Genomic DNA, 224,900 nt, shown 5'->3' with positions numbered 1-224,900 from the left:
TGGCGCAGCGGTTCTTGCGGCGGGTCGGGCTCGAGTTGCGCGGCAGGGCTGCCAGACCTTCCAGGTCTCCGGCGGCCTTCAGCATAGCGCGCTTCTCAGCGTACCGCTCAATCAGCTTTTCACGCTTCTTGTCGCGGGCAATCATTGATTTCTTCGCCATAACTTAAGCCTCCTTTCCTTTATTGGCAGCGTTATCGGCTTTCTTTTCGAACGGCATGCCCAAAGCGGTCAACAGGGCGCGCGAGTGCTCGGCGCTCTGGTTCTTGATCGTAAAGGTAATCTGCAGGCCGTGCAGCACCTGGGTGTCCTCGAAGCTCAGCTCCGGGAAGATGGACTGCTCGACGATGCCGAGGCTGTAATTGCCGTTGGCATCGAATGCACCTGCCTTGACGCCGTGGAAGTCACGGACGCGAGGCAGCGAGATGTTGACCAGGCGGTCGACAAACTCATACATGCGGTTGCCACGCAGTGTCACGCTGACACCGACGCGGTTCATGCCGGCGCGGATCTTGAAGGTAGCGATAGACTTCTTGGCCATGCGGTCGATCGGCTGCTGGCCGGTGATCTTCTTGAGGGTGGTGACGACGCGCTCGTGGTACGCCTTGTCGTCCTTGTGCTTGCCGATACCGACGCTGACAGTCACCTTCTCGAGCTTGGGAGCCTGGTGGATGTTGCCCAGTTCCAGCTCTTTGATGAGACGTGGCAGAATCTCAGCATTGTACTGAGCCTTCAGGCGGGCGATATCTGCTGGTGCGGTCTTGGAAGAAACAGCCATTATTTAATCTCCTTGTTGCCAGCCTGGCGGGCGACGCGGACCTTCTTGTTGTCCTTTACTACGTAGCCGACACGGCTTGTGGCGCTCTTGCCGTCGGTGACCAGGACGACGTTGCTGATGTGGATCGGCAGCTGGATATCCTTGGTTGAGCCCTTCGGGTTGAGTTGGGTCGGGCGGTAGTGGCGGGTGACCTGCTTGAGGCCTTCCAGCACGACGGTGCCCTTCTTATTATCGATGGCGGTAATCTTGGCGACCTTGCCCTTGTGGGCGCCGTTGGTCACCTTGACGGTGTCGCCGGTGCGGAGGCGGAACATATTAGAGTACCTCCGGAGCGAGGCTGATGATCTTGCTGTAGCCGAGCTCACGCAGTTCACGCGGCACCGGCCCGAAGATACGGGTAGCCTTAGGGTTCTTGTCATCACCGATGACGACAGCGGCATTCTCGTCGAAACGGATGGTGCTGCCATCGCGGCGCTTGATCGGGGCGACCGTGCGCACAACGACTGCCTTGACGACACTCTTGCGCTTGGTGTTACCGGTCGGGTTGGCGGTCTTGACGCTGGCGACGATGATGTCGCCGACGCGGGCGTACCGCTTCTTAGTGCCGCCCAGGACGCGGATGCACAGCAGGGACTTGGCGCCGCTGTTATCTGCTACCTTGAGCATACTTTCTTGCTGGATCATGAGGCAGTCTCCTCTGACGTCTGCGCAACAGGTGCCTCGACGTCATCCTTCAGTACTACCTCGCCATGTGAGCGCTCGATGATGCGGCCCAGTACGAATTTCTTGTTGCGGCTGATCGGGCGGGTCTCGACAATCTCGACACGGTCGCCTTTGGCGGCTTCATTCTTTTCGTCATGGACGGCAAAACGCTTGGTAATGGTGTACTGCTTCCCGTAAATCGGGTGCGTCACGCGGCGTGAGACGCTGACGATGATGGTCTTGTCCTGCACGCTCGAAGCAACGTTACCAATAAATTTCTTAGCCATAATTATTCCTCTTCTCCTTCGGTCTTCGCAGGCTGTTCGACGCTGACAAAAGCGTTGCGAGCCGTGAGAAGACGGGCGATATCGCGGCGGATAGTCCGGATAGCGCGTGGGTTAGCCAGTTCACCGGCCTTGTTGGCGCGGAGCTTGTCGTTGAGTTCGCTGCGCTTTTCAGCCAGCTGGCTTACGATCTCTGCTTCGCTCAACTCGGCGTAGTTCACCTTTGCTTCTTTAGTGTCAGCCATATTAGTTGACCTCCCGTTTGACGAACTTCGTCTTCACTGGCAGCTTGTTGGCAGCCAGGCGCATAGCCTCACGGGCTACCGGCTCGGCGACACCCTGCATCTCAAACATGACGGTGCCGGCCTTGACCTTGGCGACGAAGAACTCAGGGTTACCTTTACCGCTCCCCATCTTGACGTCCTGCGGCTTGCGGGTCACAGGAGTGTGCGGGAAGATGCGGATCCAGATCTTACCACCACGCTTGATGTAGCGGGTCATAGCCTGACGGGCAGACTCGATCTGGCGTGAAGTAATCCGTTCGTTAGTGGTGCTTTGGAGGGCGTAGTCGCCGAAAGCGATGTAGTTGCAAGCGGTAGCGATACCGTCGTTCTTGCCCTTGCGGACCTTCCGGAACTTAGTTTTCCTTGGTAGTAACATAATCGTATTTCCTTATATGCCTTCTAGGAGCGCTCGCCCTTGTAGATCCAGACCTTGACGCCGACGATACCGGCACCCGGCAGCTGGGCGCGGGTGGCGTGGTAGTCGATGTCGGCGCGCAGCGTGTGCAGCGGGACTGAACCGAGGATTACTTTTTCGCGGCGAGCCATTTCAGCAGAGTTCAGACGACCGGCAACCTCGATACGGATACCCTTGGCCCCTGCGTTCATGGTGTTCTGTGCCGACAGTTTGACGGCGCGGCGGAAGTTGATGCGGCGCTCGAGCTGGCGGGCGATGTTCTCGGCCACCAGGCGTGACGCCAGCTCAGGACGCTTGACTTCTTCGATGTTGACGCGGACCGGGCGGCCCATGATCTTCTCGATGCCAGCTTTGAGTTCCTGGGCACCTGCACCACCACGGCCGATGACGACACCGGCTTTAGCAGTGTGGATGGTAACGGTCACCAGGTTCGGTGAACGCTCGATGTCGACTTTCTGGATGGTAGCCCGGGTAGCGAACTTGCCATCGATGTACTTGCGTACCTGCAGGTCCTGTGCAAGGAAGGTCGCGTAGTCGCGGCCGGTAGCGAACCACTTGCTACGCCAGTCTTTGCTGACCTGAAGCCGCATGCTGATAGGATTAACCTTCTGGCCCATACTACTTCTCCTCTTCCTTAACAGCCGGCTTTGCAGCTGCGGGCTTGGCGGCCCTTTTCTTGACTGTGCCAGCGACTTCTACGTAGATGTGGCTGGTGCGCTTCTGGTACGGCTTGGCCATGCCGCGGGCACCGGCGCGGTACCGCTTGAGGCGGGGGCCGGCGACGACGCTCAGCTGCGTGATAATCAGACTCTTGTCGTCAGCACGGAAGTTGTGGGCGGCGTTGGCCTTGGCACTCTGGATAGCCTTACGCACGACCAGGGCGGCACGCTTGGGCGTGTAGTCCAGGATGGTCAGGGCGTCGGCGACGGTGCGGCCGCGGACCAGGGCGGCGACCAGGCTGACCTTGCGGGGAGCCTGAGCGATATCGCGGGTAGCGGCAGAGGCGGTAACGATGTCAGATGCTGCCATATTATTTCGCCTTCTTCGCGTGGCCGCGGAACTTACGGGTCGGAGCAAACTCACCGAGCTTGTGGCCGACCATGTTTTCTGAAACTAGTACTGGGACGTGCAACTTGCCGTTATATACGGCAATGGTGCGACTGACCATGTCCGGGGTAATCGTGCTGGCACGAGCCCAGGTCTTGATGATGGTGCGGTCGCCCTGACCCAAGCTCGCCACTTTCTTTGCGAGCTTGACGTCGACGTATGGTCCCTTTTTGAGAGAACGACTCATAGACTACCTCTTCCTCTTCGCCTCATGGCGGCTTCTTACGATCATCTTGTTGGTGTCCTTGCGGCGGCGGGTGCGGTAGCCAAGCGTCAGCTGACCCCATGGGGTGCGCGGTGCCTTACCGGCACCGTGACGGCCACCGTCACCACCACCGTGCGGGTGGTCAGCAGCATTCATGACGACACCACGGACGGTCGGACGGATACCCATGCGGCGCTTGCGGCCGGCGGAACCGATCTTGACGTTGCCGTGCTGCTCGTTGCCGACGACACCGATGCTGGCGACACATTCGACGCGGAAGCGGCGGACCTCGCCACTCGGCATCTTGACCTGGGCATACTCATCGTCGCGGGCCATCAGCTGGGCTTTGGCACCGGCGGCGCGGACGACCTGGGCGCCACGGCCGGCAGTCAGTTCGATGTTATTGATGAAGGAACCAGTCGGAATCTTGCTCAGCGGCAGGCGGTTGTTCTGCTCGATAGGAGCTTCCGGGCCGACTTCGATGGTGCTGCCCTGTTTCATGCTGTTGCTAGCGATGACGTAGTGGTAGACATCGTTCTGGTCCTTGATACGGGCGATGCGTGCCGAGCGGTTCGGGTCGTACTCGATGTGCTCGACCACGGCCTTGGTACCAGCTGGCAGACGGTAGTTGATCAAGCGGTAGAACTGTTTGACGCCACCACCGCGATGACGGGTGGTGATGCGGCCGGTGTTGTTGCGGCCGGCAGTCGTCTTCTTGATCTTCAGCAGTGACTTGAGCGGCTTACGGGTGGTAATCGCGTCAAAGTCCTGGCTGGTCATACCGCGGCGGCCGGGAGTGGTTGGGTTGTAAGCTTTGAGAGCCATTATGCCGCCTCCTCGAATACCGTGATACTGTCACCGTCCTTCAGGCGGACGTAGGCTTTTTTCATGTCGCTGCGGACAGCTTTGACAAACTTGCCGCGGCCACGGTGCGTACGGACGGCCTTGCCATTCTGGCGGACGACATTGACGGTAGTGACGGTTACGTTATATTGCTGTTCTACGGCGCTGGCGATCTGAGCTTTGTTCAGAGTGTCCGGTACGACGAAGACGTAGGTACCATTCTGGCTCTGGGCATAGCCCTTCTCGGTCACGCGCGGGGTGATGAGGAACTGGCTCATGATTTGCCTCCCAGCCACTCTTGCACGATCGGCAGTGCCGCCTGCGCGATGATGATGCGGTCAGCATTCAGGACGTCGTAGACGTTCAGGTACTTGGCGCTCACCAGCTTGGCGTCTACCAGGTTGTTGGTAGCGCGGATGGCATTCTGATCCTTGGCGTCAACGACGATCAAGGCGCGGCGGCCTTCAGCGACACCGTTGTCTGCCAGCAGGGCTGCAGCTTCCTTCGTCTTGCCGCTGAAGCTGATGGTGTCGAGGACGACGATCTTGTCGGCCTGGGCAGCCAACGTCAGGGCCTGGCGGATTGCGACGCGCTTGGCGCTCTTGTTGATATTGAGTTTGAAGTTTTCGTTGCCGCGGGGTCCAAAGACGATACCACCGCCGCGCCAGATCGGGTTACGGCTGGAGCCGAAACGGGCACGGCCGGTACCCTTCTGACGCCATGGCTTCTTGCCACCGCCCCGGATCTCACCGCGTGTCATGGTGTGAGCCGCGTTGGTGCGAGCCTCGGCCAGGTAGGTGTTGTAGGCGAGCTTCAACAGTTCGTGATTCTTGACTTCGACAGCAAAGACTTCCTCGGGAAGTGCCGTCTGCTTCTTAGTAGTAGCCATTAGTTAGCTCCTCCGATCATGAGGATGCCCTTTTTCGGACCAGGCACAGCGCCCTTCAGGCCGATAAGGTTGTTGGCGGTGTCGATGTATGCGACCTGCAGGTTCTTGACAGTGACCTGCTCTGCGCCCATGCGGCCAGCCATACGCTTGCCCTTGAAGACTTTCTGCGGGTACATCGAACCGATGGAGCCCGGCTTGCGCGAGTAGCCGTTGCCACCGTGCGTCTTCTTGCTGGTGTTAAAGTTGTGGCGTTTTACGTTACCCGCAAAACCCTTACCCTTGCTGGTGCCGGTGACATGTACCAGGTCGCCCTGGGCAAATGCCTCGACGGTCAGTGCCGCACCGACGCTCAGTTCCTCACCGTTCTCGGTGCGGACTTCGCGCAATACTTTTGGTGTGACGCCGGCCGCTTTCACGTGACCAGCTACGGCATTGCTCAGGTTCTTACCCGATCCGTACGCCAACTGCACCGCGCTGTAACCATCGGTTTCGACGGTCTTCACCTGAGTAACGGTGCAGGGGCCGGCCTGTACCAGCGTCACGGGGATGCTGACGCCGTCCTTGCCGAGGATCTGGGTCATACCAATTTTGGTACCGATTAGTGCCTTCATCCTACTGCCTCTCTTATTACATGCAAAAATCTTGGCTCCAGGCAGTATCTCTATGGACTATGGCCGGTTGCCCGGCACTGGCGGCAAAATCAACCGCAGAGACTTACTTGAACACCAAGACGCTTGACACGCGCTTATATACGCTGCTGATTATACAGGAGTAATCGCCTCAGGTCAACACCTGTGAAGAACGCGTCGTATCAGTCATTTACCCAGGCTTGCCAGTTGCCCGTACCGTTGTCATATCCGGCGTAGTTTGAGTTGCCAGCCTGCGAAATAAGCGCGCAAGTATTGGCACTGGTCGGACTTGGCGTGCTGGAGACTCCCTCTCCGGCTATGTACCTCCAGGAATTGCCCGTCGTAGCCTGGGCGGCCAAGGCGAACTTATCAGTAGTGGGATTTACGCAATAGTAGAGATTATTACGGTTTGTCAGATAGGACGCCTTAGTGAAACGGATACCCATATTCGCTGTCAGCACGGTCGGATACGAACCCGTTACTGCCCGCTGCGACTCGACACTTTTGGCGAAATTCACCATATCCGACTTGACGCTGTTGTCTATCGCCTGGTTGCGGACGCTGGCCTGGGCATTGAGTACGATGGCAGCCAGGATGCCGATGACCACGATGACGATGAGCAGCTCGACGATGGTAAAACCGCTACCATGTTCGCTTTTCCGCTGACTGGCAAGGATACCATGCTTAGACATATTGGCTCCAGTTTACCATAAGCTTTTTGCGTGCGATAGGCTGCCATCCGGCCTGCTGCCTGCTATAATCATAAGCAATGAAGAGTTTTTCGCAGATCCGCATCAGCGTGTTATACATGCTTATTTTCTTAGCAACCGCCACGGGATTCGCAGCTGCGACCTACGAGCTGGCCGACAGCGTCGAAGGTCACTATGCCGAGCTATCCATGCAGGTCGATAACATACGTGTCACCAAGCCCGAGCGCGTCGTCACCCTGCCCAAAGTCGCCACCCCTGTCATCGTCAAGAACGTCGCTGACATTACCCGCAACGACGGCAAATGGGTACTGGTCAACAAGACTAAGCGCCTGCCACTCGAATACATTCCTGCCGAACTGGTGCCCGTCACCGTCCCGCACCGTAACGAAAGCGATAAAAGCAGCCTCCGCCTGCACACGCTCGTCAAGTCACCACTCGAAACCTTGTTTGCCGACGCCAAAAAGGCTGGCCATACGCTGATGGTCAGTAGCGCCTACCGCTCCGCCAGCCTGCAACAGACCTATTTTAATGAGTACGTCTCGACACGCGGCCTGGCAATCGCCGAACGCTACAGCGCCCACCCCGGCGCCAGTGAGCACCAGACCGGCCTGGCCGTGGATGTCAGTACCGAGAACGAGCGCTGCTACGCCGGCGAGTGCTATATCGGTGCCGCCGCCAGCAAGTGGATCGCCGATAACGCCCACCGCTACGGCTTCGTCGTTCGCTATCAAAAGGGCAAAGAAGACATTACCGGCTACAACTATGAGCCGTGGCACCTGCGCTACTTCGGCGAGGAACTGGCTACCGCCCTGCATAGCAGCGGGATGGTCTATGAAGAGGTCGTGCCATACCTGCTTGGCGAAAAAGAGCACGAACACGTCCACGAAGATTAGCCCTGCGCGTGCAGTCTACAGTACGATGCCGGCCGGCAAGTAAAACGTCACGATACCGATGACGATAAGTACGACGTACTCAATTTTCCGGTCAATCTGAAAATGGTCATGTGCGGCGAACAGAAGGCCGGCGGCCAATCCAATAGGCAAAGAGTGAATTTCCACGAAACCGATTTCTACCGGAGCCGCCAGACGCAGCCATAGGCTGCCAAGAATGACATACAGGACCAGCTTCAATAGAAAAGCGCCGTCGCTCTGGTTTACCGCGGCCGTGACACTACTGGTATTCCGCGATCGGTTGCGCCGCGGAGAGGATGTTTTTGTTTTCATAATGCTTACGCCAAGTATGACACATCCTCTCCCCAGTCCGCAACCCACAGCCAGTTTTGGATGCGCCTAAGCGGCCAATGCGGCGCCGCCTGCCGGCTCGTCCCACGACCAGACCGGCACCATCTTCACCGATTTGACGCGCCAGCCATCCACAAGACGCTGCAACCGTATATGGTAGGCGCCGCCAAGCAGCCATTTGCCGCCGTCCGTGCGATGATGCACGGCCTGAAAGTACGTCGCAGCGTCCGCCTCGTCGCCGGAAATCTCAATCCGATGGTCTTTGAGCTGGTGCTCCATCGAGACAAACTCAGACAGCGAAATCCCGTGTACCGATTCCCATGCCTTCCGGTCTTTGAGCACCGGCATGTTGGATATTACTTCTTTGATCGCTGCGTGTTCGTGCCCTGTCCCTATCATGTACCCCCCTGCTTCATATACTTTATGATTAACCTTTACCAATATACCGCGACGCCAGCATTGGCAGAGTGAAAGATTTTACAGCGCCTTTCACAAAAAGCATATATTTTACAAAAAAGGCTATATATGATTTAGTCTTGTTCGTGGCAATCACACAAGGAGATCTGGAGAAACTATCCACCACGGAGTTCGTCACCTTCGACATCGGGCACCGGTACACCGAGCCGGCGCCGGAGGTGCACGCGAATTCCCGTCGAGGGTACGTCAGTGAACGGCGCCTGATTCATGCGGCCTGCGAGAGCAGCCGGGATGCCGAGCAGCTGACGCCGCTGTCGATCCGCGCCCTGCTGCAAGACCGCAGCCTGCTGGACGCCATCATTCAGACCATGACCAGCAAGGGGATGTACGCGCGCAACGACATCACGGACCTCATCCGTCAGGAGGTGAGCGCAGCCCGTCAGGATCCTGCCTACCGGCCTCGGCGGAGGTAAGGCGTACCTCCACGTTCCCATCCACACTTCCGTGCTCCGGGCACTGGTCTCATCGACCCAGTGTCCGGAGCACGGCCGACAACCTGCAACAAAAAAGAGGCCGAAGCCTCTTTTTCTTATGCCAAAAGTTTTTACATCCGGATTTCAGCGTCACAACCGGCTGGCAGGCTCAGGCTCTGCAGCGAGTCGATCGTCTTGGGCGTCGCGCCGATGATGTCAATGAGGCGCTTGTGTACGCGCATCTCGTACGCCTCGCCGCCCTTCTTGTAGACGTGCGGGCTCTTTACGACGGTAAAGGTGCTCTTGCGGGTTGGCAGCGGCACTGGGCCGGCAATGGTAGCGCCGGTGCGCAGCGCGGTGTCAATAATCTGCTTCGCAGACTGGTCAATTACCTTGTGGTCGTAGGCCTTGAGTCGGATGCGGATCCGTGGGGCCTGTACTTTGGCGTCAGCCATGGTTGGTACTCCTGTGCTATGCCGTAACCTCTCCCAGGGTCTCACTGGACGAGTTCTCGGCATCATTAGTAATAATAAGGCGCAGTATAGCCTGAAATGCAGTATAATTCAAGCTGCCTTCGTGCATCGCCACAAGAGAGGAATCAACAGTGTTACGTTTTACGGAATCGGACATCGCCGAGCGCACCGCGGCCATCCTGCTGCGTACCAGCGAGTGGGCGGCCGCCTCCGCCGAACGGGATCGCCGTGATCAGCGGCTGCGCAGCGGCACCGTCACTACCCTGCTCGATGAATTCGAAGCGCAGGTGCGGGACGCGTTCCGTGCGGGCCACAGCGAGGCTGTCATCACGCTGCCCTATCTGCTGGAAGACCCGCCGCTGTACGATGACCGCTATGCGGTCGTTTGCCGTGACCGCGGCGTGGCGCTGCATAGCCAGCTGCTCCCTCAGTTCGCGAAGCGCTTTGGTTCAGACGCCCAGCTGTCCATTAGCATGGGATTGCAGCACGATGCCGGCGTCAGACCCATCGAAGTCACCCTCACCATCATCTTCGCTCCGTCTGGCGCCTGAGCAGCACCCCGCCGATGCCACGCGGCACGGCGGGGTGTCTCACATACCTTGCACGCGGCCAAGCCGCTTACAGTTGACTTTTATACTTAAAACTTGTACATTATGCATGCACTCGCGGCTTTTACGCCGTGGGTAACCATACCCGTTCGATCGACAAGGAGACACTCACTTGTCCGCACCGCAACTCCCCGTCAACCGGGGCGTGCAGGTCCGAATCTTTGCCTTCGTAGTTGTACTACTGGGCGCTTTGATCGGACCGTTGGTGACGGTAGGCACCGCCCACGCCGTCACCAACAGCCTGCCGTTGCCCATCGTGGAGGTGACGAATGCAACCAACGTCCCCGATGAACCGGGCGTCTTCTGGCGCTCCGGTCCCAAGTGGGACACGGTTCAGGCCGTTGCTGGCTCGGCCCTCCAAAACGGCAACAAGCTCCAACTGAAGTGCTTCGAGCACGGCGGGCCTGTCCCGCCGCACTTCAGCAATGAGCTGTGGTACAAGGCCGTGGTTGTCGAAGGCAGCGTCCACAAGGCCACCGGCATGGTGAACGACTACTTCCTCGTCACCCCCACGGCCAAGCCGCAGGACCCGATGCCGGGTGTGCCGCCCTGCAGCGTCACGCCGCTCGACGACGTGCCGATCAGCGCCTTCCGAGGCCTCGATCCCGGCACCGGCTTCGGCTTCTTCACCTGGGGCAGCTGCACCGTGCAGGACTTCCGGTACGGCAAGAACGGCGACCTCGTCGTCAGCCGTGGCGCAGCGCCCGGCGAGTTCTTCGTGCTGGGCGGTCCGGCCCTGGCCGGCTGGCACGCAAACGGCGGCGCCACCGGCCCGCTGGGCTGCCCCATCTCGCCGATGCTGAAGAGCCCTGACGGCACGGAGCAGTTCGTCGACTTCAACGGCGGCAAGCTGTGGTGGCGCAAGGCAGACAAGGTCGCCCTCCGCCTCTGAGCGAACCGCGCTCGCCACGAACGGAAGAACGCGCCGGACCGTAGTTCGTCCGGCAGGCCCCGTCTACGCATGCGACCAGTGTGCGTGGCGGGGCCGTCTTCATGTCTATGCTTGCTTTTAGTATGATTCGCTGGTACCGTAGTGTTGCGCCTCCGCAGTGACGGAGGTGGTCCTGTCCGTTCGGCACGATGAGGTGAACCCTTGTCCGACTCGCACAACCCTGACGCCCCGACGGCGCGACGGCGCGGCGCGCTGCAGCTGGTGCTGCTGTTCCTGGCGAGCACCATTCTCAGCTTGGCAGCGGCCGGCACCGCCACCGCCCAGCCCGTCAGTGAACCCGAGGGCGGGCCCGAACTGCCGGTGGTGACGGTCACCAACGCATCGGACGGCGTCTTCTGGCGGCTCGACTCCTACTGGGGCTCGTCCGTCAACCACCCCGGGGCCGGCGTCTACGACGGCGACCGGGTGCGCCTGGAGTGCTACAAGTGGGGCAACGTCGTCCCGCCGCTCAACAACAACGGGCTGTGGTACCAGGCCACGGTCATCTCCGGCCGCGGCACGGGATCGGGCATGGTCAACGACCACTTCCTGATCACGGGCTTCGACCTGCCGGAGATCCTGCTGCCCAACGTCCCGCCGTGCGAGGAGTACCGACTCCCGCAGGGACGGGTGGCGTAGCCGTACCAACCGGCACTGGCCCCGGCGGCGTTTGCTGCCGGGGCCTTCTCTTAATTATGATTTTGTGGTGTAATACTTTATTAGTACTAGCACTCGCCGTCATTACGGCCCCGACTCAGAAATGAGACAGTATGTATCTTCCGCTCGGTTTCACCCCCAACCTCACCTTCTCTACTGCCCTTGCGCGCCTGCGTGAGCTGAGAGGCGTGCCGGACGAGCTGCTGCCCGAAGTCTGGCAGACCGTCGGCAATGAAGTGCGCTTCTGGCAACTGGTCAATATGGCCTACAGCCGGACGCAGGCCACTCCCCCGGTTTCGACAGGCGCCGAACTGCTGCGCATCGCGGCCCGCTTTTACGCGGCGGGCATCCGCGACACTACTGGCACGCTGCGCAAGCATGTCGCGGAGGTACTCCAGGAAATTTCCCTGGTACGACGCGCCCACCAGTTCGCCGCCAGTCTCCCAGCTGGTTCGGACAGCTACCGTGAACGGGCCACCGGACTCATGGAGTTCGTCTTGGCGCAGACGCCGCTGCCGCCATCGACATCACCGGACAGATGGGCGGCATCTATAGTCAGCCTCGATCACGAGATTGCGCGTTGGCGGAACGGCGAAGCGGCAAATCCTGAGTATGTGGCCGAGTGCCTACAGTCGCTTCTGCTCCTCCCCGAGGACATCGGCCTGACGCAGGAAGAGTTCGAGCGATGGCTGAACGAGGACTGCGACGAACAGGAGGGCGAACCCGCAACCAGCACACCCTAGTACCGCCCCGCGCGGTCACGCACACTCCGCTCTCGACGGGTGTCCTGCGTGACTACGTGGGGCATTTGTCGTTTTGCGACATTCGCATCCAGGTATCAGAATACGCACAAAGCAAGAAAAACGCCCCCGGTTGAGGGCGTTTTTCAAATGGCAGACTGTTACTACTTGGTGATAGAAGTAACAACACCGGCACCAACGGTGCGGCCGCCTTCGCGGATAGCAAAGCGCAGACCCTGGTCCATAGCAATCGGAGCCAGCAGCTTGACCTTGAAGGTGATGGTGTCACCAGGCATGACCATTTCCTTGTCAGCCGGGAGCTCAACCTCACCGGTAACGTCGGTGGTGCGGAAGTAGAACTGCGGCTTGTAACCCTTAAAGAACGGGGTGTGGCGGCCGCCTTCTTCCTTGGTCAGGACGTAGACCTCGGCGTCGAACTCGGTGTGAGGAGTAACGGAACCCGGCTTGGCGATAACCTGGCCGCGCTCGATGTCGTCGCGCTCAACACCACGGAGCAGCAGACCGGCGTTGTCACCAGCCTGGCCCTGGTCCAGCTGCTTCTTGAAAGCTTCGATACCGGTAACGACAGTCTTGCGGGTGTCGCGGATACCGATGACTTCAACTTCGTCGTTCAGCTTGACGATACCAGTCTCGATACGGCCGGTAGCAACAGTACCACGACCCTTGATCGAGAAGACGTCTTCGATAGGCATCAGGAATGGCTTGTCGAGGTCACGCTCTGGCTGTGGGATGTAGTCGTCCATAGCCTTGACCAGTTCCATAATGCGGTCGCCCCACTCGCTGTTCGGGTCTTCGAGGGCCTTGAGGGCAGAACCCTTGATGATCGGACAGTCACGGTCGAAGCTCTGCTTGGCAAGCAGGTCGCGGACATCTTCCTCAACCAGCTCGACGAGCTCTTCGTCGGCCATGTCCATCTTGTTCAGGAAGACCAGGATCTTCGGTACGCCAACCTGGCGGGCCAGCAGGACGTGCTCGCGGGTCTGAGGCATCGGGCCGTCAGCAGCGGAGACGACCAGGACGGCGCCATCGATCTGGGCAGCACCGGTAATCATGTTCTTGACGTAGTCAGCGTGACCAGGCATGTCGACGTGAGCGTAGTGGCGTGCTTCGCTTTCGTATTCCTGGTGAGAAGTAGCGATGGTAATACCACGCTGGCGCTCTTCTGGAGCATTGTCAATCTGGTCGTAAGCGATAGACTTGTTGACGTCACTTGGCAGCTTAGCAGCAAGAACGGCAGTAATCGCAGCGGTTAGGGTTGTTTTACCGTGGTCGACGTGGCCCATAGTACCGACGTTGACGTGAGGCTTGGAGCGGTCAAATTGTGATGCTGCCATATAAGGTGTCTCTCCCTTGTATTAAGTTATATACATTAAAAATCGTTTGAAGTGTTGCGACCTCAAGACGTATGAGGCAATTATATACATCTGTTGTGTATCTGTAAAGATGAAAACTCCGCCCCGAGGAGCGAAGCTTCCATCCCACGGGAAGTCACTCCTCCTGGGCGGAGGGGTCGGCCTGCAGTGCGCCGTACACCTCGTTCAGCAGCTCACCCGCCTGTTCGGGCGAGAGAGACGTGGCCGACACGGCAGCACCGCCTGGCGCCGACTCGATGCTCAGCTCCAGCTGGTGGTGCGAGCTGACGAGTCCCTTTGTGCCGAGGACGGCGCGTAGCAACAGACGGTGACCGATGGCGACCGGGTCCTGGGCGCAGACCACCAGTGCCAGCAGCTGCTCGCCGTTCGTGTTGTCGAGCAGAATCGGCTCGGTCAGGTGCTGGCCCTTGCCGGCGAGGATGCCTCGAAGCTTGTCGGTGAAGGCTTCCAGTTCGACCTCCTTGCCAAGGTCGAACCGACGGATCGGCCAAAGTTCGCGCATGATCACTCCTTCGTGACGGGAACTGCGTACGGCCAGCATTACATCACAGATATATACTAGAAGCAAGAAGAAACCTCATGGTGCAGTGAAAAGGGACCGCTGGCTGCGGCCCCTTGTCGCCTACTCGATCCACCCCTTGGTGCGGGCTGCGTCCTCCGGCGAACCGAAGGCACCCTCCCCTTGCCCCAGCTCGATGCTGTGCTCGGCGGGGTTGCAGGTGACGTCGCCTGGATCGCAGATCCACAGGCGGTAGCGCAGGCCGGCCTCCCTCAGCATGCCGAGGAAGAACGGCAGGCCGCTGCTCAGCTCACGCGTACGCCGGTCCAGCTCCGCATCCACCGGGATGATCTTGGCAGTCAGCCAGAACCGACGCCCGCCGATGGTGATGGTGGCGGTCGCCCGGGCCAGCCCGGCCTCAAAGTCGCTCCAGCTGTGCCCCGCGTTCAGGACCCGCCAGCGGGCCCAGGTTGGCCGCATGGCCAGCAGCGACAGGTCGACCGCCAGGGCGATCGGCATAGTCACCCGCTTGTACACGGCCGTCTTGCGCAGCCGGGCCAGCGGGCCGAGCGAAGCGCTGGCAGCCTCTTGAGGCTGACCGTCTTCGGTCCCCAGCCAGCCCCGCGCCTGCACCTCCTGCAGCAGATTGGTGACCACGCCCGGTTCGACCGAGATGGTGATGGCGTACTTGAACTGCATCCGCTGCACGGCCGGGCTGATGCGCCACACCCAGAATTCCGCGCGTGACCATTCAGCGACGCGCGGCACGCCCGGCAGCGTTTCGAGCAGCCGAGTGAACAGCCTGTTCCGGAACGGCAACGCCGCCAGCGGGTTGTCGTGCGGCCAGCTCTTGGCCATCACCCAGAAGGTCTGGCCGCCGATGCGGATGGCACGGTATGCCTCAGCCTCGCCGCGGTCGAACTGTTCCCAGGTCTTGTCCTCGCGCACCAGCCGCCACAGGCCGGCAGATCGCAGCTTGGTCTTGCCGTACAACTGCAGGTCGAGCCATGGACGCACAGCAGGTGATGCCATGGGTCGCTCCCCTCTGTTGATTGTAGTCGGACATATTTAAAGTAACATCATTGGCAGGCTTGTCAAGAATTGAAACGGGAGCCGCGCACAGATGGCACGGCTCCCGGTGACGATGGCTGCGGCTAGGCACCCAGCCCTTCGTCATGCGGCTCCATGAAGAACACCCTTCTCCACGCCTCCCGAGGGGTCAGTTCGGCGGTTTCGCCTTCAGCTTGTTCACTGGCGGCGCGGGCTTGCTGCACCTCCTCCTTCCAGGCGTACAGCTTGGCCCGCCGGACGCCCAGGAGGCGCGCCAGATGAGCGATGTTCACCGTGCCCGAGTCCATCAGGGCGACGACAATCTGCTTCCTGATGAGCTCCAGGTCCTCCATGCGTTCTCCCAGGATCACGGCGCAGTCAGCTGCGGCCTCGATGCCCAGGCGGGTCTTGTCCTGATCGCCGAAGACGAGCCGCGCCAGCTCGGGTGAAATGATCATGATACTCCTTGAGGTCTGACCGGTTGCGATTTGAGATTGTATAACAATAAGTGCATCAAAAAGACCACCCGTACTGAGTGGTCTTTTTGGAGCTAAGTGGCGGACTACGCCGAGCGCTTCGCAATCACCTCAGCCGCAACGTTCGGCGGTACTTCCTCGTACTGAGCAAGCTCCATCGAGCTGGCGGCGCGGCCCTGGGTCATGGAACGCAGGTCGGTAGTGTAGCCGAACATGCTTGCCAGTGGCACCATGGCAGTCACCATCTTGGCGCCCATGCGGTCATCCATGCTTTCGATGCGGCCGCGGCGGCTGTTAAGGTCGCCGATGACGTCGCCCATGAACTCCTCGGGAGTCAGGACTTCTACCTTCATGATCGGCTCAAGCAGGGCCGGGTTGGCCTTCTTGACACCTTCTTTGGTCGCCATCGAGCCAGCCATCTTGAAGGCCATTTCGTTGGAGTCGACGTCGTGGTAGGAACCATCATAGAGGGTGGCCTTGACATCGACGACCGGGAAGCCGGCGATGACACCGCCGTTCAGGGTCTGAATAATGCCTTCCTGTACCGGCTTGCGGTATTCCTGTGGTACGACACCACCCTTGATCTCGTCAAAGAACTCAAAGCCCTTGCCGGTCTCGTTCGGAGCCAGGCGCAGCCAGACATGGCCGTACTGGCCGCGGCCACCGGACTGCTTGACGTACTTGCCTTCGATTTCGACTTCTTTCTTGATGGTCTCACGATAGGCAACCTGTGGCTGACCGACAGTCGCTTCCACCTTGAACTCACGCTTCATGCGGTCGACGATGATCTCCAGGTGGAGCTCGCCCATACCGCTGATGATGGTCTGGGCGGTTTCAGGGTCGGTGTGGACGCGGAAGGTCGGGTCTTCTTCGGCCAGGCGCTGCAGAGCGATACTCATCTTTTCCTGGTCGGCCTTGGTCTTCGGCTCGATAGCGATGGAGACCGGCGGTTCGGGGAATTCGATGCTCTCGAGGATGATCGGGTTGGCCGGGTCGGTCAGGGTCGTACCGGTCGTGGTGTTCTTGAGGCCGACGACGGCGGCGATGTCACCGGCGACGACTTCGTTGACGTCTTCGCGCTTGTCGGCGTGCATACGGACGATGCGGCCGATGCGCTCCTTTTCGCCGGTGCTGGCGTTGAGGATGTACGAACCGGCAGTCAGCTTACCGCTGTAGACACGGACGAAGATCAGACGGCCGACGAAGGGGTCGGTGGCGATCTTGAAGGCCAGAGAGGCCAGCGGCTCGCCGGCATCCGCCTTGCGGCTGATTTCATCACCGGTCTTGGCGTGCGTACCCCAGACCTGACCGATGTCGGTCGGGCTTGGCAGGTATTCAGTCACGAGGTCGAGGACCTTCTCGACGATGACGCCACGGCCATCACCGCCGGTGACGATGTAGAACTCACCGGTCAGGACGCTCTTGCGGATAGCGGCCTTCAGCTCGTCTTCGGTGATGCTGGCTTCGCCGCCGTCGAGGTACTTCTCGAACAGGGCGTCGTCAGCTTCGACCGCGGCTTCGACCAGCAAGGTGCGGGCGTTCTTGGCGCGTTCCAGCATGTCGGCCGGAATCTCGCCTTCTACCAAGGACTTGTCGGAGAACTCCTTATAGGTGTATGCCTTCATGTTGACCAGGTCCACGACACCGTTGATGTCCTTTTCGAACCCGATCGGCAGGTGGATCGGCAGGGCGCGGCGGCTCAGGCGCTGGTGCAGGCTTTCGAGAGACTTGTAGAAGTCGCCGCCGGTCTGGTTGATCTTGTTGATGAAACAGATACGCGGGACACCGTACTTGTTGGCCTGGCGCCAGACAGTCTCGGTCTGGGCCTCGACGCCCATCTTGCCGTCAAAGACGACGACGGCGCCGTCCAGGACGCGCAGAGAGCGCTCGACCTCGACGGTAAAGTCGATGTGGCCCGGGGTGTCGATGATGTTGATCTTGTGGTCTTTCCAGAAACAGGTGACGGCGGCGCTGGTAATGGTGATACCGCGCTCGCGCTCCTGCTCCATCCAGTCGGTGGTCGTCTCACCTTCGTGGACGGCACCGATCTTGTGGCTCAGGCCGGTGCGGTACAGGATACCTTCGGTCGTCGTCGTCTTACCGGCGTCGATGTGGGCGATGATACCGATATTGCGGTACCGGCTGAGTGGAATGTTTTGTGCTGCCATTCAGTAGTAGCTTTCCTTTTGATTACAGTGCTAAAAGTATTACCCGCGGGCAAAGTGGGCAAAGGCGCGGTTGGCCTCGGCCATCTTGTGGGTGTCTTCCTTCTTCTTGAAGGCGGCACCGGCCTGGTTGTAGGCGTCTGCCAGCTCGGCAGCCAGGCGCTGGTTGTACGGCATGCCCTTCTTGGCACGGGCGGCCTGCACCAGCCACATGAAGGCGTAGTGCTGGGCGCGGTGGCCGCTGATTGGGAAGGGGATCTGGTAGTTGGCGCCACCGACGCGGCGGCTCTTGACCTCGACGTTGGGGGTGATGTTCTTCATGGCGGCCTCAAACAGCTCAAGCGGGTTCTCCAGCTTCAGCTTCTTGGCAGCGATTTCCAGGGCTTCGTAGACCTGGCGCTCGGCCAGCTGCTTCTTGCCGTCGAGCATGCTCTTGTTAATGAGGCGCTGAACCTGGGCCGAGTTGTAGATACGGTCGCCGTTCAGCTTGCGCTGCAATGACTTGGTTTTCTTGCGAGGCATTACTTCTTGCCCTCCTTCTTAGCGCCGTACTTGCTGCGGGCGTTCTTGCGGTCTTTGACACCCTGGAGGTCCAGTGCGCCGCGGACGACGTGGTAACGGACACCAGGAAGGTCTGGTACACGGCCGCCACGGATGATGACGACGGCGTGCTCCTGTAGGTTGTGGCCTTCGCCCCCGATGTAGGCCCAGACTTCGTGGCCGTTCATCAGGCGGACGCGGGCGACCTTACGCAGAGCCGAGTTCGGCTTCTTTGGGGTCTTGGTGGTCACGCGGACACAGACACCACGCTTCAGCGGGGCGTTGCGGTCGTAGTATTTGACCTTAAGGGCGTTGTAGATGCGGCCCAGTGCCGGAGACTTGCTCTTCTTGCCGGCAGTCTTGCGGGGCTTGCGCACTAACTGGTTGATAGTAGGCATTCCTAAAATGACTCCATTGGTTAGTGCCAGACAGCCTGATTACACACTAATCAGACGGGTGGCACGCTTATGATTGGACGCCTATGCGCGTATCCGGTCGGGTCAGCACTCCGTTCCAGATAGCCGTAGGCAGAAACTCTAGAGATATTATAGCAATAAAAGTGGAAAGCGTCTAGAGGCGCACGTCCGTACCAGTAACTATTGACTTCTTGCACGTCTAATGATGATATATGCACACAGCCAGCGCACTCGGCACTGGCCCGACATGGGAGCTCCTATGTGGTTTTGGATACGCCTGGCCTTGGTGTTGAGCGCAGGCGCGCTTGTTCTGGCCGGCTGCGGCGGCAGCACCCCCGGTGCGCCCGCACCCAGCGGCGAAGCGACTGCCAGCGCCGAAGCCGCCCCGCCACCCGCGGGCGCACCCGAGAGCACCAGCCCGGACGCGCGGCCCGACGAGACCGAGGTCTACCCCAAGACCGGCTTCGTCGACGGCGTCGTCTGGCAGCCCGGCGGCCAGCCCGTCTGCGACGAGAAGCACGGCAAGCCCGTCGAGATCAACCTGATGGGCAACCTCGATGCCGACGGCGTCATCATCGCCGGCCGGCAGCTGCCGGACGGGCTGCACGTCACCTTCACCGGCCAGCCTGCACCCTTCACGGGGGCCATCGTCAACGACAGCGTCGTCGTCGACCTGCCTGAAGGCCTGGGCAGCGACATCAGGACCATCAAGTTCCTCGGCCGCGACTTCGGCGCCAACGACAAGGTGGTGCTCTGCGGCGGCAGGCCCGTGTAGTACCCGTCCCCGGCCGCGCCGGAGACACCGGCGGTCGTCCACCCGGACGGCCGCCTTTTCAATCGCCTGCACCGCCACAAAGAGAAAGGCACGCCCCACGGACGGGAACGTGCCTGGCATGCTCTCTGCGACCAGCGCTCATGTGCCTACCTCCGGCATCGGGTGGTGCGGGCGTACTACTGCAGAGTACTTACTCTTTTATTATATCACACTTTTCAATATTTGTCCACTGACACAGGACCCTGTGCTTTCAGGAAGTTCCCGACCGCAGTAGAGAGCATCGCTGTTTCGGAGGCAGCGGTCAGACTGGCGATATGTGGCGTCACCACCACCCGCTCGTGTGCCAGCAGCGCCGGATTGACGTGCGGCTCACCTTCCACGGTATCGGCGACGTAGTACAGGTTCTTCGACTGAATGGCAGCCAACAGTGCCGTCTCGTCGACGATGCCGCCGCGGGCTGCGTTGATAAGCAGGGCGCCTTCTTTCATCAGGGCCAGCTTATCGTCATTGATGAGGTGTCTGGTCTCGTCGGTCAGCGGCAGGTGCAGCGAGACAATGTCGGCTTGAGCCAGCAGCTCATCCAGTGCAAGCATGGTCGCGCCGTACTGGGTGACGGTTTCGGCGGTCAGGAACGGGTCGTACACATAAAATTCACTCGCGCCCAGTCCGGCCAGTTTCTGCTTGAGCAGCTTGCCGATATTGCCGAACCCGACGATACCGACGGATTGCTCACTGATGCTGGTTCCACTGAAGTCAAAGCGCCGCCAGCTACTGACCCGTTGCTCATCCAGCAGGTAAAGCCGGCGGCGGACATGCAGGATCATGGCGGTCACATACTCAGCGGCGGCATCAGCGTTGGCTCCAGGCGCGTTATAGACCTTGATGCCGGCAGTTTCGCAATACTTAGTGTCGACGTTATCCAAACCGGTACCCATACGGATCACCGCCTTTAGCTGCGGAAATTTCTGACACACCTCCGGCGTGACGGTCGTGGCGGTACGGATGATGAGCACCTGCGCCCGGGAGGTGAAATCGCCGGCGAAGGTGGGGTGTCCGGCGGTGATGGCATAGCTGTCTGCCGGCAGCAGCTGCCGCAGCTGATCAAGGTTAATGGCACCGGGTTCGGTAACGTAGACTTCTTGCATGATACTCCCCTATTTAGCAACCGTGGCGAACAGCGCTTCCCAGTTGCGGGCGAAGCGTTCGATACCGAAGCGCTCCTGAGCATACTGGCGGGCACTCCTGCTTAGGTGTTTGGCATGCTCTGGATTATCAAGCAGCAGCTGCATTTTTTCAATCAGTTCCTGCGGATCGGTGGCGATATAGCCGTTCTTACCATTCGTGATGACCGTCGCCATCTCAGTGGTCGCCAGTCCGACGATAGGCAGGCCGACCATCATGGCTTCACAGACGGCCAGGCCCAGGCTGGTATAGCGGATGGGATTGAAGAAAAAGCGATAGTGGCTCGCGTAGCGGGCAATCTTGTGCGGCTGCACCTCCCCGCTGCCGCCGATGTCGGTAGCACCCATGCCTACTAGCTCGAGCGGTACTTGCCCGCGCACCGTCTCAAAAACGTCCAGCCCAAGACGACGGCCGCGCTTCCCAAGGTTATTGACGACGACCAGGCCTTTGGCGACTTCGCCCGTATACGTCACGTCTTCCGGCACCATGACGCCGTGTTCGATGACGGTGCTGGGCGTGCGGTTATTGTCCCACATCAGCTGGTTGAAATGGGTGACATGGACCAGCTGCACCTGCGGGTCGTCCACGAAATGTTTCGTATCAGTGGGGTGCTCCTGCGGCGGGTCATGCTCCAGATAGATTTTTGGCAGGTTGCGCTGTGCTTCGCTGAGTATTTCGTACTGATCGTTTAGGTAGTTCTTTCGGTGCTGAAACAGGATGATGTCGAACGTGTGGTTCTTGACCTCGTCAATTGGAATCTCATGGACATTCTCGCCCCACGGGAAGGTGCCGGCCCGGCCGCCATATCCTTCGCCCTCACCTTTCGGCAGGTAGAACTCAACATCGGCCTGTGTCAGGTAATACAGGTAACTGCCGTGGATATGCCAGGTAAAGACTCGTAACTTATTACTCATGATGGGCTCCTTTCAGTAATTCGGTCGCTTTGTTCAATACGGTCGTGGGCGTGGCCCAATCGAGCGTCAGATATGGATGGCGCTGCTGGTCGAGTGCGGCCCAGACAGCCGGGTCGGCCGTCGTGAAGATGGTGACACTGGGCGTATCGGTGGCAACGGCCATATGTGCCACGCCGGTGTCATTGCTGACCAGCAGGCGGCTGTGGCGCAGCAGTGCCGCCAGCGTACCCAGGTCTGTCTTGCCGGCCAGGTCTATGGCATCGGATTTCATGCCGGCGGCCACCTGGCCCGTCAGCCCGCGCTCTTGTTCGGATCCGGTCAGGACGATGGTGAGTCCCGTCTCTGCCAGCCGGTCGGCCACCACGGAGAACTGCTCTGCCGGCCAGCGGGCGTTGCTGAACGCTCCTGGATGGATGCAGGCATATGGCTGGGACTGCGGATTGAATAAGGCCTTGAGCCGCCGCTGATCCTCGTCGCTCATGGGAAATTCCAGCTTCTCGCCTTGGTTCTTGATACCGAGGAACTCCATCAGCGCGAGATGCTGTAGAATTTCGGGCTGGCCTTCGGGATGGGCCATGAACCACTGCCGGTTGGGCCAGTAGCCTTCCGGTATGGCATAGCCGGCTGTGCGTCGGGCACCAAACAGCGCCACCAGGGCATTCGTACTGGAGCCGTTGCCGTGCATCTGTATCGCCAGGTCGTATGTACCGGCCTGCATCCGCTGCAAAAACTCCACCACCCTGGCCGGGTCGGCCTCTTGCTGGGGCAACGGCGGATAGCCTGGAAAGTCTATGTAGCCGTCTATGTAGCTGGTGTAGCGCTGCACAAGTTCACGAGTCATCGGCAAGCCGATGTAGTCGATGTGCGCCCTCGGAAAGGCGGCACGGAGCGCTCTCAACGCTGGTATGGCCACCAACACATCTCCCAGGCGCAGGGCGCGGAAGACGGCGATCTTGTTGATGGGTTCGTGGGTAATATCGGCCATAGATGTTCTGGCGGCAGTATATGACTGGCGGCGTGGTACGGCTATGAGATTTTATACAGTCGCTGGCGGCGCGTTATTGTTCACTATCCTTAGACTAAGGAGACCTTCATGAATATCATCAGCCCTGCCTTTACAGGACTTTCAACGATACCGGAGCAATACACCGGCGCCGGTGCCAACATCAGCCCTCCACTGGCCTTCAGTGACATTCCGGCAGAGGCCAAAAGCCTGGTGCTCGTGGTGGAAGATGCCGATGCCACCCCGGATCCATGGGTGCACTGGCTGGTGTTCAATATTCCGCCCCAGACACGCGAAGTGGCGGCGGGCACGATACCGGCCGGCGGCACTGAGGGTCATGCCAATGGGGGGCACGCCGGGCTATGAGGGTCCGGCACCTATATACTTTGGCGGCCTCCACCACTACCGGTTCCAGCTGTTCGCCCTGGACAGCCTGTTAGACCTGCCCGCCACCGCTGATAAAACAACCGTCAGGCCGGCTATGCAGGGCCATATCCTGGCTGAAGCCGTCCTGACTGGCACTTGCGCAGGTGCGAAGAAAGCCGAGCCCTAAACCAGTAGCTGGTCAATCATCCGGCAGGCGTAGTCTGGCGACACCTGCGCGACAATGGAGTCGTTATGCGGACAACTGCGCTCCGCCTTCGATTCTGGCTGGGCCGTCGGCACGCCACAGACCGGACAATCTATCTGGAAGCTGACCAGCGGCCGGTGCCGGGCGACCCGCGGCGGCCCGGCTGTAATCACGTTGCCTACCCAGTAGATGCCGGCCGTGCGCGCACCGACGGCGTTGGCAAGGTGAAGCGGCCCCGTATCATTACTGAGTACTACGGCCGAAGCCGATAGCAGCGCAGCCAGGCCGCCCATACTCAGCGTATCCGTCAGATTGATGGCACCCGGTGCGGCCGCACAGATACGTTCGGCAAGGTCAGCTTCGGCTGCCACTGCCGTTACCGCCACTCCATAACCCTGCTCCATATAGTGGCGGGCCACTTCGGCAAAGTGTTCTGGCGGCCACTGACGGCGCGGATCAGTAGCACCCGGGTGCAAGACGAGATATCGTGCCTGCAGCCCATGCTTCCTGCTTACCGACCGGGCTTCTGCATAGTCCTCCGGCAGGACGATGACCTCCGGCATTATGTCGGAAGTGGAAGCTCCGACCATAGCCGCCACCTCCAGCTGCCGCATGATTTCGTTCTGGTGAAAGACGTAAGCGATGGTGGCATCGAGCGCCGGTGCGCCCGTGTCGCGCATACCAGCCGTAAAGCCGGCGCCAAGACGGCTGACGAAAGGATTTGAGTTGCCACCGCCGCCGTGCATCTGCAGGGCGATATCAAAATGCTCGGCCTGCATAGCCAGGAAGAATTGCGTCAGCTCCGCCTCATCCGGCTGGTAGTCTTCGGGTTCGCCCAGGCCCTTGTAGCGTGGGGTGACCACTACCCGATCGACCGCCTGCACGCGCCCTGGGACGAATTTCGTGTGCCAAGGTTTGCCTAGTAAAACGATCTCGGCTCCCGGAAAAGTCCGGCGTAAGGCCGCCAGCGCCGGGATGCTGAAAATGAAATCGCCCAAGGCATTGGCACGTAACACGGCAATCTTCTTGACTGTTTCTGGCGTGAAAGATGATGGTGTCGTCATGAGCTTGCCTCCCTTGGCGCATCAATCAGACCGTGTACGGCCTTGACGATGGCCGCCGGCGAAGCGGCCGGCTCGCCGGCGCCAGGAAACGTCTGTAAAAAGCGGTTCTTACTGCGCAGCTCCGGTTCGACCGGAAAGTACAGCACACTATGCGGCACCTGCCACGGCGTATGCTGCGGATTGGTCATAGCGTACAAGACTACCACCGGCGTACCGACGGCAGCGGCAATATGCACCGGTCCGGTATTGTTTGCCACCAGCAGCGGCGCCTCGGCCAACAGTGCTGCCAGCTCGGAGACACTCAGCTGTCCCGCCAGATTGACGACGCCTGTGCCGATGGCTTGTGCCAGCTCGTCCACCTGAGCCTTTTCCGTGGCTGCCCCCGTCATGACGACAGTGAAACCGTCTGCGACCAAGGTGCGCATCGCCTCGGCATAGTGCCCGGGAGGATATCGTCGCTTCGCTTCACTGACTCCGGGATGGAGCACCAGCCATCGGCCGCCTGACGGCACTTCTGCCTGCAGGCGGCGCCGTATCTCCTGGCCTGGCTGCTCAGGCACCGGTAGGTGCATGGCGGTGTCCTCCGTCCTGGCACCGGTTGTCGCCACCAGGGCCAGTTGCCGGTCCACTTCATGCCGGATAGTATCAAGTGGCTCGGGATCGGGCACCCAGCAATCCATCAGTCCGTAAGGATTTTCGCGGCAATACCCCAGCGCATGCGGCATGCCGGCCATGAAGCACAGCATGGCTGCCGGCAGCGGGTTCTGGCTATACGCAGTAAAGATGACCGCGACATCATACCGCCTCTCCCGCAATTGTCCGGCCATGGCTGCTACGGCTGTACCGTCCCACGCGGCCTCGTGCTTTGCCCAGGGCACATCAAACGTAATGATATCGTCGACGACGGGAAGCAGCCGGGCCACTGCTGCACCCGCCGAAGATGTCAACAGTGTCAGCTTGCGCCCAGGCACGGCCTCTTTCAAAGCCCTGAGGGCCGGTTCGGTCATCAGTACGTCGCCCATGTTGTCGGGCCTGATGCAGAGTATGTTGCGATAGTGCTGCCATCCTTCGAACATGTCGCGCGTCCGTCTCAACCGTGGCTAAGAATGTTGCCTGATCTTAGCAATGACATTAGAGGTCGAGCGGCCGTCAAGGAAGTTCAGTATCTCAACCGTACCACCATGGCGCTCAACCACCGGCACCTCTACCAGGTCTTCCCGCTTATAGTCGCCGCCCTTTACATAGATGTCAGGCCGGACTACCTCCAACAGGTCGACAGGGGTGTCCTGGGTAAAGGCCGTGACGATATCGACGGCACCCAGCCCAGCCATCACCCGTGCCCGTTCCACAAGCGTGTTGACCGGGCGCTGAGGCCCCTTCAGGCGGGCGACACTTTCGTCGCTGTTCAGTGCGACCACCAGGATGTCGCCCCGTGCCTTGGCCTGCTGCAGATACTGTACGTGGCCGCCATGAAGTATATCGAAGCAACCATTGGTGAACACTATTTTGCGTCCCTCGGCTTTGAGCCGTTGCACCTTGCGCTTCAGCTCAGTCCATTCGGGCAGATACTTATTATCGTGGGTCATGGCCGAAACAAGCTCATCCTGGCCACAGGTGGCGGTGCCGGACTTGCCAAGGATTACCATGGCTGCCGCCTGGGCCAGATCACTGGCCTGCTCAATGTTCGCCTTGGCGGCAAGTGCCAGGGTCAGCGCGCTGACATACGTGTCGCCAGCGCCGGCAGCCTTATTGTTCTCAACCGGTTTGGAATACGTACGGTATGGCTTGCGGCCGCGACGGAACAGCAGGGCGCCTTCCTTGTCCAGTGTCGCAGCGACATACCGGGCACCGACTGTATTGAGGATGGCATGCCGGTATTCCTCCAGCTGCGCAGCCCTCCGGCCATGGGGAGCCGGGTCAGTGATGGAAAGCAGCGTCGTCAGCTCCTGGTAGTTGGGCTTGGCGGCCGTGGCGCCGACGGTACGGTACTTATCGAGCGATTTGGCATCGACGACCAGGATGTTCTCATCGGCAGCCTGCAACGTCTTGATGCGCCGGATGATGCGGTCAGTCAAAATGCCGTAGCCGTAGTCAGAAATGATGACGGCATCGACCTCGTGGTACTGTTTGGTCAGCTCGCGTATGAACTCCTGCTCGCTTTTGGGGCTGATATCGGTGGTCGTGCCAAAATCAAACCGCACCAGCATGTGGTCGCCTGCCATGACACGCTGCTTGGTGATGGTGCGCCGTCCACTGTCGCCCAAGACCAGACTTGTATCGATGCCATGCTTTATCAGACTGTCGCGCACCAACTCGCCCTCATGGTCGTTGCCGATGACGGTCAGATACGATACCTTGGCGCCCAAATTAGCCAGGTTAACGGCCGTGTTGGCAGCTCCGCCCGGCACGAACTGCATCTGGTCGATGTCGACAATCGGCACCGGCGCCTCGCGGCAGACACGGTGAGCCGCACCCGTCAGGTAGACGTCCAGCATGGCCTCGCCGATGACGAGGACCTTTTTATCGGTGAAGTGCGAGATGATGTCCTGCAAACTGCGTTTCATGGTTCGTCTCCTTGTGCTTGGTAGTAATGATAGTGCGGGCAGCGGCAGTCAGACTGCCAACGGTAGCGAATGGTGCACGGTGAGGGCCAGGCAGCCACTCCGTCTCATTACCGTTATCTATCAGGATAGTGCGGCAGCCAGCCCGGTTGCCTGCCTCCACGTCGTTGAGGATATCGCCGACCATCCATGATGCGGTCAGATCGATACCATGCTCGGCAGCCGCCTGGCGCAGCATGCCGGAGCGTGGCTTGCGGCAATAGCAGCCGTCAACCGCCGAATGCGGACAGTAGTAGATAGCGGTCAGATTAACGCCGTGCGGCTGCAGCCTGTCTCGGATGGCGTCGCTGACCGGTTGCAAATCTTCTGCCGTAAATATACCCCGGGCCACACCGGATTGATTGGAAACGACGATTATTTTATAACCAGCGCGCTGCAGGGCCGCCAGGCTGATGGCAGCATCCGGATACAGCGCAATCAGTTCCGGCCTGACGTTGTACGGTACGTCTTTAATCAAAGTGCCGTCCTTATCAATGAAGACGGCCGGCCGGCGGGTTACGGCCATGAGGTCTCCCGCATCGGCAGCACCATGACCTCCGGGATGACACTTTCGTCTGGCAGACTCAGGGCAAAGCAGACGGTCTCGGCCACATTCTTCGGGTCCTGCAGGACATTCGGATCGGTGTCTGGGAACCGCTCTAGGATAAAGGCAGTGCGCATACCGCCAGCCACCACGGCCGTCACTTTGATGCCGTCACGACGGCCTTCTGCATGCAGGGCGTGGCTGAAGCCGAGCAAACCCCACTTGCTGGCGTGATACGCCGTAGCTTCAGTCCACGTACGCTTGGCAGCCGTAGAAGTGATATTGATGACGTGGCCGCTGCCCTGTGCTTTCATAACAGGATAGACCGCCTTGGAAAGCAGGAACGGACCGCTCAGGTTGACGCCGATCACCCGGTTCCAGTCGTCGACGGTCAGATCAGTCAGCGGCTTGGTGGCATCAGTACCGGCGTTATTGACGAGGATATCAATGCTGCCCTGATCGGCCTTAAGCTGCTCCACGACCCTCGTGGCCCCTTCCGGGCTGGTGACGTTCAGCTCGATGGCAACCGCCTTGCCGCCCGCCTCAGTAATGGAAGCAGCCACCTGCTCAGCCTGTTCCTTCTTGATATCCGCGATGCAGACCGTGGCGCCAGCGTGCGCCAAACGGCGCGAGATAGCTTCGCCAAGCCCCTGGCTGCCGCCAGTGATCAATGCTACCTTGTCTTTCAAAAACTGCTTTTTCATCAGGAATCCTTTCGTTGTCCGGCCGCTATACGGGCATGCACTGTAGTACTAAGTTTGTTGAATTTCCACTGGGGCAGGCGTTCACGCTCCTTTTGGTCGGCCGCTTCTATACTGCGTTCCACCAGATAGCTGAGCGTATGCACCAGGTGCTGATGTATCTCCTGGATGCGCGGCGTGTCATGCGACGGCACAGTCAGTGCGATGTCCACCAGCGGTGCCACCGCGCCGCCCGATCCGCCCAGCATACCGATACAGAACATCTCCTGCTTGCGGGCGGCATGGCAGGCTTCTACGATATTGGGTGAATTGCCGCTGGTGGTCAGGGCAATCAGGACATCGCCTGGCTGACCGAAGGCCTCTACCTGGCGTGAGAAAATCTGGTCAAAAGCCGCATCGTTACCCCAGGCCGTCAGCAGGGTGCCGTCGGTGGTCAGGGCCTGCGCCGGCAAAGCGCGTCGGCCATCGATCTTATAGTGGCCGACCAACTCGGTAGCAAAGTGCTGGGCCTCGGCCGCACTGCCGCCGTTGCCGCACAGCAGCACCCGGTTGCCCTGCAGCAAGGCCCGGCTGATAGCCTGGGCGGCATCCATGATAGGCACGCGCAATGCGTGTTTCGTATCCTTCACGGCCTGGAGCAATCCGGCAAAATTTTGGTCGATGATGGCAAAGCTGTCATCCGTGACATCGATATCGACGCGGCGCGGGCTTTCCAGCACTACACGCTCGTACATAGTGGCGGTCGAGTTTGCTACGCGGGCCCAGGTGTAGTGAGCTTTGACGTGACGCAGAGCATTTTCGCTGAAAAAATCACGCAACTTACGGCTACTCAGGATATCCTTAAGGCGCCCGGCCAGGCTGGCAGCATCTTTTGGCGGCACCAGGAATCCTGTTTCCCCTTCCCGTACCGTATGCTTAATGCCGCCCACGGCCGAGCCGACCACTGGTGTGCCGCAGGCCATCGCTTCCACCGGCGTGATGCCGAACGGTTCGTACCACGGCACCGTCACAAAGACATCAGCCGCACTGTAGTAATAATGCAAGGCATCGCGCCCGCGTCGGCCGGTAAAGGTCACCATGTCTGATACTTCCAGCTTTTCGGCCAGAGCCTGCAGGCGGCCGATTTCCGGCGTAATGCCAGCATCTGGCGCATCCGATTCGCCACCGACGATGACCAGGCGCGCTTTGGTTCGGTGTGTATGCTTAAGCTCGGCCAAGGCTTTGACTACCGTGTCGACACCTTTGCGTTTCACCATGCGGCCAAGCTGCAAAATGACCTTTTCCTTCGGATCGAGGCCGAGTACTGTCCGGGCCAGCAGCTTGTCCATCGGGTAAAGTTCAGACGGGTTGTATCCGTTGGGAATAATCGCTATCTTTGCTGGGTCGGCATTGTAAAGCCTTACCAGGTCTTCGTGGTCCTGCGGACAGAGGGCGACAATCTGGTTGGCCTCAAGCACGGCGCGCTCCTCAATGGCAAAGCCCTCGTCAGAGAACCAGTCCTGCTTGCCCTGGTGCTTGCGGCGCACCTTGCCCAGCGCGTGAAAAGTTACCACAAATGGTATACCGAGGCGCTTTTTCAAATCTGCCGCAACCAGTGCCGACATAAAGAAGTGGGCATGAATTAACTTATAGGGATTGCCTTCGCGCTCGATGAATGCCGCTATGAAGTCCGTGAACTCAGACATGAACGGCAGAATCTGCTCCTTGGGTACATAGGTGACCGGACCGGCTTTGACATGGATGACGCGGACACCGTCACGCCAGTTGACGATTGCCGGCAAGCGCCGATCATCCCACCGCGTAAAGACATCCACTTCATACCCGATTGCCGCCAGATGCTGCGCCAGTTCGGCCACCGCCACGTTCTGCCCGCCGGCGTCCACGCCACCGATGGCCGCAAGCGGCGAGGCATGTTCACTGATGAGGGCAATCTTATGTTTCATGAACACAGCATAATTGAGCGCGGCAATATGTGCTGTCGGAAATCTTATATGAAATATTTTATAGCAAAAAAGACACGCTGTAGTGTGTCTTTTTTATTCGTATCGGTTTTTATCGCGCGGTCAGGACGACAGCATACGCGCTGAGGCCCCCAATCACCCATACGATGAGGACGTACAGTATTATGCCAATCGTCACAACATCAACCACAAGGCGATTCAGCACGGTTGAAAGCCTTTTAATTCGCGACAATCGATGCAAGAGGTAAATTGATAGTACGCCCAACAATATAGCCGTTACAGTAGCTAGATACGGATATGGAGTCGTACTGCCAATGCCAATGCCAGTACTAAATGAATTTATAACATCTTTCATGGCTCTTTATTATACGCCGACACTACAGTAATCAAAGCAGTAGCTTGTTATACATGCTAAATAAAAGTACGGCCCCATGATGGAGCCGTACTTTATATGGCAGTGCTTACTGAGTATTACTCAGCAAACTCCACACTATCCTCAATGATGTCATCCGAAACCGTCAGACCATTGCCCTCGACACCGGTACCAACCGGAATCTTGCGGCCGATGATGACGTTCTCCTTCAGACCGTAGAGGTTGTCGACGCGGCCGGAGGTGGCAGCGTTGATCAGCACACGGGTGGTGTCCTGGAAGGAAGCGGCAGACAGGAAGCTGTCGCTCCAGATGGACACCTTGGTGATACCAAGCAGCAGCTGGGTAAACTGGACAGGCGTTTTGCCTTCTTCCGTGAGGCGCAGGTTCTCTTCGACGACGGCAGCCTTGCTGACGATGTCACCGGTCACGAACGGCGAGTCACCCGGGTCCTCAATCTGGACGCGGCTGAACATCTGGCGGACGATGACCTCAAGGTGCTTGTCGGCGATGTTCTGACCCTGGGCGGCGTAGATGCGCAGGACCTCGTTGATGATGTAGCGCTGGGTAGCTTCTACACCCTTGAGGCGCATCAGGTCGTGCAGGTTCAGTGAACCGGTGGTCAGGCGGTCACCGGCGGCAATCTTGTCGCCGTCACTGACGGTCAGCTGCTTGAAGCCTGGGATTTCGTAGCGTACCGGGGCGTGCTGGGCGGCCGAGACGACGATCATGTCCTTCTCAACCGAGACAGTACCTTCGTGCGGAGCGGTCAGCGGACGGCTCTCGTTCTCGTCACTGGCCAGGACGTCGCCGGCGACCACTTCGGTACCGGTCTTGACGCGGACAGTGCGCTTCTCGAGTGGCAGTTGCGTGCTCTTGCCTTCGGTCGGGGTGACCTGGACGATGTAGTTGTCGCCGTCTTCCCAGACATTAGCCACACCACTGAGTTCGGTCACGAAGGCCTCACCCTTAGGCGCGCGGGCTTCAAAGAGCTCGTCGACACGCGGCAGACCCTGGGTAATGTCGTCACCGGCCACACCGGAAGCGTGGAAGGTACGCAGGGTCAGCTGGGTGCCAGGCTCACCGACCGACTGGGCGGCGATGACGCCGACCGGCTCGGCGTTGCGGACCGGCTTGCCTGTGGCCATGTCGATACCGTAACTCTTGATCGGGATACCACGCAGGTTGCTGCAGGTCAGGACGCTCATAATGCTGACGCTTTGGATCTTCTCGTCGGCCTCGATGGCGTCAGCGATTTCGCGGTCGATCAGCTCACCGGCCTTGATGTGGCCGGGGACATCCTTAGCGGCGTAGCGGCCGAACAGGCGGTTGCCGAACTCGACCATGGTCTCTTCGGTTTCGCTGCGGGCGATCTCGAAGCCACTGTCTTCGGCTGGCTCGTCGATGGTGAAGATGTCCTGAGACACGTCTACCAGACGGCGGGTCAGGTAGCCGGAGTCGGCGGTCTTCAGAGCGGTGTCAATCAGACCCTTACGTGAACCACGGGTGGCCACGAAGGCTTCCAGCGGGGACAGACCCTTCTTGAAGCTCGACTTGATTGGCAGCTCGATTTCCTTACCGGTGGCATCCACCATGATGCCGATCATGGTCGTTGCCAGCTTGACGTTACCGATGTCACCACGGGCACCGGAGTCAACCATGATGGCGACGGAGGTGTCCTCATTCTGGATGTGACCTTCCAGCGCTTCGAGGATCTTCTTGTCGACGGCACGCCAGTTGTTGACGGTCAGGTGGTACCGTTCGTCGTCGGAGATCAGACCTTCGTCGAACTGCTGGGAAATGCTGACCGCGCGGTCCTCACCTTCCTTCATCAGTTCGTCGAGGTTGCCAAGTTCGAAGTAGTCGGTCATACCGGTCGAGATGGCAGCCTGGGTGGCGTGCTTGAAGCCAAGCGCCTTGACGGCGTCGGCGATCTCAGCCGTAACTTCCTGGCCGTAGCGGTTGAAGACGGTACCGAAGACTTTGTTCAGACGCTTCTTGCTCATGACGTCTTCGACGTACGGCATGTCGTCCGGCAGCAGCTCATTGAAGAGAACGCGGCCGATAGTAGTGGTGCGCAGCTTGCCGCGGACCTCGACGATGATCGGGGTCTGCAGTTTGATGACACCGCGGTCCAGGGCGGCAAGTGCCTCGTTGACGCTGGAGTAACGGACAGCTTCGCGGTCGGAAACACCCGGCTTGTTATAGGTCAGATAGTAACAACCAAGCACGATGTCCTGGGCGATGTTCAGCATCGGCGAACCGTCAGCCGGCTTCAGCAGGTTCTTGCTGGCAGCCATCAGCTGGGCGGCTTCGGCCTGGGCTTCATCGCTCAGCGGCAGGTGGACGGCCATCTGGTCACCATCGAAGTCGGCGTTGAAGCCCTTACAGACCAGCGGGTGCAGCTGGATGGCGCGACCCTCGATCAGGCGGGGCTGGAAGGCCTGGATAGACAGACGGTGCAGTGACGGTGCACGGTTCAGCAGGACATACTTGCCCTGGATGGCTTCGTCGAGGGCATCCCAGACGACGCTGTCGCCGGACTCAATCAGGCGGGTGGCCGAGCGGATGTTGTGGGCGTATTCGTTAGCCAGCAGGATGGAAATGACGAATGGCTTGAACAGCTCCAGAGCCATCATCTTCGGCAGGCCACACTCGTGAATCTTCAGCTCCGGACCGGCCACAATGACGGAACGGCCCGAGTAGTCGACACGCTTACCGAGCAGGTTCTGGCGGAACCGACCCTGCTTACCTTTGAGCAGGTCGCTCAGGCTCTTCAGGCGGCGGCGGCCACCGGTAGCACTGACAGCACGGCCGCTGCGGGCGGCGCTGTTGTCAATCAGGGCGTCGACGGCTTCCTGCAGCATGCGCATCTCGTTGCGGCGGATAACTTCCGGCGCGTTGAGGTCAATCAGCTTCTTCAGACGGTTGTTGCGGTTGATGACACGGCGGTACAGGTCGTTCAGGTCGGAGGTAGCAAAACGGCCACCGGTCAGCTGGACCATCGGACGCAGGTCCGGTGGGATGACTGGCAGGACGTTGATACACAGGCTCTCCGGCTTGATGCCGGCACGCTGCATGCCTTCGAGCACCTTCAGCCGCTTCATCAGCTTCTTCTTGCGCTGACCCTTGGCACCCTCGGCTTCTTCGGCCAGCTCGGTAATCAGGCTGTCGAGGTTGATCTCGCGCAGCAGCTCACGCAGGGCTTGGCCGCCCATGCCGACGGTGATGATGTCGCGGTAGTCTTCCGGCAGGGCGCGGTATTCAATCTCGCTGATCAGGCGGGCGCGCTCCAGGCTTTCCAGCTGGTTGCGGCGCGTGGCGTAGGTTTCAGCAACTTCTTCCAGCTCGCGGGTCTGGTCCTTGGCAAGCTGCTTCACATCGGCGCCTTCTTCGTCGGCCGCCTTCTCAAAGCGGATCTTGATAGCGACCTTGGCGGCTTCCAGTTCGGCCTCAGCGTCGCTGAGCAGCTGATCGCGCTTGTCGGTCTCCACGGTCTTGATGATGTAGCTGGCAAAGTAAGCGACGCGCTCAAGATTGCGGACCGTCACGCCAAGCAGCAAGCTCATGGCGCTTGGGGTGCCGCGCATGAACCAGATGTGTGCCACAGGGGCGGCCAGCTGGATGTGGCCCATACGTTCGCGGCGGACGATGCTGCGGGTAACCAGTTCACCGCTCTTGTCGACGGCGGCTTCACGTGAACGGACGCCCTTCAGCTTGACATCGTTGGCGTTGATGTCCTTGGTCGGCCCGAAGATACGCTCACAGAACAGACCGTCGCGCTCTGGCTTCTGGGTACGGTAGTTGATGGTCTCAGGCTTGGTAACCTCGCCATAACTCCAGTTGAGAATGTCTTCGTCGCTTGCGATTGCAAGGCGTACCGCGTCAAAGTCGGCGATACTCGTCGTCGTACCAGTACGTACCATTAGGCAATCTCCTTCTTAATTTCTTCTTCAATTTCTTCAGTATCACGGATAGTCATGCCCTCACCCAGGTCGAGGTCACCGAATTCATCGGCCTCGTCGGCAACGGACACGTCAAGTGGCTTGGCGGCGTCATCAGGGATGACCAGCACGGTGTCGTCACCGGTGCCAAGCGTCGAGTTGGCAAGTACTTCTTCGGCATCGATGTCCTGGCTGCCTTCAATCAGGTCGACGCGCAGGCCCAGACCCTGAAGTTCCTTCACCAGGACGTTGAAGCTCTCCGGAACCTTCGGTCCCATGATGCGTTCGTTCTTGATGATGGCTTCGTATGCCTTGGCGCGGCCGTAGACATCGTCAGACTTGATGGTCAGCATTTCCTGCAGCGTGGTGGCGGCACCATAGGCCTCAAGTGCCCATACCTCCATCTCACCGAAGCGCTGGCCACCATTCTGTGCCTTACCACCGAGCGGCTGCTGGGTGACCATGGTGTACGGCCCGATAGAGCGGGCGTGGATCTTGTCGGCGACCATGTGGTGCAGCTTGATGATGTACATGTTGCCCACGGCAGTACGTTCCTGGAACGGCTCACCGGTGCGGCCGTCAATCAGCTGCATCTTGCCGTCTTCCGGGAAGCCGGCTTTGACGAGCTCTTCGACGATGGTCTCTTTGGTCACACCGTTGAATGGCGGCGTAGCAACCTTGTAGCCCAAGGCGCGGGCAGCCATACCCAGGTGGGTCTCAAACAGCTGGCCCAGGTTCATACGGGAAGGGACACCCAGCGGGTTGAGGATGACGTCGATCGGCGTACCGTCTTCCATGAATGGCATGTCAGCCACTGGCAGGATACGGGCGACCACACCCTTGTTACCGTGGCGGCCGGCCAGCTTGTCACCGACGGAGATCTTGCGCATCTGGGCGACGAAGATCTGGATCTGCATCAGGACACCAGCCTTCAGCTCATGGCCGTTCTCACGCGAGAAGACTTTTACGCCGACGACCTTGCCGTGCTTACCGTTGCTCATGCGCTGAGAGGTGTCGCGGACATCCTTGGCCTTTTCGCCGAAGATGGCGCGCAGCAGACGCTCCTCTGAGCTCAGTTCCTGCTCACCCTTCGGGGTAATCTTACCGACGAGGATGTCACCGGCCTTGACCTCGGCACCGATGCGGACGATACCGTCTTCATCGAGGTGGCGCAGGCTGTCTTCGCTGACGTTCGGGATGTCACGGGTGACGATTTCCGGACCCAGCTTGGTCTCACGGACCTCAACCATGAAGTCGGTGATATGGATGCTGGTCAGCTCATCCTGCTGCACAAGGCGTTCACTCAGGATGATGGAGTCGTCCATGTTATAGCCGCCCCAAGGCATGAAGGCGACCATCAGGTCACGGCCCAGGGCCAGCTCGCCTTCGGCCATGCTCATACCTTCTACCAGTACGTCACCGGCGCGGACCTTCTGGCCACGAGTGACGACGACTTTCTGCGTGATGCTTTCGCCTTCATTACTGCGGCGGAAGTGGACCGGGTGGTAGCTCTTGGTGACCTTGGCGTACTTGACCTGTACTTCTGCGCCTTCAGCCTTGACGACTTCGCCGTCTTCTTCGGCGACAATCAGCTGGCCGGAGTTACGGGCGACGGTGCCTTCCATGCCGGTACCGACGATCGGAGCGGTCGTCTTGACCAGCGGCACGGCCTGCTTCTGCATGTTCGAGCCGGTCAGGGAGCGGTCGATGCGGTTCTTTTCGATGAATGGGATCAGGGCTGCGGTCGAGCCGAGGATCTGGCTGCGGCCGGCATCCATGTAGGTGATGTCGGCGGCATTGTCCTGGCCTGGCAGCAAGCGGTTACGGGCAGAGACGCGGGCGTTGGCGAAGCTGCCGTCAGCCTTGAGCGGGTTACCGGCTTCGGCGATGATCTCGCGGGCTTCCTGCGAGGCGTCCAAGTAGACGACCTCGTCGGTCACCTTACCGTCTACTACCTTACGGTATGGAGTCTCAATAAAGCCGTACTCGTTAACGCGGGCGTGACTGGCCAGGTTCAGCACCAGACCGATGTTGGCGCCTTCCGGCGTCTCAACAGTACAGAGGCGGCCGTAGTGTGTCGGGTGCACGTCACGGACCTCAAAGCCGGCGCGCTCACGGGACAGACCACCAGGACCCATGGAGCTCAGACGGCGCTTGTGGGCCAGCTCAGACAGCGGGTTGGTGTGGTCCATGAACTGGGACAGCTGCGAGCTGGCAAAGAATTCCCGGACAGCGGCGACGACCGGACGGGCATTGATGAGCTGGGCCGGGGTGACGGTCTCGATGTCGCTCATGCTCATGCGGTCCTTGGCGTTGCGCTCCATGCGCAGCATACCGATGCGGAACTGCCGGCCGACCAGCTCGCCGACCATCTTGACGCGGCGGTTGTGCAGGGCGTCAATGTCGTCAGCGTCTTCCTGGGTGTTGTTGAGGCGGATCACCTCGCTGATGATGGCAACGATGTCCTCCAGGCGGACGACACGGTTCTCAACCGTGTTGGCGACGTCCACGCCGAGGCGCTGGTTGACCTTGTAGCGGCCGACGCGGGACAGGTCGAAACGCTTGAAGTCAAAGAACATCCGCTCGATCATACTGCGGGCGTTATCGACGGTGGCCAGGTCACCCGGACGCAGGCGGCGGTAGACTTCGATCATAGCCTCATTGCTCCCCTTGGTCGGGTCCTTGTCGAGGGTGGCGTCGATGTAGGAGGTCTCACCGGTGTCAATGTCTTTAAACAGTTCTTTGATAGCAGAGTTAGAGGCGTAGCCAAGGGCACGCAGGAAGGTGGTAACCGGAATCTTGCGGCGGCGGTCAATCTTGACGTAGAGCGCACCGGCGGAAGCCGTCTCAAACTCCAGCCAGGCACCACGGCCTGGAATCAGCTTGGCGCCGTACAGGTTGCGGCTGCCGTTGTTGTCGGCAGTAAAGAAGACACCGGCCGAGCGGATCAGCTGGTTGACGACAACACGCTCAGCGCCGTTGATGACGAAGGTACCGCGGTCGGTCATCCATGGGTAGTCGCCCAGGTAGATTTCCTGTTCCTTGACCTCGCCGGTCACCTTGTTGGTCAGCTCGACGGTAGCCTTGAGTGGCGCTTCGTAGCTGACGTTATTGTCGCGGGCTTCAGCCTCGCCCATCTTCGGATCTTCGAAGTGGTACTGCTTGAAGCGCAGCTCCAGCTTGGTCTCCGTATAGTCCTTGATCGGGTTGATCTCGGCAAAGATCTCACCCAGACCCTCGCGGACGAACTCTTCCCAGGAACGGACCTGGTGCTCAATTAGGTTTGGCATTGGCAGAAGACTGTCTGCCTCAGTGAAAAAGCGCCGTTCGCCCATGCCGGTCCCTGCGGCAGGTGCGACGGGAGTCTTATCAGACTTAGCCATTAGGCGTTCACCCCTTGTCATTGATTATGATTGGTTGTTGGAATTGGCAACCGAAGATCACTAGATGGCTCTCCCGCCAGGATACATGACAATGGCGCCACCCATCAATCAACCGTTGTATCCCAAGACGCACTCGCCGCCACCTTATACTACTTCTTGCATACTATTGTCTAGAAGAAAATGCAAACTGTCAACAGTATTATTGAGATTTTGCCAGCCCTTACGTCCGACTTCTGCGGAAACATGAAAGTAACTCCTCAACAATGGCATTATCAACATGTACGCATGGCTATTTGTTAAGCATGCAACTATTTGTAAACTGCTATTGTCAGTGTGACTACGAGTGAAAGGAAGCTACAAGTTGAATGGCTCCGAGGAACCAACTCAACGCCCCCGCACCGCTGCGCGACACCTAACTAGAGTGAGCCTGACTGCAGTACTGACGATGCTCTTGGGGATGCTCGGCGCGCCAGCTGCCAATGCGGCAACATGCTATGGCGACTACTGCTCGGGGAAAGATCCCGTTGCATCTGGTTGCTACCGTGACGCGATCACGCTGGAGACCGTGCCCGTCATCACCAGATCAGTGACCGCTGAAATCGAAGGCGTCGGCTTCTCGTACGGAGGCGACCGGGTAGGCCAGCTCTCGCTGCGTTGGTCTGAGAGTTGCGGCACCAACTGGGCAAAGCTCGTACACCACGGCAACTTTTGGAGCCCTTGCCTAAGAGCTTAGCAGGACACGGGTTACTCGCAAATGAACTGCTGGATCGGCGGTGGACCCGGGACGTTCACAACACCAATGATCTACTCGCGCAACCATGCTGTTCGAGCATACATGGAAGCAGGTGACATCACTCTCTACGCCACGACGTACTCACACTGACTCGTCCGGCCTCGCGTGAAGCGAGGCCGGACAAAGGTATATGATTAATACAGCAGCTGCGTTACATTTAATATCATACGCAGCTTAAAAGGAATTATTTATGTCTCAGTTCACATTCGACTTAGCAACACGCCTATTACTAATCGCTAGTGGCACAATTGTCGTCTGGCTACTTCCTAAAGTACTTAAGAAAATCAAGCTGGATACCGAAACGTATGAGCTAACGGTACGCCTGTCCAAGGTGTTACTCATTCTTTATATCGCCGTAGTAATCGCAGTGGCACCCGTCGCAGCAGTTGGGTCATTACTTCTCAACGCACGCTAAGTACTGAATAGCTCAAAAAGCTAAGCCGCTGCAGATTCGCGTATTTTCTCAACGGTCTCGTTACCCACATACAGCCGCCGCGGCACCACCACTCCGTCGCCTACCAGCCATGGCCGCTCCTCGCCAACCATATGGAAGGCCGGGTCGGTCGAAGCCTCAACGACGGCGATGGCCTCGGTATTATCAGGCCGCTCGACGGTCCACAGATAACCATCGGTACGCGGACTACTGGCAGCCTCCAGGGCAAGCAGGCTCAGTGTCTGAGCCCCGAACGCACGCAGTTCATCTGTCGAGAACCGTTCCTGGTTGCGCTCATCATCCAGCCAGTAGGCGACGTTCGGCCCTTCGACCACGTTCGGCGTCAGAGAACCTGGCAAGAAACGCGCCACCCGTGCTACCCGCGGATGCGGTACACTGCCCTGCTGGAACGATGCGACACCCGCCTCCTGGCCGTCCAGCCGTACGGCGTAATAGCCGCAAGCTTCAGTGGCAGCCCGGGCAATCGCCCGCTCCACCGAAGCCGCCGCCTGTGGTTCTCCCCAGTACCGCTCGACCACACCCGGATAGTGCGGCGTCAGTGCGTCGGTATTGCGGTGCACCATGGCCGAGAGCACCTCGCCCAGTTGGTCTGGCCGGTAAAAATCAAACGGAACGAGCTCTACCCCGCCTTCACTTCTCTCAGGACCCGCCATTACGATTTCTTGACTACCTTGTCGGCCAACCCGTACGCCACGGCCTCCTCGGCGTTCATCCAATAATCGCGCTCCATGTCGGCACGGATCTTGTCAATTTTCTGACCGGTGTTGTCGGCCATGATTTCCGAGAGGCGTTCCTTGAGCCGGACCGTTTCCTTCAGCGTGATCTCCATATCGGTGACCACTCCGCGGGAACCGCTGCGGGGCTGGTGAATCATGGTGGTGGCGTGCGGCAGTAAATAACGCTTGCCTTTAGTGCCGGAGCTCAGCAAAAATGCGCCCATGCTAGCCTGCAGGCCGATGCCATACGTCGCCACATTCGGCTTGATAAACTGCATGGTGTCATAAATGGCCAGTCCGTCGTAAATACCGCCGCCAGGACTATTGATGTACAAGGAAATATCTTTGTTAGGGTCTTCGTAGGCCAGGTGCAGCAGTTGGGCTACCACCAGGTTGGAGGTGTGTTCATTGACCTCTTCGCCCAGGAAGACGATGCGCTCCTTGAGCAGCCGGCTATAAATGTCGTATGCCCGCTCGCCGCCGCGCGTACTCTCGATCACTGTGGGGACTAAGTAATTGGATGGCTTGTTCATACATTCCAGCATAACGAAAATTAGCACTCTATGCAAGCGAGTGCTAATTTTCTACTACATTCGAGCGCTACTGGCTGGATTTGAGGACTTTGCCGGATTTCGCCGGCGCGTCGTTCAGCTCAACCAGGCGGTCAAGCGTCTTGTCGGTCAGGGCGCGGTTGGCGATGTCACGGCGGGCTTCAGGCGTGTCCAGCTGCTGGCGCATGTGCGGATACTGCTGGACCAGCTGCTTCAGCTGGGCGTTGAGTTCGCCCTGGCTGACCTCGATGTTCTCGGCGCGGCTCAGCTCAGACAGCAGCAGGCCTATCTGCACACGTTTCTCGGCAGCCGGACGCAGCTCTTTGGCCTCATATTCCTCAGCCGTCGTGCCCTGCTCTTCCAGGAAGGCGTCGTAGGTCAGGCCACGGTACTGCAGGTTCTGGAACATGTCGCGCTTGAGGCTGGTGAGCTGGTCGGCTACCAACACTTCAGGAGCCGGGGCTTCGCTCTTCTTGAGCAGGGCTTCCAGCAGGTCGTTCTTGTAATTCTCTAGGGCAGCCTGGTTGGCGCGGGCTTCCAGCTCGTGGCGGATGTCCTGCTTCAGCTCGTCCAGGTTGCTGAACTCGCCGTGCTGGGCGGCGAACTCATCGTTCAGCTCTGGCAGCTTGATCTCGTTAACTGTTTCCACCTTACCAGTGAACGTTACCTTGGCACCGGCCAGGCTGGCCTGATGGTAGTCCTTAGGGAACGTCAAGGGCAGTTCATACTCCTCACCGGCCTTCTTGCCGGTCAGCCCGGCCTCAAAGCCGGGGATGAACGAATCAGAGCCCAAGGTCAGCGGATACTGCTTGCCAGCGGCACCAGGTACCAGCTCACCCTTTTCATTACGGCCCTCAAAGTCGATAACCACCTCGTCACCGTTCCGAGCCTCGCGCTCGACGGCTTCCTTCTTGGCGCTGCCGCGGCGCAGGTTCTCAACGACTTCGTCAATTTCCTTGTCGGTGATCTTCTTGACCTCTTTCTTTACCTTGAGCCCCTTGTATTCGCCAAGCTTGATGGCAGGCAAAACATCAGCCTCGGCGGTCAGCTCCAGCTTCTCGGCCGGCTCAAAAGCGGTAACATCGACGGCCGGGCGCTCCAGCGGCTGCAGTGCTTCCTTATTAAACGCTTCAATGACGAAGACATTGGCGGCATCTTCAGCCATCTGGGCGTCAACGGCAGCCGGGTCGAGTTGGCGGGCAGCCACGGCGGCTGGTACCTTGCCCTTGCGGAAGCCGGGTACCTTTATAGATTTTGCCAATTTGGCAAGTGTAAGCTGGCGGACGTTGGCCAGGTCGTCGGCATCAAGCGAAATCGCAATCTTGACGCGGGTGGGTGTGAGGTGGTCTACAGTATATTTCATATCTGTGCAATTATAGACTGATTGGGGGATTAGGCCAACCATAAGGAGGTTGCTTTTAAAAACGGCTCGCCGGATACGCGTTACGACGTATCCGGCGAGCCCGCTTACTTCTCAGCTACATATAGCACGCCGCCAGCTAGAGTACGTGCTTACGACTGGTGTCGTCTGTCTTGCGCGAGAGCGTCTCGCCCGCATCCTTCATGCCAGACTTCATCTTACCCTTGGTTTCCTGGGTCTTGCCTTCTGCCTGCATTTTCTTATTATCGGTCATCTTACCGATGGTCTTTTTGGCCTTGCCGGCCATCTTGTCTGTAGTGCCACTCATGATCAGGTACTCCTGCTTAGGTTGACGTGACCAGCATAGCGGTTATAAACGTGGCAGTGTATCGATTATTTAACAGTGCCTTGGCGATTTGATTCATACATAATAATACCCGCACACATCGCCAAATTCAGACTATCCGCCGCCCCCAGCATCGGCAGGGACGCGCCGATATCGTAGTGGGCCCGGGCATATTCACTCAGCCCATATTGCTCAGAGCCAAAGACCAACGCCACCTTCCCTGTCAGATCCACATCGTAGACAGACTCTTTGCCCTCCGGCGTGATGGCCACGATGGTCCAGCCATGCTGCTTCAGCCACTCATACACCGACTCAATCGACTGCTGCATGACGTTGAGGTTGAACATGACGCCCGTACTGGCCCGCACCACATTGGGGTTGAACAGATCGACGCGCGGATCGGCAATGACTATGTCAGTAAAACCGGCACCCTCGGCGGTACGAAAGATAGTGCCGGCATTGCCCGGCTTCTCGACGCCTTCAATTACCAGCAGCGGCCGCTCCCGCAAGGTGGCATCAGTAAGGGTTGGAAACACGAACTGCTTCGCCACCGCCATCAGCCCGTCCGGCCGGTCGCGATACGACAGATCCTCGAACATATGCTTTGGCACTTCAAAGATCTCTACCGGAATCTTCTCCAGCAGCTGCCATTCATTCTTGCCCAGGAAGCACTCGCGCGAGATAAGCACCATGCCAAACTCCACCCGGCCGCTGGCCACGGCCCGCTCAAGCTCACGGAAGCCCTCAATCAGGAATTCGCCCGTCTTTTTGCGGTAATGGCTCCGCCGCAGCGCGTTGATGTGCTTGAGCTTGGGGTTCTGGCGGCTGGAAATAGGATACGGGTTGACCGGCATAGCAACAGTTTCCCTTACGCCTCGAGTACGTCCTGAATCGGGCCGTCCTTGACGCGATGGTCGTGGATGGTGGCGACCAGACGCTCAAAGCTCATCTTGTGCTCCTGGCTTTCGCGGGTGAACTTGACGGTAAAACGGTTTTCGCGCAGCTCGTCGGCACCGATGAAGATCAGAAACGGCACATCCATCTTGACGGCGGCCTTGATCTGCTTATCGAGCTTGCGGCCGGTAATATCGACGGCCACGTTGACGCCTTCGGCACGCAGCCTGTCGGCTAGCACCTGGGCGCCGGCCAGGTGGTCCTCGCCCAGGATAATCATGTAGGCCTCAGTCGCCGGGCGCAGCTCCGGCACCAGCTTGTGGGTGCGCAGGAATTCTTCCATCATAGTGGCGCCCGGAGCCATGCCGACAGTCGGCACCGTCTCGACGCCGAACAGGCTGACCAAGCCGTCGTAGCGGCCGCCGCCGAACATGGCGCGGCGGTTATCGGGGTGGAGGTCAAAGACCTCAAAGACGATGTCGGTGTAATAGTCGAAGCCGCGCATCAGCGTAATGTCAAAGACGGCGGTGTGGACGCCGCGGGCGCGCAGTTGGTCGAACAGGCTCTGCACTTCGCGGACGGCGGCGCTGTCGCGCACCGGTTTTGGCAGCTCCTGCATGGTCTTGGCGCCGACCAGCTCGGCGATCTTCAACAGCCCGGCCTCGGCCTGGTCATCATCAAAGATGTCGGCCGCAGCCTCACGGAACTCGTGCGGTGAGATCTTATCCTTGCGGTCGAACAGCTTGATCATCAGTTCGGTCTGCATGACGTCAAGTTGCAGATACTCGCTCATCATGACGTTGATCAGCTTGCGGCTGTTGAGTTTGATAACGTACATCTTCTCGGTGGCGCCAAAGGCCTTCATGATACCGTCGGCCATACTGACAATCTCTAGGTCAGCCTGCATGCCGGCCACCCCGAACAGGTCGACATTCATCTGCCAGAACTCCCGCTCGCGCCCCTTCTGCGGACGTTCGTAGCGCATAAAGTTGGCAATGGAATACAGCCGGGCCGGATAAGCCATCTCCTGCCGGCGGGCAGCCACCAAGCGGCTGACGCCCGGTGTCATCTCGGGGCGGATGACCACGCGGCGGTCACCGCGGTCGGTAAAGCTGTAGGTCTGCTCGTTGACAATCTCCTGGCCGGTCTTGGCGGCAAAGATGTCATAGCTTTCCAGCAGCGGCGTCATATATTCCTCGTAGCCGTAGCTCTCGGCCACGCGGCACCAGGTGGCAAAGATGTAGTTCTGGAGGCGCTTGTCCTGCGGGTAGTAGTCGCGGGCGCCTTTGTATGGTTGGGTCGATAGATAAGACATAGTGGTTTTTTAGTTACACCTTAGTATAGCATGCCACCAGAGGGGGCGCGCATCGGCAACCCTACTGGTCGACGGTCGGCAGCACTTCAGGCATGACGTCGTAGCCGACGCGGTAGACATGCAGGGTGAGGTCGTTGGAGAACTTCTGCGTCTTCACTTTTTCGTAACGCATGTTGAAGTGCTGGTAGATCTCTTCTTCGTAGCCCTGGTCATAGCTCAGGAGCAGGTAGATGTAGTCGTGACCTTCTTTGAGGGTCTCGACTTCTTCGGGCAAACGTTCCTCGCTGAAGGTTGGGACGGCGCCAATGTTCTGGCGGTCCCAGAGCGGCAAGGTGCGGATCTGCAGCGGGCCGTCGTAGTAGTATTCAAATGGATACACGGTGAACGGGCTGGAAAGCACGATGATGTCATGCACGGACGATGTCTTCTCAATGCTCTGGGCTGCGGCCTTAAAGTCTTCCTTCACCGGCGTATCAGCGCTGGCTAGCTGCTGCGTGAAGGTAGCGCCAACGATCAGGAACCAGAGCGTGATCAGCAGCGTCGAGAACTTGGGCCCATAGCGGCTGATCAGCCAGACCAGCGCGATGGTCAGCGGCGCGATGGCCGACACCATGTAGCGGCTCAAAAAGAATGGCGTCACTACGAAGCTGAGCGCGAACGCCACAATAATCGGTACGAAGGCCATGGTCAGCAGATAGGCTACCACGCGGTCCATGCGCAGGTGGCGCTTGACCGTGAAGAAGGCGATGATCAGAATCAGCGGCCAAAGCGAGACGATGGCCGTGTTGACGGCGTCCGTCTGGAAACCGAACAGGAACTGCGAGTAGACGTTGAAGAAGTTGACCGCCGTCGGACGCTCAATCAGCGGCCGGGTGTTGCTGGCCAGACCGGACATGATGAAGTAGGCCACCCAGGGTGACAGGGCTACGGCCAGCGCCACCATGACGCCGATGAAGCGTTTGAACATGCCGGGCCTGAAGTACTTCTTACGGTTGACCAGGTAGAACATGGCCTGGGCCAGCAGGTTGAACATGAAGAAGTAATGCGAATAAGCGCCGAAGATGGTGGTCAGCAGGTAGCCGAACCACCCCTTGCCGTCCTTGAGTATACGGGCGTAGAAGTACTGGTTGGCCGCCGCAAAGAACACCAGCAAGGTGTACATACGCGCCTCGTTGGCATACCAGTTCATGAACGGCGACAGGCTGAAGAGGATGGTCACTATCAGCGACCACTTGCGTGAAAGCACCAACCTGGCCAACAGATAGACAAACGGAATCGTCGCCAGGAAGAATACCATCGACATAGAGCGTACACTGACGACACTATCGCCGAAGAGGTGCATCCACTGCTGCAGCAGGATGTGGTACAGCGGCATATGGACGTCCTGTGCCACCACGCCAAGCATACCGCTGAGGCTATGCGAGGCCTGCCAGACGCTCTGGCTCTCGTCCAGGCGCAGGCTGTTGTCGATAAGAAAGAGTTGAGAGATCAACACCACACCGGCCATGCAGGCGGCGATGACGGCACCGACCAGGAGCCTGCCCCAATCAAAACCGCGCTTCTTGGGTGCTTCGGCCTGCTCGGCGGCTTTTTCCGCCGGCTTGCTTACCGGCTGGTCCGTCTTCTTGGCGACGACCGGCTTCTTGATATCATCAGCAAGACGGTTCATGACACATGCTCCACAGGTACGGGCTGATGGGCCGCCCGGCGCTTGCTCGGACGTTGCAGCCACTTGGCACCCGGCAGGCTCAGTTTTGGCGCTGCGGCCATGATGAACGGGATGAAACACGCCACGGTCACCAACGCCCAGGCCAGGTTGGCCAGCAGCGACGCCGACATGCCTTCGCGGTTGAAAGCGACGATTGACCCGGCGATAGTCAGCACGATATAGGCGATCTGCGGCACCACCAGGTACAGGAAGTTGCCTTGGATAGCCTGCTTGGAGGTGACGACGAACGAAGTCTTCTGGTTGAGCAGCACCGCGATGAGGGCGCGGATCTGCAGGAAGAACGAGCTGATAGAGAACGAGATAGCCTGGAAGGTATAGGCGTAGTTACTGGTCGATTGCAGCAGATACAGGCTGACAAAGATGTACGGCATGAAGACCAGCGCCAGGGTCATGGTAGAAGTAGTGATGGCGGTCAGGCCGGTGAACAGGAAAATGATGGGCAGCAGCGCGTCAATCAGCACGACCACGCCGGAAAGGTAGTAGCTGGCGGAAATCAGGTACTGCATCTTCTGCTTGAAGTTCAGACCGCGGCGGAACAGCGGGTTGAACTTGAAGATGACCTCAAGGCTGCCGCGCGTCCAGCGGTACTGCTGCTTGTAGTACGACAGGAAGTCTTCGGGTGCCAGGCCTTCGGCCAGTACTTTTGGCACGTAGACACTCTTCCAGCCTTTTTCGTGCATGAACAGCGAGGTCAGGAAATCTTCGGCGATGTTGAACTCACACATGCCGCCGGCATCCGTCAGGGCCTCCCGGGCAAGCACCATGTTGGTGCCGCACATAAAGACCGAGCCCAGGCGGTTTTTACCAGCCATGATCGGGCCGAAGAACAACGACTGCTGGTCCCAGGCCACTTGTGTCACGCCGTTAATGCCCTGGTTGTGGTAGAACTGCGGCGTCTGCACAAAGCCCATCTTGGGGTCGATGAAATAGCCCATGGTCTCACGCAGGAATGATGGGTATGGCACGTGGTCGGCGTCGAAGATGACGACGTAGGGGTTACTGGTCTCACGCAGGGCGTTATTGATGTTCCCTGCCTTGGCACCGCCCGGCGTGGTGCGCGTGATGACGTTGATACCGAGCTCCTCGCCCAGACGGACGACATCCTGCCAGTTATCCTTCTTGGCCACATAGCCGTCGTTAAGGATGTTGACAGTGAAGCTTGGGTAATCCATGGCGAGCGCCGCGCGGGCGGTCTCTTCGATAATTTCAACCGGCTCACCGGCCACGGTGATGAAGACATCGACCGGCCGGGCGAAGTGCGGCGCAAAAACGCTGTCATTCTTCATTTCCCAGACGGTGTAACAGTAGCCGATGATCTGCCAGAGGTGGAAGACTTCACCGGCGATCAGCAGCGAGAACAGAATGGGGTTGCCGTGCTCAAAGAAGAACGTGATGACGATGAAGTACATGATCGACAACAGTATATTGACGAGCAGTAGCGGCTTGCTGGCAGTACCCCGCAGGAATGCGAAGCGCGAATCGGATTTATTCATAGAGTCCCCCAATGTTAGTCAGATCGTCGTTATACAGCGCAATGCCGAGCCAGGCCCAGGTGTCGTCACGATAACCAAGTTCGCGCGCCCAGGACTGGGTGTCAGGATTGTAGAGAGTAAGGAGTTTGCGCTGGTAGATGGCGTCGGCAGCAGCGCGGTCATAGGTCATGAAGTAGCCGATCAGCATGCCGTAATTGGCAGGGACATCAGCCACGGAATCAGCAGCACCGTCGGCGCGGTAGCCCGTCACCAACTCCTGGTGCTTGTGCCAGTAGCCGCCAAGCGGCTTGAAGCTGGCCAGCAGCTCACGGGCGCGGGCGTCCTTGTACCAGGTGCTGTCGAGGGTCAAGTGGTAGGCCAGGGCCAGGTCGCGTTGGGCAATGGCAGCTGCGTCATCCTCAGGAGAAGTCAGAACAGGCGTCGCGCCGGTGGTATCGAGTGTGTATTCGGCCGCCAGCAGCTTGTCCGGCTGGTCTTCGCGAGCCGCAACCAGCAGATCATAGGTGTTCTCCATCACGGCCGCCCAGTCGTGGCTGGGGTCGACCTTGGCAAAGGTGCGGTACATGTACGGCGCAAAGTCAGCAGGACGCAGGGTGCCAGCCTCTTTGTCGGACACCAGGACCGGTTTGCCATCGATCTCAACTACGTGGTCGCGCCAGAGGGCCACCATGACCGGACGGGCATCCCAGAGGTACTTCCCTTCGCGCCACCGCGCCGAACCCATGATCAGGCCATAGGCGACACTGGCGTCGGCACCGGCACTCGTCTCGGTACTCTTGATACCGTAATTGCCGTTGACCAGCTCACCGAAACTGCCGGAGAAGTGGTATTCTTCCGTCTGCAGATTGTCCTTGGTCCATTGCCAGCTGGCATCAAACGTCTTGGGGTCGTCCATCCAGACGGCGCGCTGCATGGTCATGGCCTGGCCGCTGGCAGTCGAGTCGCCGCCCAGATCCTTTTGGATGGTGCGCCCCGTGCCTTCTTCGACCATATTCTTCTTGAATGCGCTCCACAGCTCGAGCGTCAGGCGGTTCGGAGAGTAAATCTGCGGCACACGCTGACCACCGGTCTCAGCCAGGCGGTTGGCATAAGCAGTGCTCGCAAAGAAGGCCGCCGCGACGACCAGGAGTGCACAGAAAATAAATGTTGCGAGCCGTTTCATGCTGTGGTCTCCGAGGAAATGTTGTGATGGATGGCCCGCTGGCGATTACGCGCGAAGCCGGCACGGACCTGTCCGCGCGGCACACGAATCCATAGTTGCAGGGTCGCCTTAATTAACTCAAGGGTAGCTGTGAAAACGCTTAACTTGGCCTTGCCGCTATGGCGCGAGGCAAATTCGACCTCGTGACTGACGACCCGGTAGCCGCGCAGCAGACATTCAACTATGAATTCCAGATCGAAGCTCCATGGAGACGGGTGCAGCTGCATGTCCTGCATGATTTCGCGGCGGAAGACTTTCAGGCCGGATTGCGTATCGTAATCGATGCCGAATAACAGCTTGGTAAAGAAGAAATTGTAAACCTTACTACTGAGCTGGCGCAGCGGGCTGGTGTTGTGAGTCACACGTTGACTTAATACCACATCGGCTTTGTTGTCTGTAATATATTTGACCATTGCGCTTATGGCCTCGGGCGGGTACTGCAGATCGGCGTCGATCATACAGATAAGTTCGCCGCGGGCCTCATCGATGCCCTGCAGGATGGAATACGCCTTGCCGCGGCGGCCGTGCTTAAGGCTGACGCTGACCGGATACGTACCGGCAAGGCTCTTGATGGTCTCTACCGTACCATCGGTTGAATGGTCATCGATGAACAGGACATCATAAGCGATGCCGGCCGGCTGCAGATTGGCGGCGATGCGCTGGAGCAGGAGTGCGACGTTGCCCGCCTCATTCAGAGTCGGCACAACGATAGACAGCGTGACGGCATGTTCACTCAAGATGGCATCCTTTAATAAGAGTTATTGTTTACTGATACGTCTCTAAACGTCTTGATACTAGCACAAATTCGCTTTTTTGTCAAGAGGATTTTTTAACAGCGATTGTAGCTTGAAGTCCCTATTTACAGTTTTACGTTTTTATTATTTCCACTATGATACCTTATCTCATAATGCTTAGACAACCGGAAAAAGGAAGGAATCCGGAGCCTGGCCTGTGTAAAAGAACGGGCCGCTGTAGCGCGTGAAAAACCCGCCGACCAGGTGGCCGGCGGGCTCTCCGCATCATGTGTTGGCACGGCGCCGCCGCTGGGAGGCACCGAGCAGGTGGCGCTGGCGGGCAGGTGCCAGGTGGCCGTTGCCGGTCTCGGTGTTGTACACGCCAGAGAGCTCCCAGTCGTTGTACACCACGACGAAGCCGTAGGTGCCTTCATCGGTCTCGCCGATCGAGCACACGGCAAGCCGCGCCGTAAAGGCGGTCGTGCTGGCGCCGGTCTTGAGCGTAAACACCAGCTCCACGGACTCCGTACCGCCGGCGTTGAGCTGGTCCATGACCTCCGTGAACTGGAGGTTGCTGGGGCCGCCGACGATGTGCAGGATGTCGACCGGGATGTGGATTTTGAACAGCCTGTAGGCAGCCTCGGTCGTCATGGCATCTCCCTGGTATCTTCGTGGAGCTTGATTGGCGCACTATGCACCATCCGCTTTCGCGGTGGACCTCACATGCATGAGGAGTAATCAAAACTATACCATAAGAACACAATATGAAAACCCCGGACGCATGGCCTGCGCCCGGGGTGTACTGCTTACGGCCGTGCCGCACCCTGCCGAATCTCGTCCGGCAGCCACTGGCTGACTGCGGCGGCGGCGCGCTTCAGACGGAGGAGAGTGTGCTCACAGCCGGCCAGCTGTTGTGCCATAAGGTCCTCCAGCACGCGCACATCGCGCCGGGCGGCTTGGATCACCGGCCCCCATCCGCACTGTTCGTCAGCGTAAGCGCGCAGCTTTTCTCCGTCGATAGTCCTGATGACCCTCGACTCGCCGTTCCGCTCCGCCAACTGCATCGCCTCCAGCATGGCCGTCCGCTGCGCGTTAAAATCGCTCAGCAGGCGCATCCGTCCTTGCCAGAAGGCCCATTCGGTCAGTGCGGTCCAAAACTCGTTAAGCTGGGCGAGCTCGTACGGATCGTCAATGCCATCCCTGAGCAGCCCTGACACCAAGGCGGCGGCGTACTCCTCGGCCGATTTAGCGCGGTCAAGCACGGCACCGGTGGCACGGCGCTGGCATTCCTGGGCCTTGAGGAGCCGTTCGCAGTCTTGCTGGTGCTGCGCCTTGTCGCGGTCCAGCTCTGCCCACATCCGCCGTCTGGCCTGCCGCACCACGACCAGCATGGCGATGGCGACGAAGGGCAGAAGGCTGACGACCGTCACCAGTACCGTGGTCACTACCTGGCCCGGCATGTCGTTCCTTTCAGCAGGATGGTTGAAATGGACTGCCTTAATAAAAGCAGAGAGCCCCGCCGACCACAATAGTAGTTTGATGCGCAATCACACATCCGCATGCCACATGAGGGGTATAATTAACAACACAAACCATAACAGTGCCCATGCTCCATGGCGGCACAAGATAGGGAGGGCCTATGCATAGTAACAACATCAGATTAAGCATCCTGGGGGCGGTACTGTCGTTCATGGCGGTAGTTTTTGCCCCTGCCCCGGCTGAAGCAGGGGCAGCACCTTTTATTGTCCGCCCACAGCGTGATGTGATTTCAGGCTGGAGTGTCACGCCGGCTGGCACTGCGGCCTGGGCTGCTCTCGATGATGCCACGGTCAATGGCCAGCCCGTCGGGGCGACCGACTGGATATATGCCAGTGGCGCCGGACGCGTGACCGAAGTCGGGTTTACGAGCGCTCCGATTGACGCGCCCTACTATTGGGGACAGGTGTACTTCTATGCAAATACCGGGGCTTCGACCAGACTGCGCGTGGAGGCGCTGACACAAGGCAGTATCGTCGCTACCTACACCGTAGCTGCGGGACAAGGGTTTGGCTGGCGATCGTTCAGTGTCCCCGCATCGTCGCTCGACTACTTTGGTGCCAACAACCTGACGGTTCGCTTTACCAGCCTCGATGGCGGCGACACCAATGTCCGGGCGGCCTACGCCGAACTGACACAAGGCTATTACAAGATTAAGAATGTTGCTACCAACAATTACATGGATGCTTCCAGTGGCGGCCTGGTACTGATGCGGGCAGCAAGTACCAGCCTGAGTCAGCAGTACAAAGAGCTGCCTGCGCGCATCGGTTCGTCCGGCTTGTCGGCGCGCAGTAACGGCTTATGCGTCGAAATTCCGAATGCCAGTACTGCCAGTGGGACGCTACTTTCCCAAGGAACCTGTCTTTCTGACGTACAACTGTACAATTTCGACCCGATAGGTGCCGGTAAACGTCGTATCTACGTCCGTCACAGCGGCCTCTGTCTGAGTACGCTCGCCTTCGATTCGTTCGTGCGGCAGTATCCTTGCAACAGTTCTTCTATCAATCAACAATGGCTAATGGAGCGTTACCCTCTGTAGGCATCGTCCTGCACCATAGAAAAAAGCCAGCTGTAAAGCCTGGCTTTTTTCTATGGTGCGCGAGAAAGGACTTGAACCTTCACGCCTTTCGGCACATGCTCCTAAGGCATGCGTGTCTACCAATTCCACCACTCGCGCATGAGCATGGACGTGATGTTCCGTGGAGAAAACGTCTTGGTCATATAGTAGCCTACCGAAGGAGAAATGACAATCCAGGCGTTACGACGGGCGGTAAAACACCAGCCGCGCATTGGCGTATTTCGAAGTGTCGGTTATGCGCAGCCCCTCTATGGGCACCGGCTCCTCACTGGCGGGTTGTGAGAGGACCATCAGACCGTCCGGCCTCAGGTGCCGGGTCAGCTGGATGAGTGTGGTGCGTTTCATGTCGTCGTAGGGCGGGTCGCAGAGGATGAGGTCGAACATTTGGTCGGGATAGATGTTGCTCCAGGAGCGGTTGTTGCCTTTTATCAGCTGGACGCGATCTTCCAGGCGGAGTTTGGTGATGTTGCGCTCCAGGTACTTCTGCGCCGTTTTGTCGCGCTCGATGGCAATGGCGCTGGCAGCACCGCGGCTGATAGCTTCAAAACTGAGCGCACCGCTGCCGGCAAAGGGGTCCAGTACTTCCCAGCCGGCAATCGGGCCAAGTTTGTTGAACAGGGCCATGCGCACCCGGTCACCCATCGGGTGGGTAGCAAAGCCGGGCGGCGCATCAAAGCGCAATCCCCTTAGTTCGCCGGATATGACGCGCAATCTCACGGCTTGGAAGTTCCCCGCTCCAGCTGATGCGCCTGATAGGCGGCTTCATACCATGCCAAGGCCACTACTTTGACGATCAGCGGCGCCAGTACTTCCCTGGTCTGACGGGCCAGTTTAGAGGTCCACCCCTTCTTTTGGAATGTGGTGTACATCTTCATGCTGTAAATCTTTGAGGCCGCTTCCTGAAAAATCTCGTCAATACCGAGACGGACGACGCGCTGGCACTCCATCTTGTCGGGGTAACCCTGCTGCAGTTTGAGCGAGGCGATCGAGGTAGCCACACCCCATTCATAGGTAGAGTGCGTCGTCATGACACCACCGGCGCCCCATACATACCAGTTGTTCCGGAAACGCTCGCGCGGATTGTTGCCGGGGTACACCAGTTTCTTGTAGATGGTAGTGCGGGTCTCGATGCCTTCGCCGCGCAGCTGCTCAATTGCTTCCTCAAGCGGTGCGTGATGGGCCGGCGTCAGGCCGTCAACGATGGCGTGGGCCATCCAGGCCGCCTCAAAGGCAGCCCGCTCACGGTTGTGCTCGCTGATGGCTTTGATAAGGTTGGCCCGATGATCGAGGATCATGGTCAGGATGGCCGTATCATCGGGGTTGGCCGGGTTGTAGTAGTGCCACGGTTCGTCACGGGCGGGCGATTTGCGCTTTAGTCCGTCCGGGCCGTTCATCCCCTCAAAATGGACAATGGCCTTAATGCCCGGAAACGGCAATTCAGGCGCCACCTGCGCCAAAGCCCTGCGGGCTACGCGATCAATCTTCTGATGTGCGCCCAGCACCTTGCCGGAGCTGGAGCGCAGGGTCGTTCCGGAATACATACCGCTTGCTTATTTCGTTTTATATCGTAGGACTCGCCTTTACTGCTGCTAAGTATACCATGAGCGAAGTAAAGTCCCGTCAGTTCAGGGTTATCATGCGGCGGGCGCGCTCGACGCGGTCGTGCAGCTCGGGATAGCGGCTGATATCAATTCCCTCCTGTAGCAGCCATAAAGCCGCCTTTTGCACCATCTCGACGAACCGCAGGTCGCCGATGCGGGCCAGGCGCATATCCAGCTGGCCATGCTGGGCCGCACCGTAGACTTCGCCGGGACCGCGCAGCTCCAGGTCGACCTCGGAGAGGTAGAAACCATCGGTCGACTGTTCAAGTTCACGCAGCCGGCGGCTCGGTGCCTTGCTGGTGGCCGGTATCAGGTAGCAGTAGCTCTGGTGCTGGCCGCGCCCTACCCTTCCGCGCAGCTGATGCAGCTGGGCCAGACCGAAGTGGTCGGCGTTCTCGATGATCATGACCGTGGCGTTGGGTACGTCCACGCCCACCTCGATGACCGTCGTCGAGACCAGTACGTCTATGTCGCCGGCCGCAAAGCCCGCCATGACCTCCGCCTTCTCCTCGGCCTTCATCTTGCCGTGCAGCATGGCGACGCGCCGGTGTTTCAGCAGGTTGCCGCTGATCTTTTGAAAGGCCTTGGTGACACTGCTGGTATCGTCGTCGGACTTGGCCTTGGCTGTCTTTGCTTTGCCCTCGGTCGGCTCGATCTGCGGGCAGATGACGTAGACCTGGCGGCCTTCCGCGATGGCGGTATCAGCAAGGCCGTATATTTTCTCGCGGCTGTTGGGCGAGCCTATCTTGGTAACGATGGGCGTCCGGCCGGGCGGCAATTCATTGAGGATGCTGACGTCAAGCTCCCCATAGACGGTCAGGGCCAGGCTGCGCGGAATCGGCGTGGCGCTCATCGAGAGCAGGTGCGGCATGCGCCGGCTCTTATCCACCAGCGTCCGGCGCTGTTCAACGCCGAAGCGGTGCTGCTCGTCGATCACCACGAATCCAAGCGAGTGGAACTTGACATTCGGCTGGATCAGGGCATGTGTGCCGACGGTCACGGCGATGGCGCCGCTCTCAATTCCCTCCAGTAGTGCCGGCCTGGCTTTGGTCTTGACGCTACCCGTCAGCAACGCCACGGTAATGTGGTGCGGTGCCAGTAATCTATCCAGTGTCGTGGCATGCTGGGCCGCCAGCAGCTCGGTCGGCGCCATGAAAGCGGTCTGGTATCCGGCCTGGGCTGCCATATAGGCGGCCATGGCGGCGACGACGGTCTTGCCAGAGCCGACATCGCCCTGCAGCAAACGGTTCATCGGGGTGCCGGCCTCCAGGTTCTGGATGATATCCCAGACGGCCGTGCGCTGGGCATTGGTCAGCTGGAACGGCAATGCGGCCGTGAACTTCTTGGCAGCTGCGACATCAAAAGGAATATGCCAGGCCTCCAGGGCCGCATTCTCCTGCTTGTTCATCGCCGCCGCCAATACGACAGCCAGCAACTCCTCAAAGCCGAAGCGGTGCCGTGCAGCCTCGTAGTCCTGCGTGGTCTGCGGGGCATGGATGGCCTGCAGGGCGGCCGGCCGCGGCATCAGCTTATACTGCTGCAATAGTTCCGGTGGCAATGTCTCCGGCAGCTCATCCACCAGAGGGAGAATCGAATCAAGCGCCTTGCGGATAATGACCGAGGTCAGACCCTTGGTCTCGCGGTAGACCGGCGTGATGTTGGACCCATTGCCCTCAAGGTGTTCAGCCAGCTCCGCTTGCGGGTTGTTCAACACATACCGGCCGCGGCCAAACTCATACTCGCCGGAGAAGTAATATTCTTTCTGTGTGTTAATCTGTGCAGCCCTATACGGCTGGTTGAACCAGACTACACGAAGTTCGCCGCTGGCATCGGCCACTACCGCTTCAGTAATGTGCAGGCCCCGGCGGACATACCGGCCGGTCACAGTGACGGGCCGCGCCACGATGGCTACCTTGCCCGGCTGCACCTGGTTAATAGGTTTTACTTCGCCAAAGTTCTCGTACGTCCGCGGGTAAAAATGCAGCAGATCTCCTACTGTCTCAAGGCCAAGCCGCGCGAACTGCTCCGCGCGCTTTGGGCCGATGCCGGCCAGGAGGGAGAGGGGCATGTCCAGCTTCATTTGGCTAGCGGATCAATGCAAAGCCGTTCTTGCCGCGCTTCAGCAGGGCTGGCCGGGACGGAACCGGACCGTCTTCGGTCAGCTTTTCACCGCTTACACTGATGCCGCCGCCGCTTATGAGCCGCCGGGCCTCGGAGCTGGATGTGGCCAGCTGGGCCGCAAGCAGTGCCTCGCCGACCGTCTCGGCTTCAGTGACAACCGGGATTTCCTTTGCCAGCTCATCATGGTCGGCTGCGTCCAGGTCGGCGAATGCACGCTTGCCAAACAGTACTTCGCTGACGCGCCGGACGCTCTCGGCGCGGGCTTCGCCGTGTACCAGTTTCGTCACTTCGTACGCCAGGGCTTTCTGGGCCTCGCGGGCACCAGGGTTCTGCTGCAGGGAGTGTTCGAGCCGGGTGATGTCGTCGGGACTGAGCAGTGTGTAAATCTTGAGGTAATGGATCACGCCCCGGTCATCGACGTTCAGCCAGAACTGGTAGAACTTGTAGACGCTTGTCTTTTTCTCGTCCAGCCAGATGGCACCGTCTTCAGTCTTGCCGAACTTTTTGCCGGTGGCCGCGTTAATAATCAACGGCCCGGTCCAGACATGCGCCTGCGCACCCTCGAGCTTACGGATGAGATTTGTTCCCGATATGCTGTTGCCCCATTGATCGGAAGCCGCTATCTGCAGCGTCACTCCATGTTTACGGAACAGGTGCAAGAAGTCGTAGCCCTGAATCAGGGAGTAGCTAAACTCGGCGTAACTGATGCCTGCCCCGCCCTCGCCGATGCGGTTCTGCACGAAATCGCGCTGCAGCAACTGTGTCATCGAAAAATGCTTGCCGACATCCCGCAAGAAGTTCAGGTACCCCATATCACGGAACCAATCGTAATTATCAACCAGCGTGAATGGCATGCCATCGAATACGCGGTCGTACTGCGCGGCAATAGCTTTCTTATTGTGCTCAATTTCTTCCAGTGGCCGCAGCGAGCGTTCTTCCGCCTTACCGTCCGGGTCACCAATCATCCCCGTGGCGCCGCCCACCAGCAGCACCGCCTTGTAGCCATGGTTCATAAAATGGCGGGCCATCATGGCCATAGCGAAGTTGCCGACCGTCATTGAATCCGCACTTGGATCGACACCCCAATAGAACGTCCGCGTCTCTTTGTCCAGTTCTGCGGTGTCGGCGAAGGTCGACTGGTTGACAAAACCACGCCAGGCCAGTTCTTCGGATAGGGTCATATCGGTCTGTTTGCTCATGGGCGTTAGTATACCAGAGATACGACCCCGCTTGTAGCCTTATGGTTAGCTTAAAGCACCTTCTATAACAGCGGCCAGCAGAGGCCTCTTTTCGAACCCGCGATGTGCTATAATGCCAAGTGATTCCCAGTTAGTTTTTTAACTGCAAAGTATCAAGGAGTGAGACAAAACAATGAGTTCCCAGAAAAACTCCCCGAAGGGGAAGACGCTGCAGGTATATTCCAACCTGTCAGCCAGACGGCGCCAGCGTTCCGATGCCAAGGCACGCCGTAAAGCAGAATATCTGGCCACCCTGCCGAAGCATCCGATAAAACGGCTGCTCTACCGCTTGCACCCCAAGCGGGCCTGGAAGTTCTGGACCAGCCGCGACGGCGCCATCATGGCGTTGAAGATCGTCGGTATCGGTGCATTGTTGGTCGGCATCATGTTTGCCGGCCTGTTCGCCTACTTCCGCAAAGACCTTGATGCCATCCGACCCGGCGAGCTTTCCAAGCGTGTCCAGACGACCGTCACCCGCTACATCGACCGCAACGGCGAACTGCTCTGGGAAGATAAAGGTGGTGGCGATTATAAGATCGTCGTCGATTTCAATGAAATCAGCAAACCGATGAAGCAGGCCACGGTCGCCCTCGAGGACAAGGACTTCTACAAGCATGGCGGCGTCAGCTTCAGCGGCACCGCCCGCGCCGTGCTTAACAACGCCGTCGGTGGCGGTGGCACCCAGGGTGGCTCCACCCTGACCCAGCAGCTGGTCAAAAAGGTATTCTTCTCAGAGGAAGAGGCCAACCAGCGTTCCGGTCTGAGCGGCCTGAGCCGTAAGGCCAAAGAAGCTATTCTGGCCATCGAGATCGAGCGCATGTATAACAAGGACCAGATTTTGAACCTTTACCTCAACGAGGTGCCGTATGGCGGGCCGCGCAACGGCGTCGAGTCTGCCGCCCAGACCTATTTTGGCAAGCACGCCAAAGAGCTGACATTGGCCGAGGCGGCCATCATGGCCTCCATCCCACAGCAGCCGTCGCTCTACAACCCATACAACGTCGAGGGCAATGAATACTTGCTCAAACGCCAGCAGTTCACGCTCGATAAAATGCTTGAACAGGGCTATGCCAAAAAAGAAGAGATCGAAGCCGCCAAGAAGGAGTTCCCGGATTCCGCCACCCTGCAAAGCAAGCTGCAGCCCGAGAACAAGGAATTCGCCACCGCTTTCGCACCTCATTTCGTACTGGAAGTCAAACGCCAGCTGAAGGCCGAGTTCGGTGATGCGCTCGTCGGCAAGGGCGGCCTGACCGTCAAGACTACTCTCGACAAAAAGGCTCAGGAATTCGCCGAGACTGCCGTGAACACCGGTGCCAAGCTGTTGCCGACCGCCGGCGCCGACAACATCGCCCTCAGTTCCGTCGATGTTGAGACCGGCCAGGTCATCGCCATGGTGGGCAGTGCTGACTTCAACAATGAAGGCATCAACGGCCAGTTCAACTCCGCCACCAGCCCGCTCGAACCGGGTTCCAGCATGAAGCTCTACGATTACGCCGCCCTTTTCAAGGAGCGTGATGGCACCAACTATGGCCCCGGCTCCGTCCTCAGGGACGAGAACATCGACGACTTGTACTGTGCCGGTAATACCAGCGGCAAGTGTCAGTTGCGCAACTTCACTGGCCGCTTCTATGGCAACGTCACCGTCCGCCAGGCCTTTGGCAGCTCGCTCAACATTCCAGCCGTCAAGGCGGTCATCGTCGCCAGCCCCGAGTCAGTCGTTCAGACTGCAAAGGACATGGGCAACATCCATGTCTGTGAGCGCAATGCTACGCCAGGCCTGTCGCTGGCCATCGGTGGTGGCTGTACCTCGCTGCAGGTTGAGCACACCAATGCCTACGCCACCGTCGCCCGAAACGGCAGCTACAAGCCGCTGGCCTACGTTCTGGAAGTCAAAAACGCCCAAGGCCAGACCTTGAAGCAATGGAAGAACGCCGATGGCAAGCAGGCGCTTGATCCTCAGGTCGCCTACATGCTGGCCGACACCCTGGCCGATGCCGACGCCCGCAGCCTCGTCTTTGGAGCCTCGGGACGCTCATACGGCTTCAATATACCCGGCGTCAAGACTGCCACCAAGACCGGCACTACCGACAACGGCCTGGGCAAACCGAAGGACAGCTGGATGATGAGCTTCTCACCCAAGGTTGCTACCGGCGTCTGGTCTGGCAACCACGATGGATCCGCCATCGGCAACAGCGCCAGCGATGTCGTCCGCCGCGTCGTCAACGACTACATGCAGAAGGTACACACCGATGTTTACGAACCACAAGGCCGCTGGAAACCCGGCGACTGGTTCGCCCGGCCAAACGGTATCCAGGACCTGGTCATCAACGGCCGTAAGGACATTTATCCTTCCTGGTTCAAGAAGGCCAACGCCAACAGTGGCTTCAAGATGACGTTCGACAAGATCAGCCGCAAGAAGGCTACCGACTGTACGCCGGCCCGCGCCAAGGTTGAGGAATTCGTCGAGAAGATCAAAGACCCGGTCCGCAACGTCGAGCGCCTGAGCGCCCCGGACGGTTACGACCCCAATGCCGAAGATGACAGGCACAAGTGTAGCGACACCAAGCCCTTCGTCAACGACATCCAGGCCAGCCGCGTCTCGGCCGGCAGATACCAGATAAAGGCCGTTGTGGCCGCCGGCACCAATCCGTTGCAGAACGTCGAGTTCAGCGTCAACGGCCAGGTCATCGGCTCGGCCAGCGCCAGCGCCAGCGGCGACTACGTCCTTGAGTACACTGCTACCAATAATGGCAGCATCGACGTGACAGTCACCGCCATCGACGCCGCCCTCTACGACGGCTCACTCAGCAAGAACATCAACGTTACCGTTTCCTCTGCAGGAGGCGGTAGCGGTCATGGCAACAGCAATAGCAACCGCTCCATGAGCTGGCGTGAGCGGTTCGCCGATGTCTGGGACGAGTAGACAGGACACAAACGAACAGGCACAGAAAAAACGCGCAGTACCTTACGCGCGTTTTTTCTGTGCCGCCTTCTTGAGCGAGGCGAAGGCCATCCGGCCAGCCTCGGTCTGCAGCATCCTGTCAATCCGGACTTCAACCGTCCGGCCAAGCAATGCGGCGCCGCCATCAACGACGACCATCGCCCCTTCCTCCAGATACCCGATGCCTTGTCCGCGGCCTTCGCCTTTCTGCACCAGCTTGACCGTGACAGTCTCGCCCGGCAAATGTTCGGGACGCAGTGCCCCGGCAAGCTCATTGACGTTCAGGACGCAGACTTGCTTCAGGCTGGCAACCTTGTTCAAGTTGTAGTCAGTGGTATACAGACAAGCGTTGCGCCGCCGGGCCAACTGGGTGATGGCATCATCAACCGGCACATTACGCGCTAGTCCGTCATCGGCTATATCGACCCTGCCAGGTAATGCATCTTGCAGCGCCTTGGCGGTGTCCAGGCCATACCGTGCCCGGCTGCGTTTGTAGGAATCGGCCGTATCCGCCAATAGTTGTAATTCTTGCAACACTCGTTCAGGTATGACGATGGTGCCGGGCAGAAAACCGGCTTTTGCTATCTGCATGATGCGCCCGTCTATCAGCGCGCAGGAATCAATGACGACGTCTTTACCGGCGCCGCCACGAGAGGCAGTCCTGTCACCGCTAGCTGTACTGGCAGCCGCGAACCGTCGCGAGAGCCATACCACAAAGGCTGCCTGCACAATCAGGTTCGCAGCCAGCAGCAGTATGATGATATCGTCGCGTTCCATAGGTTATTTCTGCAGATGCGCAATCAGCGTATCGCGTAAGTTCCGCGCCGCAACCACGTTGATGCCCTTGACCGCCGTTGCCGAAGGCGGCGTAATGGCCGTGGTAAACCCAAGTTTCATAGCCTCATTCAACCGACGGTCCATGCCGGTCGTCGAGCGGACTTCGCCCGCTAGGCCGACCTCTCCAAAGACAACGGCGTCGTCCTGCAGCTGACGCTGGGCTGCTGCGCTGGCAATGGCCATACAGATAGCCAGGTCGGCACCTGGGTCTTGCAGCTTGATGCCGCCCACTACATTTATGTACACGTCTTTCTCGGATAGCTTCAGGTTGGTGCGCCGCTCAATCACGGCGATCAAGACGTTCAGGCGGTTCAGGTCGAATCCCGATGCCGTGCGCTTAGGATACCCAAAGCTGGTCGTAGTAACCAGCGCCTGGATCTCCACCAGCAGCGGCCGGTTGCCTTCCATCGTCGCCAGCACCACCGAACCGTCCGTCGTCTGGCGCTCTGCCAGCAGCGCCGCCGAGGGGTTGGCCACCGGCTTCAGTCCGGATTGGTCCATTTCAAAGACGGCCGCCTCAGTGGTCGAGCCATAGCGGTTCTTAAGGGCACGCAGCACCTTGAAACCGGCGTAACGGTCGCCATCAATCGAAAGCACCACATCAACCAGATGCTCCAATACCTTCGGTCCGGCGATGCTGCCTTCCTTGGTGACGTGACCAATCATGATCAGGGTTGTGTTCGATTGCTTGGCCGCCATCGTCAACACATTGGTAGTATTAGTAATCTGGCTGACCGATCCCGGGGCAGAGCTCAGTTCAGCCAGCGCCATGGTCTGGATTGAGTCCAGCACCACCACGTCATACTTGGCCTGACGGATGGTCGCCGCCACGTCGTCCGCTGAATTGGTGCTGATAAAACTGACGTTCTCATGGTTGGCCTTCAGGCGCTGTACACGCCCCGCCACCTGCTCCAGCGACTCTTCGCCGCTGATATAGAGGACAGTTTTATCAGCAGCCACTTGCGCTGCCACCTGAGCCAAAATCGTACTCTTGCCGATGCCAGGCTGTCCCGCCAGCAGGACGACGCTTCCCGGCACGAAACCGCCACCCAGGACGGCATCGATGTCACCGATCCTGGCGGCGATGCGCGGCACTGCCTTGCCACTTGATGCACTGAGCGGCTGCGGCTCCAAAGCCTTGCCGGATGACCGGAAGACGGCAGCATTGCCCTTTTCCTGCGGCATTTGCTCCACCAAGCTGTTCCAGGCTCCACAGTTTTCGCAGCGGCCCGACCATTTAGGATAGGTCGCCGCGCACTGCTGACAGACAAACGATGTTTTGGTTTTTGCCACGGCGCTCCTCCTTAGTCTCTACAGTATTCTCCAGCTACTCGACTTCCGTCAAGTCTCCGGTGGCGTCAAGGCTGCTATCAACCTTCTCCTGCAGTCCCTTGTACTCGATGGCAAGCGATTCGAACTCGGCCTGCTTGGCCTCATACTCGGCACGCAGCCCATCATTGGCCGTCCTCAGCCGGGCCAGCTCATCCTTGCGCGCCGTCAGTGCGGACCGTTCAGCAGCGAATTCCTGTTGGGTCATGGTGCCACTGGCTGCCGCGGCATTAAAATCCTGCACATCCTTGTTGAAACGGGTCACAGCCAGATTCAGCTCGGCAGTATCATCATTGATCCGATTGGCCAAAGACTCAATGTCGCGGACCAGCTGTTCCTGCCGGCTTTTCAGCTCATCAAAGACAGCCCGGTAATCGTCTGACAGCCCCACTACCGTGGCGCGGTCCTCGAAGTATCGCTTATAGTAGTCTTCCAGCTCCGGGCTGATAGTCCGCTGCTCCGTCGCCAGGATGGAGTGCATCTCGTTGAGCAGTTGCCCCGGCTCAATGCGGTTGTACAAGATTATCAGCTCTTTTATGTGCTCGTCGACCGCCGTATCAAGCTGTTTCTGGATCAAGCCGTCAACCCGCTCCCGTTCGGACCCCTGCAGCCGCTCGTACGCCGCATGGAGCATTTCGTGGGCGGCGGTCACCTCCCGCACACCTTGGAGCCGCTCGTCCTTAACATCAAAAATATACGTCCGGTGCGCCACATAGCACCCCAGCACGTTGCTTGAGGCATCATTTGCCACATCCCGGCATTTCTCAGAAAAACTTTGCTTGCCATGCAGCTCAGGCTGCGTCACATAGAAGACGTGCCGCCCGTGGGCGCTCAACGCTGCCCGCTCAGCCAGCTGCCGGATGTCGGCATTTGGCTGGTAGTTGCGCAGCACCATCCAATCCTGAATGTCCTGGCGGAAAAATAGGATGCCAGCCGCCAACGCCAGCAACGTCACCGAAAAGATGACGTTGGCGATCTTGCCCGATTGGCGGACAATCGGCTGGCGTGACCTACTCCTGCTTCGCATTGAAGGCAAGCACACCCTTGCGGGCACTGACGCGAACGACATCACCCCGGTTAATGGCACCGCTCAGGAATTCATCTGCCAGGCGGTCTTCAATATGCTCCTGAATAGCCCGGCGCAGCGGACGGACACCCTGCATGGCCTCGTAGCCCTTGTCAAGCAGAAAGGTATAGGCCGAATTCTGCACCTGCAACTTCAGGTGTTGGTGCTGCAGCCGTTCGTTCAGCTCGCTAATCTGCAGATGTGCGATAGCGAGCGCGTCCTTACGGGTCAACGCCCGGAACACGACAACCTTGTCAAAGCGGTTCAGCAACTCTGGACGCAGCGTCTTGCGCAGTTCTTCCAGCGCATCGCGCTCGTGTTTCTGGTGCAGCTCGTCAAGCTTATCCTCTTCTTTGCGGCCATGGACGTTAAAACCGAAATCAGCTTCGCGCTGCAACTTCTCGGCACCGACGTTGCTGGTCAGGATGATGATGCTGTGGGCGAAATTGACCCGGCGGCCCTTGGCATCGCTGACATAGCCGTCTTCTAAAATCTGCAGCAGCATATTCAGCACGTCCGGATGAGCTTTCTCAATCTCATCGAACAGAATGACGCTATACGGGTTGCGGCGGACCTTTTCTGTCAGCTCGCCGCCGTCATCATAGCCGACATAGCCGGCAGGTGCTCCAAGCAGACGCGAGCTGGTGTGCCGTTCGCTGAATTCACTCATGTCAATCTTGATGAGCGCATCCTTGCGGCCAAAAACCTCACGCGCCAGCACGCGGGCCATCTCCGTCTTGCCGACGCCGCTCGGACCCATGAAGATGAATGAGCCGATCGGCCGGTTGCTGCTGGCAATACCCAGGCGGTTACGGCGGATGGCGCGGGCCACGGCGCTGGTCGCCGCCTCCTGCCCGATCACCGCTTTGCGTAGGTGGTCATCAAGGTTTTTCAGGAACTGGGCTTCCTGACGCAGCAACTGCGTCACCGGAATGCCGGTTGAACGGGCGATGGTGGTAGCGATATCATTAGTGTTCATCACCAGTTTCTGCTTTGACTGATGGGTCTCCTTCAGCTCACGTGCCCGTTGCTCAAGGCGGCTGAGACGCGTCTTGTATAACGCAGCCCGTTCGTAGTCTTCAACCTCCACGGCCTCCTCCATCTTGCCCGAGACCAGTTTGACCTCACGCTGGATGCGCCGCAGGCTGGCATTGGCCTTGCCGCGCTCGGCTTTGACGTGGGCGGCCGTCTCATCAAGCACATCGATAGCCTTGTCCGGCATAAAACGCTCAGAGATGAAGCGGTCAGCCAGCTTGACGGCGTCGGCGGCCACATCATCGCTGATGGCGACGCCATGGTACTTTTCGTAGTGATGCTTTAGCCCGCGGACGATGGCGGTCGCCTCCTTGATATCAGGCTCCGGCACGATGACCGGCTGAAAACGGCGCTCCAAGGCGGCGTCCTTCTCGATATGCTTACGGTACTCGTCAAGCGTGGTCGCACCGATGACGCGCATATTGCCGCGCGCCAGGGCGGGCTTGAGGATATTGGCGGCATCAAGCGCCCCTTCGGCCGCACCGGCACCGACAAGGAGGTGCAGCTCATCGATGAACAGCACCAGGTTACGGTCCCGCGAGGCTTCCTCAACCAACCGCTTCAGACGCTCTTCAAATTCGCCCCGGTACTTGGTACCGGCGATCATACCCGCCAGATCGAGCGAGACGATACGCATCTCCAAGGCATGCTCGGGCGCATCTTCGCTGGCAATCGCCTGGGCCAGGCCCTCGACGACCGCCGTCTTACCGACGCCAGGCTCACCGATCAGCACCGGATTGTTCTTGGTGCGCCGGCCGAGCACGGTGGTGACGCGCTTGATGATGTCCTCGCGGCCAATGACCGGATCAAGCTCACTGTCCTCCGCCTGCGATGTCAGGTCGACGCCGAAACTATCGACGACGCCGCCGCGCTTCACCCCGGTCCGCCGGGCGTTGGCATCAGCCTTCAGCTCTGATTCAAACTCAGACTGCTGGCGCTGCAGGTACCCCTCGAGCTCACTGGTCAATGCATCAATGTCGACGTTCATGTCGCGCAGCAGCACGGTTGCCCGGGCGTTCTTCTGCGTCATGATACTGAATAATATATGTTCGGTGCCGCAATAGTCCTGATTGAACTCCTGGGCCACGTCCCAGCTCATACGGAGCGTCAGTTTAGCGGTCTCGGAGAGGCCGCGTGCCCCCGTGTTGATGACTAAGGCCTTTGGTGTGAGATTCAATGCCAATTGTGCACGCTCCAAGGTCACGCCAACCTTATCAAGCAGCTTTGCGCCCACGGAATTGCCCTGGCTGAGTACGCCAAGCAGTATATGCTCAGTGCCGATGTAGACACTTCCAAGTGAACGGGCAATGGCTTCGGCCTGCTGCAGGCTTGAACGAGCGTTATCGGTCAGGAATTCGCTGAAATCAATAAATTCACCGCGTTGCATCTATGAATTACTATACTCTCTTTCTGCCCCTTCTTATACCCCTTCTTTACGCTAGGTGGCGTGAATAAAGAAGTTCAATAGCATTATAGGGAATTAGCACTCTATGGTCAAGAGTGCTAATTCATAATTACTACATACGGGTCGTGCGGTTAGAACAGAGAAGATAGCCTACTTAGACTGCTCTTCGAGCGCGCTCAACAATGAATCCTCAATGTTCTTGCGCGGCTTCTTCTCCTCGGCGGCAGCGGCAGGACGGGCAGCAGCATCGTCGCTCGCCTCAATATCCAGCTCGTAGCCAGTCAGCTTGCCGGCCAAGCGGACGTTCTGGCCGCCACGGCCGATGGCGATGGAAAGCTGGTCACGGCTGACGACGACGCGGGCGTGCTTCTTTTCCTCGTCAATGGTAATGCTGGCAATCTCGGCCGGGCTTAGCGCGTTACGGATAAAGACTTCCGGTTCTTCGCTGAAGGTGATGATATCGATCTTTTCCTGATCGCCGATCTCGTTCATGACAGCCTGGACACGGATACCGTGACCGCCGACGAACGTACCAACAGGGTCGACACCGGGGACGCTGGAGTAAACGGCCAGCTTGGTGCGCTTGCCCGCTTCACGGGCGATCGCCTTGATATCGACGGCACCATTGCTCATTTCCGGCACTTCCTGGCGGAAGAGGTGCTCGATGAAGGCTTCACTGGCGCGGCTCAGGATCAGCTGCGGCCCGCGAGTACCACGCTCGACGTCCTTGAGCAGGACCTTGATGCGGCTGCCGATGCCATAATATTCTCCAGGAATCTGCTCACTGGACGGCATGATACCGCTTCCCTTACCCAGCTCGATGCGGACGACCCGCTGCTCGACGCGCTGAACGGTGCCAGTCACGACTGAACCGATGCGGTCCTCAAACTCATTCAGTACCACCTCGCGCTCAGCTTCGCGCAGCTTCTGCAGCACCACCTGCTTGGCAGTCTGGGCGGCAACGCGGCCGAATACGGTCGGGTGCTCCACTTCCTCGAAGGTATCGCCTTCCTGGATGTCCGGGTTGACCTTGCGGGCGTCGTTAAGGCTGATTTCGAGCGCCGGGTTCTCAACGGTGTCAACCACCTCGCGGGTAACATAGACGGTGACGGCGCCGGTGTTCTGGTTCATAGTGGCGCGGACTTCCTGCTCACGATCGCCGTTATCGCGGCGCCAGGCGGCAGCAATGGCCTGTTCCAGGATCTCGTGGACCATTTCTTCTGGCAGGTTCTTCTCGTCGGCGATGGTGCGGACGGCCAGTGCCAACTGTTTGACGTCAATTCCTGACATTATGTTTCTCCTTACTTATGTATATTCTGGTGGTGAGATGAAAAAATCCGACCTTCCGGCCGGCTTCTGAGACTACTATACTACGGCCGCCCCGGCGTTGGCAAGGGCGGCCGTGAGCAGTCATCAGATGACGCGCAGCGTCTCCGGCGCGATCATATCATTATCAAGTTGTTGCAGGATCTGCTCTTCAAGGTTTTTCTGACCCATGTAGCGCATAAAGATTTCATTCCAGAGACTCTCGCGGAAGTGGTAGCTGTACCGGTTCTCGTATGGCACCTCGTTGCTGGCACTCAGGCTGACGTCAATCAGGTTGAGCGTGATTGGCGCGCCGTCATACATCATCCCCACATAATCTTTGCCTTTCCAGAACTTCAGTTCCGGATCAAGCTGATAGAGTAGCTCCTCGGCCCGGCGCCAGTGGAGGTCTTCTGGCTGGACGTGCGGCTGGAAGGCCTCGGGGTGGTTTTCGTCCTTCAGTTTACCAAAGTAGCGCTGGATGACCCGCCAGTGGACGTGCTGGCCGGCCATCGAGGCCGCCTTGCCCGGATCGGCAATCAAGGTATTGACGATAACCTCTCCAAAGTTCTTCTCTACCTGCTTGAGCTTGAAGAAGGCGGAATAGAGCCGCACTTCATTAAGGTAATGGAAGATCAGCGGCAGGCTTTTGAGCGTGATACCCTTCATCTCCTGGTGGACCATCGGCACGACGACGATCGTACCCATCTCCTTGGTGTGCGTAATATTGTGCAGCTTCTTCTCAACGAAATGCTCGGCCAGCTCAACGTACTTGTGATGGTGCATGACCACCAGTGATATCGGCCGGGTCTCAAAATCGCTTGGACGGACCGTCTTGAAGAGCTCATTGTATTCGTTAAGCCACTCGGGGCCCTCGGAGAAACGCAAGGCGGTATACAGCTCGTCAATGGGCTCCTGCTTCAGCATCGAGGCCACCGAGCGGTAGCCAAGGTGCGCCATCAGCTTCTTTGGCGGCATCTTACGCAACAGCTCTTTGGCAACGGAGCGTTTCAGTGCCCAGCAATTCCAGTCGGCCTGGACCGTCGCCGACGCCCGGACGATGAGCGGTACCATCTCCTGGACGTTATAGATGTTCTTGCCACCGATCTTGCGGGCCACGCGCTCGTCATCGGCCGTGATGCGGGCAATCAGGGCGCGGTAGAATTCCTTGCCGGTGGTGTCGGCCGGATCAAGACCCAGCTCGCGTTGCGACGACTTGGTCTTCTTGATGATTTCCCCGATGAGTTTGGCGTCGATGCCCTGCTTGCCGCTTGCCCGCTCCAGCTGCTGCAGCGAAAGCGAGAACAGCGGCTCCTCTGCCTGTAATAAGTCGCGTAAAAATGTAGCCATATTGCTCTTATCATACCATAAGCAAGATAAGCGGCCGGCATTTACAGCCCATTGGTTTCGTCGTACAGTATCCATGAAGACCGTTACCAAGACGGTCCTCGACATCACAAGGAGTCATCCCCTTGACTACCGTATCGACGATTCTCGGCCCCTTGTCGCCCGGCGTCCCTGTGACGTACTGCGACAAGAACAACGGGGTGGGCGGCTGCCCCATCGCCGAGCTGCTGGCCGACGGGCGGGTGCGCCTGCGCACTACCGAGTCAGATGAGCTGGCCATCATCATCGGCCAACGGCGTCTGGAAGCCATCCTGACGCGCCGCCGCCTGTTCGGCATCTGGGCCGACCCGGACGGCACGCCGCAGGAGCAGCTGCTGCACGTGCGCAAGTGCACCGACGCACAGTGCGGTGAGGACACGTTCTTCATCGACAGCGACGACTGCGCCCTGCCGCTCCACATCAGCCTCAGCGATCTGGAGGAGCTGCAGAACGTCTACGAAAAGGCCAACCCGGCCATCCCGGTCTAGTCCGGCGTACCTCGGGGGACGGACGCCGGACACATGCGGCACCGCCCGCCTCACCCAACGACCACAGGTGAGGCGGGCGGTGCCCGCCCCTTTTTTTATTTACATTTCACATGAAAAGTTGCATAATACACACGTTCCACACCCGAGACACGAAGGAGCATCATGGCTGTCGCCCACACCCGTTGGGGCCGCCTGACCATCGGCAACCCCTACCAGCTGGCCGACGCGGCCGGCAACCGGTTGCTCATCGCCGCGTTGCACCGAGGGCGGCTGCGACTTAAGACCGATGACCCGGCCGACGGCGAGGTAACCCTGCGGCTTCTGCCGCTGGAGAATCTGGCCACGACCCTGGCTACCCGCGGCGTCAGCCCCGAGCTGCGGCATCCGAACCTCAGGGTTGAGCAGTCGGCTGAGGCCCCGCCGCGCTACTTCCTGACCGGCATGTCCCCCGAGGACGGCGAGCTGCTGGTGACCGCTGAACAGTTGCTGCTCTTCGGTACCCAGAAGGCCGTCGAAGCACCAGATCGAACCGGGTGACCCACACAAAGGCCCGTCTCCGCACTGCGCGGAGACGGGCCTTATTCACTATATGACTACAGACCTAAAATGCCTTGACCGTCAGCGGCATATCATGCAGATGCGTCCCGCGATGCAGAATGCCATCCTTGGCGCCGATCTTCTGCACCACGCTGGTGGAGTTGGCACTGGCAAACACCACCGCCTCCTCCAGGCTGGCACCTTGGATTACCTTGGTGACGAAGCCGCTGGCGAAGGCGTCTCCGGCGCCTGTACGGTCGATCACCGGCACATCCTGATACATACCAGCCAGGACAATTTGCTTGCCATCGGTAGCCACCGAACCACGCGGTCCGTCCGAGACGATGACCGTCGGGCAAATGGCGGTGAGCCGCCGCGCCAGCTCTTCGGCAGTCTTTCCTTCTACCAGCAGTTGTGCCTCTTCTTTGTTAACGCTGAGGATTGAGACATCATGCAGGATCGGTATAAGCGATTTGGGATGCGCCAGTTCACTGCCGGCCGGGTTCATGGCCACCTTGACGCCGGCTTTATGCGCCCGCGTCACGACGTTCTCCAGCAAGCCCATCGTGCCGAGCGATGAAACATACAGCCAGTCGTTGCGGCCAATACGCTCTAAGTCAAGCGGGAAGCCGCTGACCGGCACCATGGTGCCATGGTAATTCAAAATAGTCCGCTCGCCATCCGGCGCCAGCAGCACTGATGAATAACTGGCCCGATAGCCGTCGTCCTGCACCACGGCAGACAGATCGACGTTCTCGGCGTCCAGTGTCTGCATGATGGCCTGGCTGGCTATCTCCGTGCCCAGTACCCACATGTACGACGCATCCAGCCCCTGCCGCGCAAAGGTAGTAGCGGCGTTGGTGGCGTTACCACCGGTCGAAAATATGACATTGCCGAGCTCCAGTTTGCTACCCAGCTGAAGGTGCTGGTAAAAAATGCCCTTCTCGCGGTGGGCGGCAAACACCTGGCCGCTCAGGAAGACATCCTGCGTCGCTTTGCCAATCGTGAGAATACGGCTCATCTAGACTACCGCGCGTCCTGCCGATCCAAAGGCGTTGATCTTTTCTTCTACCACATCCTGGACAGCGCCATAGACGGTGGGCATCAGCTTGACGATGGCGTACTCGTCGGGGTTGTCCGCCAACACCTTCTCTAGCGTCTTGCGGAAGGCAAAGCGCATGTCGGAGTTGATATTCACCTTGCTGACGCCGATCTTGGCCGCCTCTTCATAAAAATGGATGGGCGTACCACTGCCGCCATGCAGGCTGATGTTGCAATCAATGGCCTCGCGGATGCGCTTCAGCAGCTCCAGGTCAAGCTGCTTGGGCACGGGATACTTGCCATGCAGGTTGCCGATGGCGGCGGCAAAAGTGTCGATGCCGGTGGCGTCGATGAAGGCTTTGGCCCCTTCCGGTGTCGAGAAGGTCTTACGAATTTCGCCGTAGTTGATGTCCTCAGTGTGCAGATTAGAAGATCCACCGAAGTAGTGCGGCTCGCTCTCTACCAACGCGCCCGTAAACTTGGCATACTCCACTACTTGGCGGGTGCAATCGATGATCTTCTCGTCGCTCGCCTCGTGGTCTGCCTGTGAAACATCGATGTGGATGAACTCAAAGCCGGCATCGATGCCACGCTTGGCTGCCTCGACACTGGGACTGTGGTCCAGGTTGATGAACATCTCAATGCCGTATTCCTGCTTGTAGTTATCGACCATGTCCCTGATGTTCTCAAGGCCGATCGCCTTGACCTCGCCCTCGCTCACCTCTACCAGCACCGGTGCCTGCAGTTTCTGGGCGGCCCGGGAGACGGCAATCAACGTCTCCTGGTTATCGATATTGAAAGCACCGACGGCAAAGTGCTGCTGGCGGGCGCGCTGCATGAGGTGGCGGGCTTTGATACAGTTTTCACGGATATCCCTGATGCTGAGTGACATGGGGCTGGCGTTCCTTGTTTTCTTTTATTACTTCGTCTTGCGGTTATCGAGCATGTCATGCGCCACCAGGGCGATGTGCGTACCGGTGAGGCCGAACTGCTTCAGCAGCTCCTCCGGCTTACCGGACTCACCAAAACGGTCTTCCATACCGATGCGGCGCACAGGCACCGGGTGATGCAGGCTCAAGGCCTCGCAGACGGCAGAGCCGAAGCCGCCGGCAATCTGGGCTTCTTCGGCGGTGATGACCAGGCCGGTCTTGCTGGCGCTGGCCACGATAGTATCGACGTCGAGCGGTTTGATGGTCGGCACGTGCAGCACCTCGGCCTGGATGCCGTCGGCCTCCAGCGTCTTGGCAGCGAGCAGCGCCTGGTACGTCATGGTACCGGTGGCGCAGATAGTGATATCTTTGCCTTCCCTCAGTATGTACGCTTTGCCAATTTCAAATGGCGTGTGCTCGGTAGTGAATACCGGTGAGTCTTCGCGGGCAAGACGGATATAACTCGGGGAATCATTAAAGGCGACCGCCAAGGTTGCCTTCTGGGCCTCAACACTGTCACCCGGCGCGACGACGACCATCTGCGGCAGCACGCGCATCAGTGCGATATCCTCGAGCATCTGGTGAGTTGCGCCATCGGGGCCGACGCTCAGCCCGGCATGCGATCCGACGATCTTTACCGGCCGTTCGTTCAGGCAGACAGTGGTGCGAATCTGCTCCCAGTTGCGACCAGGGCTGAAGGCCGCGTAACTGCTAGTGAACGGAATTTTGCCCATTGCCGACAGGCCGGCGGCGACGGTCACCAGATTTTGCTCGGCTACACCCACCTCGATGTACCGCTTGGGATGAGCCTCTCTGAACTGGGATATCTGTGTTGATTCAGTCAGATCGGCACAAAGCGCAACGATACGCTCATCCTGATCGCCGGCCTGCTTGAGACCGCGGCCAAAGCCTTTGCGCGTCGACTCCCTGGCGATGCCGTCCTCACCGATATCGGCTGAAAGGTGTAAGTGGGACGCCAGATTATTCATGTTCACTCCGTATCTTTCCGTTCAGGGTGCGTAGCTTCTTGAGAGCCTCTTTGGCCTGCTGGCTGTTCGGCGGTGCGCCATGCCAGTGGTAATCGTACTCCATGAAATCAACGCCGCGGCCAGGGATGGTATGCGCGATGATCATCACCGGCTTCTCGACGATGGCCCGGGCCATGCTGCAGGCATCGACGATGCTCTCCAGGTTGTTGCCATCAATCTCTACCACGTGCCAACCGAACGATTCCCACTTGCCGCGCAGATCTTCCAGCGGCATGACGTCTTCGGTGTTGCCGTCAATCTGAATATTATTGCGGTCGATGATGCCGATCAGGTTGTGCAGCTTGTTCTTGCCGGCGAACATGGCGGCTTCCCAGATGTTGCCTTCATTCAGTTCGCCATCACCTAGGACGACATAGACCCAGCGCGTGTAGACGTTGTCAATCTTAAGCAGGCTGTAGGCCATGCCGGCCGCCTGGCTCAGGCCGCTGCCCAAGGGACCGCTGGTGGTTTCCATGCCTGGCAGGCGCGTACGCTCCGGGTGGCCCTGCAGGCGCGTGCCCAGCTGGCGCAGGGTCATCAGTTCCTCGCGCGGGAAGTAGCCGGCGTGGGCCATGGTGGCGTACCGCACCGGCGCACAGTGGCCGTTGCTAAGCACCAGCAGGTCGCGGCCATCCCAATCAGGATTGTGCGGATCATGCTTTAATATCGAGAAATAAAGAGCGGTAAAAATATCCGCCAGGCCCAGCGGTCCCGCCGAATGACCGCTCCCGGCGTGTTCCAGCATACGGATAATATCCTGCCGGATTTCGTTGGCTTTGTGTTCGAGTTGTGTAATTGTCATAAGCACCTTACTTATGACTGATTATAGCGTAAAAGGAATAAAAAATCACAGGCAATGCCTGTGATTTCTCATGCGCCACCCCGTCTTGCTAGTAAATGAAGGGCAGGCGGCCAAGGACGCCGTTGCCCAACGTAACGAAAATAGGGGCGATGATCATTTGCACTACCGTGTACGCGATGATGATGCCGGTCGCTATCTTGATAGATTCATCGCTGATATAACCCTTGAAAAACTTAATGTCTTTCAACCGGGGCAAAAGCCTGATGGCCATAGCTACAAGAGCCATACAAAACAGGTAAGCAATGGTTAATAACATGATGCTCTTTTATTTCGACTGGAGTCATTTTAGTTGAAAAGTAAACCAGTAGCGTATAGAAGCTGTAGAATGCCAGTACCCACCACACTGGTAATGACTACAATGACCATAGATAAAACTGCGCCAAACATCAGTGCTCGCAGCACCGCAATACCGTGCTCGTTTATATAGCGCGTCATGTGAAATATCCGCACAATCTGCGGAAGTTTTATAAACACATATAAGTACAGACTGAGACCCAGTATGAACTGGATAGCAGGAACGATTACTGATACGATTGTATATTCCATAGTATCTCCATTCTTATATAGTTCTAGTTCTTCAGCGAGGCGGTGTGCTGCCGCCCCGCTGAAGAAGCATGCCTGTCACACGTAATTCGTGGTTGCGCCGGGTGAAGACAAGCCTCCGATGATAAATGCTCTGACCGCCAGCTTTGGCGAGTAAATCATCGGTGAGTAGGCGCTTCCTGCTTGAGTGCGCAGCTGCTCGTTGCCACCTATCCACCTAGCTTTCATCTTGTTCGTAGACTCTTGCACCACAGCAACAGCGGCCATGCTACTGCTCATCCACGTGCGAACTCTTGCCCAGTTCGTCTTGCATCGGGCAGACCAGCGCAATTCAAGCTGGCCATACTGGTCGCCGCCAATGCTGAGTCCACCGACGCCGATGGTGTTGAGATGCAGGCCCACGACTGCCACTGTGACGGCATCTGCTGCACATCCTGTAGCTGCGGGGTCCTTGCCAGTACACCAGTCACCGTAGCAACCGGCCGCTTGTGCCGTTGCCGGTGTAAGCACCAGCATCGCAGCAGTAGCCAAGGCTGCCAATAGTAGCCGGCGCACCTTACCTATAACTCCTCCAGTCGAATCTCGCGGATGGATCACTTCAGAAACAAACAGCTCCTGAATGCTGGCAGTATAGTGTATCTGTTGTAAAAAATCAAGCAATTGGAACCGTTGTCTGCGTAATGCTTCCGAGCTGAGTTGATAGTTTGTGACATGCAGCAGTCTCCTTTGGAGCTGGGGCGCCATTCGAACACGCACAGCGCAGGAACCCGACAGCAAAAAACAATTGCAGCACCAGCGCCGCAATTACAGCTCTAATAAGTTCCAGTCACTACATCAAATATCCGCAGCAAAACACCACTTACGAACAGCGACGCCACTTTCAAGACATAGAATACAAGCAGATACGCCAGCATGACCGCTCGCGCCGTCGCAATGATATGTTTATGTGCGTCCACGTTCACCCTCACCGCCCGAAGCAACCTTGGTAGGAAAATGATAAGCGCAACCAGCAGGCTAATCTCCACCAAAAAAGTTGAAAACGTAACAAATAAACCGCGCAGACCTTCAAGCGTCATGATGGACCTTTCATTTATTATGGTAGTGTTGTTCCTCCGCAGCACATGGCAGCGCACTGCGGAGGAACGGGCCGTCAGACCCAAGTGGTGGATATGGGCGGAGAAGCCGGGCCGCCACTGACATGCGCCCGAACCGATCGTGCCGGCGAGTATATCATCCAGGTGTAGGAATCGCCAGGCGGCGTCCACTCGGCACCCCTGCCCGACACCCTTCTGACTTGCCGGTAGCCGGTATCCTGGGTGGTATACAACATGAACACCTGGTTGGTACGCCAGGTACGCATCCGCGCCCAGTTCGTCTTGCACGTCGGCGACCACCGCAGCTCCAGCTCCCCATATACGTCACCCCCGATGTCGACAGAACCGGAAACGACGCCGGGGCCAGCCGATAGCGACCCGCTGGCATACGTCAGCGGAACCGACGCGACAGTGACGGCATCCCGTGCGCAGCCGGTCGCTGCCGGGTCTTTGCCGGAACACCAGTCGCCGTAGCAACCGGCCGCTTGTGCAGTTGCCGACATCAGCGGCATGACCGCTATCGCAGCCAGCACGGCCAACAATAATCGGCGCATGGCGCCCATCAGTCCTCCCTATTGCACGCCGTACGGGCGTAGCTCGCTTCAGAAGCACGGCGCTTCTGAATGGAGGCATTATCCAAAGCAGCCCAAAACGAATCCACGTTCTGGCCAGTGGTAGTTAATAAAACAGATACGGAGTTATGAAAAACGTGCTAAGAGATTGCCGAGGCCAGGGCATCATAAGCCGCTGCCGGGTCTTCGGCCCGCTGGATCGCTCCGCCGGTATTCAGTACGTCGACGCCGGCTTTTGCAAGTGACGCCGCGTTATCAAGCGAGATGCCGCCGTCCCAGGCTATCTCCACTTCGGGGTTCAACCGTTTGATAGCCGGAATCTTATCCAGCAGCCGCAGGTCGGCCTGCCCGCCGAAATGCCCTAAATCTCCGCTGAAAATTAAAACGTGGTCAACCAGGGGAATCAAGGCATGGGCATCTTCCGGCGTCGTTTCCTGCAACAGCGAGATGCCCACCTTCAGACCGAACTTCTGCCAGTGCTCGATCAGCGCCGGTAAGTTACCGACTGCCTCAGCATGAATGACGACCAGATCCGGCTTCAGGCTGACTACCGTTTCTGCCTGCGTCGCCGGGTCCTCATACATCAGATGTAGGTCGGCCGTCATGTCTTCGGGCCACCAGGATTGGATGGGATTGATCAGACGGTTTGGTGCGAATACACCATCCGCCAGGTCGATATGGACCCGCTTGGCGAACGGCGCGATGCGCTCGATCTGCTGCCGGTAAATATGCGGCTCATTGGTGGTGACGGTGGGGACAATGACACTCATACGTCTATTATACGAGAAACCCGGCGGAGTGGCCGGGTTTTCGTGTCTACAGGATCATGAGTACGGTGGTTAAATCTGGTCCAGCTTCTGAATGCGCCGGACATACCGCGGCGCCCCGGCGAACGGCGTACTCAACCAGGTTTCCAAAATACCTTGCCAGGCCTCCTCGTGACCTTCCAGCAGACGGGCCGGCAGGCTCAGGACATTGCTGTCGTTATCGTTTCGCGTCATACGGGCCTCGTAGGCATCCCAGACCACGGCAGCCCGGATGCCCTGCACGCGGTTGGCCGCCATAGCCATACCTTGCCCGCCACCGCAGATCAGGATAGCCCGCGGGTCCTTGTCTTCCGAGCCAAGCACCTTGGTGGTGGCCAGGAAAGCAAAGTCGGTGAAGTCGTCATCAGGATCGAGCTGCTTATCGCCCACATCCTCAACATCATAATTATGACGCGATAAATACGCGAATATATCTTGCTTGAGATGGAAGCCCTGGTGGTCGGAGCCGAGGTATATTTTCATGCGCGCAGTCCTTTACATCTTGCTGTTATCTGCTTATTTCTTGAGGGTGCGGCCAAGGTCTGCAGTCAGCTCAACCAGACGGTTGCTATAGCCCCACTCGTTGTCGTACCAGGCGACGACCTTCAGCATGTTGCCGCCGATGACCGAGGTCAACGGCAGATCGACAATACAGCTGTGGCTGTTGCCTTTGAAATCGCTGCTGACCAGTTCTTCTTCGGTCACGTCAACAATACCCTGGTAAAACGGTTCTTGTGCAGCTTTTCTGAACGTTTCATTAACTTCTTCGACGGTGACGTCACGCTTCAGCAGTACGACGAAGTCGCTCATACTGACGACCGGCGTCGGCACGCGCACACTCATACCACCGAAGCGGTTCGTCAGAGCTGGCAATGCCTTGGCGGCAGCGATGCTGGCACCGGTGGTAGTTGGGACGATGTTCTCTGCAGCCGCCCGCGCCTCGCGTAAGTCCTTGGCCGGTGCGTCCTGCAGGCGCTGGCTGGCGGTGTAGCTGTGCACGGTGGTCATCATGGCCTTCTCAATGCCGAAGTGTGACTCCAGGATAGCCATGACCGGAGTGATGCAGTTGGTGGTACAGCTGGCGTTACTCACCACATCCGTAGCGGTCTGCAACTGACCTTCGTTGACACCAAGCACGACGGTATCGGCACCTTCGCCCTTGGCGGGGGCGCTGATGACGACTTTTTTAGCGCCGGCCGGGTCGATATGCGCCCGGGCCTTAGCCGGGTCAACGAAGAAACCGGTGCTCTCAATGACGACATCCACGCCGAACGCTGCCCAAGGCAATGCGGCCGGGTCTTTCTCTGCCAGCACCTTGATGTGCTTGCCCTTCACGATGATGCCGCTTTCGTCATACCCTACTTCGTGCTCGTAGGCGCCGTAGGAACTGTCGTGCTTCAAAAGGTGCGCCAGCGTCTTGGTGTCGGTCAGGTCGTTGATGGCGACCACTTCGACATCGCTGCGTTCAAATGCGATCTTAAAAGCATTGCGGCCGATACGGCCGAACCCGTTGATGGCAATCTTCGTCTTCATACTCCACTCCTTGTATAAGTCTTTTAAGCGCAAGCGCTATTTAGTGTCCATTGTACACTTTACCACCATAGCCTGTATAGGTACTTGACTTTTTTGTTAAAATGTGCTTACATGCAAACGTCAGCATTCCCGACACGATGAAAAGAGCATAATGGACGAGTACAGGCCCAGCACCATAGAACTGGGCTCTCAGGCCATCGCCGCTATCTGGTACGAGATCCTGCCAGCTGATGCGCCGCCAATCCTCGCGCCGCTGCGTTGCAAGGGGCCAGACGAAGGCTTCCTGCTGACGGCGGACGACGTGGTGTTCACCAGCGGAACGGTCGTCCTGAACATCCAGCTGCCACCGGATCTGGATGACATGCTGTGCAGCCGCCAGCTGTACCCCCGTATCAATCTGGTCCGGCCGGTTGCGGTCTGTGCGGTCGACGACCCGTCACACTACACGCACTACTTCGTGGTGGATCTTCACATCATCACCAACGATGATTCCAATCTGCCCGAGGTCTCGGCTGGACTGCAGCCTCGTCCACTGCTCATCTCCAAGCTCAACCCAGGCCGGCTGAGCGACCTCAGCCTGTTCTCGACATGAGCATCGTGCCAGCCCCGCCAGACAACACGCGCTGGCGGGGCGCTGACGAACCGTCAATGGCTTATCGCCCTTCTGATGAGTCCCGCCGTTACGGCAAGGACGAAACGGTTTGAATTTATTTACTTTTTATTTTACTGTAATACTGTCGAAGTAGACTCACCCCTGTGACCCGAGAGGACACGCATGCAACGGCACACTGCCCAGACCATCAGCTTCGGCGGCAACTGCGAGCAGACGCTGTGGTACATGATCGACCTGCACGTCGCGCTGGGCTACGGCCCGGAGTACGACAGCACGGTCGACGAGCGGAGTTCTGGCATCTTCGTTGATGGCCAGCTCTACACCGACTTCGTCCTCGTCCGCGAAGTGCCCCTGCCGCGCGCCGAGAAGGAACGTCTGCGCCGGCCCATCGAGGACGCCCGGCTGGACATCAGCCTGCCGGTCGCCATCTGCAGCTTCGTTGGCGACGACACGCCGTTCAGCTACGTCGTGGTCGATCTGTATGCCAGAAAGGTATCGGGCAATGCCACCGGTGGAAACATCGTATCGCTTCGCCCAGAGTTCGACGACATTTCCGGCGTGCCACAACTGCAGTTCGGACTCGTCATCAGGCCAGTCATCGCTCAGGACGTCAGTGAAGACGACCTGGCACAGCTCGAACGCTTCACCGCCCCCGCCGAACAGGACTGACGACAACACGAAAGCGAGACCGACATGGAATGCCGCTACCCCGACAGCCTCTATCTGCCCTTCGACACCGTCAACCACCTGTGGCGGCTCTGGAGGCTCGACAGGCGCTACACCATTCCCGCCGGCGGCGCCTCGGATGACGCCGCCGCGCAAGATGTCACGCTCACCATCATGGTGGACGAGCGCGAGTACCCCATCGACATCCAGCAGCCCTACGCGCTGCCGGCCAGGGATATACCGCCTGGCAACTACCCCGTGGCCGCCGGTTCCTACCGCGACGATGACGGCACCGAAGTGTACTTCGTCGTCGAGCTGGAGGCCCAGAACCTCATGGGCGCCGAGCCCGACCGGGCCCTCACCGTCCGCCAGGTGCTCTACACCGGCGTCGACCCCAGCCTGCTGGACGACCCGCGGATCTTCGACATGACAGACCACTGAGTCCGTCCCCACCGAGGCCAGCTCCGCCCGCAGACACGCGGCGGAGCTGGCCTCTTCACTTAAATACAACGGCCTTTCGCCTTCTTTTTCTTGACTTGCCCCATGCGCTCTGGTGTCATATGTTAGTCAGTCCTACAGCGAGCGTTCCGGGAGGAACAATGACCGTACAGCAAACTGTCCGTCTGGCCTTCGGCCTGGAGGTCCAGCAGACGCTGCGCGCGGCACTGCAGCTGCGCACCTGGGTGTTCACGCCCAGGCGGCCCGCTGGTGCCGTGATGCCGACGTCCAGCTTCCCCGTCGAGGTGGACGGCAGCATCCGGACGGCCCGCCTGGTGCGCATCCTCGATTTCACCCAGGCCTTCCAGCTGATGCTGCTGACGCACCAGACCGAGGCCCGTGTGATCTGCGAGCCGATCGCAGTCTGCACCTACACCAGCGACACCGGCGAGGAGTGCTACTTCGCAGTCATGCTGCACGCCCGGCCCGCCACCCAGCTGGCCGCCGCCGGCGGCGCACTGCTGCCCAGTGAAGTCATCGTCACCGGTGACGACGCCTCGGCGTTCGAGCACGACACGTACCGGCCGCGGACCGCCTGAGCCAGGCCGGCCCTGACACAAACTGCCCCGTCGGATTCTTCCGGCGGGGCAGTATTTCATTAGTGTGTACAGTTCTATTACGGCGAGGTATCAAGCAGCCCATGCTCCGCCACATACGCAAGCGCTTCAACATGGGTTTTGTTCGTCAGCTTTTCCCGTACAGCATCAAAGCGGAGCCATTCTGCCTTATCATGCTCCGAGCTTAGCTGTACCGGCGGCTTCACATCTTCGACCGTGACGGTAAACAGCAGACGTACGATAATGACGCCCTCATGACTGTCATCGACGAATGCATACAACAGGCGCAGCTGCGATGGATCAACCAGCAGCCCGGTCTCTTCCAAAATTTCACGTGCTAACCCCTGGTTGATCTGCTCCCCGACATCGATGATACCGCCTGGCACATCAGGCTTATGGGCCGACCGTGGGTGAGTGCTGCTGCGTCTCAGGACGACTATATTATCATCCTGGTCACGCACCAGTGCTTTGCACGAAACGACATGGCGGCGTCCGCCAGTAAGGATAAGACTCTCTGCCTCGCCGTCCTTCTTGGCCCGCTCCACTCCCTAGACTTCCAGTCCAGTTTTAGCCCGCTCAATAGACTCGCGGATAATCGCCTTGGCAGCCTCGGCATCGCCCCAGCCTTCAACGACGGTCGAGCCTGGCTTCTTGAGGTCCTTGTAGTGGGCAAAGTGGTGCTCGACCTTCTGCTTCCAGCGCTCACCAAGGTCGTCCAAGGTCTCGATCTTGTTGCCATCATCGCGGTTGTCGGCTGGCACGACGACTACCTTGTGGTCAGCTTCGCCGTCGTCGATGAAGTTCAGTACGCCGACGATGCGAGCCTCCAGCCAGACGCCGGTCGGCAGCGGTTCCGGGCAGACAATCAGCGTGTCCAACTCGTCTCCGTCTTCGTCCAGGGTGCCAGGGATGAAGCCGTAGTTACACGGCTTGGCGAATATTGCCGGCTCAACGCGGTCCAGCATGAAGGCGGCACGTTTACGGTCCCATTCAACCTTCAGGATGGAACCTTCAGGAATCTCAACGACGGTGTTGACGGTGCCGTCCTGGTAATCGCCAGGGGTCAGTACTTTATTAAAATCGGCCATAGTAAAACTCCTCTTTTGCTTAACAGATATTTCGTACTCCATAAATTGTAGCGTCTCTCTCTGTTACCGTCCAGTCGGTGGCAGCCACTGATGCCGCTGTAAGAAAATCTACTAGACGCATCGCGCCGTAGCCTATACGCTAGGGCTATGTTAGTTATCGGACACCGGGGCGCCCGGGGCCTCAAGCCCGAGAATACCATTGCCAGCCTGCGCACCGGGCTTGATTTGGGTGTCGACATCATTGAGTTCGACGTGCGCCTTACCAAGGACAAGATTCCCATCCTCAGCCATGACCCGCTCATGCTCCGCATCCATCACGATCCCCGCTTCATCAGCATGCTAACGCTCAGCGAGCTGCAGAAGCGCACCGGTGGAGGCCCCTCACCCATCGTCACGCTGGAGGCCGCCCTCAAGGAGTGTGTCGGCAAGGTCATGATCAATATCGAGATTAAGACGGCGGCGGCTGTGCCACACGCCCTGCCCCTGATAGAAAAGTACGTTAAGAAGAAGGGCGACTGGGAGCAGTTCATCTTTTCGTCGTTCTCCACCCGCGTACTGACGCGCGTCCGTAAGGCTGCGCCGTACGCGCAGTTGGCCCTGCTACACCGTCTCAACCCGCTCCTGTTCCTGCAGCACTACAACAAGCTCAACCTGGTGGCTGTCGGCTTTCATCGGCTACACATCAACAGCTTCGTGCTGGCGCTGACGAAGAAACTGAAGCTCTTCACCTATGTCTACACCGTCAACCGTCCCGAAGCGGCCATCAGACTCGCAGAACGCGGCGTCGATGCCGTCGTCACTGACCGCCCTGATCTCATTTTGGACGTACTGGCTGAGTAGCCACTTCTCAAGGTGTATCCTGGGGTATGTGAAATCTGTTTCTAGACAGATTTCAGCCTAACGCTTTAAAAGACTTCCAGTGGAAGTCTTTTAAAAAAGTGACCGCAGGATACACCTTGAGAAGTGGCGCTACGCCCGGGGCGCCTCCAAAAATTCACGTATTTTCAGAGCGGCAGTCGCACCCTCGCCGACAGCGCTGGCAATCTGCATAGTGGCACCACTGCGCACATCGCCGCTCGCAAAGATGCCGGGGACAGAAGTGTGCAGATTGTCGTCAGTCTTGATGAGGCCGATTTCGTCCAGCTCCACGCCAGAGCCTTTCAAAAAGCCGGTATTAGGATCCAGGCCAATGAAGATGAAGACGCCATCGGTCTCATACGTCACGGCAGTGTCGCCAGACTTGGCGCGGACGGCCGTCACCTTGTTGTCTTCGGCAACGATCTCATCGATGGTCACACCCAGGTGCACGGTGATCTTGCCTTCGTCCACCATGTGCTGCAGCTCTTTTTGCAGCACCTCGCTGGCGCGGATCTTGGAGCGCACCAGCAGGTCGAGGTGCGAGGTGAAGCGGGTCAAAAAGATAGCTTCCTGTACCGCCGAGTTGCCCCCGCCGATGACCACCAGCCGCCGGTCCCGGTAAAACGCCCCGTCGCAGGTGGCGCAGTAGTGGACGCCGCGGCCATAGTACTCCAGCTCGCCCGGCACGCCGATCTTGCGGTAGTCGCTACCGGTAGCAATCAGCACTGCCCGGGCCTTCAGTTCGCCGTCAGTCGTATCCAGCACCTTGTAGTCGCCGCGGTCCTGGATGCTGCTGACCTCGCCCAGCTCGATCTTGGCACCAAAGCGCAGCGCCTGCTTCTCGAGCTGCTCAGCCAGCTCCAGCCCGCCGATACCATCAGCAAAGCCAGGATAGTTATCGACGCGGTCGGTGATAGCCGCCAAGCCGCCGATAGCACCCTTTTCATACAGGACGGTTTCGATGTCTTCACGGGTAGTGTAGATGGCCGCCGCCAAAGCACTCGGGCCGGCACCGATCATGATGACATCGTGGATAGTGTCGTCGTTCATACAAGCAATAGTCCGATCAATCAGGTTAGAGTTTAGGCTACGATACCCGCCAGGCGCGATGGGTTGTAGCCGACAGAGACTGCTTTTTCGCCGCTCTCATCCTCAACGATGATGACCGGCATGGTGGCGGCGCCGCTGATACGCATGACTTCGGGCAGTACATCCGGCTTTTCGTCAGTATTGATCTCGGTGTAGGCCACCTGCTTGAGCGTCAGCCATTTTTTGACCATGTTGCATGAAGCGCATGCGTTTTTGCTGTATACCGTCACCGTTTTCATGTTGCTACCACCTCTAGTGTTATTTTAGTACCTACCACTATACATAGCGTAGTCTCGCCACGCAATACGCTATATGTAGTAAATTATTCGATACCGACAATTTCTACTACAAAGACCAGCGGTGAGTTCGGCGGGATGCCGTTGGTGCCGCTGGCGCCATACGCCTTGTCGGCCGGAATGGTCAGTTTGCGGACGCCGCCGACCTTCATGCCCGGGATGCCTTCGGTCCAGCCGGCGATCACGCCGTTCAGGCTGAAGCTGATGGGCGTCACCGTGCCATTCTTGTTGGAGCTGTCAAAGATAGTGCCGTCAGCCAGCCAGCCGGTGTAGTTAGCCTTGACGGTCGCCCCGGCAGGCACTTCGGGGCCTTCGCCCACTTTCAGGTCCTCGGTCTTCAGCTCAGTCACGGCAGCCGCATCAAACGTGTCGACGGTGTAGCCGGGCAGCACCTGGTTCTGTGACTGCTGTTCCTTTATCGCCTTGTCCAGCGCGGCCTGCTGATCTTCCTGGTTGCGCGCCACCCGGTCGTTATCCATGATGATGACAAAGTAGAACCCGACCGACCCGACGGCCATGACGATCGCGATCACCCAGATGAAAATACGTTGGCTTTTAGACGTTGCCATAAGAAAAAACCCTGCCTTTCGTTAATCTATCAACAGTGTACCATAGAAGACTGAGAGCCAGCCTAAGCCGCGATCTCGTACGCCTTGAGCTGTTTCTTCGCCTTTTCGGACGTGCCCATCTGCAGCTCCAGCAGCTGGCCGTATATACCGCCGGTGCCCGCCAGTTCGGCCGGCGTACCAATCTCATCGACCGTACCTTTTTTGATGGTGACAATCTTATCGACATGCGCGATCGTCGACAGCCGGTGTGCGATAATCAACGTCGTGCGCCGCTTCATCAGCCGCTCCAGCGCCTCCTGCACCTGGGCCTCGGCGCGGCTGTCCAGGCTGCTGGTGGCTTCATCCAGAATCAGGATGGGTGCATCTTTGAGAATCGCCCGGGCGATTGCCAACCGCTGCTTCTGCCCGCCGCTCAGCTTGAGGCCGCGCTCGCCGATCTCGGCTTCGTAGCCGCCCTTCAGCTTGTTGATAAAATCGTGGGCGTTCGCCGCCTTGGCCGCCGCGACCACCTGCTCGTCCGTGGCATGCGGCAAGGCATAGGCGATGTTTTCGCGGATGGTGCCGCTGAATAAGGCCGGATCCTGGAACACGACGGCGATCTTGTCTCGCAGACTCCGCTGCCGTACCGATGCGATATCGGTGCCGTCGATAGCGATAGTGCCATCCGTCGGCGAGTAAAGACGCAGCAGCAGGTTGGTGAGCGTGGTCTTGCCCTCGCCGCTCTCGCCCACCAGCGCCACCTTGGTGCCCGGCTCGACGGTAAAGCTGACATCGCGCAGCACCGGCTCGTCCGTCTTATACGCGAACGAGACGCCGCGATACTCTATCTGCCCGCGCGCGATGTCGAGCGCCGGCGCGTTCGAGGCATCGTCGATCGCAGGCTTCAGTGACATTACCTTGAAGTAATCCTTGCAGCCGGCCATCGCCCGCTGCGTCTGGTCAACGATGAAGCTCATGGAAAAGATCGGAATACGCACCATGCTGACCAGCTGGATGATGAAGATCATTTCACCGACTGTGAACTCGCGCCCCAGCGTCTTGATAAAGACATACCCGAATATCACAAAGAAAATGGCATTCAGCACCAGCCGCCGCAGTATGTCGTAGTTATGCCACTGCCGCGACTGCCTGTACGTCACCTCGACGGTCTGCTGATAATGCCGCTCAAAATGTTGGAGTTCCAGCCGCTCCTGCACAAAGCTTTTCACCACCTTGATCTGCGCGATAACTTCGGCGAAACGCCCGCTGGCCACATCTGTCTCATGGTTCTTCTTGTCCTGATAGCGCTGCCAGGAGCGGCTGGTCAGCGTAGTCAGCCACAGGAACACCGGATAGACGATGAACACCAGCAGGGCGATTTCCCAACTGTACGCCAATAGCACCACCAGCACGATGACAATAGTCATGATCATGCTGAAGAAGTTATTGGCGAACATGTTCATAAACTGCGTCACCTCAAAGATGGTGCGGTTGAGCCGGTTGATGATAGTGCCGGTCAGCTCCTGGTCATAGTAGCTCTGCGGCAGGCGCAGCAGGTGATGATAATATCGTTCGCTCAGTTGCTTCTTCATCTTGGCCGCCATCACGTCACCAAGGTAGCCGCCCCAGTTGGTAAAGAGCGTATTGGCCACGTCCGCCAAGAGCAGCGCTACCGCCAGCCAGATGATGTACGTATAGTCGGCCGGTTTACCCTCGATGACCGCCACTACGGCATCTGTCGCCAGCTTGATGATATAGGGCGCTGCCAGCGCCGACAGCGACATCAGCAGGGCGAAAATGGTGATGCCGGTGTAGTACGGCCACAAGTTGCGGGCGTACAGTAGGGTTCGTATCAATGCATGCATAGCTATGTATTGTATAGCGCGGTGCGCGCCCTGTCTATTGCAACATTTTGATTTTTATGATTTGATAAAGTTACACTCCAACGCCTTGGAGTGACCGGACCGGAACACAGAGTGGAGTTTTTAATGATCGACGTAGCCTACCTCGCATCAACGCTCCCGCCCGACTACGACGGGATCTACAGCAACGGACAGCTCCTGGTCTTCATCCTCGCCTGGATCGGCGTGGCGCTGTGGGGCATCCTCTCGGGCGGCGACACCTTCGCCTTCGTCGGCTGGGGCATGATCGCCTGCCTGCTCATCGCCATCCTGATCTACCTCTTCACGGTGGCTCCCTTCATCATGCTGGTCCTGGTGCTGATAGGCCTGGTGGCGGCGGCTGTGAGCTTCCTGCCCAACAGCAAGCCACCCGAGCGGCCCAAGCCGTAGGGCGCACATCCTGCGGCATACAGCCCACCCGCTTGTCAGCACTCTGGTTCCGGGCCAACAACAGAACAGGGCGTGTGCGCGCCCTGTTCTCGGAACTTCCCAGTACCCTATACCCTTGCTATACCAGCTCCGCCCGGAGCTTTTCTTTTGCCGTTTCGGCGATGCGCGCCACGACATCGTTGGCGGCCTCAGCCTTGATAGTGGCCTGCGGGTCAGCCAGAGCGATGCGCAAAGTGATAGTCTTGAGTTTGTCTTCCGGCTTCTGGTAGATGGACTGCGGCTCGACACTGCTGCCAAATGCGGTTGCTGCCAGTACGGCCTGCACGGTCGTCAGTACATCCGCGTACGGCGTTCCGGCCGGCACACGCAAGCTTACGTCACGCGTGGTGCCCTGGTAGCGCCCCAGTGGCGTATATGACGAATCGGTCGAACGGGCGGCATCCAGCAGTGCCAGATCAATCTCGAAGCCGGCGATGACCTGCGGCAGCTTCATGGCGCTCCGCACCCGGCCGTTTACTTCACCGATAAGCCCCAGCGGCACGTCGCCGGCATACACCATGGCCGCACGCTTCGGTTCGTAGACCGAATCACGCAGCTTCAACCAAGACGGTACGGCCGCGCTGACCAGTGGCTCGTAGCGCAGACTGACACTGAGGCTGGCGGCAAGCATATCCAGGTATTGTTTCGCCTGGTAGTACGGCGCGCCATCATAGCGTCCGGCAAGCTTGTCCTCGACACTGAGCACCAACGCCAGCATCGGCCGTTCAACCGGCAGGGCCGGTAACGTCCGGCCATCGCTCTCGGTTTCCAGCCGGCTGTGCGTCTTGTTCATCTCAAACAGCGCAAAAGCACCGTAGCCCAGTTTGTGATTGGCGTGGACGCGGCTCAGCAGACTCGGCAGCAGACTGGTGCGCAGGCAAGCCAGTTCCGGCGACAGTGAGTTGACCAGGCGGTATGCCTGCTCGGTAGTCTCGCCGGCTTTTTCGAGCAGCTGGCCAGGAATGAAGTTGTACGTCAGGACCTCGTTGGCACCGCCACGCACCAGGCTGCGGCGGACGCGTGACCGGGTCTGCTCAAAGACACTGGGCATCACCGCCGCAAAAGGTCGCAGCGGCAACTCAGGCGTGATGTCATCAAAGCCGTTGATGCGGCCGATTTCTTCGGCTATATCCTCGATTATATGAATATCCGCCCGCCAGTACGGCACTGTGACCAACAGCTGGTCGGCAGTCTGCAACTGGCGCTGCTCAACAGCGAATTCGACGCGGCGCAATGTTTCGGCGATAGCCTCCAGCGAGTATGGCGCACCCAGGATGGCGCTGATCTGCTGCGCTTCCACAGCGACGGTCGACGGCTCGAACGGCACGGCCAAAGTATCAACGATGTCGCTGACGGGCGCCGCACCGGTCAGGTCGGAAAGCAGCGCGACCGCAGACGCCAGTACCGGCGCGGTCTGCACGGCCGATTGTCCTTTGGTAAAGCGTGTGATGGCTTCACTGAAAATGCCGTGGCGCATCTGCGTAGTACGCAGGCGGAACAGGTCGAAGGTGGCAGACTCCAGCAAGACGCGCTTGGTGCTGCTGTCGATTTCGGTGCTGGCGCCGCCCATGGCACCCGCCAGTGCAATCGGTACGGAACCGGCGCAGATGACGATGTCGTCGTCAGCCAGCGTGATGGTGCGTCCGTCCAAAAGCTCAAGTGTCTCGCCTTGGCGGCTCTCCCGCACGATGATTTCCGCTTTGTGCTCCGGATGGACGGCCAGCACCTTATCCAGGTCGAAGGCGTGCAGTGGCTGCCCCGTCAGGTACATCAGGTAGTTGGTCACATCAACCACGGCACTGATCGGGCGGATGCCGACGCGGGCCAGCCAGGTCTGCATGGCGAAGGGAGAGGCTTTGGCAGCATCGACGCCGTCCAGCGCGATCACCTGGTAGCGGGCAGAGACGTTCGGATCGGCCACCGTCGCCGTCACTGCCACCGGCGTGATGCCGTCGGGCAGCGGAATCTGCGGCGTCGTGGCCAGCAGCCATTCCGGCGTCGTGAAAGCCTTGCCCTGGATGGCGGCGATCTCACGGGCAAAGCCGATCAGGCCAAAGCAATCCGGCCGGTGCGTCAGGGATTTGTTTTCAATATCAATCAGGTAGTCATCGAGTGCGTACGCATGGGCAAAGCCCGTACCGGGCGTCGCCTCTATCTCAACTTCGACGATGCCGTCATGCTCCTCACCAACGCCAAGTTCACGGGCGCTGGCCAGCATGCCGTTGCTCACCACGCCGCGGAGCGGCCGGGCTTCCAGGATGATCGGGCCGGCATCGCTGAATGTGCTGGGCACGGTAGCACCAGGGGGCAGCCAGACGGCAGTGATGCCTGCACGCACGTTCGGTGCGCCGCAGACCACTTCGACCAGACCATCCGCCAAACGGGTGACACCTGGCGTTACGCCGCCGTCATCAATGTGCACCACATGCAGCTTATCGGCGCTGGGATGTGGCTGTTCGCGCACTACCTTGACGATGACCGCACCCTTATATTTGTCGGCCAACGACACGACTTCCTCAACCTCGACCAAGCGTGCGCCAATCAGCGTCACCAGCTCATCGACCGGCACGTCGACAGCCACGAATTGCTTCAACCAGTTTAATGAAATAATCATGCGAATTTCCTCAAAAAATTAAGCTTGGCGGATTCGAAATGACGGACATCCTCGATGCCATGCGCCAACATCACCAGACGGTCCAAACCGCCGCCCCACGCGAAGCCGCGGTACTTGGCCGGGTCGATGCCGGCTTCTTTCAGGACATTGGGATGGATCATGCCGCAACCAAGCATCTCAAGCCATTCACCAGGCTTGCCCCCAAGAGCCGCTGGTTTCTCAATGGCAAATTCCAAACCGGGCTCGACGAATGGGAAATACGCCGGTTGCGTCTTGATCTTCAGTGTCTGCCCGTAATACGTCTCAAAGAAACTGCGCAGCACGGCCAGCATCTGCGCCAGGCTGGCGTCGCGGGCAACGTACACGCCTTCCACCTGGTAGAACGTGTGCTCATGCGTGGCATCGACGTCTTCGTTGCGGAAGACGCGGCCGTAGCTGATGGAGGCGATGGCCGTGCCCTGCTCCAGTCCGGCACGTCCCGCACGCAGGATGCGGTTCTGCATGGTGCTGGTGTGGGCTGGCGGAATCAGTCCTTCTTCGGTCCGGAAAGTGTCGTAGCCGTCGCGGGCGGGGTGGCCCTCCGGGAAGTTCAGCGCGGTGAACATATTGTAGTCATTATCAAGCTGGCGCGACTCGACGGCCGCAAAGCCCATGCGCGTGAAAATATCGATGACCCGCTCCAGCTCGCTCATCAGCGGGTGGGCACTGCCCTGCGTGGTCGGCAGCAGCTGCGGGCGTGGCGGACGCCCGACTGAAACATCGAATGGCGCGGTCACGTCAATCGGTGTAATGGCTGCCGCTTCGGCCTCGGCCTGTCGCTTGGCCACGATGGCCGCCAGCTCCTGCTTCAGCGTGTTGAGGGCCTTGCCGTACGCCGGCTTATGCTTATCGTCGACCTGCTTGATGCCGGCCGCCAGTTTTCCAAGTTCCGGCGCGCGCAGCACGGCCGCCGGATCGTCACTCGTTTTGGCAGCAGCCTTGAGGGCGCTGCCGACTTTCTTGATCTCTTCCATGAATTACTCTTCCTAAAAATTACCCGCGGTTGACGAACATGAACACACCCAGCACCACCAGGGCCAGGATGACGATCACGATCCAGACGGCCGTCAGCGGGCTGGCATCTTTGGTGTCTTTCAGATAACTGCTATCGTCGAGCGTGTCAGGTTGCCCGCCGCCCATCTGCTGGGTACGCTTTGCGCGCTCCTGCAATTCGGCCGCCAGTTTTTCCTGCAGCTTGGTGCGTTCTTCGGTCTGTTTTACAAATAATGCCATGCGCCTGATTATACAGTATTTTCAGCTTGCATTTTTTGCATTATGATATATTCACAACTAATTCATTAAGAGGGGAATAAGTTCGCTTATGGCCAAAACCACCAAGAGTCCTAAAAAGACCGCAAAGGCTGCGAAGACCACCGCCGCCAAGACGTCTGACAAAGCCAGCAATTCTGTGTCGGCAGTCGAAGCAACCGCACCTGAAAAAGTGACGAGAAGCGAAGTAAAATCTGAGACCGTCGAGTCCGCGACCAAGACCACGGCAACCACCGCCCGCCGCCGTCGCAGCAACAGCCTGAGCTTTATGGAGCGCGTCCGCATCGGCCTGCGTGATGCCAGCCCCAGCCGTATCCTGGCTGAGTTCGTCGGTACCTACATCCTGACCAGCATCGTCGTCGCCATCCTGGGCGGCAAGTTCTCGCCCATCAGCTACTTCGTGCCGCAGAACGTGCTCGAGCAGCAGCTCAACGTCGGCCAGGGCCAGAGCCTGACCGCAGCCGTCGACCAGCTGCTACAGCAGAGCGGGGTGATTCCATTCGTCGCCACGGCCGTCTTTGCCGCCCTGGCCTACGTCATCATCACGCTGATCATCGGCCGCATCTCCGGCGCCCACATCAACCCGGCCATCACCATCGCCCGCATGACGCAGCGTGTCACCCGCCTCGGCGAAGGTACGCTCTACATCGTCGCCCAGGTGTTGGGTGCCATGCTGGCCCTGGCTATCGTTTCCACCGTCGGCGGTATCGACCCGGACAACCTGGTCCTGCACCGCGCCGACTGGAACCTGTTCTACGGTGAACTGCTTGGCTCACTGGTCTTCGGCTTCGGTGTCGCCAGCGCAGCGCTGTACACCCGCGCCATGGGCAAGCAGGCCCTGGTCATCGGTGGTTCCTACCTGCTTGGGGCCATCATCGCCACCATGGGCGGCGCCCGCGGCTTCCTGAACCCGGCCCTGGCCGTCGGCACCAACGCCACCGCCACCGGCGACAACAGCCAGTGGTGGATGCTCGTCGCCTCCTACGTCGTCGCTCCTGTCCTGGGTGCGACCATCGGCTACGCGCTGTACCGGCTGATCAGCCGGGAGCATCGGCGCAGTGCTGAAGCCTAGGCTTTAACGGTTTGCATAAAACACCCCGCAGTAACGCGGGGTGTTTTAGTTTGGTATCATCGTAGTATGAACATACAAGTTGGCAATGCCGCAAGCGACACTTCCCACAACGACTGGTTCGTCGGCCATTTCATGGAGAAAGAACTGGGACTGCAACACAGCACGGATGTTGAAATAAAATGGGGCAAACACCCTATCGGCGACGGACGTGCAGAGTGGGGTGCAAGCGATTTTAGCACTACCATCAGTATCCTGATTTCTGGCAAGTTTGAGATTGAGTTCCGCGACAGGACCGTCGTGCTTGCGCAGCCGGGAGATTATGTCATGTGGCCCAAAGGTTGTGAGCATAAGGCACGCGCCCTAGAAGAGTCAGTCGTACTGACCGTACGCTGGCCATCCCAGGTTCCAAAAGCCTAGAGCCTTTATGGCTCGTCATTGACAGGCCGATCAATCACCACCGGCTCCACCCCCGGCTTCGTCCCGGCTATCTTGATAATATCCTTATCCACCTTCTTCAGTTCCTTGTGCGCATTGTTGAAGTGGTTCACCGTCGTGCCCAGGCTGTTGCCCAGCTTCTGCATCAGCCCGTCATACGTCTCCAAATGCCGCCCCAGCTGCCCCACGCGCACCTGGATGTCTTTGGCCTGTTCCTCGATCTGCAGGCTGCGCAGGCCCTGCAGGACCGTCTGCAGGTACGCCATAAAGCTGGTAGGGCTGACGATGATGACGTGCCGGTCGCGGAAGGCATACTCAATCAGGTCGCGCGAACCGGCGCCGATGACGCCTACCTTGTTGATGAGCAGGTCGTAATACACTGCCTCGCTCGGGATGAACATGAAGGCAAAATCCATAGTGCCTTCCGCGGGGCGGATGTACTTGGACGTCTCATCGATGCGCAGTTTCAGGTCGGCGCGGATCTGCCGTGCCAACAACTCGCGCTTCGTCTTGTCTTTCTCGTCTACCAGGCGGTTGTAATTCTCCAAAGAAAACTTGGAGTCCACCGGCAGCATCTTTTTCTTTTCCAGGTGAATACAGGCGTCGACGATCTCCCCGTCTTTGAACTTGTGCTGCAGGGTGAAGCGCTCTGGCGGCAGCACGTTCTCCAGTACAGATTGCAGGAAATACTCACCTAGCACACCGCGCTGCTTGGGATTCTGCAGCACGTTCTGCAGCGTCTTCAGTTCATCGGCCACATCCACGACGCGCCGATTGGTCTCATCGAGCTTGCTCAGCCGCGTCGAAATGTCAGCGATGATACGCGCGCTCTGCTGAAACTGCCGCTGCATGGTCTGCGAGACGAACTGCTGGTTCTGATCCATCTTCAGGCTCAGTTTGTCAGTCAGTGAGTCTTTCAGCAGCAAGACGTCCTTGCTGAGCGTGTCGATATCCTGCTTGATGAGCGTTGCGGATTGCTGGTTCTCTAAATTTTTCAGCCGCCCCATCAGCACCGCGATAGTGATGATAAAGCCAAGGATTACCACGGCGATAGCCGCAAATAGCAATAGTTCCATAGCCCACCATTATACAGCTTTAGCTTAGATTTGCTTAACTGGCAATAAACCAGCGCAGGCCGAACATGACGAGCAACAACAGAATAAACGCAATGACAAAATTGCGCACCCGCAGCACCCAGTAAAAGACCACGTAGCTGATAGCTACCAGCAGGCTGACCAGCGCAAAGAACAGGTACGGCGATTGCTCGGACATGGTTCCAAACAGCTGCGGCAACGACCAGAACAACAGTACCGGCGGCAGTGCCACCAAAGCCGGCCGGAAGACGCGTTCACGGGCGAACCAGCCGATAGCGATCAGCGCGCCCAGGATAAGCGAAATGTTATAGCCCAGGTTCAAAGGGTGGGCACAGGCGGTGGCGTTGCTGTCGCGGCACAGCACCGGTTCGATCAAAAAAGTCGCCGTCGCCCAGGCAATCAGCATCATCAGCGCAGTACCGAACAGGCCGGTCAGCAGGACGGTCAGGATTTCTTGGCGGCGAGGGGTAAAGTAGGCGTGTTCCATTTTTACTACTATAAACTATAGTAATGAAATTACAAGATTATTATGTGTTGACTTGATTTTGTACAGCCTCATGTCATAATTCAATGAAGATCACCGGGTGGAGTATGGAGATGTATGTCACAGCGTTCCGAAATTGCCGAAAGGGAGAAAGTCGCCCTTTTCAACTTAGAAGAACTCCGCAGAAAATACGACGAGCTGACTGCCAGCTTCGATCAGCTGCGCAATAAGGTATTAGCGTTTATCGCTGGTGAAATCGCACTGATAGCTTTTTTATTCAGCAACGGCATCACGATTCCGGGCACGGTCTTTGGCGTCTTCTTCTTCCTGTTTGGCAGCGGTAGTATCACGGCATCGTTCATATTGCTCGGCATCAGCCTGCGCGGCGCGACGTGGCACTCCCCGGGGTCTACCACCCCCAGCCAGACCACCAGCAGCCTCGGCGCCCTGAACAAGGCTTACAAAAACTACTCCGCCGCCATCAACAACAATATGACCATCTACTCCAAGAGGAGCAGGATGTTTGACAACGCATTAACTTTGCTGCTGATAGGTGTTATAATATTGCTAGTAATTAAGTACGGACAAGGAGAGATTCAATGGCCAAACATCGTCAAAACATAGTCCTGCCGTCTACTCCCTCGGGCGACGGCCCTGAATACACGGTTATTCACAAGGGCGCTTAGGACGAGCGCTTTGATCTGGTTGACTTCGTCACTGTAGTCTTCGATTTTGCTTGTACGCCCGGCGTCCCATACGCCTGCCGGAACCGGTGCCCGTACCACAGCACGCCCGCCAGCGCCGCGCAGAGCGCCCCGCCGATGACATCCAGCGGCGTGTGCACGTGTGCCAGCACGCGGCCCAAGGCGACCAGCACCGCCATGGTGAGCAGTGCGATGCCCAGCCTCCTGCGCTGCGTGGCGGCATACGTCACGATAACCGTCGTAAAGACCAGCAAGGAGTGGTCACTCGGGAAACCCGGATTCGGCAGATAGCTGGCGCCCGGCTTGATGCCCATGGTCTCAAACGGGCGCTCGCCCTGGTAAAACTGGGCGATAATCTTAGCAAATAACAGTGCGGTCAACGCCACTACGACGCCGCGGGCAATGGCCTGCCAGCGTTTTTTTGCAGGCAGCCGCAAGACAGCCCAGGCAGCCAGCAGCAATATCGGCGCAACCAGATAGTCGGCGAGGAGGATGATCAGAAATTCCATCGTTGCTATTATACCGCACCCGGCAGGTTATGCTCTGACCGTCTTTGCTTTGTGTTTTGCATTGGTTTTGCTGAAGCGGACCGAGGCGATGATTGACGCAACGATGATGGCCACACCCGCCAGCCCCGTAAAGACCTCCGGCACATGGATAGAGGTGTGCACCAGCAATACCAGCGCCAGCAGGCCGATGGCATAATGCGCCCCCTGCTCTAAAAACACATATTTGGAGAGTGTCTTGTGGCGTACGAGATAGACGGTCATAGAGCGCACCCAGACAGCGCCGGCACCCAGGCCCGCAGCAATCAGGATGACATTGTTGGTGATGGCAAAGGCACCGATGACACCATCGAGGCTGAACGAGGCATCCAGCACCTCAAGGTACATAAAGCCCGCAAAACCGGCCCAGCCCACCATTTTTCCAGCGCTATGCGCCATCTTGCGCGACTCCAGGAACACGATAAGCCCGTGGATGACCAAATGCGTGGCAATACCGATCGCGCCCGCCAGCGCCAGCTCACCAAACCGTTCCCGGGCCAACAGGAAATTAGCCCCCACTACCAGCACCGCCACGATAAGCGTATGCGTCAGCCAGTGGCGCGGCAGCCGCCGGATAGTAGCTTCAAACGGCCTCAGCCAGGGCTTGCCGTCGTTCTCGTGCGTGAAGTAGTAAAAGAATACCATCAGCAGGAAAGCGCTGCCGAACGCCGCGATGGCCGGCATCGACTCCTCGAGCTGGTGCGCATACGCCTCGGAGTCATTAAGCGCCATATCAAGCACATCCCCCACCGCCAGCTGCCCGGTAATAGCCACCAGCACCAACGGAAAGACAATACGCATGCCAAAGACGGCAATGGCGATGCCGATGGTCATGAATATCTGCTGCCAGACATGCGACAGCCGATCCAGCATCTTGGCGTTGATGACGGCATTTTCAAAGCTGAAAGTGATTTCCAGGACGATCAGCAACGCTGCCGTCAGGGCGGCTGCCGGACCCATGTAGTACCAGACGGCGCCCGCTACTGCCAGGGTTGAGAACGCGGAGAACCAGAAGATTTTGATTTGTTCTTTTGTCATATCCATACTACTGTATCATGAAAGTTTGCCGAGCTGGTTGACGCTCGAAATTACCATGTCACTTTTGGATGCGTATTGTAAAACCACTCCGTGATGTCGTGGTGCTCCTGCTTATTGCCGTCAGGATGCAAGGTATCAAGCGCCCTATACAGGGCGTCCAGAATGAGCAACGCTCGCTTCGTGCCGGTCTCTATACTGGACCAGCATTCGCCAAGTGCCGCATGCAACACATCGTCAGGTACATCATCAAAACTATTCAAGGTAAATTGGTTATTGCTAAGCTTTTGCTTGAAACTTGCAGCCAATTCTTCAGCCGCCTGGTCATACGGCTGCTTATAGAAATGTTTCACCAGAGCGATTTCGCGGCAAAACACCTCATACTCCTCAACCCAATGCGCTTTCTCGTTTTCTCTGAACTTATTTTGGAGATGGTATTCATAATGCAGCAGCTCATGATACAGCACCACTCCCCGCCACTTAGCCGTGATATCGTCGACGATAGGCAAAAATATCGTGCGCGGACCTTCTGAATACCGGATTTTATTTTGCAGTTCCTTGAAGTACGGATGCAGCCGTGCATCAGTCCTGGCTATCGGCACTATGGCGACATCTTTTTCTGACGTCTTATACCATGTCAGTCCCCATGTCTGTTTTTTACGATCAAAAAATGGCTCTCCATGACCGCCGCCGTCCGTACAATACGCAAGCTTTGACATCAGTTCCGCATGCATCGCACCTTCACAGTTCACGGCCAGCTTATACAGGCAGTCGACCCACGCCTGAGCCTCCTGCTGCCGACGCCAAGCACGCCACTTTTTGTTGTAGCGTATGTCGTAGCGAGGATTGTGGCGGGCGGCTGCAGATTGTTTCATAGGAGATAAGTATACCAAATAGAAAGAGGCAGACCGACACAGATCTACCTCTCTTGTACTAGGTGATGGTCACCTTGATGTGGCGGCCGCCGTGGATGCCGAAGTCGGAGTCATCCTCGACGTAGTAGGACTTGCCGCTTGGGCCCTTGCACTGGGCCTTGACGAAGGCGGCGTAGTCGCCAGAGCCGCCCGGGAAGTGCACCAGGATAGTGCGGGACTTCCCACCCCACCGGCTAGGGGCAGCGTCGGGCCAGATATTGAGCTTGGCGCTGGTGATGATCGCGCCCTTTTCACCACCGCCGTAGTACCCGCCGGTCTCGCAGACCGAGTCGGAGACGGTGACGGTCACGGAGACCACCTTGTAGCCGGCGGACGCCGGCGCGACTTCGGCGGAGGCCGGGGTGATGCCGATTGCCGTCAGTCCCGCCATCAGGGCGGTGAGCAGGACGGCACGTAGCAGGTTGAGCATGACAAAACTTCAGGTGATGGTAGGTGCGAAGCGTGATCAGTCGATCTGTGTCGGTCTCGAACAGTATGTTGGCACACTTTTGTATTTTTGTCAATAGTGTTTGCTAACACTACATCATCCCGAAGAATCGCAGTGAAGAGAGATACACCAACCCCAACACCCAACCACCCACCACGTCCAAGACGTAGTGCGCCCCCAGATACACGCGCGAGAAACCTACCATTAGCGTCACTACGATGGCGACCAGCCATAGCACCAGGTGCCAATGCACATCAACGAACGGAATCAAAGCCATGGCACTGACGCCATACGCCGCAATAGCACCAAAGGAGTGTCCACTTGGGAAACTGTAGGTCTTGGTCCACATGGCCTTGGCATACGGTGTGTCCGGCCGGCGGCGGCGAAAATATGCCTTCAGGATGAAGCTGAAGCCGATGGCGATGATGGTCAGCACGTATACCCACGCCAGCCGCCACTCCTGTGCCAGGTACGAAAAGTAGATGCCCGCCATCATAATCAGGCCGACGATGACCGCTCCTCCAAGCTGCGTGATTGCCACCATGAGCGGATACATGTAGCGTGGCAGGCTGGCGATATTGCTTGTCAGCCGCCAGTCCAACGATCGAATTCTCTGAAACATTTCCTCCATTATACCGTATAACTGAAAATCCGCGCCGATGAGACGCGGATTTTCAGCCAATTCTTTGAAATTTCACTGAGATTTAATAACAGTGTCCTAACATAAAGCAGGTATCAGGAGGTGTTGCCACCCATTTCCTGATACCTGCCCCTGGATTGTCGCTTTGTAGCTTGTAGAAACTACAGGTTGCTAATCGTGTTAGCGAACTCGTTCTTAATGGCCTCAAGCTCGTTGCCGTAAGCGTCGCGAGCAGAGTTGAAGCTGTTCATGAACTGGTCCTTGACGACGTTAGCGTTGTGGCCCATCGGGCTCAGGCTGGCGGCGAACTCGTTCTTGGCAGCGTCAAGCTCGTTGAAGTAAGCAGCCTTGAGGTTGTTGTAGCGGTCGATGAACTGGTCCTTGCTCTCAGCGATGTTGGCAGCCTGCTGCACCTGTGCCAGGAAGTCGGCGCGGGCTTCGGCCATACGCTCAAAGTAGGCGTTAGAGCTGGCGGTGAAGGCAGCTGCGAACTCTGAGGTCTCTTCGTCGGCGCCAAGGCCGGCTTCGGCGGTGTCGACGTACCCGCGAACATCGTTGACGAACTCAGTCGAGGCGGCGTTGAAGCGGGTGTTAAGGCGGTTGACGGCGTCAATAGCTTCCTGCTGGTTACCGTAACCAAAGTTCTGGCTTGTGTCTGGGGCGGCGAAGACGACACCGGTCGCACCGGCGACACCGACGACGGCCAGGGCAAAGATACCCTTCTTGATCATGCTAGAGTCGAATTTGCTGGACTTAGTCATAAGCGTTACTCCTTCTTTGTAGCGCTGCTGGCATGCAGGCAGATTAATGGCATTAGCATTGTTTGCGATATTGTTTGCAAATCAGTAAAACAACGTATGTAATTATATCCTAACGCGCTTGCTACGACCAGTCCTAAACAGCTCAAACATGGCCTGGAGCGTTCCGAACACTAGTAGGAGGTATGCATACACCGCAGTATTTTCGGCAACAGTGGCCATATCGAGCACCTGGAAGACCACGATTGCCACGATCAGGAAGATAGCCACTGCGAATGTAGTGCGTGAAGCAGCCCCGCGCAGGATGGCCACGATGGCGTACACCAGCACGAACCATTGCCCCAGTTCCACACTGTAGGCCGCACCAAAAGCGATAGCGGCCAGCGCTGGATACTGCGCCCAATCGAGCAGTCGTTTATAGAGGCTGCGAGTGCCGTCAGCCTTCTGGGAAGATTTCTCTTCTGCCTGTTCGGCTGCCTGTGCGCGGCTGACGGCCGAGACCTTCCCCTTTTTGGCGGCGGGCCTTGGCGGCGGATTGTAAATCTTGGCGACGGTCTCAGGCTCGGCCTGCGGCAGCGGCGGCGTCAGTTGGCGGGCAGCCGGGATGTGGACGGGCGTCTCCGGCACGGCCGGTTCGGTCATGATGAAATCGAGTTCGTTGAGCAGCTGCTCCGTGGGATCGAGACTGGCCTTAGGGGCGCGCGCTACTCGCGGCGCAGGTGGAGCGGCCGGCTTTGCAGTACCGGCGCGCAACGGACGGCGCGGTGTCAACTTCATGGCCGCCGGTCGGCTGCGCGGCATGACAGGTTCGGTACTTACCGGCCGTTGTGTGGCCGGGCGGCCGAGCCGTACCGGTTCAGTGGAGCGTGGCGTCACCGTGCGGACCGGGTTGGCTCCTGGGGATCCAGGATGACGCTTGGTGGCAGCAGTGGACGGACGTGCCGGACGTGCTGCAGCGGCTGGCCGCACGGGTGACTGGATGGCTGGCTTCGGCTTGGCCGCGGTAGAAGCTTTGGCGGCAGGTGCCACGATGATATCAGGCTTAGCAACCGGCTTGGCCAGCGGCTTCATCTTCGCCTTTTGCGACGCAAACCGCGACGCCACCCGGCGTGGCGCGATACCGTCAATAGAGCGTAGTGGTTTGCTTTGCATCGGTGTGACTTTGGCAGTCCGCGGCAGGCGCGGTAGTTGGTGTGTTTATATTTCTGCTGAGTTAATGCTATTGCTAGTGGCATTATATCACAGCGGTGGACCAGTGGAACTGGCGTTGTTGGCGGTACCGTTCCATATCCAGTTGGCACTGTTGCCGTCAGCAAAGTTGTAGGTACCACTGCCGGCGACACACATGGCAGCATCGGCCCAGATCGTCCGTCCGGAGATGGCAGTTGGCAGCTTGTACTGGATGTGGATGCGACCGGTATTGGCAGGCGCCACAAAACTGAAATTGACCCTTTGCCAACTATCGGTCAAGCCGACCGTTACCATGCCATGAGCTTCCGAAAGATAGTTACCGGCACCGTTATCAACCCGGCCGGACACCTCCAGGTTAGTGCCTGGCGTGCCGGACACGGAAATTGAGCAGGAGTATTGGGTGCCAGCCGTCGCCACTAACCCAGTGGCCCAAAATGCCCCTTGGGCATTGGTCGCACTGTTCGTGTCGGTGCGTACGGAGTAGGTTCCTGAGACCGCCCTGGTATTATCCAATGTCCGCGTGCCGCTGAAGTACCCCGATATATTGCTGGTGTTAACTTCAGCGCTAGGATTGATGATCATATTAGTGATCGCTGCCACGCCACCCACGCCATGTCCTGGGCAACCACCCGTCACGGGAGTCTTGTTGGTGCTAGTCACCTTGAAGCTGGACGCGCCATTAGTGCCGGTGAGGCAATACGTATTGGTAGCCGCATCGTAAGCATACTGGTAGCCGGTATTCGGACTGGCTGGCAAGCCATTACCATTCGTCGGATAGGTGCCCGTCTCCACATTCACCTGTTCTAACTGTTTGGCCGAGGCCTTGAGGTCGGACTGGACCGTTGCCGCCCGCGCCTGCTCCTGCGCCCGCGTGAATGCGCCAATCGCAATCACTGCCAGGATGCCGATGACGACGATGACGATCAACAGTTCAACGATGGTGAAGCCCGAGGAGCGTGCGGTCAATGAACGTGCCATTACAGTGGCGGCCCCGTAGAAGTCGCGCCATGCGCCGCTCCATTCCAGATCCAGTTGGCACTGGAGCCATCGGCGTAGTTATAGAGCGTATTACCTTCGGTGAACATGATGTTGTCGATATACATGGTCGCGCCCGAGGGAGCCGTGCCAGCCTCCCAGCCAACATCGATGTAGTATGAGCTGGCACCAGCCGGCACGGTATACACCTGCGACACCCGCGTCCAGGTGTTGACGGGTACGGTCTTGCTGATTGAGCTGTACGACACACCCGTCCCACGCGGCACGAACAGTATCGTGGCATTCGAGGAATACACCCAGGCCGAGAACATGAAGACCTGGCCGGGGGTCGCCGGAGTTGAGTTGGCGCGGTGGAAACAATAGTTGGTCGTCTTGGTCAGCAGCGTCGAGTAGGTACCGCCCTGTGCCTGCGCCGTCGAGCGGGCCGAGGTGCAGCCGCCACCGCTGTTCAGAGCATAACCAGTCGTCTCGCTGGTAGGATTGGTGATCAGGTTGGTGATGGGTGCCACACCACCCACGCCATGCCCCGGGCAACCGCCTGATACCGGCGTCAAGGCGCCCGTCGTTACTTTGAAGGACTGGCTGCCATTGGTGCCTGTCAGACAGAAGGTATCAGCGGTGGCGTCATACGCATACTGGTAGGCGGTATTGGGGCTGGCTGGCAGTCCACTGCCTGTGGTCGGGTAGGTGCCGGTCTCGGCCTTCGCCTGCTCCAGCTGCTTGGCCGAAGATTTGAGGTCGGATTGGACGCTGGCTGCCCGGGCCTGGTCCTGTGACCGGCTGAAGGCGCCAATGGCCAGCACTGCTAAGATGCCGATGATGACAATGACAATTAAAAGCTCAACTATCGTAAACCCGTTTTGTGCCGTCCGACGCTTCATATCCATACGCCCCATCGCTTAATTCATAGCCGGATTAGGCAATTTCGTGACACACCACCGCCCGCCATCCGCTTCTTCGTAGGTGTACCCTTGGGTGGAAGACGAGGTGGAGAAAGCCGGCCAGCCGACATCATATACTACCTGGCCGACGGTGCACTTGGCCGGTGCCTTGACGAAGTAGTTCATGAACCATTCATGCGGCTGCCCATTGAGCGTTCCGCCAAGCATCTCAAAATATTGGATGCCGGACAACGTTCGCCCCTGCCAGTCGGTCGTCGTCAGGTCTGAAGGGCCGGCCGTGATATCTATGTAGCGGCGGAGTGCATTATGGAAGTTCGGCGAATAGCTATGTTCCGCCGTCGTGCCCTGCCAGATGCAGTCGCCCAGGCCATCGTTGTTCACGTCATTCTTGTATGCTCCCATGCATGGCCACCAGTCGAGATCCGGTGGATAGGCATTGTAGTCTGTAGCGTACGTAATCAACGCCTTGTAATACGCCCCAGCGGTCGATAAGTTCTGCTGGTTCTTGGCCCGCAGCTGGGCACCTGTGTAAGAGCTGACGGCGATGACCGCCAGTATGCCAATCACTACGATGACAACCAATAGCTCAACAATCGTGAACCCTTTCGGTGCAAGCTTTCCAAACTTAGAAGAACGATGACGTATTAGCATAATCTTTATCTCAGTATAAACAGCGGGCATTGCTGATGCAATCCCGACAATACCCAAGGGGACTACAACGTGGCCGGATTCGGCAGCTTTACCAGGCACGTCCGCCCGCCATCAGCCTCCTGCCAAGTGTACCCTGCCGCCGGGCGGGTACTGCTGAAAGCCGGCCAGCCTGTCGTGGTTAACAGATGACCGTACTTGCATGTTTCCGGTGCTTTGATGATATACCCTAAGTACCAATAGTGCGGCTGGCCATCGATGACGCCGTCGGTAATATTCCAGAACGTCACGCCCGAGAGCCGCTTCCCGTTGATATCGACTGTGATGATGTCGGATGGCCCAGCAGTAATATCGACATAACGACGGATGGCGGCATCGAAGGAGGCTGACTTTTGGTGTTCTGGCGTCGTACCCGTCCAGGAGCAATCATAATTGCCGTCATTATTGATATCGGTAGTGCCGGTGCCAAGACAAGGCCAGGTGGTATATCCTGGCGGATAATTACCATTTTCCGTAGCGTAGGCCACGAGCGCCTTGCCATACGCCTGGGCAAGTGAGGTATTCTGCTGGACCTTGGCACGTAACTGTGCGCTGGTGATGGAAGTAATGGCTATGACCGCGAGAATGCCGATGACGACGATGACGATCAACAGTTCAACGATGGTAAAGCCCCGACCCGTGTTCATTACGCTTAAGTATACGGTGCCGCCAGCCGTGATGCATCCAAGGAAAATCCCCCGGCAGTCTCCTGCCGGGGGCACGCGGATTACCGCGCAGTCACACCCGCCGGGCGCCGACGCGCATGCGCCAGGGGTGCGGCGGCTGGTGGTCCAGGCGGACCGGCGGCTTGCCGTAGAAGTGCCATCGGGGAGGCACCACCACGACGATGCCGCTGTGCTGGATGCGGCGCCGGGATGGCGTCCGCAGCTTGTAGGTCAACACGCTGCCCTTCTGCTTGTGATGCGCCCGGATGGCGCACGGCGGGGTTATTATAACACCGCCAAGCTACCTTAGCAGTGATTTGAAAACCCGGCAGGCGGACCTGCCGGGGTGGTGCGTCCGGGTTGTGAATGCCTACTCCGGCTCCGGTGTGCGAAGCTCGCCGCCATGTGTCTTGATCATCTCTTCGACCAGGTAGTCGATGACCATGTCGAGCACCTGCGCCTGGCCGCCCAGGAACAGGTGTGGCCGTCTGGCGGGCCTTGAAGGCCGCAGCAGCACGTCGTCGACGGACAGTCGAAACCTCCGGCGCTTCGGGGTATGGATTCTCACAATGAGCTCCTTCGTCGTAGCAGGTTCAGTTGACGCTATATATTATTATATCATCATTATTAGTAACCTGCAAAAGTCCGGGCACCGTCTGCAGCCACTCATAGCGCCGCCAATCCCCTTCCTTGAGCAGCATGATGTACTCGACGCCCAGCTCATTCAGGCGCTGCGCCGGCGGCTTGGCGCCATACACCACCCCGCCTTGCGCCGGCAAGAATTCAGCATTGATATACGACTCCACCGGCCCGCCCGCATCAAACGGTACGCCGCGCAGCTCGGGGTTGTTGCTGGTGATCATATCGTGCGGGAAGAAGGCCGATGCCGGGTTGCCGGTGGTACGCTGCGTAAAGCTCATAGGCATGTACATGTGCCATGGCAGCACCACCACGGTGCTATCCCTAGCCGCACCATGAGCCGCCAGCGCGTCCTTGGCCTGTTGCCACCCGGCGGGATATTGCACACTGCCCAGCTGCCGGGCGGCACCAGCCAGCTGCATCGGCGTCCAGACAAACGGCAACAGTAGCATCGCACCAATGGCATAACTTTTCACGCGTGAAAACTTTGCGGCAGGGCGGCACCGGCCTTTCAAATACCGCAGTACCGCATCGCCACCAAGCGCGGCGCAATACGCATACGTCACCGCCAGCACCATCAGCCATTTCTGCGGCTCACGGTAGCCAGCATAAAATGGCACGTTATCTGCCAGCCAATAGGCCAGCGGCCGCGAACCTTCCCAGGCCACGCCCATGGCCAGCCACCAGGCAATCACGCCCAGGGCCAGCAGCGCCACGCCCAGGCGGTCGCGCCGCTGCCAGATACGCCGCGCACCAAGCAAGACCAGCCCCACTACCAATAGCGCCGTCACACCCCACAACACACCCGTCGCCTGCGGCATGACATACCGGTTATGCGCATCCGCCCAAAAACCCGAGAGCAGCGCAGCAGAGAGCGGCACGCTATCCAGCACCGTCCCCACGCTGGCAAAGGCCTTCATCTGCGAACTGTCAAAACTGGCGACGCTCTGCGCCAGCCGCCCCTGGCCATTCAGCGAGGGCACTAACCAAAAGGCATTGATCAACAAGAGACCGACCGCCACCCCAGACAGCCACGCCAGCTTACGCCCCAGCTGCGCGCGGCCGCTGGCCACCAGCAGCACAAGCATAATAAGCGGCAGGAATCCAGCCGTATGAATAGAGGTCAGGCAGATTGCCAGCAGCCAGCCCGCTGCCGCCAGCGCCCGCCGCCACTCCAACCGCTGCAACAACCGCCAGACTGCCCGGATGGCCCATGGCAGCAGCGCATAGCCCAGCATCACCAGCCACTGCCCGGCCGCGTAGCGCGAGTAGATGAACGGATTGATCATAAACAAAAAGCCTGCCAGATAGCACAGCTGCTCCGTCCAAGCCACCGGCGCCCCGCCCTTCTGCGGCTCCAGCGCCAACCGCGCCAACTTGTGCGCACCAATGCCCGCCAGCATGAAGATGCCCAGCAATATCAGCTTCTGCACCAGCCAACCAGGCACCACCGCCTGCAACTGCGCAATCAGCCAGTAAAACGGCAACACATTGCTTGGCCCCTCAGGCAGCGGGCGCAGCGGCCCCCAGGTCATATCGAGGGTCATGGTGTAGCCGGGGAGGAGGATGAGGCCAAGAATGAGAAGTGAGACGATGAAATAAACTCCAGCTAAGCGGAAGGCTGCGGATTTTAATCGGACGAAGCGTGTAGACATAGCTTTCTTAAGCACTCAGCATCGTGATTTATCGACGCATATCAAGCGGTCTTCCCCGATGCACAGCATGCTTTGGCAATCGGGCTGTATTACGATCATCGGCCCTTTTTAGCTTGTCGGCATGCTGCTCCTGCTCGACGATAGCTCCTTGATCGTAGCTCAGAGCATACAATAACTTTTGCAAAAACGTGTCGGGTGCAGCATATTGTCTGGACGCCAAAGCTGAAGTCCAAGAAAACGCTGTGGCAATTTCATTAATGAATGCACTTTTAGTCATCGAACCGTTCTCCTTCCGCTTGCTACTATTTTCTTAAACACTTCATCGGCGACTGGAGCGATGATAATAACCCCACCGATGCCGTTAACTTGCTCCGTCTTAACTAATGCCCATACTATAAAGCCTGCAACCATTGCCTTTAGCACGCAGCCACAGAAAAAATATGCTTTTCGAATTTGCTTTCCTGGATGATTCCAGGGCCAGCGACCGGCGCGCCCATACTCATCACTAAGGATAATGCCTTGATAGAGTATATTGGCAACCATTCCAACAATAACACCTTCAGTGATAGTCATGGTAGATGCATTGTGAGGCACCCCTGTACTGCCGTCAATTTAAGTTAATGGGTATTTAATATTTCATCAACCTGATGCTACATACCTTTCAGTACTATTGCATTTTTACTATTTTGTTGTATTATAGCTTATGCTCTTCAGCCAGCACACATGAAACAGGAGCCCCGCCGCCAGGCGAGGCTTGTTCTTTTCATCACCCGGACAGGAGGCTGAGACACCGTGTCTCAACCCAGACGGTCAGTCGCGGCGTTCGTCGCCGTACTGATCGCCAGCGTCGCAATGGTGCTCGTCGCACCGGTCGCGTCCGCCCAGCCACCCGGCTGGCCCTCGCAGCTCACCATCGACTTTGCCCAGGGCGTCACCATGCCCAGCGGCAAGGTGCTTGTTGGCGGCACGCGGAATGGTCAGCCCGTCATGCAGGTCATCAACGCGGATGGCTCACTCGGCACCACCTACGACGACCCCGTCTACTACTCGATGTTCGAGGGCGGCGTTACCGTCGGGGCCGACGACACCATCTACACTGTGGCCGATGACGTCGGCGAGGGCGCTCGCGTCGTCGCCTTGCGCGGCGGCACGACCCTCTGGTCACACACCGTCACGTTCGGCTGCTCCGGCAGTACGAACATCTCCCCCAAGAACATTGCCGCCGACGCCACTGGACGTGTCTATGTGGTCGGCGACATCAGTACACGGGGTCAGTGCGACAGCCGCATACAGCTGCTTGTGGCCGACCAGTCGGGCATCCTCGGCAATGCCTCGCTTGCAGGGAACCCATCCCTGACTGCACTGTCCGTGACCGAGGCAGGCGTGACGGTGGCCGGCAACGACGCCGTCCAGCGTTTCGACACGCTCGCCCGCGAATCGGCTCCCGCAACGTCCGTCAGTGCCCTGGCGGGTGAGGAGCTCGACGCCGTCACCGTCGGCGCAACCGGCAACGCGTTCTACGCCTACCGCAAGCAGGTGGACGGGGTTGACCCCGGCTGCTTCCTGACGGAGGTGCGCAGCCGCGTCCTGGGCGTGACCGCTGCCGGGCAGACCTGGAACCACGATTTCCCGTCCTGTACGGGAGCATCGCTCATCCAGGCGACGCCCAACGGCGGCGTAGCGACGGTCTACCGCCCCGACCCACAGGCAACGGGCGACGGACCGGCCTTCGCCATGGCGCTGCAAGCCAGCGGCGCCAACAAGTGGAGCGCTCCGTACCAGTTCTACATGGGCGGCGACCCCGCCGTGACGGGCATCGAGCGCTTCATCAACCTGCGCGTCGACAACAACGGCAGCATCGTCATCGACCGCGAGTACCACTGGAACTTCGACAACAAGACCGGCCGAGGCCGGATGTTGGAGTTTGTCAGTGGCGCCAGCGGCACGCGAGACGCCATCTGGTTCAGCCACTCCGCCCTCGCGGGCGAAGACGGCAACGACGCCAGTGTCGTGGTCGGGCTCGCGCCCGGCAAGGTGGTCCTGCACGAGGGCTCCGGCAACACGCTCTACAAGGCGGACCGGGCCGGACTTGGGCTGGACTACCCGCGAGACGCGGGGGTCGGCATCCAGCCGGCTGCTCCGGAGGCGTTGGAGTATGTGGCGTTGGGGGATTCGTTCTCTTCTGGAGAGGGGAATCCGCCGTTTGAACCCGGCACTGAGCTGGGAGAAGACGCTCACCCTGACGGCGACGGCTGCCACCGTAGTTCTGTCGCGTACCCGCACCTCCTCGACCAAGACCCGACATTGCCGTTGGTTCTTGGGCAAGGAAAGTTCAAGGCGTGTGGCGGCGCTGTCACGGATGACATTGCAGATACCCGGCCCGAGCGTAGTCCGCACTACGGACTGGAGCTGCAGCACAAAACGCTTTCTGCAAGCACTGATGTTATGACTGTGAGTGCAGGCGGCAACGATGCCGGACTCACTGAGTTCATCAAAAAGTGCGTGCTACCTGGTGTTGATGCCGGATGCGATGTAAACTCCCAAGAGTTCAGGGCGTCCGATGCATTCATCAACGGAGAGCTTAAGTCTCGGCTCAGGACGGTGTACACCACGCTGCTCACCCAAGCGAGTAACGCGAAGCTGTATGTCGTTGGCTATCCGCATGTAGTCGCGGTCACCACCGAACCGAATGCACCTCTGTACTGCTCGTACCTTTCCGCCAATGAAAGGTCTGCAGCGAGAAGTTTCATTCAAGATCTCAACACGGCCGCTCAAACTACTGTGACGGCGCTCGAAAGTGACAATCCAGCTATTGTCGGTAGGATAGAATTTATCAACCCTACTGGCACGGGTTCCCCATTTATCGGGCACGAGATTTGTGACGGTGACGCGTTCTTCCATGGGCTAGTGCTGTCCCCGGACGGGTCGATACTCAATCCAGACGACGAGTACTCGTTTCATCCGAACATCAACGGACAGAAAGCATACTACGAATTGATCAGGAGTAGAATGAACTAGGAAACCACACTCTGGCTGAGAGCATGGGGGTGGCGCGACAACGAAGTCGTGCCGCCCCTATTTCTAATTAGGTAAACATTCGTTATGGCCGCGGAATAGATGTGTATGCCCTTACGGCACCATCATCAGTGGCCTGCCGCTCCGTGCAATAAAACGCACTGGTCAGCATGCTCGGGCCATAGCCAGAATCTCCCGGCAAATAATAAGTGAGTTTCTTAAACGAAGTCGCAGTGACAGGCAGGCCGCCACATCGAAGCATGTGCAACGGGTAATGGCTGAAGGGCCAGATTGCAGGAGTGAATAAAGATACGATGTATAAGAAAACAGAAACAATTGCCACGTTTTTCCAGTTAACCCGTGCGCCCACCTTGGCAGCGAAGCTGGCTATCAGCTGCAAGAAAGTTCCAATACGTACATCGTACCACTTCAAGTCTTGCGACTTTGTGTGGTTTGTTTCGGGTAGTCGTCTTTTATTGACTCCGTTTTTTGTTACATTCTTACGTGTAGTTGATAGCTTGGCCATGCCGATAGCATAACACGACTTTATAGATTAAGGGATTAACCCATATAGCAATTCAGGGTACTAATATTCAGACGGCCTTAATCCGTGGCTCCGTGCCCCTTGCTCTGTACAACAGTTTTGCTGGATAGATTATTGTGAGGCATATGCGTAGCTTACAAGCCTCACATCTCTCGCATCTTAGTATCAAAGGGAGGATCCGGACACTCCGGATTAGGGTGAAGCATATCTCCTTCAGAACACTGCCAGTAGTCCGTTTCTGTAGAAAAACCATACACATACTCATCGGCCTCCAGGGTGAGTAAGGTTTCAGCGCCCAACACTTCATTGAGTATAGTGCTTTTTGCGCCGGTGGCAGAATAAAATGATAGCTCCAACTTATAGCTTCTATCCAGGTTATGAAGCCGTATTTTATCATTAACTTTACCTCTGAAAAAATCCAAATCCATAGTAGGGTTTCCCCTTCCATCGTAGTGAATCCAGTAATCAGCTCTCAGCTCTTTCATTAGCGTGTCCATTGGCAAGACAGGGTTGCCCTTGCCGATGTAGAAATTGCGTGCAGCAATTGTGCAACGAATGGGACTGCTCATTTTATGCTTAATCTTTTGACAACCCTTATCAACAATACCTTGAGTATATACACGCCCTCTCATGCTATACCGTGTTACCGCTTCCATGGTATCGGCTACGGTCTTGCCTTTATGGTTTTCCTTTATTTGTGGCCCATACTTGTTATCGAGCCACACAATAGCTAGATACCCGCTTACCACAAGCACAACCACGACCACAAGAGCTGTCAGTCGCCTGCGGTGCTTGACAAAAAAGCCAGGGAGTTGCTTACGAGCTTGTTTTTTCATATGTTTAATATACCATCCGCATTGCTACATATGTGGCACGTACTTCTCACACTAAAAACTAGCAGGGTTATAGTTTGCCGCACGTGCATCTTCCTCTGTGCAGTAATACTCGCTGGTGAGAAAATCTGGACTATATTGACTGTTGCCAGGAAGGTAGTACTCATTCGTATACCGGCTCGCGATAATTGGCTGCTTGCCGCACCGCATAAGCTGCAGAGGATACTGAGCCTTCATGCGTGTATATGGTATGAGCAACGCCAGAATATAAACGCCAACCGTAAAACTAATTATCGTAAGTGTTAGGTTTCAGCCAAAATGCCCTCTTTTTGTATAGCCCGGCTTTAAATGTGAATCTTTCATGCATCGCGCTCCTTAAAATGCACTTTTCCGGAACCCTTGGCTTATCCCCTCCTCTTCCGTGCAATAATACCTGTTATCGAAGAATCTAATGCCATGCCCCAGCGTACTCGGTATGCTGTAAGTTTGCGTAATCGTGCTAGCAACGACGGGACGTCCGCCACATCTCACAAAATGTAATGGGTATTGTGCCTGAATGTTAGTCCACGGATTTATTAAAGCCAATATATACAATACAATCGCTATCGCAAGTATCGTTAGCGTAAGATTCCTTCCAAAATTTTCCCGCTTCACGTACTTTGGCTTTTCTAATATTTTTGTCATGGCTGTAACGTATCACTATCATACGATTAATATTGATGAGACGGATACCCTGCGCTTTTAGCACTTTGTTCATCACAGAAGTACGGCCCATTGAACGGAGTAACTTTATACACCGGACTTCCAGGCGGATAATACACCCGTCCAGCTATAGTGCTCGTTGCCACAGGCATGCCGCCACATATTACTATATACACAGGAAATTGGGTGTATGGCCCGATAAATGGAACAAACAGCGACACCACATACACAATCGCACAAAACGTCCCCACATCCTTCCAATTAACGCTTTTGAAGTCCCTGCTCACCTTGCGCGTAATCAGCCGCGCCAGCAGCCCAGCCCGCACATGATACCACTTCAGTTCTTTACCCTTACGCCGAGGTTTCCGTTTGCTCATGCGCGTAGCATACCACAGGCCTACACACTCAAGCACCATCAATAATCCGCCCCACCTCAAAACATTGAATTTTAATGAAATAATTGTATTATATACAAGTTACACCCACGCCATACCCATGGCCCAACAAACGGGAGTACCAATGTCAGACCCCGACACCCCCGCCACCGACGCCCCAGCCGGCACGGTACCGGCCGAGGACGCCAGAGAACTCTGGCCCGATGCCCTCTCCGCCGCCGGCGCCGCCCTGCTGGTGGCCGGTGACAGTGCCGCCCGCGCAGCTGCGGGCTACCTGTTGCTGCGCCAGCTGTACGACCGCCGCACCCGGAGCATTGAGCGCCGGCTACACTGGCTGGACAAGCTGATCCGCCTGCTCAACCGGGCTGAGCAGCGCCGGTCGACCGCGGTCTCCGGCGCCGAGGAGAGTGCCCGTGCCGCGACCGTATCCATCGCCGACATGATCGGTACGGCCGAAGAGCAAGGCGCCAACGTCACGGCAGTGCGGGGACAGATGGACGTCATCACCCGCCTGCAGGGCTACGGTGACCAGCCCGAACAGTGGACGCTGGTGCGCTCCGGCCTGCTTGCCGTCCTGCGGCAACTGCAGGCCCAGTGGCAACCGCTACTGGCCGATTCCAAGGATGAAGCCGACCGGCTGCTGCGCCTGAGCGGCCACCTGTACACCCTGCGTGACGCGCTGCGCCGCCAGGCGCGGGGCGACCGGGAAGGAGCATGATGAGCACCGACGATCCGGAGGCCGCCGACATCACAGAGGACACCACCCCACCCACCCCGGACGACGCCCTCCTCGCCCTGGCTGCCGCCGCCGCTCAGGCCGCGGCGGCCTACGAGCGGGCCCTGGGCCGCGTCCGCCGACGCAACCGCGTGCTGCACTGGCACCTGGCCGCGGCCAATCGGGTGCGCAAGCTGCTCTCGGCCGACCTGCAGCGCTGGCAAGAGAACACGCTGCGCCACATCGACGCCGGCGGCGCCGCAGAGAAAGAGGTCACACGCCTCCTGACTGCTGCCACGGCGGCCGGCGCCAACGTCGGGCTGATCGACGTCCAGGTAGACAGCCTGGACAAGCACCACCAGAACATCCGCCTGTTCAGCCTCTGGGCGCTCGTACGGGGCAACCTGTACGAACTACTCGCGCGGCAGACGCACTTCTGGACGCCCGTCCAACAGCAGGGCAGCCACACCGAGACGGCACTGCGCCTGCTGATGGTCAGCCACCAGGAGATCGCCGATCTCTGCCGCCAGCGCGTCCAGGACGGACGCGCCGCGTGACACCCGCCCGCCCCTCCCGCACACGCGGCGAGGGGCGGGCGTTCAACTTTGCAGGCGTTTCACTTTTTTACACTTTTATGTCATAGTACCGTAGTCATATCTGACACACTCTCATGAACAAGGGAGTCATCATGACCGCACCCAACGGCACCGCCATGGAGCCCGTCACCGGGTCCGTCCTGGAGCAGGCCGCCGCCACCGCCCGCCGTGCCGCCACCGCCACCATCATCCAGCTGGCCCGCATCCACCGCCGCAACCGGCGGATGGAGCTGCACTGGCTGCTGCTGCGCCGGCTCACCGCCACGCTGCAGAGCGCCGAAGACCGCCAGATCCAGTGGGTGGAGATGGAGAGCGGCAGCGTCTCCCGCCAGTTGGGTGAGCTGCACGAGCTGCTGGCCCAGGCCGCCGAAGCCGGCACCGACGTGACCGACCTGCAGCAGCGCCTGCAAGAAGTGGTCAAGCTGCGCGAGGATGCGCCGGTGATCGACCTGTGGAGCCTCGCGCGCCACGGCCTCATCCAGGCACTCACCCGGCTGCAGGAGCACTGGCACCCCCGGGTGTCCGACGGCCGCAGCATCGCCGCCATCCTGCGGCACACCTGCGCAGAGCTGCAGGCCATCTCCCAGGAGTGCCGTCAGCGGGCCGTCCCGGCAGGCAGTGACGCTGGCACATCAGCGGAGTGACACACGCCCACCCCACCGGCTCTGGTGGGGTGGGCGTTTTCATGGTATGGTAGGCACGTCCTCTCTCGCCATGTTCACCCACGGCATACCGCCCCGTCCACTCTACCGACGAACAGGAGCACCACCATGGTATCCATTAAGGATCTCATCGATGACAACACAAACGCCCTGGCAAAGACCGAGTCTGCCAGCGAGGCACTGGGCGCCGCCCACGGTGCCTGCGACACCTTGAACTCCTCGCTGCACGGCGTACTAGGCATATTACAGTCTGCCCTGGCCGCCCTGGATGAAGCCGACAACGACGTCGGCCCCATCGCCGGCAGCGTCGGCACCGCCCGCGACGACATGAAAGCCGCCGCCGGCATCCTGCAAGGCATGAGCAGCAGCAAGAACCACGACCGCGCCCTGCTGCCGGTCACCGCCGGCTCCATAGCCGGCGCACTGGAGAGTGCCCTGCCAGCCGAACGGATCACCCAGCGCATGAGCATGAGCCGCAGGCGGATCAAGCAGGCTATTCAGAGTCTGCTGGTCACCATCGAGACTGTGGAAGATGAAGCCCGGGACATTGAGAAGCTCCGTGCTCGCACGGGGGTGCTGAGTGAGGGGATTCGGGTGTCGAGGGCGGGGTTTTGAGGGAGTACCCCGCCGGCAAACGTCGGCGGGGTTTAATTACGCTATTTCCTTTTGATTTTCAGTCCAGTTCTAGGAGACTTCCTAGCATATGACGATACGGTGGCTTTTCTTGATCCTATAAAGGCACCCCCTAGGTACACCAGCATACTCACAAGCACCGTACCGCTAACTATTGCACCAAAATAGAAGTAACGCTGAGGAGCATATTCTGCTGTCAACTTCAGGTTATACGTGCCATCAGAGTTTTTGCTGCATGCAGTACTACTTGTTGAACATACGGCATTAGGGTTAATATACCAACCATTTATGTAGTCTTGGGCAACGTAATGATTCTGCTCAGGTACTGAATTAGTCTTCGCCCACGGCACCCAGCTGTTGAGATACCCGTTAGCCTTACTATCATCAAGTTGAAGCTTCCATAAGGGGTTATATTTATCACTAATAGTCAAATAAAATGGAGTGGAAGCTTGACTAATTACAATTGTCTTCTTTGAGGGGTTTACAATTTTATAGTCAATCGACTTAGGCTTTTCCAGCTTTTGTTCAGAAGCGTTAACCACAAAATACTGATTGGGCGCTGTGGGTATTTCTTTTAAAGAGAACTCAGCATATCTATTAATAATATTTACCGCACCAGAGTCTCCACCTTGAGCATAAACCGTAATACTCATATTTGTGGCCCCTACCGGTGCCTGAATCTGCTCGCCAAACTGCTGCCAGCTATCGTTTTTTACTGGCAAATAGCCCTGCAACGAACTGGAGTTCGGATCATCAAATTGCACCGTATAACTCGCCTGTTTGGCATTTGGACTTTGATACTTAAAGTTTAAAAGATAGTATTTGTTTTCATTAACGGCAATATTTGTATTGCTTGTACAAGCAGCATGCCTTCGTGCGGATAATTCAAGCGCACTACCAGCACCGTACTTAACTAATTTCATTCCAATTTGAGGCTTATCGTCAAAGCTATTGCAATCTGAAACCTTTTGTTGCCACAAGCCTGAATTAAACGATCCGTTCTTAATTAAGTTTGACGCATTATAACCGCTGCCCTCATAAGTAATTACATTCATTTGGTTTGCGGGTAAATCAATTTTTTCATATTTCAATTCGGTACTTTGTGGAATGGGCCGAGACATTGCCACTGGACGCATTTGAATATTATCAAAATTGGATATGACATTATACTGCAGTCTGTAATCGGCACTCCGAACCAACCGTATAGTAAATGAGGTGGCGCCTTTAGGAGAAGCGATGACGCTTGAATGAGTTCTCCATCTGCCGCCAGAAATAAATTCTTTCCTGACAACAGTACGTTTTTCATCATTGAAACTAACCTCGTAACTCGCTCTTTGTCCCTTTTGAGTTAAATGATCTAGCTGCAGCAAATAGTAATCGCTTACATTTTTTACGGATTCAGATGTCGTACAGGCGGAATGCCTGGAGGCGCTTAGCTCTAGTGAAAATTTTCCATCCTTTTTGATTAAAGAAGATTTAGCCATGTTAATAATTGGTTTATTGTCATAACCATTACAGTCTTCGACATGCTTTTGCCATAACTTTTCCTCAAAAGTTGCGTTCGCTATTAAGTTGTCGCCCACAACTTCAAACACCTTCACGGGCTCATTTAATACGCCCAAATAACTAATGTCTGACTTTGTGTTTAATTTATGGATTGAATCACTTTTTTGAATGTAGTACTCTTTTTCTCCACTCACTTTTTGTGTATAAATGGCCTTCTCATCTTCATTCGATGTACTCATGAGACGCTTCCCATTCAACAAAATTTTATTGCGCAACTTACTATAAAAAGTCAGCTCATTATTTTTTATTTCATATCTTATATCATAGCTATTGGTATTCGCGTACAACACCGGCCGATCCATCGATGCCACTGTCTTACTAACACCTTCATTCTTTATGTTTTCAGGTGCTAAGTTTTCGAATACATTCACTACATTTTGCTTAGGCGGACTAGAAGATGTTTCAGGGGCATTGGAAACAAAGTTAAACTCTTGCTTCAAAGTGCTAGTTACAAAAGAATGGACGGGCTCGGTCGATGCTGAGGGCGATGTATCAATTGCGTGCAAGACTGTTGACGCATGAACTCTGGGGTTGTAATCGGTATTTTCATATACTACTAGCGAGTCAGTATTTAAATTTAACTTCTTAAGATAATTAAGTGTATCCAAGCGATTAATATAGTACTGCCTGTCGTCTCCGTAACTCTTAAAAAAGTCATCTTCGTTAGCTACGTCACGCGTAGGCACAACAACGTATTTAATATTTGCACTATTAAGCATGTCCCCCGAGGATTGATGTGCAAAAATATTTAATGATCTGTCCCTTAATGTAGCCGATGACGTAAGATTCTTTGTAGTAAGCCCATTCAGCCAAAATCCCTCAGTAATATTTGTTGCGCCAATACTGGGGTGTCTATCTGATTGCTCACCCCATCGTGAATTCGATGGCACCCACAAAATACGAAAAGATTCTTTTTGCTCTGCTATATATTTATTGAAAACTACATAGTCCCGTGGCATCTCTCTTGGTATATAAAGTGTCCTAAACTCACCCGTAACCAGCGGCTTAGCATTTATGAGGAATAAGCCTAAAATTAAGCATGACGTAACTGCATAGAAGTATTTATAAAAGTTTATATGCACAGCCACTGCCTTGCTGTTCGTAACTACAAGATTTCTTAATTGAGTAACTGTAAAAGCAATTAGTACAGAGTAGCCCATCGCCACAAAAAGATAAAATTTAGACGCCTCCCTAAATGCAGCGAATCCCGGTATATGATCAAATAGCCACGGATATACATTGTCAAATGGCTCATTTACCTGCTTGACCAAAAAAAGTCCAATTAAGCTAATTGTCGACCAGTACATAATTTCTTTGTGTATTTTCCCCCTTGCAATCAAAAAGCCCGAAAAAGCAACCAGTGGCACACCCCACGCAACGATTTCTACAGCTTGAACTACAAATGTAGCAGGGCGTTCACCAGTCCAAAAAGGATGTGATAAAGCAAGAGCATTTTCAATATTACTAAAGCTAACAAACAATCCCTGGCTCAAAGAGTTAGAAAATGTAACGCCACTTCTTGCGCCAACCACATAAGGCAGAAGCCAAAATAGATGCAACAATAGCACAATCACCACAAAGTATGAAAGTGGAAGCAGCCGTTTCTTTACGTAGTCAATTTTGTCATGCGCTGAAAGTGCCTGAAAGATAAATAAGCCAAATGCCAACCCACCAGCCAATAAAGTGATTCGAAGTTCATAGCATGCCATAATTGAGAACATTAGAGCAGCTAGCAATAAATACGTTTTGTTTTTGTAGTTAATAATGTATTGCCTAAAGAGCAGCATGGCCAGCGGAGTAAGCGCACCCACAGTAGCTATGGTTAAAGGACCAGCGTAGTTAAAAAGAAGGGCCGTATTAAACGAAAAAGCTATCGCGCCTACAAAGGAAGGCCACTCTTTAAAGTACTGTTTCAAAAATAGGTACGATCCTAAAATACCAGCAAAAGTTACGGGAATAAAGAAAAATAGCTTTTCATTTAATATAAAGTTGCTACCAACGAGAGATAAGAGCCCCTCCATAAATCTAATAAAATAAAAACTTGGAGTCGCGCTTGTGGTACCAAAGCCGCTAGAAACCCAAATGGGAGAGAAGTTTGAAAAGTTTTTGTACTGTTCTTGGCCAATATACCACCAATCCCCAGATGTGAATATCTCATATACAAATAGCCATGGAAAATGGGTGCAAATGGCTATTGCAGTCAGCCCGAAAAGGGCATATTTATCTTTTCGTGTAAGTTTACTTACCCACTGCCCTATCATGCATCTTTCCAATAAGCTCCATTGCTTTTTGACTATCGGCAATTTGAGCCGGCAGATTCCTTTTTATTAACTCTTTGAATTCGTCTTTGCGCAGTATGACCTGATCTATTTTAGACTTTAGTGTCTGTTCGTCAACATCCTTGATATCTATTACGAGTTCCTCTAGGCCCAGTCCTCTCATAATGCCTCGTGTCTTATGCTCATACTCAATTCCTACTACAGGTACGTGCGAAATCAAAGCAAATATATTTGAATGCATTCTAGTGCCTACGAAAATATCCATTTTTGAACATAGCCCAATCACTTCATAAGGATGGAGATCTGCTTTTACGACAGTAAATTCTTTTTTATATTTAACCTTTTTCCATACTTTCATCGCAGTAAGCCTATCGTCATCGCCGAAATTATCGGCTATTACTTGAGGTACATAGGTAATATGCGCGTTGTATTTTGAAATTAAGTAATCAATCGCTGTCGACATTGAATTGAGATACTTTTCAAAATCGGCAGGATCTTTGAACCATTGTCTCACAGTTAAGCCAACATTTAAACGATTATGATTAAGCTTTACTATGTCATGCGGCACCTTTGCAGTATCACCTAGCAGTAAAGCAGGATCCGCAGTAAGTTCCACTTTAGTTTTCAGTTCGTAAGCCCGAATCAACTTTAGACTTACATCCTCTCTAGGTTCGACTAGGTCAACTTTATCCAACGCCCTCTTTAGCAGAGTATTTTGCAGTTTACTATGAACGGGGCCAATCGACTGTGAATAGAGGTACACCTCTTTGCCCAAATATTTAGCGGTTAGAAAATTCAAAGATGTAATGTACAGCAATAAGGTCTCTCGCATCCCAGAGCCAGAAGTTCTCAAATACCCGCCTCCACACGCAATAACTAAGCTTGCCGCCTCAATCTCGCGTACGTATTGCTTTAATTCTGTCGACAGCAAGAAATACGGCTTACTTTTCAAGTACTTATTGCACAGCAAATATATATTTAAACCAATAACCCCTTTGCAGAGTACGGCAAACCGTGCCAAGATGTTCCTGTCCCTTACTGACGAGAGTAGTATCCACAGTAATGTACTTGATACAGGGACTCCGTATTTGCCAATATCATTTTGAACATCAGTGGTTTGTACTGCAACATCTACCTTGACACCAAACACGCGATAAATTTCACGTATCAATGATATGACTATCGCTGCATCGCCCTTGTTCTTGTAACTATATACATTAGTAACTAATATATTCATTTCTTAACTACCTCCATTAGCATGTTTAAAATTTTTTCGTATACAATCTTTGGATTTGACTGCGATGACGGTTTGTATCTTACCATTTCATCCTTGGAGAGTTGGCAGTATTCTCTGATATTGGCTGCCATGGCATTGCTGTCGTTACACAAAGTCCCACCCTCATAGCTTGATAAAATATCGATAGCGCCCGGAATGGGATAGGCAAATGTTTTAAGCCCAAAAGCCTGAGGCTCAAGCAATACGTAAGGGTAGCCCTCCCATCTGCTAGTACAAACGTGGATCTGACAAGCTTCATACACTCCAGCTATATATTTAGGCTCTACGCTTCCCAAGTATTTAACGTTGGCATGTCTTGTTGACGCATCGTTTATCAGTGTCCTAAGCTCGCCATCACCACAGATTACCCACCTTATTTTCTTCCTGAGAGTGGCATCCGAGTTGACAAGATCTATTACGTCAACTAGTCTGTCTATCCCCTTCTGCTCCGTGAACCTTCCAACATATAAAATATTAATCTTATCATCTAGTAATTCGGCCCTATTTTTGTGAATGTACTTAACAGCATCATGTTTAAAGCTATTTGTGTCAAACGGATTGAAAATTTTATAAACTTTTTTCTTAGGGAAAAGCTGCTTGTAAAGATTTTCCTCGTATTCGTTAAGCGCATGAATGCTATCAACATTACTGGCAAAAAATTTATATAAGCTGTTTGTATAAAGGTAGTTGTGTAACTTTGCATACTTTGAAGTTGCGCCTGGGTAGACCAATGGAGTATGTCCGCCCATTACCACAGGGGGAACATTTTTATATTTTACAAAAAACTTGAGTATGAAAGTTTCTAAAAGTTCATTTTTACTATAAACAATATCGTAATCTTGAAGATACTGGCGCAGCTCTGTAATATTTTTTGCTTTGTAGTACTTACCTTTGCCCAGTCGTCTACGAACATCCTCGAGATTATCCTTGTAACTGTGCTTCCTATCCATGCGTTTTAAAGAAAAAATACTCCAGGCGTCCGTGATTCTGTCAGTAAAGTTATCATCTAAACTAATAACGTCTGCATGAACGTTTTTAGACTCACAAAGCTTTGAAACAACTTCTATGTAGTACTTTTCAAGACCTCCTCCGTGCTCCAAAGATGTGCATTTAAAATAGGCAATTCGCATATTTGTCCTAACGAGCAAGTAGGGGCTCCAGATTACGGCTCAACAATGCCTCCCATGAATAATCCTGAAGAAGTTTGAGGCGGGCTTCGTTCGTGAGGTTCATTATCTCTAGCTCATCTATAATTTTTAGCATCTCGCTACGACTAGAGTAAGTTTTGCCAGCACTACTGAATATTTTATCTACAGTAACAACATTGGATGCTATATACGGCATACCCATATTTATATATTCTTTGATTTTAAGACTATCCCCCAACGCAACATGTCCGCCTTCAATACTAGCGTAAGGAGCAATCCCTATAAGATACTCTTGGCTGGTTCGTACAAATTCAATGATATCTCGGGGAGGCCGTGAGCCCATTTGATGCACTTTTCCGTACAAATTGTATCTATCGACCATTTTAGCAATTTTGTCCGCCTCCTCACCATTACCAAAAATGTAAAGGGGTGCGATTATGCTCTGTGCAACATATATCTCTTTAATAAAATTCGCCATTCCATGCTGAGGAGACAAAGAGCCTACGTAAACTAGTGCGTGTTTTCTATTTCTATGCTTTTTATTCAGCAAAGTCGCTTCCAAAACTATTCCATTAGGTATAATAACCGCTTTGCGCTCTAGCAAATTATGCTTAGACACTCTTTTGTCTTTTTGCAGTTTTGTAGGCTGAATTACGTAGTCATTACCCTTGCAAGCCGAGTCTTCTAGCTTCTTGTAAATTTTGTTAAGTACTTGGTTTGAAAATCTTTTCTCAGAGTAATCGACACCCCAAAATATAGGCTTAATCTTCAAAAGTTTCGCCAGTATGCTGAACTGGGCATTTATTGCGCCAAAACCAATCCGGCAGTTAATATTTTTGCGCTTAAGTTGTATTAGTATGTAAAGATTTAGTAAAACTTCTTTAGCAGACTTAACGCCGAAGTTACTAGGACTACTGTATGTCTTTACATCTGCCTTCTTGCCATTCTTATATATCAAAAGTTCACTTTGGACTTTACCAGATTCAGGCAGAGGGTGGCGTAAGTAGTAGACGTTCATACCAGCATTACATAAATGATCTAGCACATAATCAGTCGTGCCCTTGTTATCGGCATAATGCGATATTAAAAGAATTGATTGATTTGTCATTATTTAGTCCACGCCTTAATATAGCCAATCGCCCCTGCTCCAAACTCCGCCGTCTTCATAAGCAGCATAGCCACCCCTATATGCGGCCGCCCAAACAAAACCTTAGGCTTAGAAAAAAACAGCTTATACCGATTAATCGGCCCCGCTTCTGCAGTCATCATAGAATCAACCGGATTGGCTTTGAGATATGCCGCCGCGAACTGCGCATAATAATACTTCTTCTTCAAAGTCTTCCAAAGACTAATACGTCCTTCGTTATGTCGGATAAAAGCATCAATCGCTATGATTTTGCCGTGTTTCTCTGCCCGTTTAGACAAATCCCAATCCTCGCCACTCACCAACGCCTCGTCGTAGCCTTTTAACTTATGGAAAAGTTCTGTCGTAAAGCAGCGTGCACCTTCAATCCACGGCACCCCCACATAAAACGACCGCTCCAACCGCTTACACTGCGCCCAAAACCCCTCGCCAAACGATTCCTCATGAATAACCACACCGCCTATTGAAGCATCCTTCTTATACTCAGCCACACACTGCTCCACCACCTCCGGCGCCAGCTCCATATCAGAATCAATGAACATGATCAGTTCGCCAGTCGCCTTGGTGGCTGCATAGTTACGCTGCGCAGTCCGCTCCGGCCCTTTATTAAACACGTGCTTGGTGTACTGCTTGGCCATCTCTTTCGTATCGTCGGTGGAACTATTATCAACCACGATCAGCTCAATATGCTTATACGTCTGGTTCTTAATAGTATCCAAACAAGCGCCAAGTGTTGCGCTGCTGTTTTTAGTAGGTACGACGACAGTCATTAACTTCATAATTCAACCACTTCCTTAAAATCCTCATAACTCTTCCTGAAGGTTATCTCCCTACTCCACCGCCACCCATTCACCCGCACCGTATGATATTTCTCCGCATCCCCCAGCACATACACGATTCTTTCTGCCAGGTGCGTCGGATCATTCACCTCCGTCAAGTACCCGGTCTCACCGTGACGGATACTGTCGCGCAGGCCATCGGCATTGTACGCCACCGCCGGCGTCCCCTGACTATTCGCCTCCGTCACCACCAGGCACCACCCCTCCTTGATGGACGTCACCAGCACCAGGTGCGACTTCTGCATCACCTCCACCTTCTCCTCGTACGGCACACGGCCCAGGTATTCGATGTCGTCGGCGTACTGGCTGTGCTTGATGTACTCCAGCACCGTTTCGCCGTACGGACCCTCGGCGTTGCCGACCAGTTTCATCTTGAGGTCGGGGATCTTCTCTTTGGCGATCTCGAAGGCTTTGACTTGGTCCCAGGTCTGCTTCATGGCGCGCATGGCCCCAAGGCTCAGCACTGTGGGGTGCGAGTATTTGGTGGCTTGCTCGATGCGCTCCAGCGGCTCCATCTCGATGCCTTCGCTGATGATGCTGATGTTCTCCGCCTTGAAACCATGCTTCAGCAAATCTTGTTTAGTGCTTTCAGAAATAGTAATAACTTTTGCCTTAGCCTTGCTCAGCATGCGGGTTGCCACAGGTTCCAATAAACGGTAGCCGATGATGTTGAGCGGAAACTTCGTTTCATGGTGCCAGATCTCATTAGCCAGCTGGTGGTAGAACAGGTAGAAGTTTGACTTACCACGAAAGAGCGATGCAAAGTACGGTGCCGTATTCACAACCTCTACCACCACATCGTACTTGCCACGCAGGTTCTTGAAGTAGTAGGCCAGGGCCTGGAAGGAATGCAGATAACGGTTACTGCCCACGCGGATGTAGCGGACACCGTCAACAGTCTCGTCTTTGGCAGCACCCTCGTAGCTGGCGGTCAGGATGGTGACCTCGTGGCCGTCCGCCACTAGACGCTTGGAAAGTTCGCACAATACAACCTCCGCCCCGCCGGACCCGGGGTGGCCGGAATCTTTCCAGTTGAGCCAGAGGATACTGCTCATGACAGCGGCTCCTGCCCCATTTCTTCCACGGTCGGTTTGGCACCAGGACGGCCGCGCCGCAGCACATACAACGGCCGGTTCGATACTTCGGCATGAATAGCAGCGATGTACATCGCAATCAGCCCCAGACACATCAGGATAATACCGATGAGGAAAACGGTGAAAATAGCCAGCATCATGACGTTGCTGATCTGCAGCCCCATAGCATCATTGAAGACGTAGTTTTCGAAAATGACGAACAGCCCTAGTGCGCCAGCCGCGAGCGTCAGCACCACGCCCAGATACCCCGCCAGCTTGAGCGGGAACAAGCTATGCGACGTAATACTATGGAATGCCAACCGGAACAGCTTCTGCAGGTTATAACTCGCCACCCCATGCTGCCGCTCATCCGCCTTGAAGTAGATATAATCGCGGTTGAAGCCGAGCCAGTCGATCAGTCCGCGGGTGATGCGTGAGCGCTCGGTAAACTTCTTAAACTCGTCGATGACCTGGCGGTCCAGCAGCCGAAAATCCGTGGAGTGCGGCACGATGTCCACCTCGGAGATGCGGTTCATGATGCGATAGAACAGCTTGGAGCCCCAGCTCTTGATGACGCCCTCGTGGTTGTGCTGCTTGCGCACGCCAATCACCACGTCCGCCCCGCTACTCCACTTGGCGATGAACTGCGGGATGATCTCTGGCGGGTGCTGCAGATCCACATCCAAGATGATGACGGCGTCGCCGCTCGCCTCGTGCAGACCAGCGGTCACCGCCACTTCTTTGCCGAAGTTGCGTGAGAGCTGCAAGAACTTGACCCGCGTGTGCGGCTGGTTCTTGAGCCTGGCAATTTCTCCCGCAGTGCCATCGCGGCTGCCATCGTCCACAAAGACGATTTCACATAAAAACGGCAGCTCTGCAAAGACTGCCGCGGTACGCTCATAAAAAAGGGAGATGTTCTTCTCCTCGTTGTATGCCGGAGTCACTACTGAGATGACGGGAAAGACGTCTGGGGTGACGGGCCGGGCTTTTGGATGCTCCTTAGGGGTGTCTGAGAAGCTTGGCGGTAGGGTGCCATTGTTTGCCACAATCACATATTTTAACAGAAATTGGATTTTTGGTCTACAGTAGGGCGAATGTTGTAAATATGGTAATGCTGTATAGCGGAAAAGATGAGCTTAATTACTGAAAACACGGCCAGAGCTTTGCGTACGATACAGTGCCGTCAAAAATAGCAAATCGAATATCGCACAAACATTATCACAAACATCTTTAGCAATAGTCTGTCGTAGAACCGTCTCAAGCAAAGAGATAACAGGCTCGTTGCCGAATGCTACTAATGTTGTTTTGCAGCTCCAGCCTTTAGATTGGCCAACCATTTTTCCAGCAGAGACCTCTCGCCCCTACGATAAGCAACAAGGGTAACTATATAAATTAGAACAAGTGCGATTGTATACTCTGGTACGCTTGCATAGTAAGCAATAGCAAGGACAGCCAAAATAGCAAAAGTGACATTATCCCACCATCGGAATGGAAAAGCTGTTCGTAGAATGTTCCTCATAATAAAACCTCTTAGCACTTACTATGATACAGGCGGCGGCAACAATAGCAAAACATCACAACTGTTACCACCGCATCGGTGGGACCTCGGGACACCATCTTCGGCCCGAGGTCCCACCCTCTCACCCTGTTCTGCCCGTCAACATTCGTAAATGGTGGGCCACACGGGAGCGACGGCGTAGATGTACGGGGGAATCGGAATTCCCCAGCGGGTGATCATCAGGCAGTTTCCCTGATCGGCCGCCTCTTCAGCCCACGTATGAGCCATGCCGAAGCCAATGGCAGCACCGGTCACCCCAGCCACCTTGTTGCCGACACCAATGGCAACCCCGTTGGCCACCATCTTAGTCTGCGTCTTGGTGAACCGCGCTTCGATCTTGTCTGGGTACACCTTGAAAGACGGGATGATTGACGGCGCTTCTGCAATCGCCGCAGATGCAGTCAGCGTCACCGCGCCGCCCAGCATCACACCAACCAACGCCAGACAGGTTAGCAGACGCCGCAATGATGTTAGCACGTCACTCCCCTTCAGGAAGATCCCCAATTGGTCGCTTGGGGAAGGCGTAGGGCTGCCTTAACGACAGCTTTATTAACTATTTTGAAAAAATGTATACAACTTGTCAACTTTCTACCAAAAGAGTTCATATACCATTAGTGAACATATTAAATTAGGCCTTGGAGCAACGACAGCCACCGCAGCTCCAAGGCCATGTGTCCTCACCCTCACCCCGCCGGCACCCAGTCACTCCTCCCCAGCAGCGCCGTCACACTCCGCTTCATCGCCTCCACCGTCTCCAGGTCGAGCCGGTGGATTTCTTGCGGCGTGTGAGCGTAGTAGATCTTGCCGACAACGTTGGTCAGTGGCGTCTGAGCACCCTGGCCCACGTCGGTGGCGCGGATGCCGTCCGCGGCGTTGTCGCTCTCACTCAGGGCGGCGATCCAGACGCCGTCGCCGATGGCCGAACGGACGAAGAACTCCCGGTAGTCCTCACCCGCATCTGCGCCGAAGGCCAGGATGCCGCGGTTGAGGTCGATGCCGCCGCCCGCCAGCAGGTAGACGTACGCCGAGACGCTGACGTCCTGGTCGGGAGGCGTGGAGATGGCACCCCAGCCTTCGTAGCCGTCCGGCAGCGGCGTGTGGTCCGGGCCCAGCGAGAAGCGCCCCATAGGGCCCCACTTGCCGGACATCACGTCGGCCAGTATGGCCCGGGACCCGGCGTCGAACACCGGGGCGTACAGGTCGTTGCGGGCCTGGGAGGTGGCGTAGTCTGGCCCCACCTCCGCTTCACTGGTGCCGGCACCGCAGCCGGCCAGCAGTAGTGCCAGCACGGCGATGAGGCCGAGTGCCGTCAATCTGCCGCTGCGGTGCGCCTGCAACCTTCGTACCATCTTGCTGCCTGCCTTTCCAAAAGAATCGCGGACAGTGGAACGGCGCAGCCCCTCCTCCCCAGGTACGGAGAGGAAGGACTGCGCCGGTGGCGCGGCGGAAGTGTCAGTTCCGCCAACCGGGTCCGAGGATCCGGTTCATGTTGACCTCGAGCACCGTGATGGCGTCGAGGTCGAGCTCCCGCAGCTCCGACAGCGTGTCCGTGGGATCGGACCCACTGTCGGGGCCGAGCGGCGGCGTCAAGCCGGTTGCCCGCTTCACGTCGGTGACGCGGTTGACGGCGGTGCCGTCCGACCGGTTGTCGACGTGGAGCTGGACGTACCAGGGGTCGCCGTCCTTCTCGGGGGTGATGCGGACGCCTGGCTGGGTGTCGTCGGGGTCGAGCCAGAGCTCGTTGAATCCCTTCGACAGGTCGGGCGTACCGTCCGAACGCCAGAACAGCGCAACACTGGCCTGGGTCTTGTTGTCCGGACGGGTGGAGAGCTGTCCCCAGCCCGTGTAGCCGTCCGGCCTGGGCTGCCCGGCGACCGCGCCAGAAGCGACGGTCTCGCCGAGCCTGCCCGCCACCAGCGCTTCGGTGATGCGCTGGCTGGCCGGCTCGTACAGCTGCCGGAAGCTGGCGTCACGCTCGGTGGACCAGGGGTAGTCGCTGCTGATGGTGTTGGCCACCGGCACGACCCTCGGACCGCCGCAGCCGCTGAGGGCTGCCGTCACTACCAGTCCGAGCACAAGCAGCACGGCCGGCAGAACGCTTCGAAGCTGTTTCATACCTTTCCTTCGCAGAGATGAGGCCCCATGGGCCCGCTCAGTGGTGCCGAGCTGTGTGTGCGGACGATCCGCAGTGATGGGATGCGAGCAGGTGCGACGAAATCCTTTCGTAGGGGGATGACCGGCGGTGCGCCTGGTCATACTTATATTGTATAACATTATTTTGATTTAGCAAACTATTTCTGACGCGGCCGTATATCACATATGGCATAGGCGTTTTGTGACGTATAGCAGCTGCCATTTTCAAAACGGTCGTGTTAAAATAAAAGCATAGTGTAGGGTTATCAAAAGGAACAACGGATACAGATGGCGCGACTGCCCAACCCGGGCCAGGATGAGGGTACCTGGGGCGAGATTCTCAACGATTTCCTTAGCCAAAGCCTGGCGGCCGACGGCTCCATTAAGAGTGATGCCATTGATGGCGGGCAGATAAAGGCCTCTGCCGTCACGACCGCACACATCGCCAGCAACGCCGTCAGTACTACCAAGCTGGCCAGCGGCGCTGTGACGACCCTGAAGATTACCGATGGCGCGGTCACCACTGCCAAGATCGCCGATGGCGCGGTCAGCGAGACGCAGCTGGATGCTGCAGTGCAGACCAAGCTGAATACCGTGGGCGGCGGCGTTGCGGATGGTGCAGTCACCACCGCCAAGCTGGCGGATGACGCGGTGACTACGGCCAAATTAGGCGATGGCGTCGTGGGCACCAGTAAACTTGCCGACGATGCAGTTACCACGGCCAAGGTTGCCGATGGAGCCATTACCGAAGCACAGTTGGACGCAGCCGTTCAGACTAAACTGAATACTGTTGGCAGTGGCGTAGCCGATGACAGCATCACTACTGCAAAACTGGCTGATGGTGCCGTCACCACTATCAAGATTGCTAACAATGCCGTTACATCGGCCGAACTCGCCAACAGTGCAGTCGGCGAAGTACAGCTGGCGAACGATGCCGTCACCGCCCTGAAGGTGCAGGATGGAGCAATTACCGCCGCCAAGCTCTCCGTCGGCGTGCAGGCCAGCCTCGATAAAGCCGACTCCGCACTGCAAACCATCGCGGATGGCAGCATCAGCGAAGCCAAACTGGACGCCGCCGCCCAGGCCAAGCTCAACAGCAGCGGCACGGTGGCCGACGGCAGCATCACCACCGCCAAACTGGCAGACGATGCTGTTACTTCTGAAAAAATTGCCAACAACGCCGTCACCGGCGCCCAGCTGGCCAACGACACCGTCGACACCCTGCAGCTGACCAACGCCGCCGTCACCGGTGCCAAGCTGGCGCTCTACGCCGTCACCAACGACAACATCGCCAACGACACCATCGCCGAAGCCAAACTCGACCCGGCCGTCCAGGCCAAATTGAACGCCGCCAGCGCCGTTACCTCCGTCAACACCCAGACCGGCGACGTGGTACTGGCCGCCGCGGATGTGGGCCTGGGCAACGTCAACAACACCAGCGACGCCGACAAGCCCATTTCTACCGACACGCAGACCGCCCTTGACGGCAAGGCCGATACGGCCCACAACCACGACGTGGACGAGATCAACGCCACCGGCACCGCCGACGCCACCACTTTCCTGCGCGGCGACGGCACCTGGGCGGCACCACCTTCCGGCGATGGCAGTGCGGTTGATTCCGTCAACAGCCAGACCGGCGTGGTAGTGCTGGATGCCGATGATGTCGGCGCCCAACCGGCCGACCTCGACCTGACGGCTATCGCCGGCCTTTCGCCCAGCAACGACGACATCCTCCAGCGCAAAGCCGGTGCCTGGACCAACGTGACGCCGGCCGGCTTCAAAGGCGACCTGGCACTCGATAAGGCCGATGTCGGCCTGAACTGGGTCGACAATACCGCCGACCTCGACAAGCCGGTCTCCACCGCTACCCAGACCGCCCTGGACGGCAAGGCCAACACCAGCCACATCCACGACCTGAATGACATCACCATCAGCGGCACGGCCAATGCCACCACCTTCCTGCGCGGCGACGGTACCTGGGCGGCACCGCCAACCGGCTCGGGCGCCGTTGACTCCGTCAATGGTCAGACCGGCGTCGTAGTCCTGACCAAGGCCGATGTGGGCCTCGGCAACGTCGATAACACCAGTGACGCCAGCAAGCCCGTTTCTAGCGCCACCCAAGCCGCGCTTGATGCCAAGGCCGACAGCGCCCGCACCATCACCGCCGGCACCGGCCTCAGCGGCGGCGGCGACCTGACCGTCAACCGCACACTCTCCGTACAGTACGGCACCAGCAGCACCACGGCCGCCCGCGGCGACGACAGCCGCATCACCGGCGCCATCCAGGCATCGAGCGTCGACGCCAAGGGTGACTTACTGGTGGGAACCGCCGACAACACCATCGCCCGCCTCGCCGCCGGCAGCAACGGCCAGGTACTCACCGCCAATTCCTCCACCGCCTCCGGCCTGGAGTGGGCCAACAACCCCTTCAACATCACCATCCTCGATTATGTAGAGGACGTGCCTGCCGGCCTGCCCGACGGCACCATCATTCTGCGCCGCGAGCCGACCGTGCATTACCGCACCACGTACACCGGCTTTGATAGCGATCCATGGCCGGCCGGCTGGACGACCGTCGGCAGCGCCGGCGGACACGTCGACTTGGAGAGCAACGATGGCCACATCGTCACCGGCGCGACTTCTTATGGCTATAAAGGCGCCTCACGCCCTGGCGTCCAGGACGGCGAAGCCCTGCTTGAGATGGAAGTCATCACCCTTTCTGAGAATTACCCGGCCTTTGGTTTCCGCGCCACCAACATCGACAACATGTACAGCATCTACCTTGACCCGGCGGGCGACTCCTTCAGTATCGTCCGCATCGCCGCCGCCAGCGACACCACACTAAGTACCACGCCGTTCTATTACTCTGCCGGCACCTACTACTGGGTCCGCGTCCGCTGGATCGGCAACCAGATCTGGGCCCGTATCTGGGAAGACACCGATGACGAACCGGGCGCCTGGATGGTCTCTACCACCGACAACACCTACTCCGCCGCCGGCAATGTCATTCCGTGGCTGCTGGGTGGCAGCTCCAGCACCTCGCGCGAGACGTATATTGACGAGCTGACGGTCTGGGATTTGGGGTAAACGATAGTGAACGATAATGAGCGATAAGCTTTACCTCTGGGAAGGCGGCGTCGAAAAACCGCTGAAGTTCGAAGGCATGACCTTTGGCGGCTTCATGCTGCCGCTCAAGCTGGAAAAAGCCTTCGACAGCTCGAATGTCGGCAGCACCGAGGCCGCCGTGCTCTACGACTGGGGCACGCCCGTGGGCGGCGATGAATTCAACGGCGGCAGCCTGGGCAGCGACTGGACGGCGTACAGCGGCTTTGGCTACCAGGGCCAAGGCACTTTCGATCCTGATAATGTCTTTCTCACCGGTAACACCCTCGACATACTTGGCGACCCGAATGGCAACAGCGGCGGCATCATCTCTACCTCCTCCCGCCAGTACGGCCGCTGGGAGGCGCGGCTACGTGTACTGATGGGCACGCCCAACTACCACCCCGTGCTCATGCTGTGGCCGGCCAGCGGCGACTGGCCCGACGACGGCCAGATCGAATGGCTGGAGACCAACGGCGACGGCGGCCCGCAGAACGTGCGTTTCCGACTGCATTACGGTCCGACGGATTTTATCCAGCAAAGCTCGCAGAGCGTCGATATCGGCCAGTACCACAATTATGCCGTTGAATGGACGCCCACCGAGATCCGCGGCTACATCGACGGCGCCCAATCATTCATCGCCACCGACACCAGCCGTTTCCCGCCCGGCCCGATGCGCATGGCCATCCGGCTGGACTGGTATGGCAACACTGATGGCGCCGCCTGGATCAAGGTGGATTGGATAAGGGTGTATAACTAAAAAGCACCCTACTTATTGTCTGCGAACAAGGCGAGATACGCTTGGTATGCAAACAGACGATTTCGCTGCGTTCCGGTTATTTCACTGAGAATGCCGATTCTTACCAACTCACGCACAAGTGCGTTAGCCGCCTGAGGCGTAACATTTAATAGTTGAGCAGCTTGATTGACAGAGATTATGGGATCTTTATAGAGACGCTCCACCAGATCACTCGCACGCTTTGCGCGTCTGCCCAGGCCCAATACTTTCACGTTGTCCTCCGCCCTAAGCTGCATGACGGCTTGTAGAGTTGCGACGGCCCCTTTGGCAGTTTCACTGACACCGACGAAAAAGAACTTAAGCCACTGCTCCAGATCGCTATGAGTCCTGACGATATTGAGCGCTTCGTAATACTCTTGACGGTGCGCTTCGAAAAACTGCGATAAGTACAACACAGGCTTATCCAACATCCCCTGCTGCATAAGGTAGAGGATGATAAGAAGACGCCCCAATCTGCCATTACCGTCTAGGTAAGGATGGATGGTTTCGAACTGGTAGTGAGCTATACCCGCCTTCATTAACAAGGGCATGTTTAAGTTGTCTTTATTCAAGAACTTTTCCAAATCGCTCAATAACTCTGGTACATGGTAGTGATGGGGCGGCACAAATCTCGCGTCCTTTAGTGTCGCTCCTCCTATCCAGTTTTGAGATTGGCGAGTCGTACCAGGCTGCTTGCCAGCGCCACGCACTCCGCTCAATAAGATTTTGTGGGTCTCTCCAAGCAAACGCATGATCAATGGCATTTCATCCAATTGAACAATTGCGTAGCCCATGGCCTTGATATAGTTCTGTACTTCTCGCCAATCATCACGACGCTCTGGCGCGATATCCTCTTCACGCATGACCGCTTCGCCGATATTGGTTTTGGTTCCTTCGATTTTGTTTGAAGCAGTCGCCTCTTTTGTTTCATGCATACGGATAAAGAAGTCAATGTCCGGGACGAACCGGGCATATGCATTAAGCTCACCCAGGCTGTGAGTCGCCTCTTCTAGCAACCGCGCCAATGTCGGGTCGCGTGGCTGGTACTTCGTAGGAATGAAAGACGGCAAGAAATACTGGTATTCGTAGCCAGTATCTGCATTTGCTCGCCTGAGGACGCCGGATTGGTAGGTTTTCACAATTCTAGTTTTTCATAAAAAATGTCTTATGTAAAGTTAATACGATAAAATTACATAAGAGTCAACGTTATGTAAAGTTCTAGTTAAAACTTTACATAATGTTGTGCGTCTGAAACTTTACACTCACTACGCACGAGGCAACGCCCGGCTGGCCGTCCACAGCAACAGCCCGCCCAGCAGCGTCGCGCTGCCGATTGCCAAACTTTGGATAATCGCTTCGATGCTCTGGTGGTGCACCAGCAATGCCACCGCCATCACCAGCGCTCCCAACACCACCGGCACCGCCACCACGAAGTGCCGCAGCGCAATGTGATACTGCGTCAGCAACTGACTTAATGAAATGGCAAGAATCGCCGCAGCCAGCAGCGGCAGGTAATGGGCATACTCGTCATAGCGCGGCCCCATCAGCAGGTGGATGATGAACGACGGGAACAAGGCGAAGACCAACAGGGCCGAACCGCCCAGGCCCAGCGTCAGCGCAAAAGAACGGAGCAGAAGCGAGACGTTTTTGGCGGGGAGTTGCTCGAGTTTTACGGAGGAGAGCAATACCAGCCCGATTGAGCCCGTCAGGAAGTAGATGATGCGTGCGATAGTGGAAATGCCGCCGTACAAACCGGCTTCCGTGGGCGAAAGGAAGTATTTTACCGCGATAGAATCAATTGTCACCATACCAGTGGTGATGAGCGATGTAATCAGCACAAAGATGGCATATTTGATGTGCGGCCGCACCAACGAAATGTCCACGCCGCGCCCCTTGCCCTTCATAAACCTATAGCCGAGGTTGCGGGCACGGTGTGCAGTGTATACCGCCGTCACGATCTGCGCGATCAGCAGCCCGACGACCGCCCCCAACGCTTGGAAGCCGATGAACACCAGCGCCGCCGAAAAGACCAGTTTCGCCACCGAGCCGAGCGCCTGCGTCTGCGACGCACTCTTGAAATCCTTTTTAGCGCGCAGATACGCCCCGGTGAACGTCGGCGGAATCGATGCGAGGAATATCAACCCGATCACCACAAACGGCAACCCCGACTCAAACTTCAAAGCCGCCTGCAGCACCGGTGCCAGCGCCGCCACCGCCGCCGCAAAGACCACGCCCATCCAGAGCGATAGTTTCTGCAGCTCGCTCAGCACCGCGTTGGTGGCGTCCTTATGTTTTTCGTTGACGACGATGTTCGTCGCCACCAGGCTGAAGACCTGCAGCAATATGGCCGCCTGCGTCACCACCGAGACCAGCACCTGCAGCTCGCCGAACGCCTCAGTGCTCAGCAGGCGGGCCAGCACCGGGTAGTACAGGTAATTCAAAGCCGCCACGACCATGGAGCCCACAAAAAAGACAGCATTCTGCCGGAGGAACGGGCTCTGGTACGCCTGCACTAACTTTTGACGCATATCCCCACTACAGTACCACAGTTAGCGTCACTCGCCCGATACGGCTAGATGACCGTGCCAAAAATTTGCCCAGCACTATAGGTCACGGCCGAAGCAAGCAGAATGATAAGCAGCTGCCGCATGGCCGCGCGCGACACGCTGTTGCCGCTGGAAATACCGATGTACGCCCCGACCGCCAGGCCTCCCAAAGCCGTCAGGACGATAGACAGGATAATGGCGAACGGCCCGCCGCCGAAGAACCACGGCGCCAGCGCTATCAGCGCCCCGACCGCGAACAGCAAAAACGAGGATATAGCCGCCACCCACGGCGACCCCAGCTGCTCGGGGTTCAGCCCGATGACATGCTGCGATAAGCGGTTGAACAGGTGGTGTTCATTCGTGGCCAGCTCGCGGGTGGCCCGTCCGGCCGTGTCAGTGCTGTAGCCGTTCTTTTCAAGACTGTCGCGCAGCTGCTCTACCAACAGTTCTTTATCGTCCTTGATCATCTGCTTGAGGTCACCCAGGACGCCCTGGAACAGCTCTACTTGCGATTTGACGGAGATCCATTCGCCCGCCGCCATCGAGATCGAACCGGCCACCAGCCCGGCCACGCCGGCCAGCAGTACGGTCTGCTGGCTGCTGCCGGCACCGGCTACGGCCAGCACGATACACAAGGTGCTGACCAGGCCGTCATTGACACCCAGCACGGCCGCCCGCGCCCCGCCCTGCTGCACCTGGGCGGCGCGGCGGGCCAGCAGCTCACTGTCATGTCGTTTGTGTTCTTCATTCATCAGTCGAATTGTACCACGGCACCGGGACGGTATTTATGAATTATGTCACAAGTGGCGCGGCGGCAGGCTGTGCGCCTAATCATTGACAAAATGAGTATTATTTGCTATAATAAGAAATTAGTTCCATAGCATGGATTTTGACACTGCCATACCCGCGCCCGTACCTTTGCATCCCCGTTTCATCGTCATCCAGCCCGTCACCACGCCCCGCCGCCCTACCACACTAGCAGGAGCACCAGATGGAAGAGATTGCCCTGAGCAAGATCTGGCTCGACATCCACCACGTGCCCTCCACGGGCGAGCCGGTGGCGCTGCGCCAGTACCCCATCGACAGCTGGCACGCCCACGCCCAAGTCATGCAGATGCTGACGGCCGGCCAGGCCACGTCCCGCATCCTCACGGTCACCCAGCAGCAGGTCATCATCATGTTCGACCTGCTGCTGGTCCGGGTTGATGTTCCGGACTACCACAGCACGCCCGGCACATCCCAGTACCGCTACACCTACAAGCGCATCGACGGCAGCGCCATCACCACTGGTGGCTTCGCCGCGCTGCTGGCGCTGGTGCGGTCGTTCAGCACGCTGGTGCCGGCACTGAACGATCCACCCGAAGGCCGCACTGCCAAAACGCCCGACCTGGCGCCGCTGGTGGTGTCGGTCGCGCCGTCATCCACGGTGTCGCCAGTGCCGGAGCTGGAGTTAGCGTCCGTGCCCGAGCCGGCCGAGGCGTCCGTTCCAGCCCTGGTCGCACCCACCGACCTGGCACCAGGCTCCACACCAGCCAGGCACTCCAGCCGCACCCGGCCTGCCTGGCCTACCTACGTCCGCTCGTGCCGGAGGTGGTGACGGTTGACGGGGCTTTTCCAGTTTTTCACCATGGAAAGCCCCGTCACCTTCAGGCTGCATGCCGATGAAATGAAAAAGTAATTGAAACTTTGCCGCACCTATCTTATAATCGGGCGGTATAGTGGCGAGTGGCCAAGTGGTAAGGCGCCTGTTTCTGGCACAGGAGATCGAAGGTTCGACCCCTTCCTCGCCAGCCATGAAAAAAGACCGAAGTATCGGTCTTTTTTCTTTATGGCTGGCGAGGAAGGGGTCGAACCGTAGGCGGAACTGCCAGCGGCAGTTCCGTAAGCAATGCTTGGCCGAGTGGGTGAGCAGTAGCGAAGCGGATGCGAACGTAGAACGAGCATTTTATGATCGGCCCCTTCCTCGCCCACTCAAGCAATAGCTACTTCAACCTCTACTGCTCGTAAGCCCCAATATCGACAGCCCCTCCTACCGGCCGGGTCTTGCCGTCATAATCCTCGTTCGCAATGGTATCACTCGAACCTGTATCAATGGCGGCAGATCCAGCCTGCACCCTGAAATCACTCCCAGCATTTACAAACTGGGGATCCGCCACAATCTGATTCTCCCCCGCCGTCTGCGCCGTCCCCGTCGAAAACAAATTATGACTCATCACAAACGGCACCGCCCCGCTCTCAAAATTAACCCCGCCACTCGCGCTGTTTGCCACGATATTATTCCGGAATATATTATTGTTGCCAGTGAACTTATCCGCCGTCGTCGAGAAATTCAGCCCATACGCATTATCGTAGAGCGTATTATTATAAACCCGGATATCATGGAATGTCCCTGTCGACTCCACCCAAAAGCCGACCCCGGCCAATTTGCTGCCGACGATGATGTTATTGTATATATCAATGCCATAGCACAGCCTGGACTGGGAGTAGTTCTCAATCGCCAGCGCAATGCCTGATTTGCCGTCGCCCACGGTAGTGGTTGACCTGTTGTTATACACCTTCACGTTGTAAGCACTATCGATGTAGATATTCGGCCCGTTGTTATCGTACGCCTCGTTATGATGGATACTGCCATTGCGCGCATCATATTTGACGTCGATACCCTCTTCCTTGTTGTCGTACACCCGGTTGTTTTTGATTTCAAAGCCATCAATATCGCTCAGGCTGATCGGTTCATGCTCCGCACTCGACCCGGCACCATGCAGCAGGTTGGTCTGATGGACGTCGCAGTTGTCGATTGTCACATCCGAGCCGTCAATCAGCACGATGCCGCCGTGCTGGATGGCAGAGATATCGCAGTTGCGGAAGACGATGTGGTTGACGGTGACGCCCCAGGCGGCCGTCGACGGCGAGTTGGCGACATCAATGCCATCAAACACCAGGTAGGACTGGTTGCTGAGACTGATCAAGCCGTCGCTGCTGCCAGAGACGACCCCGCCCTGGCCATCCAGAACGACCTTCTCGCCGGCGCGCGCCGCAAAGGTGATCGGCTTGCCGGCGCTGCCGCTCTTGTTGACTACCAGCTGCTCATTGTAGGTGCCGCCGCCAATCTCTACCACGTCACCCGGCTGCGCCGCAGCAACGCCCTCCTGCAGCGTGGCGTACTGCCCGCTGCCATCGGCCGCCACGGCAATGACCTTGCCGCCCGGAGCAGGCGCCGGCCCGGGCGCCGTACTGCCGCCAAAAAGAATAGCGGCACTGCCGGAGGCGGTACTGTCGTGTATGGTTGCATACGTACCGTCCGCACTGTCTTCGGCTTCCCTGCTGACCACCATGGTTGCCGCCCAGCCCGTCACCAGTGTAATGAGGCCGACCGCCACCAGCACGCCAGTAGCGACAGCCATGTGCGCAGACGATAGTTTTAATAGTTTTGACCGCTGCGCCGGAAGAACGTGTTTGATTTGCATGGGTATTCCTGTTTGTCAAAGTATATAAGGTATTGAACCGGCGCACAATCTCTGACCGCCCTGCAACAGAAAAAGACGGTAGTTACCTACCGTCTTTTCCTTACTATGACAATCGCCTAATTTGCGACGACGCCAGGGCCGTCAATGTGCTGGGCCAGCGTGTTGTTACAGTCCCAGATCTGCAGCCAGTTACCGTTGTAGTAGCCGGAGCCAGGCAGGTCAAGACACTTGCCTGAAGATGGGTTGTAGTATTCAATCACGTAGCTGGTGCGAATCTTGCGCCACTGCTGTGCGTGACCGTAGTTACACTGCCACAGCTGTACCTTGGTACCGTTGCCGACAGGGCCGTGCAGCTGGTCAACATCCAGACAGCGGCCGCTTTGAGGATTACGCAGTGAGAAGTTGCCAGAGCTGGTGTAGACAGTGTCGTACCACATTTGGGCGGCGCCGCCGTTACACTGCCAGGCCTGGATCTTAGTACCGTTGCCAACTGGGCCGCTGATCTGGTTCACATCCACACAGTAGTTGCTGTTACGGAACTTCATCGAACCGGTTGCTGCCGATGCCGGCTTGCCGGTAAAGGCTACGCCGGTGACGGCTAGGACAAACGCCGTGACGCCAATCAAACCAGCCTTGATGATTTTCCTGCTTTCCATTGCTAATGTTCTCATTCACATACCCCCGCTTGTTGATAGTACGCCTAAGTATAGCCAGCCTTCGCACGACGGCATAATGGCAAATAGCTTAAAAACCAGCCGATTTGACGGCTGGCGGTGGAAAAGTCACCCATGGGCTACGCTATGCCAATAGAGTGAACAAAACCACTTGACAGTAGTTGTATATAAAGCTACAAAACGTTGTGATTATTTGCAATCGTGTCAAACGCAGTGCCAAAAAATACCGCAATAAAGCAAAACCGGTGCGGCCCGGACCACATTGAAGTGGCCGGGCCGCACCGTTGTGATGGCCGCCGGAGCGGCCATCTAGCGCAGCAGTCGCTTGCCGAACAGCTGTAGGTAGCCGTCGGCCAGCGCCTGCAGGGCGGCCTCGTCGTGACGCTGGGCGTCGGCGACGGTGTAGATGCCCCGCAGCCCCGGGTTGACCGGCGTGCCACCGGGAAGCGCCGTGTTGACGACGTACCCGGAGGCCGGATCCGCCGAATCGGCCAGGGTGATGAGGAACTGCGTCCCCGTGGTGTCGTCACCGTTGACCACCGTGACCTGCCGGCCGCCCTGCGGGTGCAGGGTGACCGATGCCACCGTGTCCGGGTCGGGCCTGCCGTCCCGGTAGTACACCAGCGCCGAGGCCCAGCCGGCCGGCTGGCCGTTGGCCTGGCGGTTGGTCAGGACGGCCCAGCCCTCGTCGAGGCCGTTGATGGCGTTGCCGGCGCTGTCGGTCGGCATGGCCGCCGACGGCACGCCGCGCAGCAGGGCGTCGACGGTGTCCAGGCGGACACGCTCCACCACCGGGGCGAGCGTGTTGATGCGCGTCTGGTCACCGTAGTGCGCCTTCAGCGCCTCGAGCTGGGCGGCATCGAGCCTGGGCGTGAAGCCCAGCCCCACGGCCGCTGCCACCGGCGTCACGCCGGAAGGCGGCTGGGACGCCGGGCCGGAGCCGCAGCTGACCACCAGCCCCAGAGTAACTGCCACCAAGAGTAGTGCTCTGGACAGATTCACGCGGACTCCTTACGTCGGGCGTGCTTGGATGGTACGGCGGGGTGCCGTATTGGTCGCGGGGGCAACCAAATATATATTATGCTATAACATGTTAGAAATGCAATACCATCATACGTTTTAGGCCGGCATTATTTTTGTCGTTGCTTTACTTCAAGATGACGCGCCTCGCTCCTGCTATATACTGAGCGTATGGCTCTCATCATATCTGCCGATGATATTAAACAGACTATGCCCGAGTATGATCCTGGCCAATCTCATCTAGTGCATGCCAAGTCTGCAAAGCTAGCGGATGCATTGTATGCAAAAGCTATGAATGAAGCAAAATTTCACGACGTAGTACTGCTTTCTAGCGGCGCAGCTTCTGGGAAAACGGAGTTTATGTCTGAATACTTGGCGCAACAACCATATATAGTTTTAGACGGCACCTTACCTACGTTCAAGGGCGCAAGCATCAAAATTGCGAAAGCGATAAAGCGTAAAAAACACGTAGTCATAGTCGCCGTCTGGCCTGCAGATCTAAAGGTCGCATTTGCAGCGTTCCTTCAGCGTGAGCGTAAGTATCCAGATGAGCACTTTTACAAAACTCACTCTTTATCGCGTCGAGCACTACTGGAGATTGCTGAATCCAACCTTCCAGTTGATATCAAGCTTTATGAGAATCACTTTGAAGGTGATGGTCTTGCATTCTACGAATATGAGTTTGAATCAAAAGCACAACTCATTGAGAAACTAAAAGACAGTCAGTATACTGAACAAGATATAATCGACATTATCACCCAGTCATGAACAAGAAAGCACTTCCCCGACCGAAATCAAGCAACGCTCAAGTCAAAGCGTATGTTTCTGCTGCCCAAAAAGGGCTGAAGGCTCAGCATGTCGTCCATTCTGGTGGCAGATGGGCAGTGCGTCGTGCGGGGGCCACAAAAGCTTCGCGCACATTCGATACACAGAAAGAAGCGGCACAGTATGCCCAGCAAGTAGCAAAAAACAATAAGACTGAATTATTCATACACGGCCGTAACGGGCTTATTCGCGAACGCAATTCATTTGGCGCCGACTCCCATCCACCAAAGGGTTAGCAGACGCAGAACATGTGCATCAACTAAGAATCCAGCAACTTCAGCAATCTCGTCACTGTCCCCCAACTCCGAATCGTCATACTCTTATACAACGGACTTGCAATGATGGCCGAAAGCCGGCTCTTCGTCCGCTCCACCGCCAGCCGCCGCGAATATATCACGCCGTCGCCCGGCCAGACTGCGTCCACGCCCTCACGCGGCTTAAAGACGGCAAAGGCATCGGCCGCCGGGATGCCCATTAAAAATATTGCGTCCGAATAATACTTCTCCAGCTCGGTGCCAAAGCCCGCCGGCGCGCCGTCCACCACCGCCTGCAGCTGCTCGCGCGACAGCACCAGCACTTTTACCAGCTCGGTATCCAGTGCGAAGGACGCCGGCAACACCTGCTCTATTTCGGCCGCCAGCACCGATGGGTCCTTATCGGCAGTAAACAGCACATTGCCAGTCGCCAGGTACGTGTGCACCTCGCCATAGCCCAGTTCCTCAAAGCAGGTTTTCAGCTCCGGCATCGCCAGCTTATTCTTGCCGCCCACGTTGATGCCGCGCAGTAACGCCAGATACTGCCGCGTCATGTCAGCACCCCGTCCGCCTTATAGCTATCTGTCAGCATGCGCGCCACCAGCTCGTTGCCATCGGACGTGCCAAAATGCATACTTGTCAGGCTGCGCAGTTCGCGCACCCGTGGCCCATAGGTCTGGATGGCGTGGGTCAGCTCGGCAGCGCCAAAATTGGCCGGATCGATGATCATGCCGATGCCCAGCCGACTGATGGTCTGATGATTGAAATAGATCTCCGGATCGTCGCCGTCCTGCAGCGGAATCACCAGCCAGGTCTTGCCGGTGTTCAGCAGCTGCCAGCCGGTGCCCCAACCAGCCCGGCCTACCACCGCCGAGATGCGCGGGTCACTGATAGCCTTGGGTGTCACCCGGACCATGCCGTCGGCCTGCGTGGCCCAGGGATTGGTGTAGACTGCCAGGCCGGCGTCGGTCGCGGCCCGCAGCGTCGCAGCCAGCGTTTCGGCCGTACCGCTGTCGGTGCCGCTCAGCATGGCGTAGATGCCTTCGGCCTCCACCCCTTCATATTCCTGGAGCGGCGCGATGCTTTTAAGCGGCGGCGTATAGGTGACCTCGCCCGCCAGTGTCTGTGGCGGCTGGGCGGTGAGCTCGTCAAACTTGGCAGTCATCGGCCGGTCGGCAGTTTTGGTGACGGCCAGGCCGGCCAGAGAGTGTACCAGCGGCAGGAAGCGGTAATGATACTCATTGTCGGTGCCGCGCAGCCGGTCTTCGACGCGCTGAAGCATCGCTTCATCCACGCCAGCAGCCGAGAGGCCGGCTTCACGCGCCGCCCGCAGCAGCTCCGAGGTTAGCACCGGGAACGCAAAGTCACGCCGGTGTGCATCGATGGCGATGCGCCCACCGATATCAAGCGTACCGATGATATGCCGCGGGTCGAGACTACGCGCCTGCCCTGTCAGATCGGTGACAGTGAAGCGGTGGCGTGCCGTACGGCCGTAGCGGGCGTTCAAGGCAGCCTGAATCATTGCATATTCATCGTGCAAGACGTGCACATGCCGTACGAAATCACCCTGGCTCTTCAGGACGGTCCGCAGGATACCGCCCGCCCCTTCATCCAGCACGATACGCTCCGTGCCGGTCAGGCCGAGCAGCTCGTCCGCCAACACGCCGCGCTGCCGCTCATCGGTGATGGGTATGACAATAGTCAGCGGCCGCATGTCCTGCAGCTTACACTTCTTATTGATAGCCAGCCCGATGCGCGCCCCACGGATGATAGGCTCGTTACCACCCGCCGGGTTGATAACGAGGATGTTGCTCGCGTCCTGTTGCATTACCGCAAGTATAGCACGGCGGGTTGGCATTGATTTATTTTGCATTTTATGCTATAATTAAATAGTACCCCTCTATCGAGCGTCAGGAGAGACCCATGGTAGATCTTGTGGGCATACTGAATGCCTGGGCCATCGTGTTCATCGTGTTCGGCGCGGCTGCATTCGCCCACGCCGCCCGCACCGACGGCGAACGGGCGGGCACGTGGTACGTGATGGGCTGGGTGTTCATCGTGGCGGCTCTCGCGCTGTTCGCGGTCACCATCACCCTCGCACCTCCACCAAGGATATGACGGGCCCTCCCCGGATCAGCCTGCACGCGCGGGCCGGTCCGGGGACTATTCATTCCATGCGGAACTTCACAGCAAGGTGGCTGCCATTCCGTTATAATGCAGACTTGCAACAAGGAGATTCCTATGGCCGAAGTATCAAAACTGTTATCCTGGACATTCGTCAGCGAATGCCCCATCCCCGAAGACGTCAACGAGCTGCTGGTGCCCGGCGAGACCGCCATCGCCGCCTACAAGACCTTCCGCGACAGCGCCGTCTTCACCAACAAGCGCTTGATCGTGCGCGATGCCCAAGGGCTCACTGGCAAGAAGGTCGAGGTCTTCTCATTGCCCTACCACTCCATTCATATGTGGTCGAGCGAGAACGGCGGCCGTTTTGACTTTGATGCCGAGGTCTCCATTTGGACACACCCGGGGCACATCAAGATCAAGCTGCGCAAAGGCATTGATGTGCGGCGCTTCGACAAGATAATCGCTACCGCCCTGCTCAACAAATAAGCGTGTTCGCACTGCCGCGTCCATCACGCTATTGCAGGTCGGTGATAACGGCCCGGTGATCCGACCCCAGGTTCGGCGCGATGCGCACACCCGCCAGGCTCAAACTCTGTGAGTGGTAGACATGATCGATGCGGAGGCACAGGGGTGCTCCGTAGCCGTACCAGCTGCAGGGCGGCCACTGCTTGGCAGTAACGCTGTACAGGCTATCGGTCGTGACGGTGTTGAAATCCTGCAGGATCGGCGAGAAGACGGTGGTGTTGAAATCTCCGCCTATGACCAAGGGCAGCTTGTCCGCTTCGAGCAGGAAGGCCATCTGGCGGGCGGCCTCGTTGCGCTCGCGGTACATATCCTCCGAGAACGGTCCTACCAAGTGCACGGCATAGAAGGCAATACGGCCCTTGCCCGGCACCTCCGTTACGATACGCACCAGTGATGAATTCTGACTCAGCGGAATGGTACGCTGTTCGACGATGGGATGGCGCGAAATCAGGGCCGCCGAGGTACCCCGTACGGTATTTTGGTAGTCCGAGACATAGCTATGCCTGTAGCCCATGGCGGAAGCGAGCCGCCGCACTTCGTTGGGCGCGATTTCCTGCAGGGCGATGACATCCGGCCGTTCGGTCTTGAAGTACGCCGCCATCTCATCAATTTTTGTATTGGTGTATAGCTTGTTGAACGTAATGAAGCGCACCATCGTATTGCCGGGCAGGACGGCCGGCTGCGCCACAGGCTGCAGCATCGAGGCATAGCCCAGGCTTAAACAGAGTGTCACCAGCACCAGGATGGGCATGATGATCTGCGGCCAGTAGAACTCGGCGCGGTTCGACCAGAAGATGCCGGCCGTCGACAGCAGACCCACCAGGCCAAGCGCTATGAATATCTGCGGCGTAAAGCTGACCAGCAGCTCGAACGGCCAGATGCGCACGAACATTGCCAACGTCACTACCACGGTCACGACCCAGACAAGCCCAAGCAGATACTGCAATGATTTTGATTTCATATCATATGATTATGCCACAAAGCGTTGTGACCCGGCAGTATGAAGTGCTATGATTGTAGTAATTTAAGCGTAAGCAAAAATAACATGCCACGGATGCACCTCCCCGCTCTCATCAGAACACGCCGGCCGCAGCACAAGGGCGGCTTTACGATTGTCGAGCTGCTGATCGTCATCGTGGTCATCGGCATCCTGGCGGTCATCGCTACGACCGCATTCACCAGTGCGCAGGCGCGGTCGCGCGACAGCCGGCGGCTGGCCGATATCAACGCCATCCTTAAGGCTATCAAGGCGCACAAGGCTGACCTGGGGTACTACCCCGTAGCTACACCATCTGGCGGTGGGCGGTGGGATGCCTCTTCAGATTTTAATAACGGCCACGTCTTCCTTGCCAACCTCAAAAGCTCAGGCTTCATGCCACAAATACCAGTTGACCCGGTCAACACCTCGCTCGACATTGACAACAACACCGGTATGCACTACAACTATTTCACCTATGAGGACGATTGGTACCTGGCCTCCATCGGCTGCACCTCCGGCCGCGGACGCCTGACCGTGTTGATGATCGTCGACCTGGAAACAAGCAGCCGCCCCGCTCCGCAAAGCCCCGGCTTCTCCTGTGCCGGCCGCAACTTTAACAACGAAGCCGACTGGGTTTGGGGCGATTACGAATTTTAGGCGGCACCCGCCTGCCGTTCCAGGCGGTGGTTCACCTCCGACCCCAGCAGGAATATGAACGACGTCAGGTTCAGCCAGGTCATCAGTACGATGATACCGGCAAAGACGCCGTAGCTTTCGGTGAACGAACCGAAATTCTGCACGTAAAAGAAGAACAGCGCAGTACCGATGAGCCAGATGACCGTCGCAGCCGTCGCGCCCCAGCTGACCCACTGCCAGCGCGGCTCCTTACGATCCGGGCCATAGCGGTAGAACGTGGCAAGAGCAAGGGTGATCAGCACCAGCACAAAGACCCAGCGCAGTATCGGCAGGGCGATAGCCCAGGCCTCGGGCATGCCGATGGACATCAGGAAGTCGGGTGTCACCGTCAGGATGGGAATCAGGATGAAGCCGGCCAGCAGCGCCCCCAGCGTCAGTGCCAGGCTGATGAGCTTGAGCTTGATAAAGCCGCGTGATTCGTCAACTTCATTCGTCTCGTTAGTAGCTTTGATGAGATTTTGCGTGGCGCTGGAAGCACTGTAGAGCGAGATAAGAATGGCCACGATGGCCAGCGCGATATTACTGGCCTGCTGCCCAGTCTCATTCTTGAGCTGAGTGTTGATGAGACTGGCGATATCCTGTGGTACGTACTGGTCGATACTGCCGATGAAAGCATTGACCTGACCGGGTTCGATGAAGATAGCCAGCAGCGCGACTGCCGCCGCCAGCAGCGGAAAGAACGATAAGGTCGAGAAGTAAGCCACGCCGGCTGCCAGCATCGGCAAATTCTTGTTGCCAAGTGCCGCCTTGGTCTCCTTCAAAGCATCCTTCCAGTCGGCCAGAGAAAGCTTGCGCGGGCTGTCGGCCGATGCCCGGCCCAGCTGTACTATCGCCTCGTCCTGCGCCTGCCGTACAGCCTGCTTAGGCTGGAAGGCCAGCAAGGCAAGCCCAGCGCCGATAGCCGCTGAGGCCATCAGGATGGGGTTGGTCTTCTTCTTGGTCGGTATCATTAATCATCCTTATATAAGGTTACGGAAGTATCTGTGGCAAGTATATGGAATACTGCGCGGCTGGACTGTTAATTTTCTTACTGTGAGCATTCTTACAGCATATTTTGGTTATCGCGTCCATAGTAGGAAGTACCTATAAGAGATAAGGAGATACGATATGCAACGAACCACAGCCAAAGTATTCGGTTTTCTGGTGCTCGGCCTTGGTCTGATCGGCCTGGTAGCCGGTGAAGGCCATCTGCTCGGCATCATGAACATGGACGCGGTACTCGACCTCACGCGTCTAGCCCTGGCAGCCCTGCTGCTGTATGCCGTCTATGCCGCCGGCGATAACCGCCTGGTGCGCACCGGTCTGATCGTGCTGAGCGTGCTCTATCTCGGCATTGGCCTGTTCGGCCTGGCGGATCCGACAATCGGCGGACTGCTCCCTAACGGTCTGACGTCGTTCGACATTCTCTTCCATCTGGCCTCCGGTGCCTTTGCGCTGTACGCGGCAGCGATGACGCGCGACAATGTCCTGCTGCACCGTTAGGGTGTAGTCCTGCACGAAAACCGACGGCTTACATAGCCGTCGGTTTTATTTAGTTGAAATTGAGAAGGCCCCGGCAGCGTCGTTGCTGCCGGGGCCACGGACGTCTCACGGTCTCCGCCCTTTCCTTCTCCAGGTTGGGGCGGACCGTGTCAGTCCGGGTGCGGTCTCCGTCTGGGTGACGGACCGCGGGCGCCCCCTACTCCACCCTGACCCACTTGGCCAGGCTGTGCGTGCCGTTGTCGCCGTTGACGAACAGCATATACCACCCCGAGGGCATGAGGGTGGCCTCACCAGGGAGCTTGACCTTCAGGTTGTCACCCTCCTGGGTGATCCCGACGGCCACCGACCGCTGGTTGGTGTCGGTGACGTGGGTCACCGCGGCCGGGAGGATCATGCGCGCCTTGGTGATGGTGCGCGCCGGATCCGGGGCACCGGGCGCCGCGCCCTGGGGCACGGCACTGTCGGTACCGATGGTGAAGCTGTACTCCCCGCCGCGTTTCACGGTGTCGGGGCCGCCGGTGATCGTGGGTCGCACGACCGGCTGCCCGTTCTGCGGCAGGAGGTACGGGGGCGTGAAGATCTCGATGGTGTTCTCGAATGCCCCCGGCTTGCGGTTCTCCGCGTCCTTGAAGAGCGGATCGCTCCCCGTGGTCATGACCTGCCCCGTGGGGAGCAGGACCGCGGACGCGTGGTAGTTCCGACCGATGGTCGGGTCAGCGACAGGCCTCAGGGTGGCGTCCTTGCCACCCAGGATGTAGGCCTTCTTGATGTCGCTCTTGCTCTTCCCGCGGTACTCGCGGGAGCCGCCGGTGATGAGGGTGTCATCATTCGGCAGCGTGACCAGGTTGGGGTACCGGGTCGGGTCGGGCAGGCTGGGCCCGGGGGTGAAGTGGGGATTCTCCTCGTCGAGGTCGACGAAGTCGATGCGCCCCGTGGAGAGCGGCGACTCGCCGACTCCCCCGCCACCCACGACCATCAGCCGCTGGTTGTTGACCGGCCCCGCCCAGCCGCTGGCACTGGTCTCCAGCATGTCGACGTCCCGGATGCCCGGAACGACCTTGGTGGTGTTGGTCTTCAGGTTCCAGAAGAAGGGGTCGCGCCCCTGCTCCGCCGGGCCGTAGCCCGTGCTGGAACCGCTGAAGAACATCCGGTCGCGGACCTTGGTCTGGAAGAGGGATGCGTAGGTCTTGAAGTGCTGGCGCAGGTCGCGCCGCTCCACCCACCGCCTCTTGACCGGGTCGTAGACCTCGGTGTGACCCTGGACGATCTCGCCCGAGCCATCGAGGCCCGAAACGGCGACCACCGAGCCGTCGGGCATGGACGTCAGCGTCGGGTACCACCGGGGGTACCGCATGTTGCCGACCCGCTCGTACTGCTCGGTCCAGGGGTTGAACTCGAACGAGTCGGAGAGACCCGTGTAGTTCTGCTTGTCGAGCGTCATCTTGGCCGAGAGGCCGTAGACGTTGCGCTCCTCGGGCGTACCGCGGAGCTCCTCGGCGATCATGTGGTCGGGCTCGAGGTAGACGCCCGCCTCGCCGCGCTCGACGGCACTGGCGAAGACCGTGACCTCGCTGGCCGTGATCTTGGCCTGCGAGCGCGTCACCATGATCTTCTCTGCCGGAGGCAGAGTGACCGGGAAGTCGGTGACGTAGCGCTTGCCGCTCTTCTCCCCGAAGAAGTGGGTCCCCTTGGGGATCTCCTGCGGGATGTTGGGGTTCTCGTTGCGGATGGTGATGGCACCGCCCGCGTGGGTCACCTTGTCGGCGAGCACCTCGTACTTGCCCGTGCCGCCAGCCACCAGCAGGTTGCCGTTGGCCAGGAAGGCGTGCCCCGCACAGAACACATCTGCCGGGGTGGGAACGGTCTTGGCCGTCCCCGTGACCGGGTCGTAGACCAGGGTGTTGAAGGTGCCGGCCTCGAACCGGTCCTCATCATTGCCGGAGCCGGCAATCAGCAGCACCTTCCCCGTCGGCAGCATCGCCGAGTGAATGGCGTTGACCTGCTGGTCTTTTGGCAGGACGACCTTGTCCCACCGCCCGTGCACCTGCTGGTACTCGGGCGAACTGATCAGCCGTTCATGGAGTGCTTTCTGGAGATGGATGTTGCCCTGGTAGCCGGAAACGGAAACCAGGACCAGGAGCAACAGGATCGCCATGCTCCAGCGGAAGACGCGGGCGCGCCTCCGCTTGCGGTGACGGACTTCTGCGGGGGACATGTCTCTTCCTTACTACGCAGACTGACGGGTGGACGACGGGACGACCAGATGCACGGTGTCCTCCGGATTGACGACGCCGTTTCGAGGCTCCACCGGCTCCTGGCTCCGGTTCCTCATGCAGAACCAGATCAGGGGTGGGGCGAACGAGATGGATGCCGCCATGATCGGCCAGGACAGCGCGCTGGCCGTCTCGAAGCCACGCAAGTAGCAGGCGACCGCGAGGCCACCGTAGATCGCGCCCCAGATCAGGTTGATCCTGAACGTGAAGAGCGAGTCGCCACTTGACTGGCCACCCTTGGGGGTGACGACGAACTTCGCCGGACGGCGGAAGATCGTCTTGAGGAGCGCGTTAGCGTAAATGGGACTCGCCAGGACGCTCATGAGCATCCCACCGATTCCCCACGACCCCTCCTCCTCGTAGGGGCTGACGTTGTGCTTGCGCGACCGCGTGTAGGTCACGATCTGGCTGCAGGCCGCCCAGCCGTAGAACACGAGCCAGGCCAGCGGGTCGACGATAACACTGCTCGCCCCGCTGATGACGTAGATCGTCATGTTGATGGCGCCCACGATCCAGATGATGCTCATGGCCGGGTAGAAGCTCATGAGCATGAAGTAGTGCACCAGCCGCCACGGCTTGCGGATGAGCCCCCAGAGCGACGCCCAGAAGGGGCCGATCAGGAGCTCGAACACGCCGCGGGACCAGCGGTTCTGCTGGCTGAAGTACGCGCCCCAGGTGTCGGGGCCGTCTCCGTGCGCCAGGACGTCCGGCGTGTAGTAGATGTTGCCACGCTTGCCCGTCAACGGGTCGGGCGTGGACAACAGCGCGAACGTCGTGGCGGCGTCCTCGGTGATCGAGGCTTGGATGCCCCCGATCCTCTCGAGGATGGCCCAGCGGATAGCGTAGCTCGTCCCCACCATCATGGCGGCGCCGTGGGCGTTGGCCGCAGGCTGCATGAGGCTGTGGAAGACGAACTGCTGGCTCTCCGAGAGCGCCGCGATGTAGTTGTGCGTGGCGTTGTAGTAGGTCTGGGGACCCACCACGCAGACCACGCCGCTGTCGCGGAAGTAGCCGAGCATGCGCTCGCCGAACGACATCACCGGAGCGTGGTCGGGATCGACGCCCATCAGGACGTCGTACTTCTCGGCCACGGTCTCGTTGACCCAGTGGAAGCAGGCGTTGATGTTGCCGAACTTCGTCTTGGCCTCGAACGGTCCCTTCTTCTGGTTGTACTTCTCGATTCCCTTGCGGGAGAAGTAGATGATCCGGTTGCCGGGGAGTTCGCGGTTCAGCCGTGCGATCAGCTCCTGCACGGCGTAGGGCGCGGTCGGGTCGTTCTGCTCGTCGAGCACGTAGATGTCGAAGACACCCCGCACAACGCCGTTCTTGTCGACCTTGGTGCGGTGGCGGACGCACTTGGCGGCCCGGAGCGTGCGCTCCAGGATACCGATGTCCTCACTGCTCGGGACGAACGTGATGAACAGCGCGGCCCGCAGCCCTGCCTCCGGACGGAGCAACAGGGGCACGCGGGCCAGGATGGTGCTCACCGTCATACTGACGATGTTGATGAGCCTGATGCACTCGATGATCACCGCCAGCGAGAAGCTGGCATCGTGCCACCCGTTGAGGACGGTGTCCTCGTCGATCAGGCCGGTCGTGTCGTGCTCCATGAAGAAGAGCCACCAGACAAAGACCGCATCCATGCCGGCGTTGATCAACCCGATGAGGATCGTCAACAGCCAGGAACGCTTCCGTCCATCCAACCGTCGGAATTTCACCCGGTTGTCGATGGTTTCAACTGCGTCCCCTGTGATGCGACCCTTGGGGCAGTCCTCAAAACTGCCGTCCCATGGGGTGTTCATCGAACCCTTTCCTGACACTGCGAGTCGGATCCGGGCAAGCCCGGACTTGCTAGCACTTGATCAGCCTCTTCTTTGAGGCAGACCACGTAACCTTATAACCTAAAATTCATCCATTTGCAAGCAAAAGCATAACAGTACGACTTAGCGGGCGGCCCATAGGCGACGCGCCACCACGAACGCCAGGATTGCAAGACCTATCATGGCACCATATATATACACGTCCAGCCCAAGACGCACGAAGCCGCCGAACACTCCCGTGACCGGCGAGAGTCCCTGCGCAAGCGCCGCCGTCATCAGCGACAGCCAGGTAAGCGGCACGGCGACGACCGCCACCGTACTTACCTGGCGTGCTCTGCCTGGCAGAAGTAGTTTAAACAACACGGGCACAGCCGCGACCTCCAGCGCCGCCAACAGCAAGCTGACCGCGATCGCTCCTTCGCGGCCGAACAGGCCATAACTCTCAATCGCAGCCGAGTACCGCTCAAACGATCCAAGCTGCGCCAGTGCCATGGCAGCAAAGAGCCCGCCCAGCATCAGCTGTGCTATATCAGTCACCGTGAGTGCGGACGGTCGCGCCGTGTTAGTCCGAGAACGTGAGGTAGGCATATGCGCTAGTATACCGTATATCGCCATGTCATTACATTATGGTCTAATATTTTTCTATAACAATATTGCCTTTTTAACAAATTAGTGTTAATGTGCGAATATGAACAATATACATTCCCCGTCCACGGACGTTTTTAATGATGAACCGCAGGTCGAGGCCGCTGCCAACCGTCTTGCTACCCCACGCCCTCACGGACGCCTCGTACGGGTTGGCGCTGCCGTTCTTTGCTGCTTTATCGCAGCCGGCTGCATGCGCGACGGCGGCACGACTGACGCCGCCCCTCAGGACAACCGCCCCAACGCCCCACAGACCGCCCCCTATTACCTGGACACCGACAGCGACTACTACCGCAACTTAGGCAAAGCCCTCGGCTACACCGACGACCCCTTCACCCGTGCCAACATCGAGCGCCTCCAACAGACCCCGGTCGCCGAATGGCTGGCCGGCACCGACGAACAGACCTACGCCCAGCTCGACCGCATCCTGCCCGCCAGCGCCGAGGCTGGCGCCGTACCGCTATTGGTCGCCTACAAGATTCCAAACCGTGACCACCTGGGCGGCGAGTCGAAAGGTGGCAACGGCAGTGCCGATGAGTACCTGGCCTGGGTAGATACTGTCAGCGACAAGATCGGTGACGCCCCTGCCGTGTTGGTATACGAACCTGACGCTATCGCTGCTGCGGTCCAGATGATCAATGACGGTGATAACGAGGGTAAGGATGAGCGTGTCAAAATGATCAATACCGCCCTCACCACATTTAAAGATAATAACGCCAATCTAGCCATCTATGTCGATGTCGGGCACAGTGACTGGCTCAACACCGATGAGGAGTTGGCACAGCTTACCGGCCTGTTGGATGAGATCGACCCGGACGGCGATCTTATCACTGGCCTGGCCTTCAACGTCTCCAACCAGATGTCCACCGAAGCAAATACCGCCTACGCTGAACAAATCAAAGAACGGATGGGCCGCGACTTCTACGCCATCATCGACGTCAGCATGAACGGTGCCCCTGGTACGGACCAGATCAAAGAGTGGTGCAACCCGAAAGGTGAAAAACTCGGCACTGCCGATGATGCCATCTTTGACGCCCAGGCAGCCGTCGAGCAGGCCTTCATCAAGACGCCCGGCCAGTCTGACGGCCGCTGCGGCACCAGCGAAGAAGCTGCCGGTGTCTTTGACGGCGCCCTGCTGCAGCGCCAGGCTTCAAAGCCGGAGTAGCTACTTGCTTTGCTCCGCCCGCCACGCCGCAATCGCGGCGTGGTTGCCGTTTAAGAGTACCTCGGGTACCTGCAGGCCGCGGAATTCAGCCGGACGGGTATATTGCGGGAATTCAAGGTTGTCGCCGTCACTGAAGCTCTCAATCACCGCCGAGGTCTCACCGCCCAGCACGCCCGGCAGCAGCCGCACCACGCTGTCAATGATCATCATGGCCGGCAGCTCGCCGCCCGTCAGCACAAAATCACCGATGCTGATTTGACGGTCGACCAGTGTGGTCACGCGTTCGTCGTAGCCTTCATACCGTGCACAGACGAAGATAAGGCCCCGCCCATCATCAGCTATCACCTGGGCGGCCGGCTGGCGCCAGCGTTCTCCGCGCGGCGTCGGCAGCACCACCAGTGCTTCAGGATCAACCGCCTTGGCAGCCTCAATAGCAGCAAACAATGGTTCCGGCATCAACAGCATGCCATCCCCTCCGCCGTACGGCGTATCGTCTACCTGACGGCGCGGGCCAAGGCCATAATCACGCAGATTATGATGCTGGAACGCGACGATGCCGCGATCTTGAGCCTTCCACATCATGCTTTTGTTCAGGACGCCGTCGAACATGTCGGGGAACAAAGAGATGGTCTGGATGATGCGTGGTGTCTGTTTGTGGGTCATTACTATTATTATAGCACATTTTTGTTAGTTTTACTAGCTATCGCTAAAAACAGCACAACCCCGGGAAGACCGGGGTTGTGCCGCCACATAAAGCTCTCAACTTATTTTTGGGAAGTTGCTCGCAAGAGCCTTTTTATTTTAGTGTTCAGGGTTATTATCTTGGCCGCTGAACTTGTTTATGATTATATATCCAAGTCGTCCAAATCTGCAAGCTCTTTTCGGGTTTTTGCAGCCAATTTGCTTGGTTCTTCCACAGCTGCCCCCGGTTCGGCTTCGGCGGCGTCGGATTCATAGGCAGTACGACCCTGGCGTTCGCCATCACCGGCTTCTCCGCCCTCGCCCAGGTTGTCGGTGTCGACGATCTTCAGGTTGTAGCGGGCATCATTCTTCGTGCCAAGGGCGCGCAGCAGGGTGCGCAGGCTTTGGGCGGTTGTGCCGCGGCGGCCGATGACACGCCCCAGGTCTTCGGGGTGGACGGTCAGCACAAGCAGGACCCCCTTCTCATCAATGCTACGTTCTACGATAACGTCATCGGGGCGGCTTACGAGCGATTTAACGATGTATTCTATGAATTGCTGGTCGATACTGGTCATAGCAGCATTTCCCTCCCTTTCGCTGATGTGATACTGGTACCTCACATTATATATGAAAGGACGTATTTTTCAGATATAGAAAACACCCGGCCAAAACTGGCCAGGCGCTTCATACAAGGTAAGGCTGACTATGCTTCCGCTGGAGCTTCTTCGGCTTCGGCTTCGGCCTCCGGAGCTGGCTGGTGCTTGCGCAGCTTGTCGGGGTTGCGGACGGCAGAGGTGCGGGCCGATGCCTGCTTGACCCATGACGGCAGTTCGATCTTTTCGTTGGCCAACAGGCGGGCGACACGCTCGGTCGGCTGGGCACCGTTCTTCAGGTAGAAGTTGATCTTCTCAGCGTCCAGGGTGGTCGCCTTGGTGTGCGGGTTGTAGCTGCCCACGTACGCGACGACGCGGCCGCTCGAAGGGTGGCGCTTAGATTCTTGGACCGCCAGGCGGTAGACAGGGAGAGCCTTGCGGCCCAGGCGTTGCAAACGAATTGCGAGCATATTGAATTACTATTTCCTCTTTACAAAATATTTAAGTCGTTAGAAAACTCTTTAGCTACGATATTAACTACTTTTTGCCGTCTTGTCAATCTGTTTATAGTATACCAGCGCGGCTTCGGCGGCCTTTTGCTGGGCAAACTGCTTGGAGGGGCCTTCGCCGCGGCCGAGCAGCTTGTCGCCGACGAAGACACCGAGCGTAAAGACCTTGTCGTGGTCCGGGCCTTCCTCGTGCAACACCCGGTACTGCGGGGTGAAGCCGTCGATACTCTGGGCCACTTCCTGCAAATGCGATTTACTGTCGCGCCAGCTGCCTGTCTCCAAAATACCGCCCAGCGTCGAAAGGATATGGTCGGTAATAAAGGTCTTCGCAGCGTCATAGCCACGCTCCAGGTACAGCGCTCCGGTCACCGCCTCAAATGCATTCGCCAGAATCTGCTGCTTGGCGCGCTCACTGCCCTGCTTCTCGCCCCGGCTCAGACGCATCAGCGGCATGAAGCCGATCCGGCTGGCGGCGGCACTGATGCTTTCGGTGCGCACCAGGGCGGCCCGCCAGTTGGTAAGAATACCTTCCGGCTCGCTGTAGTTGGCATACAGGGCTTCGGTGACCACCAGCTCCAGCACGGCGTCACCTAAGAATTCCAGCCGCTCATTGTGCTGGGTAGTGCTTTTCTTATGTTCATTGACATAGCTGCGGTGCGTGAATGCCGTCACCAGCAGATCAATGTTGTCAAAACGCCCACCCAGCTTCTCCTCTGCGAACTGCTGGTACGGCGTGACGTCCATTCCTGACATACGTTCCTTTCGTTACACCCTAGCCCGCTACAGGTTGCCCTGACGGATCTTCTTCATGGCAAGCAGGATGAGCTTGCCGATATCTTCATATTCAATCTTATCAAGTGCTTCGGGCACCCCGAACCAACCGATACCGTTCATCCACTCTTCTTTTTTGAGCTTATCAGTATCGCCCTTGGCCTGTACCAGGTAGACATGCATGGTCATCAGGACCAGGCTGTTCTGGCGGCGATACCGGAAGTTGATTTTGCCCAGCCAATCAAGGATGCGCATCTCCTTAAGACCGGTTTCTTCCTGAATTTCGCGCTCGGCGGTCTCCCGCGTGACCTCGCCGTCCTCCACGTGACCTTTGGCGATGGTCCAGCGGTCTTTGGCGTCCTGCGTCAGAAGGATCTGGACCTGCCCGTCACGACGTCGGAAAACGATGCCACCGGCGGTCGTCTCGCGGACAACCTCCTGGATGAGGGGCTTGCGGCGGCTAAAGTACTTTTTAAACTTCTCAAACCGGTCGAGGTTAGGCTTCATGCTAGTCGTCCGCCTTCTCGTCCGTACCCTCTTCCGGTGTGTCCGGCTTGGTGGTTGCAGTGGCAGCAGCGGCCGGCTTGTCGTCGGCGCCGACCAGGTTGCGGTAGGCGGTACCCAGGACGCCGTTGACGAACTTCGATGAGTTATCAGAGCCGAAGGCCTTGGCCAGCTCGACAGCTTCATTGATGACTACCTTTGGCGGTACCGCGTAAGCCTCGTCGGTGTCCAGCAGCTCGTACAGCGCCATGCGCAGGATGCATTTGTCGATCCGGGCAATCTGCTCTATCGGCCATTCAGGTGCGATCGGCTGCAGTACGGCGTCCAGCCGCGCGGTATCATCAAACACACCGTAGACCAGTTTGCGGACGAATGATTTGTCGTCCAGCGTCTTGTCGTAACGGCTGACGTTGCGGTCCAGTACTTCCTCGACGTCGAGCTCGCTCTGCGGGAATTCAGACCGGAAGTCCAGTTCGTAAAGACTCTGCAGGGCGAGAATGCGGCCGAGATGACGGTTTGATGCCAACTTTTTCTCCTTAGGGTATTAGTGTTTATTATCGGTTGCCTGGATAGTATCCAGTATAAACGCTAATGGGGGTGATTCAGGCTTTTTCTTCAGTCTGAACCTGAAGTTTTTTGGCGGCACCGGTCTCGCGGCGGGTGGTGTAGGCCTTGACCGGACTCTTGGCGTTGACGGCGCGGGCCAGTTTGACGACAAGGTGACTCCGACGCGTGCCGGTCTTGCGCATGCTGCTCTGTTTTTTGGGCTTACCCATTGCTCTTACTCCTGTGATTGTGTGCGTGTTATGACGCACTGATGTCTATTGCCGACTATTATAGCTGAAAGGAGTAAAAAACTCAATGCTCCTCTTTGGTAGCCGGACCGGCGGTGAAAATCATGGCCAAAAGCAGCCCGCGAATGGTATTCTTACTATAAGGATAATTACGCACACAGACATGGCACGTTTACCTCAACCAGGCAGCGACGAAGGAACTTGGGGGCAGATCCTCAATGATTTTCTTTCAGTGTCGCTGCAGACTGACGGCTCGCTAAAGCAGGATGTCGTCGACGGCGGTGCGCTACAGGACGGCACCATTACTGCCGCCAAGCTGACCGCAGGTACCGGCACCGGCGGGCAATTGCTGATGCGGGATACCGGCGTGCCAGGCGGACTGTCGTGGGCCACCCCGACCGCTCCACCGCTTGAGGATGGCTCGGTGACGGCCGACATTATTTACGCCGGCGTCGGCCAGGATGGCAACATGCTTACCCTGGACACCGGTTCGCCCAGCGGCCTCTCATGGGCCGAAGTCGAAGTGCCGCCGGATGCGTCTTCCAGCACCAAAGGCCTGGTCAGACTGACTGGCGACCTGGGCGGTACCGCCGACTCACCTACCGTGCCGGGCCTGGCTGGCAAGGCCAGCACCACCGTCACCGACGCACTGGATGCCCGCATTGACACTTTGGAGTCATACGGCCTGGCTGCCCTGACTGATGCCGCCACCATCGCCACTGACGCCAGCCTGGGCCGGCATTTCCGCGTCACCGTCAGCGGCGATCGTACGCTGGGTGCTCCGACTAATGCCGCCGATGGCATGCGTGTCATGTGGGAGATCACCGCCGCCAGCGCCGACCGTTCCATTACCCTGGCCACCGGCACTGCCGGCAGTTTTGAGCTGACCGTCGGCATCGCCTCTCCCGTCACTATCACCAGCGGCAAGACCCTGTTCCTGGGTGCCGTTTATAACGCAGCGCGCAACCGCTGGTCGGTCATCGCCTCCCGGGCATTGGCATAATGGCGGCCTATAGTGATAATTTCAACCGGCCGGATTCCACCAGCCTGGGCAACTGGTCTGAGATCGTCGACGATTGGAGCATCGTCGGCAACCAGCTGGCACCCGGACTCAGTACGACCGGCGTGGTCTTGTACGGCTCTCAGCTCGACACACCAGACCATTATGTCGAGGTGACCGTCACCAATGCCTCCACGTCATCAATGGGAGTCGTGGCCCGCTCCGATATCTCCGGCAACGATTTTTATCTCTTCCGCAATAACGGCTTCACCTGGACGTTGTTCCGCAACGTCGGCGGCTCGTTCAATCCTATCGGTGCCGAATACACCGCAGCCGCAGTCAGCGGCGATATGGTCCGGCTCGAATGCACCGGCTCAACCATCCGAGGCTATGTCAACGGCATCGTACGCGTCACTGTGACCGATACGTTAATCACCACCGGCCGGTACGCCGGTGTGCGCAGCACTGCCAGCTCTACTACGCGTTATGATAATTTCACTGCCGCCGATACGGGTGTGACCGGTAGCGCCGACCCAGGCGCCTTCTTTGAAATCATGTTCTAAAAATGTGGCTTTATGCTTAAGAATATCCCTTGTATAAAAACATTGTATAAGTAACAAGTCCAGAGTCTATGCGTGACAAGCTAAACAGGGCTATACTTCTAGCATGCCAACCACCATTGAGCAATTATATAGCGACACTAACAACTCAGTTTTCCAGCTGACTACGGTTGTCATGGGCAGCGAGATCGGGTCGGGTTCTGCATTCCTAACCGACAAAGGCTTGCTAACCGCAGACCACTGCGTCGAACTTCCCCACAACGCCCAGCTTTTCGTACGACGAGGCACAGAAACATTATGGATTCTAACCGCTGCTGAAGTACAAGCTAGAATTACGCATCAAAGCAATAAAGATGAACATGACTACGCCCTAATATCGCTAAGTGGCGCTCCAGACATCATGGATGGTCCGCTCCTCAAACTAGAGCCTGTTGCACTGCCTCATATTGGGCGGCAAGTTGCATTCTTGGGTTACCCGTTCGGTACAAACACGCTGCAATTTTCCGTAGGGTATGTCTCTTCTGTTGAAACTCAATCTGGCGTTGGAATAATTAGGATTGATGGCAGCGTAAACTCTGGCAATAGTGGAGGCCCGCTACTCGACATAGCTAGCGGCAAACTTTTAGGCATAGTAACACGGACGGAAACTGGATTAATCAAGCAGCAATTTGATCAACTACTGGAAGCATTTCAGCAAGATATACAGCTCCTCCAAAGGGTTCAACAAGGGCCAAGCAGGATGTTTATTTCAGGAATTGATCCAAATCAGGCACTGTTAGCAACGGTTACGTCAATGAATATTCTCGCGCAAAACATCAAACGCTCTAGCAATGTTGGTATTGGGTATGCCTTCTCAACCAACCATCTGGCTGAGCTATTGCGCCTCGAGGCCGACACATCCTAAAGCGCACATCGGCCCAAAGCACAACTAAAATTAGGCAAAGGAGAAGAAACATGAACATAGCAGATATCCGCGCCCGCCAGATTCTCGACAGCCGCGGCAACCCCACCGTCGAAGCCGACGTCATCCTTGAGGACGGCACCCTTGGACGCGCCGCCGTCCCGTCCGGCGCCAGCACCGGCAGCCATGAGGCAATCGAGCTGCGCGACAATGATGAGTGGTTCGGCGGCAAGAGCGTCCTCAACGCCGTCGCCGGCGTCAACGGCGAGATCCGCGATGCACTGATCGGCCACGATGTTACCAACCAGGCCGGCATTGACCACCTGATGATCGAACTTGACGGCACCGAGAACAAGGGCCGCCTGGGTGCCAATGCCATCCTGGCCGTCTCGCTGGCCGTTGCCCGCGCCGCCGCACAGGCCCGCAAGCAGCCACTCTACCGCTACGTCTCCGAGCTGGCCGGCAACGACACGCTTACCTTGCCCCTGCCGATGATGAACATCATCAACGGCGGCAAGCACGCCGCCGGCAGCACCGACATTCAGGAGTTCATGATCATGCCCGTGGGCGCCGAGACCTTCAGTGACTGCCTGCGCATGGGCGCTGAAATCTTCCAAGCACTTGGCAAGGTACTCAAGGCCAACGGCTACGGCACCACCGTCGGTGACGAAGGCGGCTACGCTCCGGCCGTCCGCAGCGGCAACGCCGAAGCGCTTGAACTCATCAAAGAGGCGGTCGAAAAAGCTGGCTACAGCCTTGGCAAAGATGTCGTCCTGGCGCTCGACGTCGCCAGTACTGAGTTGATCGAAGACGGCAAGTACCAGCTCAAGACCGAGGGCAAAGCCCTGGACAGCCAGGAAATGGTCGCCTTCTACCGCGATCTGACCAGCCGCTTCCCCATCCGCTCCATCGAAGACGGCTTGGGCGAGGACGACTGGGACGGCTGGAAGGCGCTTACCCATGAGCTGGGCGGCCAGGCACAGCTGGTCGGCGATGACCTGCTGGTCACCAACACTAAATTCTTGCAGCGCGGCATCGATGAAAAAGCCGCCAACGCCATTCTCATCAAGGTCAACCAGATCGGCAGCCTGACTGAGACCATCGAGGCCGTCAAGATGGCCCACGACGCCGGCTGGAAGGCCGTCATGAGCCACCGCTCCGGCGAGACCGAAGACGTTACCATCGCCCATTTGGCCGTCGGTCTCAACACCGGCCAGATCAAGACCGGCAGCCTGAGCCGCACCGACCGCGTCGCCAAGTACAATGAGCTGCTGCGCATTGAAGAAGAGCTGGGTAACAAAGCAGTATTTGCCGGGCGTTCAGCGATCAGCAGGTACACGAAGAAGTACGACCCTCCGGTCAACCCGACCGACGGAGAGGTGGCCTAGATGGCCTACCTTGTCCTCGTCCGCCACGGCCAGTCAGAGTGGAACGCCCTGGGTCTATGGACCGGCCAGGAAGACGTGCCGCTGACTGAGCAGGGCAAGCTGGAGGCGCGGGCTGCCGCCGAGCACCTGCGTGAGATCGAGCTGCACAAGGCCCATACTTCCAGCCTCAGCCGCACCCAGCAGACCCTGCACGAAATCAAGGAAGCCCTGGCTCATACCGAACTGGACACCACCAGCCACGACGCCCTCAACGAGCGCCACTACGGCGAGTTCCAGGCCAAGAACAAATGGGAAATCCGCGACACGATCGGTGAGGAGGAGTTTACCAAGCTGCGCCGCAACTGGGACCACCCGGTGCCAGGCGGCGAAACCCTCAAGGATGTCCATGACCGCGTCCTTCCCTACTATGAGCAGCACATCCTGGAGGATTTGAAGGTCGGCAAGAACGTCATCGTCTCCGCCCATGGCAACACGCTCCGGGCCTTGATGAAGCACCTTGATCAGGTGGCCGACGATGAGGTGCATCGGTTGGAGATCGGTACCGGTGAAGTGCACGTCTACGAGATCAATGAGGACGGCAGCGTCATCAGTAAGGAGATCAAGGCGCCCGGCGGGCACGCCTGAGACTTTTAGCAGCCACCGATAGTACCAGAGTACGAATAAAAAGACACGCTATATATAGCGTGTCTTTCATGTTTCCCTACGCTACCTGTGGCACACCATAGGTAGCGTAGGCACTAGCGGTCAGTTAGCGACAAAGTTGACCAGCCGCCCCGGCACATACACCGTCTTGCGGATGGTCTTGCCCGCCAGGAAACCTGCCACATTCTCATTAGCGCGAGCCAGTGCCGCCACATCCGCCTCTGCGGCGTCCTTGGCCACCTGTACGTCACCACGCAGCTTGCCGTTGACCTGGACGACGATGGTCACGGTATCGCTGGCCAACAGGGACTCATCGTATGCCGGCCAGTGGCTCAGGTGAATGGAGCCTTCGCCATGCAGTTGCTCCCATAATTCTTCACTCAGGTGCGGCGCAAACGGCGCCAGCAGCTGAGCCAGTACACGCAGGCTTTCCTGCCACTCGGTGTAGAACTGGGACATTGGCACGCTCGAGCGCAGTTTGTACAGGCCGTTGACGTATTCCATCAAAGCAGCGATGGCTGTGTTGAAACCCAGTTCGTGCAGGTCGCGGGTCACCCGCTTGATAGTGTGGTGCCGCAGCCGGACCAGCTCGTTGACCTCATCCGGGTACTTGGGTGCAGCCTCGGCGGGCGTGATGGCGTGCAGCTCCTGGAACAGTGTCCAGATGCGCTGCAGGAAGCGGTAGCAACCAGCCAGACCCTCGGGACTCCATGGCACCGACTGGTCGAAGGGCGCCAGGAACAGCACGATCAGGCGCAGGGCGTCGGCACCGTAGCCCTGGTCGATAATTTCCTCGGGCTTGATGTCATTACCCTTGCTCTTGGAAAACTTCGTGCCATCGGCGGCCAGCAGCATGCCCTGGTTGCGCAGGGCGGCGAACGGTTCATCAAAGCTAATCAAGCCCTCGTCAGCCATGACCTTGGTCCACATCCGGGCGTACAGCAGGTGCATGACGGCGTGTTCGGCACCGCCGACGTACATGTCGACCGGCGCCCAGCGCTCGGCCAACTCGCGGCTGAAGGCGGCTTCACTGTTCTTTGGGTCGGCAAAACGCAGGAAGTACCAGCTGGAACAGGCGAAGCCGTCCATGGTGTCGGTCTCGCGCTCGGCGTGGCCGCCACACTGCGGACAGTCGACCTTGACCCATTCAGTCACCCTGGCCAGCGGCGAGCGGCCGTCGCCTGAGGGCTCAAAGTCCTTCAGTTCAGGCAGGACGACTGGCAGCTGGTCTTCCGGGACGGGCACGGTGCCACATTTCTTGCAGTGGATCATCGGAATAGGTGCACCCCAGTAGCGCTGACGGCTGATGAGCCAATCACGCAGACGGTAGTTGATGCGTTCCTCGGCGGTTTTATGGTCGGCCAGATCCTCGATGATGGCATCTCGGGCTTCGGCTGTGCTCATACCGCTGTATTCACCGGAGTTGAACAGCGTGCCTTCGCCGTGGTAGCAGTCGGCCTGGTAGGCTTCGCCGCGATCGTAAGCTTCGGCAGCGGCTTTGGCGCGGTTCAGGGCTTCGAGCCAGTGCTCGACGCCGCCGCCGGTCTTTTCGATCTCGGCAACAAGTGGCGCCCAGTCTTTCCATTCCGGAGTAAACTTCTCGTGTGACTCGGGGGTGGCAACCGCCTGCTGCGTACTGTCGATGATGGCCAGGAAGTTATAGCCGAAAGAGCGGCGGTGCGACTTCTTGATGTCGTTGTAGTAATGCGAATAGATGGGATTGCCCAGCTGGATCATGGTCTTAGCCGTGTAGCCGGTTTCTTCGGCCAGCTCGCGGACGGCGGCTGCTTCGAAGCTTTCGTCCTTTTTGCGGCCACCGCCCACCAGCCAGGTCTGTACATCATCCTGGCGGCGGATCGAGAGGTAGCGGCGGGTGCGGACGTCATAGCCCAGCACTACCACGCCGGACACCTCCTTCTCGTTGTCGGCCGGTGTGCCAAAGTCCTGGGCAACGACGGGCACGATTGGCAGTTCGAACTTGGTGGCAAAGGCAAAGTCGCGCTCGTCGTGCGCGGGCACGGCCATGATGGCGCCGGTGCCATAGCCCATCAGGACATAATCGGCGATCCAGACCGGCATCTTTTCCTTGGTCAGCGGATTGACGACATGCGCGCCGGTAAAGACACCGGTCTTTTCGCGGTTCTGCTCCATGCGGTCGATGTCGGTCTTGCCTTGGCTGGCACGGATGTACTCTTCGACCTCTTTCTTGTGGCGGGCGCCGGTGATCGTATCAACCAGCGGATGCTCCGGAGCCAGCACCATGAACGTGGCACCGAACAGCGTGTCGGGCCGCGTCGTAAAGACGGTCAGGTGTTCGTCATGACCGGTCACCTTGAAGCTGATTTCAGCGCCGCGGCTGCGGCCGATCCAGTTGTGCTGCATGGCCTTGATGCCTTCCGGCCAGTCCATGTCAGCCAAGGCGGCATCCAGGCGGTCGGCGTAATCGGTGATTTTGAAGAACCACTGCTTCAGCAGCTTTTTCTCGACCGGCGTGTCCTCGTGGCGCCAGCAGAAGCCACCGCCGACCACCTGCTCATTAGCCAGGACCGTCTTACACTTGGGGCACCAGAACTGGGCGCTTTCCTTTTGGTATGCCAGGCCGCGCTTGTGCAGCAGCAGGAAGAACCACTGTGTCCAGCGGTAGTAGTCGGGGTCGGTAGAGCCGAACTCGCGGTCCCAGTCGATAGAGAAGCCCATGCGTTTCATCTGGCGGCGGAAGTTATCGGTGTTCTGTTTGGTGGACACCTGCGGCGTGATGCCGGTCTTGATGGCGAAGTTCTCCGCCGGCAGGCCGAAGCTGTCCCAGCCGATAGGATGCAGCACCTCGTGGCCGGTCATGCGCTTGAAGCGCGCGACGGTGTCGGTGATGCTGAAGTTACGGACATGGCCAAGATGCAGTCCGATGCCGCTGGGATACGGGAAGAAGCTGAGTGCGTAGTATGGCGGTTTATCGCTCGTGTCGTGGGCCCGGTAGGTCTTATCCTTGTCCCATTGCGCCTGCCATTTGGCCTCTATATCGGCTGGATTGTATCGTTTCATGACCCCAAGTATATAGAGTCGCCGTCCCGATGAAAAGGGTGTGACTACTGTCGCGGACGGGCGCTGCGCAGCAGGCTTTCGGTCGGGCTGGTGGCGCCGGGCAGCAGCGTGTCGCTGTCGTCTTCTTCGGGAGTCGGCAGGTACTGTTCGTAGGTCTTGACCAGGGTCTGCCACTTGGTGACGTCCTTGGCAGGCGCGTCAATCTTTACGGCCGAGCGGAAATCAGTGTCAGTATTCAGCTCGAAGCCGCCGTCGCTGTCCTTGCCAGTGAACTTGATGCGCGAGAAATTGTGGTCCCATTTGCCGATCCAGGCTTCCAGGGTAGTGCCGCCGGAGGTGGTCAGGCTATCGTCAGTGAAGGACCGGGCCAGCTCGCCGTCGCTGCAGCCGTCGAGCTTCTTGAAGAGGTTGGTCTCACGAAACTTCTTGACGAAACTTTCTGACTTGGCCTTATCGATGCTCAGTTGGTAGCCAACGCTTTCGGTGCCCTTGATCGTGTCGGAGCCAAGCGTCTTATTGACCACGATGAACTGGTTGAGGGCGTAGGTGGCGGCCAGGTCGTTCTGCAAGGCGCCGCTTTTGTCGAACTCTTCCCAGACCTTATCAGTACAGGCCAGACCACCCTCGCCTTCGCCTGAGCCGCCGGAAGTGGCTTCCTTGAAGTCGGCTTCGCTCAGCTGGACCCACTTCTTGTCGAGCAGGCGCAGCAGTGGCTCAAGGTCGGTCATGGCGCCGGGCTGGTCGCCCACGGCCTGGTTGGCCAGTTCGCGGATGTTGTTGACCTTGAAGAAGTAATCACCGTTAGGCATGGAGACCAGCTCGGTATCGACGTTGAACGGTACGACACCGAAGGTCATGGTGGCATCAAGCTTACCCTTGAAGCTGTCCTTGGTGCGTTCAGCGGTGAAGTTGGCCTTCAGGACACTCTTTTCCTCGGAAGCCAACGAGTTGACCAGGTCGGCACGGAGGTCGCCGGCCAGCTTGACGTGGTCGGCACGGATGGCGTTGACCAGGGCATCACTGACAGCCTTCTCCGGCTTGGTATAGAACGAGTACCACACCCCGAAACCGACTGCAGCCAGCACCAGCAGACCGGCAGCACCGATCAGCAGTAATTTCATCTTGTTCATGCCACCCTTGACCGGCGCGGCTGGAGCGGGAGCGGCCTGGGCGTACCATTCCGGCTGAGCAGGAGCCTGCTGCTGATACTGGGCTTCCGGAGCAGGCTGGTAGGACTGGCCGGGAGCAGGCTGCTGGACTACCGGCTGGTAGGGCTGGGCGGCCGGCTGCACTGGCGGCAATGCCTGTTGCTGCACTGCTTGCGGCTGCTCCGACGGGACGCCGTACGGCTGGACGGGCTGGCTTTGGCCATACGGCTGCTCCGGTTGTGGTTGCTGTTGTGGGTTTTGAGGTTCTTGGGGTGGCATAATGTAATAAAGGTTATGTTTGCTTAGATGTATCGTATCATGCAGCCGGCAGACTGCCTACCCGCCTTGGCTGCATCCGCGGCGGCACAGGCAGTAACGCTACTTGCTGCTTTTGAACTTATCGAAGTACTGGGCCTTGGCCTGTTGCCAATCGGGTGATTGCCGCACCAGCTTGGACTCATCATCGATGCTGTGCAGCAATAACTTGATGGCTTCTTCGGCGAAGACGCCGTTCTGCGAACCTTTCACCAGGACGGCAGCGCCAGGCTGCAGCACACCACGGACAAAGGAGCCTGCATCATAGGCGCTCATGAAGCTGCGCACCTGACAGCCGCGTGATTTGGCGGCTGGCGCCAGATATTTTTCGGCTTCGCTGCCGATGGTCACCACCCATTCAAGCAGGCTGTTGTCGCAGAGCTTGCCGATGCGTTCATGCTCCTGCTGGCTGACCTCGCCCAGCTCGTTCATGCTGCCCAGGATAGCGATGCGCTGGCGGTCCTGAAGACTGTACAGCGTCTGCAGTGCGGCTGCGGTCGCCAGCGGGCTGGCGTTGTAGGAGTCATCGATTATCATGCTGTCATGGATACCTCTTAGTACTTGCATGCGGCCGGGGACGCCGATGATATCCTCGAGCGCCTGCCGGATTTCCTGCGGGTTCAGCCCGAACTTGATGGCGACGGCACCGGCTGCGATCAGCGGTTTGACGCTGTGCTCGCCGATGACCTTCAGGTCGACCTGCTGCTCGCCGTACTCCGGCGAGACGAACTTGCCACTGGTTGAGCCGTCGGCCTTGGTCTGCTCGGGCAAGAAATGATATTCGGCCACGCCACCGATGCCGTAGGTACTAATTAACGGATTTTTAACAAATGTAGAGTACGATTCTTCTATGTCGTCGCGGTTGACCAGCAGCTGGCCGCTGTAATCACTGACAGCCAGCTCTTCCCGTGCGACGGCTTCGATGGTCTTGAAGAATTCCATATGTTCCGGCGAGACAGCCGTGACCACCGACAGATCCGGGCGCAGATAGGTGCCAAAATGTGGAATATCGCCCGGCTTGTCAGTGCCCAGCTCGACGACAATCACATCGTACGGGAACGGCGTGCTGGCCTTGGCTTTTTCCCGCGCCTGGCGCAGGGTCTGGAACCAAGCCACCGGCGAGTACAGACTCTCTGGCAGCGGCAGGTCAAGAATGGTCAGCGGTACGCTCAGCTCGGTATTAAAATTGCCCCGATGCACCAGGACACGGTACCGGGTTTCAAGCACGTGGACGGTGGCCATCTTGGTACTGGTCTTGCCGACGCTGCCGGCAACGGCAATCAGCTTGACCCTTGGGTGGTTGGTGAAGAAAGTGCGGACCGCCGCTTCGAGCTGACCCTGGATATATTTCTTGAATTTGTCCTTCATATTGGGGTTCATTATATAGCATGGCGCCAGATGTTGTAATAAGCGTGAGCATTCTGGTATTCAGTTGACCTTTTCCGGTTCCGCTGCAATAATATACGTAAACATAACAATTAAAAAATGAAAAACTTAGAAATAAAAAAACATCTCCATTTGCATATTGCCTTAAATGCCGGACTGCTGCTTGCCGGGGTTGTCTTTGCTGCCAATCTTGCCTCGCAGGACCCCCGGGTTGCCACTCCCGCCGCCGATACGCCCGCTCAGGCCGCGCAAGCCGCTGACGCCGCGCCAGACAAGAGTGACGCCCAGCCAGGCACCAGGCAGGCCCCGCCCGCCAGCCAAAGCACATCACCACAATCCGCCGCACCGACACCGGCCGAAAGCCGCGATGTTTCGGCTGACACCAAGAAGTCTGATGTCATCGTCGGCAGCAACGGCAAGAGCTACCCCATCCGCGAATACAAGACGTTAGCGACGCCAAATGACCCCATGACCAACCAATGGTGGGTGGCCACCAATGGCATGAGTGATGTCTGGGATATCCCGGCCGGCGCCCGCGCCACGAAGATCGCCGTCATCGATACCGGTTTCGCGCTGCAGCACGAGGAGCTGGTGGACAGCTGGGCATATAACGAAGGTGAGCGGGGCACTACCGCCAGCCAGGCGCCAAGCGCACCGAACTGCACCAGCCGCAGCCTGCCGCTCGACAAATCATGCAACGGGCTGGATGATGACGGCAACGGCTTCGTCGACGACAGCCTTGGCTGGGACTTCATCAACGAAGACGCCACCCCGCTCGCCGGCACCACCAACGTCAATGGCGACGGTACCGCCCATGGCACTTCCACCGCCGGCATCATTGCCGCCAAGTACAATAACGCCAAAGGTACCACCGGTGTCAACCGCTACAGCTCCATCCTGCCGCTCCAGGCGCTCAATGACGACGGACTGGGTGATTCGTATACCGTCGGCCAGTCGGTCTACTACGCCGCTGATGCCGGCGCGGATGTCATCAGCATCAGCCTGGGCTCCGACAACCCCGACGATTATCTGCGTGAAGCCGTGCAGTACGCACTCGGCAAAGGCGCTATCGTCGTCGCTGCATCCGGTAATGATGGTTGCGACTGCATCGTCTATCCGGCCAACTATCCAGAGGTACTTGCCGTCGGTGCAAACGGCCCGGACGGCACCGCCTCCACCTTTAGCAGCTTCGGGGCCAACCTTGATGTTCTTGCTCCCGGTGAGTCGATGGCAGCTCCCTACTGGACCAAGATCAATGACACGACGGCATACGCCAGCAATCTGGCCGGCACTTCATACGCCACACCGTTCGTCAGTGCCCTGCTGGGCCTGGCGCGCAGCTACCAGCCTACTGCGACGTGGGACGAGATCACCGGAGCCATGCTGGAACGCGCCAACAAGCATAACCTGACCGTAGCCAATCCGCGTTCAAACTCGCTGGGTTTCGGTTCGGCGCATGCCAGGAACATGCTGCAGCGCCTGACGGTACCGCGCACCGACCAGCAGCGCTTTGCCTTCGACCAGAACTTCGTCGGCAGCAAGCGTGCCTACGATTGCAAACCAGGCACGTTGCCCGCTACGCCCGTCTACGAGATCAAGCAAGGCTTCGAACGACGCTTCACCATCAGCAAGCATCAGTTATCTACCATTGCCCTGCAAGGCGGCTTCCGTCAAGTAGCGCTCTATAGTTGCGTCGGACTGCCAACCGACACTGTCGATGACGTCCGCTCGGTCAATCTTTCGCGGGAAATTCTTAACGGCGGCGGTTGGCGCTAGCCCTCCAGTCGACTATACTCATTACCATGAGCACTAAGCAGCGACCCGTCGTCCGGCTGCGGCAGTCACTTACCTCCCCAACGGCCGCACTGGCCTTCATCGCCACGTCAATCATTCTGCTGGGTCTTGGCGGCCTGGGCTACCATCTGATATCCAAGGCGGCGGGGATGGCCGCCCAACACGAAGCCGAACTTGCTTCACTGACACCAGGCGCGAACCTGCTGGAAGGCCTTTTGGATGCCTCTGGCAGCAAAGCCGTCGGGTTTGGCGCCAATGACGCACCGCTTCCGGCCGGCGACTTCAAGGGTCCGGCAGAGCTGTTTACAAAACCAGTCCTTTTCGTCGGCGATTTCAATACTGGCGACACCTCGCAGTACGCCGACGATATTCAGGACTGCCCCGACCAGGGCAACGTCGTCTCGGTTGACCGCACCATCGTGCGCTCGGCGGACAGCATCGCTTCGGGCCACTTCCACGTCTCCGGAGAAGCCGATTGCTACAGCGAGCCGGCCCGCCGTGCGGAAGCGGTCAATCACATTGAAGGAGCGGTGCACGAGGGCGACGAACGCTGGTACCAATGGTCGACACTGATTGGCGAAAGCCTTACCATTCCGTATGAGACCAGCCGCCCCTACCCTTGGTTCATCTTTATGCAGTGGCACCACAAAGGGCTGGACGGCTCACCGCCGCTTGATATCGATATCTACCCCGATGGCGTCATCCACCTTGCTGGCGACGGCGTTGACCGCTCGCACCATGCGGTCCTTGATACCGTCAAGCCAGGCGTATGGCGCGATTACGTGCTACACGTCAAGTTTTCCAAAGATGAGAGCATCGGCTTTGTCGAAGCCTGGGTCGATGGCGTCAAAACCATCGAGAAGTACAACCGTCCCACCATGATCGATGAGGAGAATTATTTCAAGCTCGGTGCCTACACCGACCCGACGATTCCTGGCGAGCATGATGTCTGGCACGATGGGCTGATTATTCGCGGACCCTGAAAAGCCCACCGTCACGTATCCCTCGTCATAATAAAAAGATCCGCTCGGAAGACGGATCTTTTTACGTAGTAGTCATCATGGTGGAGATACGCGGACTCGAACCGCGGACCTCTTGCATGCCATGCAAGCGCTCTAGCCAACTGAGCTATATCCCCATACTGCTGCGACTTGGGACATCATAGCACAAGCGGGGCGGTACCTCAAGGGGTGGGATGGTGCGGGACGCTTTTTTGCTTTCCTTTCCAAAAAGCCTCCTTGTGGTCAGCTGGGGAGGTACGCTTCGCTAGCAAATTGGTGGTGGGCGCGTTTACATTTTGGAAAAGAAAGCAAAAAAGCGTCAGCAACGTACAGCCCTTGGAGGGGGGAGCGGCTTGTGGAGATGTCCCGCGCACGGGTCTCGACATTGCATCCCCCGTCACCTTACATAGCACAGCCGGAATTTTTGTTATGAATTTCCAAAATGTAAACGCACCTACCACAAGCTTGCTAGCGAAGCGTACCTCCCCCATCGACTATGCGGAGGCTATTTGGAAAGTCATAACAAAAATTCCGGCGTAGTGCGTCAAGTATTACTGGGCACCTTCAATATCGAGACTACCACCAGAATCATCACCATCAAGGCCGGGAACGGCTTCCTCCAGGGGCACCGCATCTGCCGGCGCCTCAATATCAATCTCCTTATTGTAGTTCATGTAGTCAATAACCAGCCTTAAATCTCCCCCATCCTGCTGCGCCTCAATACGCATCGGCAACCGTGAGCCCGTATCGACGAACAAGGTAAATGCATCCAATGAGCTCAACAAGGTGCTGCTAATAAGCTGTTTATTGAATAGCTGATTGTATTCTTGCAACTTGACGCGCTGAAGGTTGACATCATAGCGGTACGTCTCATAGCCTTGAAAACTCATGGTCCGGCTGGTAACCATGCGGTACACATTATTAGCCCGGTTGAAGTCGTTGAGCTGGCGTTGCTTGGCGTCATCGATGTTGCCATACAGCAACAAACCATTGACACTGTTGAGATTGGCCAGCTGCATCGGGTTGAGCATGATCAGCGTCGAGAGCGGCAGATCGCTGGATGCTTCATCGGTAATCAGCCATTTGTCCTTCACCTGTTCCAGCAGTGTCAGATTGTCCTTGTCGATACCTTTGTTGGTGCCGCTGATATTCTCGTCACTGAAATCAGTCAGCTTGATGTACTGCGCCTTGTTGCCGTCCAGCACGAACTCGCCCTTGCGGACAGAGATGACGTCGTCGGCCACCTGGTTCACCTCCATGGTTCCCTTGGCAACCGGATGTTCCACATTGGTCGCATTGACGTCGACGACATAGGTGGCAGCGATCCGTGAGTTGCCGATCTTGCGGTCGAGCGTGAAGGTCTGGCGGTACGTCTTGACGTCCATGGTGTTGTTGATGGCAGCCGAAAAGACGGCCTGCGGCGCGCTGGCAGGTCCATACCACAAGAAGAAACCGACGAGCAGTAGGGCCGAGAGGGCGCCGCCTCCAAAGACTACTACTTTCTTATTTTTGAATATTCCGAGCGGTGACGGTTTGCGGGCGGGCGCGGCCGGCCGGGCACGCGGACGCAGCACACGCTGGGGCGGCGGAAGCGTCATCGAAGGCGCTGGCAAGACGGTGCCTTGCTGGGCCGCTTGAACGGCCCTGGATGCCTGGGCAACGCGTGCGTAGTTGGCGGGTGCCCCAAAGACAGGTGGCGCCCCCGGCAGTGTCGGCATGGCTGGCACAGCGGTCGTCTTCGGCTTTGTGCCAGTGCCGGGCGCCACAGACGGAACCCCGATCGGCGGGAGCGGCGAAGCGCCAGACTCGGCCAATGGCGGCGCGGGCTGACCGAAGACCGGAGGAGCAAGTGGCACTACCTTGCGTCGGGGTTTGACGGGATTCTTAACAGGGTTGGGTACGGGGACAGGAATGATGGCAGGCGTGGGCGGCGGCGATGACGGCAGTGACGGCGAAGCTGGCGGCTGGGCAGCCGCCGATGGCCAGGGGGTGGCTGGCGGGACAGATTGGGGCGCAAGCGGCGGCGTCGGCTCTGGAGCTGGCGGACCGTCTTGCGTGAATCGTGGCGGCATTCTTACCTTTTTGCTTTCAATTGCGAGCTAGGTGAAAATCTGGCAGCTCGTGCGCGCCCACCCGGCTCTTCAGTATGTTTTTGCTAATTGTTTATTTTTTAAGCGCCAGACATTGAAGAGCCTATGAACCGGCATCTTATGCGGTTCTGAGCGCACGAGCTAACATGCTTATGATTACACAGCAGAGCTGGAAATGCAAGCAACCGACCGGATATATGTGCCTGGCGTAGATACGGTGCGCACCTAGTCCAGCATCGCCAAAAGCGCCGCCTCATCAATGACCAGCGTACCAAACTTTTCTGCCTTCTGAAGTTTGCTGGCACCGACTTTGCCGCCTGCCACAAGATAGGTCGTACCCTTGCCTACGGAACTCTGAAAAGTACCACCCAGGCTGCGGATTTTCTCGGCGGCCTCATCCCGGCCCATCGATCCCAGCGAGCCAGTGATTACAAAGCTTTTACCCGTCAAGGGCCCGTCCTTTGGAATATCGACCGAAGCCGGCTGGACGCCGTACGTCTCAAATTTTTGGAGCAGCGCCAGGTTTTCGGCATCGGCGAACCATGCGACGATACTTTCGGCCACGACTGCGCCGATACCCTCCACCGCCAGCAGCTCATCGACCGTAGCCGACCGCAACCGCCCCAGCGAGCCAAAATTCTGCGCCATATCAATCGCGGTCTGTATACCGACGTGGCGGATGCCCAGCGCAAAGACAAACCGCTGCAACGGCGGCTGCTTGCGTGCCTGGATAGCCGACACAAGATTGGTGGCGCTGACTTCCGCGAAACGGTCAAGTTGCAGCACCTGCGGCACCGTCAGGGCAAACAGGTCGGCCGCATCCTCGACCAGGCCGGATTCAAGCAGGGCCACGACATTCTTCTCGCCCAAACCCTCAATGTCCATGGCACCACGGCTGGCAAAATGCTGGATGTGCGTCATGACGCGCGCCGGACAGCGTGTGTTCGGACAGCGCCATACCACTTCACCCTCCGGCCGGACCAGCTGCGTGCCGCACTCCGGGCACTGCGCGGGCATCTTAAAGACCTGTTCCTCACCGATGCGCAGCGATACGAGCGGCTCAACGATTTCTGGAATGATATCACCCGCCTTCTGTACGATGACCGTATCACCGATCCGGATATCCTTGCGTGCCACCTCCGATTCATTATGAAGCGTCGCCATCTGTACCGTACTCCCTGCGATGACCACTGGCTCAAGCATGGCGACCGGCGTTACCGCGCCCGTGCGGCCGACGTTGACGAAGATATCCTTGATGCGGCTCGTGGCCTGCTCTGCCGGGTATTTGTAGGCGATGGCACCGCGCGGCGCCTTGCCGACGATACCGAGCCGGTCAAACAGCCGCCGGTCATTAAGCTTCACCACCAGGCCGTCAGTGTTGTACGGCAGGTCCAGACGGCGCGTCTGCCAATGCCCGGCAAACTCCAGAATCTCATCAATCGTGGCAAGTACCCTGGCGTGCTTTCCGGCCGCCAGGCCCAGCTCCCGGATAGACTCGTATGCCATGCTGTTCGTCGGCACTTCTGTCGGATCATCACGCAGCAGGTCGTAGGCTTTAAAGTGCAGTCTGCGCCGGGCCACTACTTGAGGGTCAAGCTGGCGGATAGTGCCGGCAGCCAGGTTGCGCGGATTGGCATATGTCTTGGCACCCGCCGCTTTCAGCTCGGCATTCAAGCGCGTGAAATCCTCTTTATACATGACGATCTCGCCCCGGATTTCGGTGCGCCCCTTAGTAAATGGCCCATCGCCCCGCAGCCGCAGTGGCACCGAATCGATAGTACGGATATTACTGGTGACATCCTCCCCTGTGAAGCCGTCGCCCCGCGTAGCCGCCACTTGCAGCTCGCCATCCAGGTAAGTCAAGGAGCACGCCAGCCCGTCCATCTTGATGTCAACGAAATATTCCAATGTTTCACCCGGCAACAGCTTTCTGACGCGGGCATCCCAGGCTTCGACCTCTTCGCGGTTGAAGACATCATTAAGGCTGATCATCCGGGTACGGTGCTGGACTTTGGTGAAGCCGGCCAGGGGCGCACCGGCGACCCGTTGTGTCGGGCTATCGGGCGTCACCAGCTCGGGATATTGCTCTTCCAGACTGCTTAGCTCGTGCTTCAGGCTGTCGGCAGCCGCCTCGCTCATGATGCTCTCATCGAGCACATGGTAGTGATAACGATACTGGTTGATCAGCTCACGCAGCTTCAGGACGCGCTCTGCCGCCTCGTCTTTGGTAAGGGAATGTGTCATGTATCACGTGTCTCCAATAATGATCGATAGAGAAGATAGGCGTAGACGCTGACAAAGGCGATCAGCAGTGCCGACACCAAAAAGTTCAGCGTCGGCAGGAACAGCGGCGTCGACCAACAACTGCCGCCATCCACATCGGCACAGATGATGTTATCGAGCAGCAGGGCTGGCACTATCGTCACCAGCCACCAGAACAGCGCCAGCACGGGCAATATCAGCACTTTGCGCATGACACTGAAACGACGCCCGGCTATGATGACCCTGGCATCTTGCAAAGCCCGCCACGGATACATGCCCGGCAACGCCACGATCTGCAGTGCCACGAAAGTGCTGACCAGAAAATACACGCTGAGCAGAATCAGCAGCGCCGCCAACACCACAAACATCGACGCCATGGCCATCGTGCCGTCTTCCCAGCCGCCCTGCATCACGGCCGCCAACGCGGTAACGCCCATCAGGCCGGGCAGCGTCTGCATGGCCCCAAGCAGAAAGACCAGTGCAGTAGGTACCAGCGACGTTCCAGAGAGATACAAGGTCTCGCGCAGAGTCGTGCGCTTATCAGCGATAGCATGCCGTGCCAGCCAGATATAGCCCAGCCAGAACAACAGGCCGATGATACCGACCATGACCTGCGTCGCCACCGTCTGGTCGTTGACGCTGGTCACGGCGGTACCGGCCAGCAGGAACAGCTCCTGGAGGCCACCGAAAAAATCGATGATCAACGAGTCTGCCAATTGTTTGAACGACTCGAAGTTCTTGACCGTCGTCAGGCCTATCAGCACCCAGTTGATAACGATGTATATCAACAGCAACGCACCGACGATCTGACGCATCCTCCACAGCAGCCGCACCGTGCGGCCAGCAAGCCGCCACCAACTTGGTATCGGCTTGTAGTGCGGTACCTCGGTATGCCGTGTCAGGCGAAAACTGCGGTGCGGACTCAGCTGACGGTGCGCCTTGAACCGCGCACCAGCCTTTGCCGCAACCTTGGATAGCGCCTGCCTGGCGCTTTTGGCAGGCCGGACCGTCGACTTCTTGTTTGCCATCAGTGTAGGAGCTTTCCGGCTACAATCCCATGTTACGCAGCCGTGCGATCCGGTCCTCGATAGGCGGATGCGTGCTGAACAGATTTTTGAAACTGCCAGATTTGAGCGGGTTGGCAAAGAACAGATGTGCCGTCGAGGAGTTTTGCCGCTGCGTGACGGCGCCGCTGGCAGCAATTTTTTCCAGCGCCCTGGCCAGACCTTCCGGATAGCGCGTCGTCAAAGCACCGGTGCTGTCAGCCAGGTATTCCCGCCGCCGCGAGACGGCCAGCTGCACCATGGCCGCAGCCAACGGCGCCAGGATTAACACGGCCACACCTATGACGATGGTAATGATGTTCGGACCCGATTCCTCATCGTTGTCACCCCCTCCGAACCACAGCATGTTAGTAATGAGATCGGCCAGCAGGCCGATGGCGCTGACCAGCCCGAAGACGATCATCATCACCCGGATGTCATAGTTCTGGACATGCCCCATCTCGTGAGCAAAAACCGCCTCCAGCTCGGTATCATCCATCGCTTCCAACAGGCCGGTCGTCGCACAGACGGCGGCGTGCTTGGGATCCCGGCCGGTCGCAAAGGCGTTGAGCGCCGGGTCGTCCATGATATACACCTCCGGCATCGGCATACCGGAGGCAATCGCCAGGTTCTCCACCGTCCGGTACAGGCGTGGGTTGTCTTTCTTTTCAATCCTCCGGGCGCCGTTGACAGCCAAAGCGATTTTGGCAGCGGCAAAATACTGTATCAGGGCATAGATGATGGCGATACCGACGGCGATGTAGGTATAGAACAACCCGCCGCCCTTCAGGAACAGCCCTGCCACCCAACCGAGCGCGGCGATGATCAGCAGGAATAGGAACATGATTAACCATGTCCGGCGTTTATTGGCTGCGATTGCGCTATACACTGTCTGTCCTCTCCCTCGGGATTATCTACTGGTTAGAATTTGACTGCGACCGGCTTCTCAATCGAAGCCATGTCTTCCACTTCAAAGAACTCGCGCTCCTTAAAGCCAAGCATGCCCGCAAAGACGTTGTTCGGGAACACCTTGATCTTGATGTTCAGATCACGGGCGGCACCGTTATAGAAGCGGCGTGCGGCCTGGATCTTGTCCTCGGTGTCGACCAGCTCATCCTGGAGCTGCAAAAAGTTTTGGTTGGCCTTAAGGTCAGGGTATGCCTCTGCGACGGCAAACAGGCTCTTCAGGGCGCCTTCGAGCGCGCCTTCGGCCTTAGCCGTTTCCGCAACACCGTTGCTGCTCAGCATGGCGCTACGGGCCTCGGTGACATTCTCAAAGACCGACTTCTCATGCGCGGCGTAGCCCCTGACTGATTCAACCAGGTTCGGAATAAGGTCTGCCCGGCGCTTCAGCTGGACGGTAATATCACTCCAAGCCTCGTCAGTCCTGATTTTGGCGGTGACCAGGCTGTTATAGATGACCCACAGTACGATACCGATAATGACCAGAATTCCGACAATAATAAGTGCGACTTCCATTTTTCAGATCTCCTATCTGTTTATACTCATTATTATACCATCAGATGAAAGTTTGCTGAGGGCGTAATGCGGCGCCTCTCCATTGCACAAAAAAGAGCGCCGGCTACAGCGCTCTTTTTAGATCCGTGCCGATTACTCGACGATGACCGTGCCCTTGTACAGTGTCGGCTCTACCTTGTCACCGTAGGTGAAGGTGCCGGCTTTTTCGAAGGTGTAGGTGTAGGAGTCGCCTTGACCCAGTGTCTCGCGGCTGTCAAAAGCTGCGACGGAGGTGTTGTTCGGCTCGAGGCTGACAATCTGGTGCGGCGTCGAGTCTTTATTGACCCAGGTGACGCTGTCCCCAGCCTTCACCTTGACGACCGCCGGGGTGAAGCCGCTGCCAGTCACGACGACCGAGGCAGGGATGGCTTCGTTGGCCACGTTGTTCTGCGCCTGGCGGACGATGGCGACGATAGCGATGACCGCTATCACCACCGCCACCAGGATGGCGACCGGCAGAAGCCACTTGGGAGTCGCTTTCTTTGCCTGTGGGTTTACTGGTTGTTCAACTTCCATGTATGTCTTCCTTTTTCCCTATTAATCCGTTGCTTTTCGCTGTTACTGCTTAAGGCTGACGTTCTGTGACTTCACGCCGTCATCCACCTTGAGCCACAGGAAGCTGACACGGTAGTTACGAAGGGTGTACTTGACGGAGTAGACACCGCGGGGCAGGCCGGCAACATTGTAGTTACCCTGGCTGTCGAGGCTGAAGATACGCTTGGTACCGTTGATCCAGACGACCACGCGGCCACCGGTTACTTTCAGATTGATGCTACCCTTTATGCCGCCAGGGCCGGTCAGGCCGAGTGAGTCGTCACCAGGGCCGGTTGATGGCAGGCCGGTGACGGCGTTGACTGCCAGAGTGGTCACGGTGACGCGGCTGGATTCTGGGCTGCGGTTACCAGCCGTGTCCTTGGCGACGACGTAGTAGGTGTAGGCGGTCGATGGGTTCAGGCCGCTGTCGCCGAAGCTGGTGGTGTTGACGGTAGCGACTTTCTCGCCGGCGCCGGTCTTGTTACCGGTCACGCGGTAGACTTCGTAGCCGTTGACACCGGTGTTGTCAGTGCTGGCGCGCCAGCTGAGGTTGATCTGCTTGGAGCTGGCTGCAGTGCCCTTGAGGTCTGCCGGAGTGGAAGGAGCCTGCGTGTCTGGAGCGGCCGGAGCCGGAGTAGTGACTGAGACTGCAGTCGAGAGCGGAGAAGCGTTACCTGCGCCATCGACAGCCATGACTTGGTAGCTGTAAGTGGTGCTTGGCTGGACAGTGTTGTCAGCGTAGCTGGTGTTCGAGCCGACTGAGGCAACTTCGATACCGTCGCGGACTACCTTGTAGCCAGTCACGCCGACGTTGTCGTTGCTGGCGCCCCAGCTCAGGTTGACCTTGTTGCTGCCAGCGGCAGCTGCAGTGACGTTACCAGGAGTGGTCGGGTTCTGGATGTCGCCGGGGTCGTTGCCGCCGTCGTCATCGCCTGGGTCGTTACCACCGTCATCATCGCCGGGGTCGTTACCACCATTGTCGTTGCCTGGATCGTTGCCGCCGTCATCGTCACCGGGGTCATTGCCGCCGTTGTCGTTGCCGGGGTCGTTACCACCATCGTCGTCGCCTGGGTCGGTACCTGGGTCGTTGCCGCCGTCGTCGTCATCGCCGCCACCCGTGTCATTGCCGTCGTTCTGAACGGTGACCTGGTAGGAGGAATCAGCGGTATTGCCGGCTGCGTCATAGGCTTTTGCCGAGATAACGACACTGCCGTTGGCAACCGTGGTGCTGTCCCAGCTGGCACTGTATGGCTCTTCGGTGTCGGACGAGATCATCTCGTCATCGACGTAGAACTCAACCTTCGCGATGCTCGAGCCGCCAGGGTTGTCACCTGCGGTCGCTGCGATATTGACCGTGCCGGTCACTGTCGCGTTAGCCGTCGGGCTGGTCAGGTTGATGGCCGGGCCTGCGTTGTCGGAGGTGCTGGCACAGTTCTCGCCCAGGTTGCTCGGTACACAGGTGTCATCCTGCACAAACATGACCTTGTCGAGGGCGACGCCGCTTTCCTTGCCGATGAACTTCAGGTTTACAGAGCCGGCAGGCAGCTGCAGGCGGATCTTGTTGGCGTCCGCACCGTCCTTGTATTCGACCCATTCCCAGCTGTTAGCTGCTACGCCGCCGTCACCGACGGTGTAACATTCACCATTGACTTCCAGGTTGTAGGAGTCGTTGGTGGTATCCGGCGCCTTGATGCGGCTCCAGACCGTGTATTCACCTTCCGAAGGAATGTCGACTGTGGTCGTTGCCGATCCCAGCGTTTCCGAAGGTGCAGGACAAGCTGCGGCGTTCGCCTGCTTGGTCGGGAAGCTCGCTACCAGCGCGCTGGCCAGCATAAATGCCGCCGCGAGCAGTCCGGACTTTTTTATGTTTGATATTCGTGCTGTCGCTTGTGATTTCATTGAATTTTCTCACACATAGTAACGCTTATGTTTCTATTACACCTAAATATGCTGTACCGGCCCTCAAAAGTCAATCATTTTTAGCCCCTCGCTTATGTTTACCCCGCCCCTCACGCTGGCGCTGCCTTATAAGCTTTAGCTTCTTATTGGCGTGCGTCCTGAATTACCTTATTATAGTAACCATATGCAACAGTTTCGTCTATTCAAACTGCTCCTAAAGCCGTCTTTGTTCAGCGCGGTGTGGGCACTCCTTATATCAGGTCTTATCCTTGGCATCGGCAACTGGCTCTACGCCTTCCGGTCAAATTTTGCCAGCGAATATCTGTTTGGCACCCACGGGTTGGTGACGGGCCTACAGCAGTCCCATGGCGATCTAATACCCCTGATGCTTGAACTTTTTGACAAGCCCTTCAGCTACAACATCATCGTGCTGCTGGTGGCTATCATCTGCGGTGCCCTGGTCTACCTTTCGCTGGAAAGCGTCACCCGCAGCGTCGACAGCGTCCATGAGACCTGGGAAGAGATACATTATGCTAGTGGCCAGAGCCGCAAGCTCGTCGAAGTCGAGCTGGGCACCCGCTGGCTCATCCGCAGCCTGGCCCTCGGTGGCTGGATTGGCTACTGGATTACCTGGATGAGCATTATCATCCCCTTCAGCCTGATCGCCACCCGCGGCGTCTACAACGACAGCCTCGATACTGAAGGCTGGCTCTATGGCCTGCTCGGCCTGCTGGTCTGTGCACTGAGCATTCATCTGCACGTCATCTTCATCCGGCTTACTCTGTTGCGGCCGCGGGTGTTCGGGGGGAGGCGGGAGATTGAGATGGAGAGTTATGATGCGCATTGATGATTGCTCACAGAACGTCCACTGGACGTTCTGCCCTATCGGGTTCGAGTCCCTCCCCTCCCAGTCTCCAAAATAAAACATCCCCCTGCGGGAGATATTTTATTTTGGTGGGCGAGGAGGGACTCGAACCCTCAAGACCTTTCGGCCAGCGGATTTTAAGTCCGCCGCGTATACCAGTTCCGCCACTCGCCCACGAGTAGTGAAGGGCACTGCCCCGGCACTCACATATTGTAGAACGAAACGGAACAATAACAAAGTATGGCATTACACGCCTACCTCTGTATTAATTGACTATTTTAACTATTTGTGTTATAATGGAATGATGGACCCGGCTTCAGAAGCGGGTCTGACACCTTTCGGACAAGAACAAGGAGACAGATGATATTCCTGCGTGTATGGCGGGCCATCGTGGTTGCGGCCGTACTGACCGTCACGATGGTCCTGACTGCCTGCGGTGGCGCTGCCGCGCCCGGGGCCCCTGTCGTCGACAGGAACGAACTGGACAGGCAGTGCAGTGAACAGTCCCTCGACTACGAGGTGGCCGGCGCTCCCGGCAGGGGCGACGCCGAGGCGCTCACCGCCATGATCGGCACCGCTCCGGTCTTCATCCCCGAGGGCCAGGACGACACCAAGTACTTCGTGTACGTCATCAGCCCCGTCGAGGCGGACAACCGCTTCAGCGAGGGTGACGAGATCACGCTGCTCTGCGGCGAGGAGCACGTCTACGAGAGCGAGGAGCGGTCAGAAATCGACTCGCTGGCGCTCGAGCACCTCTTCACCACCGCCAAGTGGCGCGATCTGCAGCTCAACGAGACCATCGCGCGCCTGCCGGTGGAGCTGCAGGACCCGTACATGGCCCGCCTGGTGGACCTGGCGTACACCAACGCGAGCCGCGGCCTGCGTCCGGCGATGATGCCCGGCGTGACCGGCATCGTTTACCCGGAGGCAACCACCTTCGCGGCCTTCATGGAACGGCACACCCCGCAGTTCCTGGAGGACCAGGCGGAACCCAGCCAGCCCAAGACGGTGGTGGCACCACTGGTCATCAAGAGGGCGCCCAAGGCCGTCACGACCACGACGCCACCGGCCCGGCGCACCACCGCCGAGCAGGGTCAGCCCAGGCGGCCTGCGGCGGCCACGACCACCCAGCGCCGCTGCAAGTCCAATGAGGACCCCCGGCGCAACCGCTGCCGGCGCTGACCCTCACCCGTCCGAAAGGAACCCCGCGGCCCTCACCCGGCCGCGGGGTCTCCCCAAGTTATTACAACTAGTATTTAAAAAGCCGCGTTGCAACGCGGACTTTTTAGTTTTGATAACACATGGAGGCACCGACGGGATTCGAACCCGTGTACGCGGTTTTGCAGACCGCTGCGTAACCACTCCGCCACAGCGCCATGTTGAGCACATTATACAGTACGGGCACGCCGGCGGTAAACCGCCGCGCCCGCCGGCCTACTGCACTATGATGACCAGCTGTGCCGACTGCGCCGGATTGCCCTCTTTGCTCTGATAGCCGACCGCATCGAACGACGGGTTCTTGATGCGGAAGCTATAGACGCCATCCCCGTTGATCACCGGCAGGGCGTTCACCTCATGCCAGCGGCCGGCCGCCACGGTACCGATGGAAGCGAACGGCGTGATATCCGGCAAAGGCGCGTTAAGCCAGTTTACTCCGTACTCGGCCCAGTTGTTGTTGGGCATGCGGTAAATATCACCACCGCGGTTAGAGGCATCGATATTGAAAAGTCGGAGTTTGGCACTGACGATCTCCTTGCCCTGCAGCCCACTGATAGTAAACTTGAGCAGCTGGTGCTCGGCCGGGTTGCCATCGGCCGCGAGCCCCGGCTCGGAGCCGAAGTTGCTGGTGGGTGCCGCCGCTTTGATCGTAGCGTCGGCGACGGCATCAAAGGTCAGGACGGAGGGGGCCAAGGCCTCTGCGCCGGTCTTGACGGCAGCGACGATCGAGCTGTCCGAGGCATTGCCGGCAAAATCGTAGGCCACCACGGAATACGTGTAATTATTGTTGGCAGACAGATCGCCATCGATGAAACTGGTGCCGCTTGCGGTGCCCACGAGCCGGTCGCCGCGGTAAATGCGGTACCCGGCCACGCCGCCGGCGTCACTGACCGCCGGCCAATCCAGCTGCACCTGAGACGAGGACAGGCCGACGGCCCATAGATCGGCTGGTGCATCCGGTACGGCGATATCTTTATCGAACTCCACATGCAGCACGGGGGACTGTGTAGACGATCCATCAAAGGCCTTGGCCAGACGGCCGCCGTTGCCCGCAATCAGAATCGACAGCGCATTACCATCGTGCCAGCCCGGGCGGTCAACGATCTCTTGGATGATCGGCGCGATATCCGGCGTCTGCTGGGCCGCCCCCGACTGGCCGTCGGCAGTCCACGGTGCCGGCGCCCAGGCCACTGACGCCGCCGTCCGCGCACGGATGGACATATTACGGTATGCGGCGGCAAACGGCTGTGCGTCATCCGCCTGCTGGCCGTACAGCATCAGCCGTGCCTCATCCGCCGAGATGCCATCGGCGGTAAACTGGATGTACGCCCGCTTGATGACCGCGCCCCGCGGCACATTGACATTACTGAAACGCAGGCCCGCCATGCGCACCGATGGATTGATTAAGCCGAGCGTACCGCCCTCGGTGACCACTGAGCCGCCGCTGCCCTCGACGGCATCGTCCCTGGGCGTGGCCACGCGCCTGTCAACCACGGTCTGCCGGTCTTCGGTATTGTCAACCGTCAAAGACAGCGGTATGGAGGCCGTGGACTTGCCGGTCTGGTCGCGGACGATCGCCACCAGCGAATGCTGTCCGTCGGCCACCTCGCGACTATCCCAGGTACTGGTATACGGCGGCAGGCTGACTTCACCACCGACCTGCTTGCCATCGATCTGGAAGGTGACGCCGGCGATGCCCTTGTCATCATTGGCCTCAGCCCGTAACTGGACCTTGGCACCCGCCACGCGGGCATTGGCAGCCGGCGAGGTCAGCGAGACGGTCGGCGCCTGATCGGTCTGCAGATAGTTGCAAGTGTCTGAGCCGCTATCGAGGTATGACTTGCCCTCGACGGCCAGGAAGTCCCACTGGTACCCGTCACGCGTCAGCTTAAAACGCACCACGCCCTCGGTATTGCCCTGGCGTGCCTCAGTATTAGGCAGCTCGGCGCCGAGGGTGTTCAGCGAAGCCCCGCCAGTACCGATGGTAAACTGGCGCATGCCGCGGGCATCGGCCTCTCCGTCCGGATCCTGCTTGCCGAACCGCTCGTAAATGTGCTCGTGCCCCACTAGCGCCAGATCGGCGCCGGCGGCGTAGAGGACATCCCAGAACGGCCGCATAGCCTTATTGCCGCCATGCGCGGTACCGGAGTTGAAATACGGCTGGTGGAAGACGGCGGCGATGCATTTGTTCTGGTTGGCAGCCAGATCCTGCTGCAACCAGCGCAGTTGCGCGGAGTTCTGGCTGACGTCACGTTCGCTATCCAGCGAGACGATATGCCAGTTGCCCAGATCATAGCTGTAGTAGCGCTGCGGTGACTTTGCCGGAAAGACGCAGTCGGAGGGGTTGGGACAGAAGTAGCGCATATATCCGGCGGCATCCGCCACGCCATAGTCGTGATTGCCGGGGACGGGCATAGTGCGGTTCCGCAAGCGGCCCCACGTAGGATGATATATATTGGCATATTCGATATCAGTGCCGGTCCAATAGACATTGTCGCCGGCTGCGAAGACAACGGCGCGCGGATCTTCGGCCAGCACCCTGTCGACGACCTTGGCGGTGGCTTCGGCAGCCTCGACGGACATGGCGATATCACCGGCACCTACCAGCGTGTACGTACCATCGGCCGCATCGACCCGCCCGCTGTCGCGCGTAGCCACAAAGGCCGCCAGGACCGCGATGACCATCAGCCCCGTCAACATCACGAACGGCAGTCGCGACGACTGGTGGATGCGCTGCCACATGCGTGCCAGGCCATGCTTGGAAACGGCCTGGATCAGTGTCTGTTTTACCATTGCGTTGTTGGTCTATCCTTGGTTGTGGAATTTATTGCTACCCTTCAGTGTACAATAGGCTGATTAAATTTTGATGAGAAACACCCCGGTTCGCTGTGCGAATCCGGGGTGCTTGCTCACAAGGGCACGGGCTAGGCCTGGTCGTCTTCCTCCTCGTCCTCATCCATGCGGCTCAGCGGCCGGTCATTGTCGCTCATACCGTCGCTGCGATCGTTGGCCATAGGTGACCGGTCGTCCTGCATGCCGGACTGGCCTTGCTGCATACCGCCGTTCATGTCCTGCATCTGTCCGTCGCTCTGCATACTACGGCCGCCCATGGTCTGGTCATCGCCGCGCATGCCGCCCGTAGCCTGGTTGTCTGCTTTCATCTTATTCATATGTCCTCCTCGCTCTTTAGATTCAGACCGTCCTGGCACCCATGCCAGACTCCTCCACTCAAGCTTACGCGCCCCGCCGACGGCCGGCTATGAGCAATCTCACAGTAACAGGGGCGGCGCATTGGGCGGCGCGGGCTGACGCCGCTGTAAGTTATCTTATAGACGTGGCGGGGCGGCCATCCTTAAATAAAGGCACCATGCCCCACATGCCCACTCGCCCCTTGCTTATTATCGCCAATCCGAAAGCCGGCGGCGGCCGCTTGGCGCCCACCGACCTGGAGCACATCGTGCGGCGACATGCCATGCCGTACGAACTGAGGCTGGCCTCATCGCCGGCCGAAGCCGCCGCTATTGCCGAGGCCGCCACACCCGAGCAATACGATGCGGTAGCCGTCTATGGCGGCGACGGCACTGTCATTGCCGTCATCAAAGTCACGCTCAACCAGCAGCTGCCCGTGTTGATTCTACCTGGCGGCACTGCCAACGTCATGGCCCGTCATTTGCGCATCCCGGCCGACATAGACGCCTGCCTGCGCAGTTACGCGTCACGCAACTATGCCATATACCCCTTCCCGCTCGCGCGGCTTTCGCCTTCGTCAGAGCCGCTTGTACTGCACCTGCATCTCGGCATGTCTTCACGCGCGGTCACCGATGCCAGCAAACATCACAAACACCTGACCGGTAGACTGGCCTATATGGCAAGCTTACTGGCGAGTGCCCCTACAAGCAGCAAACACCACTACGAGCTTGAGGTGGATGGCCGGACGATATCGGCGCACGGCTATTCCTGCACCATCGTCAACGCCGGCAATCTTGATGTGCTGGGCCTGGCGGTTTCGCCACGGTATCGGCCCGGCCTGGTCCATGCGGTCATCGCCCACAGCAAGAACCCACTCACCTTTCTGCAGTGGTATGCCTGGCGGCTGCTTTCAGGCAGGAATCTCAAGAAGGCGGTTACCATCCTGCCGGCCAAATCAGTGACCGTGCTGCGTTCACCCAAGGCGAGCAACGTGGATGACGAGGCCCGCACGCTGCAACTGCCGCTGCACATCGAGGCCCATGCCTTCACCGCCCGGCTTGTGGTTCCTATCGGCAGTGCCGCCGGCCTGCAGCGCATCAGAAGCCAGGCCCGGCTTGCCGTGCATCGCTACGGCGATCATATCCGACGGCTCCTGGTCGGTGCGCCTTTCGACCGTTTCAGCCGCATCGATCGTCATCTCTACCTGGGCGGACAGTACAGCCGCAAAGCCATCGGCGCCTTTGCCAGCAGCGGCATCACCGGCATCATCAGCATGCGCGAGCGGGTGCCCCGGCCGCTTAAGAAGGCCAGCGCCATCCAGCTGCTGCACCTGCCGACGCCCGACCATGCCGCCCCGACACTGCAGACATTGCTCAAAGGCATCGCTTTTATCCGACAACATGCCGAGCAGGGCGGCGCCGTCTATGTACATTGCCGTCTGGGCGAGGGCCGCGGCCCGTCGATGGCGGCAGCCTACCTCATCAGCCAGGGGCTGACGGCAGATGATGCGCTCCATCATCTGCAGCGCTTCCGTCCATTCGCCCGCCCTAACGCCGCCCAGCGCCGGCGGCTGGAAGAACTGGCCGTTTATCTCATCGATCATCCTGCCGCATCCGGCGCGGAACCACGCAGTACCGACTGACGCCCGGCTTGACACAGTCCGCCTCCACCCTATAATTATGCTTGAGCTAACAAAAGGCCAGTTCGTGCCACAAAAAAGAAACAGTACCCCCGCAAAACCAGCACCCAAGCGCCCCCGCACTCCTGCGGCCGGTTCCAGCGGCCAGGCAAACGCCCGCCCGCGCACCCGCTGGCAGTTCTGGTTCGTACTGGCAGCCGGACTTATCATCGGCGCCGGCAGCCTCTACTGGCTTGGCCCGGAGCCGGTTGCCAGCGGCTGCCGCGGCAAGACCCTGGCGTTCAACTCTGCCGGCTCCTGCGTCTCCAACCTGCAGGATTGGCCGCTCCGCATGGGCCTCGAATACCGCCAGGGCCGAGGCAGCTACAATCAGGAGACCGTGGCCGCCGTCAAGCGCTTCCAGCTGCATCACGGGCTGCCTGCGGACGGTATCGTCAGCGAGGACACCTGGTCCAGGATCTGCAGCCTGCTGCGCCCTGCGCGCACCACCGATTCCGCCTGGGCCGCCTACTACGGCTGCATCAGGCAAGGTGACGGCTACATGTAAAAAGCAAAACAATAAGAAGGAACCCGACATGGCACAAGCAACACCATCCAAGAAGATAACCAGCCTGGTGCGATCAGACCAGTGGAAAGTGCTGTCCGCCGTGGGCGTCTCAGCCGTCGTCGGCGTCGCCGGCCTGCTGCTGATGGCCCAGAGCTATGCCACGACACCCGGCTGCCGCAACGCCGTCATCAAGTACGGCGACGATTCAGTCTGTACCAAAGTGCTCCAGCACTGGCTCGTCCAGCTCACCGGCCCGATTGAGAACATGCCGCCCTACACCACCAAGTTCGACGCCAGCACCGACACCCGCGTCCGCAGCTTCCAGGCCAGCCTTGGCATGGAAAAGGACGGTGTCGCCGATGCCGACATCTGGATTGCCATCTGCAGCAAGATGCCGTATGGCGCCGACAAAGCCATCGCCGACACGGAGCGCAAAGTCGGCTGCAGCGGGTCACGCACCGTTTACGGCACCACCTACTACGTCCGTTAATCGCCTTTTGTTCTGTACTGCATGACGCAGTAAGTGACTTCAGTCACTGTCGGCGCGCTCAGCCGGCGATATGCTATGGCCAGCAATGAACGAAAGGATTCTCATGGCCAAAACCAAGACTGACACTATCAAGCGGGAAGTATATCTGCAGCTATCAATCATAGCCGCCATCACGCTGCTGGTACTCGGCGGGCTGGCCTTCTGGGGCCACCGCTTCATCGGTGATATGGTGCAGACAGAACTGGCCGCCCAGAAGGTATACTTCCCCGAGAAGGGCAGCCCGGCGTTCGACCCGGCCGAATACGGCGACATACAGCACTATGCCGGCCAGCTCGTCGATACGCCCGCCGAGGCCAGGGCCTACGCCAACGGCTTCATCGGCCGGCACCTGCAGAAAGTAGCCGACGGCAAAGTATACGCCGAAGTCAGCGCCGCCGCCATGAAAAACCCCGACGACAAAAAGCTGCAACAGCAGAAACAAACACTGTTCCAGGGCGAGACGCTGCGCGGCCTGCTACTGACCAGCGGCTATGGTATCGGCACAGCCGGAGAGATAGCCGGCATCGCCGCTTATGCCGCCTTCGCGCTGAGCGGCGGCCTGCTGCTTATCGCCGCCACGCTGAGAAGCAGGTCCTAGGAACAATATGCCAGCTACCCGCGCCGTTCCCCTCAGGCTTGATGCCGCACTGCCCTACCTGCTGATCGCCGCCGCTATTATCGGCCTGTTGTCCTCGTTCGCCCTGACCTACGATAAGATCCAGCTGCTCCAGGACCCGTCCTACCGCCCCTCCTGCAACATCAATCCCATCCTCAGCTGCGTCTCTGTCATGAAGACCGAGCAGGCCAGCTTCCTCGGGGTGCCCAATACCATCTTCGGCCTCATCGCTTTCAGCATGCTTCTGGCCTTTGGCGCGCTATTGGCGGGCGGCGCCCAAGTCAATCGTCTTATCTGGCTGGGGGCGCAGGTGGCGGCAACGATCGGCGTCTTCTTCATGCACCACCTGTTCTTTCAAGGAGTATTTGTCATCAATGCCATCTGCCCCTGGTGCTTCCTGGTCTGGATGATCACCATTCCCACCTTCCTGCATATCACCCTCCGTAATCTCCGGCATGGGGTCATCCGTCTGCCCGCCCGGCTGTCCGGCCTCTCCATCTTTGTGCAGAAGCATCATGTCGACATACTGGTGCTGTGGTACTGTGTCATCCTGGGGTTGATACTGCAGCACTTCTGGTACTTCTGGACCAGCCTCATCTGACCAGATATTCCCCATATTCTGCCGTCGTGCTAGGCTAGATGCATAGACACTGCCATGGACGATATCCAACGCACCATCCACGAGTATTTCTCCGCCTACCCGCCCAAACGGCACACCAAAGGCCAGGTACTGTTATTTCCAGGCGATCCGGTGGAGGCCATCTTTTACCTGCATAGCGGCACCGTCAAGCAATACAGTATCTCGAAAAAGGGCGATGAGGTCACCCTGAATATCTTTAAACCCGGCGCATTCTTTCCAATGGCCAATGTCGTCAACGAGGTGCCGGCCCGGTTCATGGTCGAAGTCGACTCCGACGCCGAAATCAGCCACGTACCCGCTGCCGACGCCGTCCGCTTCATCAGACAGCACCCTGATGTGTTATACGACCTGCTCTGCCGCGTCTACCGCGGCACCGAAGGCCTGCTTGGCAAGCTCGAGCACCTGATGCTCAGCGGCGCCGACGACCGCTTCCTGTACGAACTCCTGGTAGCTGCGCAGCGATTCGGCCGTCCCGGCCCCGATGGCAGCACCGTCATCGATATCAACGAGCGCTCCATCGGCGAGCGCGCCGGCCTCTCGCGTGAGACCGTCAACCGGCAGATAAAACGCTTCAAAGCCGACGGCCTGCTCCACGTCAGACGGGGTGTCATCACCATCCCAAGCCTTGAGGCCGTCGAGCAAGCCCTGAGCAAAAATGATTAAGTAACCATAAAGTGACCAGGGTCACTGTCGTACTGCCGTTTCTAAGCTATGGTAATAGCGAGGGAGGCAAGTATGATCACCACGACCACAGCCAACAGCGTATCGGCCCGCCGGGCCCATACCGCCAGGATTACCAGGGAGCTCGCCAAGGCCGGCGCGACCCGCTTTGGGCTCTATAAGTTCGCCGGACGCTATCTGCCGGCCATCCTGGCCGAGGACGAGCAGATTGAGGCGGCAGTCTACGGCCGCTACCGCGAAGGAGCCGGGCTTATCAGTCTGTCAGAGGGTTGGCTGGTCGCCACCGACCGCCGGGTGATATTCTTAGACCACAAGCCCTTCTATACCAGCATGGACGAGATGGGTTATGATGCCGTCACCGGCGTCAAGCGGACGACCGCCGGCTGGTTTTCGGCCATCACCCTGCACTCCAAACTTGGTGATTACCGCATCCGCTACGCCAACCGGCAGTGCGTCAACAACTTCATGCAGGTCATAGAGACCAAACGATTAGAAAAAAGTAAGGACGGATTCTTTATGCAGCCACAGCACACCCCCAGCCACCACACCATGCCAGCACCTATCGTCAGCAACGAAGCCATCGAGTTCCTTCGGTCACATGAGACCGCCGTCCTGTCCACCGTCGGCAAGAACGGCGAGCCGCACGGTGCGGTCATCTACTATCTGGTAGGGCAGGACCACCGCCTTTACATGCTCACCAAGGCCGGCACCCAGAAAGTCCACAATATCTTTGCACACCACGGCGTCGCCCTGACCGTCTTCGACAAAGACAAGCTGCAGACCGTGCAGCTTCAGGGCAAAGCCGAGATCGAGGGCGACCAGGAAACCAAGAACTGGGTATTCACCCATATCGTCAAACCCAGGCAGCACAGTAGCGGCCCCAGTATGCCGCCGGTCACCTCTTTGCAGGACGGCGCCTTCATAGTAGTGCGCATCACTCCCACCTCGGCCCGCTACATCGACTTCGGCAGCAAAGGATAAGCAGACATGGCCAGGGCGTCCGCAGCGAGTACGCCCTAGCCGTTTTGCCGGTATTCGAGTATATCGCCGGGCTGGCACTCCAGCGCTTTACAGATCGCCTCCAGCGTCGAGAGCCGCACTGCCTTGGCTTTGCCGTTCTTCAGGATTGACAGGTTGGCCATGGTGATGCCGACCTTTTCGGTCAGTTCCGTCACGCTCATCTTACGCTTAGCCAGCATGACATCGATGTTGATAATGATTGCCATATGCCGCCTATACCGTCAGGTCATTCTCAGATTTGATAGCGACAGCACTGCGCAGCAGTCCCTGCAGCACGGCCGCAAAGGTAGCGATTACGAACGAAGCGAAGATGATGATGCAACCGATAGCCATGACGCCCGGCGCATCATCTAGCTGAGCGGCGTAGTAGATATATGGCAGGCCGATAAGGAACAGCGTCGCGATGACGACGGCGCAGTACTTGATGGCACCAAGACAGCCGACAGCCGCACGCGTGAATGCCGTATTCGTATCAATATGACCGAGCAGCTTCATGGTTTGCCAGAGTGCGATGAAGAACGGTATGGCCGGTACGTACAGGCCCAGTAAGATGGGTTTATAGAAACCTGTCCGGTCAGTCATCAGCCCCGCCGGCAGCACGAACACCAGCAGTCCCAGTATGATCAATCCCAGCAGTACGACGACGCCCCGCAGGATGAGTGTTGAACCTTTTTTCATGAATGATCCTTGTTTACCTTGCCAGTACTGTATCATGGTATTTATTGTAAATCAATAAATTTATATTGTTTTTATGATTTTTGAGCAATCAAGCGTCCGTTTGTCTTGTACTATGAAACTATGAGCGTAGACAAACCGAAGCCCGCCAAGAAGCCCAAGCCCATCCACACCGCCGAACAGTTCGGCCTGGACATCACCGCCGGCGACGACGACATGTTCCGCTGGTTCCTCCTCTGCTATCTGCTGGGCAAGCCGATTCAATCGACAGTCGCCGCCAACACCTGGCGCCTGTTCATCGGCCGCCGGCTGGACACGCCATGGGCCATCGCCCAGACATCCAACCGCAGTCTTATCCAGCTTTTGAACGAGGGGAAATACACCCGCTATTCCCACGTCACCGCCCGCAGTCTGCAGACCTGCATGGAGCAGCTCATCAGTCTGCACGAGGGTTCGCTGGTGCTGATGTTCGACAGTAGCGAGACCGAGGATGAGTTTTCCAAACGGCTACAAAAGCTCTATGGCGTCGGGCCTAAGACGGCCGAGATATTCATGCGCGAGACAGAGGAGTTGTTTGCCCGCCGGGTTGAGTAGTTCAGCCCAGATACTGCGCCGTCAAAGATTGCTTGTTGCGCCGCAACTCCGCCGGCGCCCCTTCAAAGACAACCCGCCCGCCCCGGTTGCCACCCTCCGGCCCCATATCGATGATCCAGTCGGCCTGGCGGATGACATCAAGGTTGTGCTCGATAACGACCACCGTATTACCGCTGTCCACCAGCCGGTCAAGAATTGCCAACAGATGCTTGATGTCAGACATGTGCAAGCCCGTCGTCGGCTCATCCAGAATATAGATGCTGCCCTGCTTGTGCAGCTCGCTGGCCAGTTTCAGCCGCTGGCACTCGCCGCCGGAGAGCGTACTGAGCGGCTGGCCGAGCGTCAGATAGCCCAGGCCCACGTCGCACATGGCCTGAAGTTTCTTCGTCACCTCCTTGTCACCGAAGAAGCCCAGCGCTTCGGCGATGGTCATATCCAGCACCTCGATGACATTCCTGCCCTTCAGCCGATATGCCAGTACCGACTCCTTATACCGCTTTCCCTCGCATATCTCACACAGCAGTTTCGCCTCATCAAGGAAGGCCAGGTCCGTGGCCACATAGCCGGATCCCTGGCAGTTCTCACAGGCCCCTTTGGAATTGAAGCTGAATAACGATGCATCAACGCCGTTCGCGGCCGCAAACGCCTTGCGGATAGCATCCATGATGCCGATGTAGGTCGCGGAATTGGAGCGGCTGTTGGCCGCCACGCCCTGCTGGTCTATCGTGATGGCTTCAGGGTATCGTGCCACCATGGCGGTATTGATAAGCGAGCTCTTGCCCGAACCGGCCACGCCGGTCACCGCCGTCAGTACACCGGCCGGTACCGTCACGCTGACATCCCGCAGATTGTTGACTGTGACATGCTCGATAGGCAGTTCGCCCGTCGCAGCGCGCACTTCCGTTTTCATCGGCAGGGCCAAGGCAAGCGACCGGCCCGTCAGCGTATCCGCCTGCAACAACTCATCATAGGTCCCTTCAAAGGTAATAGTGCCGCCACCGGCACCGGCGGCCGGCCCGACATCTATCACATGGTCGGCCACCTTGATGACATCCGGATCATGCTCGACCACGATAACCGTATTGCCCTTGTCCCGCAGCTGGCACAGCAGGTCGTTCAGGCGGTGTACATCACGCGGGTGCAGGCCCACACTCGGTTCGTCAAAGATATACATGACATCACTCAGCGTGCCGTTAAGGTACTTCACCAGCTTGACGCGCTGCGATTCACCACCGGAAAGCGTGTCCGTCTGGCGGTCGAGGCTCAGGTACACCAGGCCGATATCAATCAGGTGCTGCAACCGTTCGCGCAGCATGGCGACGATAGCCTTAGCCTCCGGCTGTGTCATCGCCGTAATGGCCGCCAGTAATTCATCGATCTGCATTGCATTCAGATCGGCCAGGTTGTAGCCGTTGATTTTGCTGGCAAGCGCCGCCTGGCTGAGCCGTGAACCTTTGCAGGCGGTACATGGTCCGTTGGCAATGAATGGCGCCAGTGTCTTCTGCGACCGCTCCGACATCGTCTTGATGTCCCGCTTGATATATTTGCGCGTGAACATGTCTTCCAGGCCTTCAAAGCTCATGTTGATGCCGCCCACATCCACTTTGCGCGGCGCGGCGTGCAGCAACTCGTGCATCTCGGCGTCACTGAAATCGCGCAGTTTCTTGTCGTTGTCGTACAGGCCCGATTTCACCACCAGCTTCCAGCCCCAGCTGCCCACCTTGTAGTCGGGAAGCTGAATGGCACCCTCGTTCAAGGATTTTTCATAATCAAGCAAGGTCTGCAGATTGACACCCATCTTCTGCCCCAACCCGTCGCACTCCTGACACATGCCGGCCGGATTATTGAACGAGAACATATAGCCGTGCCCCAGGTTCGGCTGCCCCAGCTTGGCAAAGAGCAGACGCAGGATCGGCGCGATGTCAGTGGCCGTGCCAACCGTCGAGCTGGAACCGCCGCCCAGCCGTTTCTGGTCGACGATGACGGCCATGTTGAGGTTCTCGATCGCATCGACATCCGGCTGCTGCACCTTGGGCAAGAAGGTACGCACAAATGCGCTGAACGTCTCATTCAGCAGGCGCTGGGCTTCTGCTGCCACCGTATCAAAGACGATGGAGGACTTGCCCGATCCGGATACACCGGTAAAAATCGTTATTTTTCCCTTAGGGATACGCAGGTTGACGTCCTTGAGATTATTCTCGCGGGCGCCGCGGATAGAGATGTAGTGTTGCATAGTCTTAATGATAGCATCGGTGACCGCTGGCGCTGCCATGTTGCATAATTATTCAAAATGTTATATTAAACTATAGTACACACAGCCCGACAGAGAGGACGTGTACCAATGAGGCGCTACCCTTCGGAGTACCCCCTGCCCGCCATCACGGTGGCGGAACGGGTCATCCCCATCGAGATCCCGCTCGCCCTGAGAAACGACGGCCACGGCCGTTGGAGCCTGACCCGGGGCTTCCTGGTCAGGCCATCAGTCGTCGAGACCATCCGGGCGCGCTTCGCCCCGGACATCAGCAACGACGAGCTGCTGCGCTTCATCGACCTGGTCTTCTCCAGGGTGCTGCCACAGCTGCACTTCGAGCTCACCTCCGACGGCTACCTGCTGGCACTCGGTGAAGATCCCGACGACAGCGACCGGCCGCACGTCATCATCGGGGAACAGCCGCCCGGTACCCACGGCTACACCAGCCCTGCACGCCAGGCGTCGCTGAAGGCAGCCCTGGCCAGCGTCCGTGCGCTCATCGACTGGCGACTGGCCTGCTACGGAGAGACACCCGACAGCGACCACCCCTGGCCCGTCGGCGAGCACGGCGGTGCCGACCTGATCTACGGTGAACTCTACCGCATGATCCGCGACATCGGCCAATTCAGCTACGTCCGGGTCCGCGACGTCATCGACTTCATCCACCTGGCCATCCCTGAGCTCATCACCATCTGGAGCGGCCTCGGACTGGAGATCGTCCCGGTCTACCACATCGGAACCGGCGACCAGGAGCCATTCATCAGCCTGCGCCTCGTGCCGGTGCGGCAACCCTCAGCACCCGCCTGACCCCGAAGGTCGAGACCTGCTCTCCCTTCCGGGGAGGGCGGGTTTCGACCTTTTATGCGCTATGTTCCCAGCAATTGTTGCGCCGCTACTGGCACCCGTGCTTCACTTTTAATGAAACCTTCATCGTCGCGCACGATGCTATATATCTCAATCTTCGTAATGTCCAGGGCATACATCCGCTGCGCAGGCTTCGGGGTCAGGTAATAGGCCAGCTCAATCGGCTCGCTGCCCCGCCGTGCCCGCGTGGCATTATGTACCCTCAGCGCCTCTTCCAGTTCGGTGCCGCTGCACTCGCGGGCATTACCGGCAGTGACATAGACACCGCCCTGCCCCTTGGTGAAGGAATCAAACAATACGGCAAAAGCCGTGCCAGTGCGCAAAAAATTGCGGCAATGCCGGGACTCGCTATACGATCCGACGTACAGCGTAGTCAGCCGCTCGTCGTAGATAAGCATCAGCGGCGAGTTATGGGGCGTGCCGTCTTCGTTGACCGTGGCGTAGGCGGCATGACGGACTGTCCCCAGCAAATTTCTAGCCAGCCGAAGCTGTTCTTCATCAGCATGAATGAAGGATTGGCCCGCCATGTGTTAGTTAGTCAGCACCGTAGTATCGGCGATTCTGATTTCAGCGACCTGTGACATCGCCTCCCCGTTGTTCTGCGTCACATTCAGCCGAAAATGCTTGTAACGGCGGGTGTTGCTGAAGGTATAATTCTTAGTCTCGTAGCGGCCGCTGAACGTTTCATTCGTCCGGGTATCCAACGTCGTCCAGCTCACGCGGTCGTTCGAAGCCTGTAACGTCCAGCTGCGCGGATCGCGTCCCGGGGAGTCATTGGCGGACGTCAGGCTATAGCTGACCGGCGCCGTCACCTCGGCTGAAGAAAAAGTCGTGCTCATGGTCGTCGAGAATGCCAGCCATTTGGTATTGACGTTATTATCGAACGCCTTGGGACCATCCTCACTGGGCGGATTCTCGTTATTGAATACAGGGGCGGTGCTGCCGCTCGGGCACTGTCCGGCCGAGATGGCAGCCGGTGTCTGGTCGGCAAAGAACGAGATATCACCAGAGGAAGCACTGAGACAGAACGATTTGGTAGACGACGTGTTGTCAACGGTATAGGCATAGGTGATGTTGCTGTCACTGGCGATATTCACATTGGAAAGCGCCGCCGGATAGGCCGATTCTCCACTTTCAAAATACGCCACTTTCACCTTCTTGATGGCACTCTTCAGATCGGCAGTAAGTTGCGACTCCTTGGCCCGCCGCTGGGCGCCCGTATACGAACTGATAGCGATGACCGCCAGGATACCGATGACCACGATGACGATTAACAGTTCGACGATGGTGAAGGCTGCCACTTTGTTTGTCTTGTGGTGAGTACGCGCCATAATTACCTTCATCTTACCATTAGCGGAACGCCGGTGCAAAACGGCACCGTTAAAGTGCCGGGCGTGCAGATGGATGAGTCGCTCCCCCCATCTCTTTGCTATGTCGCTCTGCGCGCTTAACCACCGACTTTGAATGATGCCGCAGCTGCACCCTCACCAGCGCCATGAAATCTGCCGCCGGCAGCCACCCTGCGCGCACGAATGTGGCCATAGTATCCATGGCATTGGCCGCCACAATCCAATCCACCACGGTCGTCGATAACCGCGCCGTCAGCCAGCTGATGGCCGCTTTTCTTTGTTCGGTCGTCAGTGCGACCTGCCCGTATATCTGGGCGATGTGCCACTGGATGGATGGTTGCGTGCTTGCCGCCAGATCTTCGTGTATCCTATCGACGTACGGCTCAAGCCAGCCCGGCTGCACCCGGCAAATTTTCTCCAGAGCATCGGCCGCCCGCATACGCATCCAGGCATCGCTGGCAAACAGGCACTGGTACAGCTCTTCCAAGCGGGAAGCATCATGCAGGACCACCGCGACGACCTCGTCAACTCTGCCCAGCGAGTTCGACCTGCCGCCTTCGGCCAGTATCACCTCGAATGGTGCGGGTGTAATATTCATACTCTCAGCATACCAGACGCAGGAACAGCTTGGAGCCAGCAAAAGAAGAGCCCGCCCCGGAAGGAGCGGACTCAACTTCCGGAACGGGCGGGGGCGAGAGGTCAGGACGGGTCGGCTCACGCGACCCGTACGGTCGCCCCCTTGAGCATGCCTGTGCAGACGACAAGCTCCCGCTGTTCACCCCCTGGGCCTGTGCCGGTGACATCGAACTTCACCAGATCATCATTGCCGCAGCCGCGCAACCCCACGAAGAAGGTGTCGCGGTCGGTGACCGTGATGTTGGTGTAGCCGAAGGCCTCGGCCGCCCGGACCGCCCCGTCTTCACTGACGAGGCGGGCGAGGACCTGGAACACCAGCATGATTGCGGCCAGCCCGATGAGCGGGAACGGCCAGCCGTTGCCGTACCAGGGGCCACGGGACGAGCGGCGGCGGGGACGGGGCATTGGGAACTCCTTGTGCTTTCGCAGAAATCAGAGGGGCCTTACCCTTATATTATATCAAATATTATTCTATTTGTCAACCTAGGCTTCGTCCTCGTAACTAGCGCCAGCTCCACTGCAGAATATGCAGCCCGTAAAGCAGCACCGCATTGATAACCAGCCCCAGCACCAGCCACGGATGCCAATACAGCACCAGCAGTACCGTAGAGGCGACGGCCCCGACGGTTGCGGCCAGCTTCCACATGCCACCCAGGCCAGGCACGCTCAGTACGCCCAGTCCAGCCAGTACAAAGCTCGTCACAACAATCAGCGTCAGAGCGAGCCCCAGCGGGCCGGCGAGACCGCCCGCCAGCTGCGCGAACCACCCTTTCGTATAATCAAACGGATAGTTAGGGTCGTCAGGCTTGGGCGTGAGATACGAGGCATGGATCAGCCCGTGAGCGATGAGAAAGATACCGATGAACGTGTGCATGGCGTACTCCTTTCGGATGACAATGGCTGCACTCTTATTGTGCAGCCATAGCGCGCTCGTGTCAGTGATCCGTCTCACTAAAGTGGCAGGTTACTGCTCGTACGCTCCCATGTCGATTGCCCCGCCCTGTGGCCGGGTAACGCCACCGGCATCCTTGGGCGGCGCGTCCGTCATAGTGCCGGCACCGATGGCCGGACTGCCTGGCTGGAGGCGGAAATCGTGGTTCTGAGCATCGACGAAGAGCGGGTCGGCATCCGTCACGCCCTCCTGGCCGCCCTCTCCGGTGCCGCCGCCCATGTTGTTTGAGACGACGTTGCCGTCGCCGCGAATGTCGTAGCGGGCGCCGCGGGTGTCAAAGACGATGTTGTTGCGGGTGACGCCACCCGGTGCCTGCAGGATACCGCGGCCGGTGTTGTAGATGACATTATTGACGAAGACCCAGCCGCTGGCCTCGGTTTCGTCATACGGGTGCAAGCCGAAGTCTTCGACGTTATAAATTATATTGTTCGATACCACTGTGTCGGTCACATGGGCATCGATGTACATGCCATGGACCAGCTGCTCCGTACTGCCGGGCGCACCAATATCATGGATGATGTTGCCATCAATCAATACGCCCGATAGTTGCGGCTGGCCTGATTGGATACCCGCCCCACCCTTCCAGCCCGTACCATCAGTCTTGAAGCGGCAGATGGTGTGGATGTGGTTGCCGACGATCTCGATGTTGTTGGCGGCGGCATAGACACCGTGGCGCGTGCCCATCTCGCCGGTCACTTCAAAATCCTGGAAGCGTATGTATTCGTGATTGATCTCGACGGCCGACTGGCTGCTGGTGCTATTGTTGCCATTGATTTTGGCGCCATGCCGGGTGGCCGAACGGATGGTAATGATGCCTTCGGCCGTGCCGCCCTTGGTAGTAATGAAGTTGCCGTCATAGGTGCCGGGACCGACCAGGATGGTGTCACCGGGGTTGGCGGCCGAAAGTGCGGCGGCGATGGTCTTCTTAGGTGTCGATTCGGTTGTGCCGTCATTGCCGTCTTCGCCATTGGTGGCCACATACAGCGTCGGGCCGGATGGGGCGCTCAGGGTGCCGAACTGGAGGATGGCGGTGCCGGAGGCGTCCAAAACGCCTTCCACTTTATTGGCGCCGCCAGTAATGACTGCCGTCTCGGGCTCAGAAGAAGCAACGATGGTCGCTGCCATCGAGATGACGAGCCGGAGCAGGCCGATGCTTGCCACGACTGCAACGGCCGCCGCGACGGGCCACGTATACCGAGAATGATGCCGATGCTGTGCCATGAGGGGTGTCTTGGTTTTAATGCTGGTGCTTATAGTGTAGCAGATTGTTGCGACAGACAGACGCACAGTAGGAAATGATACTATACAACTATGTCCAAGATTCTTCCCGCCGCACGCCTCGGCAACCCGGTACTCAGGAAAGTAGCGCGCCGCCTGACGCCAACGGAAATCCGATCCCACACCATTCAAACTCTTATCAGGGATATGCGTTACACGCTCGTCAAGGAACGCTATGGCGTGGGCATCGCTGCGCCGCAAGTAGGAAGGAGCGTCGCTCTTAGCGTCATCGGCATCAAACCGACGCCGACACGCCCGGACCGTGAGCCGTTTGATGCAGTCATTATCAACCCAGAAATTATAGAGACCTATGGACGGCGCAAGCAGTCATGGGAAGGTTGCATCAGCTGCGGCACTGGCGATGACACGCTCTACGGCCTGGTGCCTCGGTATACAAAATTGAAGCTGCGCTGGCTTGACGAGCATGCCGTACCGCACGAGGAGGTGGTGGATGGATTCGTCGCCCATGTAGTCCAGCATGAGACGGACCACCTGAACGGCGTCCTCTTTGTCGATCTCGTCAAAGACACTACGTCATACATGATGGCCGATGAATATCGGAAACGAATCGCACGCACATAATTTCTGCCAGATACTGTCGTACACTAATAGCGTGTAAACAAGGAGTCGCCCATGTGCCGCAACATCAAAACCCTCTTCAACTTCGACCCGCCCGCCACGGACGAGGAGATACGGGATGCGTCCATCCAGTTCGTCCGCAAGCTGTCGGGCTACCATCATCCGTCGGCAGCGAATGAAACAGCGTTCAATAAAGCTGTTGAGGAGGTGTCGGTCGTTGCCCGCACTCTGCTCGAAAGCCTGGTGGCACAGGCCACGCCCCATAACCGTGAGGAAGAAGCGGCCAAGGCCCGGGCCAGGGCTGCCAAGCGCTTCGGCCCGGCAGCCTGACCACGCGCCTTATTCTTCGATAAACCCACCCGACTGATGCGCCCACAGCTTGGCATACGTGCCGCCGCGCGCAATCAGCTGCTGGTGCGTGCCATCCTCGATGATCCGCCCACCGTCCATGACAATGATGCGGTCCATGTGTTTGAGGGTGGAGAGACGGTGCGCGATGGCGATGACCGTCTTGTCCTGCCAGAGGTTTTCAAGAGCTTTTTGGACGAGAAGTTCGCTTTCGCTGTCCAGGGCGCTGGTCGCTTCGTCCAGTACCAATATCGGTGCGTCGTTGAGCATGGCCCGGGCGATGGCGATGCGCTGGCGCTGCCCGCCAGAGAGCTTGACGCCACGCTCACCCACCAGCGTGTCGTACTGCTGCGGCAGCTTGACGATGAATTCGTCGGCTTCGGCCTTGCGGGCGGCGGCCACCACCTTCTCATGCGGCGTGTCCTCGTCTGCGGCATAGGCGATGTTCTCGGCGATTGAGCGGTGGAACAGGGCAGTATCCTGCGGCACGAACGAGATGTGGTCGGCCAGGGCGCGGCTGGCTACCGGCGTGCCGTCAAAAGTAAAGGTTCCGAGCGGCACTTCGTAGTAGTCGAGCAGCAGCTTGGTTAGCGTACTCTTGCCACTGCCAGAGCGGCCGACGACGCCGATTTTCTCGCCCTTTCTGATGGTCAGTGAGACGTCGCTCAGGACGGCCGTGTCGGACTTATCAGGATAGGCGAAGGTCAAGTCATTGATGGCCAGTTCATGTTTGAACATTGGGGTGACCGGCGCTTTGGCCTCGCCCGCGTCGTTGATGACGCTTTCTGTACCGAACAGATACCGGTGCGCCTCGTCTATCTTGGCGAATTGCCGGCCGAAGCTGGCGATGTTCCAGACCACCTCCCAGATCGTCGTGGTAAAGACGACTGCGGCCGAGATGATGGTAGTGAACTGCCCGAGGCTGATCTGCCCACCAAGGAACATCCACAGGTTGAACAGGATGATCGCCGGCCACATCAGGTCGCGCACGAACACCGACATACTGCCCCAGAAGAAAACAGACCATAAGAAGCCCTTTTGGGCGACGGCGAGCGTCGTGCCCTGCTGACGCTCGACCGTTTTGGTTTCCTTGCCCTCCTTGTTGAAGGATTTGACGCTGACGAAGTTGGCAATGGAATCGATGATGTGGCCGTTCTTGGTGGCTTCGCGGTCGGTCTCAATCTTGTGGTAGAACATCTCCTTGCCAAGCAGCGGCCGGCCGGCCAGACACATGGCAATAAGCGTGGTAACCACGATCAGCCCGGTCTGCCAGTTGACGCTGGTAGCAATCAGCACCATGGCCACGATGTTGATGACGGACGAGATGTAGTTGAACAACACGTTGTCCAGAAGCGTGCGGTACTCCTGCGAGATAGTGGTCAGGTTGGACGATATCTTACCCGTGAACTTATCGATGAAGTACGGATACGGCCGGTTGATGATACGCGCAAACAGGAATGATTCGTACTTGAAGGAGATAGGCAGCACCCAGGCCCGGAAGACCAGCTCACTGCCGCGCCAAAAGAGGTTGTGGCCGGTACTAAGCGCGACAAGCACCCAGGCTAGCAGCCAGGCCCGCCCCTGCTCGATGGGTTGCGCAGCCAAAACGTCAGTCAGGATGCCGATGACGACCGGCACGACTGCCAGCAAGGCGTTAGCAATCACAAACAGGATCGCGTTGATGAAGATGTTGAAGCGCCATGGCCGGATGAACGTCAAGAATGCTTTGAGGGCTGGCGACGCATACCAGGGCGCGGTAGAATGTTTACTCATGAGAGAACCTTATGTTGCAGAAATTGATGGAAGATACATTGACGCTGGAAGTTATGATGACCAGCGTGCCCGCGCCAAGAAGCGGCTGGTCAGACGAGAGACACACCAAAAGGGCGTGAGGATCGGTCGGTGATGCGTGTTGGGATTACTAACATTGTGGTGCGCCCTTTCGTTGTGTTAATGATAATTTGGCATTATTGCATAGATAATCGCAAATTGCAACGCTTATATACGCTGATTCTAAAAGTTACTGGCGCAGCAGGCTTAATTTACTTAAGACTAAACGGCGGATACTCATCCGTCGCCAGCAAAAACGCATACGCCGTCACCCGCCAATCCCAGCGCATCACGCCGACCACGAAGTCGAACAGAGACTTGGGATAGTGCCCCGTGAACAGTATGGCGAACCAGGCAATGATGACCGCCAGGAAGGCGGCGATGCTTAGCACAAGCAGCACGAAGTAATGCGGTATCGCCAAAAACCACTTCACCAGCGGCAGCCAGCGGTTGAGGTCGCGCTCGGCATCCGGGTAGCGCAGGTCCATATGGACGGACTGTTCGTCGGTGGTGGATGGGTATGTATCCGTCAACAGAAGCAGATAGGCGCTGACCCTCGTCGTGAAGCGGTTGAGCTCCAGCGCGAAATCGAACCACCAGCGGGGATACCGCTGCCGGAAAATGATCATCAATGCCGTGGCTGCAGCCAGTCCCACGGTAATACCGCCCGTATTTGCAGCGACGCGCTGGCCGGCTTCGTTGACATGGCTGTCGCCGTACGCGCCAATCAGTACCATAAGCACAATGGCGATTGGAATAACCGTAATGATGCGGAAGAAGCTGGTGAGACGATCGAGCCTCTTGGGGTAATCGATAGTGAGGGTTGCGGGATAGACTTCTTTGGCCATGTGGGTGCGTCTGCTTTCTTTTACCGTGCCGGGTGCTGGCGGCAAAGTAATTATGTGCTATTACCTGCAACTACCATATCAGAAAAAGCAGAGGCCGCGTGTGATGTGGCTCACACAACGCACTTTGGCATTTATCTTGCGGGTCGCTGCAGCCGATGAGGGGCTCGAGGGCGGCGAGGGCTTTGTTCATGCCTGCTTTCCGTCTGCGTCAAACTCTACCGTCCACTCAATGCCATACTTATCCCTGAACATCGCAAACTGTGTGCCCCACGGACTTTCATCCAGTGGCATCTCGACGGTGCCGCCGGCCGAGAGTCCGGTGAATATCCTTTCGGCTTCTTCGCGGCTCTCCGCGCTGACTGCTATCTTTGACCTGTTTTCGTTCTCGTTGACACGCCCCAGGACCTCGGGGACATCATTGGCGATGAGGGTGTTGCCGCCGACCGGCAGGACGATGCGCATGATCTTATCGGCGTCGCTCTCAGGCACGGGAAACTCGGGGTTCTGCAGGTCTTTGAAGCGTACGAGACTGGTAAACTCGCCGCCAAAGACAGATTTGTAAAAGGTGAAGGCTTCTTTGGCGTTGCCGTTGAAGTTGATGTATGGGTTGATGGTGGGCATTGGGCTTACTCCTTTATGTGCAGCTATTGCTTTAGCAGTTGTCTACTGTTCTGCTGACGGGATTGCCAGCCAGTTACTGATTATCTTTTGCAGCGGGGCCGAATGGGCATTAATGTCGTCCATGGTATTGAAGGTGATCATCCCCCTGATGTCAGAACTCCATGCAATGAGTCCGCTCTCATCCTGCATAATCGGAGCGCCCTTCTTGTCTTCCTTGCGGGTCGCGCCCATGTGCAACACGAGCTTCACCACTCCCTGCTTGTTCATGAGATTGAAGGTGATTCTATCCTCGCCGTCCAAAACATAGCTTGGCGCGTTCCATTTGATGTGTTCTACAAGCGTCGGCTCGGTCTTGAGTATGAGGTCTCTTAGCGCTTCGACTTGTTGGCGTTTCCCGGCATCCAGGTCGCTTAGGAACTCTTCGACGGTCGTATATTTCTGCACAAGATTACCCCTCGACTACTGCCTCAAACCCGCCGTAGGCCATCTTCGTCATGTCGTTTGGCATGACGAAATCGGTTTGCTCCGCATAGGCTTCGTCCATCTCTGCCATGACTTTCTTGTTCACCTCGTCACGGTGCTCCTTGGAATTGAAGACGATGAAGGAAAACCAGACATTATCATCGGCCGATGCGCCGGCCATCTCCGTGAAGGCGCGTGATTTTACGCCGCCCATCTCTTGTTGCTTGAGATCATCGCCCCGGCACTCGAAGTACTGCAGTGCGCCGTGCTTCATCCAGGAATCGCGGCCTTGTTTGGCCATTGCTTCGTATTCGGCTTCTTTGCCTTTGGGGACCACCAGGACGAATCCATCAACGTACTTTGCCATATGCATATTCCTCATTTTACTGTTGCTGCGTATGTATGATTTTAGCACCTGGTGACAAATGTCTGGCTTGCATTATTCTGCTGCATCAAAAAATATGGCTGACAACTTAGCCTACTCTGTGTTACTATATAGTGGTAGTAAGTATTACATACTAGTAAAGGATGCAGATTGAATAATATTACAGAAATGCTCAAAGGCGTACTCGAAGGCTCAGTACTGGAAGTGATAAGCCGAAAGCCTACATATGGATACGAAATCACCCAGCAACTAAGGAGGCTTGGATTCGAAGATGTCGTTGAAGGAACGGTTTATACCATTCTTGTCCGACTAGAAAAAAATGAACTTGTGAGTATCGAGAAGAAGCCATCAGAAGTGGGACCTCCGCGAAAGTTTTATAGTCTCACCAATGCCGGACAGGAAGAATTAACAACATATTGGGAACGATGGGACTTTGTGTCATCAAAGATCAATGAATTAAGGAGCCAAGGCAATGAGTAATACCATCAAAAAAATCATCGGGGACTTGAACGAGAAAAAAGAATACCGGGAAACAGAAAAACGCGCCAAAGCATTACCTGCGGAGTACGCCAAGGCTTATGCTGACATTAAGCATTATCTCTGGAACGCTTCTGGCATGCTGTCAGTCACACCATTGATATCGCTGGTTGACATGCTAGAGGAAGCGGCCGCCAGCGGAAGGCGCGTAATTGATATCACCGGCTCTGATGTAGCAGGTTTCGCCGATGAGTTCGTTCGTGGAGAAAGCTCGTACAAAGAACAGCAGCGGAAAAAGCTAAACGAGAAGTTTAATACAAAATAAAATAATTGTTAGAGTCTTCTGGCGATTAATATCTGAAGAGGCCAGGAGCTAGAGGCTCTTTGACTCAGACCAAGAAAAACGCCCGGACAAGCCGGGCATTTTTCTTGGTGCAGCAGGTAGAAAAATGTTTTCACGAAATCAGAGACGAACTGGAGCGTTGGCGGCAGATATTAGCCGTGCCGTATCAAGAGTATCTAGTATCGCAGAGCCTAAGTAGTGGCAGCCAGGAATTACACTAGGGACGGGAGGGTGTTATTATTGCAGCAATGAATAGTGCAAATCCTATTGGTATAATTCGTAGTTCTAGCAAAGCGCTTACGGTGACGAGCAAGAATTTTGCCGACCTGCGCAGCCAGATAACTGACATTTATAACCAACGCGCCAATCTACTAAAAGAACTACGCGCCGCCAAGTCTAAGCTTGGCTTGCTTTCATTTGTTCATTATAGCAGCTACCCGCTCATATTCGGCTTCTTTTATAAGGGCATTGCCGCAAAACGCGCCGCCCAGCAGGAAGTAGTGCGGCGGCTTGAGAAACGGCTTTCCGAAACATTCGTAACCATAAAGTTTGCCGACGCATCGCAGCTAGAAAAAAGCTGGCTCAACTGTCTGGATACTTACGATGAACTAGCTCAAAGCCAAAAGATATGGGATTTGACCTACGCCGAGAATATCGACCGCGTGAAAGTCCGTACTACTGCTGACACAGCCGTAAAGCGAACCGCAGTCACCTACGCACCAAAAGACATCGAGATTATCAAAAGCGATGTGCGGCCGATATTTATCCCGAACGCTAACGGCCCCGATGTATTTATATACCCGACCTTCCTAATATTATTCAAAGACAATCAACGCTTCGGTATTTTCGACCTCAAAGAAGTAAAAGGCAGCCTGTCCTTCACTTCCTACCACGAAGAAGAAAAAGTACCGAGCGACGGCGAGGTAATCGGCCAAACCTGGAAGAAAGCTAATAAAGACGGCTCCCGTGACAAGCGTTTCCAAGGCAATAATTACCAAATACCCGTACTCAAATATGGCAGCATGACGCTCGAAACGAGCGACGGCCTACAAGAAAGTTACATGTTCAGTAGCGCCGAGGCGTTCACTGGCTTTGCGGAAGCGCTTGGCTTCCATCTCAAGCATTTGAAATAGTATCAATAACTTCCTGCGAGCTGCTGACCGTGCCGTAAGTTTTCTGTACTAGCGTAAGGGTTCGTTTCTGCGTGTCAGGGTCACTAGAAGTGGTAGCAACCAAATCTGCTGGCACCACGATTTTGTAGCCTAAATCAAACCCGTTTCTTATAGCTGTTTCAACACAAATTTGAGTAGACACGCCTGTAATGATAAGTGTTTTTATGCCAGCCGTTTCCAAGTCTCGTTTTAGGCGGTCATTAGAAAAAATGTTGTAGGTATATTTTTGATACACCTTGTCGGCTGGCGGGTCAAAGCCATAGAAATGCCAGCCTTCCCCATTAATATCGCAAGTGACCATCTTGCCATCCAGGTCATATTGTTCTTTTTGAAGGTCATTGAGCTTAGTTCTGTCATAAACCTGTTGCGTATAGTATGTTTCAATTCCGTTACCTGCGCAGGGTTCTGCAAGACGCTTTATGCCAGCTACAACGTTATCCATGCCTGACACGCTCTTGCCCATGCGCGCCATCAAGCCAGTGGGTGCGCAAAAATCATTCTGCATATCTACCACAATCAACGCAGTATGCGCAGGATTGAGTTTATCTTTGAGTGTCATTTTACTCATGTTTTTCATGCTTGAAGCGCCATACGCCGCCTGAATTCTTATTACCATGTTGCTTGATTGCATCCAGTAGTAGACTAGGCTCAACGAGCCGCCATTTAGGTTGCTTCCAACTGGCATCCACCAGTCGCACTTTGCCATCTATAACCCTATCAAATACAGTCACATGGCCAGAATTGGGCTGGTACTCGCCGCGCATAACACCATGATTGAAACATAGCAACGCATCCTCATCGGCCGCTTCGATTTCCTGCAATTCTTTCAGGAGGCTTGCTTCATCGGTAAACTCTGCCGCCAGCTTGAGACTGAACGTTAGCGGAATGCCTAGCTTTGCAAAGATTTTATTAGGCTCATATTCTTGCCGAAATATCTGCGTACCGTAACCCGCAGTAGATGGCGGCGTGTCCAATGTGCGGACATCGTAAAAAAGTTCTTTTTCTTCTGGCGGCACCGTCAAGCCTAAATGATGCCCTAGCTCCTCCGCAGGGATGAGCGGGATGCCGTTGCGGTACATTATCATTTGAATACTGGTAGGCACGCAGCAGTAGCTTTGCTGCGTAAATGGTATGTAACGACTATCGTTAGGTGCTGCGCTATAAGAGGTTGTCATGTGTTCTATCATAGCAAACTACAAGCGGGCGGGGTACGTCCCCATTCTGACAGCGCTTTACAAGCGATATATAGCAAATAATAAGACGGTGCCGCAACAACCTCGCATCTACCGCTAAAAATTTTATCGCTCAAAAAATTATTTAGAACATATTTATACAGCCATTAATATACACAACGGAAAAACAGTGCTTGTAACACTTACGCATAGTAATAAATAGTTACACTCAAATAGGGATAAATAGCGAGTTTTTGCGGGTTTACACGCCTGCGCCAAAAAATTGATAAAATCAGTTCATGGACAAAACTGCAAATCAGATTGATGCTTCTGTTTACGCTTTGGTGTTGCGAAAGCTCAAGCACATACTGGTCAATGGCTATTACGGCATGGATGAAGTCCGCTATCAGTATGAATGGGATGACAGCCAGAAAGGCACTGCGAGTAGGAACCTGCGCCAGGTTGCATAAGAGGATGCGGCGCTACGCTATTTTCTAAGCATCGGCGTTATTGATGGCAGGCGCATTGAAAACGAATTTAGGCGGCAGCAACTACACGGCAATGAGGTAGATAAGCAGCTAGGCGTGTGGGGTAAAGCATGGGATGAGGCCGACCCCGCGTATCGTGAGTTTGACTGGGTAGTGCTTATATACGGCATTGACGCGAATAAGTTTATGGAACAGTGTCATAAGTTCGACCTAGAGGATGCGGGCATTGGCTTGGCGGATATGAACAACGGTACGGTAACAAAATTGCCAAAGCTAGTGCTAGATGCGGGCGGCGGGTTCACAGTTCATCTTGGTGGCCTTATTGCCTACAAGGGGCGCGAGATAGGCTTACAGCGCCAGGAAAGCAAAATAGCAGCTTATATAATTGAAAACGCAGTAAACGGACAATACATAACCTTGGAAAATATTGCGGACAATTGCCTATCCGAAGCATACTTGGAAAAAGCGGGCATGAGCGGTGACGAGGCGCTGGTCAATAAATACCTTTGGCGCTGTCTGTACGATATCCGCACGGCTTTCAGAGCGGCCGCCAGCAACAAAGACTATTTCCCGCTCAAGCGCGGCATCGGCTACACTTTTGCACCTTAGTCCCCCTGCAACTCCCTAATCAATAAGGGAGTAAGGCCACCTACTATGGGAACGTGGCTGATACTATTGCTCAAAAACGAAAGACTGACGCTCGCGATTTGGCGCTGCTTATCTACGACATGTTTATAGAGCAAGAACACGAAACTGATAAAATAGAAAACGGACAAAACGATGCAAATCAGACTGACGACGACTAATGTATTGGTAATAGCGGGGGCTTCTGTTGGCTATGATTTGCAAGCCTTGTCCCAGAAGTCCCTGCTATTGCCCGTAAAGGGCTGTCATGCCTAAACAAATACTTGCAATTGCAAACTGCCGCGTATCATCAAATGAGCAACTGTTGAATAACAGCCTAAACCGTCAGCGCGACGCAATTATAGCGGCCGCGCAGGAACTTGGCGTAACAATCCCTGATGATGGCTGGTGGTCGGGCAGCGTATCAAGTAAGCGCGGTGGCAACATAAACCGAACCGACCTCAAAGAAATGCTTGAGCGCTGCAAGCGAGATACCCGCATAAAATACGTCATCATTGATGAAGTAGACCGCTTCATGCGCTCCATGCTTGAGCTGGCGCACTTTATTGTTGAGTTCAAAAAGCTTGGTGTGCGCGTCGTATTTGCATCACAGCCAAACCTGAAATCCGATAATGCAACCGAGACATTGCTACTCATGCTCGAAGCCTACAAAGCCGAGGGTAGTAACGAAGAACGCCAGCATAAATCTATTGCTGGCAACACTGTGGCATTGTTGCAGGGGCGCTATCCGTTTCATCCCAAAATTGGCTATAAGCGCGGCTATGAGAAAGGTATACATGAGTGGCATCCTGAATATGCTCCCGTATTGCAGGCAATATTGATAAAGGTTGCCGAGCATTTGCTTACATCGAGCCAGGCTTTGGTTGAGTTCAATAAAAGTGTTATCCACGCGGGCCGTTCACCGTACAAAATGGACAAATTCCGCAAGATACTTATTGACCCCTACTATGCGGGCATAGTTGAGATACACAAACAAATTGACGTGCGCAACGAAAACGGCCTGCATAAGCCGCTCATAACTATGGAGCAGCACTTGGAGCTTTTGCGGATAATGAACAATAAACCCAAAAATCAGGCTGGCCCGCGTAAGAATGGCAATCCCGAATTCCCAATGAATAACATCACGCATTGCGCAGCCTGCGTTGCATCACGCGGTCATAAAGCGGGCCGCTACGTCGGCTTCCCACATAACAACGGCAAGAACAAAGACCGCATTTATTACAAGTACCGCTGTCGAACATGCGGCCGTTATTTACACCGCCATGAACTACATCAGCAGATTGAGCGGCAGTTCAGCCGACCGCTTACGAATGAAGGTGTTACTAACCTGATAGATGCGCTAGAAACTGTATGGAAGCAAAAGGAAGGCCAAGCAGCTCAAGAAGCTGTCCGCATAAGGCAGAAAATTGCGGCTATCAACGAGGCTATTAGTAGCCAGGCGCTTGCCGCCATAGACCCTAGTAATGCCACTATCAAGCAGGAGATTTTGAGCAGCGTAGCCACGCGGAAGCAAGAGGTAGCGGACTTAGAAGACAGCTTGGAGGTATTGCAGCGCAAATCTGAAACGGACAAAGAGCGCTTTATGCGCTTCGCCTGCGGCTTCATAGACAACATGGGCGGCCGCTTCCTAGCAATATCCCAGGAGAACAGATTGCGGTGTAAACAGGTCGTATTTCCAGCGGGTTTTTATTTGGATGAGAAAAATAAAGTTTACACCCCCGAAATCAGTCCGCTTTACAGATTGGCGACTATGAAAAAAGACGCCGAAGCGTCTTCAAATTCCTTTTTGGTGCGGGTTAGGAGACTCTAACTCCTGGCCTCTTCCATGGCAAGGAAGCGCTCTAACAACTGAGCTAAACCCGCGTAACAGAAGTAAGTATACATAGGCGGGGCGGTTTTTTCAACACTTTTGAGGGGTTATTTCGTGAAAAGTAAAAGTTTTCACGGGGCGGGACGGCGGGAACAAGGCACTCGTTAAGCATGGGAGGGGCTAGTTGGGCGGATTCAAGGAGAGTATGCAATAGGTTCCCTGCCCGCCATACATCGAGTTGCGCGGCATAGTGGTGTCGTACACATACACCGCCACGTTATCGTTGGCAATGGTGCCGGGCGCCGGCGCTGGATCAGGCTGGATGATGCCGCTCATACCGCAATCGACGTTGAGACCTTCCAGCCAGTACATCAGCATGGCCGGCCGGGGTTGGCCGTCGACGGTGCGGTATGGCGCGTGCGCCCGGTAGTGATACACCGGACCGATGCCGTTCCAGGTGCCGATGTTGACCGGCTGGTAGGTGATGTCGTTGACCTTGCCGGCCACGGCGGCGATGCTGTTCACGAATGCCAGGCTGTCAGCTTCGTTGGTGGGAGTGGCGCTATTTTCGCCCCAGCACTTGCCCGTGGGGAAGTTCCTGCCCAGGCAAAAGCTGGCACCGGTGGTGTCTGGGTAGTTGCCCGTAGCTGACATGTATGAATAGATCAGCCGCACCGCTGCCTTGGCGGTGGAGATGCGATTGGCATTTTGCGCCCTGGCTGGGGTGTCCCTGAAGGTTGAGAACGCAATCATTGCCAGGATGCCGATGACCACTATGACGATCAGCAGCTCGACGATGGTGAAGCCTTTGGCGCTACGCGGCCGCCTCATCAGTTCTCCCGCACCTCTACCCGATCAATCACCATCTGCCCAGGCGCCGTCACCGGCTGCTGCTGCCCCGCCGCGCCGCCGACGGCGAGGTCGAAGATGATGTGGTGCTGGTCTGTGTTGTCGGGGCCGAACGGCCACGGCTTGCCGCCCGCCATGGCAGGCACCACCGGCTGGCCGCACTGCTTATCATCAAAGAAGAAGGTGATCTTGTGCGGTTCGATCTTGGCCGTGTACTTATGGAAGGCCTGGCTCAGGTCGGCGTCGCCACCGCACAACTCATCGGGCGAGGACCAGACCTGGCCGCTGTCCCAGGAGTGAGTGGTGGCATGGAACAGTGTCGGCCAGGTAGTGTAGGCTTCGACGATGTCGATTTCGCCGGAGACACCCGTGACGCCCGGCTTGGGATTGACGAGCCAGAACGCCGGCCAGTATCCTACTTCTTTCGGCATCTTTATCCAGGCGCTGACGGTGCCGTACATAAAGGTGAACTTGCCTTTGGTCTGGAGGCCGGTGCCGTAATCGGCGGCGGCGGGGAGCACGAGATTGCCGCTGCCATCGAGCTTCTCGTCGTCACCGCAGCGGATGAGGCCCCAGGCAGCAACGGGACCCTCGGAGCAGGTGCTGTAATCGCCCCATTTGGATTGGTCGGGCAGGCTGCCGGCAGGGCCATTGAAGTCGTCTTCAAAGATGATTGCGGCAGTATTGTCGACGCCAGTGTCGCCTGGTGCGGGTGGCGGTGGCGTATCGGTGCCGCCGTCCGCGGGTGGCGGTGGCGAGCCGCCGACGATGCCGAACTGCAGCGCACCGCCTTCCGATGCGGTCGCATCATCAACCGTGTCGGCCGCGCCTTCCGGCGTCGCCTGCTCTATCTCTACCGAGGCCACGTGCATGGTGACGGCCAGTGTCAGCAGTATGGTGCCAAGGGCGATGGTCACCGCCGCGGCAGTCGCAATAGCCGGCAAGGCCGACCGGAGCGAGCGCTGCGCAAAAGTTAGAGGTGACGACACGTATGTTTCTCTTGGTTAGTATCTATTGCTCTTAGCATACGGGCTGGATGCTGCAGGCACAAGCCGAAAGGCCACGCCCTACCGCAGCTCATTACAATCGGTCACGTTCGAGCGCGTGTACGATGTCTGGTAGAACCGCTGCCAGTAAGAGTTCATGGCCGCGTTCTCGTTACAGTGGTAAGCATCAGCGTTGCTGTTTTCACGCTCCTTAAAGCCGAAGGCGCGGTACATCACCTGGTTCTGCGGGCCGGATTCGATGGCGCGCCAGGCACTCAGCACGTACAGCGTGCCGTTGCTGGCATACATGTAGCAGCCATAGCCTGGCTCTCGCGGCTCGATGCTTTGCGGCAGGCTGGGAATGAACGGGCCGACGACGCCGGGCACCCACTGTTCGGTGTGGACGCCGTCGTTAGTGCAGTTGATATCGGTCAGCACATTGGTGAGGCCGCCGGTGGAGGGGTAGACGCCATACTCGCGGCATGATACGCTTTGATGGCTTTTTCGACGGCCTTGATATCGGTCTGGCGACGCGAATCACGCGCGGCCTGCTGGCTGCGGATGAAGCTGGCGAGGGCCAGGCCGGCCAGGATGCCGATGATGATTATGACGATGATGAGCTCTACGAGGGAGAAGCCGCGGAGGAAGGGGCGGCGGATGAGTTTTCTATTACGGGAGGAGGATTTTGTTTTCATGGGATGTTGCTAATGATAGTTTAGCATGGGGTGGCTCCTCCCAGTATGTGCGCCTACTGCGCCAATACCCTGTCCTCCTGAATCAGAACCACGCCCTCGGCTTTTGCCTTCTTGATCAATTCGTCAGTGAATCCAGACTTAGAGACCAGGCAGTAGTACTCTTTCCTTTCAGCAGTCCCCCACTTCACTTGAACAGACTTTTCCTTTAGCCCATCCAGTATGCGTGAATGCATCTTTTGATTAGTCCATTTGACCTCAGTAAAGAGTATTGCCTGTTCGGAGTCATTCACGCCAACGACATCTATCTCACAATTTTTATTCCACCAGCGGTCAAGCTTATCAAAATGCGGCAGAAGCTCGTCCTGCATAGCATGTTCGATAAATTGCTTTGCAGCATCCTCATACGCTTTCGCTACCAGTTGCTGCAATATCTCGCCATGTCTGCTGAAGAGAGCGTCGATGCTGCCGCCCTTGATCAGGCTGGAATGAGGGTATATGAAACTAAAGTAAAAGCGCAGAAAACTATCGCTGAGCGAATAGGTGCTTGTCTTGCTAGTTTCGGGCACTTTCTCAGTAACCGGTATTTCTTTTTTAATAAGACGTAACTCCAGGAGTGTGCCGAGGTAGCCCGGCAGGGCGGTGGAGCCAATGCCTGTCTCGCTAACAATTTCGCTGAAACGGGTACGTCCGAGTCCAATGGCCTTTAATATTGACAGGTAAGGCCGAGGATTCGTAAATTCTTCTGAGAGTAGCAGCTCTGGCTCAACCGAAAGATATGAGCCTTCCGGCAATACAAAACGCCGCAGATTGCCCTCAAGAGTCTTGTTGCCCCTGAAAACTCGTTCATACGCCGGTATGCCACCCGTTATTGCATATAGTGAAAACGTATTAACGAAAGCATTGTGAGCACCGTGGAATAACTTGGCTCCTGCATAATTGAACGGCTCAAGCATCCACTGGCCCGTTCGGCGACCGTATAGGGGCGCGCTATGCAGCAAGGCGTGCTTATACATCATCGAGATACTCGAACCCATGAGAACCATGAGAACTTTTTTGTCCTTAAGGAACTCGTCCCAGCCTATTTGGAAGTATGAAGACATTGCGCCGTCAGATTCAGCCAGATACGGAAATTCATCAAATACCAGGACAAATGGTTTTTTTCTGCCATCGAGTTTTTGGCCGATATACCGAAACAGGTCGCGCCATGACTCAAAAGTTGCATTTCGCATTACCTCATCATTAAAACCGTCAGCAAATGTATTTTTGGCAGTTTTCAGCTGATCCTGAGGTGTGCCCTTTTCTGCAACGAAGTAAATACTGTCTTTTGAACTAATAAAGTGCTTTGCCAGTTCGGTCTTACCGACGCGCCTCTTGCCATAGAGAATCAATAGCTGCCCTTCGCTATGGGCAGCGCGATAACCAGTTTCCAGCCATGCCAGTTCTTTTTCGCGACCTACGAATTGCTCTTTCATAAGCTATAGTATAGTTTTTTATTTATAATACTGTCAAATATCATAGTTATAACTATGTTTATAATATAATAGCTGGTATGTGGGTGGCTCCTCCCAGTATGTCCGCGCGCTATGCGCGTGGACCGTTCGGCAATCGGAGATTGCCTCACGAGCGAACTGCCAGTTCGAGTATGGGAGGGGTAAGCCAAAGAAAATACCCCATCCAAGGATGGGGTATTTTCTTTGGTGGCTCCTCCCAGACTCGAACTGGGGACACAAGGCTCTTCAGGCCTCTGCTCTACCAACTGAGCTAAAGAGCCAGGCTGGTTCTGGTAAAACGTACTCATCATACGCTATTGTGCCTCTGTTTTCAACTGCCCGGACAGTATGGTGCCGGCCGGGCAGTCAAAGTGCTCTGCTTACCCGCTTGCTTATTTGTGGCGCAGGGCGTCAATCAGCTCGATTGGGAACAGGAAGGTCGTCTTCTGGCTCGGCTCGGTGCTGATGCGCTCCAGCGTATTCAAGGTGCGCAGATTGATAGCACCAGGCGTGGTGGCCAGAATTTTGGCGGCGTCAGCCAAGGTCTGGGCAGCAATCTTTTCGCCGTCGGCACCGATGATGTTGGCCCGCTTCTCGCGCTCGGCCTCGGCCTGCTTGGCCATGGCGCGCTTCATGTCCTGGGGCAGCTCAATGTTCTGCACCTTCACCGCCTCGACATCGATGCCCCACTGGTCGGTCTGACGGTCGACGATCTCTTTGATCTGCGTACTGATTTCGTCCCGCTTGCTCAACAGATCATCCATATCCACGTTACCGGCCACGTCGCGCAGCGCCGCCTGGGCGAACTGGCTGGTGGCATACATGTAGTTGGTAGTTTCCAGCACTGCCTTTGCGGAATCGATGACGCGCAGGTAGACGACGGCATCGACACCGACGGTGACGTTATCGCGCGTGATGACTTCCTGCTTGGCAACATCAATCGGCGTCGAGCGGATATCAACCTTGATGATCTGCTGAAAGATAGGAATAATGATGCGCAATCCTGGCTCACGGATACCTGTGAAGCGTCCAAGCGTCAGCACGACTGCCCGCTCGTATTGATTGATGATCTTGATGCCGCTCAGTACGAACAGCACTACGATGCCGATGATGAACCAGATGAAAACGTCCACGGGTAACTCCTGTTTATACTTAGAGTATACGCCTTCCGATACGGCGCCGCCAGATGTCCGTGCTGTCGTGCCGTCAGATTATAGTGTCGTTGGATCCGGCAGTCGTATCCGGCAGAACATATTGCCGTCACCGCTTCTTTCACTGACGCCGCCTCGTGCCGGGTCGGGAGTGGACGAAAAGTTGGGCCAGTTATCGCCGACAGCAGGTATCATGACATCGCCCAGCCCGCATGATTCAAATCCTTCAATGATGTAATTGATTCCCCAAGGCACGGAAATCCCGTTGACCGTGTACCCGGCAAAGTTGTCGATGAACGCGCCTTTGCGGCAACACCCGTTGTAGTTCAAGGGATTATCGCCCGGTTTTGGCAAAGTCCCGCCAGTCATGTACGGGCGGATTGCGTTATTGAAATTGGCATCTTCGGCAACTCCCCAGCCACACCAGCTGAACGAATAACTTTCGCCCAAGCAGGCTGTGCCGGTACCGATCGGATAACTACCGTTGTCGATGGCGTAGCCTATAAGTGCCTTGCGATAGTCTTTGACCGTCGTGATCATTTGGGCATTACGGGCACGGCGCTGCGCCGTAGAGATTGAATTGATAGCAATCAGCGCCAATATGCCGATGACGACAATGACGATAAGCAGCTCAACGATGGTAAAACCCCTTGCGAGGCGGGCCATGATTATTTCCTATTATGCTTGCCGCCCCACACAAGCGCAAGCGTTACAGCTGCGACTCATAAGCATTCGGGCAGTGAGTTAGGTATCATTTTCCAGACAGTACGGTTGGCTGTGCCGTCGCCATTGTAGTAAAACAACTCGTCCTGCTGGCAGTTAGTTGCAGCGTGCTCACCTTCGTTCTCGTCAAACAGGTACGGGTTTCCATTGATGTCACCGTCGCGCAGCTGCACCAGGCTCGTGCCGGCAGCGGTGCCGACGTCATTCAGTGCCTGGTAATAATCCAGCCAGCAGTTGTGGGACTTTGGCAGGTTCTTGGGCTCGATATTCGACTGGTTCTGGCCCCAGGGCGCCACGTTGGAACAACCGCCTTCGGACCAGCCCCTGCCAGTAATACCGACCAGTGTCTTGCCGGTACTGGCGCGCGCAGCCAATATAGCCTTATACAGTACCGTCAGATCGGAATTTCGCCGCGCCACGAGCGCTCTTTGCTGGGCATCCCTTACGATTGCCGTCACAATCAAGGCCAGAACGCCAAGCACGATCATGACGATGAGCAGTTCAACGATGGAAAAGCCGAGCTGGCGATAGCGTCGCATAATGCTAATACTTTATCATACGGCCGCTAGCCGAAACGACCCCGGACAAACAAAAAAGAGCCGATTGGCTCAAGTGGTTGGGCCCGCGGCCCGCAGTGTTCTTCACGCTGCGGGCCGCGGACAGTCGGGGAGCGCCGCCCCTGGTTGGCGCTATTGGAGATGGTGCTCGGTAGTAGCCACGGTCTTGCCGTAGCCTTGCAACATCACGCGGGCGAATCCGCCCTTGGCTGCCGGGAAGTCCCAATAGACCCGTACCGGCGGTACCGTGTTAACGGCCAATCGGCCGCAGCCGCTGCCAGTGGGGCCCTGGCGGCTGGTGATATAGGTGCCATCCTTGTCGTAAATCTCGATCTTCATCGACGGCGAGCAGACCTGGTTGAGGACCGGGACAAATGTCCCGAAAGTGCCCCATACCGAGTAGATGTAGGTGCCGTTCCCGTCGACCGTGCTGCAGAACTGTCCGTTCGGCGCCTTGATGTCGGTCCCCGGGATGGTGATCTTGTTGCCGTACGTGGCGCAGACCGTCGAGCTGGCATGGGCCAGCGGTGGGTCCAGTGCTGCCTGGCCAAGGTTCAGGCCCAAGATCAGCACTAGTACGACAACGATTCCTGACGCAACCTTTTTCACGTGCATTCCCTTCTAGAGGGGTCTACGGGCAAAGCGCTATCACCGCGCTCCAGAAGCGAAATCGTCTTCCGTCCCGTTGCCTACGTTTATACTATACCGCCGCGTCACTAACAAACCGTTCCTAATGCAAAAAAGACCCGGCGGGCCTCTTCGTTGTCTAGTTGTACGGTCTGTGGCCCGCAGCGCACGATGCACTGCGGGCCACAGACTGGCGGGGAGCGGAGACCCAGAGCGTCAGCTCACGGCATGACGGGTCGTGACCACGGTCTTGCCGCCGCTGAGCAGCGACACCTGGATGGTACTGCCGGCCTGCGGCAGGCGGGTCATCATTGGCAGGCTGTTCAGACTTGCCGCAGCGGTCAGGCCGCAGCCATACCCGGCAGCGCCGAGCCGGCGCATCAGAAGAGCACCGTGCCTGTCGTAGATGTCGACCTTCAGCGACGGCGCACAGACATCCGAGATCACCGGGATCTTCGTCTGGAAAGTACCCGCGATGGAGTGCACCGCGGTATCTCGGCCGTGGAGCGTGCTGCAGAACTTGCCGTTCTGCACGCTGATACTGCCATGCCCGGCAACCACCCGTTCGCCGAAGCCCTCACAAGCCGTCATCGCGACTTGGGGCACCGGCGGACTGGCGTTCGCCAAGTTTGCGCCGGAGAAGCTGAGCAGCAGAAGTGCCGCCAGCAGCACCGACAGGACGCCTTGCCTTCTCACTGGAGTAGGCTCTCTTTCTGGATGGGGAGCGGAGCGAGTCAGGGCGCAACTCGAGTGCGCCGCAGCATCGTGATCCTGCTGTCTCGCCTCCACTGTTTTATAGTATTGCGGCGTTAATTTCAATAGTATTTATGGCTAAATAGCATTTACATCTGTTTTTTTATTGTTACGCCAGCAACGTTTGCACTGATTATTGCTTGACCGGGATGTTGAAGATAGTGCCATCACCCCCGACCGTACTTGGCATCTGCCCGTTCCACTTATCAATTGCTTTGTTCTGGGCTTCCACTTTTTTCAGCTCAATGAGCTCCGGCGTGATGGTCTGCTGCTGGAGACGTTGCGCTTCGGCAGAACCCTGCGCCTTCTCAATTTCCTGCTGCGCCTCTACCTTGACGCGCTCGAGGTTCTGGCGGGCTTTCTCGGCCTCCTGGCGGGCGACCTGCGTAGCTTCGAGCGCCTGGTTGAACTGCTGACTGAACTTGAAGTCGACGACGTTGAGGTCGATGACCCGGATATCATACTGCGCCAGGCGCGCCTTGATGACCTCAAACGCCTTAGCCTTTACCTCGGACCGCTTCGTAATCAGCTCCTGCGCCGAGTAGTTGGCACTGGCCGCCTTGAAGCTTTCCTGTACCGCCGGAATGATAATTCGGTCTTTGTATTCGGGCCCAATTTCTTTATACACCCGGATGGCCGTGTTGCTGTCGAGTGCATAGTTGACGGCCAGCATGGCGGTAACGTCCTGTAGGTCGCTGGTTGCGGCCCGGCTTACCTGTTGCTCTTTCTGGACGCGGATATCCATTTTGTGGATGCTCTCAATCGGCCACGGCAGCTTCAGGGTGATGCCGCTTGCCGCCGTACGGTTGACCTCGCCAAACCGGGTAATGATGCCGACCTGTCCGGCATCGACGGTGCGGACGCAGAAGACCATTAGGAAAACGATGACCGCCGCAGCTATAATCAGGTACTTCTGGCGCTGCGTGAGCGTTGGCAATGATGGTGATGAGACTTTTGACACGGGACGTCCTTTGCTTTAGCTAGTTTGTGCACTACACAACAGTATACCGCCTATCGGTAGCGGGAGCACAAGCATGTGCGTAATAATATTAATTAAAATTTAATAAGCCTATCTGCTCCTATCGGGGCTGTCATCGGTATGCGTAGTGGCATGCTTCTCATAATAGGCAATCCCCTCCTCCCGCGTAGAAAACGCCCCGTTAATCTGCGCCGCCTCAAGCCACGCCAACACCTCGCCCATATGGCTTCCTGGTGGCACGCCAAGCCGAAGTAGGTCCCGCCCCAGCACCAGCCGCTGCAGTGGCGCCGCAGATACCGCGAGGACTTCGGCACGATGCTGAAAATATGTGATGAGCGACGTATCAAGCTCTGGCAAGGTCCGCCCACAGAAATCCGCCTCGGTCACCCAGATAAGCTCCTGGATGGTTGCCGGCTGCAGCCGCTTTGACAGACGACGGATGGCCGCGTCCTTGGCCCGCCGAGCCTCCGGCAGGAACATATGATCAAAGATGATGCGCTCCACCTTGCGGCGAATGTCAGTGGCAACGTGCAAAGATTTCATAAACCGCCGCGCCAGTTCCACGCCCGCCTTAGCATGCTCCGGCGAGCGGATACGGCCGGTCTGCGGATCCCGCACCGTCGTCACTGCCTTGCCCATGTCATGACAGAGCGCGCCAAGCAGGACGGTCAGGGCCTGATCGCGCCCCAGCTCCTCACGTCGGATTATGGCCGCCGCGACATCTACCGCGAGTAGCGTGTGGTTCCAGACGCTGCCCTCAGGGTGCCACTCCGGCTCCTGCGGAGTATCAGTGAGTGCGGCCAGTTCCGGATGCAGCTTCTGAATAATGCCCAAATCCAAGCCCGCCTGCAGTCCGATACTGGGACGCTCGCTTTTTAGCAACAATTTGAGCCATTCCTCGCCGATCCGCTCGCTTGATAGATCGTGCAGATCCAAATCCCGTATCAACCCTGCAGTCCGCTCTTCAACATCAAAACCGAACCGGCCGGCAAACTGCATGCCGCGTAATGCCCGTAGTGGGTCATCGCCGAACATCACCGGGTCGACGGCCCGTAGCCGGCGCAGACGGATGTCCGCCACGCCGCCATGCTCATCAAACAGTTCACCAGTCAATGGATCGAGCGCCATGGCATTGATAGTGAAATCGCGGCGACGGGCAGCGTCCTTGTGGCTGAGTTGCGGGTCGGCCTCGACGATGAAGCCCCGGTGCCCGCGCCCCGCCTTACTGTCTTTGCGCGGCAAGGCAATATCCAGCGGCCCCAGCTTGAAGACACCAAAACTGACCCCGACCGTGTTGACGCGGCCGATGGATTGCAGCAGGGTCAATAACGCATCCGTCTCCAACCCATACACTTCCAGGTCGATGTCCTTGGCCTCGACTGTCAGGCCTAACTCGGCCTGCAGCACCAAGTCACGCGGATACCCTCCCACCACTAGCACACGGCCGCCGGCCGCCCTGACCGCCTCGGCGATGCGCACCGTCAAACTGACCTCTTTGGGGCTCAGAGAGGTGGCATCGGGGTTGGCTTGGATAGTATAGAAAGTAGGGTACATCTTGACAAAAACGGTAAAGTATGCTATGTAAAGCATAGCAGCATGCCCGGGAGCAGGCAAGGCCACCTCCTCCCCGCTTATGCTTGGCGAATACCAGACTATTTGCTATTATCATCTGGCAATGTTGCATTAAGGGCGCTTAGCTCAGTTGGCTAGAGCGCTTCGTTTACACCGAAGATGTCGGGGGTTCGAATCCCTCAGCGCCCACCACGAATGACAATCATTACCACCTTGAACAGAGGTGGCATTGCGCAGAAAGCACATCTCCGGGTGTGTTTTTTGCTTTCAGGTGGCTCAAGTAAGTGATGGCCAGTTCAAGGTCACCTCTGTTGCGGGTTTGAATTCCTCAAGCCTCTAGCCGCATCGGTACATACTGTTTGTGTACTAATGTAATCTGGAGGATGTACCGATGCCCCGATGACCCACGCCGAATATTGTCAAAGGCACAATATACTACGGACCTTGTGGTTAGAGCGGACAGTGACATGACCGACGAGATGCTTCGCGAGCACCGACGACGGATGGCAGACTACGAACCAGGTTTGCCGGCAAGGGCTGGCAAGGCTTATCACTGTTTCTTGCTGATACTTGCAGCACGAAGCAAGCCGTCAATCAACGTTGCCGTAGCGGATGGAGTGCCTGTTCTCGGAGTGATGCACCCATCGCCACAATATAGACGATTGGCGAGTGCGATAATTGCCTTAGTAAGATGGCAAAGGGCGCATCACTAAAAATGGCTAGTTAATGCGCCCAGCCAACTTCTAAAGGCGTTCTGAACCAAAATCATCGAGCCTAGTTGACATGTTCTCTATGCAATGTTTTAGCTAGTGATGCGACAGCCCCAAGTCCTTCTGCCATTTCAGCAGCGCTTGAGAAGCTGTTGTCGAGAACTTACCATACGTCTCGTTAAACTTCTTGAGTTCATCGCGCTTGGTCCGCTCCGAGCTAATCCGATTTATCGCGGCAGCCTGGTGGTTGAGCTGAATTGCATATAAAAAGTATTGCCGTTCGAAGTCGCTGTCGGGCGCCGTCTGGAGCGCATCCACCATCTCGTTCATGTTCATCGTCTCTATATTCTTCACGATCTGGCTCGAGCTTTGCTTCTCGGGTAGTCGCCGGTTCTCGGCCGCCAAACGGTTGTTATCGGCAGCAAGTGGCTGGACCTTCAGCCACCAGACAGCCGCGCCACCCAGCACCACGCCAGGCAAGAAGAACAATAGGGTAGCTTTAAGAAGTCCCCGCATACGCCCCCTCAATCCCCCTGAGGGCAACTTGTGCCCCCAGGGTATTATTGATGCGATGTAGGATTTTCGCGAATATACTCATCGCAAGTCCTCGCTATTGCCCGTAACCCCAGTCGGCAAGCCACTGTTGCATCTGGGCAATTTCAGCCTCCTGGGCCGCAATTATCTCGGCGGCCAGCTGCTTCACCTCGTCGTGTTTGGCGTTCGTTGCAGCGGGACGGGACATGGCGACAGCACCCTGGTGATGCTCAATCATCATCTGCAGGAATGTCTTGTCGAAGTCGTCGCCCGTCTTATCCTTGAAAGCCGCATCCATGTCAGTCATGCCCATAGTGCTGTGATCCATCATGAACTCGTCCATCACTGCCGGATAGCCCCATGCCTTTTGCCAGGCAGTCATCGTCTCAATTTCCTTCGACTGGCTTTCGATGATTGAGCCGGCCATGGTCTGGAGCTCGGTATGCTTAGCTTTCGATAAGGCCATGTTCGCCATGTCGACGGCACCCTTGTGGTGCTCGATCATGTCGCCGACATATTTTTTGTCAAACTCATCACCCTGCAGACTACTGTACTCGGCAGTCAGTTTTGCGAGATTGTCGGCTACAGTGTCCTGCGCAGGCTGCGCTGCGCCTCCATGATCCATGCCCGCCATGCTGTCGGTGCTGGCGGTCTGGTCGCGGTTGGCAGTAGTCGCGTACCAGCCCGCCGCCACAACGGCCAACAGACCGGCAAGTACAATTATTGCTTTACCAACGGTCAGTTTCTTCATATGCCTCTCCTGTTTATGCTAATTGAAAATGAAGCGTAGAGGAGCGGTCAACTGATGTAGCAGGCGACGAGCCGGTAGGCCGGCACTACTTGCAGCACACGGACTGCCGATGTATGGACTTTGTCAACCAAAGCCGAGAAGCCAAGGCTCAGACCAATGGCAGCCAGTAGCGGCGTCAGCACCTTCTGAAGCTTCTTAAGGATGCGTCCGATGCGTTGCCGCCGGGTTGGCTTTGCTAACATGCAGGCTGTGGCGCAGCTAGGATTAGGGTGATCGCCGCCCATGCTGCCGTGCGCCATAGCCGAGCGGGCTGGCGAGTGATGGCCTAGGGATGTGCCGAGCGTGGCGATGGAGGTGAGGCTGGTATTGGTGATAAAGACGGCAAGGATTAATAAAAACGCGAGCACCACCTGGCCAAAGCCAGCACGTTGCCCGCGAGTAATATTTACTTGTGTATTTGCCATGTTCTCTGACTAGTATATCGCATCGAGTGCGAGGAAGCTAAGTCCTCGGCGTGCCCCTGACCAGGATAATCAGTGAGCGTGGCCGTCGGAGGACTCTTCCTCAACTGCCGGTTGGGCGTGCTGTTCTTCGGTCGCATCCTGGTTGCTACCAGTGGGCTCGTCGGCCGTCTGCTCGGTCTCTCCGTCGTGCCCATGAGGTTGTTGGCTGTATGACTGGGCATAGCTACCAAGCACACCGCCAAGAACTATGACAAATGCCAGCGCGGCAGCGGCCAGCTTGAGCGTTTGCCTACGATGCAGATCGATGCCATTTTTCAACACGTAGCCCAGCAGGGAGAGCAGTACGCCAATGGGAATCAACTTGCTGGCATACTCCGGGACTTCATCGAAATGTTGCACGCCGCCGCTGATCATGCCGACGCCCAGGGCCAGCAGTATTGAGAAGACGATCAGTTTGGCAATTTCAGCATGCGTCGCCTGCCGCTTCATGATCGTGATCTCGTTGATGGTGGATGAGGCTACGAATATGACGGCCCCTAATAGGCCGATAATCGCGAAGCGCACCGGATTGAGAGGCAGGTGGACAATCGCACCGGAGAGAAAGCCGGTTCCGATGAACAGGCCCATGTAGACGGCGTAACTTGGTATGACGTGTTTTAATCTGTGTTTCGACATTGCGGGTGGAGCCTTGCTTACTGTAATACAAAGTTCATGGTATAGAAGCGGTCAGATATGTGCAATAGTTGCGCAGGCCTGAGCTTAACTCACCTCAGGCCTCGCCGCAGCCGCATCTTTCTCCACTTCCTCTCCATGACGTACAGTCGCACTCCCCGCTTACGCAGCAGTCGCGAGACGCTGCTGACGCTCGTGCCATACCGCTCCGCCAGCTCCAGCTTGGTGGTGCCGCCACGGAAGGCGGTGATCAGCCCCTCGACTCCTGCGGGGCCCAGGCGCTCCTCCAGCGAGGCTGGCTGACGTGAGGTCGGCACTGTGACCTGCGTAGGAACGGGCATGGCGTCCGCGTCCGGCCACCCCTCCGTCATCGCGAGCAACCGCCGCGTCTCCCACGACGGGTGCGCGAACGCCCGCCGAAGGTCCACCAAGAAAATGACCTGTCCTCCGGGACGGGTCTTTTTCTTGTAAGCATTTTCATAAATATACGCCACGTCAGTTTGCTACACTGGTAAGTATGCAAGCAATCACCCGCCTCTATACTTCATTCCAGCCCAAGCACTACGAGCTTGACCTGACATTGCTCCGCAAGGAGCGTCGCTTCGTCGGTACGGTCATTATTACCGGCACTGCCCAGCACCGTGATCATCTGAGCCTGCATGCCAAGGAACTGGTCATCAGCAGCGTCAAGGTCAATGACGCCGATGCCACCTTCACGCATGAGCAGGACGATGAACTGCGCATCGTCAGCGACGCCATCAAACCGCACGAGGAGTACCGCATCCAGGTGGAATTCAGCGGCCACATCACCAACCCGATGCACGGCCTCTACCCCTGCTACTTCGAGCATGAGGGCAAAAAGAAGGAACTGCTGGCCACCCAGTTTGAAAGCCACCACGCCCGCGAGGTCTTCCCCTGCGTCGACGAACCCGAGGCCAAGGCCACTTTCGACCTGACTCTGACCACCGAGCAGGACATCACCGTGCTGAGCAACACGCCTGTCAAAGAACAGAACAAGACGAACGACCACCTTGTGACCACCTTTGAGACCACGCCGAAGATGAGCACCTACCTGCTCGCTTTCGTCGTCGGTGAGTTGCAGTACCGCGAGGCCGTCACTAAGTCCGGCGTTGTCGTCCGGGCCTACGCTACGCATGCTCAGCCTGCGGACGGCCTCGACTTCCCTGTAGCCTTTGCCGCCCAGGTCATCGATTTCTTCAATGACTACTTCGGCGTCGACTACCCACTGGTCAAAGCCGACATGGTAGCCGTGCCCGACTTCTCGGCCGGCGCCATGGAGAACTGGGGTCTTATAACTTACCGCGAGAGCACACTACTGGTTGATCCTCAGAACAGCAGCGTCAGCCAGAAGCAGTACGTTGCGACCGTCGTGGCCCATGAGCTGTCCCACCAATGGTTTGGCAACCTGGTGACCATGCAGTGGTGGAACGACCTCTGGCTGAACGAGAGCTTTGCCGCCATGATGGAGTGCGTTGCCATCGATGCCATCCACCCGGATTGGGACTGCTGGCTCGATTTCGCCTCACATGACACCGTCGTCTCGCTGCGCCGCGACTGTCTGCCCGGCGTCCAGCCAGTCAGCCTGCCGGTGCACCATCCCGACCAGATCAGCACCCTGTTTGACCCGGCTATTGTCTATGCCAAAGGTGCCAACGTCCTGAAGATGTTGCGGGCTTACATCGGTGAGGACGCCTTCCGCAAGGGACTGCAAGCCTACTTCAACAAGCATGCCTTCGGCAACACCGTCGCCGATGACCTATGGGACGCTTTCAGCCATGCATCCGGCCATGACATCGGCGCCTTCATGCACGCTTGGATCTACAAGCCCGGCTACCCGATGGTCACCGTCAAGCAGGATGGCAGCAACGCCTCTTTGCACCAGCGCCGCCTACTGATGAGCGACAAGGATTACGAATCGCTCTGGCCGGTGCCGCTCTTCCCCAACCACGAGATGTCAGTACCCCTGCTGGAGCAGCGCAAGGCCGAAGCCCAGCTTGAGTCCGACAAGCCGCTGATGCTCAACCTGGGCGGCAACGGCTTCTTCGTCACGCATTACGAGGACGAGGAGCATCAGGCTTACATCCGCCGCCAGTTGGAAAGCGGCATCTTCGCACCGATCGACCGGCTGCGTATCCTGCACGAGACCCTGCTGCTGGCACGCGGCGGCGAATTGCCGCTGGTTGAGGCCGTCAAACTTATCTCGGCCTACAAGCACGAGGACAAGGATGCCATCTGGGACATGATCGCCCTGGTCATCAGCGATGCCCGTCACTTCAGCGAGCACAACAAGGAGATGGAAGACGGTCTCAAGCGGCTGGTGCTTGAGCTGGTACGCGAGCAGTTCGAACGCCTCGGCACCGCACCACGTGACAGCGACACCGAGGAAGAGCGCAAGTTGCGTGCCTCCATCTACAGCTTGGCCGTCTGGGCCGAGTACCAGCCGGCCGTCGACGCCGCCCTGGCTGACTTTGACCGCTTTGAAAAACCACAGGAACTGCCGGTCGACCTGCGCGGCATCGTCTATTCAGCCGGGGCCCGCTGGCGTGGCATCGATGGGTACCACAAGCTGCTCGCCCTCTACAAGGCATCGACTTCGGCCGAGGAGCGCCAGAGCCTGGCCAGCTCGATGTCGGCCACCCGCGACACCGAAATCATCAAGAAGCTGCTTGGCCACGTCACTGACCCCAAGATCGTCCGCACCCAGGATGTCGCCTTCTGGCTGATCTACCTCATCCGCAAGAAGCACGGCCGTGAGTTGACCTGGGAGTGGCTGACCAACAGCTGGGACTGGATTGAGGAGCACTTCAAGTCCGACAAGTCATACGACGACTATCCGCGCTACGCCTCCGGTGCCCTGCTGGGCCAGGAATGGCTTAAGCGCTACAGTGACTTCTTCACACCGCTGCTCGATGACGTCGCCCTGCACCGCGCCATCACCATCGGCATCGAAGATATCCGCGCCCGCACCGAGTGGTTCGAGCGCGACGAGCCTAGCCTGCGTGAATATCTGACACAAATTCCGTGACCTGCATCGGTAGGCCGCCGACTTCGAGCGCCGCCAAGCGGTAATCGCCAGTGTACCCATGACTATGCCGCCAGACTTCGGCGGCATAGTTCATTTGGCGCTGTTTGGCAGGCGTGACATAATCCAGGCCGCGACCACTGGCAGTACTGCGCCGATACTTCACCTCGACGAATGACACCGCACTATCCTTCTGCGCAATAATATCAATTTCACAGCCTCGCGTGCGCCAATTCCGTTCAATCACCGCATATCCCTGGCGAACCAGCCACTCAGCCGCCAGCGTCTCGGCGGCCTGGCCTGCCGTAGGCGCGATGCCGGTATGTGCCTTGACCGGCTTGGCCGTCCAGCCCACCATGCCGCTCATCGGTGCGAAGCTCTGGCGGTGCAGTGCGCTGACGCCATGCGCCCGCAAGGCTGCCGTGTGCGCCGCCGTGCCATAGCCGACGTGTTTTTCAAACCCATAGGCCGGGAATATGCCCGCCAGTGCCGCCATATAGTCGTCGCGTGCCACCTTGGCGATGACTGACGCCGCCATGACCGACGGAATCAGCGTGTCGGCCTTGGGCAGTGTCGAAGCCAGCGGATGATCGAGCAGCTTG

General features: G+C 57.5%; 241 protein-coding genes, 8 tRNA genes and 1 pseudogene (2 of these 250 only partly in view). 68 read left to right on the top strand and 182 right to left on the bottom strand.

The genetic code is table 11. The features are described from left to right. The 15 genes from rpsN to JNJ66_03290 all read right to left on the bottom strand — a co-directional run. Positions 1–160, bottom strand: partial view of a 30S ribosomal protein S14 gene (gene rpsN, locus JNJ66_03360; GenBank protein ID MBL8159470.1) — the 5' portion only. It extends 110 nt beyond the left edge of the window; the window shows 160 of its 270 coding nt (coding positions 1–160); it begins with the start codon at positions 158–160; its stop codon lies off the left edge, out of view. Between the two features lie 3 nt (positions 161–163). Next, on the bottom strand, positions 164–742 hold the full coding sequence (rplE, locus tag JNJ66_03355) for a 50S ribosomal protein L5 (protein MBL8159469.1): 579 nt from the start codon (positions 740–742) through the stop codon (positions 164–166). 32 nt (positions 743–774) lie between these two features. Next, entirely contained in the window at positions 775–1,089 is a 315-nt protein-coding gene (gene rplX / locus JNJ66_03350) for a 50S ribosomal protein L24 (GenBank protein MBL8159468.1), read from the bottom strand. 1 nt (position 1,090) lies between these two features. After that, a complete protein-coding gene (gene rplN / locus JNJ66_03345) occupies positions 1,091–1,459 on the bottom strand; it encodes a 50S ribosomal protein L14 (GenBank protein MBL8159467.1) in 369 nt (122 codons plus the stop codon). Further along, a complete protein-coding gene (gene rpsQ / locus JNJ66_03340) occupies positions 1,456–1,764 on the bottom strand; it encodes a 30S ribosomal protein S17 (protein ID MBL8159466.1) in 309 nt (102 codons plus the stop codon). The genes rplN and rpsQ overlap by 4 nt, the downstream gene beginning before the upstream one ends. Positions 1,765–1,766: 2 nt before the next feature. Then, a complete protein-coding gene (gene rpmC, locus JNJ66_03335; GenBank protein ID MBL8159465.1) occupies positions 1,767–2,006 on the bottom strand; it encodes a 50S ribosomal protein L29 in 240 nt (79 codons plus the stop codon). A gap of 1 nt (position 2,007) precedes the next feature. Beyond that, positions 2,008–2,421 carry a 50S ribosomal protein L16 gene (gene rplP, locus JNJ66_03330; protein ID MBL8159464.1) on the bottom strand — a complete coding sequence of 138 codons (414 nt, stop codon included), beginning with the start codon at positions 2,419–2,421 and terminating at the stop codon, positions 2,008–2,010. 23 nt (positions 2,422–2,444) lie between these two features. Next, positions 2,445–3,077, bottom strand: coding sequence for a 30S ribosomal protein S3 (rpsC, locus tag JNJ66_03325; GenBank protein MBL8159463.1), 633 nt, complete (start codon positions 3,075–3,077; stop codon positions 2,445–2,447). Position 3,078: 1 nt separating this feature from the next. Then, positions 3,079–3,489, bottom strand: coding sequence for a 50S ribosomal protein L22 (rplV, locus tag JNJ66_03320; protein MBL8159462.1), 411 nt, complete (start codon positions 3,487–3,489; stop codon positions 3,079–3,081). Position 3,490: 1 nt separating this feature from the next. Beyond that, positions 3,491–3,754: a 30S ribosomal protein S19 gene (gene rpsS, locus JNJ66_03315; protein MBL8159461.1), complete on the bottom strand. Its 264-nt coding sequence runs from the start codon at positions 3,752–3,754 to the stop codon at positions 3,491–3,493. A gap of 3 nt (positions 3,755–3,757) precedes the next feature. Further along, on the bottom strand, positions 3,758–4,597 hold the full coding sequence (gene rplB, locus JNJ66_03310; GenBank protein MBL8159460.1) for a 50S ribosomal protein L2: 840 nt from the start codon (positions 4,595–4,597) through the stop codon (positions 3,758–3,760). Then, positions 4,597–4,893 (bottom strand): 50S ribosomal protein L23, encoded by a 297-nt coding sequence (locus JNJ66_03305; protein MBL8159459.1) that lies wholly within the window; start codon positions 4,891–4,893, stop codon positions 4,597–4,599. Before JNJ66_03305 ends, rplB begins: the two co-directional genes overlap by 1 nt. After that, a complete protein-coding gene (gene rplD, locus JNJ66_03300; GenBank protein MBL8159458.1) occupies positions 4,890–5,504 on the bottom strand; it encodes a 50S ribosomal protein L4 in 615 nt (204 codons plus the stop codon). Before rplD ends, JNJ66_03305 begins: the two co-directional genes overlap by 4 nt. Beyond that, positions 5,504–6,115: a 50S ribosomal protein L3 gene (gene rplC, locus JNJ66_03295; protein ID MBL8159457.1), complete on the bottom strand. Its 612-nt coding sequence runs from the start codon at positions 6,113–6,115 to the stop codon at positions 5,504–5,506. Before rplC ends, rplD begins: the two co-directional genes overlap by 1 nt. A 200-nt stretch (positions 6,116–6,315) precedes the next feature. Then, a complete protein-coding gene (locus tag JNJ66_03290; protein MBL8159456.1) occupies positions 6,316–6,825 on the bottom strand; it encodes a prepilin-type N-terminal cleavage/methylation domain-containing protein in 510 nt (169 codons plus the stop codon). A gap of 77 nt (positions 6,826–6,902) precedes the next feature. Between JNJ66_03290 and JNJ66_03285 the strand changes: the two genes are divergently transcribed. Beyond that, a complete protein-coding gene (locus tag JNJ66_03285) occupies positions 6,903–7,736 on the top strand; it encodes a M15 family metallopeptidase (GenBank protein ID MBL8159455.1) in 834 nt (277 codons plus the stop codon). Between the two features lie 15 nt (positions 7,737–7,751). On the opposite strand, the gene JNJ66_03280 is transcribed toward JNJ66_03285, so the two are convergent. Continuing rightward, complete coding sequence (locus tag JNJ66_03280) at positions 7,752–8,066, bottom strand: hypothetical protein (GenBank protein MBL8159454.1); 315 nt, start codon at positions 8,064–8,066, stop codon at positions 7,752–7,754. A gap of 66 nt (positions 8,067–8,132) precedes the next feature. Next, positions 8,133–8,483 (bottom strand): nuclear transport factor 2 family protein, encoded by a 351-nt coding sequence (locus JNJ66_03275; protein MBL8159453.1) that lies wholly within the window; start codon positions 8,481–8,483, stop codon positions 8,133–8,135. 143 nt (positions 8,484–8,626) lie between these two features. On the opposite strand from JNJ66_03275, the gene JNJ66_03270 reads away from it, so the two are divergent. Beyond that, entirely contained in the window at positions 8,627–8,974 is a 348-nt protein-coding gene (locus tag JNJ66_03270; protein MBL8159452.1) for a hypothetical protein, read from the top strand. Between the two features lie 131 nt (positions 8,975–9,105). On the opposite strand, the gene rpsJ is transcribed toward JNJ66_03270, so the two are convergent. Next, positions 9,106–9,429: a 30S ribosomal protein S10 gene (gene rpsJ, locus JNJ66_03265; protein MBL8159451.1), complete on the bottom strand. Its 324-nt coding sequence runs from the start codon at positions 9,427–9,429 to the stop codon at positions 9,106–9,108. Positions 9,430–9,578: 149 nt separating this feature from the next. Between rpsJ and JNJ66_03260 the strand changes: the two genes are divergently transcribed. The 4 genes from JNJ66_03260 (at position 9,579) to JNJ66_03245 (ending at position 12,386) form a co-directional block, all read left to right on the top strand. Next, a complete protein-coding gene (locus JNJ66_03260; GenBank protein ID MBL8159450.1) occupies positions 9,579–9,998 on the top strand; it encodes a hypothetical protein in 420 nt (139 codons plus the stop codon). 169 nt (positions 9,999–10,167) lie between these two features. After that, entirely contained in the window at positions 10,168–10,947 is a 780-nt protein-coding gene (locus tag JNJ66_03255; GenBank protein ID MBL8159449.1) for a hypothetical protein, read from the top strand. Positions 10,948–11,148: 201 nt separating this feature from the next. Then, a complete protein-coding gene (locus JNJ66_03250; GenBank protein MBL8159448.1) occupies positions 11,149–11,625 on the top strand; it encodes a hypothetical protein in 477 nt (158 codons plus the stop codon). Positions 11,626–11,756: 131 nt separating this feature from the next. After that, positions 11,757–12,386, top strand: a complete 630-nt coding sequence (locus JNJ66_03245; protein ID MBL8159447.1) for a hypothetical protein — start codon at positions 11,757–11,759, stop codon at positions 12,384–12,386. A 161-nt stretch (positions 12,387–12,547) separates the two neighbouring features. On the opposite strand, the gene tuf is transcribed toward JNJ66_03245, so the two are convergent. The 7 genes from tuf to rpsL all read right to left on the bottom strand — a co-directional run bounded on the left by tuf (position 12,548) and on the right by rpsL (position 18,905). Further along, positions 12,548–13,738, bottom strand: a complete 1,191-nt coding sequence (gene tuf / locus JNJ66_03240) for an elongation factor Tu (GenBank protein ID MBL8159446.1) — start codon at positions 13,736–13,738, stop codon at positions 12,548–12,550. 154 nt (positions 13,739–13,892) lie between these two features. Beyond that, positions 13,893–14,279, bottom strand: coding sequence for a hypothetical protein (locus tag JNJ66_03235; GenBank protein ID MBL8159445.1), 387 nt, complete (start codon positions 14,277–14,279; stop codon positions 13,893–13,895). A gap of 120 nt (positions 14,280–14,399) precedes the next feature. After that, positions 14,400–15,308, bottom strand: a complete 909-nt coding sequence (locus tag JNJ66_03230; GenBank protein MBL8159444.1) for a hypothetical protein — start codon at positions 15,306–15,308, stop codon at positions 14,400–14,402. 122 nt (positions 15,309–15,430) lie between these two features. Beyond that, the gene (locus JNJ66_03225) at positions 15,431–15,784 is read right to left on the bottom strand and encodes a hypothetical protein (GenBank protein ID MBL8159443.1); all 354 of its coding nucleotides are present in this window, start codon (positions 15,782–15,784) and stop codon (positions 15,431–15,433) included. A 104-nt stretch (positions 15,785–15,888) separates the two neighbouring features. Then, positions 15,889–17,970 carry an elongation factor G gene (gene fusA, locus JNJ66_03220; protein ID MBL8159442.1) on the bottom strand — a complete coding sequence of 694 codons (2,082 nt, stop codon included), beginning with the start codon at positions 17,968–17,970 and terminating at the stop codon, positions 15,889–15,891. A 39-nt stretch (positions 17,971–18,009) separates the two neighbouring features. Continuing rightward, entirely contained in the window at positions 18,010–18,489 is a 480-nt protein-coding gene (rpsG, locus tag JNJ66_03215; protein ID MBL8159441.1) for a 30S ribosomal protein S7, read from the bottom strand. Next, positions 18,489–18,905 (bottom strand): 30S ribosomal protein S12, encoded by a 417-nt coding sequence (gene rpsL, locus JNJ66_03210; protein MBL8159440.1) that lies wholly within the window; start codon positions 18,903–18,905, stop codon positions 18,489–18,491. The genes rpsG and rpsL overlap by 1 nt, the downstream gene beginning before the upstream one ends. A gap of 277 nt (positions 18,906–19,182) precedes the next feature. Between rpsL and JNJ66_03205 the strand changes: the two genes are divergently transcribed. After that, positions 19,183–19,698, top strand: a complete 516-nt coding sequence (locus JNJ66_03205; GenBank protein MBL8159439.1) for a hypothetical protein — start codon at positions 19,183–19,185, stop codon at positions 19,696–19,698. A gap of 215 nt (positions 19,699–19,913) precedes the next feature. Here the strand turns inward: JNJ66_03205 and JNJ66_03200 are convergent, their stop codons facing one another. From JNJ66_03200 to JNJ66_03190, 3 genes are read right to left on the bottom strand one after another with little or no spacing between them, the layout of a single operon-like run. After that, positions 19,914–20,843 (bottom strand): hypothetical protein, encoded by a 930-nt coding sequence (locus JNJ66_03200; protein MBL8159438.1) that lies wholly within the window; start codon positions 20,841–20,843, stop codon positions 19,914–19,916. 9 nt (positions 20,844–20,852) lie between these two features. Beyond that, on the bottom strand, positions 20,853–21,794 hold the full coding sequence (locus JNJ66_03195) for a glycosyltransferase family 4 protein (GenBank protein MBL8159437.1): 942 nt from the start codon (positions 21,792–21,794) through the stop codon (positions 20,853–20,855). Beyond that, positions 21,787–22,779: a glycosyltransferase family 9 protein gene (locus JNJ66_03190; protein ID MBL8159436.1), complete on the bottom strand. Its 993-nt coding sequence runs from the start codon at positions 22,777–22,779 to the stop codon at positions 21,787–21,789. The genes JNJ66_03195 and JNJ66_03190 overlap by 8 nt, the downstream gene beginning before the upstream one ends. A 108-nt stretch (positions 22,780–22,887) precedes the next feature. Between JNJ66_03190 and JNJ66_03185 the strand changes: the two are divergent. Next, positions 22,888–23,350 (top strand): annotated as a pseudogene (locus JNJ66_03185) (YbhB/YbcL family Raf kinase inhibitor-like protein). Here JNJ66_03185 and JNJ66_03180 read toward each other — a convergent pair. The 8 genes from JNJ66_03180 to JNJ66_03145 all read right to left on the bottom strand — a co-directional run bounded on the left by JNJ66_03180 (position 23,347) and on the right by JNJ66_03145 (position 37,935). Beyond that, positions 23,347–24,432 carry a glycosyltransferase family 9 protein gene (locus JNJ66_03180; protein ID MBL8159435.1) on the bottom strand — a complete coding sequence of 362 codons (1,086 nt, stop codon included), beginning with the start codon at positions 24,430–24,432 and terminating at the stop codon, positions 23,347–23,349. The pseudogene JNJ66_03185 and the gene JNJ66_03180 overlap by 4 nt on opposite strands. After that, positions 24,429–25,508, bottom strand: a complete 1,080-nt coding sequence (locus JNJ66_03175; protein ID MBL8159434.1) for a glycosyltransferase family 9 protein — start codon at positions 25,506–25,508, stop codon at positions 24,429–24,431. The genes JNJ66_03180 and JNJ66_03175 overlap by 4 nt, the downstream gene beginning before the upstream one ends. A 24-nt stretch (positions 25,509–25,532) precedes the next feature. Beyond that, positions 25,533–26,996: a D-glycero-beta-D-manno-heptose 1-phosphate adenylyltransferase gene (rfaE2, locus tag JNJ66_03170; protein ID MBL8159433.1), complete on the bottom strand. Its 1,464-nt coding sequence runs from the start codon at positions 26,994–26,996 to the stop codon at positions 25,533–25,535. Then, positions 26,953–27,558: an HAD family hydrolase gene (locus JNJ66_03165; protein MBL8159432.1), complete on the bottom strand. Its 606-nt coding sequence runs from the start codon at positions 27,556–27,558 to the stop codon at positions 26,953–26,955. Before JNJ66_03165 ends, rfaE2 begins: the two co-directional genes overlap by 44 nt. Continuing rightward, positions 27,549–28,280, bottom strand: coding sequence for an SDR family oxidoreductase (locus JNJ66_03160; protein ID MBL8159431.1), 732 nt, complete (start codon positions 28,278–28,280; stop codon positions 27,549–27,551). The genes JNJ66_03165 and JNJ66_03160 overlap by 10 nt, the downstream gene beginning before the upstream one ends. Further along, positions 28,280–30,220 carry a glycosyltransferase gene (locus tag JNJ66_03155; GenBank protein MBL8159430.1) on the bottom strand — a complete coding sequence of 647 codons (1,941 nt, stop codon included), beginning with the start codon at positions 30,218–30,220 and terminating at the stop codon, positions 28,280–28,282. Before JNJ66_03155 ends, JNJ66_03160 begins: the two co-directional genes overlap by 1 nt. 489 nt (positions 30,221–30,709) lie before the next feature. Continuing rightward, positions 30,710–34,534, bottom strand: a complete 3,825-nt coding sequence (gene rpoC, locus JNJ66_03150; GenBank protein MBL8159429.1) for a DNA-directed RNA polymerase subunit beta' — start codon at positions 34,532–34,534, stop codon at positions 30,710–30,712. Continuing rightward, positions 34,534–37,935 (bottom strand): DNA-directed RNA polymerase subunit beta, encoded by a 3,402-nt coding sequence (locus JNJ66_03145; protein ID MBL8159428.1) that lies wholly within the window; start codon positions 37,933–37,935, stop codon positions 34,534–34,536. The genes rpoC and JNJ66_03145 overlap by 1 nt, the downstream gene beginning before the upstream one ends. Positions 37,936–38,356: 421 nt before the next feature. Here JNJ66_03145 and JNJ66_03140 point away from each other — a divergent pair, with 421 nt between their 5' ends. Then, positions 38,357–38,668 carry a DUF2690 domain-containing protein gene (locus JNJ66_03140; GenBank protein MBL8159427.1) on the top strand — a complete coding sequence of 104 codons (312 nt, stop codon included), beginning with the start codon at positions 38,357–38,359 and terminating at the stop codon, positions 38,666–38,668. Positions 38,669–38,918: 250 nt separating this feature from the next. Beyond that, the gene (locus JNJ66_03135) at positions 38,919–39,143 is read left to right on the top strand and encodes a hypothetical protein (protein ID MBL8159426.1); all 225 of its coding nucleotides are present in this window, start codon (positions 38,919–38,921) and stop codon (positions 39,141–39,143) included. A 20-nt stretch (positions 39,144–39,163) separates the two neighbouring features. Here the strand turns inward: JNJ66_03135 and JNJ66_03130 are convergent, their stop codons facing one another. From JNJ66_03130 to JNJ66_03075, 12 genes are all read right to left on the bottom strand, one after another. Further along, positions 39,164–39,835 carry a hypothetical protein gene (locus JNJ66_03130; GenBank protein ID MBL8159425.1) on the bottom strand — a complete coding sequence of 224 codons (672 nt, stop codon included), beginning with the start codon at positions 39,833–39,835 and terminating at the stop codon, positions 39,164–39,166. Continuing rightward, positions 39,835–40,431 carry an ATP-dependent Clp protease proteolytic subunit gene (locus JNJ66_03125; protein ID MBL8159424.1) on the bottom strand — a complete coding sequence of 199 codons (597 nt, stop codon included), beginning with the start codon at positions 40,429–40,431 and terminating at the stop codon, positions 39,835–39,837. The genes JNJ66_03130 and JNJ66_03125 overlap by 1 nt, the downstream gene beginning before the upstream one ends. A 67-nt stretch (positions 40,432–40,498) precedes the next feature. Further along, entirely contained in the window at positions 40,499–41,812 is a 1,314-nt protein-coding gene (gene tig / locus JNJ66_03120; protein MBL8159423.1) for a trigger factor, read from the bottom strand. Between the two features lie 136 nt (positions 41,813–41,948). After that, a complete protein-coding gene (locus tag JNJ66_03115; protein ID MBL8159422.1) occupies positions 41,949–42,137 on the bottom strand; it encodes a CsbD family protein in 189 nt (62 codons plus the stop codon). A 65-nt stretch (positions 42,138–42,202) separates the two neighbouring features. Next, entirely contained in the window at positions 42,203–43,009 is an 807-nt protein-coding gene (locus tag JNJ66_03110) for an RNA methyltransferase (GenBank protein MBL8159421.1), read from the bottom strand. Between the two features lie 14 nt (positions 43,010–43,023). Beyond that, the gene (locus JNJ66_03105) at positions 43,024–44,364 is read right to left on the bottom strand and encodes a histidine--tRNA ligase (GenBank protein ID MBL8159420.1); all 1,341 of its coding nucleotides are present in this window, start codon (positions 44,362–44,364) and stop codon (positions 43,024–43,026) included. Positions 44,365–44,425: 61 nt separating this feature from the next. Continuing rightward, positions 44,426–46,033 carry a glycosyltransferase family 39 protein gene (locus tag JNJ66_03100; GenBank protein ID MBL8159419.1) on the bottom strand — a complete coding sequence of 536 codons (1,608 nt, stop codon included), beginning with the start codon at positions 46,031–46,033 and terminating at the stop codon, positions 44,426–44,428. Continuing rightward, the gene (locus JNJ66_03095; GenBank protein ID MBL8159418.1) at positions 46,030–47,586 is read right to left on the bottom strand and encodes a glycosyltransferase; all 1,557 of its coding nucleotides are present in this window, start codon (positions 47,584–47,586) and stop codon (positions 46,030–46,032) included. The genes JNJ66_03100 and JNJ66_03095 overlap by 4 nt, the downstream gene beginning before the upstream one ends. Further along, positions 47,579–48,748 (bottom strand): hypothetical protein, encoded by a 1,170-nt coding sequence (locus tag JNJ66_03090; protein ID MBL8159417.1) that lies wholly within the window; start codon positions 48,746–48,748, stop codon positions 47,579–47,581. Before JNJ66_03090 ends, JNJ66_03095 begins: the two co-directional genes overlap by 8 nt. After that, positions 48,745–49,524: a glycosyltransferase family 2 protein gene (locus JNJ66_03085; protein MBL8159416.1), complete on the bottom strand. Its 780-nt coding sequence runs from the start codon at positions 49,522–49,524 to the stop codon at positions 48,745–48,747. Before JNJ66_03085 ends, JNJ66_03090 begins: the two co-directional genes overlap by 4 nt. 282 nt (positions 49,525–49,806) lie before the next feature. Then, positions 49,807–50,172 (bottom strand): hypothetical protein, encoded by a 366-nt coding sequence (locus tag JNJ66_03080; protein ID MBL8159415.1) that lies wholly within the window; start codon positions 50,170–50,172, stop codon positions 49,807–49,809. Between the two features lie 155 nt (positions 50,173–50,327). After that, positions 50,328–50,981 (bottom strand): hypothetical protein, encoded by a 654-nt coding sequence (locus tag JNJ66_03075; protein MBL8159414.1) that lies wholly within the window; start codon positions 50,979–50,981, stop codon positions 50,328–50,330. 179 nt (positions 50,982–51,160) lie between these two features. Here JNJ66_03075 and JNJ66_03070 point away from each other — a divergent pair, with 179 nt between their 5' ends. Continuing rightward, the gene (locus JNJ66_03070) at positions 51,161–52,096 is read left to right on the top strand and encodes an RICIN domain-containing protein (protein ID MBL8159413.1); all 936 of its coding nucleotides are present in this window, start codon (positions 51,161–51,163) and stop codon (positions 52,094–52,096) included. Between the two features lie 53 nt (positions 52,097–52,149). Here JNJ66_03070 and JNJ66_03065 read toward each other — a convergent pair. The 5 genes from JNJ66_03065 to JNJ66_03045 all read right to left on the bottom strand — a co-directional run bounded on the left by JNJ66_03065 (position 52,150) and on the right by JNJ66_03045 (position 57,056). Beyond that, positions 52,150–52,234, bottom strand: a tRNA-Leu gene (locus JNJ66_03065). Positions 52,235–52,315: 81 nt separating this feature from the next. Then, positions 52,316–52,846, bottom strand: coding sequence for a 16S rRNA (guanine(966)-N(2))-methyltransferase RsmD (gene rsmD, locus JNJ66_03060; protein MBL8159412.1), 531 nt, complete (start codon positions 52,844–52,846; stop codon positions 52,316–52,318). 2 nt (positions 52,847–52,848) lie between these two features. Continuing rightward, positions 52,849–53,676: a hypothetical protein gene (locus JNJ66_03055; protein MBL8159411.1), complete on the bottom strand. Its 828-nt coding sequence runs from the start codon at positions 53,674–53,676 to the stop codon at positions 52,849–52,851. A 79-nt stretch (positions 53,677–53,755) separates the two neighbouring features. Further along, positions 53,756–55,804, bottom strand: coding sequence for an ATP-dependent DNA helicase RecG (recG, locus tag JNJ66_03050; protein MBL8159410.1), 2,049 nt, complete (start codon positions 55,802–55,804; stop codon positions 53,756–53,758). A 16-nt stretch (positions 55,805–55,820) separates the two neighbouring features. Then, positions 55,821–57,056, bottom strand: a complete 1,236-nt coding sequence (locus JNJ66_03045) for a tyrosine--tRNA ligase (protein MBL8159409.1) — start codon at positions 57,054–57,056, stop codon at positions 55,821–55,823. Positions 57,057–57,228: 172 nt separating this feature from the next. Here JNJ66_03045 and JNJ66_03040 point away from each other — a divergent pair, with 172 nt between their 5' ends. Continuing rightward, complete coding sequence (locus JNJ66_03040; protein ID MBL8159408.1) at positions 57,229–60,018, top strand: transglycosylase domain-containing protein; 2,790 nt, start codon at positions 57,229–57,231, stop codon at positions 60,016–60,018. Positions 60,019–60,060: 42 nt separating this feature from the next. Here the strand turns inward: JNJ66_03040 and JNJ66_03035 are convergent, their stop codons facing one another. The 6 genes from JNJ66_03035 to JNJ66_03010 form a co-directional block, all read right to left on the bottom strand. Next, a complete protein-coding gene (locus tag JNJ66_03035) occupies positions 60,061–60,813 on the bottom strand; it encodes a TRAM domain-containing protein (GenBank protein ID MBL8159407.1) in 753 nt (250 codons plus the stop codon). 3 nt (positions 60,814–60,816) lie between these two features. Continuing rightward, positions 60,817–62,166, bottom strand: a complete 1,350-nt coding sequence (gene radA / locus JNJ66_03030) for a DNA repair protein RadA (protein ID MBL8159406.1) — start codon at positions 62,164–62,166, stop codon at positions 60,817–60,819. A 34-nt stretch (positions 62,167–62,200) separates the two neighbouring features. Then, positions 62,201–63,229, bottom strand: coding sequence for a hypothetical protein (locus tag JNJ66_03025; protein ID MBL8159405.1), 1,029 nt, complete (start codon positions 63,227–63,229; stop codon positions 62,201–62,203). Continuing rightward, on the bottom strand, positions 63,213–65,690 hold the full coding sequence (locus JNJ66_03020; protein MBL8159404.1) for an ATP-dependent Clp protease ATP-binding subunit: 2,478 nt from the start codon (positions 65,688–65,690) through the stop codon (positions 63,213–63,215). Before JNJ66_03020 ends, JNJ66_03025 begins: the two co-directional genes overlap by 17 nt. Before the next feature lie 168 nt (positions 65,691–65,858). After that, positions 65,859–66,998, bottom strand: coding sequence for a transcription termination/antitermination protein NusA (nusA, locus tag JNJ66_03015; protein MBL8159403.1), 1,140 nt, complete (start codon positions 66,996–66,998; stop codon positions 65,859–65,861). 123 nt (positions 66,999–67,121) lie between these two features. Beyond that, positions 67,122–68,363, bottom strand: coding sequence for a hypothetical protein (locus tag JNJ66_03010; protein MBL8159402.1), 1,242 nt, complete (start codon positions 68,361–68,363; stop codon positions 67,122–67,124). Positions 68,364–68,485: 122 nt separating this feature from the next. On the opposite strand from JNJ66_03010, the gene JNJ66_03005 reads away from it, so the two are divergent. Next, positions 68,486–68,887, top strand: a complete 402-nt coding sequence (locus JNJ66_03005; protein MBL8159401.1) for a hypothetical protein — start codon at positions 68,486–68,488, stop codon at positions 68,885–68,887. Positions 68,888–69,049: 162 nt separating this feature from the next. Then, the gene (locus JNJ66_03000) at positions 69,050–69,424 is read left to right on the top strand and encodes a hypothetical protein (protein ID MBL8159400.1); all 375 of its coding nucleotides are present in this window, start codon (positions 69,050–69,052) and stop codon (positions 69,422–69,424) included. A gap of 64 nt (positions 69,425–69,488) precedes the next feature. Here JNJ66_03000 and JNJ66_02995 read toward each other — a convergent pair whose 3' ends face one another. The 12 genes from JNJ66_02995 to gap form a co-directional block, all read right to left on the bottom strand. Next, positions 69,489–70,445: a carbohydrate kinase family protein gene (locus tag JNJ66_02995; protein MBL8159399.1), complete on the bottom strand. Its 957-nt coding sequence runs from the start codon at positions 70,443–70,445 to the stop codon at positions 69,489–69,491. Then, positions 70,446–71,357, bottom strand: coding sequence for a class II fructose-bisphosphate aldolase (locus JNJ66_02990; GenBank protein MBL8159398.1), 912 nt, complete (start codon positions 71,355–71,357; stop codon positions 70,446–70,448). Between the two features lie 27 nt (positions 71,358–71,384). Continuing rightward, positions 71,385–72,374 (bottom strand): transketolase family protein, encoded by a 990-nt coding sequence (locus JNJ66_02985; protein MBL8159397.1) that lies wholly within the window; start codon positions 72,372–72,374, stop codon positions 71,385–71,387. A 1-nt stretch (position 72,375) separates the two neighbouring features. Continuing rightward, on the bottom strand, positions 72,376–73,224 hold the full coding sequence (locus tag JNJ66_02980; protein ID MBL8159396.1) for a transketolase: 849 nt from the start codon (positions 73,222–73,224) through the stop codon (positions 72,376–72,378). Positions 73,225–73,312: 88 nt separating this feature from the next. Further along, entirely contained in the window at positions 73,313–73,540 is a 228-nt protein-coding gene (locus JNJ66_02975) for a hypothetical protein (protein MBL8159395.1), read from the bottom strand. 29 nt (positions 73,541–73,569) lie between these two features. Beyond that, positions 73,570–73,830 carry a hypothetical protein gene (locus JNJ66_02970; GenBank protein MBL8159394.1) on the bottom strand — a complete coding sequence of 87 codons (261 nt, stop codon included), beginning with the start codon at positions 73,828–73,830 and terminating at the stop codon, positions 73,570–73,572. Between the two features lie 75 nt (positions 73,831–73,905). Further along, positions 73,906–74,571: a DUF2690 domain-containing protein gene (locus JNJ66_02965; protein ID MBL8159393.1), complete on the bottom strand. Its 666-nt coding sequence runs from the start codon at positions 74,569–74,571 to the stop codon at positions 73,906–73,908. 68 nt (positions 74,572–74,639) lie between these two features. After that, positions 74,640–74,903, bottom strand: a complete 264-nt coding sequence (locus JNJ66_02960) for a hypothetical protein (protein ID MBL8159392.1) — start codon at positions 74,901–74,903, stop codon at positions 74,640–74,642. Positions 74,904–74,977: 74 nt separating this feature from the next. Then, positions 74,978–75,484, bottom strand: a complete 507-nt coding sequence (locus JNJ66_02955) for a DUF2690 domain-containing protein (GenBank protein ID MBL8159391.1) — start codon at positions 75,482–75,484, stop codon at positions 74,978–74,980. Positions 75,485–75,633: 149 nt separating this feature from the next. Then, positions 75,634–76,263: a hypothetical protein gene (locus JNJ66_02950; GenBank protein ID MBL8159390.1), complete on the bottom strand. Its 630-nt coding sequence runs from the start codon at positions 76,261–76,263 to the stop codon at positions 75,634–75,636. A gap of 69 nt (positions 76,264–76,332) precedes the next feature. Beyond that, positions 76,333–76,782: an RpiB/LacA/LacB family sugar-phosphate isomerase gene (locus JNJ66_02945; protein ID MBL8159389.1), complete on the bottom strand. Its 450-nt coding sequence runs from the start codon at positions 76,780–76,782 to the stop codon at positions 76,333–76,335. Between the two features lie 33 nt (positions 76,783–76,815). Then, positions 76,816–77,832 carry a type I glyceraldehyde-3-phosphate dehydrogenase gene (gene gap, locus JNJ66_02940; protein MBL8159388.1) on the bottom strand — a complete coding sequence of 339 codons (1,017 nt, stop codon included), beginning with the start codon at positions 77,830–77,832 and terminating at the stop codon, positions 76,816–76,818. Between the two features lie 151 nt (positions 77,833–77,983). On the opposite strand from gap, the gene JNJ66_02935 reads away from it, so the two are divergent. The 4 genes from JNJ66_02935 (at position 77,984) to JNJ66_02920 (ending at position 80,148) form a co-directional block, all read left to right on the top strand. Further along, positions 77,984–78,424 carry a hypothetical protein gene (locus tag JNJ66_02935; protein MBL8159387.1) on the top strand — a complete coding sequence of 147 codons (441 nt, stop codon included), beginning with the start codon at positions 77,984–77,986 and terminating at the stop codon, positions 78,422–78,424. Between the two features lie 183 nt (positions 78,425–78,607). After that, complete coding sequence (locus tag JNJ66_02930; GenBank protein ID MBL8159386.1) at positions 78,608–79,114, top strand: hypothetical protein; 507 nt, start codon at positions 78,608–78,610, stop codon at positions 79,112–79,114. A 24-nt stretch (positions 79,115–79,138) separates the two neighbouring features. After that, positions 79,139–79,552: a hypothetical protein gene (locus tag JNJ66_02925; GenBank protein ID MBL8159385.1), complete on the top strand. Its 414-nt coding sequence runs from the start codon at positions 79,139–79,141 to the stop codon at positions 79,550–79,552. Positions 79,553–79,710: 158 nt separating this feature from the next. Continuing rightward, complete coding sequence (locus JNJ66_02920) at positions 79,711–80,148, top strand: hypothetical protein (GenBank protein MBL8159384.1); 438 nt, start codon at positions 79,711–79,713, stop codon at positions 80,146–80,148. Positions 80,149–80,225: 77 nt separating this feature from the next. Here JNJ66_02920 and JNJ66_02915 read toward each other — a convergent pair whose 3' ends face one another. Both JNJ66_02915 and JNJ66_02910 read right to left on the bottom strand, forming a co-directional pair. After that, on the bottom strand, positions 80,226–80,711 hold the full coding sequence (locus tag JNJ66_02915) for an NUDIX domain-containing protein (protein MBL8159383.1): 486 nt from the start codon (positions 80,709–80,711) through the stop codon (positions 80,226–80,228). Between the two features lie 3 nt (positions 80,712–80,714). Next, positions 80,715–81,254, bottom strand: a complete 540-nt coding sequence (locus tag JNJ66_02910; protein ID MBL8159382.1) for an inorganic diphosphatase — start codon at positions 81,252–81,254, stop codon at positions 80,715–80,717. Between the two features lie 147 nt (positions 81,255–81,401). Here JNJ66_02910 and JNJ66_02905 point away from each other — a divergent pair, with 147 nt between their 5' ends. Continuing rightward, complete coding sequence (locus JNJ66_02905; GenBank protein MBL8159381.1) at positions 81,402–82,094, top strand: glycerophosphodiester phosphodiesterase; 693 nt, start codon at positions 81,402–81,404, stop codon at positions 82,092–82,094. Positions 82,095–82,223: 129 nt separating this feature from the next. On the opposite strand, the gene JNJ66_02900 is transcribed toward JNJ66_02905, so the two are convergent. The 4 genes from JNJ66_02900 to JNJ66_02885 form a co-directional block, all read right to left on the bottom strand. Next, positions 82,224–83,162 (bottom strand): FAD-dependent oxidoreductase, encoded by a 939-nt coding sequence (locus tag JNJ66_02900; GenBank protein ID MBL8159380.1) that lies wholly within the window; start codon positions 83,160–83,162, stop codon positions 82,224–82,226. Between the two features lie 32 nt (positions 83,163–83,194). Then, positions 83,195–83,440, bottom strand: a complete 246-nt coding sequence (locus JNJ66_02895) for a glutaredoxin family protein (GenBank protein ID MBL8159379.1) — start codon at positions 83,438–83,440, stop codon at positions 83,195–83,197. An 83-nt stretch (positions 83,441–83,523) separates the two neighbouring features. Continuing rightward, positions 83,524–83,976, bottom strand: coding sequence for an FKBP-type peptidyl-prolyl cis-trans isomerase (locus tag JNJ66_02890; protein MBL8159378.1), 453 nt, complete (start codon positions 83,974–83,976; stop codon positions 83,524–83,526). Between the two features lie 152 nt (positions 83,977–84,128). Then, entirely contained in the window at positions 84,129–85,910 is a 1,782-nt protein-coding gene (locus JNJ66_02885; protein ID MBL8159377.1) for an ABC transporter ATP-binding protein, read from the bottom strand. Positions 85,911–86,021: 111 nt separating this feature from the next. Here JNJ66_02885 and JNJ66_02880 point away from each other — a divergent pair, with 111 nt between their 5' ends. Beyond that, complete coding sequence (locus JNJ66_02880) at positions 86,022–86,336, top strand: hypothetical protein (GenBank protein ID MBL8159376.1); 315 nt, start codon at positions 86,022–86,024, stop codon at positions 86,334–86,336. 118 nt (positions 86,337–86,454) lie between these two features. On the opposite strand, the gene pheT is transcribed toward JNJ66_02880, so the two are convergent. From pheT to JNJ66_02865, 3 genes are read right to left on the bottom strand one after another with little or no spacing between them, the layout of a single operon-like run. Then, positions 86,455–88,989, bottom strand: a complete 2,535-nt coding sequence (pheT, locus tag JNJ66_02875; GenBank protein ID MBL8159375.1) for a phenylalanine--tRNA ligase subunit beta — start codon at positions 88,987–88,989, stop codon at positions 86,455–86,457. After that, positions 88,986–90,002 (bottom strand): phenylalanine--tRNA ligase subunit alpha, encoded by a 1,017-nt coding sequence (pheS, locus tag JNJ66_02870; GenBank protein ID MBL8159374.1) that lies wholly within the window; start codon positions 90,000–90,002, stop codon positions 88,986–88,988. The genes pheT and pheS overlap by 4 nt, the downstream gene beginning before the upstream one ends. A 19-nt stretch (positions 90,003–90,021) precedes the next feature. Next, positions 90,022–90,261, bottom strand: coding sequence for a hypothetical protein (locus JNJ66_02865; GenBank protein ID MBL8159373.1), 240 nt, complete (start codon positions 90,259–90,261; stop codon positions 90,022–90,024). An 88-nt stretch (positions 90,262–90,349) separates the two neighbouring features. Between JNJ66_02865 and JNJ66_02860 the strand changes: the two genes are divergently transcribed. Both JNJ66_02860 and JNJ66_02855 read left to right on the top strand, forming a co-directional pair. Continuing rightward, positions 90,350–91,369 (top strand): aquaporin, encoded by a 1,020-nt coding sequence (locus JNJ66_02860; GenBank protein MBL8159372.1) that lies wholly within the window; start codon positions 90,350–90,352, stop codon positions 91,367–91,369. A 66-nt stretch (positions 91,370–91,435) separates the two neighbouring features. Next, on the top strand, positions 91,436–91,786 hold the full coding sequence (locus JNJ66_02855; protein MBL8159371.1) for a signal peptidase I: 351 nt from the start codon (positions 91,436–91,438) through the stop codon (positions 91,784–91,786). Between the two features lie 5 nt (positions 91,787–91,791). Here JNJ66_02855 and JNJ66_02850 read toward each other — a convergent pair whose 3' ends face one another. Together JNJ66_02850 and JNJ66_02845 are read right to left on the bottom strand one after the other, a co-directional pair. Next, a complete protein-coding gene (locus JNJ66_02850; GenBank protein ID MBL8159370.1) occupies positions 91,792–92,880 on the bottom strand; it encodes a DNA recombination protein RmuC in 1,089 nt (362 codons plus the stop codon). Between the two features lie 34 nt (positions 92,881–92,914). Further along, positions 92,915–93,385, bottom strand: coding sequence for a hypothetical protein (locus JNJ66_02845; protein MBL8159369.1), 471 nt, complete (start codon positions 93,383–93,385; stop codon positions 92,915–92,917). Between the two features lie 114 nt (positions 93,386–93,499). Between JNJ66_02845 and JNJ66_02840 the strand changes: the two genes are divergently transcribed. Continuing rightward, the gene (locus tag JNJ66_02840) at positions 93,500–94,006 is read left to right on the top strand and encodes a hypothetical protein (GenBank protein ID MBL8159368.1); all 507 of its coding nucleotides are present in this window, start codon (positions 93,500–93,502) and stop codon (positions 94,004–94,006) included. Positions 94,007–94,064: 58 nt separating this feature from the next. Here the strand turns inward: JNJ66_02840 and JNJ66_02835 are convergent, their stop codons facing one another. The 16 genes from JNJ66_02835 to JNJ66_02760 form a co-directional block, all read right to left on the bottom strand. Continuing rightward, complete coding sequence (locus JNJ66_02835) at positions 94,065–94,595, bottom strand: phosphatase PAP2 family protein (GenBank protein MBL8159367.1); 531 nt, start codon at positions 94,593–94,595, stop codon at positions 94,065–94,067. Between the two features lie 27 nt (positions 94,596–94,622). Then, a complete protein-coding gene (locus tag JNJ66_02830; GenBank protein ID MBL8159366.1) occupies positions 94,623–95,669 on the bottom strand; it encodes a DUF475 domain-containing protein in 1,047 nt (348 codons plus the stop codon). A gap of 50 nt (positions 95,670–95,719) precedes the next feature. Further along, positions 95,720–96,541, bottom strand: coding sequence for a hypothetical protein (locus JNJ66_02825; protein MBL8159365.1), 822 nt, complete (start codon positions 96,539–96,541; stop codon positions 95,720–95,722). Positions 96,542–96,599: 58 nt separating this feature from the next. Then, positions 96,600–97,010, bottom strand: a complete 411-nt coding sequence (locus JNJ66_02820) for a hypothetical protein (protein MBL8159364.1) — start codon at positions 97,008–97,010, stop codon at positions 96,600–96,602. A 109-nt stretch (positions 97,011–97,119) separates the two neighbouring features. Further along, positions 97,120–97,650, bottom strand: a complete 531-nt coding sequence (locus JNJ66_02815) for a phosphatase PAP2 family protein (GenBank protein ID MBL8159363.1) — start codon at positions 97,648–97,650, stop codon at positions 97,120–97,122. A 179-nt stretch (positions 97,651–97,829) separates the two neighbouring features. Next, positions 97,830–98,429: a hypothetical protein gene (locus JNJ66_02810; protein MBL8159362.1), complete on the bottom strand. Its 600-nt coding sequence runs from the start codon at positions 98,427–98,429 to the stop codon at positions 97,830–97,832. Positions 98,430–98,531: 102 nt separating this feature from the next. Further along, a complete protein-coding gene (locus JNJ66_02805; protein ID MBL8159361.1) occupies positions 98,532–99,578 on the bottom strand; it encodes a hypothetical protein in 1,047 nt (348 codons plus the stop codon). A gap of 87 nt (positions 99,579–99,665) precedes the next feature. Next, positions 99,666–100,595, bottom strand: a complete 930-nt coding sequence (locus tag JNJ66_02800) for a prepilin-type N-terminal cleavage/methylation domain-containing protein (protein ID MBL8159360.1) — start codon at positions 100,593–100,595, stop codon at positions 99,666–99,668. Continuing rightward, positions 100,595–101,500: a prepilin-type N-terminal cleavage/methylation domain-containing protein gene (locus JNJ66_02795; protein ID MBL8159359.1), complete on the bottom strand. Its 906-nt coding sequence runs from the start codon at positions 101,498–101,500 to the stop codon at positions 100,595–100,597. The genes JNJ66_02800 and JNJ66_02795 overlap by 1 nt, the downstream gene beginning before the upstream one ends. Positions 101,501–101,512: 12 nt before the next feature. Further along, positions 101,513–102,166, bottom strand: a complete 654-nt coding sequence (locus JNJ66_02790; protein MBL8159358.1) for a prepilin-type N-terminal cleavage/methylation domain-containing protein — start codon at positions 102,164–102,166, stop codon at positions 101,513–101,515. Positions 102,167–102,228: 62 nt separating this feature from the next. Beyond that, complete coding sequence (locus JNJ66_02785) at positions 102,229–102,849, bottom strand: type II secretion system protein (GenBank protein ID MBL8159357.1); 621 nt, start codon at positions 102,847–102,849, stop codon at positions 102,229–102,231. Positions 102,850–102,940: 91 nt separating this feature from the next. Further along, the gene (locus tag JNJ66_02780; protein MBL8159356.1) at positions 102,941–103,105 is read right to left on the bottom strand and encodes a hypothetical protein; all 165 of its coding nucleotides are present in this window, start codon (positions 103,103–103,105) and stop codon (positions 102,941–102,943) included. Between the two features lie 132 nt (positions 103,106–103,237). Then, positions 103,238–103,435 carry a hypothetical protein gene (locus JNJ66_02775; GenBank protein ID MBL8159355.1) on the bottom strand — a complete coding sequence of 66 codons (198 nt, stop codon included), beginning with the start codon at positions 103,433–103,435 and terminating at the stop codon, positions 103,238–103,240. 25 nt (positions 103,436–103,460) lie between these two features. Next, a complete protein-coding gene (locus JNJ66_02770) occupies positions 103,461–105,161 on the bottom strand; it encodes a hypothetical protein (protein ID MBL8159354.1) in 1,701 nt (566 codons plus the stop codon). 28 nt (positions 105,162–105,189) lie between these two features. Beyond that, positions 105,190–105,438, bottom strand: coding sequence for a hypothetical protein (locus tag JNJ66_02765; GenBank protein ID MBL8159353.1), 249 nt, complete (start codon positions 105,436–105,438; stop codon positions 105,190–105,192). Further along, entirely contained in the window at positions 105,435–105,734 is a 300-nt protein-coding gene (locus JNJ66_02760) for a hypothetical protein (protein MBL8159352.1), read from the bottom strand. Before JNJ66_02760 ends, JNJ66_02765 begins: the two co-directional genes overlap by 4 nt. Positions 105,735–105,953: 219 nt before the next feature. Between JNJ66_02760 and JNJ66_02755 the strand changes: the two genes are divergently transcribed. After that, positions 105,954–108,179, top strand: a complete 2,226-nt coding sequence (locus tag JNJ66_02755) for a hypothetical protein (protein ID MBL8159351.1) — start codon at positions 105,954–105,956, stop codon at positions 108,177–108,179. 82 nt (positions 108,180–108,261) lie between these two features. Here the strand turns inward: JNJ66_02755 and JNJ66_02750 are convergent, their stop codons facing one another. From JNJ66_02750 to JNJ66_02740, 3 genes are all read right to left on the bottom strand, one after another. Then, positions 108,262–108,702, bottom strand: a complete 441-nt coding sequence (locus tag JNJ66_02750) for a hypothetical protein (GenBank protein MBL8159350.1) — start codon at positions 108,700–108,702, stop codon at positions 108,262–108,264. Between the two features lie 161 nt (positions 108,703–108,863). Next, positions 108,864–109,556 (bottom strand): hypothetical protein, encoded by a 693-nt coding sequence (locus tag JNJ66_02745; protein MBL8159349.1) that lies wholly within the window; start codon positions 109,554–109,556, stop codon positions 108,864–108,866. Between the two features lie 556 nt (positions 109,557–110,112). Beyond that, positions 110,113–110,328: a hypothetical protein gene (locus JNJ66_02740; GenBank protein ID MBL8159348.1), complete on the bottom strand. Its 216-nt coding sequence runs from the start codon at positions 110,326–110,328 to the stop codon at positions 110,113–110,115. A 446-nt stretch (positions 110,329–110,774) separates the two neighbouring features. Here JNJ66_02740 and JNJ66_02735 point away from each other — a divergent pair, with 446 nt between their 5' ends. The 4 genes from JNJ66_02735 to JNJ66_02720 all read left to right on the top strand — a co-directional run bounded on the left by JNJ66_02735 (position 110,775) and on the right by JNJ66_02720 (position 113,238). Beyond that, entirely contained in the window at positions 110,775–111,368 is a 594-nt protein-coding gene (locus JNJ66_02735; protein MBL8159347.1) for a hypothetical protein, read from the top strand. After that, a complete protein-coding gene (locus JNJ66_02730; protein MBL8159346.1) occupies positions 111,368–111,922 on the top strand; it encodes a hypothetical protein in 555 nt (184 codons plus the stop codon). The genes JNJ66_02735 and JNJ66_02730 overlap by 1 nt, the downstream gene beginning before the upstream one ends. A 131-nt stretch (positions 111,923–112,053) precedes the next feature. Beyond that, entirely contained in the window at positions 112,054–112,605 is a 552-nt protein-coding gene (locus JNJ66_02725; protein ID MBL8159345.1) for a hypothetical protein, read from the top strand. Positions 112,606–112,731: 126 nt separating this feature from the next. Then, positions 112,732–113,238 (top strand): hypothetical protein, encoded by a 507-nt coding sequence (locus JNJ66_02720; protein ID MBL8159344.1) that lies wholly within the window; start codon positions 112,732–112,734, stop codon positions 113,236–113,238. Between the two features lie 41 nt (positions 113,239–113,279). On the opposite strand, the gene JNJ66_02715 is transcribed toward JNJ66_02720, so the two are convergent. The 10 genes from JNJ66_02715 to JNJ66_02670 all read right to left on the bottom strand — a co-directional run bounded on the left by JNJ66_02715 (position 113,280) and on the right by JNJ66_02670 (position 126,254). Beyond that, entirely contained in the window at positions 113,280–117,083 is a 3,804-nt protein-coding gene (locus tag JNJ66_02715; protein ID MBL8159343.1) for a hypothetical protein, read from the bottom strand. Continuing rightward, a complete protein-coding gene (locus JNJ66_02710) occupies positions 117,061–118,338 on the bottom strand; it encodes a polysaccharide pyruvyl transferase family protein (GenBank protein MBL8159342.1) in 1,278 nt (425 codons plus the stop codon). The genes JNJ66_02715 and JNJ66_02710 overlap by 23 nt, the downstream gene beginning before the upstream one ends. Continuing rightward, complete coding sequence (locus JNJ66_02705; protein MBL8159341.1) at positions 118,335–119,507, bottom strand: glycosyltransferase; 1,173 nt, start codon at positions 119,505–119,507, stop codon at positions 118,335–118,337. The genes JNJ66_02710 and JNJ66_02705 overlap by 4 nt, the downstream gene beginning before the upstream one ends. A 7-nt stretch (positions 119,508–119,514) precedes the next feature. Next, positions 119,515–120,633, bottom strand: coding sequence for a glycosyltransferase (locus JNJ66_02700; GenBank protein ID MBL8159340.1), 1,119 nt, complete (start codon positions 120,631–120,633; stop codon positions 119,515–119,517). Then, positions 120,633–121,448 carry a glycosyltransferase family 2 protein gene (locus JNJ66_02695; protein ID MBL8159339.1) on the bottom strand — a complete coding sequence of 272 codons (816 nt, stop codon included), beginning with the start codon at positions 121,446–121,448 and terminating at the stop codon, positions 120,633–120,635. The genes JNJ66_02700 and JNJ66_02695 overlap by 1 nt, the downstream gene beginning before the upstream one ends. After that, the gene (locus tag JNJ66_02690) at positions 121,445–122,563 is read right to left on the bottom strand and encodes a glycosyltransferase family 4 protein (protein ID MBL8159338.1); all 1,119 of its coding nucleotides are present in this window, start codon (positions 122,561–122,563) and stop codon (positions 121,445–121,447) included. Before JNJ66_02690 ends, JNJ66_02695 begins: the two co-directional genes overlap by 4 nt. Next, entirely contained in the window at positions 122,560–123,627 is a 1,068-nt protein-coding gene (locus JNJ66_02685) for a glycosyltransferase family 2 protein (GenBank protein ID MBL8159337.1), read from the bottom strand. Before JNJ66_02685 ends, JNJ66_02690 begins: the two co-directional genes overlap by 4 nt. Before the next feature lie 611 nt (positions 123,628–124,238). Next, on the bottom strand, positions 124,239–124,616 hold the full coding sequence (locus JNJ66_02680) for a hypothetical protein (GenBank protein ID MBL8159336.1): 378 nt from the start codon (positions 124,614–124,616) through the stop codon (positions 124,239–124,241). A gap of 206 nt (positions 124,617–124,822) precedes the next feature. After that, positions 124,823–125,488, bottom strand: coding sequence for a hypothetical protein (locus JNJ66_02675; protein ID MBL8159335.1), 666 nt, complete (start codon positions 125,486–125,488; stop codon positions 124,823–124,825). A gap of 103 nt (positions 125,489–125,591) precedes the next feature. After that, entirely contained in the window at positions 125,592–126,254 is a 663-nt protein-coding gene (locus JNJ66_02670) for a hypothetical protein (GenBank protein ID MBL8159334.1), read from the bottom strand. A 306-nt stretch (positions 126,255–126,560) separates the two neighbouring features. Here JNJ66_02670 and JNJ66_02665 point away from each other — a divergent pair, with 306 nt between their 5' ends. Next, positions 126,561–129,359 (top strand): hypothetical protein, encoded by a 2,799-nt coding sequence (locus tag JNJ66_02665; GenBank protein ID MBL8159333.1) that lies wholly within the window; start codon positions 126,561–126,563, stop codon positions 129,357–129,359. A 16-nt stretch (positions 129,360–129,375) separates the two neighbouring features. Then, complete coding sequence (locus JNJ66_02660; protein MBL8159332.1) at positions 129,376–130,134, top strand: glycoside hydrolase family 16 protein; 759 nt, start codon at positions 129,376–129,378, stop codon at positions 130,132–130,134. Between the two features lie 8 nt (positions 130,135–130,142). Here JNJ66_02660 and JNJ66_02655 read toward each other — a convergent pair whose 3' ends face one another. The 3 genes from JNJ66_02655 to JNJ66_02645 form a co-directional block, all read right to left on the bottom strand. After that, complete coding sequence (locus JNJ66_02655) at positions 130,143–131,291, bottom strand: Fic family protein (protein ID MBL8159331.1); 1,149 nt, start codon at positions 131,289–131,291, stop codon at positions 130,143–130,145. A 126-nt stretch (positions 131,292–131,417) separates the two neighbouring features. Further along, on the bottom strand, positions 131,418–132,680 hold the full coding sequence (locus JNJ66_02650; protein ID MBL8159330.1) for an oligosaccharide flippase family protein: 1,263 nt from the start codon (positions 132,678–132,680) through the stop codon (positions 131,418–131,420). 44 nt (positions 132,681–132,724) lie between these two features. Then, entirely contained in the window at positions 132,725–133,450 is a 726-nt protein-coding gene (locus tag JNJ66_02645; protein MBL8159329.1) for a VIT1/CCC1 transporter family protein, read from the bottom strand. Between the two features lie 239 nt (positions 133,451–133,689). Between JNJ66_02645 and JNJ66_02640 the strand changes: the two genes are divergently transcribed. After that, a complete protein-coding gene (locus tag JNJ66_02640; protein ID MBL8159328.1) occupies positions 133,690–134,295 on the top strand; it encodes a hypothetical protein in 606 nt (201 codons plus the stop codon). 122 nt (positions 134,296–134,417) lie between these two features. Then, a tRNA-Gln gene (locus JNJ66_02635) sits at positions 134,418–134,492 on the top strand. 200 nt (positions 134,493–134,692) lie between these two features. Here JNJ66_02635 and JNJ66_02630 read toward each other — a convergent pair. The 3 genes from JNJ66_02630 to JNJ66_02620 form a co-directional block, all read right to left on the bottom strand. Next, positions 134,693–136,162, bottom strand: a complete 1,470-nt coding sequence (locus JNJ66_02630; protein ID MBL8159327.1) for a right-handed parallel beta-helix repeat-containing protein — start codon at positions 136,160–136,162, stop codon at positions 134,693–134,695. A gap of 116 nt (positions 136,163–136,278) precedes the next feature. Then, positions 136,279–136,818 carry a ricin-type beta-trefoil lectin domain protein gene (locus tag JNJ66_02625; GenBank protein MBL8159326.1) on the bottom strand — a complete coding sequence of 180 codons (540 nt, stop codon included), beginning with the start codon at positions 136,816–136,818 and terminating at the stop codon, positions 136,279–136,281. A 327-nt stretch (positions 136,819–137,145) separates the two neighbouring features. After that, positions 137,146–137,838, bottom strand: a complete 693-nt coding sequence (locus JNJ66_02620) for a hypothetical protein (GenBank protein ID MBL8159325.1) — start codon at positions 137,836–137,838, stop codon at positions 137,146–137,148. A gap of 189 nt (positions 137,839–138,027) precedes the next feature. On the opposite strand from JNJ66_02620, the gene JNJ66_02615 reads away from it, so the two are divergent. Then, entirely contained in the window at positions 138,028–138,624 is a 597-nt protein-coding gene (locus JNJ66_02615) for a hypothetical protein (protein MBL8159324.1), read from the top strand. Then, positions 138,621–138,917: a DUF2188 domain-containing protein gene (locus JNJ66_02610; protein MBL8159323.1), complete on the top strand. Its 297-nt coding sequence runs from the start codon at positions 138,621–138,623 to the stop codon at positions 138,915–138,917. Before JNJ66_02615 ends, JNJ66_02610 begins: the two co-directional genes overlap by 4 nt. Before the next feature lie 23 nt (positions 138,918–138,940). Here the strand turns inward: JNJ66_02610 and JNJ66_02605 are convergent, their stop codons facing one another. Together JNJ66_02605 and JNJ66_02600 are read right to left on the bottom strand one after the other, a co-directional pair. Beyond that, positions 138,941–139,489, bottom strand: a complete 549-nt coding sequence (locus tag JNJ66_02605; GenBank protein ID MBL8159322.1) for a DUF1697 domain-containing protein — start codon at positions 139,487–139,489, stop codon at positions 138,941–138,943. Further along, a complete protein-coding gene (locus tag JNJ66_02600) occupies positions 139,486–140,763 on the bottom strand; it encodes a hypothetical protein (GenBank protein MBL8159321.1) in 1,278 nt (425 codons plus the stop codon). Before JNJ66_02600 ends, JNJ66_02605 begins: the two co-directional genes overlap by 4 nt. Before the next feature lie 95 nt (positions 140,764–140,858). Between JNJ66_02600 and JNJ66_02595 the strand changes: the two genes are divergently transcribed. After that, positions 140,859–141,053, top strand: coding sequence for a hypothetical protein (locus JNJ66_02595; protein ID MBL8159320.1), 195 nt, complete (start codon positions 140,859–140,861; stop codon positions 141,051–141,053). 123 nt (positions 141,054–141,176) lie between these two features. After that, a complete protein-coding gene (locus JNJ66_02590) occupies positions 141,177–141,548 on the top strand; it encodes a PH domain-containing protein (GenBank protein MBL8159319.1) in 372 nt (123 codons plus the stop codon). 28 nt (positions 141,549–141,576) lie between these two features. Here JNJ66_02590 and JNJ66_02585 read toward each other — a convergent pair whose 3' ends face one another. Beyond that, positions 141,577–142,548, bottom strand: a complete 972-nt coding sequence (locus JNJ66_02585; protein MBL8159318.1) for an endonuclease/exonuclease/phosphatase family protein — start codon at positions 142,546–142,548, stop codon at positions 141,577–141,579. Positions 142,549–142,632: 84 nt separating this feature from the next. Here JNJ66_02585 and JNJ66_02580 point away from each other — a divergent pair, with 84 nt between their 5' ends. Then, positions 142,633–143,223: a prepilin-type N-terminal cleavage/methylation domain-containing protein gene (locus JNJ66_02580; protein ID MBL8159317.1), complete on the top strand. Its 591-nt coding sequence runs from the start codon at positions 142,633–142,635 to the stop codon at positions 143,221–143,223. Here JNJ66_02580 and JNJ66_02575 read toward each other — a convergent pair. Further along, positions 143,220–144,212: a YihY/virulence factor BrkB family protein gene (locus JNJ66_02575; GenBank protein ID MBL8159316.1), complete on the bottom strand. Its 993-nt coding sequence runs from the start codon at positions 144,210–144,212 to the stop codon at positions 143,220–143,222. The two genes, JNJ66_02580 and JNJ66_02575, sit on opposite strands and share 4 nt — an antisense overlap. 157 nt (positions 144,213–144,369) lie before the next feature. Here JNJ66_02575 and JNJ66_02570 point away from each other — a divergent pair, with 157 nt between their 5' ends. Next, positions 144,370–144,744: a hypothetical protein gene (locus JNJ66_02570; protein MBL8159315.1), complete on the top strand. Its 375-nt coding sequence runs from the start codon at positions 144,370–144,372 to the stop codon at positions 144,742–144,744. A 196-nt stretch (positions 144,745–144,940) separates the two neighbouring features. Here the strand turns inward: JNJ66_02570 and JNJ66_02565 are convergent, their stop codons facing one another. The 3 genes from JNJ66_02565 to JNJ66_02555 all read right to left on the bottom strand — a co-directional run bounded on the left by JNJ66_02565 (position 144,941) and on the right by JNJ66_02555 (position 149,425). Further along, entirely contained in the window at positions 144,941–146,959 is a 2,019-nt protein-coding gene (locus tag JNJ66_02565) for a DUF1929 domain-containing protein (protein MBL8159314.1), read from the bottom strand. A gap of 12 nt (positions 146,960–146,971) precedes the next feature. Then, positions 146,972–148,819 carry a glycosyltransferase gene (locus tag JNJ66_02560; protein ID MBL8159313.1) on the bottom strand — a complete coding sequence of 616 codons (1,848 nt, stop codon included), beginning with the start codon at positions 148,817–148,819 and terminating at the stop codon, positions 146,972–146,974. Between the two features lie 141 nt (positions 148,820–148,960). Continuing rightward, positions 148,961–149,425, bottom strand: a complete 465-nt coding sequence (locus JNJ66_02555) for a hypothetical protein (protein MBL8159312.1) — start codon at positions 149,423–149,425, stop codon at positions 148,961–148,963. A 100-nt stretch (positions 149,426–149,525) separates the two neighbouring features. Between JNJ66_02555 and JNJ66_02550 the strand changes: the two genes are divergently transcribed. Continuing rightward, a complete protein-coding gene (locus tag JNJ66_02550; protein MBL8159311.1) occupies positions 149,526–150,647 on the top strand; it encodes a glycoside hydrolase family 6 protein in 1,122 nt (373 codons plus the stop codon). On the opposite strand, the gene trmD is transcribed toward JNJ66_02550, so the two are convergent. The 7 genes from trmD to JNJ66_02515 form a co-directional block, all read right to left on the bottom strand. After that, complete coding sequence (gene trmD, locus JNJ66_02545) at positions 150,648–151,310, bottom strand: tRNA (guanosine(37)-N1)-methyltransferase TrmD (GenBank protein ID MBL8159310.1); 663 nt, start codon at positions 151,308–151,310, stop codon at positions 150,648–150,650. Between the two features lie 182 nt (positions 151,311–151,492). Beyond that, on the bottom strand, positions 151,493–151,903 hold the full coding sequence (locus tag JNJ66_02540; GenBank protein MBL8159309.1) for a KH domain-containing protein: 411 nt from the start codon (positions 151,901–151,903) through the stop codon (positions 151,493–151,495). A 128-nt stretch (positions 151,904–152,031) separates the two neighbouring features. Beyond that, positions 152,032–152,391 (bottom strand): 30S ribosomal protein S16, encoded by a 360-nt coding sequence (rpsP, locus tag JNJ66_02535; protein MBL8159308.1) that lies wholly within the window; start codon positions 152,389–152,391, stop codon positions 152,032–152,034. A gap of 63 nt (positions 152,392–152,454) precedes the next feature. Then, positions 152,455–153,174, bottom strand: coding sequence for a ribonuclease III (gene rnc / locus JNJ66_02530; protein ID MBL8159307.1), 720 nt, complete (start codon positions 153,172–153,174; stop codon positions 152,455–152,457). A 36-nt stretch (positions 153,175–153,210) separates the two neighbouring features. Beyond that, a complete protein-coding gene (locus JNJ66_02525) occupies positions 153,211–153,708 on the bottom strand; it encodes an NUDIX domain-containing protein (GenBank protein ID MBL8159306.1) in 498 nt (165 codons plus the stop codon). Position 153,709: 1 nt separating this feature from the next. Then, positions 153,710–154,231: a transcription antitermination factor NusB gene (nusB, locus tag JNJ66_02520; protein ID MBL8159305.1), complete on the bottom strand. Its 522-nt coding sequence runs from the start codon at positions 154,229–154,231 to the stop codon at positions 153,710–153,712. Between the two features lie 76 nt (positions 154,232–154,307). Then, a complete protein-coding gene (locus tag JNJ66_02515) occupies positions 154,308–154,481 on the bottom strand; it encodes a hypothetical protein (GenBank protein MBL8159304.1) in 174 nt (57 codons plus the stop codon). Positions 154,482–154,662: 181 nt separating this feature from the next. Here JNJ66_02515 and JNJ66_02510 point away from each other — a divergent pair, with 181 nt between their 5' ends. The 5 genes from JNJ66_02510 to JNJ66_02490 all read left to right on the top strand — a co-directional run bounded on the left by JNJ66_02510 (position 154,663) and on the right by JNJ66_02490 (position 158,972). After that, a complete protein-coding gene (locus tag JNJ66_02510; GenBank protein MBL8159303.1) occupies positions 154,663–155,502 on the top strand; it encodes a hypothetical protein in 840 nt (279 codons plus the stop codon). Next, positions 155,502–156,062 (top strand): hypothetical protein, encoded by a 561-nt coding sequence (locus JNJ66_02505; protein MBL8159302.1) that lies wholly within the window; start codon positions 155,502–155,504, stop codon positions 156,060–156,062. Before JNJ66_02510 ends, JNJ66_02505 begins: the two co-directional genes overlap by 1 nt. 103 nt (positions 156,063–156,165) lie before the next feature. Continuing rightward, complete coding sequence (locus JNJ66_02500; GenBank protein MBL8159301.1) at positions 156,166–156,963, top strand: trypsin-like peptidase domain-containing protein; 798 nt, start codon at positions 156,166–156,168, stop codon at positions 156,961–156,963. A gap of 50 nt (positions 156,964–157,013) precedes the next feature. Continuing rightward, the gene (eno, locus tag JNJ66_02495) at positions 157,014–158,348 is read left to right on the top strand and encodes a phosphopyruvate hydratase (GenBank protein ID MBL8159300.1); all 1,335 of its coding nucleotides are present in this window, start codon (positions 157,014–157,016) and stop codon (positions 158,346–158,348) included. Next, positions 158,349–158,972, top strand: coding sequence for a 2,3-diphosphoglycerate-dependent phosphoglycerate mutase (locus JNJ66_02490; protein MBL8159299.1), 624 nt, complete (start codon positions 158,349–158,351; stop codon positions 158,970–158,972). A 120-nt stretch (positions 158,973–159,092) separates the two neighbouring features. Here JNJ66_02490 and JNJ66_02485 read toward each other — a convergent pair whose 3' ends face one another. The 3 genes from JNJ66_02485 to JNJ66_02475 form a co-directional block, all read right to left on the bottom strand. Continuing rightward, complete coding sequence (locus JNJ66_02485; protein ID MBL8159298.1) at positions 159,093–162,029, bottom strand: leucine--tRNA ligase; 2,937 nt, start codon at positions 162,027–162,029, stop codon at positions 159,093–159,095. Positions 162,030–162,073: 44 nt separating this feature from the next. Further along, on the bottom strand, positions 162,074–163,456 hold the full coding sequence (locus JNJ66_02480; GenBank protein ID MBL8159297.1) for a hypothetical protein: 1,383 nt from the start codon (positions 163,454–163,456) through the stop codon (positions 162,074–162,076). A gap of 99 nt (positions 163,457–163,555) precedes the next feature. Then, positions 163,556–164,860 (bottom strand): hypothetical protein, encoded by a 1,305-nt coding sequence (locus tag JNJ66_02475; protein MBL8159296.1) that lies wholly within the window; start codon positions 164,858–164,860, stop codon positions 163,556–163,558. A 150-nt stretch (positions 164,861–165,010) separates the two neighbouring features. On the opposite strand from JNJ66_02475, the gene JNJ66_02470 reads away from it, so the two are divergent. Continuing rightward, positions 165,011–166,654 (top strand): S8 family serine peptidase, encoded by a 1,644-nt coding sequence (locus tag JNJ66_02470; protein MBL8159295.1) that lies wholly within the window; start codon positions 165,011–165,013, stop codon positions 166,652–166,654. 26 nt (positions 166,655–166,680) lie between these two features. Continuing rightward, a complete protein-coding gene (locus JNJ66_02465) occupies positions 166,681–167,655 on the top strand; it encodes a polysaccharide lyase (protein ID MBL8159294.1) in 975 nt (324 codons plus the stop codon). 78 nt (positions 167,656–167,733) lie between these two features. Here the strand turns inward: JNJ66_02465 and JNJ66_02460 are convergent. The 8 genes from JNJ66_02460 to JNJ66_02425 form a co-directional block, all read right to left on the bottom strand. After that, positions 167,734–167,810: transfer RNA gene (locus JNJ66_02460), tRNA-Ala, on the bottom strand. 414 nt (positions 167,811–168,224) lie between these two features. After that, positions 168,225–169,745 carry a hypothetical protein gene (locus JNJ66_02455; protein ID MBL8159293.1) on the bottom strand — a complete coding sequence of 507 codons (1,521 nt, stop codon included), beginning with the start codon at positions 169,743–169,745 and terminating at the stop codon, positions 168,225–168,227. A 243-nt stretch (positions 169,746–169,988) separates the two neighbouring features. Beyond that, positions 169,989–172,007 (bottom strand): NAD-dependent DNA ligase LigA, encoded by a 2,019-nt coding sequence (gene ligA, locus JNJ66_02450; protein MBL8159292.1) that lies wholly within the window; start codon positions 172,005–172,007, stop codon positions 169,989–169,991. Beyond that, a complete protein-coding gene (locus JNJ66_02445; GenBank protein MBL8159291.1) occupies positions 172,004–173,053 on the bottom strand; it encodes a hypothetical protein in 1,050 nt (349 codons plus the stop codon). The genes ligA and JNJ66_02445 overlap by 4 nt, the downstream gene beginning before the upstream one ends. A 19-nt stretch (positions 173,054–173,072) precedes the next feature. Then, positions 173,073–173,957, bottom strand: coding sequence for a zinc metalloprotease HtpX (htpX, locus tag JNJ66_02440; GenBank protein MBL8159290.1), 885 nt, complete (start codon positions 173,955–173,957; stop codon positions 173,073–173,075). Between the two features lie 32 nt (positions 173,958–173,989). Beyond that, positions 173,990–174,547 carry a LemA family protein gene (locus tag JNJ66_02435; protein MBL8159289.1) on the bottom strand — a complete coding sequence of 186 codons (558 nt, stop codon included), beginning with the start codon at positions 174,545–174,547 and terminating at the stop codon, positions 173,990–173,992. Positions 174,548–174,679: 132 nt separating this feature from the next. Continuing rightward, positions 174,680–175,102, bottom strand: a complete 423-nt coding sequence (locus JNJ66_02430) for a cupredoxin domain-containing protein (protein ID MBL8159288.1) — start codon at positions 175,100–175,102, stop codon at positions 174,680–174,682. 42 nt (positions 175,103–175,144) lie between these two features. After that, positions 175,145–177,019 (bottom strand): fibronectin type III domain-containing protein, encoded by a 1,875-nt coding sequence (locus tag JNJ66_02425; protein ID MBL8159287.1) that lies wholly within the window; start codon positions 177,017–177,019, stop codon positions 175,145–175,147. Positions 177,020–177,203: 184 nt separating this feature from the next. Here JNJ66_02425 and JNJ66_02420 point away from each other — a divergent pair, with 184 nt between their 5' ends. Continuing rightward, on the top strand, positions 177,204–177,866 hold the full coding sequence (locus JNJ66_02420) for a hypothetical protein (protein MBL8159286.1): 663 nt from the start codon (positions 177,204–177,206) through the stop codon (positions 177,864–177,866). A 105-nt stretch (positions 177,867–177,971) separates the two neighbouring features. Here the strand turns inward: JNJ66_02420 and JNJ66_02415 are convergent. Beyond that, positions 177,972–178,058 (bottom strand) — tRNA-Leu (locus tag JNJ66_02415). Between the two features lie 186 nt (positions 178,059–178,244). Between JNJ66_02415 and JNJ66_02410 the strand changes: the two genes are divergently transcribed. After that, the gene (locus JNJ66_02410) at positions 178,245–179,066 is read left to right on the top strand and encodes a hypothetical protein (GenBank protein MBL8159285.1); all 822 of its coding nucleotides are present in this window, start codon (positions 178,245–178,247) and stop codon (positions 179,064–179,066) included. A gap of 120 nt (positions 179,067–179,186) precedes the next feature. Here the strand turns inward: JNJ66_02410 and JNJ66_02405 are convergent. The 3 genes from JNJ66_02405 to JNJ66_02395 form a co-directional block, all read right to left on the bottom strand. Then, positions 179,187–179,260, bottom strand: a tRNA-Cys gene (locus JNJ66_02405). Positions 179,261–179,318: 58 nt separating this feature from the next. After that, on the bottom strand, positions 179,319–181,895 hold the full coding sequence (locus JNJ66_02400; protein ID MBL8159284.1) for a DNRLRE domain-containing protein: 2,577 nt from the start codon (positions 181,893–181,895) through the stop codon (positions 179,319–179,321). Between the two features lie 131 nt (positions 181,896–182,026). Further along, positions 182,027–182,272, bottom strand: a complete 246-nt coding sequence (locus JNJ66_02395; GenBank protein ID MBL8159283.1) for a hypothetical protein — start codon at positions 182,270–182,272, stop codon at positions 182,027–182,029. 206 nt (positions 182,273–182,478) lie between these two features. Between JNJ66_02395 and JNJ66_02390 the strand changes: the two genes are divergently transcribed. From JNJ66_02390 to JNJ66_02360, 7 genes are all read left to right on the top strand, one after another. Then, on the top strand, positions 182,479–183,933 hold the full coding sequence (locus JNJ66_02390) for a dual specificity protein phosphatase family protein (GenBank protein ID MBL8159282.1): 1,455 nt from the start codon (positions 182,479–182,481) through the stop codon (positions 183,931–183,933). A gap of 37 nt (positions 183,934–183,970) precedes the next feature. After that, complete coding sequence (locus tag JNJ66_02385) at positions 183,971–184,477, top strand: peptidoglycan-binding protein (GenBank protein MBL8159281.1); 507 nt, start codon at positions 183,971–183,973, stop codon at positions 184,475–184,477. A 28-nt stretch (positions 184,478–184,505) separates the two neighbouring features. Next, positions 184,506–184,967 (top strand): peptidoglycan-binding protein, encoded by a 462-nt coding sequence (locus JNJ66_02380; protein MBL8159280.1) that lies wholly within the window; start codon positions 184,506–184,508, stop codon positions 184,965–184,967. 103 nt (positions 184,968–185,070) lie between these two features. Further along, positions 185,071–185,604 (top strand): hypothetical protein, encoded by a 534-nt coding sequence (locus JNJ66_02375; GenBank protein ID MBL8159279.1) that lies wholly within the window; start codon positions 185,071–185,073, stop codon positions 185,602–185,604. A gap of 7 nt (positions 185,605–185,611) precedes the next feature. Beyond that, positions 185,612–186,223, top strand: coding sequence for a vitamin K epoxide reductase family protein (locus tag JNJ66_02370; protein ID MBL8159278.1), 612 nt, complete (start codon positions 185,612–185,614; stop codon positions 186,221–186,223). A 54-nt stretch (positions 186,224–186,277) separates the two neighbouring features. Continuing rightward, positions 186,278–186,925, top strand: a complete 648-nt coding sequence (locus JNJ66_02365; GenBank protein ID MBL8159277.1) for a Crp/Fnr family transcriptional regulator — start codon at positions 186,278–186,280, stop codon at positions 186,923–186,925. 72 nt (positions 186,926–186,997) lie between these two features. Then, positions 186,998–187,924, top strand: coding sequence for a pyridoxamine 5'-phosphate oxidase family protein (locus tag JNJ66_02360; GenBank protein ID MBL8159276.1), 927 nt, complete (start codon positions 186,998–187,000; stop codon positions 187,922–187,924). Positions 187,925–187,959: 35 nt separating this feature from the next. Here the strand turns inward: JNJ66_02360 and JNJ66_02355 are convergent, their stop codons facing one another. Both JNJ66_02355 and JNJ66_02350 read right to left on the bottom strand, forming a co-directional pair. Then, on the bottom strand, positions 187,960–188,169 hold the full coding sequence (locus tag JNJ66_02355; GenBank protein MBL8159275.1) for a helix-turn-helix transcriptional regulator: 210 nt from the start codon (positions 188,167–188,169) through the stop codon (positions 187,960–187,962). 7 nt (positions 188,170–188,176) lie between these two features. Continuing rightward, a complete protein-coding gene (locus tag JNJ66_02350) occupies positions 188,177–188,641 on the bottom strand; it encodes a DUF2975 domain-containing protein (GenBank protein ID MBL8159274.1) in 465 nt (154 codons plus the stop codon). 120 nt (positions 188,642–188,761) lie between these two features. On the opposite strand from JNJ66_02350, the gene JNJ66_02345 reads away from it, so the two are divergent. After that, positions 188,762–189,232 (top strand): DNA methylase, encoded by a 471-nt coding sequence (locus JNJ66_02345; GenBank protein MBL8159273.1) that lies wholly within the window; start codon positions 188,762–188,764, stop codon positions 189,230–189,232. Position 189,233: 1 nt separating this feature from the next. On the opposite strand, the gene JNJ66_02340 is transcribed toward JNJ66_02345, so the two are convergent. Continuing rightward, the gene (locus JNJ66_02340; protein MBL8159272.1) at positions 189,234–191,477 is read right to left on the bottom strand and encodes an excinuclease ABC subunit UvrA; all 2,244 of its coding nucleotides are present in this window, start codon (positions 191,475–191,477) and stop codon (positions 189,234–189,236) included. Between the two features lie 96 nt (positions 191,478–191,573). Between JNJ66_02340 and JNJ66_02335 the strand changes: the two genes are divergently transcribed. After that, a complete protein-coding gene (locus JNJ66_02335) occupies positions 191,574–192,290 on the top strand; it encodes a hypothetical protein (protein MBL8159271.1) in 717 nt (238 codons plus the stop codon). A 59-nt stretch (positions 192,291–192,349) separates the two neighbouring features. Here JNJ66_02335 and JNJ66_02330 read toward each other — a convergent pair whose 3' ends face one another. The 6 genes from JNJ66_02330 to JNJ66_02305 form a co-directional block, all read right to left on the bottom strand. Beyond that, the gene (locus JNJ66_02330; protein MBL8159270.1) at positions 192,350–192,874 is read right to left on the bottom strand and encodes a pyridoxamine 5'-phosphate oxidase family protein; all 525 of its coding nucleotides are present in this window, start codon (positions 192,872–192,874) and stop codon (positions 192,350–192,352) included. A gap of 3 nt (positions 192,875–192,877) precedes the next feature. Beyond that, positions 192,878–193,678 (bottom strand): discoidin domain-containing protein, encoded by an 801-nt coding sequence (locus JNJ66_02325; GenBank protein MBL8159269.1) that lies wholly within the window; start codon positions 193,676–193,678, stop codon positions 192,878–192,880. Between the two features lie 49 nt (positions 193,679–193,727). Further along, the gene (locus JNJ66_02320) at positions 193,728–194,294 is read right to left on the bottom strand and encodes a hypothetical protein (GenBank protein ID MBL8159268.1); all 567 of its coding nucleotides are present in this window, start codon (positions 194,292–194,294) and stop codon (positions 193,728–193,730) included. A 116-nt stretch (positions 194,295–194,410) separates the two neighbouring features. Continuing rightward, a complete protein-coding gene (locus JNJ66_02315) occupies positions 194,411–194,737 on the bottom strand; it encodes a hypothetical protein (protein ID MBL8159267.1) in 327 nt (108 codons plus the stop codon). Between the two features lie 97 nt (positions 194,738–194,834). Further along, positions 194,835–195,206, bottom strand: coding sequence for a hypothetical protein (locus JNJ66_02310; protein MBL8159266.1), 372 nt, complete (start codon positions 195,204–195,206; stop codon positions 194,835–194,837). Positions 195,207–195,296: 90 nt separating this feature from the next. Then, entirely contained in the window at positions 195,297–196,505 is a 1,209-nt protein-coding gene (locus JNJ66_02305; protein MBL8159265.1) for a hypothetical protein, read from the bottom strand. A gap of 90 nt (positions 196,506–196,595) precedes the next feature. Between JNJ66_02305 and JNJ66_02300 the strand changes: the two genes are divergently transcribed. Together JNJ66_02300 and JNJ66_02295 are read left to right on the top strand one after the other, a co-directional pair. Then, positions 196,596–197,144: a peptide deformylase gene (locus JNJ66_02300; GenBank protein ID MBL8159264.1), complete on the top strand. Its 549-nt coding sequence runs from the start codon at positions 196,596–196,598 to the stop codon at positions 197,142–197,144. A 51-nt stretch (positions 197,145–197,195) separates the two neighbouring features. Further along, the gene (locus tag JNJ66_02295) at positions 197,196–197,471 is read left to right on the top strand and encodes a DUF2277 domain-containing protein (protein ID MBL8159263.1); all 276 of its coding nucleotides are present in this window, start codon (positions 197,196–197,198) and stop codon (positions 197,469–197,471) included. Between the two features lie 9 nt (positions 197,472–197,480). Here the strand turns inward: JNJ66_02295 and JNJ66_02290 are convergent, their stop codons facing one another. From JNJ66_02290 to JNJ66_02270, 5 genes are all read right to left on the bottom strand, one after another. After that, on the bottom strand, positions 197,481–199,262 hold the full coding sequence (locus tag JNJ66_02290) for an ABC transporter ATP-binding protein (GenBank protein ID MBL8159262.1): 1,782 nt from the start codon (positions 199,260–199,262) through the stop codon (positions 197,481–197,483). Positions 199,263–199,531: 269 nt separating this feature from the next. Further along, positions 199,532–200,167, bottom strand: a complete 636-nt coding sequence (locus JNJ66_02285) for a DUF4389 domain-containing protein (protein ID MBL8159261.1) — start codon at positions 200,165–200,167, stop codon at positions 199,532–199,534. Between the two features lie 186 nt (positions 200,168–200,353). Then, positions 200,354–200,788 (bottom strand): VOC family protein, encoded by a 435-nt coding sequence (locus JNJ66_02280; GenBank protein ID MBL8159260.1) that lies wholly within the window; start codon positions 200,786–200,788, stop codon positions 200,354–200,356. A gap of 42 nt (positions 200,789–200,830) precedes the next feature. Next, complete coding sequence (locus JNJ66_02275) at positions 200,831–201,232, bottom strand: DUF1801 domain-containing protein (GenBank protein MBL8159259.1); 402 nt, start codon at positions 201,230–201,232, stop codon at positions 200,831–200,833. A 4-nt stretch (positions 201,233–201,236) separates the two neighbouring features. Beyond that, positions 201,237–201,617 (bottom strand): DUF1428 domain-containing protein, encoded by a 381-nt coding sequence (locus tag JNJ66_02270; protein ID MBL8159258.1) that lies wholly within the window; start codon positions 201,615–201,617, stop codon positions 201,237–201,239. A 168-nt stretch (positions 201,618–201,785) separates the two neighbouring features. Between JNJ66_02270 and JNJ66_02265 the strand changes: the two genes are divergently transcribed. From JNJ66_02265 to JNJ66_02255, 3 genes are all read left to right on the top strand, one after another. Then, positions 201,786–202,115 (top strand): helix-turn-helix transcriptional regulator, encoded by a 330-nt coding sequence (locus JNJ66_02265; GenBank protein ID MBL8159257.1) that lies wholly within the window; start codon positions 201,786–201,788, stop codon positions 202,113–202,115. Further along, a complete protein-coding gene (locus tag JNJ66_02260) occupies positions 202,108–202,437 on the top strand; it encodes a DUF1048 domain-containing protein (protein MBL8159256.1) in 330 nt (109 codons plus the stop codon). The genes JNJ66_02265 and JNJ66_02260 overlap by 8 nt, the downstream gene beginning before the upstream one ends. A gap of 320 nt (positions 202,438–202,757) precedes the next feature. After that, positions 202,758–203,588, top strand: coding sequence for a hypothetical protein (locus JNJ66_02255; protein ID MBL8159255.1), 831 nt, complete (start codon positions 202,758–202,760; stop codon positions 203,586–203,588). On the opposite strand, the gene JNJ66_02250 is transcribed toward JNJ66_02255, so the two are convergent. Further along, complete coding sequence (locus JNJ66_02250; GenBank protein MBL8159254.1) at positions 203,572–204,204, bottom strand: cysteine hydrolase; 633 nt, start codon at positions 204,202–204,204, stop codon at positions 203,572–203,574. The two genes, JNJ66_02255 and JNJ66_02250, sit on opposite strands and share 17 nt — an antisense overlap. Then, positions 204,188–204,802, bottom strand: a complete 615-nt coding sequence (locus tag JNJ66_02245) for a hypothetical protein (GenBank protein ID MBL8159253.1) — start codon at positions 204,800–204,802, stop codon at positions 204,188–204,190. Before JNJ66_02245 ends, JNJ66_02250 begins: the two co-directional genes overlap by 17 nt. 296 nt (positions 204,803–205,098) lie before the next feature. On the opposite strand from JNJ66_02245, the gene JNJ66_02240 reads away from it, so the two are divergent. The 4 genes from JNJ66_02240 (at position 205,099) to JNJ66_02225 (ending at position 207,742) form a co-directional block, all read left to right on the top strand. Continuing rightward, positions 205,099–205,269 carry a hypothetical protein gene (locus tag JNJ66_02240; GenBank protein ID MBL8159252.1) on the top strand — a complete coding sequence of 57 codons (171 nt, stop codon included), beginning with the start codon at positions 205,099–205,101 and terminating at the stop codon, positions 205,267–205,269. A 114-nt stretch (positions 205,270–205,383) separates the two neighbouring features. Next, positions 205,384–205,896, top strand: coding sequence for a hypothetical protein (locus JNJ66_02235; protein MBL8159251.1), 513 nt, complete (start codon positions 205,384–205,386; stop codon positions 205,894–205,896). Between the two features lie 53 nt (positions 205,897–205,949). Beyond that, positions 205,950–206,093, top strand: a complete 144-nt coding sequence (locus tag JNJ66_02230; GenBank protein ID MBL8159250.1) for a hypothetical protein — start codon at positions 205,950–205,952, stop codon at positions 206,091–206,093. 86 nt (positions 206,094–206,179) lie between these two features. Next, the gene (locus tag JNJ66_02225) at positions 206,180–207,742 is read left to right on the top strand and encodes a recombinase family protein (protein MBL8159249.1); all 1,563 of its coding nucleotides are present in this window, start codon (positions 206,180–206,182) and stop codon (positions 207,740–207,742) included. Here JNJ66_02225 and JNJ66_02220 read toward each other — a convergent pair. The 14 genes from JNJ66_02220 to JNJ66_02155 form a co-directional block, all read right to left on the bottom strand. Further along, positions 207,720–207,795 (bottom strand) — tRNA-Gly (locus tag JNJ66_02220). The two genes, JNJ66_02225 and JNJ66_02220, sit on opposite strands and share 23 nt — an antisense overlap. Positions 207,796–207,922: 127 nt before the next feature. Then, on the bottom strand, positions 207,923–208,573 hold the full coding sequence (locus JNJ66_02215; GenBank protein ID MBL8159248.1) for a type II secretion system protein: 651 nt from the start codon (positions 208,571–208,573) through the stop codon (positions 207,923–207,925). Then, the gene (locus JNJ66_02210) at positions 208,573–209,580 is read right to left on the bottom strand and encodes a glycoside hydrolase family 16 protein (GenBank protein ID MBL8159247.1); all 1,008 of its coding nucleotides are present in this window, start codon (positions 209,578–209,580) and stop codon (positions 208,573–208,575) included. Before JNJ66_02210 ends, JNJ66_02215 begins: the two co-directional genes overlap by 1 nt. A 78-nt stretch (positions 209,581–209,658) precedes the next feature. Next, positions 209,659–210,015, bottom strand: coding sequence for a hypothetical protein (locus JNJ66_02205; protein ID MBL8159246.1), 357 nt, complete (start codon positions 210,013–210,015; stop codon positions 209,659–209,661). Further along, entirely contained in the window at positions 210,009–210,272 is a 264-nt protein-coding gene (locus tag JNJ66_02200) for a prepilin-type N-terminal cleavage/methylation domain-containing protein (protein ID MBL8159245.1), read from the bottom strand. Before JNJ66_02200 ends, JNJ66_02205 begins: the two co-directional genes overlap by 7 nt. 53 nt (positions 210,273–210,325) lie before the next feature. After that, positions 210,326–211,744 (bottom strand): ATP-binding protein, encoded by a 1,419-nt coding sequence (locus JNJ66_02195; protein ID MBL8159244.1) that lies wholly within the window; start codon positions 211,742–211,744, stop codon positions 210,326–210,328. Positions 211,745–211,967: 223 nt separating this feature from the next. Further along, positions 211,968–212,043: transfer RNA gene (locus JNJ66_02190), tRNA-Phe, on the bottom strand. Positions 212,044–212,154: 111 nt separating this feature from the next. Further along, positions 212,155–212,895 carry a slipin family protein gene (locus JNJ66_02185; protein MBL8159243.1) on the bottom strand — a complete coding sequence of 247 codons (741 nt, stop codon included), beginning with the start codon at positions 212,893–212,895 and terminating at the stop codon, positions 212,155–212,157. 78 nt (positions 212,896–212,973) lie between these two features. Next, the gene (locus tag JNJ66_02180; GenBank protein MBL8159242.1) at positions 212,974–213,579 is read right to left on the bottom strand and encodes a prepilin-type N-terminal cleavage/methylation domain-containing protein; all 606 of its coding nucleotides are present in this window, start codon (positions 213,577–213,579) and stop codon (positions 212,974–212,976) included. Positions 213,580–213,635: 56 nt separating this feature from the next. Then, a complete protein-coding gene (locus tag JNJ66_02175) occupies positions 213,636–214,175 on the bottom strand; it encodes a type II secretion system protein (GenBank protein MBL8159241.1) in 540 nt (179 codons plus the stop codon). Between the two features lie 150 nt (positions 214,176–214,325). Then, the gene (locus JNJ66_02170) at positions 214,326–214,802 is read right to left on the bottom strand and encodes a hypothetical protein (GenBank protein ID MBL8159240.1); all 477 of its coding nucleotides are present in this window, start codon (positions 214,800–214,802) and stop codon (positions 214,326–214,328) included. Between the two features lie 234 nt (positions 214,803–215,036). After that, positions 215,037–215,516, bottom strand: coding sequence for a hypothetical protein (locus JNJ66_02165; protein MBL8159239.1), 480 nt, complete (start codon positions 215,514–215,516; stop codon positions 215,037–215,039). 190 nt (positions 215,517–215,706) lie between these two features. Then, entirely contained in the window at positions 215,707–216,534 is an 828-nt protein-coding gene (locus JNJ66_02160; protein ID MBL8159238.1) for a prohibitin family protein, read from the bottom strand. Positions 216,535–216,642: 108 nt separating this feature from the next. Next, positions 216,643–218,142: an HDIG domain-containing protein gene (locus tag JNJ66_02155; GenBank protein MBL8159237.1), complete on the bottom strand. Its 1,500-nt coding sequence runs from the start codon at positions 218,140–218,142 to the stop codon at positions 216,643–216,645. A gap of 97 nt (positions 218,143–218,239) precedes the next feature. Here JNJ66_02155 and JNJ66_02150 point away from each other — a divergent pair. Next, positions 218,240–218,316, top strand: a tRNA-Val gene (locus JNJ66_02150). A 614-nt stretch (positions 218,317–218,930) separates the two neighbouring features. Here the strand turns inward: JNJ66_02150 and JNJ66_02145 are convergent. From JNJ66_02145 to JNJ66_02125, 5 genes are all read right to left on the bottom strand, one after another. Then, entirely contained in the window at positions 218,931–219,350 is a 420-nt protein-coding gene (locus JNJ66_02145) for a hypothetical protein (GenBank protein ID MBL8159236.1), read from the bottom strand. 94 nt (positions 219,351–219,444) lie between these two features. Then, positions 219,445–220,119 (bottom strand): DUF305 domain-containing protein, encoded by a 675-nt coding sequence (locus tag JNJ66_02140; protein MBL8159235.1) that lies wholly within the window; start codon positions 220,117–220,119, stop codon positions 219,445–219,447. Positions 220,120–220,166: 47 nt separating this feature from the next. Next, positions 220,167–220,583, bottom strand: coding sequence for a hypothetical protein (locus JNJ66_02135; GenBank protein ID MBL8159234.1), 417 nt, complete (start codon positions 220,581–220,583; stop codon positions 220,167–220,169). A 69-nt stretch (positions 220,584–220,652) separates the two neighbouring features. After that, entirely contained in the window at positions 220,653–221,258 is a 606-nt protein-coding gene (locus tag JNJ66_02130) for a hypothetical protein (protein ID MBL8159233.1), read from the bottom strand. An 89-nt stretch (positions 221,259–221,347) separates the two neighbouring features. Further along, complete coding sequence (locus JNJ66_02125; GenBank protein MBL8159232.1) at positions 221,348–221,749, bottom strand: hypothetical protein; 402 nt, start codon at positions 221,747–221,749, stop codon at positions 221,348–221,350. Positions 221,750–221,772: 23 nt separating this feature from the next. Here JNJ66_02125 and JNJ66_02120 point away from each other — a divergent pair, with 23 nt between their 5' ends. After that, complete coding sequence (locus JNJ66_02120; GenBank protein MBL8159231.1) at positions 221,773–224,301, top strand: M1 family metallopeptidase; 2,529 nt, start codon at positions 221,773–221,775, stop codon at positions 224,299–224,301. Here the strand turns inward: JNJ66_02120 and JNJ66_02115 are convergent. Continuing rightward, positions 224,267–224,900 carry the 3' portion of a ribonuclease HII gene (locus tag JNJ66_02115; GenBank protein MBL8159230.1) on the bottom strand. Its footprint extends 299 nt past the window's final position, so 634 of the gene's 933 nt are visible here — the last part of the coding sequence; its start codon lies beyond the right edge, outside the window — the gene reads right to left on this strand; it ends in the stop codon at positions 224,267–224,269. The genes JNJ66_02120 and JNJ66_02115 overlap by 35 nt on opposite strands.

The sequence above is a fragment of the Candidatus Saccharibacteria bacterium genome (genome assembly GCA_016789455.1).
Taxonomy (GTDB): Bacteria; Patescibacteriota; Saccharimonadia; order Saccharimonadales; family Saccharimonadaceae; genus CAIJKY01.
Note: the sequence above shows the minus strand (reverse complement) of the source record. Positions and strands in the feature narration are given on the sequence as shown.

What these genes read in the sequence shown, in the direction of transcription:
- JNJ66_02895 (MBL8159379.1), bottom strand. Translation starts at nt 83,440, where the DNA reads ATGAAAACGGTGACGGTATACAGCAAAAACGCATGCGCTTCATGCAAC.
- JNJ66_02285 (MBL8159261.1), bottom strand. Translation starts at nt 200,167, where the DNA reads ATGGCCAAAGAAGTCTATCCCGCAACCCTCACTATCGATTACCCCAAG.
- JNJ66_02610 (MBL8159323.1), top strand. Translation starts at nt 138,621, where the DNA reads ATGAACAAGAAAGCACTTCCCCGACCGAAATCAAGCAACGCTCAAGTC.
- rpsQ (MBL8159466.1), bottom strand. Translation starts at nt 1,764, where the DNA reads ATGGCTAAGAAATTTATTGGTAACGTTGCTTCGAGCGTGCAGGACAAG.
- JNJ66_03110 (MBL8159421.1), bottom strand. Translation starts at nt 43,009, where the DNA reads ATGCCGGTCAACCCGTATCCTATTTCCAGCCGCCAGAACCCCAAGCTC.
- JNJ66_02465 (MBL8159294.1), top strand. Translation starts at nt 166,681, where the DNA reads ATGAGCACTAAGCAGCGACCCGTCGTCCGGCTGCGGCAGTCACTTACC.
- rplD (MBL8159458.1), bottom strand. Translation starts at nt 5,504, where the DNA reads ATGGCTACTACTAAGAAGCAGACGGCACTTCCCGAGGAAGTCTTTGCT.
- JNJ66_02585 (MBL8159318.1), bottom strand. Translation starts at nt 142,548, where the DNA reads ATGAAATCAAAATCATTGCAGTATCTGCTTGGGCTTGTCTGGGTCGTG.
- JNJ66_02675 (MBL8159335.1), bottom strand. Translation starts at nt 125,488, where the DNA reads ATGGTACGAAGGTTGCAGGCGCACCGCAGCGGCAGATTGACGGCACTC.
- JNJ66_02175 (MBL8159241.1), bottom strand. Translation starts at nt 214,175, where the DNA reads ATGCGACGCTATCGCCAGCTCGGCTTTTCCATCGTTGAACTGCTCATC.
- rplP (MBL8159464.1), bottom strand. Translation starts at nt 2,421, where the DNA reads ATGTTACTACCAAGGAAAACTAAGTTCCGGAAGGTCCGCAAGGGCAAG.
- JNJ66_02670 (MBL8159334.1), bottom strand. Translation starts at nt 126,254, where the DNA reads ATGAAACAGCTTCGAAGCGTTCTGCCGGCCGTGCTGCTTGTGCTCGGA.
- JNJ66_02730 (MBL8159346.1), top strand. Translation starts at nt 111,368, where the DNA reads ATGAGCACCGACGATCCGGAGGCCGCCGACATCACAGAGGACACCACC.
- JNJ66_02140 (MBL8159235.1), bottom strand. Translation starts at nt 220,119, where the DNA reads ATGAAGAAACTGACCGTTGGTAAAGCAATAATTGTACTTGCCGGTCTG.
- rfaE2 (MBL8159433.1), bottom strand. Translation starts at nt 26,996, where the DNA reads ATGAAACGCAGTTTGCAGGACATCATCTCGCACTTCACCGATAAAAAG.
- JNJ66_02305 (MBL8159265.1), bottom strand. Translation starts at nt 196,505, where the DNA reads ATGGCACAGCATCGGCATCATTCTCGGTATACGTGGCCCGTCGCGGCG.
- JNJ66_02145 (MBL8159236.1), bottom strand. Translation starts at nt 219,350, where the DNA reads ATGCGGGGACTTCTTAAAGCTACCCTATTGTTCTTCTTGCCTGGCGTG.
- JNJ66_02865 (MBL8159373.1), bottom strand. Translation starts at nt 90,261, where the DNA reads ATGGCATTATTTGTAAAACAGACCGAAGAACGCACCAAGCTGCAGGAA.
- JNJ66_02770 (MBL8159354.1), bottom strand. Translation starts at nt 105,161, where the DNA reads ATGTCTACACGCTTCGTCCGATTAAAATCCGCAGCCTTCCGCTTAGCT.
- JNJ66_02900 (MBL8159380.1), bottom strand. Translation starts at nt 83,162, where the DNA reads ATGAACGACGACACTATCCACGATGTCATCATGATCGGTGCCGGCCCG.
- JNJ66_02830 (MBL8159366.1), bottom strand. Translation starts at nt 95,669, where the DNA reads ATGACAAAAGAACAAATCAAAATCTTCTGGTTCTCCGCGTTCTCAACC.
- JNJ66_03235 (MBL8159445.1), bottom strand. Translation starts at nt 14,279, where the DNA reads ATGCGCGAACTTTGGCCGATCCGTCGGTTCGACCTTGGCAAGGAGGTC.
- JNJ66_02375 (MBL8159279.1), top strand. Translation starts at nt 185,071, where the DNA reads ATGGCCAAAACCAAGACTGACACTATCAAGCGGGAAGTATATCTGCAG.
- rpsJ (MBL8159451.1), bottom strand. Translation starts at nt 9,429, where the DNA reads ATGGCTGACGCCAAAGTACAGGCCCCACGGATCCGCATCCGACTCAAG.
- JNJ66_03180 (MBL8159435.1), bottom strand. Translation starts at nt 24,432, where the DNA reads ATGACGACACCATCATCTTTCACGCCAGAAACAGTCAAGAAGATTGCC.
- JNJ66_02650 (MBL8159330.1), bottom strand. Translation starts at nt 132,680, where the DNA reads ATGCGTCAAAAGTTAGTGCAGGCGTACCAGAGCCCGTTCCTCCGGCAG.
- JNJ66_02595 (MBL8159320.1), top strand. Translation starts at nt 140,859, where the DNA reads ATGGTAGATCTTGTGGGCATACTGAATGCCTGGGCCATCGTGTTCATC.
- JNJ66_02950 (MBL8159390.1), bottom strand. Translation starts at nt 76,263, where the DNA reads ATGAGTGTCATTGTCCCCACCGTCACCACCAATGAGCCGCATATTTAC.
- JNJ66_02510 (MBL8159303.1), top strand. Translation starts at nt 154,663, where the DNA reads ATGGCACGTTTACCTCAACCAGGCAGCGACGAAGGAACTTGGGGGCAG.
- JNJ66_02565 (MBL8159314.1), bottom strand. Translation starts at nt 146,959, where the DNA reads ATGTCCCCCGCAGAAGTCCGTCACCGCAAGCGGAGGCGCGCCCGCGTC.
- JNJ66_03010 (MBL8159402.1), bottom strand. Translation starts at nt 68,363, where the DNA reads ATGGCTACATTTTTACGCGACTTATTACAGGCAGAGGAGCCGCTGTTC.
- JNJ66_02410 (MBL8159285.1), top strand. Translation starts at nt 178,245, where the DNA reads ATGATATTCCTGCGTGTATGGCGGGCCATCGTGGTTGCGGCCGTACTG.
- JNJ66_02200 (MBL8159245.1), bottom strand. Translation starts at nt 210,272, where the DNA reads ATGAAAACAAAATCCTCCTCCCGTAATAGAAAACTCATCCGCCGCCCC.
- JNJ66_02995 (MBL8159399.1), bottom strand. Translation starts at nt 70,445, where the DNA reads ATGAGCCGTATTCTCACGATTGGCAAAGCGACGCAGGATGTCTTCCTG.
- JNJ66_03305 (MBL8159459.1), bottom strand. Translation starts at nt 4,893, where the DNA reads ATGAGCCAGTTCCTCATCACCCCGCGCGTGACCGAGAAGGGCTATGCC.
- JNJ66_02815 (MBL8159363.1), bottom strand. Translation starts at nt 97,650, where the DNA reads ATGTTTCAGAGAATTCGATCGTTGGACTGGCGGCTGACAAGCAATATC.
- JNJ66_02750 (MBL8159350.1), bottom strand. Translation starts at nt 108,702, where the DNA reads ATGGCCAAGCTATCAACTACACGTAAGAATGTAACAAAAAACGGAGTC.
- JNJ66_03190 (MBL8159436.1), bottom strand. Translation starts at nt 22,779, where the DNA reads ATGGCCGATATTACCCACGAACCCATCAACAAGATCGCCGTCTTCCGC.
- fusA (MBL8159442.1), bottom strand. Translation starts at nt 17,970, where the DNA reads ATGGCAGCACAAAACATTCCACTCAGCCGGTACCGCAATATCGGTATC.
- JNJ66_02225 (MBL8159249.1), top strand. Translation starts at nt 206,180, where the DNA reads ATGCCTAAACAAATACTTGCAATTGCAAACTGCCGCGTATCATCAAAT.
- JNJ66_02905 (MBL8159381.1), top strand. Translation starts at nt 81,402, where the DNA reads ATGTTAGTTATCGGACACCGGGGCGCCCGGGGCCTCAAGCCCGAGAAT.
- JNJ66_02575 (MBL8159316.1), bottom strand. Translation starts at nt 144,212, where the DNA reads ATGATACCGACCAAGAAGAAGACCAACCCCATCCTGATGGCCTCAGCG.
- JNJ66_02810 (MBL8159362.1), bottom strand. Translation starts at nt 98,429, where the DNA reads ATGACTAAGTCCAGCAAATTCGACTCTAGCATGATCAAGAAGGGTATC.
- JNJ66_02400 (MBL8159284.1), bottom strand. Translation starts at nt 181,895, where the DNA reads ATGGTAAAACAGACACTGATCCAGGCCGTTTCCAAGCATGGCCTGGCA.
- JNJ66_02130 (MBL8159233.1), bottom strand. Translation starts at nt 221,258, where the DNA reads ATGTCGAAACACAGATTAAAACACGTCATACCAAGTTACGCCGTCTAC.
- JNJ66_02605 (MBL8159322.1), bottom strand. Translation starts at nt 139,489, where the DNA reads ATGACGCGGCAGTATCTGGCGTTACTGCGCGGCATCAACGTGGGCGGC.
- JNJ66_02300 (MBL8159264.1), top strand. Translation starts at nt 196,596, where the DNA reads ATGTCCAAGATTCTTCCCGCCGCACGCCTCGGCAACCCGGTACTCAGG.
- JNJ66_02445 (MBL8159291.1), bottom strand. Translation starts at nt 173,053, where the DNA reads ATGGCAAACAAGAAGTCGACGGTCCGGCCTGCCAAAAGCGCCAGGCAG.
- JNJ66_02805 (MBL8159361.1), bottom strand. Translation starts at nt 99,578, where the DNA reads ATGCAAAGCAAACCACTACGCTCTATTGACGGTATCGCGCCACGCCGG.
- JNJ66_02250 (MBL8159254.1), bottom strand. Translation starts at nt 204,204, where the DNA reads ATGAAAAACATGAGTAAAATGACACTCAAAGATAAACTCAATCCTGCG.
- JNJ66_02550 (MBL8159311.1), top strand. Translation starts at nt 149,526, where the DNA reads ATGAACAATATACATTCCCCGTCCACGGACGTTTTTAATGATGAACCG.
- JNJ66_03105 (MBL8159420.1), bottom strand. Translation starts at nt 44,364, where the DNA reads ATGTCTTATCTATCGACCCAACCATACAAAGGCGCCCGCGACTACTAC.
- rplC (MBL8159457.1), bottom strand. Translation starts at nt 6,115, where the DNA reads ATGAAGGCACTAATCGGTACCAAAATTGGTATGACCCAGATCCTCGGC.
- JNJ66_03285 (MBL8159455.1), top strand. Translation starts at nt 6,903, where the DNA reads ATGAAGAGTTTTTCGCAGATCCGCATCAGCGTGTTATACATGCTTATT.
- JNJ66_02960 (MBL8159392.1), bottom strand. Translation starts at nt 74,903, where the DNA reads ATGACGCTTGAAGGTCTGCGCGGTTTATTTGTTACGTTTTCAACTTTT.
- JNJ66_02560 (MBL8159313.1), bottom strand. Translation starts at nt 148,819, where the DNA reads ATGAACACCCCATGGGACGGCAGTTTTGAGGACTGCCCCAAGGGTCGC.
- JNJ66_02725 (MBL8159345.1), top strand. Translation starts at nt 112,054, where the DNA reads ATGACCGCACCCAACGGCACCGCCATGGAGCCCGTCACCGGGTCCGTC.
- JNJ66_02385 (MBL8159281.1), top strand. Translation starts at nt 183,971, where the DNA reads ATGCTTGAGCTAACAAAAGGCCAGTTCGTGCCACAAAAAAGAAACAGT.
- JNJ66_03080 (MBL8159415.1), bottom strand. Translation starts at nt 50,172, where the DNA reads ATGACGACCGAGGCTGCCTACAGGCTGTTCAAAATCCACATCCCGGTC.
- JNJ66_02310 (MBL8159266.1), bottom strand. Translation starts at nt 195,206, where the DNA reads ATGCACACGTTCATCGGTATCTTTCTCATCGCTCACGGGCTGATCCAT.
- rplV (MBL8159462.1), bottom strand. Translation starts at nt 3,489, where the DNA reads ATGGCAGCATCTGACATCGTTACCGCCTCTGCCGCTACCCGCGATATC.
- JNJ66_02320 (MBL8159268.1), bottom strand. Translation starts at nt 194,294, where the DNA reads ATGAATATTACACCCGCACCATTCGAGGTGATACTGGCCGAAGGCGGC.
- eno (MBL8159300.1), top strand. Translation starts at nt 157,014, where the DNA reads ATGAACATAGCAGATATCCGCGCCCGCCAGATTCTCGACAGCCGCGGC.
- pheS (MBL8159374.1), bottom strand. Translation starts at nt 90,002, where the DNA reads ATGGAAGAGATCAAGAAAGTCGGCAGCGCCCTCAAGGCTGCTGCCAAA.
- JNJ66_02660 (MBL8159332.1), top strand. Translation starts at nt 129,376, where the DNA reads ATGAGCGATAAGCTTTACCTCTGGGAAGGCGGCGTCGAAAAACCGCTG.
- JNJ66_02645 (MBL8159329.1), bottom strand. Translation starts at nt 133,450, where the DNA reads ATGAATGAAGAACACAAACGACATGACAGTGAGCTGCTGGCCCGCCGC.
- JNJ66_02290 (MBL8159262.1), bottom strand. Translation starts at nt 199,262, where the DNA reads ATGAGTAAACATTCTACCGCGCCCTGGTATGCGTCGCCAGCCCTCAAA.
- JNJ66_02820 (MBL8159364.1), bottom strand. Translation starts at nt 97,010, where the DNA reads ATGCTCAACCTGCTACGTGCCGTCCTGCTCACCGCCCTGATGGCGGGA.
- JNJ66_02315 (MBL8159267.1), bottom strand. Translation starts at nt 194,737, where the DNA reads ATGCCCCGTCCCCGCCGCCGCTCGTCCCGTGGCCCCTGGTACGGCAAC.
- JNJ66_02425 (MBL8159287.1), bottom strand. Translation starts at nt 177,019, where the DNA reads ATGAAATCACAAGCGACAGCACGAATATCAAACATAAAAAAGTCCGGA.
- rpoC (MBL8159429.1), bottom strand. Translation starts at nt 34,534, where the DNA reads ATGGTACGTACTGGTACGACGACGAGTATCGCCGACTTTGACGCGGTA.
- JNJ66_02910 (MBL8159382.1), bottom strand. Translation starts at nt 81,254, where the DNA reads ATGGCCGATTTTAATAAAGTACTGACCCCTGGCGATTACCAGGACGGC.
- JNJ66_02690 (MBL8159338.1), bottom strand. Translation starts at nt 122,563, where the DNA reads ATGAGCAGTATCCTCTGGCTCAACTGGAAAGATTCCGGCCACCCCGGG.
- rpsL (MBL8159440.1), bottom strand. Translation starts at nt 18,905, where the DNA reads ATGCCTACTATCAACCAGTTAGTGCGCAAGCCCCGCAAGACTGCCGGC.
- JNJ66_02740 (MBL8159348.1), bottom strand. Translation starts at nt 110,328, where the DNA reads ATGGGCCGTACTTCTGTGATGAACAAAGTGCTAAAAGCGCAGGGTATC.
- JNJ66_02395 (MBL8159283.1), bottom strand. Translation starts at nt 182,272, where the DNA reads ATGAATAAGATGAAAGCAGACAACCAGGCTACGGGCGGCATGCGCGGC.
- JNJ66_02570 (MBL8159315.1), top strand. Translation starts at nt 144,370, where the DNA reads ATGCAACGAACCACAGCCAAAGTATTCGGTTTTCTGGTGCTCGGCCTT.
- JNJ66_02790 (MBL8159358.1), bottom strand. Translation starts at nt 102,166, where the DNA reads ATGCTAATACGTCATCGTTCTTCTAAGTTTGGAAAGCTTGCACCGAAA.
- JNJ66_02920 (MBL8159384.1), top strand. Translation starts at nt 79,711, where the DNA reads ATGACCGTACAGCAAACTGTCCGTCTGGCCTTCGGCCTGGAGGTCCAG.
- JNJ66_02270 (MBL8159258.1), bottom strand. Translation starts at nt 201,617, where the DNA reads ATGGCAAAGTACGTTGATGGATTCGTCCTGGTGGTCCCCAAAGGCAAA.
- JNJ66_02360 (MBL8159276.1), top strand. Translation starts at nt 186,998, where the DNA reads ATGATCACCACGACCACAGCCAACAGCGTATCGGCCCGCCGGGCCCAT.
- JNJ66_03205 (MBL8159439.1), top strand. Translation starts at nt 19,183, where the DNA reads ATGTGGTTTTGGATACGCCTGGCCTTGGTGTTGAGCGCAGGCGCGCTT.
- JNJ66_02350 (MBL8159274.1), bottom strand. Translation starts at nt 188,641, where the DNA reads ATGAAAAAAGGTTCAACACTCATCCTGCGGGGCGTCGTCGTACTGCTG.
- JNJ66_02795 (MBL8159359.1), bottom strand. Translation starts at nt 101,500, where the DNA reads ATGGATATGAAGCGTCGGACGGCACAAAACGGGTTTACGATAGTTGAG.
- JNJ66_03100 (MBL8159419.1), bottom strand. Translation starts at nt 46,033, where the DNA reads ATGAACCGTCTTGCTGATGATATCAAGAAGCCGGTCGTCGCCAAGAAG.
- JNJ66_02965 (MBL8159393.1), bottom strand. Translation starts at nt 74,571, where the DNA reads ATGGCGCCCCAGCTCCAAAGGAGACTGCTGCATGTCACAAACTATCAA.
- recG (MBL8159410.1), bottom strand. Translation starts at nt 55,804, where the DNA reads ATGCCCCTCTCCCTCCTGGCCGGCATCGGCCCAAAGCGCGCGGAGCAG.
- JNJ66_02760 (MBL8159352.1), bottom strand. Translation starts at nt 105,734, where the DNA reads ATGACTATCACTGAAGGTGTTATTGTTGGAATGGTTGCCAATATACTC.
- JNJ66_02370 (MBL8159278.1), top strand. Translation starts at nt 185,612, where the DNA reads ATGCCAGCTACCCGCGCCGTTCCCCTCAGGCTTGATGCCGCACTGCCC.
- rpmC (MBL8159465.1), bottom strand. Translation starts at nt 2,006, where the DNA reads ATGGCTGACACTAAAGAAGCAAAGGTGAACTACGCCGAGTTGAGCGAA.
- JNJ66_02945 (MBL8159389.1), bottom strand. Translation starts at nt 76,782, where the DNA reads ATGAAAATATACCTCGGCTCCGACCACCAGGGCTTCCATCTCAAGCAA.
- JNJ66_02120 (MBL8159231.1), top strand. Translation starts at nt 221,773, where the DNA reads ATGCAAGCAATCACCCGCCTCTATACTTCATTCCAGCCCAAGCACTAC.
- JNJ66_03175 (MBL8159434.1), bottom strand. Translation starts at nt 25,508, where the DNA reads ATGTTCGAAGGATGGCAGCACTATCGCAACATACTCTGCATCAGGCCC.
- JNJ66_03225 (MBL8159443.1), bottom strand. Translation starts at nt 15,784, where the DNA reads ATGATCATTTCACCCGAGCTGGCGCGGCTCGTCTTCGGCGATCAGGAC.
- JNJ66_03290 (MBL8159456.1), bottom strand. Translation starts at nt 6,825, where the DNA reads ATGTCTAAGCATGGTATCCTTGCCAGTCAGCGGAAAAGCGAACATGGT.
- JNJ66_02590 (MBL8159319.1), top strand. Translation starts at nt 141,177, where the DNA reads ATGGCCGAAGTATCAAAACTGTTATCCTGGACATTCGTCAGCGAATGC.
- trmD (MBL8159310.1), bottom strand. Translation starts at nt 151,310, where the DNA reads ATGACCCACAAACAGACACCACGCATCATCCAGACCATCTCTTTGTTC.
- JNJ66_02735 (MBL8159347.1), top strand. Translation starts at nt 110,775, where the DNA reads ATGTCAGACCCCGACACCCCCGCCACCGACGCCCCAGCCGGCACGGTA.
- ligA (MBL8159292.1), bottom strand. Translation starts at nt 172,007, where the DNA reads ATGACACATTCCCTTACCAAAGACGAGGCGGCAGAGCGCGTCCTGAAG.
- JNJ66_02580 (MBL8159317.1), top strand. Translation starts at nt 142,633, where the DNA reads ATGCCACGGATGCACCTCCCCGCTCTCATCAGAACACGCCGGCCGCAG.
- JNJ66_02835 (MBL8159367.1), bottom strand. Translation starts at nt 94,595, where the DNA reads ATGGAATTTCTGATCATCCTCCTCGCCGACTATCTGGTTGCGCCGATA.
- JNJ66_03075 (MBL8159414.1), bottom strand. Translation starts at nt 50,981, where the DNA reads ATGCCGGGCCAGGTAGTGACCACGGTACTGGTGACGGTCGTCAGCCTT.
- JNJ66_02665 (MBL8159333.1), top strand. Translation starts at nt 126,561, where the DNA reads ATGGCGCGACTGCCCAACCCGGGCCAGGATGAGGGTACCTGGGGCGAG.
- JNJ66_03045 (MBL8159409.1), bottom strand. Translation starts at nt 57,056, where the DNA reads ATGAGCAAACAGACCGATATGACCCTATCCGAAGAACTGGCCTGGCGT.
- JNJ66_03195 (MBL8159437.1), bottom strand. Translation starts at nt 21,794, where the DNA reads ATGAGTAATAAGTTACGAGTCTTTACCTGGCATATCCACGGCAGTTAC.
- JNJ66_02260 (MBL8159256.1), top strand. Translation starts at nt 202,108, where the DNA reads ATGAGTAATACCATCAAAAAAATCATCGGGGACTTGAACGAGAAAAAA.
- JNJ66_02325 (MBL8159269.1), bottom strand. Translation starts at nt 193,678, where the DNA reads ATGGCGCGTACTCACCACAAGACAAACAAAGTGGCAGCCTTCACCATC.
- JNJ66_02700 (MBL8159340.1), bottom strand. Translation starts at nt 120,633, where the DNA reads ATGACAAATCAATCAATTCTTTTAATATCGCATTATGCCGATAACAAG.
- JNJ66_02390 (MBL8159282.1), top strand. Translation starts at nt 182,479, where the DNA reads ATGCCCACTCGCCCCTTGCTTATTATCGCCAATCCGAAAGCCGGCGGC.
- JNJ66_02625 (MBL8159326.1), bottom strand. Translation starts at nt 136,818, where the DNA reads ATGGAAAGCAGGAAAATCATCAAGGCTGGTTTGATTGGCGTCACGGCG.
- JNJ66_02855 (MBL8159371.1), top strand. Translation starts at nt 91,436, where the DNA reads ATGAACATACAAGTTGGCAATGCCGCAAGCGACACTTCCCACAACGAC.
- JNJ66_02380 (MBL8159280.1), top strand. Translation starts at nt 184,506, where the DNA reads ATGGCACAAGCAACACCATCCAAGAAGATAACCAGCCTGGTGCGATCA.
- JNJ66_02485 (MBL8159298.1), bottom strand. Translation starts at nt 162,029, where the DNA reads ATGAAACGATACAATCCAGCCGATATAGAGGCCAAATGGCAGGCGCAA.
- JNJ66_02180 (MBL8159242.1), bottom strand. Translation starts at nt 213,579, where the DNA reads ATGGCCCGCCTCGCAAGGGGTTTTACCATCGTTGAGCTGCTTATCGTC.
- rpsS (MBL8159461.1), bottom strand. Translation starts at nt 3,754, where the DNA reads ATGAGTCGTTCTCTCAAAAAGGGACCATACGTCGACGTCAAGCTCGCA.
- JNJ66_02850 (MBL8159370.1), bottom strand. Translation starts at nt 92,880, where the DNA reads ATGGAACTATTGCTATTTGCGGCTATCGCCGTGGTAATCCTTGGCTTT.
- JNJ66_03130 (MBL8159425.1), bottom strand. Translation starts at nt 39,835, where the DNA reads ATGGCGGGTCCTGAGAGAAGTGAAGGCGGGGTAGAGCTCGTTCCGTTT.
- JNJ66_02980 (MBL8159396.1), bottom strand. Translation starts at nt 73,224, where the DNA reads ATGACAATTACACAACTCGAACACAAAGCCAACGAAATCCGGCAGGAT.
- rpsC (MBL8159463.1), bottom strand. Translation starts at nt 3,077, where the DNA reads ATGGGCCAGAAGGTTAATCCTATCAGCATGCGGCTTCAGGTCAGCAAA.
- JNJ66_03020 (MBL8159404.1), bottom strand. Translation starts at nt 65,690, where the DNA reads ATGCAACGCGGTGAATTTATTGATTTCAGCGAATTCCTGACCGATAAC.
- JNJ66_02240 (MBL8159252.1), top strand. Translation starts at nt 205,099, where the DNA reads ATGGACAAAACTGCAAATCAGATTGATGCTTCTGTTTACGCTTTGGTG.
- JNJ66_03000 (MBL8159400.1), top strand. Translation starts at nt 69,050, where the DNA reads ATGGCTGTCGCCCACACCCGTTGGGGCCGCCTGACCATCGGCAACCCC.
- JNJ66_02355 (MBL8159275.1), bottom strand. Translation starts at nt 188,169, where the DNA reads ATGGCAATCATTATCAACATCGATGTCATGCTGGCTAAGCGTAAGATG.
- JNJ66_03165 (MBL8159432.1), bottom strand. Translation starts at nt 27,558, where the DNA reads ATGGCCGTAACCCGCCGGCCGGCCGTCTTCATTGATAAGGACGGCACT.
- JNJ66_03090 (MBL8159417.1), bottom strand. Translation starts at nt 48,748, where the DNA reads ATGAAACGGCTCGCAACATTTATTTTCTGTGCACTCCTGGTCGTCGCG.
- rpsG (MBL8159441.1), bottom strand. Translation starts at nt 18,489, where the DNA reads ATGCCTCGCAAGAAAACCAAGTCATTGCAGCGCAAGCTGAACGGCGAC.
- pheT (MBL8159375.1), bottom strand. Translation starts at nt 88,989, where the DNA reads ATGATTATTTCATTAAACTGGTTGAAGCAATTCGTGGCTGTCGACGTG.
- JNJ66_02555 (MBL8159312.1), bottom strand. Translation starts at nt 149,425, where the DNA reads ATGCCTACCTCACGTTCTCGGACTAACACGGCGCGACCGTCCGCACTC.
- JNJ66_02475 (MBL8159296.1), bottom strand. Translation starts at nt 164,860, where the DNA reads ATGAAGGACAAATTCAAGAAATATATCCAGGGTCAGCTCGAAGCGGCG.
- JNJ66_02420 (MBL8159286.1), top strand. Translation starts at nt 177,204, where the DNA reads ATGCAACAGTTTCGTCTATTCAAACTGCTCCTAAAGCCGTCTTTGTTC.
- JNJ66_02955 (MBL8159391.1), bottom strand. Translation starts at nt 75,484, where the DNA reads ATGGGCGCCATGCGCCGATTATTGTTGGCCGTGCTGGCTGCGATAGCG.
- JNJ66_02515 (MBL8159304.1), bottom strand. Translation starts at nt 154,481, where the DNA reads ATGGGTAAGCCCAAAAAACAGAGCAGCATGCGCAAGACCGGCACGCGT.
- nusA (MBL8159403.1), bottom strand. Translation starts at nt 66,998, where the DNA reads ATGTCAGGAATTGACGTCAAACAGTTGGCACTGGCCGTCCGCACCATC.
- JNJ66_02345 (MBL8159273.1), top strand. Translation starts at nt 188,762, where the DNA reads ATGAGCGTAGACAAACCGAAGCCCGCCAAGAAGCCCAAGCCCATCCAC.
- JNJ66_02330 (MBL8159270.1), bottom strand. Translation starts at nt 192,874, where the DNA reads ATGGCGGGCCAATCCTTCATTCATGCTGATGAAGAACAGCTTCGGCTG.
- JNJ66_03040 (MBL8159408.1), top strand. Translation starts at nt 57,229, where the DNA reads ATGAGTTCCCAGAAAAACTCCCCGAAGGGGAAGACGCTGCAGGTATAT.
- JNJ66_02135 (MBL8159234.1), bottom strand. Translation starts at nt 220,583, where the DNA reads ATGGCAAATACACAAGTAAATATTACTCGCGGGCAACGTGCTGGCTTT.
- tuf (MBL8159446.1), bottom strand. Translation starts at nt 13,738, where the DNA reads ATGGCAGCATCACAATTTGACCGCTCCAAGCCTCACGTCAACGTCGGT.
- JNJ66_02845 (MBL8159369.1), bottom strand. Translation starts at nt 93,385, where the DNA reads ATGGAACACGCCTACTTTACCCCTCGCCGCCAAGAAATCCTGACCGTC.
- rplB (MBL8159460.1), bottom strand. Translation starts at nt 4,597, where the DNA reads ATGGCTCTCAAAGCTTACAACCCAACCACTCCCGGCCGCCGCGGTATG.
- rplN (MBL8159467.1), bottom strand. Translation starts at nt 1,459, where the DNA reads ATGATCCAGCAAGAAAGTATGCTCAAGGTAGCAGATAACAGCGGCGCC.
- JNJ66_02540 (MBL8159309.1), bottom strand. Translation starts at nt 151,903, where the DNA reads ATGACCAGTATCGACCAGCAATTCATAGAATACATCGTTAAATCGCTC.
- JNJ66_03155 (MBL8159430.1), bottom strand. Translation starts at nt 30,220, where the DNA reads ATGAAACATAAGATTGCCCTCATCAGTGAACATGCCTCGCCGCTTGCG.
- JNJ66_02970 (MBL8159394.1), bottom strand. Translation starts at nt 73,830, where the DNA reads ATGGAATATACAATCGTATCAGTAATCGTTCCTGCTATCCAGTTCATA.
- JNJ66_02245 (MBL8159253.1), bottom strand. Translation starts at nt 204,802, where the DNA reads ATGACAACCTCTTATAGCGCAGCACCTAACGATAGTCGTTACATACCA.
- JNJ66_02720 (MBL8159344.1), top strand. Translation starts at nt 112,732, where the DNA reads ATGGTATCCATTAAGGATCTCATCGATGACAACACAAACGCCCTGGCA.
- JNJ66_02600 (MBL8159321.1), bottom strand. Translation starts at nt 140,763, where the DNA reads ATGCAACAGGACGCGAGCAACATCCTCGTTATCAACCCGGCGGGTGGT.
- JNJ66_03145 (MBL8159428.1), bottom strand. Translation starts at nt 37,935, where the DNA reads ATGGCTAAGTCTGATAAGACTCCCGTCGCACCTGCCGCAGGGACCGGC.
- JNJ66_03055 (MBL8159411.1), bottom strand. Translation starts at nt 53,676, where the DNA reads ATGTATTCCGGAACGACCCTGCGCTCCAGCTCCGGCAAGGTGCTGGGC.
- JNJ66_02930 (MBL8159386.1), top strand. Translation starts at nt 78,608, where the DNA reads ATGCAACGGCACACTGCCCAGACCATCAGCTTCGGCGGCAACTGCGAG.
- JNJ66_02615 (MBL8159324.1), top strand. Translation starts at nt 138,028, where the DNA reads ATGGCTCTCATCATATCTGCCGATGATATTAAACAGACTATGCCCGAG.
- JNJ66_02925 (MBL8159385.1), top strand. Translation starts at nt 79,139, where the DNA reads ATGGAATGCCGCTACCCCGACAGCCTCTATCTGCCCTTCGACACCGTC.
- JNJ66_02155 (MBL8159237.1), bottom strand. Translation starts at nt 218,142, where the DNA reads ATGCTTTACATAGCATACTTTACCGTTTTTGTCAAGATGTACCCTACT.
- JNJ66_02505 (MBL8159302.1), top strand. Translation starts at nt 155,502, where the DNA reads ATGGCGGCCTATAGTGATAATTTCAACCGGCCGGATTCCACCAGCCTG.
- JNJ66_03115 (MBL8159422.1), bottom strand. Translation starts at nt 42,137, where the DNA reads ATGAGTGGCACTACAGACAAGATGGCCGGCAAGGCCAAAAAGACCATC.
- JNJ66_02215 (MBL8159248.1), bottom strand. Translation starts at nt 208,573, where the DNA reads ATGAGGCGGCCGCGTAGCGCCAAAGGCTTCACCATCGTCGAGCTGCTG.
- JNJ66_03070 (MBL8159413.1), top strand. Translation starts at nt 51,161, where the DNA reads ATGCATAGTAACAACATCAGATTAAGCATCCTGGGGGCGGTACTGTCG.
- JNJ66_02195 (MBL8159244.1), bottom strand. Translation starts at nt 211,744, where the DNA reads ATGAAAGAGCAATTCGTAGGTCGCGAAAAAGAACTGGCATGGCTGGAA.
- JNJ66_03095 (MBL8159418.1), bottom strand. Translation starts at nt 47,586, where the DNA reads ATGAATAAATCCGATTCGCGCTTCGCATTCCTGCGGGGTACTGCCAGC.
- JNJ66_02455 (MBL8159293.1), bottom strand. Translation starts at nt 169,745, where the DNA reads ATGCCGCCACGATTCACGCAAGACGGTCCGCCAGCTCCAGAGCCGACG.
- JNJ66_02800 (MBL8159360.1), bottom strand. Translation starts at nt 100,595, where the DNA reads ATGGCACGTTCATTGACCGCACGCTCCTCGGGCTTCACCATCGTTGAA.
- JNJ66_02430 (MBL8159288.1), bottom strand. Translation starts at nt 175,102, where the DNA reads ATGGAAGTTGAACAACCAGTAAACCCACAGGCAAAGAAAGCGACTCCC.
- JNJ66_02280 (MBL8159260.1), bottom strand. Translation starts at nt 200,788, where the DNA reads ATGCCCACCATCAACCCATACATCAACTTCAACGGCAACGCCAAAGAA.
- JNJ66_02335 (MBL8159271.1), top strand. Translation starts at nt 191,574, where the DNA reads ATGAGGCGCTACCCTTCGGAGTACCCCCTGCCCGCCATCACGGTGGCG.
- rplX (MBL8159468.1), bottom strand. Translation starts at nt 1,089, where the DNA reads ATGTTCCGCCTCCGCACCGGCGACACCGTCAAGGTGACCAACGGCGCC.
- JNJ66_02890 (MBL8159378.1), bottom strand. Translation starts at nt 83,976, where the DNA reads ATGGATAACGACCGGGTGGCGCGCAACCAGGAAGATCAGCAGGCCGCG.
- rpsP (MBL8159308.1), bottom strand. Translation starts at nt 152,391, where the DNA reads ATGCTCGCAATTCGTTTGCAACGCCTGGGCCGCAAGGCTCTCCCTGTC.
- JNJ66_02860 (MBL8159372.1), top strand. Translation starts at nt 90,350, where the DNA reads ATGGCCAAAACCACCAAGAGTCCTAAAAAGACCGCAAAGGCTGCGAAG.
- JNJ66_02295 (MBL8159263.1), top strand. Translation starts at nt 197,196, where the DNA reads ATGTGCCGCAACATCAAAACCCTCTTCAACTTCGACCCGCCCGCCACG.
- JNJ66_03200 (MBL8159438.1), bottom strand. Translation starts at nt 20,843, where the DNA reads ATGCAAGAAGTCTACGTTACCGAACCCGGTGCCATTAACCTTGATCAG.
- JNJ66_02640 (MBL8159328.1), top strand. Translation starts at nt 133,690, where the DNA reads ATGGAAGAGATTGCCCTGAGCAAGATCTGGCTCGACATCCACCACGTG.
- JNJ66_02525 (MBL8159306.1), bottom strand. Translation starts at nt 153,708, where the DNA reads ATGAAGCCTAACCTCGACCGGTTTGAGAAGTTTAAAAAGTACTTTAGC.
- JNJ66_02885 (MBL8159377.1), bottom strand. Translation starts at nt 85,910, where the DNA reads ATGCATGCATTGATACGAACCCTACTGTACGCCCGCAACTTGTGGCCG.
- JNJ66_02990 (MBL8159398.1), bottom strand. Translation starts at nt 71,357, where the DNA reads ATGTCACTCAGCATCAGGGATATCCGTGAAAACTGTATCAAAGCCCGC.
- JNJ66_02365 (MBL8159277.1), top strand. Translation starts at nt 186,278, where the DNA reads ATGGACGATATCCAACGCACCATCCACGAGTATTTCTCCGCCTACCCG.
- JNJ66_02745 (MBL8159349.1), bottom strand. Translation starts at nt 109,556, where the DNA reads ATGAAAAAACAAGCTCGTAAGCAACTCCCTGGCTTTTTTGTCAAGCAC.
- JNJ66_03275 (MBL8159453.1), bottom strand. Translation starts at nt 8,483, where the DNA reads ATGATAGGGACAGGGCACGAACACGCAGCGATCAAAGAAGTAATATCC.
- JNJ66_03230 (MBL8159444.1), bottom strand. Translation starts at nt 15,308, where the DNA reads ATGGCATCACCTGCTGTGCGTCCATGGCTCGACCTGCAGTTGTACGGC.
- JNJ66_02765 (MBL8159353.1), bottom strand. Translation starts at nt 105,438, where the DNA reads ATGACTAAAAGTGCATTCATTAATGAAATTGCCACAGCGTTTTCTTGG.
- JNJ66_02500 (MBL8159301.1), top strand. Translation starts at nt 156,166, where the DNA reads ATGCCAACCACCATTGAGCAATTATATAGCGACACTAACAACTCAGTT.
- JNJ66_02715 (MBL8159343.1), bottom strand. Translation starts at nt 117,083, where the DNA reads ATGATAGGGCAGTGGGTAAGTAAACTTACACGAAAAGATAAATATGCC.
- JNJ66_03245 (MBL8159447.1), top strand. Translation starts at nt 11,757, where the DNA reads ATGTATCTTCCGCTCGGTTTCACCCCCAACCTCACCTTCTCTACTGCC.
- JNJ66_02695 (MBL8159339.1), bottom strand. Translation starts at nt 121,448, where the DNA reads ATGAAGTTAATGACTGTCGTCGTACCTACTAAAAACAGCAGCGCAACA.
- JNJ66_02480 (MBL8159297.1), bottom strand. Translation starts at nt 163,456, where the DNA reads ATGCCACCCCAAGAACCTCAAAACCCACAACAGCAACCACAACCGGAG.
- JNJ66_03035 (MBL8159407.1), bottom strand. Translation starts at nt 60,813, where the DNA reads ATGGAACGCGACGATATCATCATACTGCTGCTGGCTGCGAACCTGATT.
- JNJ66_02840 (MBL8159368.1), top strand. Translation starts at nt 93,500, where the DNA reads ATGTCACAGCGTTCCGAAATTGCCGAAAGGGAGAAAGTCGCCCTTTTC.
- JNJ66_02710 (MBL8159342.1), bottom strand. Translation starts at nt 118,338, where the DNA reads ATGAATATATTAGTTACTAATGTATATAGTTACAAGAACAAGGGCGAT.
- JNJ66_02825 (MBL8159365.1), bottom strand. Translation starts at nt 96,541, where the DNA reads ATGAAACAATCTGCAGCCGCCCGCCACAATCCTCGCTACGACATACGC.
- JNJ66_02975 (MBL8159395.1), bottom strand. Translation starts at nt 73,540, where the DNA reads ATGTTATTAACCATTGCTTACCTGTTTTGTATGGCTCTTGTAGCTATG.
- JNJ66_03025 (MBL8159405.1), bottom strand. Translation starts at nt 63,229, where the DNA reads ATGCGAAGCAGGAGTAGGTCACGCCAGCCGATTGTCCGCCAATCGGGC.
- JNJ66_02630 (MBL8159327.1), bottom strand. Translation starts at nt 136,162, where the DNA reads ATGCAAATCAAACACGTTCTTCCGGCGCAGCGGTCAAAACTATTAAAA.
- JNJ66_02705 (MBL8159341.1), bottom strand. Translation starts at nt 119,507, where the DNA reads ATGCGAATTGCCTATTTTAAATGCACATCTTTGGAGCACGGAGGAGGT.
- rnc (MBL8159307.1), bottom strand. Translation starts at nt 153,174, where the DNA reads ATGGACGTCACGCCGTACCAGCAGTTCGCAGAGGAGAAGCTGGGTGGG.
- JNJ66_02490 (MBL8159299.1), top strand. Translation starts at nt 158,349, where the DNA reads ATGGCCTACCTTGTCCTCGTCCGCCACGGCCAGTCAGAGTGGAACGCC.
- JNJ66_03125 (MBL8159424.1), bottom strand. Translation starts at nt 40,431, where the DNA reads ATGAACAAGCCATCCAATTACTTAGTCCCCACAGTGATCGAGAGTACG.
- JNJ66_03280 (MBL8159454.1), bottom strand. Translation starts at nt 8,066, where the DNA reads ATGAAAACAAAAACATCCTCTCCGCGGCGCAACCGATCGCGGAATACC.
- gap (MBL8159388.1), bottom strand. Translation starts at nt 77,832, where the DNA reads ATGAAGACGAAGATTGCCATCAACGGGTTCGGCCGTATCGGCCGCAAT.
- JNJ66_02785 (MBL8159357.1), bottom strand. Translation starts at nt 102,849, where the DNA reads ATGAACACGGGTCGGGGCTTTACCATCGTTGAACTGTTGATCGTCATC.
- JNJ66_03135 (MBL8159426.1), top strand. Translation starts at nt 38,919, where the DNA reads ATGTCTCAGTTCACATTCGACTTAGCAACACGCCTATTACTAATCGCT.
- JNJ66_02935 (MBL8159387.1), top strand. Translation starts at nt 77,984, where the DNA reads ATGGACGAGTACAGGCCCAGCACCATAGAACTGGGCTCTCAGGCCATC.
- tig (MBL8159423.1), bottom strand. Translation starts at nt 41,812, where the DNA reads ATGAAATATACTGTAGACCACCTCACACCCACCCGCGTCAAGATTGCG.
- JNJ66_03160 (MBL8159431.1), bottom strand. Translation starts at nt 28,280, where the DNA reads ATGAAAAAGCAGTTTTTGAAAGACAAGGTAGCATTGATCACTGGCGGC.
- JNJ66_02435 (MBL8159289.1), bottom strand. Translation starts at nt 174,547, where the DNA reads ATGGAAGTCGCACTTATTATTGTCGGAATTCTGGTCATTATCGGTATC.